Genomic DNA, 224,715 nt, shown 5'->3' on the forward strand with positions numbered 1-224,715 from the left:
GTGGTCGCGCTGGCGTTGTCGGTGACGGTGGTGCTGGCGGTGCTGCTGGTGGTCAGCGCCTCGTAGTTGCCACCGGTGCTGCTGCTGATGCCGACCGTGACGGTCTGGTTGCCCTGGGCGTAGGCGTCATCGGCACGCACGTTGAAGGCGGCACTGCTGCCACTGGACTGGCCGGCGGCGATGGTGATGGTCTGGCCATTGCTGAGCGTCAGCACCAGCGGCGAGCCGGTGACGGCGTGGTCGACGTTCGCCGTGTAGACGATGCTGCCGCCTTCGGAGACCGAGGCCGCCGAAGCGGTCAGCGTGACGGTGGTGGCATCGACGGTGTCGGCGATTGCCGTGACGGCCGGTGCCGGGTCGATCGCCACCAGGATGCCGCCGCCGCTCGTGCCCTGGATCGTTGCCGACACGCTGGTCGGGTCGACATAAACGTCATCGCTCGCGGCCACGGCCACCTGCGTGTTGCCGCTCAAGTGCCCGGCCTGGATGGTGATGCTCGCGCCGTTCGACAGGGTCACCGTCAGGTCGCTCAACGGCGCCTGCGTCAGCGTCGCGGTGTAGGTGATGGTGCCGCCGGCCTCGGTCAGGCCCGGAGTCGCACTCAGGCTCACGCCGGCCACGTCGTTGTCGACGATGGCGGTGGTGACGCTGTTCGCGCTGCCCACGGCCAGGCTCTCGAAGCCGCCGCCGCTCGCGCCGGTCACCGTCACGGTGAAGCGCTCGGTGCCCTCGGCCAGCGCGTCGTCGATGGTCGCCAGGTTGAAGCCGGCGCTGCTGCTGCCGGCCGGGATCGTCACTGTCGTGACGCCTGTGTAGTCGCTGCCGTCGGCGGCGACGCCGCTGTAGCTCAGCGTCACGGTCACCGGCGTGGCGGCAACATGGTCCAGCGTCAGCGTGTAGCCGGCGCTCGCGCCTTCGGCGACGCTGCCCGCGCCGCTGATCGACACCGTCGTCACATCGGCGTCGTCGCTGACGTCCACCCGGGCCGTCGAGCTGCTGTTCACCGCCTCGAAATTGCCGCCGCTGGTGCCGGTGATGCCCACCGACACCGTCTGCGTGCCTTGCACATGCGCGTCGTCGCCGCGCAGCACCAGGGCCGCCGTGCTGGCCGAACTCTGCCCGACCGGGATGGTCACGCTCTGCCCGTTGCTCAGCGTCACGCTGAAGTCGGAGCCGGTCACCGCCTGGTTCAGCGTGACGGTGTAGCTGACGGCCGTGCCTTCGGCCACCGCGCCGGCCGAAGCCGTCACCGTGGCGACCGTCTGCGTGCCGTTGTCGTTGACGTCGGTGCTGACCGTGCTGCCGGTAGCCAGCGCCTCGAAGTTGCCGCCGGTGTGCGAGCCGACGCCGACGTTCAGCGTCTGCGTTCCCTGCGCATAGGCATCGTCCGCGCGCACCGCGAACGGTGCCGTGCTGCCGCTGGTCTGGCCGACCGCGATCGTGATGCTCTGGCCGTTGGTCAGCGTCAGCACCAGGTCCTGCCCGCTCACCGCATGGTCGAGCTCGGCGGTGTAGACGATGCTGCCGCCTTCGGACACCGAGGCGCTCGACGCCTTCAGCGTCACGGTCGTCGCATCGCCGTCGTCGGTGACGATGGTGCTGGCCGTGCTGGCGGTGTCCAGCGCCTCGAACTTGCCGCCGGTCGTGCCGGTGACGCCGACCGCCACCGATTGGGAACCCTGCGCATCGACGTCGTCGGCACGCAGCACGACCGCCGGGCCGCTGGCGCTGGACTGGCCGACCGGAATGGTGATCGTCTGGCCGTTGCTCAGCGTGATCACGAAGTCGGAGCCGGTGACGGCATGGTCGAGCGTCGCGGTGTAGCTGACCGCCGTGCCCTCGGCCACCGTGCCGGACGATGCCGTCAGCGTGACGGTCGTCAGGTCGCCGTCGTCGGTGACGTTGGTGCTGACCGTCGACGTGTGGGCCACGGCCTCGAAGTTGCCGCCGCTGGTCGCGCTGACGCCGACATTCAGCGCCTGCGTACCCTGGGCGTACGCATCGTCGCCGCGCACCGCGAAGGGCGCGCTGTCGGCGCTGCTCTGGCCGACCGGGATCGTGATGGTCTGGCCGTTGCTCAGCGTGACGACGAAGTCCTGGCCGGACACCGGCTGGTTCACCGATGCGGTGTAGACGATGCTGCCGCCTTCGGCCACGGATGCCGTCGACGCACTCAGTGTCACGGTCGTCGTGCTGGCGTTGTCGGTGACGGTGGTCGCCACCGTGCTGCCGGTGGCCAGGTTCTCGTAGTTGGCACCGCTGTGCGACACGATGCCGACGTTCAGCGGCTGGTCGCCCTGCGCATAGGCGTCGTCGGGGCGCACCACGAACGGCGCGCTGTTGCCGCTGCTCTGGCCGACGGCGATGGTGATGTTCTGGCCGTTCGACAGCGTCAGCACCAGCGGCGAGCCGGTCACCGGGTGGTCGACGCTGGCCGTGTAGACGATGCTGCCGCCTTCGGCGACGCTGGTCGCCGAGGCGTTCAGCGTGACCGTCGTCGTGTCGATCGTGTCGGCGATGCCAGTGACGGCCGCCGTCGGGTCGATGTTCAGCAGGATGCCGCCGCCGCTCGTGCCCTGGATGGTGGCGCTGACGCTGGTCGGGTCGACGTAGACGTCGTCGCCGGGCGCCACGGCCACCGTGGCGGTGCCGCTCAGCTGACCGGCAGCGATCGTGATGATCGCGCCGTTCGACAGCGTCACGCTCAGGTCGCTCACCGGTGCCTGGGTCAGCGTGGCGGTGTAGACGATGTTGCCGCCGGCCTCGGTGAGGCCGGACGTGGCCGACAGGCTCAGCGTCGCGCTGTCGTTGTCGACGATGCCGGTGGTGACGCTGCCGTTGGCGGCGCTGACGACCAGGCTCTCGAAGCCGCCTCCGGTGGCCGAGGCCACGCTGACGGTGAAGTGCTCGCTGCCCTCGGCCACGGCGTCGTCCAGCGTCGGGATGCTGAAGCTCGCGCTGCTGCTGCCAGCGGGAATGGTGACGGTGGCGACGCCGGTGTAGTCGCTGCCGTCGGCGGCCGTGCCGCTGTAGCTCAGCGTGACGGTGACCGGGCCTTGCGCCGGGCTGGTCAGCGACAGCGTGTAGCCGGCGCTCGCGCCTTCGGTGACGCTGCCGTTGCCGGTGATGCTGAGGGTCGTCGTGTCGACCGAATCGGTGATCGTCGTCGTGGCGGCGGCGGCGCTGGGCGCCAGCTGCTCGAAGTTGCCGCCGACGGCGCTGGCGATGGTGGCCGAGACGGTGCCGCCGTTGACATAGACGTCGTTCGCCGCGATCGCGTGCGAGACCGAGCCGCTGAACTGGCCGGCGGCGATGGTGATGGTGTCGCCGTTCGACAGCGTCACCAGGACCGGTGCCTGCGCCACCGCGCCCAGTGTCGCGGTGTAGACGATGCTGCCGCCCTCGACCACCGATGGCGTGGCCGCCAGCACGACGGTCGTCGCGTCGACGCTGTCGGTCAGCGTGGTGCTGGCCGCCGTCGGGTCGACGCTGAGGTTCTCGAAGTTGCCGCCGGTTGCGTTCGCGATCGTGGCGCTGATGGTGCCGCCGCCCAGGTAGACGTCGTTCGCCGGGGCGGCGTGCGTGACGCTGCCGGTGGTGGCGCCGGCGGCGATGGTGATCACGTCGCCGTTCGACAGGTTGACGGTGAGCGGCGTCTGCGCCGCCTGCGTCAGCGTCGCGGTGTAGGTGATGCTGCCGTCTTCGATCACGCTGCCGCTGGCCGACAGGCTCAGCGTGGTGGTGTCGGCGCTGTCGGTGATGCTGGTCGCGCGCGGGGTCGCGTCGACGTCCAGCTGCTCGAAGCCGCCGCCGCTGGCGCCGGTGATCGAGGCCGAGACCGGCGCATGGCCGGCATAGGCGTCGTTGGCCGGGGCGGCGACGCTGACGCTGCCGGTGGTGGCACCGGCGGCAATGGTGATCGTCGCACCGTTCGACAGCGTGACGCTGACCGGCGTCTGCGCCGCCGCGCCGAGCGTCGCGGTGTAGGTGATGTTGCCGCCTTCGACGGCGCTGGCCGGGGCCGACAGCGTCAGCGTGGTGGCATCGATGCTGTCGCCGATGGCGGTCTGCGCCGGCGTCGCGTCGATCGCCAGGCTCTCGAACCTGCCGCCGGTCGCACCGGTGATGGTGGCACTGACGGTGCCGGCATCGGTGTAGACGTCGTCGGTCGGGGCCGGGTGGCTCACCGAGCCGCTTTGCGCGCCGGCGAGGATGGTGATGACGGCGCCGTTCGACAGCGTCACGGTCACGTCGGCCTGCGCCACCGCAGTGAGTTGCGCGGTGTAGGTGATGTTGCCGCCCTCGACCGCGCCGGCCGAGGCGATCAGCCGGACGGTGGTGGTGTCGACGCTGTCGGTGACGAGGGTCTGCGCCGCCGCCGGGTCGACGGCGAGCTGCTCGAAGTTGCCGCCGCTGGCATTGGCGATCGACACCGACACGGTGCTGCTGCCGGTGTACACGTCGTTCGCGGGCGCGGCATGGCTCACGCTGCCGGTGGTGGCACCGGCGGCGATGGTGATCACGTCGCCGTTGGACAGGTTGACGGTGACGGGGCTCTGGGCCGCGGCGGTCAGCGTCGCGGTGTAGGTGATGCTGCCGCCTTCGGTCACGCTGTGCGTGGCCGCGAGCGACACGGTGGTCGTGTCGATGCTGTCGCTGACGGCGGTGACGGCCGGTGCCGCGTCGATGGCGATCGGGATGCCGCCGCCCGTCGCGCCCTGGATGCTGGCGCTGACGCTGCCCGGATCGACGTAGACGTCGTCGCTGGCCGGCAGCGCGACGCTGGTGCTGCCGCTCAGGTGGCCGGCCTGCACGGTGATGACCGCGCCGTTGCTCAGCGTGACGCTCAGGTCGGTGATGGGAGCCTGGCTCAGCGTCGCGGTGTAGACGATGCTGCCGCCGGCTTCCGTCAGGGCGGGCGTGGCAGACAGGCTCAGCGTCGCGGTGTCGGCGTCGACGATGCCGGTGTTCACGCTGCCGCTGCCGGCGCTGATCGCCAGGTTCTCGAAGTTGCCGCCGGTGGCGGTGGCGATGCTGACGGTGAACTGCTCCGGCCCCTCGGCCGTGCCGTCGGTCAGCGCGGCGACGCTGAACGTCGCGCTGCTGCTGCCGGCCGGGATCGTCACCGTGGTGACGCCGGTGAAGTCGGTGCCGTCGCTGGCGGTGCCGCTGTAGCTCAGCGTCACGGTGACGGCGGTCTGCGCCGGGCTGGTCAGCGACAGCGTGTAGCTCGCGCCCGCGCCCTCGTTGACGGTGTTGCTGCCGGTGATGCTGACGGTGGTGGTGTCGATCGAATCGGCGACGCTGGTCGTGGCCGGTGCCGGGTTCAGCGCCAGGTGCTCGAACTGGCCGCCGCTGGCGCTGCTGATCGTCGTGGAGACCGTGTTGGCGTTGGTGTAAACGTCGTCGGCGCCGGTGGTGTGCGCGACCGTGCCGCTGCTGGCGCCGGAGGCGATGGTGATCACGTCGCCATTCGACAAAGTCACGGTGACCGGCGTCAGCGCCGGTGCGCCGAGGCTGGCGGTGTAGACGATGCTGCCGCCCTCGACCACCGACGGCGAGGCCGTCAACGTGACGGTGGTGGTGTCGACCGTGTCGGACACGGCGGTGGTGGCCGCGGCCGGGTTCACCACGAGCTGCTCGAAGCCGCCGCCGGTGGCGCCGTTGATCGTCGCCGAGACGCTGCCCGCGTCGGCATAGACGCTGTCGGCCGGCGCCGCGTGCGCGACCGAGCCGTTGCTCGTGCCGGCGGCGATGGTGATGGTGGCGCCGTTCGACAGCGTGACCGTCACGTCGGAGGCGGCCGGTGCGCCGAGCGTGGCGGTGTAGACGATGCTGCCGCCTTCGGCTACCGACGGCGTGGCGCTCAGCGCGACGGTGGTGGCGTCGGTGTCGTCGGTGACCGAGGTCGACGGGCTGCCGACCGGTGTCAGCGACTCGTAGCCACCGCCGGTGTGACCGGCGATGGTGGCTGTGACGGTCTGCGGGCCTTGGGCGAGCACGTCGTCGGCGCGCACCGCGAACGGGACGCTGCTGGCGCTGCTCTGGCCGACCGGGATCGTGATGGCCTGGCCGTTGTCCAGCGTCAGCACCAGCGGCGTGCCGCTGACCGGGCTGCTGACGGTGGCGGTGTAGACGATGCTGCCGCCTTCGGTGACGCTGCCGGTCGACGCGCTCAGCACGACGGTGCTGTGGCTGCCGTTGTCGGTGACGCTGGTGCTGACCGGCGCCGACGGCGCGAGGCCTTCGAAATTGCCGCCGCTGGTGGACGCGACGCCCACCGTCAGCGTCTGCGTGCCTTGCGCGTAGGCATCGTCGCCGCGCACCACGAAGGGCGCGCTGCTGGCGCTGCTCTGGCCGACCGGGATCGTGATGGTCTGGCCGTTGTCCAGCGTGATGACCAGCGGCGAGCCGGTCACCGGGTTGTTCAGCGTTGCGGTGTAGACGATGCTGCCGCCTTCAGCCAGCGTGGTGGCCGAGGGGCTCAGCGTGAGGCTGGTGGCGTCGGCGTCGTCGACCACCGTGCTGCTGGTGCTGGCGTTCGGGTCGAGCGACGCGAAGTCGCCGCCGCTGGCCTGGGTGACGCTGACGGCGATTGTCTGCGGTCCTTGGGCATAGGCGTCGTCGGCGCGCACCGGCACCGGGGCGCTGCTGCCGCTGGTCTGGCCGACCGGGATGGTGATGGTGCTGCCGTTGCTCAGCGCGATCACCAGCGGGCTGCCGGCGACCGGGTTGTTCAGCGTCGCGGTGTAGCTGAGGCTGCCGCCTTCGGTCACCGTGGCCGCCGACGCGGTCAGGGTGATGGCGGTGCCTTCGGGCGTCACGGTGACCGGCACGCTGACGGGCGCCGAGGTGCCGCCTTCGTTGTCGGTGACGGCGAAGCCGATGTCGGTCGAGCCGTGGTAGTTCGGGTCGGGGCGGAACAGCAGGTTGGCCGCGTCTGCTGCCGAGATCGGCGTGCCGGCGCTGACCGGGGTCGTGCCGTCGGGCAGGTACAGCGTGCCGTGCTGGGGCAGCGTGGTGACGGTGACGCTGGTCACGCTGCCGTCGATGTCGCTGCCGCCCAGGTGGACGGCGATCGGCGTGTCTTCGAGGCCCGAACCGGCCGGCACGCTGGTGGCGACCGGCAGGTCGTTGACCGGCGTAACCGAGATCGCGACGCTGGCCGGCGCCGAGACGGCGCCGCTGTTGTCGGTGACAGTGAAGCTGACGCCGGCACTGCCGTTGAAATCGGCAGCGGGCTTGAACAGCAGGCCGGCGGCATCAGCGGCGCTCAGGGTCTGGCCGGCCGTGACGACGGTGACGCCGTCGGCCAGCAGCAAGCTGGCGCCGGCCGGGATCGAGACGATCGTGACCGAGACCACGTTGCCGTCGGCATCGCTGCCGCGCAGCGGCAGCGGCAGCGTGCTGTCTTCCAGGCCGCTGGCGATGCCGGCGTTGGCCAGCGGTGCGGCGTTCTGCGGGGCCGGCGGCGGGCCGGCCGGGGTGGGGGCCGGGGCCTGAGCCGGGGTGGCGGCAACGCCGTCGCCGGTCGGCGTGGTGGCCACGATCGGGGTGCTCGCGGGCGCCGGCGCGGCGGTGTCGGTGAGTTCCAGAGAGGCGGGCGTGATGCCCTCGGCGATGCGGTCGACGCGCAGGCCCGGCGTCAGGCCGCCACCGCCGCCGCCGGTGAGGCCGGCGGCCGGGGCGGTTTGCGGATCGGGCTGGTTCAACTCGGCGATCACGCGATCGATGTCGGTGTCGGCCGGGGCGGGAATCTTCGGTGCCGCGGCCATCGTCGGCGCGTCGAGGTCTTCCAGCCGCACGATGCCGTCCTGCGTCGTCAGGACCACATCGCCCTTGTTCACCACGTCGCCGATCTGCAGCGCCCTGACCTGGCCGTCCGGCGTGCGAATCAGGGCCGCACCCCAAAGTGCGGAAACCTTGCCGTGTTGGGTTTGGACGATGGTGGGCATGGGATTTCCTCGGACACAAAACTGGCCAGAACTTACCAGTCAGGATATCCAGAAACCCAGCGCTTATGGATGAATCTACCGCCTCGGTTCGTGACCTGAATCACCGAAACCAGCCCTTTGTGGGGCAATAAGCTCGGGTTGTTCGGCCCCGTTCAAAGGGTTTCGGGCGAGTTCGAAACTCCCAGCTGATCGGGTTTTCGACCCGAGGGATGAAAACTTGAGAAACCTTTTTCAGCGTTCGCGCAGCGCGTTCGCCTTGATCTTCAGCACCGGTTTCAGCACGTAGGCGAGCACGGTCTTCTGGCCGGTCAGCACGTTCACCTCGGCCGTCATGCCCGGGATGATGGGCATCTTCTCGCTGAAGTTGGAGCGCGTGGTGCGCACCCGCACCAGGTAGAACGCGTTGCCGCGCTCGTCGGTGATGGTGTCGGGGCTGATGTTCTCGACCTCGGCATCCAGGCCGCCGTAGATCGAGAAATCGTAGGCGGTGAACTTGACGGTGGCCTGCTGGCCGGGGCGGATGAAGGCGATGTCTTTCGGCGCCATGCGGGCTTCGAGCACCAGCTGGTCGTCCAGCGGCACGATCTCGACGATGTCCTTGCCCGGCTGGACCACGCCGCCCACGGTGTTGGCCAGCAGCCGCTGCACCCGGCCGCGCACCGGCGACTTGACCTGCGATTTCGTGACCTTGTCGGTCAGCGCCACCGCGCCTTCGTTCAACGCATTCAGTTTGCCGGCCACCTCGGCCAGCTCCTTGCGTGCCTCGTTGCGGAAACCGATCTCGGTCTCCTGGCTCTTGCGCTGCGCCTCGCCGATGGCCGCCTGCACGCGCGCGATCTGCGCACTGGCCTGCTCCGAATCGCCGCGCGAGCGCGCCACCTCGCGTTCGAGCCGCAGGATGTCGACCTCCGACACCGCGCCGCTGGCCAGCAGCGGCCGCGTCTTCGCGAGCTCCTGCTGGCCGAACTCGAGCCCGCGGTCGGCCGAGGCCTTGCGGGCGCGCATCTCGGTCAGCTCCTGCTGGCGCTGCTGCAGCTGCTGGCTGTTGATCGACAGCAGCGTCTCCAGTTCGGATCGCTTGGCTTCGTAGAGCTGGCGCTCGCCGAGCAGGATGCGCTGCTCGTCCGGGTCGGCCGAGGTGGGCGGCGTGAACACCGAGCCGTCGGCCAGCGCCTGCAGCCGCGCCTGGCGGGCCTTCAGCGCGAGGCCGGTGGCATTGCTCTCGCGCACGCCCGAGGTCGCGCGGGTCTCGTCGATCTTCAGCAGCAACTGCCCGGCCTCGACGACCTGGCCCTCGCGCACCAGGATTTCGGAGACGACGCCGCCATCGAGCGACTGCACCACCTGCAACTGGCGCGACGGGATCACCTTGCCGTCGCCCTTGGTCACCTCGTCGACATGCGCCAGCGCGGCCCAGCCGATCAGCAGCACGACGATCAGCAGCGCCGCGCGCACGATGGACTGCGCATGGTGGGTGCCGCTGCGCGACATCACCTGGTCGGCTTCGGCCTCGAAGCTGCGGAAACCGGCATCGCCGGCGTTGTCGGGCGTGACCGCCGGGCCGAGCAGGCGCCGCGTGATCGGGTCGAGCAGCAGGCGGATGCGCTCCAGCACCCACATCACGGCCAGGCCGATCTTGATCAGCACGCGGTTCAGGCCGCCTTCATGACGCGCGCTCATGCGGCCCTCGCGATGCGGCCGCTCTGCAGCGCTTCCATGATCCGGTCGCGCGGGCCGTCGGCGACGATCTTGCCGCCGTCGATCACGATCACGCGCGTCACCATCGCGAGCAGCGAGGTGCGGTGCGTCACCAGCACCACCGTCTTGTTCTGCGCGAAGTTGCCGATGTTGTGCGTGATCTGCGCCTCGGTGGAGAAATCCATCGCGCTGGTCGGCTCGTCGAGCAGCAGGATCGGCGCGTTGTGCAGCACCGCGCGCGCCAGGCCGATGCCCTGGCGCTGCCCGCCGGAGAGCGATTCGCCGCGCTCGCCGACCGTCATGTCGAAGCCGCGCGGGTGACGGTCGATGAAGCTGCTCATGCCGGCCAGCTCGGCCGCCGCGACGATGGCCGAATCGTCGGCATAGGGCAGCCCGAAGGTGATGTTGTCGCGCAGGCTGCCGTAGAACAGCGTCACGTCCTGCGACACGTAGCCCAGGTTGCGGCGCACGTCGGCCGGGTCGAGCTGGCGCAGGTCGATGCCGTCGAGCAGCACCGCGCCGTCGGTCGGCTGGTACAGGCCCATGATCAGCCGCTCGATCGTCGACTTGCCGGAACCGACCCGCCCGATCAGCGCGACCCGCTCGCCGGCCTGGATCTTGAAGCTGAGGCCGTCCAGTGCGGCATCCTGCCGGCCGGGGTAGGCGAACTTGACGTTGCGGAACTCGATGTCGCCGCGCAGCTGCGCGCGCTGCACGAAGTTCGCGCCGGGCGGCCGCTCGACCGGTTTCTCCATGATCTTGTCGAGCGACTCCATCGCGGTGCGCGCGCCCTGGTACTGCATCAGCAGCCCGACGATCTGCCCCGCCGGCTGCAGCGCGCGCGACGCGAGCATCGACGACGCCACCAGCGCACCCATCGTCAGCTCGCGCTGGCTGATCAGGTACACGCCGACGATCACGATCGCGACGGTGACGCCCTGCGACAGCCAGTTGGTGCCGTAGTTCGCTGCCGACGACAGCGCCCGCATGCGCACGTTGGTGACTGCGAGGAAGGCGTTGGCGCGCTCCCACTTGGCCTGCACGACGCTCTCGGCGCCCAGCGACTTGATGGTCTCGATGCCGGTCAGGCTCTCGATCAGCGTCGCGTTGCGCTGCGCCGAGGCCTGGTAGGTGGTCTGCGACAGCTCGTGCAGCCGGTGCTGCAGCACGTAGCCGATCACCAGGATCAGCAGGAAGGCCGTGACCACCGGCACCGCGAGCCACGGCGAGATCCAGGCCAGCACGATCACGAACAGCAGCGCGAACGGCAGGTCGATCAGCGCGGTGACGGTGCCCGACGCGATGAAGTCGCGCACCTGCTCGAAGCCGCGCAGGTTCGATGCGAACGAGCCGACCGATTCGGGCCGGTTCTCGAGCCGCATGCCGAGCACCTTCTCCATCAGCGTGGCGGAAATCTGCACGTCGATGCGCGCGCTGGCTTCGTCGACGAAGTGGCTGCGCAGCAGCCGCATGAACAGGTCGCCGCACATGATCAGCACGACGCCGATGGACAACGCCCACAGCGTCTCGACCGCGTTGTTCGGCACCACGCGGTCGTAGACGTTCATCGAGAACAGTGGAAACACCAGCGCGAACACGTTGACCAGCAGCGCGGCCCACAACACGTCGCGGTAGACGATGCGCTGCTCGAGCACCGCGCCCCAGAACCAGTGGCGCTGGCGCACCGCGCGCACCTCGGGCGTGCGCGCATCGAAGCGGAAATGCGGGCGCACGAACAGCACCACGCCGGTGTAGCGCTGCTGCAGGTCGGCGAGCGGCAGCACGATCGAGCCCTGGCCGGTCTCGGGCAGCAGCACGCGGGCCACCGGGCCTTCCTTGCCGCCGTCTTCGAAGCGCAGCAGCACGCAGGCCTGGTTGTCCTTCAGGATCAGGATGGCCGGCAGCGCGGCGGCGTCGATGCGGGGCAGCGCCAGGCGCTGCAGCCTGGTCGCCATGCCGGCGCGTGCCGCGGCCCGCTCGGTGAGCTGGATGGTCAGCTTGCCCTTGCCGCTGTCACCCAGCGGCAGACCGGCCGACAGCGAAGCCCGCGACGCGGCCTGGCCGTTCAGCCGGCAGATCTCGACCAGGCAGTCGAGCAGCGGGTCGGGGTGGATCAGGTCTTCGCGCATCCGCAGCGGCGAGGCCTCCGCCGGCTTGTCGGCGGGAGGGTGGGCGGCAGCGGCGGAGGGCAGGGGACGGGGATCGGTCATCGGTGTCGCGGTATCGGAAAGTCTGGCGTCGACCTATTCGAACGGCGACAGGGTGCGCCGTCAATCGATATCGGCCATATGAAAGCCGAATTGACCCCGGCGTCGGTCTTCGAAGAATCGTCTCAGGGTTTCCCGCACGGTCGGGAACGCGAGCTCGTCCCACGGCACCTCGTTTTCGTGGAACAGGCGGGCCTCGATGGTTTCGGGGCCGGGCGCGAAATCGGTGTCGAGCAGGCGGGCGCGGTAGAAGAAGTGCACTTGGCCGACACGCACCACGTTCAGCAGCGTGAACAAGGCCTGCATCTCGATGCGGGCGCCGGCCTCTTCATCGGTCTCGCGAAGCGCGCCGGCGGCGGTGGTCTCGCCGAGCTCCATGAAGCCGGCCGGCAGCGTCCAGAAGCCGTGGCGCGGCTCGATGTTGCGTCGGCACAGCAGCACCTGGTCGTTCCACACCGGCAGCGTGCCGACGACGTTCAGCGGGTTCTCGTAGTGGATGGCACCGCAGGCGCCGCAGGTCGCGCGTTCGCGGTTGTCGTCGGGCGGCACGCTGTAGGTGATCGGCGATCCGCACGCCTTGCAGTGCTTGAAGCTTCGGGCCTTGAACATGCGGGCAGTTTAGCCGTGAGGTTTCACACCTCATGGCATCATCCCGCCATCCCCCCACTGACTCTCTGCGGAGTGCTTTCCATGAGCCACGTCGTGCCGGTTCCGGCCACCCCTTCCGTGCCCGTCGTCGGAGCGCAACCCGGCGACACCTTTCCGGTGCGCCGCATCTACTGCGTCGGCCGCAACTACGTCGACCATGCGATCGAAATGGGCCACAGCGGCCGCGAGGCGCCGTTCTTCTTCATGAAGCCCGCCGACGCGGTGCTGCCGGTGACCGAGGGCACGACCGGGCAGATGCACTACCCGAGCGCCACGAAGGACCTGCACCATGAAGTCGAACTGGTGGTGGCGATCGGCAAGGGCGGGCGCAACATTCCGGCCGCGCAGGCGCTCGACCATGTGTATGGGTATGCCGTCGGGCTCGACATGACGCGCCGCGACCTGCAGGGCGAGGCCAAGAAGCAGGGCCGCCCGTGGTGCAGCGGCAAGGGCTTCGACGAATCGGCGCCGATCGGCCCGGTGCGGCCGGCCGCGCAATGCAACATCGGCGCCGCCACGCGCATCGAGCTGAAGGTCAACGACACCATGCGCCAGCACAGCGTGATCGGCAAGCTGATCTGGAGCATTCCCGAGATCATCGAGCAACTGTCCGCGCTGTGGGAGCTGGCCCCTGGTGACCTGATCTTCACCGGCACGCCCGAGGGCGTGGCCGCGGTCGTCACCGGCGACACGCTGAGCGCCCAGGTCGACGGCGTCGGCAGCCTGCAGGTCCGGCTGGTGGCGCGCTGATGGTGGCCCGATGACCAGCACGGCGGGCATGCAGCTCTACAGCTACTTCCGGTCGTCGGCCTCGTTCCGCGTGCGGGTCGCGCTCGCGCTGAAGGGGCTGGCCTACGACTACGTGCCGGTGCACCTGGTCAAGAACGAGCAGACGCAGCCCGATTTCGCCGCGCTGTCGCCCGGGCGGCTGGTGCCGGTGCTGAAGGACGACGGCGCGCTGCTGTCGCAGTCGCTCGCCATCATCGAGTACCTCGACGAAACCCATCCGCAGCCGCCGCTGCTGCCCGCCGACCCGCTCGGCCGGGCGCGCGTGCGTGCGCTGGCGATGGACGTCGCCTGCGAGATCCACCCGCTGAACAACCTGCGCGTGCTGCGCTACCTGCTGCACGACCTGGGCGTCAGCGAGGACGACAAGAACCGCTGGTACCGCCATTGGTGCGAGACCGGCCTCGAGACGGTCGAGCGCCAACTCGCGAGCCAGCCCGAGACCGGCCGCTTCTGCCACGGCGACAAGCCGACGCTGGCCGACATCACGCTGGTGCCGCAGATCTTCAACGCGCAGCGCCTGAACTGCCGGCTCGACCACGTGCCGACCGTGATGCGGGTGTTCGACGAATGCATGCGGCTCGAGGCGTTCAGCGGCGCGCAGCCGTCGGCCTGCCCGGACGCCACCTGATGCCGAACACCACCCCGCTGCAGGATGCCCTGCACCCCGACTGGGCACTCGACCATGTGGGCGCGCTGATGAGCACGCGCCGCGGCGGGCTCAGCGCGCCGCCTTGGGCCAGCCTGAACCTCGGCATCGCGGTCGGCGACGACCCCGAGGCGGTCGACGCGAACCGGGCCCGCTTCGCGGCGGCCACCGGCGCGGCGCCGGTCTTCATGAAACAGGTGCATGGCACGCGGGTGTTGCGGCTGGTGCGGGCCTCGGTGGGCGCGCCGCTCGAAGAGGCCGATGCCGCGATCACCACCGAGCGCGGCCTGGCCTGCACGGTGCAGGTGGCCGATTGCCTGCCGGTGCTGCTGGCGACGACCGGCGCGCCGGCGCTGCAGGCGGTGGGTGCGGCCCATGCCGGCTGGCGCGGCCTGGCCGGCGGCGTGCTCGACAACACGGTGGCGGCGCTGTGCCAGGCGGCGGGTTGCGAACCGGGTGACCTGGTGGCCTGGCTCGGGCCCTGCATCGGCCCCGGGCGCTTCGAGGTGGGCCCCGACGTGCTGCAGGCCTTCGGCGAAGACCCGCAGCAGGCGGATCCCGCGCTGTTCCGCAGCCACGCGGCCGGCAAGTGGATGGCCAACCTGTCCGAACTGGCGCGCCGCCGCCTCGCGGGCCTGGGCGTGACCCAGGTCAAGGGCGGCGCATGGTGCACCGCCGATGATGCGTCACGGTTCTTTTCGTTCCGGCGCGACCGCATCACCGGGCGGATGGCCGCCGCCGTCTGGCTGCGCTGAATCGGCGGCGATCTCGGCCGCGCGGCGCGCGCGCCGGCGCGACGGCGTGCCCAGCAGGTACAGCACGATGGACAGCGGCAGCGCGCCGTACAGCAGGAAGGTGAAGACCGCGCCGAGCACGGTGCCTTGCGAGCTGGTCGCCTCGGCGATCGCCATCATGACAACCACGTACATCCAGGCAATCGCGACGAGGTACATTTTTGAGGCCGACGGGCGGCTGGTGTCGAAGCGAAGAGTGTGACCCGAAACTCAACTGACCCCACAGCGGCCCGCACGAGCCCGGCAAGGAGACCTGTGAAGAATCCAGCAGCGGTGCCCGATGCGGTTGCCAACGGGAATGCGGTTGCCAGCGTGAGTGCAGATGCATTCGGCGCGACGATCGGTGAAGTCTTCAAGTCGATGAGCGGCCTGAGCCTGCCGATGCCGAAACTGAGCGCGCTGCAGGCCGACTACGTGGCGCAGGCCAGCGCGCTGTGGAACCAGAGCGTCGGCGCCGCGCCGGCCGGTGCGGGCGCCGAGCCGCCGGCGCCGCTGAACGATCGCCGCTTCAGCAACGCGGCCTGGGCCGACAACCCGATGGCCTCGTTCACCGCGCGGCTGTACCTGCTGAACGCCCGCACGCTGATGGGCCTGGCCGACAGCGTGCAGGGCGACGAGAAGACGCGCGAGCGCATCCGCTTCGCGGTGCAGCAGTACGTGGCGGCGGCTTCGCCCAGCAACTACCTGCCGCTGAACCCCGAGGCGCTGCAGCTCGCGCTGAAGACGCAGGGCGAGAGCATCCTGCACGGCGTGCAGCACCTGGTGCAGGACCTGCAGCAAGGCCACGTCTCGCAGACCGACGAAAGCGTGTTCGAGGTCGGCCGCAACGTCGCGACCACCGAAGGCAGCGTGGTGTTCGAGAACGAGCTGTTCCAGCTGCTCGAGTACAAGCCGCTGACGAAGACCGTGTTCGAGCGGCCGCTGCTGATGGTGCCGCCGTGCATCAACAAGTACTACATCCTCGACCTGCAGCCCGAGAACTCGCTGATCCGCCATGCGGTCGCGCAAGGCCACCGGGTGTTCGTCGTCAGCTGGCGCAATGCCGATGCGAGCCTGTCGCACCTCGGCTGGGACGACTACATCGAAGACGCCGCCATCCGGGCGATCGACGTGGTGCAGGAGATCACCGGTGCCGAGACACTGAACACGCTGGGCTTCTGCGTCGGCGGCACCATCCTCGCCACCGCGCTCGCGGTGCTGGCTGCGCGTGGCAGCAAGCCCGCGGCGAGCATGACGCTGCTGACCACCTTCCTCGATTTCGGCAACACCGGCGTGCTCGACCTGTTCGTCGACGAGGCGATGGTGCAGCTGCGCGAGATGACGCTCGGCCCGGCCAGCCCGAACGGTGGCGGGCTGCTGAAGGGGCAGGAGCTCGCCTCCACCTTCAGCGCGCTGCGCCCGAACGACCTGCTGTGGAACTACGTCGTCGGCAACTACCTGAAGGGCGAGACGCCGCCGCCGTTCGACCTGCTGTACTGGAACAGCGACAGCACCAACCTGCCGGGGCCGATGTACTGCTGGTACCTGCGCAACACCTATCTCGAGAACAACCTGGTGAAGCCGGGCCGCCTGACGGTGTGCGGCGAGAAGCTCGACCTGAACCAGGTCGACGCGCCGACCTACGTCTACGGCTCGCGCGAGGACCACATCGTGCCGTGGGACGCGGCCTGGCGGAACACCCAGGTGCTGAAGAACGCGAAGACGCGCTTCGTGCTGGGCGCGTCCGGCCACATCGCCGGCGTCATCAACCCGCCGGCCAAGAAGAAGCGCAGCCATTGGATCGGCCAGTCCCCGGGGCCCCGGCCGGCCAGCGCCGACGCCTGGTTCGCGAGCGCCACCGAGCACCCTGGCAGCTGGTGGACCGACTGGGACGCGTGGCTGGCCGGCCACGCCGGCAAGCAGGTGCCGGCCCCGAAAAACCCTGGCAGCCGCAGGCACAAGGCGATCGAGCCGGCGCCCGGCCGCTATGTGAAGCAAAAGGCCTGAAGCCGGGCCTGAAGTCGAATGCAGCCCCGCGCTTGACCCCGGCCCCGCACGGCACCACATTCCGTTCAACACCCACCCGCACATCCGTCAACAGGAGACCTCCATGTCCGACATCGTCATCGTCGCCGCCACCCGCACCGCCGTCGGCAAGTTCGGTGGCAGCCTCGCCAAGACACCGGCGCCCGAGCTGGGCGCGGCCGTCATCGTCGAGCTGCTGAAGCGCGCGAAGCTCAGCGGCGACCAGGTCAACGAGGTCATCCTCGGCCAGGTGCTCACCGCCGGCTCGGGCCAGAACCCGGCGCGCCAGTCCGTCATCAAGAGCGGCCTGCCGCAGTCGGTGCCGGCGCTGACCATCAACGCGGTCTGCGGCTCGGGCCTGAAGGCGGTGATGCTGGCGGCCCAGGCCATCCGCGACGGCGATTCCGAGATCGTGATCGCCGGCGGCCAGGAGAGCATGAGCCTCGCACCGCACGTGCTGCCGAACTCGCGCGAGGGCCAGCGCATGGGCGACTGGAAGCTGGTCGACTCGATGATCACCGACGGCCTGTGGGATGTGTACAACCAGTACCACATGGGCATCACCGCCGAGAACGTCGCGAAGAAGTTCGGCGTCAGCCGCGAGGCGCAGGACGCGCTGGCGCTGGCCTCGCAGCAGAAGGCCGCCGCCGCGCAGGATGCCGGGCGCTTCACCGACGAGATCGTGCCGTTCAGCATCGCGCAGAAGAAGGGCGACCCGGTCGTCTTCTCGGCCGACGAGTTCATCAACCGCAAGACCAATGCCGAAGCGCTGGCGGGCCTGCGCCCGGCCTTCGACAAGGCCGGCGGCGTGACGGCCGGCAATGCGTCAGGCCTGAACGACGGCGCGGCCGGCGTGGTCGTGATGACCGCGAAGAAGGCCGACCAGCTCGGACTGACGCCGCTCGCGCGCATCAAGAGCTACGCGACCGTGGCGCTCGATCCGGCCTTCATGGGGATCGGCCCGGTGCCGGCCTCGCAGAAGGCGCTGCAACGCGCCGGCTGGAAGCCCGGCGAGCTCGACCTGCTCGAGATCAACGAAGCCTTCGCGGCCCAGGCCTGCGCGGTCAACACCGAGATGGGCTGGGATGTCAGCAAGGTGAACGTCAACGGCGGCGCGATCGCGATCGGGCACCCCATCGGTGCATCCGGCTGCCGCATCCTGGTGACCCTGCTGCACGAGATGCAGCGCCGCAACGCGAAGAAGGGCATCGCCAGCCTGTGCATCGGCGGTGGCATGGGTGTTGCCTTGACGGTCGAGCGTTGAACATTGGTTAAGCCAGGGTGAGCTGAGGGCGAACCCGGTTGACGCGGCACGCGGGCGCGACGACGCTCGGGTGTCTGCACACCTTTTCAGGAGAGAAGAACATGAGTCAGAAGATCGCCTACGTCACCGGCGGCATGGGCGGAATCGGCACCACGATGTGCCAGCGCCTGCACAAGGACGGCTTCATCGTCGTCGCGGGCTGTGGCCCGAGCCGCGATTTCACGAAATGGCTGAACGAGCAGAAGGCGCTCGGCTACAGCTTCCACGCGTCGGTCGGCAATGTCGGCGACTGGGACTCCACCGTCTCGGCGTTCCAGAAGACCAAGGCCGAGCTCGGCCCGATCGACGTGCTGGTCAACAACGCCGGCATCACGCGAGACGGCATGTTCCGCAAGATGAGCCGCGCCGACTGGGATGCGGTGATCGAGACCAACCTCACGAGCCTGTTCAATGTCACCAAGCAGGTGATCGACGACATGCTCGAGAAGGGCTGGGGCCGCATCATCAACATCAGCTCGGTCAACGGCGAGAAGGGCCAGTTCGGCCAGACCAACTACTCCGCGGCCAAGGCAGGCATGCACGGCTTCACGATGGCGCTGGCGCAGGAAGTCGCGAACAAGGGCGTGACGGTCAACACCGTGTCGCCGGGCTACATCGCGACCGACATGGTCAAGTCGATCCGCCAGGACGTGCTCGACAAGATCGTCGCCGGCATCCCGGTGAAGCGCCTGGGCACGCCGGACGACATCGCGTCCATCGTGTCGTGGGTCGCGTCGGATGAATCCGGCTTCGCGACCGGTGCCGACTTCTCGGTCAACGGCGGCCTGCACATGGGCTGACGCCCGTCGCGTTCCGCCGATCGCTGTTCCTCGCAGCCCCGGTTGCCAGCACGCTGGTGGCCGGGGCTGTTTTCATTTCACCTGTACACGTGCACTTTCTTGCACGACGCTGAGCCACCTCGGCAGGGGCCATCGATTTTCCAGATGGCACTATCGACAGAGGATATGGCCCGCTGCGCGAAAGCTCACTAGCATTCGCACCCATTCGCTACGCGCCGCCGGATTCACCAGTCCGCAGGCGGCGGGGAACCCGGCCCATCGGCCTGCATGATTTCCCCGCAATTGAGACGCAAGCTGGCGCCCCCCGGTGGTTGTTCTGTCCCGGGTTTGTCGGCCACCCCGCGGTACCCGATCGCCGCGCCGTCCCTCGTCGCAGTCCCTCGTTGTTGTGCCTTGCCTCCCCCCTTGTCCGTCAGCGTGCAGAGCCCCCCGCATGGAGCACTCCCAGCCCCCCGCCCCCTCCCTTCCCGAACACGAGTCCGAAGCGTCCGGCACCGGTCGACCGCCGTCTCATCGGCTCGAGCTGACGGCACGCCGCCAGACCGGATCGCAGGCCGTCATCCAGGCGCTGGTCGACCACGACGTGACGATGTTCTTCCTGTGCAGCGGAGGCGCCTTGATCGCACCGCTGTGCGAGGCGCTCAGCGCACGCGCCGGGGTGCGTGTCGTGCGCCTGTCGCAGGAGCGGGCGGCGGTGCACGCGGCCGAGGGCTACGCCAAGGCGACCGGGCAGATGGCGGCGGTGCTGGTGTCGGGCGGCTCCGGCGTGGCGGCGGCCGTGGCGGGGTTGATGAGCTCGATGGCCGATTCGGTGCCGGTGCTGTGCATTGCCGGGCAGGTCGACTCGGCGCTGATCGGCACCGATGCGTTCCGCGAGTGCGACGCGCTGGGCATCACCCGTTCGGTGACCAAATGGAGCCGGCGCATCGACCTGGCGCACGATGCGGCCGATATCGTCGAGCGTGCGGTGCAGGTGGCGCGCAACGGACGTTGCGGGCCGGTGCTGCTCGAGATGCCGATCGACGTGCAGCGCACCCAGGTGCCGGTGCGGCGGTTGGCGACAGCGGCAACAGCGGCAGCAACAGCCGCGGCCAGCAGCCTGCGTGCGGGCCAGGTGCCGAGGTCACCACCGGAGCGGCGGCTCGTCCACTCGGTCGCGCAGATCCGCGCCGCGCAGCGGCCGTTGCTGTACGCCGGCGGTGGCGTGATCCGCTCCGGCGCCGTCGCCAGCGAGGCGCTGGCCGAGTTCGCGCGGGTGGCCGATCTGCCGTGCGTGCTGACGATGGCGGCGCTCGGCGCGCTGCCGTCTGCTGATCGGCGCTGCCTCGGCTGCCCGGGCGAGCAGGGCAGTCCGGTCGCGAACCGGGCGCTGCGGCAGGCCGATCTCCTGATCTGCATCGGCACGCGCCTCGACGAGCGCTCGTGGCCGCGCGACGAAACCCTGCCCTGCGCGCTGATCCATGTCGACATCGACCCGACCAGCATCAACAAGATCATTCCGGCCGCGACGCCCTTGGTCGGCGATTGCGGCGAGGTGTTGAAGGGGCTGGGGCAGCACTGGCTGCAGAACCCCGGGTTTCACGCCGCGCCCGAAGGCGGCGCGGCCGGCCGGCTGGACGCCTGGTGGCAGATGATCGACGGCTGGCGGCACGAGGCGGCGCTCGCCGAGGTGTCGCAACAGCAGCCGCAACAGCAGCCCCGGCCCCCGATCGCCGACCAGGTGCTGCGCGCGCTGCGCGCGCCGCTGGCATCGCTCGACGCGGTCGTGACCGTCGACGACGGTCTGGCGCAGCAGGCCGGTGCACGCCATCTGCAGCACCGGGGCCCCGGCCGCTGGCTGGTGTCGGCGGGTGTCGGCATGCCGGGCTTCGCGCTGCCGGCGGCGATCGGCGTGCTGGCGGCGCAGCCGCTGCGGCCGGTGGTGTGCCTGAGCGATGCGAACGCCTTGCTGCCGACCCTGCACGAACTGCAGTCGGTCTACGACCATGGCTGGCCGTTGAAGCTGATCGTGTTCCCGCCGCCGGTGGCCGACCTGCGGCGCAGTGCCGCGGCCTGCGCGGCGGCGCCGTCCGTGATGATCCAGCGGCCCGACATCGCGGCGGTGGCGCGTGCCTTCGGCTGGCGCATCCACCGGCTGAAGTCGGCCGCCGCGATCGAGCGTGCGGTGGCCGACTGCCTGGCCAGCGACGAGCCCTACCTGCTGCAGGTCGACCTGTCGCTGGCCGACGCGTTGCGTGTCGAGCCGGCGAGCGGGCCGGTGGCCGAGCCTATGACTGAGCTGGTGCAGGCCCGGCCTGCGCTGGCGCGCCAGCGGTGATGGTCACCACCACGGCCACCACGGCGGGCAGGGCGGGAAGGGCGGTGCCAAGGCGACCCAGGAGGACGAGAAAATCGAGTTGAGACAGCTCCGCTACTTCGTGCGCATCGTGGACATGGGCAGCCTGTCTCGCGCGGCCGGTGTGCTGCACGTTGCGCAATCCGCCCTCAGCCATCAGGTGGCCGCACTGGAAGACGAGTTCAAGAGCCTGCTGCTCAACCGCAGCTCGCGCGGCGTGTCGCCCACCGAGTGCGGACTGCACCTGTACCGCTATGCGCAGGCGATCCTGAAGCATGCCGACGATGCGCACGATGCGGTCACCAGCTGCTCGACCGAGCCGACCGGGCACGTCGGCATCGGCATGCCGCTGTGCATGGTCGCGCCGCTCGGCCTGGCCATCTTCAACGAGGTCCGCACGCGCTATCCGGCGATCCGGCTGCAGGTCTACGAGGAGTTGAGCGGCACGGTGCTCGAATGGGTCAAGAGCGGCCGGCTGATGCTGGGCATCGCGTTCGACGACGGCAACCTCGAAGGGCTCGACATGGTGCGCGTGATGGAGGAGCGCCTGTTCCTCGTCGTGAACCCGAAGTCGCGGCTGGCGCGGCGCAAGGTCATCACGCTGCGTGAGCTGCAGGGCATCGAGCTGGTGCTGCCGGGGCTGGAGCAGGGCGTTCGCCACCGTGTCGAGCGCGTGATGATGCGCGAGGGCCTGTCGCCGCCGACCGTCATCGCCGAGATGAACTCGCTGACGCTGCTCAAGCAGGCGGTCACGACCAACCTCGCCGCGACCATCCTGTCGTGGCCCAGCATCGAGGTCGAGGTGCAGCAGAAGAAGCTCGCGGTGATCGAGATCACGCGGCCGTCGATCACGCGCACGGTGTCGGTGTGCGCCACCACCGTCGTCAAGCAGACGCGTGCCGCTGAATGCGTGCTGGCGGCGGCCACCACCGCGATTCGCCATGCGGTGCGCAATGCGTCGTGGCGCGGCGTGCGCCTGCTGAGCGCTGGCGCATGACTTCAGCCGGGCGAACACGCCGCGTGACTGCAAGAAATTGCAGCCTCGCGGCACCGATCGCCGAAGGGGATCGCTGCAGCAGATGGCGCGTTCTCGAAAAGCTATGGCGTGGCCGGCGCGCTCACGATGATTCGTCGCTAGCCTTCCCTTCTGCCGAGCGCCGGCCAACAGGCGTCGTGTTTCACCGCTGTCTCACTTGCCGTCTCAGAGAGGACCACCATGATCGATCTTGCCACTGCCGCTGCCGCCTTCGCGGCCCCGCCCGCCACCGCCTTGACGGGCGCGCCGATGGCGCTGCTCGATGCGCTGCGCCATCGCTTCAGCCTGCGCTTCAAGCTCGGCCGTGCGATGCGCGAGCAGCACGGCTGCGAGGGAGCGTCGTCCGACACGACGGCGCCTGACGGCGTCGTGTTCGCCCACACGACCGAGGAGGTGGCCGAGGTCGTGCGGCTGTGCGCGCAGCACCGCGTCGCGGTGACCGCGTTCGGCGTGTTTTCGTCGCTCGAACGCCATGTGCTGGGCCATGCGGGCGGGATCTCGATCGACCTGTCCGAGATGGACGAGGTGCTGACGATCAATGCGCAGGACCTGACCGCGACGGTGCAGGCCGGCGTCACCCGTTCGCAACTGAACGCCGAGGTGAAGGACACCGGGCTGTTCTTCCCGATCGACCCGGGCTCGAAGGCCTCGCTCGGCGGGATGGCCGCGACGCGCGCCGGTGGCACGAGCGCGGTGCGCTACGGCACGATGCGCGAGAACGTGATGGCGCTCACCGTGGTCACGGCCGAGGGCAAGATCATCCGCACCGCGCGCCGGGCCAAGAAGTCGTCCGCCGGCTACGACCTGACGCGCATCTTCGTCGGCAGCGAAGGCACGCTGGGCATCATCACCGAGGTGACGGTGCGGCTGTACCCGAGGCCCGAGGCGATCGCGACGGCGGTGTGCACCTTTGCCGATGCACGCAGCGCGGTCGACACGGTGATCCAGACCATCCAGACCGGCGTGCTGGTGGCGCGCGCCGAGTTCATGGATGCGCTGGCGCTGCGCGCCGTCAACCTGCACACCGACACGACATTCAAGGAGCGGCCCACGCTGTTCCTCGAGTTCCACGGCACGCCGGCCGGCGTGGCCGAGCAGGCCGAGATCGTGCACGACATCGCGCGCGAGCACGGTGCCGACGACTACGACTGGGCCGACCAGCCCGAAGACCGCACGCGGCTGTGGAGCGCGCGCCACACCGCGTTCAACGCCTGTGAGCTGCTGCGCCCCGGCTGGCGCACCTTCACGACCGATGCCTGCGTGCCCTTGTCGCGGCTGGCGCAGTGCATCGAGGAGACCATCGAAGACACGCGACGGTCGTCGCTGCTGTGCCCGCTGTTCGGCCACGTCGGCGACGGGCACCTGCTGTGCATCCTGATTGCCGACCCCGACAACCCGGACGAGATGGCCGAGGCCGAGCGCCTGAACCAGCGGATGATGAGCCGCGCGATGCGCATGGAAGGAACCTGCACCGCCGAGCACGGCATCGGGGCGCAGAAGGTGGTGTTGCTGACGGAGGAGTTCGATGCCAATGCGGTGCACCTGATGCGGCAGCTGAAGCGGGCGTGGGATCCGTTGAACATCCTGAACCCGGGGAAGGTGATCGCGATTCCGGAGTGATCTGCGGTGGCGCCCATGCCCGCCGTGATCAAGTGATCGCGTCCAGCAGCTCGCTCTCGATCTCGATCTGTGCCCGGTTCTGCTGCAGCGCCGACCCGTCGATCAGGAACGTGTCTTCGACCCGCTCGCCGAGCGTCGTGATCTTCGCGAGCTGAAGGTTGATGTGGTGCCGGGCCAGCACCCGCGAGATCGCGTACAGCAGGCCGGAGCGGTCGCTGGTCGACACCGACAGCAGCCAGCGCTGGCCGCGTTCATCGGGCCGCAACAGCACCCGCGGCGTGATCGGGAACGACTTCACGCGGCGCGAGAGCCGGCCGCGGCTCGGCTCGGGCAGCGGGCCGTCGGCCTTCAGCGCCAGCGTGGCCTGGTTCTCCACCAGCGAGATCAGGTCGCGGTAGTGATGCTCCATCTGCGGGCTGATCACCTGGAAGGTGTCCAGCGCATAGCCGGCGCGCGTCGTGTGGATCTTCGCGTCCAGGATGTTGAAGCCCGCACCGTCGAAATACCCGCAGATGCGCGCGAACAGGTCCGGGCGGTCGGGCGCGTACACCAGCACCTGCAGCCCTTCGCCCACCGATGACAGCCGCGCCCGCACGATCGGCTCGGTGCTGGTGACGTGGCGGAACAGCGAGCGCGCGTGCCAGGCGATGTCGCCGGCATCGTGCCGCGCGAAGTAGCTCAGCTCCAGCGTCTTCCACAGCGGCACCTCGGTGCCCGGCAACAGCGAATACAGGTTCAGCGTGTGCCGCGCATCCTGCCGGCGCGCCTCGATCTCGGCGTCCACGTTCGGCCGGGCACCGCCCAGCGCGCGCAGCGTCAGCCGGTACAGGTCTTCGAGCAGCTTGCCCTTCCAGGCATTCCACACCTTCGGGCTGGTGCCGCGGATGTCGGCCACCGTCAGCAGGTACAGCGCGGTCAGCCGGCGCTCGGTGCCGACCAGCCGCGCGAAGTTCTCGATCACCTCGGGGTCGCTCAAGTCCTCTTTCTGGGCGATGCGCGACATCGTCAGGTGGCCCTTGACCAGGAACTCGGCCAGCACGGTGTCGTCCTTGTCGAGTCCGTGGTCGCGGCAGAAACGCCGCACCTCCGAGGCTCCCAGGTCGGAGTGGTCGCCGCCGCGGCCCTTGGCCACGTCATGGAACAGCGCGGCGATGTACAACACGTACGGCCGGTCCCAGGTGGACGCGAGCTGCGAGCAGAACGGGTACTCGTGCGCATGCTCCGGGATGAAGAAGCGCCGCACGTTGCGCAGCACCATCAGGATGTGCTGGTCCACCGTGTAGACGTGGAACAGGTCGTGCTGCATCTGCCCGACGATGCGCCGGAACACCCACAGGTAGCGGCCCAGCACGCTGGTCTGGTTCATCAGCCGGAAGGCATGCGTCTGGCCTTCGGGCTGGCGCAGGATCTGCATGAACGTTGCGCGGTTCGCCGGATCGCGCCGGAAATCGCCGTCCATCACCTCGCGGGCGTTGTACAGCGCCCGCAACGTGCGCGCCGACAGCCCCTTGATGCCGGGCGTCTGCTGGTAGACCAGGAAGGTCTCGAGGATGGTGTGCGGCTCGCGCTCGTACAGGTCGTCGCTCGCCACCTCGAGCATGCCGGCGCGGTCGAGAAAATGCGGGTTGATCGGGCGCATCGGCGCGTCTTGCGAGCCGTTGATGCGCTCCTCGATGTTCAGCACCAGGATCTGGTTCAGCTGCGTCACCGCCTTGGCCGCCCAGTAGTAGCGGTGCATCAGCTGCTCCGAGGCGCGGCGCGCGGGCGTCGTCTCGTAGCCGAAGCTCTCGGCCACCGCGGTCTGCAGGTCGAACACCAGCCGGTCCTCGCGGCGGCCGGCCACCATGTGCAGCCGGGCGCGGATCAGCCGCAGCAGGCCTTCGTTGCGCTGCAGCTGCTTCACCTCGAACGGCGTGATCAGCCCCTTCGCGGCCAGCTCGGTCCAGGTGCGGCCCAGGCCCGCCGCGCGCGCGATCCAGACCACCATCTGCAGGTCGCGCAGGCCGCCGGGGCTTTCCTTGCAGTTGGGTTCCAGCGAGTAGGGCGTGTCCTCGTACTTCTGGTGGCGCTGGCGCATCTCGAGCGTCTTCGCGCGCAGGAAGGCCTTCGGGTCCATCGCGGCGGCATTGGCGCGCCGGAAGGCGTTGAACACCCGCTTGGAGCCGCACAGGTAGCGCGATTCGAGCAGCGCGGTCTGCACCGTCACGTCGCCATGCGCCTCGGCGACGCATTCGTCGACGGTGCGCACGCTGGAGCCGATCTCGAGCCCCAGGTCCCAGCAGGCGGTGATGAAGCCCTCGACCGACGACTTCAGCGCGTCGTTGTCGGAACCCGGCGCGCCGATGCGGGCGTTGTGCAGCGCATCACCGGGCGGCAGCAGCACCAGCACGTCGACGTCGGAATGCGGGTACAGCTCGGCGCGCCCGTAGCCGCCGACCGCCAGTAGCGCGGCACCGGGCGGCATCATCGCGTGCTGCCACAGGCCGAGCAGCGTCTGGTCGACGTGGCGGGCCAGCGCACGCACCAGCCGGGTCGCGGCCGGCGCGGTGGCGCGCGACTCGCGGAAGTGCGTCATCAGCGCGGCCTTGCCCTCGCGGAAGCGGCTGCGCTGCTCCGCCAGGCTGCGCGCGGCAGCGGGCGCCGGTGTGTCCACCGTCATCGCCATCGAGGCCACCGTCAGGCGGCGGTGGTCGCAGATGAGGTCGCGGCCACCGCGGTGACGAAGGCCGGCGGCGGCGGGCTGCCCGCCGACAGCGTCAGCACCTCGTAGCCGGTCTCGGTGACCAGGATCGTGTGCTCCCACTGGGCCGACAGCGAGCGGTCTTTCGTGACGATGGTCCAGCCGTCGCCGGCCTCGCGGATGTCGCGCCGGCCGGCGTTGATCATCGGCTCGATCGTGAACACCATGCCCGGCACCAACTCCTCGAGCGTGCCCGGGCGGCCGTAGTGCAGCACCTGGGGTTCTTCATGGAACTTGCGGCCGATGCCGTGCCCGCAGAACTCGCGCACGATCGAGAAGCCGGCGTTCTCGGCGAAGGTCTGGATCGAGTGGCCAATGTCGCCCAGGTGGATGCCCGGCTTCACCTTGACGATGCCCTTCCACATGGCGTCGTACGTCATCTGGCACAGCCGGTTCGCGGCGATCGAGCCGTGGCCGACGACGAACATCCGGCTGGTGTCGCCGTGCCAGCCGTCCTTGATGACGGTGACGTCGATGTTGACGATGTCGCCCGCCTTCAGCGGCCGGTCGTTCGGGATGCCGTGGCAGACTTGGTGGTTGATCGAGGTGCAGATCGATTTCGGGTAGGGCGTGTAGCCCGGTGGCGCGTAGTTCAGCGGGGCCGGAATGCCTTGCTGGACGTCCACGATGTGGTCGTGCGCCAGCTTGTCGAGCTGCTCGGTGGTGATGCCCGGCTTCACGTGCGGCGTGAGCATGTCCAGCACTTCGGAGGCGAGCCGCCCGGCGATGCGCATGCCTGCGACATCCTCGGCGGTTTTGATCGTGATCGTCATGGGGCGGAATTATTGCACCGACCCCCGTAAAATCCCGGGTTTCCACCGGCAGTCCCTGAACACGACCCGGTCTCCAGAACCCGAAGCTGGCCCCAACGTGACGTCCACACCCAAGCATCTGCTGCACTTCGAGGGCGGCAACGCCTTGTCCGCCTTCCGCGCCCAGGCCCTGCTGCCGCGGCTGCAGGCGATCAGCCCGCGCATCACCGCCGTGCACGCCCGGCACGTGCACTGGGCCTGGAGCGACCAGCCGCTGGCGCGCGACGCCCACGACAAGCTCGCCGCGCTGCTCACCTACGGCGACGCCTATGCCGGTCCGTCAGACGGCGCGCTGGTGCTGGTGGCGCCCCGCCTGGGCACCGTGTCGCCCTGGGCCAGCAAGGCCACCGACATCGCCCACAACTGCGGCCTCGCGATCCGCCGCGTTGAACGCGTGACGGAATACCGCCTGGTGCTGAAAACCGGCCTGGCCGGCCTGCTGGGCGCCGCCAAGCCGCTGGAAGCCGGCGAGCTGCGGCAGGCCGCCGCGCTGCTGCACGACCGCATGACCGAGAGCGTGCTGTTGCAGCGCGACGACGCCGCCCACCTGTTCGACGAGCAGGCCGGCAAGGCGATGGAGCATGTCGACGTGATCGGCCACGGCCGCGCAGCACTGGCGACCGCCAACAAGGACTTCGGCCTGGCCTTGAGCGACGACGAGATCGACTACCTGGTCGCCGCCTTCACCGGCCTGAAGCGCAACCCGACCGACGTCGAGCTGATGATGTTCGCGCAGGCCAACAGCGAGCACTGCCGGCACAAGATCTTCAACGCCGGCTTCACGATCGACGGCGTCGAGCAGCAGCGCTCGATGTTCGCGATGATCCGCAACACCCACCAGCTCGCGCCGCAGCACACGGTGGTGGCCTACAGCGACAACGCGTCGGTGATGGAAGGCGGCCCCACGGAACGCTGGCTGCCGCAGGGCTACACCAACGCGCCGCTGTACGGCCCGCGCGAGGACACCGTGCACGTGCTGATGAAGGTCGAGACGCACAACCACCCGACGGCGATCTCGCCGTTCCCGGGCGCGTCGACCGGCGCCGGCGGCGAGATCCGCGACGAGGGCGCGACCGGCCGCGGCTCCAAGCCGAAGGCCGGCCTGACCGGCTTCAGCGTCTCGAACCTGCACCTGCCCGGCACCAACGAGCCGTGGGAGCAGTCGCCCTACGGCAAGCCGGAGCACATCGCGAGCCCGCTGCAGATCATGGTCGACGGCCCGCTCGGCGGCGCCGCGTTCAACAACGAGTTCGGCCGGCCCAACCTGGCCGGCTACTTCCGCGTCTACGAACAGACGGTCGACGGCCAACGCCGCGGCTACCACAAGCCGATCATGATCGCCGGCGGCCTGGGCAGCATCTCGGCCAGCCAGACGCACAAGATCCAGTTCCCGGCCGGCACGCTGCTGATCCAGCTGGGCGGCCCGGGCATGCGCATCGGCATGGGCGGCGGCGCGGCCAGTTCGATGGCCGCCGGCGCGAACGCGGCCGAGCTCGATTTCGATTCGGTGCAGCGCGGCAACCCCGAGATCGAGCGCCGTGCGCAGGAGGTCATCAACCACTGCTGGGCGCTGGGCGAATCGAACCCGATCCTCGCGATCCACGACGTCGGCGCGGGTGGCATCTCGAACGCCTTCCCCGAACTGGTCGATGGCGCGGGCCTGGGCGCGCGCTTCGACCTGAGCCAGGTGCCGCTGGAAGAGAGCGGCCTGGCCCCGAAGGAGATCTGGTGCAACGAGAGCCAGGAGCGCTACGTGATGGCGGTCTCGCCGGAGGCGCTGCCGATCTTCCGCGCGATGTGCGAGCGCGAACGCTGCCCGTTTGCGGTGGTCGGCGTGACGACCGCTGAGAAGCAGCTGGTGCTGGACAACCCCGGCACCCATTCGACAGGCTCAGGGCAATCGGAGTTCGTGATCGACATGCCGATGGAGGTGCTGCTCGGCAAGCCGCCGAAGATGCACCGCGACGTGAAGCGCATCGCGCGCACGCTGCCGGCGCTGCAGCTCACCGACGTGTCGCTCGACAAGGTGGCCTTCGACGTGCTGCGCCACCCGACGGTGGCGAGCAAGCGTTTCCTGATCACGATCGGCGACCGCACCGTCGGCGGGCTGAACCACCGCGACCCGATGGTCGGCCCGTGGCAGGTGCCGGTGGCCGATTGCGCGGTGACACTGGCCGATTTCCGCGGCTTCCGCGGCGAGGCGATGAGCCTGGGCGAGCGCACGCCGCTCGCGACGCTGGATGCGCCGGCGTCGGGCCGCATGGCGGTCGGCGAGGCCATCACCAACCTGCTGGCCGCGCCGATCGAGCTCGAGCGCATCAAGCTCAGCTGCAACTGGATGGCCGCCTGCGGCGAACCCGGCGAAGACGCCGCGCTGTACGACACCGTGAAGGCGGTCGGCATGGAGCTGTGCCCGGCGCTCGGCATCAGCGTGCCGGTCGGCAAGGACAGCCTGTCGATGCGCACCCGCTGGAGTGACGCCGGTGATGCGAAACAGGTGACGGCGCCGGTCTCGCTGATCGTCACCGCCTTCGCGACGCTGGCCGACGTGCGCGGCACGCTGACGCCGCAGCTGCAGCCCGGCGACACCACGCTGGTGCTGATCGACCTCGGCCAAGGCAGGAACCGCATGGCCGGCTCGATGCTGGCCCAGGTGCTGAACCAGTTCGGCGACGAGGTGCCCGATCTGGACGACCCGGCGCTGCTGAAGTCGCTGGTCGCCGCGATCAACCAGCTGCGCAGCCAGGGCCGGCTGCTGGCCTACCACGACCGCAGCGACGGCGGCCTGTGGGCGGCGGCCTGCGAGATGGCCTTCGCCGGCCACCTGGGCCTGAGCCTGAACGTCGACATGCTGGTCACCGAGAGCGACGGCATTGCCGACAGCCGCGCCGAGCATGGCGACTCGAAGAACTGGGCCGGGCAGGTCGGCGCGCGCCGCACCGAGCTGACGCTGAAGGCCTTGTTCAACGAAGAACTGGGCGCCGTGATCCAGGTGCCCACCGAGGCGCGCGACGAGGTGATGCAGGTGCTGCGCGCGCACGGCCTGGCCAAGCACAGCCATGCCATCGGCAAGACCAACCCGCGGGGCGTCGTCGAGGTGTGGCGCGATGCGAAGGCGGTGTTCAGCGCGCCGCTGCGCGACCTGCACCAGGCCTGGGACGACGTCAGCTGGCGCATCGCGAAGCTGCGCGACAACCCGGCCTGTGCCGACGCCGAGCACGAGGCCGCGGGCCGCGCCGGCGACACCGGGCTGCACCTGCAGCTGAGTTTCGACCCGTCGGAAGCGGTCGCGCCGTATGTCAACACCGCGCGCCCGAAGGTGGCGATCCTGCGCGAGCAGGGCGTCAACAGCCACCTCGAGATGAGCTACTCGATGGCGCAGGCCGGCTTCGACACCTTCGACGTGCACATGAGCGACCTGCAGACCGGCCGCGCGCGCTTCGACCAGTTCCAGGGCTTCGTCGCCTGCGGCGGCTTCAGCTACGGCGACACGCTGGGCGCCGGCGAAGGCTGGGCGCGCTCGGTGATGTTCAACCCGGTGCTGGCCGAGCAGTTCGCGGCCTTCTTCGGGCGCAGCGACACCTTCGCGCTCGGCGTGTGCAACGGCTGCCAGATGATGGCGGCGCTGTCGCCGATGATTCCCGGCGCACAGGACTGGCCGAAGTTCACCCGCAACCGCAGCGAGCAGTTCGAGGCCCGGCTGGCGCAGGTCGAGGTGCTCGAGAGCCCGTCGATCTTCTTCGGCGGCATGGCCGGCAGCCGGCTGCCGATCGCGGTGGCGCACGGCGAGGGGTTTGCCGATTTCTCGCAGCGCGGCGATGCGGCCAAGGTCAGGCGCGCGATGCGCTTCGTCGATGCCGCCGGCAAGCCGACCGAGGCCTACCCGGCGAACCCGAACGGCAGCCCCGACGGGCTGACGGCAGTGACCACCGCCGACGGCCGCTTCACGGTGCTGATGCCGCACCCGGAGCGGGTGTTCCGCAACGTGCTGATGAGCTGGACTTCGGGTGACATCAATGCGCACAGCCCGTGGATGAAGATGTTCCACAACGCCAGAAAGTGGATCGGCTGAGATCAACGATCAGGGAGAGAAGACGATGCACAGCAAACCGGTTCGCTACCTCGTGCTGATCGATGCCGCCGGCGCGTCGGTGGCGCGCATGTTCGATGAGCAGCTGCACCAGCTCAACGAGATCGACGGTGGGTCCGAAGAGGTCGCGGTGATGCTGCGCGGCCTCGCGCCGGCGCACTCGGCCGCCGACCCCGCGTGGGCACAGGCACTGCGCGGCCACAGCGCCGCCGAGCGTGCCGCGGCGCGCGTCTACACACTCGACGTCTGAGAACGATCCAATGCCCCACTGCATCCTCGAGTGCACGAAGTCGGTCGCGGCCCAGGTGCCGGTCGACCGGATGATGCGTGCCGTGCACGACGCCGCGCTCGCGAGCGAGCTGTTCACCGTCGGCGACGTGAAGATCCGCGTGCTGGTGCACGAGCACAGCCTGGTCGGCGGCATCAACGCCGACTTCGTGCATGTGTTCGCCTACGTGCTGACCGGCCGCAGCGAGGCCGACCGCAAGAAGCTGTCGGCCGCGATCGTGCGCGGCCTGGCGGCGCTGCTGCCGCAGTTGCAGGCCGTCTCGTGCGACGTGCGCGAGATGGACCGCGCAACCTTCAGCAACCGGCGCAATGCCGGCATCGACGCGTGAGCTGTGGGCGCTGTACCTGGTGACGGCGGTGCCGCCGGGGGCGATCGAATTCCTGAGGCAAACCCTGCGCCGCGCGCGCCGGTCGACGCAGTAGCATCCGTGGCCATGGCCCACCAGCCCGTCCACCACACCGTTCGCTCGCTGCTCGTCGACCTGTCGACGCCGTTCGAGCGCCGCTGGGCGGGCGGCGATGCCTTCCTGACGGCGTTCTTCAATGCGTTGTCGATGAGCTTCCCGGTCGGCGAGCAGTTCTTCATCGATTCGGTGCGGGCTGCCGCGAAGGCCTTGCCGGCCGACGCGCAGGCGAGCTTTGCCGACGAGGTGCAGGGCTTCATCGGGCAGGAGGCGACGCACCGCCGCATCCACGGGCTGTTCAACGGCCAGCTGGAAGCGCAGGGCCACCGCAACACCTGGGGGCCGCGGGCGGCGCGCCGCATCGCGCGCTTCGAGGGAGGCGACCCGCGCCATGCGCTGGCGGTGACGGCCGGCTACGAGCACTTCACCGCGATCATGGCGGCGTGGATGCTGCAGCACCCGCAGCAGCTCGACGGTGCCGAGCCGCGGCTGCGCACGATGTGGATGTGGCATGCGGCCGAAGAGACCGAGCACCGCAGCACCGCGTTCGACGTCTACCGGGCGAGCGGTGGCAACCACCGCTGGCGCCTCCGCTGGTTCCACGTGGTCACCTTCTTCTTCGTCACCGACGTGCTGCGCCAGACGCTGCGCAACCTGTGGCACGACGGTGCGCTGCTGCAGGGCCGCACGTGGCGCAGCGCATGGCGGCTGCTGTTCGCGAAAGGCGGGCTGGTGCGCGACACCTTCGGGCCGTGGCGGGCGTACTTCCGGGCTGATTTCCACCCGCAGCAGCAGGACGAGCCGCGGGCCGAGGCCTGGCTGCGCGACAACGCGGGACAGTTCCGCGAGGTGTAGCGCTGGCGTCAGGCTGCTTGGAGCACCCGCATTTCGATCCGCATACCGGCCGCAGTCGCCATGTTGACGAGCGCATCGAGTGCAAACAGGTTGATCTTTCCGCGCACCAGATCGGAAACACGCGGCTGCGTCACGCCGAACAAGGCTGCTGCCTGCGCCTGACTCATTTCCTTCCGCGCGATGTGCTCGGAGATGGCACTCATCAGCACGGAGCGCAGCTTCATGTTCTCGGCGTCTTCTGGCGTGTCTTCGATGGCATCCCACACGCTGGCAAATCGTTGCTTGCTCATTGACCGGGCTCCTTCACGTAGATCACGTCGGCATTTTGTCTTGACCGGCCTCCCGGTTTTTGAGCAAACAGGTCCGTGAAGGGACCGGGTGGCGGCAAAGAAACCCCGTTCGCCCTGAGCCTGTCGAAGGGTGGGACTGAGCTTGGCGAAGGCCCTGCCGCGTCGGACACAACCCTTCGACGGACGGGCCCTCGACCAGCTCGGTCCCTGCTCAGGGCGAACGGGTGGTGGCTGCTTCTTGAGGGCACAACTCAGCATGGCATCACCTGCACCGACGTTCCTCCCAGCACCGCATTCCCCGACAACGGATCCCGCAGCGAATCGTCCAGCACCGCGTTGAGGTTCGCGCCGGGGCGCTCGGCGGCCACGGCCAGGCGCGCGCCGGGCAGGGCGTGGCCCCAGCCGTGCGGCAGGCTGATCACGCCGGGCATCATTTCGTCGCTGACCTCCACCTGCACCTCGATCGATTGGTCCGCCGCCCGGGCGATGCGCGCCTGGCCGCCATGCTGCAAGCCCCAGCGCGCGGCATCCTGCGGGTGGACCAGCGCGGTGCAGCGGAACGGGCCTTTCGCCAGCGTCGGCAGGTTGTGCATCCAGCTGTTGTTCGAGCGCACCTGGCGGCGGCCGATGATCACCGCGTCGTGCGTGCCGGCCCGCGCATCGGCGGCCACCCGCTGCAGGTCGCCCAGTAGGCTCGGTGGCGCGAGTTCGATGCAGCCCGACGGCGTGCGCAGCAGCTCGGGCACGCGCGGCGCCAGCGGGCCGAGGTCGATGCCGTGCGGCGCGGCCTTCAGCTTGTCCAACGTCAGGCCATCGGGCTGGCGGCCGAAGCCGTCGCCGAACGGGCCGCTGCGCAAGGCCAGGTCGAGCAGCCGCTCCGGGCCTCGGTGTGCCGACACCATCTGCATCACCGTATCCGCCCGGTCACCGGCCAGCTTGCGAACGTCCTCGGCCACCAGCGCATCGTCGAGCGCGTCGATGTCGGCCTGCGCGCCGCGCCCCTGAACCAGCGCGGCCAGCCGCAGCAGCGTCTCCCACTCGGCCGGCGTGCCGGCCGGCGGTGGCAGTACCGCCGGGCTGTAGCGCGCATGGTTGCGCACGCTGAACTGCGGGAACGCGACGTCGTAGTGCGTGTCCTCCAGCGGCGACAGCCCCGGCAGGATCACGTCGGCATGGCGCGTCGTCTCGTTCAGGTAGATGTCCAGGCTCAGCATGAACTCGAGCCCCTCCAGCGCCTTCGCCAGCCGCGGCCCGTTCGGTGCCGACAGCACAGGGTTGCTCGCGATCGTGATCAGCGCCTTCACCTGGCCCTCGCCCGGCGTCTCGATCTCCTCGGCCAGGCAGGTCATCGGCAGCTCGCCATACACCTCCGGCGCGCCGCTGACGCGGCTGCGGTGCCGTCCGGTCACGATGCCGCGGCCGCGCCCCGGCGTGCCGGCGGTGTTGGCCGCGAAAGCCGCGGCCTGCGGAAACATTGCGCCGCCCGGCTCGTCCAGGTGGCCGGTCAGGATGTTCAGCACGTCGATCAGCCATGAGCAGGTGGTGCCGTAGGCCTGCACGCAGGTGCCGAGGCGGCCATAGACGCAGCCGTGCTCGGCCGCGGCGAGTTCGCGTGCGAGGCTGCGGATCACGTCCGCATCGATCCCGCAGCGCGCGGCCATTGCGTCGGCGCTGAAGGGCTGCACCGCGTCGCGCAGCGCGTCAACGCCCTTCACATGCGGCTCCAGGCGCCCGAGCTTCACCAAGCCCTCGGCGAACAGCGTGTGCACCATCCCGAGCAGCAGGAACACATCGCCGCCCGGCCGGATGAAATGGTGCGCATCGGCGAGCACGGCCGTTTCGGTGCGCCGCGGGTCGATCACCACCAGCCGGCCGCCGCGCGCCTTCATCGCCTTGGCCTTGCCGCGGAAATCCGGCACCGTCCACAGGCTGCCGTTGCTGGCCATCGGGTTCGCGCCGAGCATCAGCAGGAAGTCGCAGCGTTCGATGTCGGGCACCGCCATCGACAGCCAGTGGCCGTACATCAGCCCGTTCGACAGCTGCTTGGGCATCTGGTCGAGCGTCGACGCCGAGAAGAAATTGCGCGTGCCCAGCGCCTTCAGCAGCCGCGGCATGTACAGCAGCAGCCCCATCTTGTGGGCCGACGGGTTGCCCAGCGTCAGCGCGATGCTGTCCTTGCCATGAGCCTCGCGCAGCGGCAGCAGGCGGCGCTCGATCTCGGCGAAGGCCTCGTCCCACGTGGCCTCGACGAAGCGCGCGCCGCGCCGGATCAGCGGCGTGCGCAGGCGGTCCGGGTCCTCGTGCAGGTCTTTCAGCGCGACGCCCTTCGGGCACAGGAAGCCGGCGCTGAACACGTCGGCCGCGTCGCCGCGGATCGTGCCGATGCGGCCGGCGCCGTCGACCTGCACTTCGAGGCCGCAGCAGGCCTCGCACAAGGGGCAGATGCGCAGGGCAGTGCGTGAAGTCATCGTCGTCTCCTGGATGCGGATCGTTGCCGCAGCCTCGCCTTTATGCGCCCGTCGACGCCGCCTGTCCGTCACCGAGGCGACGCAGCAGCTGCGCCGTCTCGGCATCGGCCGGGAAGAAGGTCTCCAGTGCCAGCTCCGACAGCGTGATGTCCACCGGCGTGCCGAACACCGTGGTCGTGCTGATGAACGACAGCACGCCAAGCGCGCTGCGGATCTGCAGCGGCACCGCGACCGCGCTCCAATCCTCACCGCCCGGCGGGCTGTCGTCGCCGGGGTAGGCCTGCAATTCTTCGAGCAGCGCGGCCAGCACCGGGTCGCCGCTCAGGTGGACCTGCGTGCGCAGCCGCGCAAACAAATGCGTGCGCCACGCGTTCAGGTTGACGATCTTCGGTGCCACGCCGTCCGGGTGCAGGCTCAGCCGCAACACGTTGACCGGCGGCTGCAGCAGCTGCGGCGCGATGCCGTCGAGCAGCAGCAGCATCGGCCGGTTGTGCGCCAGCAGGTTCCAGTGCCGGTCGACGGCCAGCGCCGGGTGCGGCTCGTGCGCCCGCAGCACCAGGTCGACCGCATCGCGCGCCGCCTTCAGCGCCGGGTCGTCGAGCGTGCGTTCGCGGTACAGCGGCGCGAAGCCGGCGGCCGTCAGCAAGGTGTTGCGCTCGCGCAGCGGCACCTCCAGCGCCTCGGCCAGGTGCAGCACCATCGCGCGGCTCGGCGCCGCGCGGCCGGTCTCGACGTAGCTCAGGTGGCGGGTGGAGATGTCGGCATCGCTCGCCAGGTCGAGCTGGCTCAGGCGCCGACGCTGCCGCCATTCACGCAGCAGGGCGCCGACCGGTGTCAAGCCGCAACCGCCTTGCGCTCGACCATCCGCGGCAGCCGCACCACCGCGCGCAGGCCTTGCGGCTGCACCGGCTGCAGCTCGACGGTGCCGGTGTGCCGCTCGACGATCTCCTTGACGATCGCGAGGCCGAGCCCGCAGCCGTTGCCCTCGTGCGTCGCGCGGGCGAAGCGCTCGAAGACCCGCTCGCGGTCGGCCTCGGCGATGCCCGGGCCGTTGTCCTCGACCTCCAGCACCGCCTGGCTGTCCTGCGCCGACAGCCGCACCGTGACGACGCTGCCGTCGCCGGCGTAGCGGATCGCGTTGTCGACCAGGTTGAGCAGCGATTCGCGCAGCAGCAGCGCATTGCCGTGGATCTCGATCGGCTTCTCGTCGCCCTCATCGAGCCCGAGGTCGACACCCGCATGCCGGGCGCGCGGCACCAGCTCGGCCGTCACCTCGCTCGCCAGCCGCCGCAGGTCGACGCGCGTGCGGCCCTGCGCCGCCACCGATTCCGGTTCGGCGCGCGCCAGCGTCAGCAGCTGGTTGATCAGGTGCGCGCTGCGCGTCGCGCTCTCGTGCACGCGGCGCAGCCGCGCCTGCAGCGCCGGGTTGTCGGTCTCGGTCAGCGCGAGCTCGGTCTGGCTCTTCAGGCCCGCCAGCGGCGTGCGCAGCTGGTGCGCCGCATCGCTGATGAAGCGCTTCTGCACCGACACGTTCTCGTGCACCTGGGCCAGCAGGCTGTTCAGCGCCTTCACCAGCGCGCGCACTTCCTCGGGTGCGGCCTCGAGCTTGATCGGCGCCAGGTCGTTCGGCGCGCGGTCCTCGACCTCGGCGCGCAGCCGCGCCAGCGGCGCGAGGCCGGTGCGGATGCCGCCCCAGACGATCACCGACATCAGCGCCACCAGACCGGACAACGGCAGCGCGGTGTCGACCAGGATCTGGCGCGCGAGCTCCTCGCCGCTGGCGCGGCTGCGCGCCACCTGCACCAGCATGCGCTGCGGCGCGTTCTCGTCGCCGAACGACAGGTACATCGCCGCGACGCGGATGCCCAGCTGGTTGGACTTTTCCTTCATGCTGCCGTTGTAGAAATAGGTCTCGCCGAGGCGCGCATCGGTGACCGGTGGCGGCGGCAGCTTGTTGTTGCCGAGGATGAATTCGCCGGGCGGCGTGCTGACCATGTAGTACACGCGGTCGTCGGGGTCGGCCTCGATGATGTCCTGCGCGGCGCGCGGGAAATCGATGAACAGCCCGTTGCCGATCGGCTTGACCTGGCGGGCGAGCGCGCGCGTGGCGGTCTTCAGCGCGGCGTCGATCGCGCGATTGGCATAGCGGTCGGCGACGTTGTAGGTGACGTAGGCGGCGGCCAGCCACAGCACCAGCTGCGGCAGCAGCAGCCACAGCAGCAGGTGGCGGTGCAGCGAGCGCGTGCCGGGCGTCACGCCGGGCACGCGGCGCAGGGCCAGCTTGAACGGCGAGAGCATCCGGGTCAGCTGCTAGCTTCGGCTTCCAGCAGGTAGCCGAGGCCGCGCACCGTGCGGATCGCCAGGCCCGAGCCATCGAGCTTGCGCCGCAGGCGGTGGATGTAGACCTCGATCGAGCCGGCGTTCGCATCGCCGCGCTCCACCGCCCAGGCCTCGGCAATCTGCTCCTTGGTCACCACCTTGTCACGCTGCGTGAGCAGCAGGTCCATCAGCATCCATTCGCGCGGTGACAGCTCCATCGCCTCGTTGTCGATCGCGGCGCGGCGGGTGTCGCGGTCGAAGCTCAGCCGCCCCATCTCCTGCGCCGACGCGGCGGCCACGTTGCGGCTGCGGCGCAGCAGCGCGCGGATGCGGGCCTCCAGCTCGGGGAAGTCGAAGGGCTTGGTCAGGTAGTCGTCGGCGCCGGCGTTCAGCCCGGCGACGCGGTGGTCGAGCCCGTCGAGTGCGGTCAGCACCAGCATCGGCAGCGTCGGCCGGGCGGCGCGCACGCGCTTCAGCACGGTCAGGCCGTCGACCAGCGGCAGCCCCAGGTCGAGCACGCCGAGGTCGAACTGCTGGCGCAGCAGCAGGTACTCGGCGACGGCGCCGTTCGGGGCCACGTCGACCTCGAAGCCGGCCAGCGCCAGGTTGGCGCTGAGGGCATCGGCAAGGATGGCGTCGTCTTCGGCGAGCAGCAACTTCATGGGCGGAGCTTACAGACTTCAGTGGCGAATCCGCATCGCCGGATACCCGAACCGCCCCGGGTGCTGGCACACTGGACCGATCCTCGACTGCCCCGGTGGCCCGCATGCACGACCACGCTGCACTGATCCAACGCTTCTACGAAGGCTTCTGCCGCCGCGACTGGTCCGCGATGGGGGCCTGCTACCACCGCGAGGTCCACTTCACCGACCCGGTGTTCGACCTGCACGGCGCCGATGCCGGGATGATGTGGCGCATGTTGTGCACCAACGGGCGCGACCTGCGGCTCGAATACACCGGCATCCAGGCCGATGACCGCCAGGGTTCGGCGCACTGGGAGGCGAACTACACGTTCTCGGCGACCGGGCGCAAGGTGCTGAACATCATCGACGCGAGCTTCGAATTCCGCGACGGGCTGATCGTGCGGCATGTCGACCGCTTCGATTTCTGGGCCTGGTCGCGGCAGGCGCTCGGGGCCCCGGGCTGGGCGCTCGGCTGGTCGAGCTTGCTGCAGAACAAGATCAAGGCCAAGGCGGCCGGCAGCCTGGCGCAGTTCAAGGCGAAGAACCCAGCCTAGGCCATCCCGCCGTTGATCGAGATCACCTGGCCGGTGATGTAGCCGGCCTCGTCGCCCGCAAGAAACCCCACCAGCGCCGCCACCTCGTCCGCCGTGCCGGCGCGCTTGGCCGGCACCAGCTGCGCGATCGCCTTGTCGTCGAAGGCCTGCGCCGTCATGCGCGACGCGATGATGCCCGGCGCGACCGCGTTCACCGTGATGCCGCGGCCCGCGAGCTCCAGCGACAAGGCCTTGGTCGCGCTGTTCAACGCGCCCTTGGCGGCCGCGTAGTTCGTCTGCCCGCGGTTGCCCATCACGCCGGCCACCGACGAGATGTTGATCACCCGGCCCCAGCGCGTGCGGATCATCGGCATCACCAGCGGCTGCGTCACGTTGAAGAAGCCGTGCAGCGACACGTCGATCACGCGGTGCCATTGCTCCTCGCGCATCGCGGGGAACACCGCGTCGTCGTGCAGCCCGGCGTTGTTGACGACCACCTGGATCGCGCCGGCCTCGGCCAGCGGCAGCAGCGCCGCCTCGCAGGCCGCGCGGTCGGTCACGTCGAAGCACACCGCCTCGGCCGAGCCGCCCGCGGCCTTCAGCTGCAGCGCCAGCAGCTCGACCGCCTCGGGCCGCGAGTTGGCGTGCAGGATCACATGGAAGCCGTCGCGCGCCAGCCGGCGGGCGATCGCGCTGCCGAGTTCGCCGCTCGCGCCGGTGACCAGCGCGCGGCGCGGGGGAGGGGTGTCGCTCATCGGGACTCTCCAGGATTGAGCACGACCGCGGCGCGGCCGTCGGCCACCGGCGCACCGGCATGCTGCACGCGGAACGTGTAGAGCAGCTGGTGCGCATCGCCCGCCACGCGCTCGGCGACCACTTCCAGGTCGCCCGCAAGCTCGTGCAGGTGCAGCCGGTGGCAGTGCACGCCGCGTGCGCTCGCGAGGAAGCCGGGTGAGGCCGGCGCACCGGTCGACTGCGCGAGCAGCGCGCCATGCAGCGCCATCGCCTGCGCGGCGTACTCGATGGCCGCGGTCGCGAGCAGGCCCGACGCGGTGCGCAGCGGGTGGTCGGCGGCACGGTGGCCGGTCGCGCGGCAGCGGATGGCCTGCGCGTCCCAGGCCAGCAGGCCGTCGAGCAGGCACATCGACCCGGCATGCGGGATCAGCGCCGCGATGCCGGCGTGATCGAGCTGCACCGGTTCGCTGCTCATGGTCGATGGATGTCGACGCGCAACGACAGCCCGGGCTGGCAGTCGAGCACCACGCGGCCTTCATCGCCGCGAGCGATCAGCTCGAGCAGCGGCAGCGCGCGCGCTGCGGGGATCTGCTGCCGCAGCGCCTCGAGCCCGGCGTCGCGGCATGGCGTCGACGGCTGCGGCGCCTGCGCCGCAAGTGTCAGCCGCGCGAGCGCGCGATCGCCAGCCGGCTGCAGCACCAGCGCGATGCCCAGGCTGTCGGGCAGCGGCCGCGTCGCGTTCAGCGGCTCGGGGTAGGGCGTGTCGCTCGCGACCAGCAGCACCGGCTGCGGCTGTGAATGCAATTGCCCCGCGGCCTCGATCAGCCCGGCCGCGAAGCTGGTGTCGAAGCCGCACAGGCTGGTCGACGCGGCGCGGCCGGTGACCGCGATGTGCCAGTAGCCCGCCGCGGCGTTGTGCACGGAGTTCGTGAAGCGCGTCGGCGACACCAGCCGGTCGCTGCCGGCCAGCGCCTCGCACAGCGCATGGCAGTTCGCGCCATCGCCGCTCGACGATGCGAACACCGTGGCCGCCAGCGCCGGGTCGATGCCGCTGTGCAGGCAGGCCTCGTCGGCGACGGCCAGCGCGATCTTGATCGCGGCCCCGGCGCGGCGCCGTTCGGCCGCCGGCAAGCGCGCCGGGGGCGGCACCGCGGTGGGCGCGCGCGCATAGGCGAGCTGCCCACCGAGCACCTGCGCGCCCTGCGCCCAGTCGGCGAGACCGGGGCCGCACAAGCCGATGCCTTGCACGAAGAGCGTGGCCATCAGGCAGCTCCGAACACGAGGCTGGCGTTCGAGCCGCCGAAGCCGAACGAATTGCTCAGCACATGCCGCAGCGGCGCGGCGCGGCTGAGGTCGACGTAGTTCGCGTGCAGCTCTGCATCCGGCTGCAGGCGGTTCAGCCCGCCGGGCAGCAGGCCGTGCTGCAGCGCCAGCAGGCTCAGCACTGCCTCGACGCCGCCGGCCGCGCCCAGCGTGTGGCCGGTCGCGCCCTTGGTCGAGCTGCAGGGCGTCGCCGGGCCGAACACGGTCTGCACCGCGCGGTCTTCGGCCGCGTCGTTGTTGTGCGTCGCGGTGCCGTGCAGGTTGATGTAGTCGATGTCGCCCGGTTGCAGCCCGGCACCGGCCAGCGCCTGCTGCATCGCGTCGACCGCGCCGCCGCCGTCGGGCAGCGGCGAGCTCATGTGGAAACCATCGCTGCTCTCGCCGGTGCCGAGCAGCCAGCCCTGCGGTTCGGGGATGCCCGGGGCCTTGCGCTCCAGCAGCGCGAACGCCGCGGCCTCGCCGAGCGACAGCCCGTTGCGCCCGGCATCCCACGGCCGGCAGATCTGCGGCGACAGCAGCTCCAGCGAGTTGAAGCCGTACAGCGTCGTCAGGCACAGGCTGTCGACGCCGCCGACCACGGCCGCGTCGATCCAGCCGAGTTCCATCAGCCGCACGGCCGCCGCGAACACCTTGGCGCTCGACGAGCAGGCGGTCGAGACCACCCACTGCGGGCCGTCGAGCTGCAGCGCGAGCGCGACGAAGCGCGCCAGCGAGCCGGTGTTGTGCGTCTCGGCGTAGTGGAAGTCGGGCGGCAGCGCGCCGTCGGGGCCGCGCCGGCGGTAGGCGTGCTCGGTCTGCAGGATGCCGGAGGTGCTGCTGCCCAGCAGCACCGCGACGCGCTGCGCGCCATAGCGCTCGCGTGCCGCACGCACCGCCGCGCGAAAGCCGTTCTGCTGCAGCCCGAGCCAGGCCAGGTGGTGGTTGCGGCAGTCGTGGGTTTCCAGCTCGGCCGGCAGTGCGATCGCATCGACGCCGGCGACCTCGCCGACGTGGCAGGTCAGCGCCACGTCCTCGAAGCGGCACGGCGCGAGCCCGCTGCGGCCGTCGCGCAGCGCCTGCAGGTGGGTCTCGTTGCCGGCCCCGAGCGCGCTCGTGACCGTCATCCGGGTGATCGCGACGGGCTTCATGGGGTCACCGACGCGTTGATCGTCGCCACGGCCGTTTGCGCAGGCCAGGCATCGGTGAGCCGCACGAAGCGAAGCCCGGCTTGCTGCGCCTGCGCGATCAGCAGTGGCAGCACGTCCAGCACCACCGGCCGGCCCTCGGGCGTGCTCGCGCAATGGCCGTCGTGCAGCAGCAGGATGTCGCCGCCGCGCAGGCCGCGCGTCAGGCGCGCGAGCACGCGCTGCGTGTCGCCGTCGCGGGTGTCGAAGCCGCGGCGCGTCCAGCTCGCGAGCCGCAAGCCCATGCGGTGCAGCAGCGGGTCGAGGAACACGTTGCGCAGGCCGGCCGGCGCACGGAACAGCGTCGGGCGCTCACTGGTCGCACCATGCAGGAAGGCCTGTGCCTGCTGCAGCTCGCGTGCAATGCGGCGCGGGCCGAACACCGAGAACGCATGCGGGTGCCGCCAGCTGTGGTTCTGCACGCTGTGGCCGCGTCGCACGATCTCGCGCAGCAGGGCAGGGTGGGCGGCGGCGCGCTCGGCGATCACGAAGAAGGTGGCCTTCACGCCGGCCGCGTCGAGTTGGTCCAGCACCTGCGGCGTCAGCACCGGGTCCGGGCCGTCGTCGAGCGTCAGCGCGATCTCGCCGCGCGCCGCGGCCTCTGCGGGCAACCGCGTGATGTTGTCGCCCAGCCAGGTCGAGCGCGGCCACAGCCCGAGCAGCGTGATCGCGAGGTGGTTCAGCACGACCGCGCCCAGCGCCCACGGCCAGTCGCTGGGCGAGCGCAGCACCGCGAGCAGTGCCAGCAGGTGCAGGCCGGCGCTGAGCAGCAGGAAGACGGGAACGGGCCAGGTCGTCACGCGAAGCGCGGGCGAGGGTGGAAGCGAAGGTGAAGGCTGCAGGGGGGTCATCGAATGCGTCGAATCGTCGAATCCGGGTGGAAAGCGCTGCCCGCCAGCAGGGGAAATCAGGGCTCGGATTGTCCCACACCGCCCGTGCGGCGCGCCCAGCTGGCCGACAGCAGCAGGCACAGCAGCGTGCCCGGCGCCACCACCTCGCCGAGCGCCACCAGCAGCGGCACGCTGGAGCTGCACAGCAGCGCGAACGACGCGACGATCGTCAGGTTGGCCAGCAGCAGCGAGGCGAGCGTTTCGGCGTCCGCCTGCGGCGTGCCTTGTTCCGGCCCTTGCTGCGCCAGCTGGTCGAAGAACAGCGCGTAGTTCGACCCCACCGCCACCACCAGCAGCAGTCCGACCAGGTGCAGCACGCCGAGTGCGACGCCGGCCAGCGTGAGACCGGCCAGCACCAGCACCACGCTGGCCACCAGCGGCAGCGCGACGCGCCACAGCCGGCGCAGCGAGCGCAGCCCGGCGTACAGGATCAGCAGCACGGCCAATGCGCCGAGCGCGCTCTGCCAGAAGGCCTCGCGCAGGTAGCGCGCATAGAGCGCATCGAGTTCGGGCTGGATCTCGACGACGCGGGTGTCGGGCAGGCCCTGCATCGCATCGCGCAGCCGTGCCGCGGGCAGCGCCTGCGTGCCGGCGCGCAGGCTCAGCAGCACGGTCCACGGCCGGCCCTGCGTGCCGGGCAGCAGCTGGGCCTGCAGCGCGGTCGCGAGCGGCGTGCCGTCGTAATCGGCGCGCGTCACCGGCCTGGCCTGGCGTTGCGCCTGCACGTCGGCGATGAAGGGCTCGAGCCGGTCGGCGGGCAGCAGGCCGTCGGCGGTGGCGGGCTTCAGCCGGGCGCGCAGTGTGTCGGCATCGGGCAGCGCGGCCTGGCGGGCGGCCTGCGTGGCGGCGCTCGGCAGCAGCCGGGTCGGCGATTCGTAGCCGGCGAGCAGGCCGGCGGCCACCAGCGGATCGAGCCGCGCGCTGGCCTGCTCGGCGCGCTGCAGCGCGGTCGCTTCGTCCGGCGCCTCGATCGCGACCAGCGTGCCCAGCTCGGCCGCACCCAGGTCGGCGCGCAGCGAGGCATCGAGCGTCAGCGCCTGTTTCGACACCGGGCTCAGGTGCGTCAGCTGGCCGCGCCACGCGCTCGGCAGCACCAGCAGCAGCGCGAGCGCGGCCGCGCCGAGGCCGCCCCAGAACCAGCGCAGCCGCGGCAGCGCGCCGGCCATGCGCGCGGTCGCTTCGCCGAGGCGCATCCGCAGCCCCAGGCCGGGTGCGCCGTCCGGTGCCAGGTCGGTCAGCACGTAGCGGGTCGTCAGCGCCGCCGCCAGCAGCCCGGCCACCGAGAACACGCCGAGCTGCGCCAGCCCGCCGAAGCCGGAGAACACCAGCGCCGAGAAGCCGGCCAGCGAGGTCAGCAAGCCCCAGCGCACGGTCGGCCAGTTGTGGCGGCGCCAGTGCAGCGCGCCGGCGCCGGTGCCCGGCGCGGAGCGGGCCTGCACCAGGTAGTAGATCGCGTAGTCGACCGCCTCGCCGATCAGCGTGGTGCCGAAGCCGAGCGTCATGCCGTGCACCTGGCCGAAGCCCAGGCTCACCGCGACGGTGCCGGCCAGCACGCCGCTTGCGACCGGCAGCAGCGCGACACCCAGCGCCTTCAGCGAGCCGAACGCGAGCAGCAGCAGCGCAAGCACGATCGCGCCGTCCCACAGCGCGAGCCGCTCGACCTCGGCCTTGATCAGCGTGCGCGATTGCACGCCCAGCACGCCGGCGCCGGAAAGGTCGAGCGACAGCCCGCGCGCGGCCCACGGTTCGAAGGCACGGTGCAGCGTGTCGATGGCTTGCGCCTGGCCGTCGAGATCGGAACCACCGGCGCGCGTGATCGCCACCAGCAGCGCGCGCGGCTGGCTGCGCGACACCCACACGCCGGCCTCGACGCGCGGCCCGCCCGACGGCAGCAGCGTTTCGGCGAGCCGCGCCATCTCGCCGGTCGGGTCGCGCCACAGCAGCGGCTTGATCCACGCACCGGCCGGCGTGCCGAGCATCGAGGTGGTGTCGGCGATGCCGTCGCGCAGGCCATCGACGCTGAAGCGTTGCGCATCGACGGCCGGGCTCAGCAGGTAGCGGCGGGCCATCAGCAGTTCGCCGACGGCCTTCGGGGCGCCGAGGTTGTCGCCGTTGTTGACGCTGTCGAATTCGCCGCTCGCGCGCAACGCGGTCGCGAGGCCGCGCGACGCTTCGCCGCGCAACGCGGCATCGCCGCCGCGCACGCCGACCAGCATCACGCGGGCGGTCACGCCATGGCGCAACTGCTCGAGCAGCACGCGCTGTTCGGCACTCGGCGACGACGGCAGGAAGGCCGACAGGTCGGCGACGTAGGTGGCGCGCGTGGCGAGCCAGGCGCCGAGCAGCATCGCCGCGAGCCAGACCCAGGCGGCAGGACGACGCAGCGCCTGGAGGTTCATGGCGCGCGGGTCTCGACGATCTTCATCGTCGAGCGGTCACCGCCGGCCAGTTGCACCTGCACCTCGGTCAGCGCGGCGCGCACGCCGCTGACCGTGACGCGCGCGACCTGCTCGCGCAGCAGCGGCTCGCGCGGCACCAGCTCGAGCGTCCATTGGTCGAGGCTGCCGCTGAACTGCAGCGTGAAATGGCGGTCGAGCAGCTCGCGGTTGCCGGTCAGCGTGCCGCGCACCGCCTCGACCAGCACCTGGGCTTCGGGCACGGTGTCCAGCGGCACGCTGCGGCTGCGGCTGCCCTGGCTCATCGTCAGCGTGTTGCCGGCCACGGCCAGGCGTTCGCGGCGCGGCTTCAGCGTTTCGCGCACGAAGGTGTCGGGCGCCGCGAAGCTCAGCCGGCCGGACGATTCGAGCGTGCGCGTCATGTCCTGCAGCGTGACCTGGCGCTGCTCGGTGAACGTGGCCTCGCCCGATTTCACCGTGGCCAGCAGCTGCAGCAGGCTGCCCACGTCGGCAGGCGCGGCCCACGTGGCGGTGCTCACCAGCGCCAGCATCCACCAGACGAGCTTGCGCAGGGATGTCATGGTTTCCAGAAGTCGTAGAAGTTGAACCAGTTGAACGGCTGCTCGCGGCACAGCGTTTCGAGCAGCGCCACGTAGCGCCGCTGCACGTCGGCGATGGCCGCATCCTGCGCCTCCCGGCCGGTGGGTCGCTCGCTCAGGTCGGCCAGCGGCACGAAGCGCAACTCGTAGCGGTTGCCGCCGAGGTACAAGCCGGTCATGAACACGACCGGCCGGCGCAGCAGCGCGGCGAGCCGGAACGGGCCGTCGGAGAACGTCGCCTCGTCGCCGAGGAAGGGCAGGCGGTGGCTGACCGAGCGGGCCGATGCGGCACCCGGCACGCTGCGGTCGCCGAGCAGGCCGGCGACACCGCCGTCGTCGAGCCAGTTGCGCAGGCGCAGCATCGACTCGAGCTGCCCGAGCGCGATGATGTGCAGCGGCGTGTCGGGTGCGATCGCCTTCAGCGTGGCGTTGATCATCCGCGCATTGTCTTCGTACATCACCATCGCGACCCGCAGCCCGGCGCGCGACTGCCCGAGCGCGCGCATCACCTCGAAGCTGCCGAGGTGCGCGCCGATCAGCAGCGCGCCCTGGCCGCGGGCGAGCACGGCGTCGAAGTGCGCGCTGCCTTCGATGCGGATGTCGAAGCCGTCGAAGCGCTGCTGCAGCAGGTAGACGCGGTCGAGCACGGTCGACGCGAACGCGTGCAGGTGGCGCAGCCGCTCGCCGAAGGTGGGGGCTCGGCCGAGCACGCGCCGCAGGTACTGCGCCGAGGCCCGCGAAGGCGCACCGCTGAACCACAGGAAGTACAGCGCGATCGGGCCGAGCAGCAGGCGTGCGACCGGCCGGCCGAGGCCGACCGCGATGCGCCGCATCAGCGTCAGCGTCCACAGGTTGCTGCGCTCGCGCTGGGCGGTCCAGGTGCCGTCGGCGGGTGTCGTCATCGGGCCGTCGGCGACAGGTCGAAATGCCCGCTCGCGCAGCGCGTCGCCTGCCCGTCGACGAGCTGGCTGACCTCGAAGCGCAGGCGCGTCGCTGCGGCATCGACGGCATCCCAGTCGATGCGCAGCTCGGCATCGGGCCCGACCGTCGCGACGAACTTGACGGCGCCGACCTGCAGCGGATCGAGCGCGATGCCGTGCGAGCGCACCGCCTCGACCACCTCGGCCAGCAGCAGCACGCCGGGCACGATCGGCCGGCCGGGGAAGTGCCCCGCGAAGGCCGGGTGCGAAGCCGGGATGCGCACGGTCGCGACAGGCATGCGGGCGGCCTACTGGAGGTGCTCGGCCGCGAGCGCGGCCAGGCGTTGCGCCGGCAGCTTGCCGGTGGCGTCGCGCGGCAGCGCCGGCAGCAGCACGATGCGCCGCGGCAGCAGCACCGGGTCGAGCCGCAGCCGCAGCGCGGCGAGCAGCGCCTCGCGGGTCAGCGTGCCGGTGACGACGAAGGCCACCGTGCGGGCGATGCCCTCGACGCTGTCGGCCGGCGGCAGCCAGAACGCGCCGTCGCGAACGCCGTCGATGCTGTTGAGCTGGAAGTTCAGGTGCGACAGCGAGCTGCGTTTGCCGGCGACGTTGATCAGGTCGTTGCTGCGGCCGAGCAGCCGGAAGCGTGTCGGCGACAGCACCTCCAGCACGTCGGCGAGCAGCACCGGCTCGGGCACGTGGCCGCCGCTGACGATGCTCTCGCCGCCATCGCCGCGCAGGCGCACGCCGTCGTAGGTGAGCCATTCGGCACCGTCGGTGGTGCGGCGCGTCGCGACCTGGCCGGCCTCGGTGCAGCCGTAGATCTCGACCAGCGGCGCCTGCCACGCGGCTTCGGCGCGCGCGGCCATCTGCGGCGACAGCGGCGCGGTGGCCGACAGCACCAGGTCGAGCGGCGGCAGCGCGACGCCCGCATCGAGCAGCGTCTTCAGGTGGAACGGCGTGGTCACCAGCACGCGCGGCCGCGGCAGCTGCGCCAGCACCGCGGCGATGTCGGCCGGCAGCAGCGGCTTTTCGGCGGCGAACGATGCGCCGCCCAGCATCGCGAGCAGCACGGTCGACTCGAAGCCGTACATGTGGTGCGGCGGCACGGTGCCCAGCAGGCTGACGCCGGCGAGGCTGTCGCGGCCCAGGTGGCGGGCGATGCGCGCGGCCTCGGCGCGGATGTTCTCGACCAGCAGGTCCCAGCGCTTGGCATGGCGTGTCGGCTGGCCGGTGGAGCCGGAGGTCAGCACCTGCGCGACCACGGTGTCGGGCGCGAAGCAGGGCGTGTCGGTGATGGTGTCGGCGCGGCCCGGCGTGATGTCGTCGAAGCGCAGCGAAGGCAGCGCGTGCGGCCCGGCGCCGGCTTCGAGCAGGCCGTGCGTGCGCGGGAACAGGCCGAGCAGGCGCTCCACCATGTCCGGCGTGTGGTTCGGCGGCATCAGGTTGAACTGGCCGCGCTGCATCGCCGCGCCCAGCGACAACGCGAAGCGGTAGCGGTCGTTGCAGACGGCGAGCACGGCGTCGCCATCGGGCAGCTGGCGTGCCAGCGCGTCGACATCCGCGAGGTACTGGCGGCGGCTGATCGGCAGGCCGGCGCGCCAGGCGAGCGGCGCGTCGAGCGGCGCGCCGGCGAGCAGCGGCAGTGTCTGCGGCAACGACGGGCCGGCGCTCATCACGGCGTGTCGGAGGCGGCGGCGCTCGCGCGGTAGGCGCGCACGGCGTCGAGGAAGGCGACGCGTTCGAACTCGGGGTGCAGCCGGTAGCGCAGCAGGTACTCGATGGCGAACATCGCGACCAGCGAGACCGGCGTCAGCACGTTGGCGAACAGCGACCAGGCGGCGAGCGGCGCGAAGCCGAACAGCAGGAAGGAGCTGCCGGCGATCGCGAGGAAGTAGACCGTCCAGGCCACGGTGACGTGCCGCGTGTAGACCACCATCGTCGGCTGCATCGGATCGTGCAGGCGGCGCGCCAGTTGCGTGATGAAGGGTTCGCGCCCGCCGCGCAGCGTGCGGCCGAACCACCAGGCGAGGCCCAGGTGGATGCCGGCATGCTGGGCCAGGTACAGCCACGAGACCGGCAGCCGCGAGCCGTTGAGCAGCACCGCGACGGCGAGCGCCGCGAGCACCAGCGCGACCAGCCGGTTGCCCGCCTGCCACAGGCCCCACAGCGCGGCGCCGACCATCGGGCCGAGCAAGGTGAGCAGCGCCAGCACCGAGCCGGCGTCGCGGCTGACGAGGTGGTGCGCGAGCAGCGCATACGCCCCGAGGCCGACGGCGGCCAGACCCCAGCGGGCATGCGCGTTCATGGCGTCACTGGGTTCGGTGCGTGGCGATGTGGCCGGCCAGGCTGCGCAGCGACGAGAAGATGCGCAGGTTGTCCTCGTCGCCCGAGCGCAGCTGGAAGCCGTAGCGCTTGGACACGACGAGCGCCAGTTCGAGGATGTCGATCGAATCGAGCCCGAGGCCTTCGCCATACAGCGGTGCATCGGGGTCGATGGCGCCGGGGGCGATCTCCAGGTTGAGGGATTCGACCAGGAGCGTGCCGACTTCCGGCAACAGGGGGGTGTCAGCTGAACTCATGCAGTCTCGGGCTACTTGCTACTCGTGCGGATGGGCCTGTGCAGTGGGGTCCGCACAATCAAAGTGCGCGATTTTAGCGGAGCCCGGGTTGCGGCATCCGTCACAGGCCGTACCATCGCCCGACCCTGGCCACCGTCTGCAGCCCATGCCCGACCGCGTTGATCGCGTTCCGCCCGCTCGCTCTTCGCCCGAGTCGGTCGACGGCGTGGTGCACCTGCCGCACAGTGCGCTGACCGCCTACTACCCCGACGGCGACGCCCAGGCCCGCGAGCGCTTCATCCGCACGGCCTTCGACGACACCGCGGGCGACTACAACCGCCTCGAGCGCATCCTCGGCCTGGGCACCGGGTCGTGGTACCGCCGCCAGGCGCTGCTGCGCGCGGGCCTGGCGCCCGGCATGCAGGTGCTCGACCTCGGGATGGGCACCGGGCTGGTGTCGCATGAAATCCTGCACGTGACGAACGAGCCGCAGCGGTTGATCGGCGTCGACCCGAGCCCGGGGATGATGGCGCAGGCCCACCTGCCGCCCCAGGTCCGCTGCCTGGTGGGCCGGGCCGAGGCGCTGCCGGTGCCCGACGCGAGCATCGATTTCCTGGTGATGGGCTATGCGCTGCGCCACATCGAGGATTTCTCGGTCGCCTGCGCCGAATTCCGCCGCGTGCTGAAGCCGGGCGGGCGGCTGCTGATCCTCGAGATCACCAAGCCGGGCGGGCGCATCGCCACCGCGCTGCTCAAGCTCTACATGCGCGGCGCGCTGCCGCTGCTGGCGCGCTTCGTCTCGAAGGCCGAGGGCACGCCCCGGCTGTGGCGCTACTACTGGGACACCATTGCCGCCTGCGTGGCGCCGGCCGAGGTGCTGGCGACCTTGCGCGCGGCCGGCCTGCACGATGCGGGCCGCTATGTGGAACTCGGCATCTTCTCGGAATACGGAGCCCGCGGCTGATGAACCTGCCTTCGCATCAACTGACCATGACGGTGCTGATGACGCCCGACATGGCGAACTTCACCGGCAACGTGCACGGGGGCAGCGTCCTGAAGCTGCTCGACCAGGTGGCCTACGCCTGCGCGAGCCGCTATGCGGGACGCTACGTGGTGACGCTGTCGGTCGACCAGGTCACGTTCAGGCAGCCGATCCACGTCGGCGAGCTGGTGACCTTCCTCGCGTCGGTCAACCACACCGGCAACACCTCGATGGAGATCGGCATCAAGGTCATCACCGAGAACATCCGCACGCAGACGGTGCGGCATGCCAACAGCTGCTTCTTCACGATGGTCGCGATGGACGACGAGCGCCGGCCGGCCACGGTGCCGCCGCTGGTGCCGGTGACGCCCGACGAGATCCGCCGCAGCAAGGCGGCCCAGGTGCGGCGCCAGCTGCGCCAGGAGTTCGAGCAGCGCGCCACGTCGATGAAGCCTTGACGTGTCGGATGCGGAGTGCACAAATGCGCTCCTCATCAACGACGGAGGAGAGCGATGAACCTGACGAAACGGGCTGCGGCCGAATTGATTGGAACCTTCTGGCTGGTGCTGGGCGGGTGCGGGAGCGCGGTGCTGGCCGCCGCCTTCCCGAACGTCGGTATCGGCCTGCTGGGGGTGTCGCTCGCGTTCGGCCTGACGGTGCTGACGATGGCCTTCACGATCGGCCACATCTCGGGCTGCCACCTGAACCCGGCGGTGTCGATCGGCCTGGTGGCCGGCGGGCGCTTCAAGGCGGCGGAGCTGCCGGCCTACATCGCGGCGCAGGTGATCGGCGGCGTGCTGGGTGCCGCGGTGCTGTACCTGATCGCAAGCGGCAAGGCCGGCTTCAGCCTGGCCGGCGGGTTGGCGTCGAACGGCTTCGGTGAACACTCGCCGGGCGGCTATTCGGTGATGGCGGCCTTCGTCTGCGAGGTCGTGATGACCGGCATGTTCCTCGTGATCATCATGGGTGCGACCGACAAGCGCGCGCCGGCCGGCTTCGCGCCGATCGCGATCGGGCTGGCGCTGACGCTGATCCACCTGATCAGCATCCCGGTGACCAACACCTCGGTGAACCCGGCGCGCAGCACCGGGCCGGCGCTGCTCGTCGGCGACTGGGCGCTGGCGCAGCTGTGGCTGTTCTGGGTCGCCCCGATCGGCGGCGCGGTGATCGGCGGCGTGCTGTACCGCTGGCTGGGCGGGTCCGACGACAAGGGCTGAGGCGACAAGGCCCGACATCGTTCTTTACACGCGGGCGGCCAACCCGCGGCTTGGCTGCGGCGTTGCTCCGGGGTGGCGCCGCGTCCGGCGCCCGGAGATGTCGATGAACCCGAAGCTTGCGCTGACGCGGCTCGCGTTGCTGGCCCTGGTGGGCAGCACCTTGTCCGGCTGCATCGTCTACCCACGGCCGTACTACGACCGGCCTTACGGTCCGCCGCCCGGCGCGGTCGTCGTGCCGCAGGCGCCACCGCCGCCGCGCTATTCGTACAACGACAACGGCCGCGGCCAGGTCACCAACATCGAGGTGCTGCGGCAGTACGAGCGGCCGACCGGCGGCGGGGCCGTGCTGGGCGGCATCGTCGGCGCCGCGGTGATCGGCGCGGTGATGGGCGGCCGCGGCGCGGGGGTCGTCGCCGGCGCGGTGGGCGGAGCGATCGTCGGCAACGAGATCGAGCGCAACCAGGCGCCGGCCTACGACACGTTCCGCATCACGGTGCGGCTGGACAGCGGCGTGTGGCGGCAGTTCGTCGTCACGCAGCCGAACGGCCTGCGCGTGGGCGACGCGGTGCGCGTCGAAGGCCCCCGGATCTTCCCCGGCTGATCTACAATCCGGCCTCCCACGAGCAGAGCAGCAAGGACCGAGGAAGGCACCATGGTTATGACACCGCGAACTACGCCGGATTTCAAGAAGGTTTAGTCGGCCGCGGCTCGTCACGTCTTTACTCGTCATCTCTCTCGAAGCGCGGCTCACCCCCGCGCTTTTTTGTTTTCAGGAGCTCCTTTCATGATTTCAGTCCAGTTGCCCGACGGTTCCCGACGCGAATTCCCCGGCCCGGTCACGGTGGCCGAGGTGGCGGCGTCGATCGGCACCGGCCTGGCGAAGGCGGCGCTCGCCGGGCGCGTCGGGCAGGGCGATGCGGCACGTGTCGTCGACACCAGCTACCGCATCGAGGCCGACACGGCGCTCGCGATCGTCACCGACAAGGACCCGGCCGGGCTGGACGTCATCCGCCACTCCACCGCCCACCTGCTGGCCTACGCGGTCAAGGAGCTGTTCCCCGAGGCCCAGGTCACGATCGGCCCGGTGATCGAGAACGGCTTCTTCTACGACTTCTCGTACAAGCGCCCGTTCACGCCGGACGACCTGGCGGCGATCGAGGCCAAGATGACCGAGCTCGCGAAGAAGGACGAGCGCGTCGAGCGCCGCGTGCTGCCGCGCGACGAGGCGGTGGCGTACTTCAAGAGCCTGGGCGAGCACTACAAGGCCGAGATCATCGCCAGCATCCCGTCGGACGAAGACGTCTCGCTGTACCGCGAAGGCAGGTTCGAGGACCTGTGCCGCGGCCCGCACGTGCCGAGCACCGGCCGGCTGAAGCACTTCAAGCTGATGAAGGTGGCCGGCGCCTACTGGCGCGGCGACCACCGCAACGAGATGCTGCAGCGCATCTACGGCACGGCCTGGGCCACCAAGGACGAGCTGCAGCAGTACCTGCACATGCTCGAAGAGGCCGAGAAGCGCGACCACCGCAAGATCGGCCGCGAGCTCGACCTGTTCCACCTCGATGAACATGCCCCCGGCCTGGTGTTCTGGCATGCCAAGGGCTGGTCGGTGTGGCAGCAGGTCGAGCAGTACATGCGCGCCGTCTACCGCGACAACGGCTACCAGGAGGTGAAGGGGCCGCAGATCCTCGACAAGGGGCTGTGGGAGAAGACCGGCCACTGGGGCAACTACCGCGACAACATGTTCGTGACCGAATCGGAAAAGCGCGACTACGCGCTGAAGCCGATGAACTGCCCCGGCCACGTGCTGATCTTCAATTCGCAGATGCGCAGCTACAAGGACCTGCCGATCCGCTACGGCGAGTTCGGCCAGTGCCACCGCAACGAACCGTCGGGCGCGCTGCACGGCATCATGCGGGTGCGCGGCTTCACGCAGGACGACGGCCACATCTTCTGCACCGAAGACCAGATCCTCGAGGAGTGCGTGGCCTACACGGCGCTGCTGCAGAAGGTCTACCAGGATTTCGGCTTCACCGAGATCATCTACAAGGTCGCGACCCGGCCGGAACACCGCGTCGGCTCCGATGCGTTCTGGGACAAGGCCGAGTTCGCGGTGATGGAGAGCCTGCGCCGCTCCGGCTGCGAGTTCATCATCTCCCCGGGCGACGGCGCCTTCTACGGCCCGAAGATCGAGTACACGCTGAAAGACGCGCTGGGCCGGCAGTGGCAATGCGGCACGATGCAGGTCGACTACAACACCGCCGAGCGCCTGGGCGGCGAGTACGTGACCGACACCAGCGGCCGCGCGCACCCGGTGATGCTGCACCGCGCCATCATCGGTAGCTTCGAGCGTTTCATCGGCATGTTGATCGAACACCACGCCGGCGCGCTGCCGGTCTGGCTCGCGCCGGTGCAGGTCGTGGTGGCCAGCATCACCGAGGCGCACGCCGACTACGCCCGGGAAGTCGCGAAAACACTTCAAAAACAAGGAGTTAGGGCGGAGAGTGATTTGCGCAACGAGAAGATCACGTATAAAATCCGCGAGCATTCCTTGCAAAAGGTCCCGTTCATCCTTGTCGTTGGCGAGAAGGAGAAGGCAATCGGGGCCGTTGCGGTGCGTGCCCGCGGCAACCAGGATCTCGGCGTGATGCCCTTGGACGACTTCGCAAAGAAGCTCGCCAGCGACATCGCCAACCGGGCCTGAAGTAAGGCAACTCCTGTCCGCTGGCGTTCATCGACATCCAAAGTTTGGGCTCCGCTGCCTCGGGGTCCGGTGAAAGGTAAGAACCATCGCTACTTTTGCTGACCGTCGCACTCCCAATGTGGAGCGCAAGCACCGCCTCAATCGTGAAATCATGGCGCCAGAGGTGCGGCTCAACGGTGTGGAGAACGAACCGCTCGGGATCGTCAACATCCAGGAGGCCCTGCGCATGGCGGGCGAACTGGACGTCGATCTGGTCGAAATCGCTGCTCAGGCCGATCCGCCGGTCTGCCGGCTGATGGACTACGGCAAGTTCAAATACCAAGAGCAGAAACGGGCAGCGGAAGCGAAGTCCAAACAGAAGGTCATCGAGATCAAGGAAGTCAAGTTCCGTCCGGGCACGGACGAGGGCGACTACCAGATCAAGATGCGCAACCTGCGCCGCTTCATCGAGGAAGACGGCGACAAGGGCAAGGTCACGCTGCGCTACCGCGGCCGCGAGATCACCCACCAGGACATCGGCATGCGCCTGCTGGAGCGCATTCGCGACGAACTGGCCGATGTGGCCGTCGTCGAGAACATGCCGAAGCTCGAAGGGCGCCAGATGATCATGGTGCTGGGTCCGAAGAAGCGTTGAAGTTTTGAGAGTTCAGCGCGCCGGTCTGGTCACCGGCGCGTTGCAAGAAGCCCCTCCAGGCCAACAAGACCGCAAGCTCTTTGCGGGCGCCTGGTGGAGCAACTAAAAAGGAGCAGTCATGCCCAAAATGAAGACCAAGAAGAGCGCTGCGAAGCGTTTCCGCGTTCGTCCGGGTGGCACCGTCAAGCGGGGCCAGGCGTTCAAGCGCCACATCCTCACGAAGAAGTCCACGAAGAACAAGCGCCACCTGCGTGGCTCTGTCGGCGTGCACGAGACCAACATGGGTCACATGGCTCAGATGCTGCCCTTCGCCGGGCTGTGATCTGCCACTGCTGATCTCACGGTTTCAGAAACACTTCTAGAAGGAGAAATCCATGCCTCGCGTCAAACGTGGTGTAACAGCCCGCGCTCGTCACAAGAAAATTCTCGCACTCGCCAAGGGTTACCGCGGCCGTCGCAAGAATGTGTTCCGCATCGCCAAGGAAGCGGTCATGCGCGCTGGGCAATATGCCTATCGCGATCGCCGCACCAAGAAGCGTGTGTTCCGCCAGCTCTGGATCGCGCGTATCAACGCCGCGGCCCGTGGCCTGGGCATCACCTACAGCAAGTTCATGAACGGCATGAAGAAGGCGTCGATCGAGATCGACCGCAAGGTTCTTGCCGACATGGCAGTCAACGATCCTGCCGCTTTCGGCAGCATCGTGGAGAAGGTGAAGGCCCAGCTCGCTTGATGTCGTGATCGCGCCGGTTCGCACACCCGCTGTGCTGCCGGTGCCACGCAAGTCCCCGCAGGCTGCTCGCAGCCGTCGGGGCAAGCTCTCCAAGGCCGACCTCGTGTGCGGCCTTTTTTGTTTCTTGAACCGACCATCCTCCCTCTACCGATGAACGACCTCGATCAACTGGTGCAGGTGGCGCACGCCGATTTCGCGCAGGCGACTGCACCTGCCGATCTGGAGAACGCGAAGGCGCGTTACCTCGGCAAGGCCGGTCGCGTGACCGAACTGCTGAAGTCGCTGGCCGGGCTGGCGGGCGACGAGAAGAAGTCGCGCGGCGCCGAGATCAACGCCGCGAAGCAGGCGATCGAGGCCGCGCTGAACGCTCGCCGCCAGGCGCTGGCCGATGCCGAGCTGCAGGCACAGCTGAAGGCCGAGTCGCTCGACGTGACGCTGCCCGGGCGCAAGCGCGGTGTCGGCAGCGTGCACCCGATCACGCGCACGATGGAGCGCATCGAGGCGATCTTCGGTTCGATGGGTTTCGACGTGGCCGACGGCCCCGAGATCGAGACCGACTGGTACAGCTTCACCGCCTTGAACAACCCGGAGAACCACCCGGCGCGTTCGATGCAGGACACCTTCTACGTCGACATGAAGGACGACGAAGGCCACTGGCTGAACCTGCGCCCGCACACCTCGCCGATGCAGGTGCGCCACGCCCGCGCGCATGCCGCGAAGTACGCCGGCCAGGCGCACATGCCCGACATCCGCGTGATCGCGCCGGGCCGCACCTTCCGCGTCGACAGCGATGCCACCCACTCGCCGATGTTCCACCAGGTCGAAGGCCTGTGGATCGGCGAGAACGTCAGCTTCAAGGACCTGAAGGCGATGTACCTGGATTTCATCCAGGCCTTCTTCGAGACCAGCGAGCTCGCGCTGCGCTTCCGCCCGAGCTATTTCCCGTTCACCGAGCCGAGCGCCGAGATCGACATCATGTTCGAGCGCGGGCCGCTGAAGGGCCGCTGGCTCGAGGTCTCCGGCTCCGGCCAGGTGCACCCGCAGGTGGTGCGCAACATGGGGCTCGACCCGGAGCGCTACGTCGGCTTCGCCTTCGGCTCGGGCATCGATCGCCTGGCGATGCTGCGCTACGGCGTCAGCGACCTGCGCCTGTTCTTCGACGGCGACCTGCGTTTCCTCAGCCAGTTCAAGTAACCAGCGGAAGACCCATCAATGCAATTCCCCGAGTCGTGGTTGCGTGAGTTCTGCAATCCGCCCCTTGAGACGGCGGCCCTGGCCGAGCTGCTGACGATGTCCGGCATGGAGGTCGAAGAGCTGCGCCCGGTGGCGCCGCCCTTCAGCCGCGTGGTCGTCGGTCGCGTCGTGTCGCTGGAGCGCCATCCGAATGCCGATCGGCTGAACGTCTGCCAGGTCGATGTCGGCAGCGGCACGCTGCTCAACATCGTGTGCGGCGCGCCGAATGTCGCTGCCGGCCTGAAGGTGCCGTGCGCGCTGGTGGGTGCCGTGCTTCCCCCAGGTGAGGACGGCAAGCCCTTCGAGATCAAGCTCGGCCAGCTGCGCGGCGTCGAGAGCCAGGGCATGCTGTGCTCGGCGCGCGAGCTGAAGCTGTCCGAGGACCACGGCGGGCTGCTGATCCTGGCCGAAGACGCGCCGATCGGCGAAGACATCCGCAAGCACCTGTCGCTCGACGACACGCTGTTCACGCTGAAGCTGACGCCGAACCTCGGGCACTGCCTGAGCGTGTTCGGCGTCGCGCGCGAAGTCTCCGCGCTGACCGGCGCGCCGCTGAAGGCGCCGGCCATCACGCCGGTGCCGGTGAAGCACCGCGACGTGCTGCCGGTCAGGATCGAGGCGCCGGACCTGTGCGGCCGCTTCTCCGGCCGCATCGTGCGCAAGGTCGACACCACCGCGAAGACACCGGCCTGGATGGTCGACCGCCTGGCGCGCTGCGGCCAGCGTTCGGTGACCGCGCTGGTCGACATCTCGAACTACGTGATGTTCGAGCTGGGCCGGCCGTCGCACATCTTCGACCTCGACAAGATCCACCACGGCCTGACCGTGCGCTGGGGCAAGCCGGGCGAGCAACTGAAGCTGCTGAACGGCAACACGATCGAGGTCGATGCCGCCGTCGGCGTGATCGCCGATGCCGAGGCGGTCGAGTCGCTCGCCGGCATCATGGGCGGCGATGCGACCTCGGTGTCCGATGCCACGCGCAACGTCTACGTCGAGGCCGCGTTCTGGTGGCCCGAGGCGGTGTCGGGCCGCTCGCGCCGCTTCAATTTCACGACCGATGCGGGACACCGCTTCGAGCGCGGCGTCGACCCGGCGCAGACGGTCGAGCACATCGAGCGCATCACGCAGCTGATCCTCGAGATCTGCGGCGGCGAGGCCGGTCCGATGGACGACCAGACCATCGCGCTGCCGGCGCGCAAGCCGGTCACGCTGCGCATCGCGCGTGCCGCGAAGGTGATCGGCATGCCGCTGACGCAGGCGCAATGCGTCGGCGTGATGGAGCGGCTCGGCCTGCCGTTCACGCAGGCCGAGGGCACGATCACCGTGACGCCGCCGAGCTGGCGCTTCGACCTGCTGATCGAGGAAGACCTGATCGAGGAAGTGATCCGCGTGCTCGGCTACCCGACGCTGCCGTCGACGCCGCCGCTCGCGCCGATCACGGCCAGCGTGCGCAGCGAATCGAAGCGCGGACCGCATGCCGTGCGCCACCTGCTGGCCGGCCTGGATTACCAGGAGACCATCAACTTCAGCTTCGTCGAAGAACGCTGGGAGCATGAGCTGGCCGGCAATGCCGACCCGATCCGCGTGCTGAACCCGATCGCGAGCCCGCTGTCGGTGATGCGCTCCAGCCTGATCGGCGGCCTGGTCAACGTGCTGCGCTTCAACCTGGCGCGCAAGACCTCGCGCGTGCGGGTGTTCGAATTCGGCCGCGTGTTCCGCCGCGATGCGACGGTCGCCAACGGTGCCGTCAGCGTCGCGGGCGTCGCGCAGCCGCTGCGGGTCGCGGGGCTGGCCTACGGTGGCGTCGATGCGCTGCAGTGGGCAGCGAAGGAGCGCCAGGTCGACTTCTTCGACGTGAAGGGCGACATCGAATCGCTGCTTGCGCCGCTGGCCGTCAGCTTCACGGCCGGCGAGCATCCGGCGCTGCACCCCGGGCGCTCGGCGCGCATCGAGGTCGACGGCCAGGCCATCGGCTTCGTCGGCGAGCTGCACCCGAAGTGGCGCCAGTCGTACGAATTGCCGCAGGCGCCGGTGGTGTTCGAACTCGACGCGTCGGCCTTGCTGCAGCGCCTGTTGCCGCAGTTCCAGCCGATCCCGAAGCAGCAGTCGGCCTGGCGCGACATCGCCGTGATCGCCGGCGAGCAGGTCACGCACGAGGCGCTGATGGACACGATCGCGGGCGTCGACCCGGGGCTGATCCGCTCGGCCCGGCTGTTCGACATCTACAAGCCGGCGACGCCGTCGGCCGACATGGCCGCCGGCGAGCGCAGCCTGGCGATCCGGCTCGAGCTGCTGGACGACACCGCGACGCTCACCGACGAGCGCATCGAAGCCGGGGTGCACCGGGTGCTGGACAACCTGAAGGCCCGCCTCGGCGTGCGCCTTCGCGGCTGAGCGGAGGCCGCGATGGACGACCACAACGACGACAAATCCCCCGCCCGCGTGCTGCTGCCGACGCTCGAGACGCCGACGCTGACCAAGGCCGAACTGGCCGAGCTGCTGTTCGAGCGGCTGGGCCTGAACAAGCGCGAATCGAAGGACATGGTCGAGGCTTTTTTCGACATCATCCACGGCACGCTGGTGAAGGGCGAGGACGTGAAGCTGTCGGGATTCGGTAATTTCAACATCCGGCGCAAGGCGCCGCGGCCCGGGCGCAACCCCCGAACCGGGGAATCCATACCGATCAAGGCCCGGAACGTTGTAACTTTTCACGCAAGTCACAAACTGAAAGGAGTTGTGCAGGGCGACATACCTGCGGGAGACGACTTCGAGTAAAGTCTTAGCTTTCTCTCTCGAACTCCTTGATTTCAATGGAGAAAGCGCTTCCCGCCATCCCTGCCAAACGCTACTTCACCATTGGTGAGGTGAGTGATTTGTGCGGCGTGAAGCCGTACGTGCTGCGCTATTGGGAACAGGAGTTCACGCAGCTCAAGCCGATGAAGCGCCGGGGCAACCGGCGCTACTACCAGCACCACGAGGTGTTGCTGATCCGGCGCATCCGCGAGCTGCTGTACGAGCAGGGCTTCACGATCAGCGGGGCCCGCAACCGGCTCACCGAGCTGGTCCATTCGCGGTCGTCTTCATCATCGTCGCCGGCTCCGATGGCCGACGCCGGACACGATGCGGAGCTCGACGGCGAACTCGACGCGATGGGGTCCGACTCCGAACTGCCGATCGACGGCGAACCGGAAGACGCGCCGATTCCACAACCGGTCGTGATCGTCGACGAGGTGTCGCTGACGCAGATGCGCGACGAGCTGATCTCGATCCGCCATCTGTTGCTCGCGTGAGGGCGGGTTGCCTCAGCTGAATCACCGGTTTTCCACGCTATACTGCGCGGCTTACGTCGGGGTGTAGCGCAGCCTGGTAGCGCACTTGCATGGGGTGCAAGGGGTCGCGAGTTCGAATCCCGCCACCCCGACCATAGAGATCGAAGCCATACCGGTTGGCCCCACCAACCAGCACGAAGAGAAGCCCGTTGAGGTCAAACGTGAGGTCCGTCACCTCAGGTTTGATTTTCGCGGGCTTCGTGCTTTTCCGATCCCTCCACGCGACTCTCCACGCGAGCATCCACCCGAACGAACACCCGCTGCAGCAGCACGCCGTGTTCCCGGCGCCCCGGTGCACCGCTCAGTCCGAACTGGCGGATCGCGCCGATGACGCGCACCGCTTCGATCAAGCTCGAGGTCTCGATCAAGCGGTAGACGCGGTGCTCGCTGTCCTCGACGCCGAAGATCATCTGCACGCCGTCAGGCCGGCTCGCCACGTCGATGGTGTCGAGGGCGTTCATCAGGGCTTCGTCTTCCACGGGATGGTGGCCATCGATGATCAGGCGGCTGCGCATGGTGCTGGGCTCGTACTGCTGAGGACGCGGACGATGTTCGAGCCATGCCGCCGCGCCGACCATCGGCGCCTTCCGACCTTCGCGTAGGAGCGGATCCCTTTGCAGCGCGAGGTCGATGACATGCGATGACACGCGGCCGCCGCGCGGATAGATTGGTGTCTGCCATGCCTGCACCCGTCCACACGCTGTCGACCAAGCCTCCCGCACACCCCGCTGCGCCACTCGGCGCGAGCGTGCCCTTGCCGCCGAGCAAGACGGTGCTGCTGCTGGTCGACTTCATCAACCCGCTCGAATTCCCGGAGGCCCGCCAGCTCGAAGCGGCAGCCGTCCATGCGGCAAAAGCTGCCGCAAGGCTGAAGGCCCGGCTCGCCCGCGCCGGCGTGACGACGATCTACGCGAACGACAACTACGGCCACTGGCGTTCCGACTTTCGCGAGCTGCTCGCGCATTGCGTCGAAGCGGGCGGCGTGTCGGGATGGATGGCGCAGGCGTTGGCCCCGTCGCCCCGCGACCTGGTGATCCTCAAGCCGCGGCATTCCGCGTTCTTCGCGACCCCGCTGGAGTTGCTGCTCGGCCAGATGCGCACCAAGCACCTGGTGATCGCGGGCCTCGCCGCGGACATCTGCGTGCAGCTCACCGCGATGGATGCCAACCTGCGCGGCTTCGAGCTGTGGGTCCCGAGCGACTGCACGGCGGCCGAGACCTCCAGCGGGTGCGCCGCGAGCCTCGGCTACATGAAGCGGGTGTTGAAGGCGCGCACCGCCAAGTCGACCGCGGGCTTGCCGGCCGGCTGGTGAACCAGCGGCTTCGGGAACACGGCTTGCCGCACTCCGGGTCAGGCGTTGCAGCCGCGACGCGAGGCCAGGAGAACGCGTTGAAAGCTCTCACCTACCACGGCTCGAACGATGTGCGTGTCGAGACCATGCCCGACCCGACGATCGCGGCGGACGACGACATCGTGCTGCGCGTCACCGCCACCGCCATCTGCGGATCGGATTTGCACATCTACCGCGGCAAGATCCCGGACATGAAGTCCGGCGACATCCTCGGCCACGAGTTCATGGGGGTCGTCGAGGCCGCAGGCCGTGGCGTCACGCGGCTCAGGCCGGGCGACCGCGTGGTGGTGCCGTTCACGATCTCGTGCGGTGACTGCTTCTTCTGCCAGCGCTCCTTGTTCGCGGCCTGCGAAACCACCAACCCCGGGCGCGGTGCCATCCTCAACAAGAAGAGCACGCGGCCGGGGGCCGGCCTGTTCGGCTACAGCCACCTGTACGGCGGCTATCCCGGCGGGCAGGCGGAGTTCGTGCGGGTGCCGCGCGCCAACGTCGGCCCGCTGGTCATTCCCGATTCGACGCTGAGCGACGAGCAGGTGCTGTTCCTCTCCGACATCCTGCCCACCGGCTACCAGGCGGTGCTGAATGCCGAGATCGGCCCACGCTCGACGGTCGCGATCTTCGGTGCCGGCCCGGTCGGCCTGATGGCCGCCGCCTGTGCGCGCATGCTGGGCGCCGACCGGATCTTCATGGTCGACCACCACCAGTACCGGCTCGACTTCGCGGCCGAGACCTATGGCGTCGAGCCGATCAACTTCGACGAGATCGAGGACCCGGCGGCCTTCATCATCGACAACACGAATTACCGGGGCGTCGACGCGACGATCGATGCCGTCGGTTTCGAAGCCAAGGGCAGCACCACCGAAACCGTGCTGACGACGCTGCGCCTCGAAGGTTCCAGCGGCGCTTCGCTGCGCCAGGCGATCGCGGCCACGCGCCGCGGCGGCATCGTCAGCGTGCCGGGCGTCTATGCCGGCTTCATCCACGGCTTCCTGTTCGGCGATGCGTTCGAGAAGGGCCTGACCTTCAAGGGCGGCCAGACCCATGCGCAGCGCTTCATGCCGGAGCTGCTCGACCGCATTGCCAACGGCGAGCTGCGGCCGGACACGATCATCAGCCACCGGATGCCGTTGAGCGAAGCCGCGGCCGGCTACCAGGTCTTCAACGAGAAGCGCGAAGCCTGCCGCAAGGTGGTGCTCGTGCCGGACTGAGCTGCGCCGCCGCGCAGCCGCCCACCAACATCCTCACAGGAGAACCCGCATGACCACCGATTCCACCCGTCCGCTCGCCGTCGTGACCGGCGCCTCGTCCGGCATCGGACGCGAACTCGCTTTGCTGTGCGCACAGAACCACCACGACCTGGTGATCGCCGCCGATGAAGGCCCGCTGGAGGAGGTCGCGCGGGAGCTGCGCACCGTGGGGGCGCAGGTCGATGTCGTGAAGGCCGACCTGGCCACGCTGGCCGGTGTCGACCAGCTGACGGCCACCATCGGCGGCCGCCCGGTCGCCGCGCTGCTCGCGAATGCCGGTCACGGCCTCGGCCATGCGTTCCTCGACCAGGACTTCAGCGCGGCGCGCCACGTGATCGACACCAACATCACCGGCACGCTCGACCTGCTGCACCGCGTGGGCCGCGACATGCGCCGCCGCAACGCGGGCCGCATCCTCGTCACCGGCTCGATCGCCGGGCTGATGCCGGGCGCCTTCCAGGCCGTCTACAACGGCACCAAGGCGTTCATCGATTCGTTCTGCTATGCGCTGCGCAACGAGCTGAAGGACAGCGGCGTCACCGTGACCTGCCTGATGCCGGGCCCGACCGACACTCATTTCTTCGAGCGCGCCGACTTGACCGACACCAAGGTCGCTGTCGACAAGAAGGCCGACCCGGCCGACGTGGCCCGCGCCGGCTTCGAGGCGATGATGGACGGCGACAGCGACGTGGTCGCCGGGTGGAAGAACAAGCTGCAGGCGATTCTTGCCAACGTCACGCCGGCCGAGATGCTGGCCCAGCAGCATCGCAAGATCGCAGAGCCGGGCTCCGGGCGAAGGGCCTGACGGCGACCGAACTCAGAGCGGGCGGCCGGTGCGCATCGTGCGCACCATGCCGTAGATCGCCGAGCACCCGACCAGGCCGTAGAAGAGGCGCAGGGCCAACGCGTTGTCGCCCATCGCGGCCACCACGCCGTCGATGCCGAAGACCGCGTAGAGCCCGAGGTTCAGTCCTCCGGCGAGCAACAGCACGAACGCGGTCCAGTCCAGCACGGTGACCGGTTCTTCGGTCGGGGGTTCGTCGCTCGACAGCGGGTTGATGTACGGCATGGTGGGTCTCCTCGCGGATGCACCCTGGGCACGGCAATCGGCGTTCCGCTCGCGGTTCACCCGGCCGGCAACCGGACAGCCACCGAGACGGCGGGCCGGGGACAAGGTACGCCGATTGCCCCAGGGTTGCTCGTCCATGGCACCCAGGGAGAAAAAATGATGCCTGCACTCGCGCGGCTGTTCACGCCGCTGATCTCGCTCAGCTGTCTCGTCGCGGCCGTGCCGTGCTCGCTGGCGGCCGATCCGCCTCCGCCCGACACCACCTACCGGCCCTTGCCGACCTTGCCGTTTTCTGCAGTCAAGTCCGCCGACGAGGCGCAGAAGCCGGCGGTGATGCAACGCCAGGCGGCCTTGCTGAACCAGCGCTACGACCTGGCGAATCGCCCGATGGCGGGCGTGATGATGTCCGGCGGCCGCCGTGCGGTGCAGGACGGCGTGCGCGTGCGGCTGTCGCCCGGCCAGAGCTGGGAGGGCCTCGGCCGCCTGACCCCGGCCGAGGTGCGCGAGCGCAACCTGCTGCCCGACGGCTTCAAGCCGCTGCCGCACGTCAAGCAGGCCACCGGCGGCCAGGTGTTCCCGACCCGGCAGATCGACGAGATCGCGCGCCTGGAGCAACGCGACCTGCGCCGCTTCGACGTCGACTTCGACCTGCCCGACCACCTGACGCCGGAGTTCCCGTCGCCGATCTTCCTGACCACGCACCCTGAGCTGGGCGATGTCTCGCGCGGCCAGGTGCTGGCGTTGACGAACTACTACGACATTTTGCTGGGCATCGTCACGCCGGTGCAGATGGAAGGCATGCGGCTGCTGCTGACGCCGTTTCCGCAGGAGGAGTTCAACCAGACCGAGGACCGCAAGGTCGCCGCACCCAGCCGCGGCGTGACCTGCATGGATTGCCACGTCAACTTCAACACCAATGCCGCGTTCCACCTGACGCCGGACCTGCGCCCGCAGGCGGCGCGCTTCCGGCTCGACAGCACCAGCCTGCGCGGCCTGTTCAACCAGCAGATCCACGGCTCCAAGCGTTCGCTGCGCTCGGTCGAAGATTTCACCGAATTCGAGCAGCGCACCGCCTACTTCAACGGCGACCACGTCAGTGCCGCGCGCAAGGGGGTGAACCTGCCCGACCGGGCCAGCCAGGTCGCGATGATGGCGCAGATGCAGAACATCATCGACTTCCCGCCGGCGCCCAAGCTCGACGCGGCGGGGCGGCTGGACCCGGCGCACGCGACGCAGAAGGAACTGGCGGGTGAGAAGCTGTTCACCGGCAAGGCGCGCTGCGCCGAGTGCCATGTGCCGGCCACCGCGTTCATGGACCAGCAGATGCACGACCTGAAGCTGGAGCGCTTCTACCGCACCGGCGTCGCCGCCAACGACCTCGTGCCGGTGCCCGACGGCCCGATCAAGACCTTCACGCTGCGCGGCATCAAGGACACGCCGCCGTACCTGCACGACGGCCGGCTGCTGACGCTGGCGGACACCGTCGAGTTCTTCAACCTGGTGCTGGGGCTGAAGTTGAGCCAGCCCGAGAAGGAGGCGCTCGTCAGCTACATGCTGACGCTTTAGTTCTTTCGCGGGTGTCGGTGCTGCAAAGGCGCGGGTGGGGAGGCTGTGGCTCGCCGGCCGGGTCGGTCTTCGCCCCTGGCGAGGCGAAGACTGCCCTCCGCTGACTGGCTTCATGGCCCGTCGCCGAAACTCCCGCCACTCACTTCGTTCGTTGTGGTCAAACAGTCGGCGACAAGTCAGTCCACGATCGCGCTTCGCGCGGGGCCATGAAGCCAGCCAGCTCCGGCGCCCCGTCCCTATTGGCGCTCCACAGCCTCCCCACCCGCGCCTTTGTGGCACCGCCCTGCTCATTGGGGGATGACAAGCAAAAGTGGGGACATGACGACCCCTCGCCCGGTGGGTACACCGGTCGATCCCCCGCGGGGATGCGGGCCGGCTTGGGGCGGCCCGGCGCTCGGCCCGCTCCCGCTTGCGAAGACCGCTCGCTGGGTGGCACCGGGGCATCAACCCCCACTTGTTCTTGTCACCCCCCAAAAAAGCGGTGGTGCCACAAAGGCGGGTGCGGGGAGGCTGTGGAGCGCCAATAGGGACGGGGCGCCGGAGCTGGCTGGTTTGATGGCCCGCGTGCGCCAGCACGCTTCGTCATCTGACTGTCGCCGACTGTTTGACCACAACGAACGAAGTGAGTGACGGGAGTTTCGGCGACGGGCCATTCAACCAGTCAGCGGAGGGAAGTCCTCGCCCCGAGAGGGGCGAGGACCGCACCGTCCGGCGCGCCACAGCCTCCCCGCACCCGCCTTTGCCGCACTCAGCAATTAACCAGCCGGCCAGCGCGCCATCAGCTCCCGCAGCCGATCCAGGTCGATCGGCTTCACCAGGTGCGCATCGAAGCCGGACGACGACGAGCTGCGCCGGTCGGCCTCGTTGCCCCAGCCGGTGGCCGCCACCAGCAGCATCGTGCGTCCCCATGGCTGCGCGCGCACGCGGCGCGCCACCTCGTAGCCGTCGATCCCGGGCATCGCGATGTCCAGCACGGCCACGTCGGGGCGCAGTTCCTCGATGCGCGCCAATGCCTCCTCGCCGTCGGCCGCGGTCGTCACCTGGTGGCCGTCGGCGCCCAGCACGGTCGCGAGCGACCAGGCGGCGTCTTCGTTGTCGTCGGCCAGCACGATGCGCCGCGGCTGCTCGATGGCGCGGGCCTCGCCCTGCTGCGCCGACTCGTCGTCCAGCGGCAAGTCGTCGCCGGTGGCCGCCAGCGGCAGCCGCACCGTGAACGCGCTGCCGAGCCCCGGCCCGCGGCTTTCCGCCTCGACCGTGCCACCGTGCATCTGCACGATGCTGCGCACCAGCGACAGGCCGATGCCCATGCCCTGGCCGCTGCGCGCCTGGAACTCGGTGCTTTGCCAGAACATCTCGAACATCGAGTCGAGCGCCTCGCCGTCCAGGCCCATGCCGTCGTCCGTCACGGTCAGCACCGCGTTCGCGCCCTCGGCCCGGGCGACCAGCTCGATGTGCCCGCCTTCATCGGTGTACTTCGCGGCATTGACCAGCAGGTTCGACAACACCTGGCTGATGCGCGACGGGTCCACGTCGAGCACCACCGGCCGCACCGGCAGCTCGATGCGCAGCGCATGCCCGCGCCGCTCGATCACCGTGCGCGCGGCCTCGACCGCGGCATCGACGACGCTGCGCAGCGCGACGCGGCGCCGCGTCATCGTCAGGCGGCCCAGGCGCAGCCGCGACACGTCGAGCAGGTCGTCGAGCAGGTCGCGCATGCTGCTGACCTGCTGGCGCACGATGCGCACCGCGCGCTCGTGCGCCTCGCGCGTCTCGCGGTTCGCCAGCGTCTCGGCGGCGCCGCCGATCGCGGCCAGCGGGTTGCGCAGCTCGTGCGACAGCACCGCCAGGAAGCGGTCCTTCGCCTGGTCGGCCGCCTCCAGCTCGAGGCGCGCCTTCTCCTTGTCGTCCAGCGCCTCCAGCAGTTCCTGCCGCCCGGCCGCCAGCGCCTCGCGCGCGGCCCGCTCGGCGGTCTGGTCGCGCAGCACCTTCACCAGCCCGATCGGGTTGCCGGCGTCGTCGAGCATCGGCGTCATCACGCCGCTGGCCCAGAAGCGCTCGGCGTCCTTGCGCTGGTGGATCCGCTCGTCGAGGGCGCGGCCTTCGGTGAGCGCGGTGCGCGCCTCGCGCGCCGGCACGCCATCGGCGCGGTCTTCGGGCGTGAAGATCACGTCGGCCGGCTGGCCGAGGATCTCGTTCTCGGCGAAGCCGAGCAGCCGCTGCGCCCCGGCATTCCACGAGGTCACGCGCAGCTCCAGGTCCATCGAGAAGATCGCGTACTCGACCGCGCTGTCGACCACCAGCCGCAACCACTCTTCCGACGAGCGCAGCGCCTCGCGGCCCGATTTGCGCTCGGTGATGTCGACCAGCGTCAGCACCACGCCGGCGATGCGGTCGTCGATGGTGCGGTACGGCAGCATGCGCACCAGGTACCAGCGCTGCCGCGAGTCGTCGACCTCGCGCTCGATCGGGATCAGCCCCTGCAGCACGCGCTGCGCGTCGTCGGCCAGGCCCGGGTAGTGCAGGTGGTTCTTCAGGTTCGACAGCGGCCGCCCGATGTCGGTGGGAATCAGGTTGAACAGCGCGACGGCCGACGGCGTGTAGCGCGTGATGTGCAGCTCGCGGTCGAGGAAGATGGTCGCGATCGCGGTCGCGTCCATCAGGTTCTGCATGTCGCTGTTGGCGTTGCCCAGTTCGTCGACCTTGCCCTTGAGCTCCTGGTTGACGGTGGTCAGTTCCTCGTTGATCGACTGCAGCTCCTCGCGGCTGGTCTCGAGCTCCTCGGTGGCCGAGCGCAGCTCCTCGTTCATCGCCTGCAGCTCTTCGTTGCTGGCCTTCAACTCCTCGGTCGAGGCCTCGTACTGCTCGACGGTGTCGCGCAGGTGCACCTTCATGCGCTCGAGTTCGCGGTCGAGGTGGTGCGACAGCGGGTCGGCCTCGACCGGCGGCCGCGCGGCGGGCGCCGGGCCGCCCTCGGCGGCCTCGGTCGTGCGGGAGCCGAGCAGCACCAGCGTCATGCCGGGCGCGAACTCGCCCATCGGCCGCACGCCGATGCGCACCTCGACCGGTTCGCCGTTGAAGCGGATGGTCAGCGGCTCGACGTCGACCGGTCCGCCCTTCATCGAGGCCTGGAACAGCGCGCCCCGCAGTTCGACCTGCAGCTCGGGGTGGATGGTGCGCAGCAGGTTGCGGCTCGGTTCGCCGCCGCCGAACTGCAGGAAGCGCGCCGCGCCGGGCGACAGGTGGATGATCTCGTGGTCGCCGTCGATCAGCACCGACGGCGGCCCCAGCGCCTCCAGCATCTTGAAATGCAGCTCGGCCCACGAGATGGTGCGCCCGCCGCCGAGCCCGGCCGGCCGGGTGTCGACGAACTCGCGCGGCATGCCCGCCGCGGCGATCACCGGACCACCGCGCGCGGCCGGCAGCCCGTCCGGTGCGCGCGAGGTCGATCCCAGCGCGCTCGGCACCGGCATCGTTGCGCGCGCCAGCGGCCGCGGCGCGTACAGGCGGTGCTTCTTGTCGAGCACGAAGAACAGCGGGCTGTCGTCATCGACCGTCTCGGAGGCGCCGAGGAACAGCCGGCCGTCGGGCACGAGCGCGAAATGTGCGGTCTCGAAGACCCGCTGCTGGGCCTCGCGGTTCAGGTAGATCAGCAGGTTGCGGCACGACAGCAGGTCGAGCCGCGAGAACGGCGAGTTCTTCAGCACGTCGTGCACCGCGAACAGCACCGTCTCGCGCAGCTCGCGCCGCACGCGGTAGCCGCGGTGCTCCTTCGCGAAGAAGGTGCGCAGCCGGTCCTCGCTGACGTCGGCGGCGATCGCTGACGGGTACAGGCCGTCGCGCGCGACCGCGATGGCCTCTTCGTCGAGGTCGGTGGCAAACACCTGGATCGACGGCGGCGCGTCCAGCGTGCGCGCATGTTCGGCCAGCAGCATCGCGATGGTGTAGGCCTCTTCGCCGGTGGCGCAGCCGGCGACCCACACGCGCACGTTGCCGTTCGCGGATTTGCCGCGGAACAGCGCCGGCATCTCGCGCTCGAGCGCCGCGAAGCAGTCGGCGTCGCGGAAGAAGTTGGTGACGCTGATCAGCAGGTCCTGCAGCAGCGCGCCGGCCTCGCCCGGCAGCGTGCGCAGGCAGTGCAGGTACTCGCCGAGGTCGTGCACGCCGTTGACCTGCATGCGCCGGCCGATGCGGCGCAGGATGGTCGCGCGCTTGTAGTTGCCGAAATCGCGGCCGGTGCGCGTGCGCAGGAAGCTCAGCACGTCGCGCAAGGTCTTCTCGGCGACCACCGCCGGCGGCGCGTCGGCGGGTGGCGGGCCGTCCTCGGGCGGCAACGCGAGCCGTGATTCGAGCGAGACGTAGTCCAGCACGCGCCGGGCCATCTCGCCCACCGGCAGCACCCAGTCCACCATGCCGGTGGCGATGGCGGCCTGCGGCATGGTCTCGTGCTGCGCCTCCTGCGGGTCCTGCGCGATCGTCAGCCCGCCGCGTTCCTTGATGCGCTTGATGCCGGTGGCGCCATCGCCGTCGGCGCCGGACAGCACGATGGCCACCGCATGCGGCCCGTGCGTGTCGGCCAGCGTGCGGAAGAACAGGTCGATCGCGACGCGGCCCGGCCGGTCGGCCGGCAGCTCGCCGAGCTGCAGGCTGCCGTCGAACACCCGCAGCAGCTTGCGCGGTGGGATCACGTAGACCGTGCCGGCCTCGACCCGGGTGCTGCCGCGCACCTGCACCACCGGCATCGAGGTGGCGTGGCGCAGCACCTCGTCGAGCGCGCTGTCGTGGTCGGCCGACAGGTGCATGACGACGACGAAGGCCATGCCCGGGTTCGCCGGGACGGTGCGCAAGAAGCTGGTGAGCGCGGGGATGCTGCCGGCCGATCCCCCGAGGCCGACCACCGGCAGCTCGTTGTAGCCGTGCGTCGGAACGATGTTGTCGATGTCGACCATCGCGCTGTTCTCGGCGCGAGCGGGTCCGCTGGTGTCCATCGGTCGGGAACTCCTGGTCTCGCGGTCGTTGGCGGCTCCGCGCCTGCGCGTCATGACGAAATGCGGATGCTACGCCGCCGATTTCGCGGGGGTGCTCCGCGGTGGAAAAAAGGACGGGAACGCCGATTGCCGGGCGACACCATATCGGCCACAACCTTGCCTGCCCATGACCCGTCTGGTGCTGATCGGTGCGTCTGCCGGGGGCGTCGCTGCGCTGACCCGCCTGACGGCGCGACTGCCTGCCGACTTCGCGGCGCCGCTGCTGGTGGTGCTGCACATCGGCGCGCACCGCAGCATCCTGCCCGAGCTGCTGGCGCGGCGTTGCCCGCTGGACGTGGCCCACGGGCGCGACGGCGAGGAACTGCGGCCCGGCATGCTGCGCGTCGCGCCGCCCGACCTGCACATGATCGTGTCCGACGGCGCGCTGCGCCTGCGCCACGGCCCGAAGGAAAACCACGCCCGCCCGGCGATCGATCCGCTGTTCCGCTCGGCCGCATTGCAGCGCGGCCGCGACGCCGTCGGCGTGGTGCTGACCGGGGCGCTCGACGACGGCACCGCCGGGCTGCAGGCGATCAAGGCGATGGGGGGAACCACGGTGGTCCAGGACCCGGCCGATGCCGAGGAGCCGTCGATGCCGGCCAGCGCGCTGCGCCATGCGCAGGTCGACCACTGCCTGCCGCTCGAGCAGATGCCGGGGCTGCTGGCGGAGTTGGCCGCGGCCTCGATTCCGGACGAACCGGCGCCGGCACCGTCGGAACAGAAGGTGAAACCGGAGCTGGCCCACGAGCTGGCGCTGATGCAGGGCACCGGCGAAGCGGTGCAGCACCTGCAGGCGATCGGCCACCCGTCGATGTTCACCTGCCCGGAGTGCCAGGGCGGGCTCTGGGAGGTGCACGGGACCTCACCGCGGCGCTACCGCTGCCACACCGGGCACGGCTTCACCGAGCGCACGCTGCTGCACGCGATGTCGAACCGCAGCGACGACGCGCTGTGGGGCGCGCTGCGGGCGTTGCAGGAGAAGGAGGCGATGCTCGCGCATGCCGCCGGGCAGCTCGACGCGGGCGACGACGCCGGCCGGATGCGGGCGGTGGCCGCTGCGCGCCGCGTCGCGCGCCAGGTGCACACGCTGCGCCAACTGCTGCAGCGCGCACCGCCGCCGATCGAGTGAATGAGCGAGTGAGCGAGCGGCGGCCGCTCAGGAGCGGCCCTCGTAGTCCTTCAACCGGTTGTAGAGCGTCTTCAGGCTGATGCCGAGCGCGGCCGCGGTGCGTTCCTTGTGCTGCCGGAAGTGGCGCAGCGTCGCGATGATCAGCTGCCGCTCCGCCTCGGCCAGCGAGGTCCCGAACGGAATGCACAGGTGGTCGGCCGGCCCCTGCGCCACCGGCGCCGACGCGTCGACCGGCAGCCAGTCGTCGCCGATCACCGCGCCGTCGGCCATCACCCAGCTGCGCTGCACGACGTTGCGCAGTTCGCGCACGTTGCCCGGCCAGCCGTACTGCTGCAGCTTGCGCAGCGCGGCGGGCGAGAACCGCTTCGCCTCGCCCTCGCGGGCGCCGACCTCGGCGGCAAACTGCTCGGCCAGCAGCGGCACGTCGCCGGCGCGTTCGCGCAGCGGCGGCAGGTCGATCGGGAACACGTTCAGCCGGTAGTACAGGTCTTCGCGCAGGCGGCCGTCCTTCACCGCCTCGATGGGCCGGCGGTTGGTGGCGGCGACGAGGCGCACGTCGGCATCCTGGTAGGTGGTCGAGCCGACGCGCAGGAAGGTGCCGGTCTCCAGCACCCGCAGCAGCTTCACCTGCAGCTCGACCGGCATCTCGGTGATCTCGTCGAGGAACAGCGTGCCGCCGTGCGCGCGCTCGAAGAAGCCCAGGTGCTGGCGCTCGGCACCGGTGAAGCTGCCTTTCTCGTGGCCGAAGATCTCGCTTTCGATCAGCTGCGGCGAGATCGCGCCGCAGTTGATCGCGAGGAAGGGCGCATGGCGGCGCCGGCTCAGGTCGTGCAGCGTGCGCGCCACCAGCTCCTTGCCGGTGCCGCTCTCGCCGGTGATCAGCACGTTGACCGAGGTGCCGGTGACGCGCGCGATCTGCTGGTACACCCGCTGCATCGCCTCCGAGCGCCCCCACAGCAGCCCGAAGCGGCCGCTGCGCTGCCATTCGTCCGACAGGCCGGCCAGCTCGGCGTTCAGCGCGGCCGGCCGCATCACGCGCGACAGGATGGCTTCGAGCTGGCGCGCGCTGACCGGCTTGACCAGGTAGTCGGCGGCGCCCAGCCGCAGCGCCTGGATCGAGGTCTCCAGCGTCGCATGGCCGGTGATCAGCACGACGTGCGAATCGCTCAGCGGCGACGGCGGCTCCAGCAGCGCCAGGCCCTGGCCGTCGGGCAGCTGCAAGTCGAGCAGCACCAGCTCGGGCGGGTCGAGCGCGGTCGCGCGCCGCGCCTCGCGCAGGTCGTGCGCGATCGCGACGGTGAAGCCGGCGCGCTCGACCAGCGCGGCCATCATGTCGGCGGCATCGGCGTCGTCTTCGACGATCAGGACTCGGCTCATTCGTTTTCTCTCCTGTCAGGGAAGGGTCAGCGGCCAGGCTTCGGCGAGTTCGCGCCGCAACTGCTCGCGCTCGATCGGCTTCACCAGGTGCGCATCGAAGCCCGCCTTCAGCGAGCGTTGCACGTCGCCGTCGCGGCCGTAGCCGGTCAGCGCCACCATGCGCCCGGGGTAGCCCTGCGCCCGGGCATGGCGCGCGACCTGCAGGCCGTCGATCGACGGCAGCCCGATGTCGACGATCGCGAGGTCGGGCCGCTGCGCGAGCAGGGCCTCCAGGCCCGCGCGGCCGTCCGATTCGGCATGCACCTGGTGGCCGTCGACGCCCAGCAGCGCCCGCAGCGCGGCCAGCGCATCGGGGTTGTCCTCGATGACCAGCACCCGCCGCGCCGGCACCACGGGCCGCCAGTCGTTGCCCGGGGCCTGCACCGGCGGCGGCACGGACGGCAGCCGTACCTCGACGCAGGTGCCGTCGCCGCTGCTGGCGATGGCCACGCTGCCGCCGTGCAGCTCCACCAGGCGCTTGACGACGGTCAGGCCCAGGCCGAGGCCGCCGTCGCGGCGGTCGCTGCCGCGCTGGCCCTGCGCGAACAGGTCGAACACCCGCGGCAGCAGGTCGTCCGGGATGCCGGGGCCGCTGTCGCGCACGCGCAGCACGGCCGCCAGGTCCTCGTGGCGCACCTCCACGCGCACCGTGCCACCGGCCGGCGTGTAGGTCAGCGCGTTGGCCAGCAACTGGCCGAGCACCTGCTCGATGCGCGGCGCGTCGAGTTCGGCCCAGGCCTCCTCGAGCGAGGTCGACAGCGCGTGGCCGGCCGCCGCCGGCGTGCGCGCGACGCCGTCGACGACCTGCCGCGCGAGGGCGGCCAGGTCGACGCGCTGCCGTGCCAGCGGCACCGCGCCGTACATCAGCCGCGAGGTGTCGAGCATCTCGGCCATCAGCCGGGTCAGGTGGCGGGTCTGCCGGCCGATGATCTCCACCGCATTGGCGGCCAGCGCGGGCGCCGGCTTGGCAGACAGCACCTCGGCGGCCGACGAGATGGCGCCGAGCGGGTTCCGCAATTCGTGGCCCAGCATCGCCAGCAGCTCGTCCTTCGCGCGGTGCGCTGCCTCCGACTTCTCGCGCGACTGGCGTTCGACCGACACCAATGCCGCATGCAGCAACTGGGCGCGCCGCTGTTCGCTGATGTCGACCATCGCCGCGATCGCGCCGCGCGGGCGGCCGTGGTCGTCGAGCAGCGGCGTCGCGCTGGCGATCACGCGCAGGCGCTCCTGGCCCGGGCGGGCGAGGTCGAGCTCGACGCCGTCGACCGGCTCGCCGCCGCGCGCCGCGGCGCACAGCGGCCAGCCGTCGCGCTGCATCGGCTTGTCGTCGCGCAGCAATTGCCAGGGACCGTCGCCGGCCATCGCCGGGCCGGCCGGGCCGAGCAGGCGGTCCATCGCGGCGTTGTGGATCACCTGGCGGCAGTGCGGGTCCTGCGCGACCGCCAGGCCGATCGGCGTCGAATGGAACAAGGTCTCGAATTCGTCGGCGCGCCGCTGCAGTTCGGCGCGCGCCTGTTCGTCGCGCTGCCGCGCCAGCCGCATCGCCTGGTCGAGCGCGACGATCTCGCGCGCCTGCAGCCCGGGCGCGGCGTGCGCCGGCTGGCCGCCCGCCAGCAGCTCGAGCGGCTGCGTGATGCGGCGCGCCACCAGCAGCGCGCTGCTCATGCCCAGCAGCAGGCAACCGGCGACCGTGGCCAGCGCGGTCGCCACGGCACGCCGCTGCGCGGCCTCGAGCGGCGCGGCCGCGTGGGCCACCGAGACGAACCAGCCCGCCGGCTCGACCCGGTGAACCGCGACCCAGGCGTCCTCGCCGTCCGGCTGGCGGCGGCGGTCGACCGGCCGGTCCGACGACAGGTCGCAGACCGGGCGTCCGATGACCTGCTCGGGCGCGGCGGTGCGGGCGATCACGCGGCCCGACGCGTCGCACAGCATGCCGATGCCGGCCTCCAGCGGCACGGCCTGGTCCAGCAGCGCCTGCCAGTTGCCGACCGGAATCCACACGCCGAGCGCATAGCGGGGCCGCCCGCCGACGCGCACCGGCACCATCACCAGCGTCGCGTACAGGTGGCTGCCCGGCTCGACGCCGAGGCCCGAGATGCCGGACGACGCGCCGCCCAGCACGCTGCGCAGCGGCGGCCGCCACGGCGCGGCCGGCTCCGGCGCCAGGGCGGGTGCGCCGCCGCCGGTGTCCATCAGCGCGCGTCCGGCGGCGTCGAGCAGCACCGCGCTGTGCCAGGTGCCGCGCAGCCGGCCGGCCGCGTTCATCCAGCGCTCGAAGGCGGCCGGGTCGTCGCTGCGCAGCCGGTCCGACAAGGCCAGGATGTTCAGCGCGTCGACCGACGAATCGAGTTCGCGCTCGACCGCCTTCGCGAGCGCCTCGGCGCTCGCGACCAGCCGCGCCTGGCGCCGGGCCTCGTCGCTGCGCAGGTCATCGACGATCTGCCACGACATCAGCGCGGCCATCGGCACGGTGGCCAGCACCAGCAGCAACAGCAGCATGCCGCGCAGCGACAGCACGACGCGGCGTTCGCCGCGGCGCCAGTGTTCAAGCAGCTTGAAGCTCATCGGGCGGCATGCCGATTGCAGCAAAAAATGCGAGAACGGGAAACACGGAAACCGGCGCCGCGGATCGCACGCGCGTGCGCAGCCGGCGCCAACGCCGCGCGTTGCGCCGTGAATGCGGCGGTCGGGTCCCAGCGGCATGGCCCTTGCCTTTGGCTGAGTCCGACAACCAGGATGAGATCGGAGTCCGTGCCCATGTCCGTGTTGATTCTGCGTGCCGACCAGCGGCAACAACAATCCTTGTCTCCGCGGCTTCAGCAAGCGGTGCGCCTGCTTCAACTGTCGTCAATGGAGTTCGCGCAGGAAGTCCGCCACGCGCTCGACAACAACCCGTTCCTCGAGTCCGCGGATGATGACGGCCATCCCGCGTCGGATACGGAAGCCGCACTGTCGCCGATGCTTCCGGTGGTGGCCGGCGGGCTCGAAGGCGACGCGCTCGCCGGGGTGTCCGGCGCCGGGGATGCGGGCGACGGGCTCGGGGATGCCGCGTCGGCCAGCGCATCCGACAGCGACGGCGGGATCGACGAAAGCGACGGCAGCGACGGCCTCGATGACCGCGGCGACCTCGACGGGCGCGAGGACCGCGACGACTGGCGGCTGGCCGGCACCACCGACGGCGCGTCGCGCGACGACGGCGAGTTCTCACCGCTGAACCGCATCGCCGCGCCCAGCACGCTGGCCGACACGCTGCACGGCCAGTTGAACCTGCTGCGGCTGCCGGAGCGCGACCGGCTGCTGGCCGGCGCCATCATCGATTCGCTGGACGACGACGGCTACCTGCGGCTGGACGACCTGTGCGACCTGGTGCCGGTGGTCGCGCTCGATCCGCCGGCGAGCCCCGAGGAACTGCAGATCGCATTGCGCCGGGTCCAGTCGTTCGAGCCGACCGGCGTCGCCGCGCGCAACGTCGTCGAGTGCCTGTCGCTGCAGCTGGACGCCATCGACTGCCCCGAGCAGCGCGCGCTGGCCCGCACCATCGTCGCCGAGCGGTTGGACGCGCTGGCCTCGAAGGACCTGGTGGCGCTCGCCCGCACGCTCGGCCGGCCGCTGCCGCTGGTGATGGCCGCCTGTGCGGCGATCCGGCGGCTCGACCCGCGCCCCGGCTGGCGCTACGGCCCGGGCGACGCCCGCTACGTGACGCCGGACGTCATCGTGCGCAAGCTGCGCCGCGACTGGGTCGTCTCGCTGAACCCGGCGGTCGTGCCGCGCGTGCGCCTGCACCGGGTCTATGCCGAGCTGTTCGAGCGGCAGCGCGCGCTCGCGCACCCGCAGATGGCCGAACAGCTGCGCGAGGCGCGCTGGACGCTGCGCAACGTCGAGCAGCGCTTCGCGACCATCCTCGGCGTCGCCCAGGCGATCGTGCGGCGCCAGCATCCGTTCTTCGAATACGGGCCGGCGGCGATGCAACCGCTCGGGCTGCGCGAGATCGCCGACGAGGTCGGCGTGCACGAATCCACCGTCTCGCGGGTCACCAACAACAAGTACATGGCGACGCCGGTCGGCGTGCTCGAGCTGAAGTACTTCTTCTCGCGTGCGATGACGGCCAGCAGCGGCCGGGCGTTCTCCGGCACCGCGGTGCGCGGCATGATCAAGGAGATGCTGGAGCGCGAGCAGGCCGGCCGCCTGCTGTCCGATGCCGCGATCACGCGCCGGCTGGCGCAGCAGGGCTTCGTCGTCGCGCGGCGCACGGTGACGAAGTACCGGCACCAGCTGAAGGTCGAGTCGGTCGGGCGGCGGCGCGCCGAGGAAGAGTCGGCCGGCGTGCTGCGCCAGGTCGCCTCCGGCTGAGGTGCCGCACCGATGGCTGCCGCCGTCGACAGGCGCCAGGTCTTCACGGGGCTGTGGGAGGCCGCCTGGGCGCACCGCGGGCGCGCGCTGCAGGCGCTGGTGCTGCTGGTGCTGGCCAAGGCGGCCGGCGTCGTCGTGCCGCTGGTGCTGAAGGCGATCGTCGACCAGTTCAGCCGGCCGGAGACGCTGGTGGCGCCGTCCGCGGTGGTCGGAGCGGCCGGCGCCGCCGGAACCGCGGGGCCGCCGGTCGCGCTGGTGATCCCGGTCTTCCTGCTGCTCGGCTATGCCGCGCTGCGCTTCATGGGCACCTTGTTCACCGAGCTGCGCGACCTGGTGTTCGCACCGGTCGCGCAGCGCACCGTCACCGCGGTGTCGCAGCGCAGCTTCGCGCACCTGATGGCGCTCAGCCCGCGCTTCCACGTGCAGCGCAACACCGGCCAGCTGATCCGCGAGGTCGAGCGCGGCACCGGCGGCGTCGGCTTCCTGCTCGGCGCGGGGCTGTTCACCGTGGTGCCGACGCTGGTCGAGTTCGTCGCGGTGCTGGCGGTGCTGGCGTTCAACTACAGCGGCTGGTTCACGCTGATCCTGATCGCGACCTTCGTCGTGTATGCCACGCTGACGATGCTGCTGACGCAGAAGCGCGAGCTGCGCCAGCGCCGCGTCAACGAGATGGACTCGCGCGCCAACGGCCGGCTGGTCGACAGCCTGCTGAACTACGAGACCGTCAAGACCCATGCGCGAGAGGACTACGAGCGCCAACGCTATGCCGAGATCTGCGAGCACTGGGTCGCCGGCACGGTGGCCAACCAGCGCACGCTGTCGGCGCTGCACATCAGCCAGAGCGCGGCCATCGCCTGCGGGGTGGCGGCGGTGATGCTGCTGGCGGCCGAGCAGATGGTGCGCGGCGCGATGACGGTGGGCGACCTGGTGCTGCTGAACGCCTACGTGATCCAGGTCTGCCTGCCGTTGAACGCGCTCGGCTACGTGTTCCGCGAGGCGAGCGATGCGCTGGTCAACGTCGAGAAGCTGTTCGCGCTGCTCGGCGAGCAGCCGGACATCGTCGACCGGCCGGGCAGCACCGGGCTGCGGGTGCAGGGCGGGGCGATCGCGTTCGAGCATGTCGACTTCAGCTACGAGCCGGGCCGCCAGGTGCTGACCGACGTGAGCCTGGCGCTGGCGGCCGGCAGCACCGTCGCGGTGGTGGGCGGCAGCGGCTCCGGCAAGTCGACGCTGGCGCGGCTGCTGCTGCGCCTGTACGACGTGAACGGCGGGCGCATCGCGGTCGACGGGCAGGACGTGCGCGGCGTCACGCTGAAGTCGCTGCGCGAATCGATCGGCGTGGTGCCGCAGGACACCGTGCTTTTCAACGACACCATCGCCTACAACATCGGCTACGGTCGCCAGGGCGCCGGCATCGCCGAGGTCGTCGAGGCGGCCAAGGCGGCGCAGGTGCACGAGTTCATCCTGTCGCTGCCGGGGCAGTACGACACCATCGTCGGCGAGCGCGGGCTGAAGCTGTCGGGCGGCGAGAAGCAGCGCATCGCGATCGCGCGCGCGTTCCTGAAGAACCCGCCGATCATGATCTTCGACGAGGCGACCTCGGCGCTGGACACGCGGGCCGAGCGGGCGATCCAGCGCGAGCTCGACCGCATCGCCGAGGGGCGCACGACGCTCGTGATCGCGCACCGGTTGTCGACGGTCGTCAACGCCGACGAGATTGTCGTGATGGACAAGGGCCGCATCGTCGAGCGCGGCCGCCACGAGGACCTGCTGCAGCGCGACGGCCTGTACGCGCAGCTGTGGAGCCTGCAGCGCCAGCAGCAGGCCTTCGAGCGGCTGGAGCGGCAGCTGGCGCGCCAGCCGGTGAACCTGGTGGCGCTGGTGGCGAACGCGCTGGACGGGCTGCGCGAGGCCATCGATGCGCGGGGCGTGCGGCTCTACACCGACATCGACATCGACAACGCGAGTGTCACCGGCGACCCGAGCACGCTGGCCCAGGTGCTGCTCGAACTCGGCATGTGGGCGGTGCAGGCGACGCCGCAGGGCGGGCGGGTCGAGCTGAAGCTGGAGCGGCGCGACGCCAGCGCCTGCCTGAGCGTGACCGACGGCCGCCACGTGCCGGCGAGCGGGCTGCCGGTGGCGGCGAACGACGAGCTGCCGGCGCCGCACGGCACCGCGATGCCGCTGGACCCGATGCAGCTGCGCTCGACCATCGAGCGCCAGGGCGGCCGTTTCTCGATCGAGCCGCCCGGCTCGCTGAACGGCATGCGCTACGTGGTCGAGCTGCCGCTGCGGGCGATTGCCGCCGATGCCGGCCGCAACGGCAGCAAGGGTGATGTCCCGGTCGAGCCGGTGCTGCCGGCCCGGCCGCTGGCCGAGCTGCGCGTGATGGTGGTCGACGACAACGCCGACGCGCGCGACTCGCTGGCGATGGTGCTGAACGTCGAGGGCGCCGATTCGCTGGCCTTCGACAGTGGTGCGGCCGCGCTCGAGTGGCTGGGCCGCCATCCGACCAGCCTGTGGCCGCAGCTGATGGTGTGCGACATCGTGCTCGGCGACGAGGACGGTTATGCGGTGATGCGGCGCGTGCGGCAGTTGGAGGACCAGCGGCAGGTGCCGCTGGACGGACGCATGCCGGCGGTCGCGCTGACCGGGCTGGCGCAGCCGGACGACCGGGTGCGGGCGCTGATGTCGGGCTTCCAGGTGCACCTGGTGAAGCCTGTGGAGCCGCATGAGCTGGTCGTGACGTTGGCGACGCTGGCTGGGCGCGATGGGGAGCCGCCGGCTGCGAGTCGTGTGGCCGCCTGAGGTGGTCGGAGCGGCAAAGGCGGGCGCGGGGAGGCTGTGGCTCGCCGGACGGTGCGGTCATCGCCCCCTGGGGGGCGATGACTGCCCTCCGCTGACTGGTTTGATGGCCCGTCGCCGAAACTCCCTCCACTCACTTCGTTCGTTGTGGTCAAACAGTCGGCGACAGTCAGATGACGAAGCGTGCTGGCGCACGCGGGCCATCAAACCAGCCAGCTCCGGCGCCCCGTCCCTATTGGCGCTCCACAGCCTCCCCGCACCCGCCTTTGTGGCACCACCGCTTTTTTGGGGAGGTGACAAGCAACAAGTGAGGGTGGTTCCCGGATTGGCATCCGGGCCACAAGCGGAATTCGTAGCCCGGGTGCCAATCCGGGGATCAAACCTCACTTTTGCTTGTCATCCCCCCATGAGCAGGGCGGTGGCACAAAGGTGCGGGTGGGGAGGCTGTGGAGCGCCAATAGGGACGGGGCGCCGGAGCTGGCTGGCTTCAGGGGCCGCGTGCGCAGCACGCTTCGTGGACTGACTGTCGCCGACTGTTTGACCACAACGAACGAAGTGAGTGACGGGAGTTTCGGCGACGGGCCATGAAGCCAGTCAGCGGAGGGGAGTCAACGCGCCCCCGGGCGCGTTGACCGCACCGTCCGGCGAGCCACAGCCTCCCCACCCGCGCCTTTGCAACACAGCAAGCGGCACACCACGTGCCCCAGCCGTTCTGTGTGCCGAAACAAAAGGAGCCTTCATGACTGCATCGACCCTTTCCCTCCGTTCGCTGCGCGGCCAGGTGGCCGTGATCACCGGCGGTTCGCGCGGCCTCGGCGCCGCGATCGCGCAACTGCTGGGCGAGGAGGGCATGACCCCGGTGATCGCCGACATCGCGCTGGAGCGCGCGCAGGACCGCGTCGCCGTGCTCGCCGAGGCCGGCATCACCGCTGCCGCCATGCACCTCGACGTCGGCGACGACGCCCAGGTCCGGTCCACGCTGGCCGCGGTGCGCGAACGCTTCGGCCGCCTCGACGTGGTGATCAACAACGCGGCGATCGACATCACCGTGCCGATCGGCGAGCTCGACGTCGACGACTGGGAGCGCGTGCTGCGCACCAACCTGACCGGCCCGTTCCTGGTGGCCCGGCATGCGGCGGCGATCATGGGGCCGCGCAGCAATGGCCCGGGCGGCGGCCAGCGCGGCGGCCACATCGTCAACATCGCGTCGACCGCCTCCAAGCGCGCCTGGCCGAACGCCGCCGCGTACCACGCCACCAAATGGGGCCTGCTCGGCCTGTCGCATGCGCTGCACGCCGAACTGCGGCCGCAAGGCATCAAGGTCTCGGCGGTGGTGGCCGGCGGCATGCGCACGCCGTTCCTGCTGGACCGCTTTCCCGACATCGACCCCGGCGTGCTGCAGGACCCGCTGAACGTCGCCAACGCGGTGCGCTTCGTGCTGATGCAGCCCGAGGAAACGGTGGTGCCCGAGGTGATGGTGCTGCCGATGCGCGAAACCTCGTGGCCGTGAAGGAGGACACCCGATGATCACGCTGGGCATCAACGCCGCCTTCCACGACTCGGCCGCCGTGCTGGTGGCCGACGGCATCGTCGTCGCCGCCGCCGAGGAAGAGCGCTTCACCCGCATCAAGCACGCCAAGCGACCGGTGCCGTTCTCGGCCTGGGAGCTGCCGTTCAACGCCATCGATTTCTGCCTGAAACAGGCTGGCGCGACGCTCGCCGAGGTCGACCACGTCGCCTACAGCTACGATCCGATGGCCTTCCTCGGCACGCGCGCCGAGCCGGTGCTGTCACTGCCGCTGCAGCCGTCGGCCGAGCCCGACCCGCGCTGGGAGAACCCGTGGGATCCGCTGTTCGCGGCCTACATCGTCAACGCGCCGCGCCAGCTCGCCGGCGGCGCGCCGCACCACCTGCGCAAGCGCCTGTCCGGCGTGCGGCCCGACGCCGCGCCGTACCGCTGGCATTTCGTCAGCCACCATGTGTGCCACCAGGCCAGTGCCTTCCTCGCGGCACCGTTCGCGCGTTGCGCGGTGATGACGCTGGACGGCCGCGGCGAGCAGGCGACCACCTGCTACGGCCGCTACCGCGACAGCCGCTACGAGGCGCTCGGCGAGGTGGTGATGCCGAACTCGCTCGGCCTGCTGTACGAGCAGGTCACCGCGCACCTGGGCTTCCTGCGCTCGAGCGACGAGTACAAGGTGATGGCGCTGGCCGCGCTCGGCATGCCGCGCTTCGCGTCGGCGCTGCGCTCGCACCTGCACGTCGGCGACGGCGGCCAGTACACCGTCGCGCCGATCGACCTGACGGCGCTGGCCGGCCCGCCGCGCGTGCCCGGCACGCCGATGACCGAGCGCGACCTCGACCTCGCCGCGTCGCTGCAGGACGTGCTCGAGGAGACGGTGCTGTCGCTGGCGCGCTGGCTGCGCGAGGCCAGCGGCGAGCGGCAACTGGCGATGGCCGGCGGCGTCGCGCTGAACTGCGTGATGAACTCGCGGCTGCGCGACAGCGGCATCTTCGACGCGGTGTGGGTGCAGCCGGCGGCCGGCGATGCCGGCACCGCGCTCGGCGCCGCGTTGTGGGCCGACGCCCGCGAGCGCCGCGGGCTGGCGCCGGAAGACGCCGACGGCCTGCAGGCGGACGGCGCGCAGGCGATCAGCACCTTCGGGCCGCGCCGCTGGCAGATGGACCACGCCTACCTCGGCCCCGGCTACGACGATGCCGAGATCGAATCGCTGCTGCGCTGGGCGAAGCTGCGCTACCACCGTGCCGACGACCTGGCCGGCGAGACCGCACGGCTGCTGGCGGCCGACCGGATCATCGGCTGGTTCCAGGGCCGCATGGAGTTCGGCCCGCGGGCGCTCGGTGCGCGCTCGATCCTCGCGTCGCCGATCGACCCGGCCATGCAGGCACGCCTCAACGAGCTGAAGGACCGCGAGGATTTCCGGCCGGTCGCGCCGGCGCTGCCGCAGGAGGACCTGGCGCCCTGGTTCGCACCGGCCGGCGCGAACGACGGCCGCTCGCCGTTCATGCTGTTCGTCTACGACCTGCAACCCGGCCAGGCGGCGCGCATCCCGTCGGCCTGTCACACCGACCGCACCGCGCGCGTGCAGACGGTGGACCCCGATACGAACCCGCGCTTCCATGCGCTGCTGAAGGCCTTCGGCGCGCTGACCGGCGTGCCGGTGCTGGTCAACACTTCGTTCAACGTGCGCGGCGAGCCGATCGTCTGCACGCCGCGCGCCGCCATCGAGGCCTTCGCCAGCACGCCGCTCGACGCGCTGGTGATCGGCAGCTTCATCGTGCGGAAGTGAGTTCGCGCCGGAAGTGCTCGATGGTGTCGCGCAGCCCGGCGTCCAGCGTTACGCGCGGGCACCAGCCGAGGTGGCGCTCGGCGAGCGAGATGTCGGGGCAGCGGCGCTTCGGGTCGTCGGCCGGCAGCGGCCGGTGCTCGAGGCGCGAGCGGCTGCCGGTCAGCCGCAGCACGCGCTCGGCCAGGTCGAGCACGCTGTACTCCTGCGGGTTGCCGAGATTGACCGGGCCTTCGATCGACGCGTCCATCAGGCGCAGCAGGCCGTCGACGGTGTCGTCGACATGGCAGAAGCTGCGCGTCTGCCGGCCTTCGCCATACACCGTCAGCGGCTCGCCGCGCAGCGCCTGCACGATGAAGTTGCTGACGACCCGGCCGTCGCCCGGCCGCAGGCCCGGGCCGTAGCTGTTGAACAGCCGCGCGATGCGGACCTCGACGCCGCGCTCCAGGTGGTACGCCATGCACAGCGTTTCGGCGACGCGCTTGCCTTCGTCGTAGCAGGCGCGCGGACCGATCGGGTTGACGTGCCCGCGGTACGACTCGTGCTGCGGATGCACCTCCGGATCGCCGTAGACCTCGCTGGTGGAGGCCTGCAGCACCCGCGCACCCGATTGCAGCGCGACCTCGAGCGCCCGCCAGGTGCCCAGCGTGCTGGTCAGCGTGGTCTGTACCGGGCTGCGCTGGTAGGCGGCCGGGCTGGCCGGGCACGCGAGGTTGAAGATGCGCGCTGCCTCGCCCACCTCGGCCGGCCAGGGCTGCGTGATGTCATGGCGGCGCAGTGCGAAGCCGGGGTGCTCGGCCAGCGCCGCGACCGACGCCGGGTCGCCGGTCGAGAAATCGTCCAGCACCAGCACGCGGAACCCGCCCTCCAGCAAGCGCCGGCACAGGTGCCCGCCGAGGAAACCGGCACCGCCGGTCACCACCGCCAGCGGCGCGTTCATGGCGCCGCCTTGCTGCGCGCGACGCGCCGGTTGCCGCCGAGCTCCGACAGCAGCCGGGCCGTGCGCTCGATGCTGTCGGCCAGCGCGAGCCGGGTCACCGCCCGCTCGCGCGCGCTCTCCCCCATGCGGCGCGCCAGCCCGGGCACCTGGAACAGCTGCGCCACCTGCTGGGCCACCGACTCGAAGTCGCGCGGGCCGACCAGCCAGCCGGTGCTGCCGCTCTCGACGATGTCGGGCACGCCGCCGACGTTGCTGGCCACCAGCGGCAGGCCGGTGGCCATCGCCTCCATCAGCGCCAGCGGCATCGCCTCCGATTGCGAGGTGCAGACCAGCGCGTCGAGCTGCCGGTACACCTGCGGCATGTCGTCGCGCACGCCGGCCAGCAGCACCGCGTCGCCGAGTTCGAAGCGCGCGATGAACTGCGCCAGCGCCGCGCGCTGCGGGCCGTCGCCGACCAGCACGAAGCGCGCCGCCGGCAGCAGCGTGCGCAGCAGCAGCACCGCGCGCAGGAACACGTCCGGCCCCTTCTCGGGCGACAAGCGGCCGACGAAGCCGATCAGCGGCTGGTCGTCGGCGAGGCCGAAATGGCGCCGCAGGTCGGCATCGTCGGCCAGGCCGGGGCGGAACACCTCGGTGTCGACGCCGTTCGGGATGCAGCTCAGCTGCGCCGCGTTGACGCCCATCGCGAGCGCCTGGAAGTAGCTGTGCCGGCACACCACCGCGACATGCGTGCCGGCGATGCGGTGCACCTCCAGGTCCATCGGCGTGACGTGGCGGCTGTGCACCGTCGCGACGACCGGCTTGCCGCACAACTTGCCGACCAGCCCGGCCAGCAGGTGGGCGTTCGGCATGTGGGCGTGCAGCACGTCGATCGCGCCGGCGCGCACCAGCGCGCAGGTCGCGAGGATGCTGGCCCACGGCGGGTCGTCGGGCATGCCGGCGGTCATCACCTCGATGTCGAGCGCGCGCAGCTGCGCCGTCAGGCGGCTCTCGCAGGGGCACAGCACCGTCACCGTGAAGCGGTCGCGCGGCAGGCGCTCGACCAAGCGCAGCACGCAGCTTTCCATGCCGCCGACGATGGCGTTGCCGACGACCTCCAGCACGCGGGTGGGACCGCCGTCGGCAGGGGCCGGCGCGGTGACGAGGGGGCTCAGGCTCATGGGGAAGGTTCTCCTTGGCTGTCAGCAGCAAACGGGCGTCAGCGGGCGCCCGGCGCCCAGCCGGACCGGCGCCGGGCTGCGGCCCAGCCAGGCGGCCGCGGTGCCGCTCCAGATGCGCTGGCGCGCCGCATCGTCGACCTGCAGCAGGTCGAGCAGCTCGGTGACCCAGCGCCGGCGTTCGGACAGCTCGCGCCCGGGGCAGGGCAGGAAGCAGTCGCTGCCGAACTGCAGCGAACCGGCGCCCAGCACCTCGAGCGCGCGCTGCAGCACTTCGCGCCGGTACGGCGGCGGCGGGCCGAACGAGATGTCGAAGCGGAACTGCGCCTGCTCGGGCGGCACGCCGTGGATGCGGTCGATCAGCCCGACCGCGATCGCCTCGTCGGTCCACGGCCAGCCGAGGTGCGCGAGCGTGACGCGCGTGCCGGGGTGGTCGCGCAGCACCTCGAAGAACGACGGCCGGCAGAAGCGGCCGGAGCGCCCGTCGATGAAGATGCCGCTGTGGAACAGCACCGGCAGCCGCAGCTCGCTGGCGACGGCGAACACCGGCTGCACGCGGTCTTCGTAGGGGTACCAGCCGGTCGGCACCATCTTGACGCCGCGCAGCCCGAGCGTCTCGACCGCGTGCCGCAGGTCCTGCGCCGCCTGCGGGTCGCGCGGGTCGACCACCGCGAAGCCGGTGAGCCGGTCTTCATGGCCGCGCACCAGCGCCGCGAGGTGCGCGTTGGCGCGCCGCAGCGATGCGGGGTCGTCGAGCGAGTAGCCGTTGTCGAGGAAGGGCGCGAGCAGCACGCCGATGTCGACCTGCGCATCGTCGAGCGTGCGCAGCACGTCGTCGCGCGTCTCGCGGCCGGTGCAGTGCAGGTGGGCGTCGATCAGCATGCGCCGGCACCCGCCTGTGCACCCTGGGTGCCGGCTCTTGCGTGCTCCCGCGCGGCCGGCGCCTCGTCGAGCAGCGCGCGCGCCTGCCCGGCGGCACGGCGGCCGGCCAGGAAGGCATGGTCGGAGTTGTAGTACTCCCATTCGGCGTAGCGGCCGGCCAGCACGATGTCGTACTGCGCGAGCCACTCGCGGATCACCGCCACGTGCGCCGCGCGCGCATGGTCGTACACCACGTAGGCGCCGGGCATGTCGACCTGGCCGGAAGAGATCACCTCGTCGTCGGGCGACAGCATGCCGACGCGGCGGCAGTCGGCGATGCAGCGCTCGACCAGCGCCGCGCCGTCGCACGGCAGCGGCTTCGACGCGGCGTAGGTGATCTCGCAGGTCAGCCCGCAGCAGCCGGGCGGGCTGCAGTGCGGGCTGGCGTTGCCCTGCACGAAGATGCGGTGGAACACGCTGTCTTCCGGGTAGTAGACCCAGTGCTTCTCGGTCAGGCGCTCGCGCCCGCCGCCGATGCGCACCCCCAGGTTGACGCAGCGCACCGCGACCTGGCGCAGCCCGAGCGCGGCGTCGCGCACCGCCTGCGGCGCCTCGTCGCCACAGGCTGCGACCAGCCGCGGCAGCGGCATCGTGCTGATCAGCGCATCGAAGCCGACCGAACGGCCGTCGTCCAGCCGCACCGTGCGCTGCCGCGGCGAGATCTGCAGCACCGCGGTCTTCAGCGCGAGCTCGCAGTTCAGCAGCGGCAGGAAGCCGTCCATCAGCGCCTGGAAGCCGCCGCGCAGCGGGTAGCCGAAGCGGGCGTTCGGCCCCATCGGCGCCGGCACCGGTTCCAGCGCGCCGTCGATCATCTGCTCGAGGTCGGGCAGCGGCACCCGGCCGCCCAGCCACGAGGTCTCCATCTCGGACAGCGGCACCGCCCACAGCTTGCGGTTGTAGGGCAGCGCGAAGTGGCGCGCGATGCCGTCGCCCCAGACGCGGTGGATGAACTCCTCGAAGTTGCGCGGCGGTTCGGCCGTCACGATGCCGCCCCGCGCATCGCCTTTCAACGGGCCGAAGCGCGCCTCGATCGCGCCGACCAGGCATTCCTTCAGCACCTGCGGCGGCAGGCCGTGCAGCGCGCCCTGGAACGGGTAGCGGGTGTAGGTGTCCTTGCTCCACACCCAGGCCTCGCGGTTCTGCCAGTGCAGGTTGTTGCCCAGCAGGCGCTCGTACAGGTCGAGCACGTACGGGTCGGTCGAGAACATGATGTGGCCGGCATGGTCGAAGGTGAAGCCGTCCTGCTGCACCGAGCGGCACCAGCCGCCGACGCGGTCCTCGCGCTCGACCAGCAGCGTCTGGCGGCGCGGTGCATCGCGGCCCAGTTCGTGCGCGGCGGCGAGGCCGGTCGGGCCGGCGCCGATCACCAGGTGGGCGACGCGGCGCGTGCCGCGGTGCCCGGCCGGCGTCATCGCCGCGGCGGCGTCCGACGGCGCCCCGGCGACCCCGGCCAGTTCGTGCAGCGGCGAGGCCGGCGCCGGCGCGTTGTCGAGCTCGGTGGCGAGCAGCGATGCGATGCGCGCGGCCGTGCGGTCCCACGACGATTGCGCCACGCGCGTGCGCATCGCGGCCACGCGCTCTTCGCGCTGTGCCGGCGTCTCGGCCAGCGCCGCCTCGCAGGCCGCGAGAAAGCCGGCGCTGTGGCCGGCGATCCGCACCAGGTCGCCGTGCAGCGAGACGACGTCCCGCACCGGCGTGCTGACGATCGGCTTTTCGCCGGCCATGTACTCGAGCGTCTTGGTCGGGCTGATGAAGCGCGTCGCCTCGTTGATCGCGAATGGCATCAGGCACACGTCCCAGTCCGCCATCAGCTGCGGCAGGCGCGCATACGGCTGCTGGCCCAGCCACTGGATGTTCGGTGCGCGCGGCAGCAGCGCCGGGTCGATCTTGATGACCGGGCCGGCCATCTCGAACTGCCACCGCGGGCGGGCCGCCGCCAGGCTGCGCAGCAGCGACAGGTCGAAGCGTTCGTCGATCACGCCGAAGAAGCCCAGGCGCGGCGGCGCGTCCGGACTGCGCGGCGTCGGCGGCCGCGGTGCGAAGTGCGCCGCATCGACCGAACTCGGCAGGCAGTGGATGTTCGGGTGCAGCGCGCGCTTGGCCTGGAACAGGCTCGGGCCGCCGGTGAGTACCAGGTGCGCCGCCTTCAGCAGCGCGGTCTCGCGCTGGCGCAACTGGCGCGGCGCATCCTTGAAGGCCGACAGCTCGTCCATGCAGTCGTAGACGATCGCGCGCGGCTGGAGCTGGCTCGCCAGCGGCAGCGCCATCGGCGTGTAGAACCACAGCAGGTGGTCGGTGATGCCGCGCTGGCGCAGGTGCTCGGCCAGCAGCGGGCGCAGCAGCGCGAGCTGGTCGTCGTGGAAGCCGGTCGCGGCGATCGGCGTGTGCGGCGTGACGACCTCGACGCCGTCGCACGGCGACGCGGTCTCAAGCCACGGCGGCTCGGTGCCGTGCACCGGCTCCTCGACGAACAGCACCGGGAAGCGCGGGGCCAGCCGCGACAGCAGTTGTTGCGGGCGCTGGTAGACGAAACCCCAGCGCAGGTGGGAGAAGACGATCAGGTGAGGCATGGCGGCTCCGTGGTGGAGAAGGTGGTGGAGAGGGTGGCGGGAAGAAAGGGATGGGTAGCGCTGTCGGCACAGAGGGAGGGCAGCAGTGGTGCCGCCGTGTGCGGCAGCCGCCCCTGCCATTTCTGCAGCGTGCGGGCGTACGGCAGGTCGAGCACGCGCTGGCGGGCCTGCGGCTGCGCATGGTCGACGTCCCACAGGCCGCTGTGGTGCCAGTGCGAGGCATCGTCCCAGTCGAAGCGGTCGACCAGCGGGTACAGGCACAGGCCGAGCACCGGCACGCCGTCGCGCCGCGCTGCCAGCACCTCGGCGGCGATCTCGTCGAGCCAGGCACTGCGGCCGCTGCCGAAATGGCTGGTCTCGGCGACGACGAGCGGCCGTTCGTAGCGCTGCCAGGCATCGGCCAACAGCGCGCACAGCGGACGCCGGCGCGGATCGCCTTCGTGCCAGCGCAGCCGGCGCTCGGTGCCGGCTTCCCACTGGCCGCTGTGGTAGTGGTTGACGCCGACCAGGTCGAGTGCGTCGGCGTGGCCGCCGCAGGCCGGATCGAGGCGGCCGGCGATCAGGTCCCACACCTGCCACTGGTAGCCCGCGACGCGCGCGGCCAACGGTGCGAGCTCCGGCTGCTCGCGCGGCGCGACCACGTGGACGACCGGCTCGACGTGCAGGAAGCGCGCGCGCGGATCGACCCGGCGCACTGCGTCGATGGCCGCCAGCACGGCCCGCACCAGGCGGCACTTCACGTCGTAGCCGCTGGCCTCGGTGCGCGCGCCGCGCTGCTCCGGGTCGCCGCGGTAGGGATGGATCAGGTTGGTCTCGGACACCGCCCACGACAGGAAGCCGATCTCGTTGACGAGGTTGTAGACCGGCGGCGCGTCGTGGAAGGGCGCGAGCACCTCGGCCGCGGCGGCGGCGAAGCGCGCGAAGCGGTCGATCAGCGCGTCGTCGAACAGGCTCAGGTCGGGCGGCGTGCCGTAGTGCATGAAGGTCCACACCACCTGCAGGCCGTGGCGTCGGGCGGTGCGCGCGATGTAGAGCGCGCGCTTGAAGTCGTGGCGGCCCGGCGACGGCTCCGCGAGCCGCCAGCCGATGCTCTCGCGCACGCCGAGCAGGCCGTGCTCGCGGGCGCGCAGGTAGTCGCCGTTCAGCAGTTCGAGGTGGGCCGTGCGCCCGAGCATGTCGAGCGGCTCGGCGGCGGCATTCAGGTGGTCCGCGCCTTCGAAGCCGCCCATCCAGAAGGAGTGCAGCGGCGAGCGGGTCATCGAGGTTTCGGGCAGCACGATTTGAAAAATGAGAGCGAGGGTTGCCGGACCTCGGCAAGCCACATGCCGCGGAACTTCTGCGGCTTCGAAGGCGCGCGCGTGAAATGTTTGCAGCAATGCGATGTGGATTGCCGCAAATGAAAACGCCCCGCGGGGCGGGGCGTTGGAAGCGTCACCGGCACGCGGGCCGGTGCAATGCGTCACTTGCTCTTGCTGCTGCTCGAGCTGCCGTCGCTGGTGCTGCCGGTGCTGCTGCCGGTGCTGCCAGTCGTGCCACTGGTGCTGCCACTGGTGCCCGGCGACGAGTTGCCGCTCGCAGCGCTTTGCCCTGAGCGGCTCGAACGCCAGGTGTTGAACTCGTCGGAGAACTTCTTGTACCGATCCTGCCGCCAGGTGCGGTAGTCGTTGTCGAGGTTGTTCAACTGCTCGGTGCGCCACTGGTGGTAGTCGGGGTCGAATTGCTCGTGCCCGGCGCGGCCTTGCGAGCCGCCGTAGCCGCCATAGGTGCCTTGCGAGCCGCCGAAGTCGCCTTGCGAACCGCCGTAGCCGCTGCCTTGCCAACCGCTCGGGCCGCGCAGCCGCTCGGCATCGCGCCAGCCCTGCGATCCGCGGCCGGAACCGTAGTCGGAGCCGTAGTCGAAGTCGCGGCCCTGGTTGCCAAGGCCCTGGCTGCCGTACCCCTGGTTGCCGTAGCCCCCCTGTCCACCGCCGTACGACGAGTCGCGGCCAAGGCCGCGCTCGTAGCTGCTGCCTTGCTGGCCGCCGGAGCCGCCATACCCGCCATAGCCGCCGTACGACCCGCCCTGCTGGCCGCCGCCGAAGCTTCTTGCTTCCTGGTTGCGGTTGCTGCCGCTGTCGTAGCCGCCGGCCTGCGATCCGTAGTTGCCGGATTGTTCGTACTGGTTCTCGCGCCGGTAGTCGCCGTAGTTGCTGCCGGCGTCGCTGCGCTGCCCGTAGCGTTGGTCGTCTCCATAGCCGCCGTCGCGGCGACCTTGCGTGTCGCGCTGGTTCATGTCCGTTCCTTTCGTGGTTGGAAATCATCGGCCCGCCTGTTTCCCGGACCGCAGCTCCCAGGAGCAATCGCCGTTCCGTCGGATGGCGTCGCTTGAACCCGCTTGAAGCCGCGAGCGGAACACCGCTTGCCGCGGCGTCCGCAACACGCACCACAGGAGATGTCATGAACGACCCGATGCAGGACCCGTCGCGACCGATGCGCATCGCGCTGATCAGCGAGCATGCCTCGCCCCTCGCCACGCTCGGCGGCGTCGACGCCGGCGGGCAGAACATCTATGTCTCGCAAGTCGCGCGCTGCCTCGCGCGGGCGGGGCACCATGTCGACGTGCTGACGCGCCGCGACGATCCGGCGCTGCCGCCGGTGGTCGACCTGCGGCCCGGCGCGCGCGTCGTGCACATCGATGCCGGCCCGCCGTGCTTCGTGCCGAAGGAGCAGTTGCTGCAGCACATGCCGGCCTTCGCGCAGGCCAGCGAACAGCTGCTGCGCCACAGCGTGCCCTGCGACCTGGTGCATGCGAACTTCTTCATGTCGGGCGTGGTCGCGATGCGCCTGAAGGCGCGGCTCGGCCTGCCGTTCGCGATCACCTTCCATGCGCTCGGCCTGGTGCGGCGCGAGCATCAGAAAGAGGCCGATGCGTTCCCGCCGCAGCGCATCGAGATCGAGCGCCGCATCGTGCAGACGGCCGACGCGATCGTCGCCGAATGCCCGCAGGACCGCGCCGACCTGGTCCGGCTCTACGACGCCGCGGCCGACAGGCTGTCGATGGTGCCGTGCGGCTTCGACCCCGACGAATTCAAGCCCACCGACCAGGCCGCGGCACGCGCGCGGCTCGGCCTCGACCCGCACGAATTCATCGTGCTGCAGCTCGGGCGGCTGGTGCCACGCAAGGGCGTCGACAACGTGATCCGTTCGCTGGCGCACCTGCCCGGCGACGTGCCGGCGCGCGTGCTGGTGGTCGGCGGCGATTCGCGCGAACCCGACGAGGCGCGCACGCCGGAGATCGCGCGGCTGCGCGAGGTGGCGCGCACGCTCGGCGTGTTCGACCGGGTCACGTTCACCGGCCATCGCCAGCGCAGCGAGCTGCGCGACTTCTATGCCGCCGCCGACGTGTTCGTCAGCACGCCGTGGTATGAGCCGTTCGGCATCACGCCGCTGGAGGCGATGGCCTGCGGCACGCCGGTGGTCGGCAGCGCGGTCGGCGGCATCCAGTATTCGGTGCGCGACGGCGTCAGCGGCTTCCTGGTGCCGCCGCACGATCCGCGCGCGCTGGCCGACCGGCTGATGCGGCTGCATGCCAACCCGGCGCTGCGGCGAGCGCTCGGGCGGGCCGGCATCCGCCGCGCGCGCTCGATGTTCACCTGGGACCGCGTGGCCGAGCAGCTGGTCGACGTGTTCCAGGGGCTGCGGCGGCCGCAGCCGGCCTCCGAGGACGCGGCGCTGGCGGGCTGGGAGCGGCTGCACCTGGTGCGCCCCGACGCGGCGTCGCCCGGCGCGGCCCGCGCCGCCCAATGAACAGGCCGCGGCCGATGCGCATCGTCGTGGTCGGCGTGGGCTATGTCGGCCTGGTCAGCGCCGCCTGCCTGGCGCACCTGGGGCACCGCGTGGTCGCGGTCGACAGCGATGCGGCGCGCATCGCCGCGCTCGACGCCGGCGGCATGCCGTTCTTCGAGCCGGGGCTGCAGCCGCTGGTGGCCGCCGGCCGCGCGAGCGGCGCGCTGCGCTTCGCGACGCAGCTGGACGAGGCGGCGCTCGACGCCGAGCTGTTGTTCCTGGCGGTCGGCACGCCTTGCGGCAACGACGGCAGCGCTGACCTGCGTGCGGTCGAGGCGGCGTTCGCCGCCGCGCTGCGCGCACTGCGCCCGCCGGCCACGCTGGTGCTCAAGTCGACCGTGCCGGTCGGCACGCACGAGCGCCTGCGCCGCCGCCTGGCGGCATCGGACGAGACCCGTGGCATCGCGCTGGTCAACAACCCGGAGTTCCTGCGCGAAGGCTCGGCGGTGCGCGACTTCCTGCGGCCCGACCGCATCATCGTCGGCGCCGACGACGAGGCCGACGCGCAAGCGCTGCTGCGCGCGTACGCACCGCTGACCGATGCAGGCGCGACGCTGCTGCGCATGAACCCGCGCAGCGCCGAGCTGGCCAAGTACGCGGCCAACGGCATGCTGGCCGCGCGCATCAGCTTCATCAACGAGATCGCGCAGATCGCCGATGCCACCGGTGCCGACATCGAGGAGGTGCGGGCCGGGGTCGGCAGCGATCCGCGCATCGGCGCCGACTTCCTGCGCGCCGGCATCGGCTACGGCGGCTCGTGCTTTCCGAAGGACGTGCGCTCGCTGATCCACCAGGCCGGCGCGCACGGGCTGCCGGCGCACATGCTGCGCGCGGTGGATGCCACCAACGAGCAGCAGCGCGCGCTGCTGTTCGAACGCATCGCGGCGTTCTACGGCGGCGAGGCCGCATTGGCCGGCAGGCGCATCGCGCTGTGGGGCCTGGCGTTCAAGCCCGGCACCGACGACCTGCGCGAGGCGCCGAGCCTGGCCGTGCTCGACCGCCTGCTGCGCGCGGGCGCGCAGGTGTCGGCCTACGACCCGGTCGCGTTGCCGGCTGCGCAACGCCTGCTTGACGCACCGGGCCTGCGCTGGTGCCACACGGCAGCGGCCGCGCTCGACGGCGCCGATGCGCTCGCGATCGCCACCGAGTGGGGCGAGTTCAGCGCCGCCGAGCCGGCCGGCGTGGCCGCGGCGCTGCACGACGCGGCAGTGTTCGACGGCCGCAACTGCGTGCCGGCCGACGCCTGGCGAGCTGCCGGCCTGCGGGTGATGCAGGTCGGCCGCCCGGCGGCCGGCGAGGTGCCGGCGGGCGCGGCTCAGCGCCGCCGGCCGAACTGGAACAACAGCACGATGCCGTAAAGGCCGGCGATGCCGACCAGCGCATACACGACGCGCGACGCGGTGCTCATCGTGCCGAACAGCGTCGCGACCAGGTCGATGTTGAGCAGGCCGACCAGGCGCCAGTTGATACCGCCGACGATCATCAGCACGAGGGCGATCCAGTCGACGACGTTGAGCCCCGTCGCGTTGGCGCGGTAGTCGGCGGGGGTGGTCCGGGTTTCGGTCAAGGGCATGGTGACTTCCTTTCGAGGGGGTTGCGGGATCGGGGGGGACGGTGCACATGCGGCAGGCGGCGTGCCGCACTGCTCGCCCGCCACCGCCGGATCGGTGCGTGGCGGCAACGGAGGAAATTGCCGCAATCGGTATCTGTGCGCTGCAGTCGCCTTCGCGCTGCCGACCATGCTGCGGGCCGTCCGCGCGGCAGCGGCTTGCGCCCGCGCCGCGGCACGTCGATTGCCAGTCGGGCGCCAACTCCACCCCCACCCGAGGAGCCCGTCGATGATGCTCAGCGAATCCGGCACCAACCCGGTGCCTGCCACCCCTTTTCCTGCGACCCCCTTTCCTGCCGGGACCGTTCCCTTTGCCCCCGCAACCGCTGCGCGCGGCAGCAGTTTCGCGAGCGCCGTCGCGGCCTGTCGCGCGATCGAGGCGATGCTGCCGGTGATCGTGCCGGCGCTGCGCGACCGGTCGGTGAGCGGCACCGGCTTCCTGTGCATCGTCGTGATGGACCCGGGCCTGCAGCCCGGCGACTGCAGCTTCGACGAAGCGGTGCTGCTGGAACATGCGATCGGCGACCGCCGCGAGTGGGACGCCGACTACGCCGGCTTCGCCCGTGCCAAGGCGGCGCTGTCGTGGCGCCTCGGGCACGACGGCCACGCCGTCCAGAGCTCGCGCGCGCACCGGCTGCGCGAGGGCGACAGCCTGCTGTGGGGCGGCGTCTGCCTGGAAGGCATCACGGTCGGCGTCAGCGGCGCGCAGCCGTGGTGGGACGAGGCCTTCGCCACCTGCATCGCCGCCCACCTGCGCGCGAGCGCGAAGGCGGCCCACGCGGATGCGCGGCAGGCGGGCGCGCTGGTCGCCCCCGCTGCCGGGCAGAACGGCTGATGGCGGCGCCGATGGGCAACCCCTCTCCGCGGGTGTCGGTCGTGATCCCCACCTGGCGGCGGCCGCAGCTGCTGCGGCGCTGCCTCGACGCGGTGCTGGCGCAGCGCCTGGAGCCGTCGGCCTGGGAGGTGATCGTCGTCGACGACGGCCACGACGACGCCACGCGCACGCTGGTGCACCGCTTCGCCGCCCGCGCGCCGCACGGGGCCACGGTGATCTACCTGCGGCCGGCCCGCGGGCGCGGCCCGGCGGTGGCGCGCAACGCCGGCTGGCGGGTCGCGCGCGGCGACATCATCGCGTTCACCGACGACGACACCGTGCCCGACCCGGACTGGCTGGTGCAGGGCGAGCGGGCGATGCGCGTGCCGGGCCAGCCGGCGGCGGTGTGCGGTGCGGTGAAGGTGCCGCTGCCGCCCCGCATCACCGACCACGCCCGCATGACCGAGGGGCTGACGCGCGCCGAGTTCGTCACCGCCAACGCGTTCGTGCGGCGCAGCGCGCTCGTGACGGTGAAGGGCTTCGACGAACGCTTCCGGCGTGCCTGGCGCGAGGATTCCGACCTGCAGTTCCGGCTGCTCGACCGGGTCGGCGCGGTGCTGCCGTGTCCGCAGGCCGTCGTGACGCACCCGGTGCGTCCGGTCGGCTGGGGCGTGAGCCTGGGCCAGCAGCGCAACACCTTCTTCGATGCGCTGCTCTACAAGAAACACCCGCAGCGCTACCGCGAGCGCATCCGGCGCGTGCCGCCCTGGGACTACTACCTGATCGTGGCCGCCGCGCTGGCGGCACCGGTGCTGGCGTGGCGCGGACATCCGCTGATGGCGCTGGCTGCCGGCGCGCTGGCAGTGGGCGGGATGCTGTGGCTGGCGCTGCGCCGGCTCGCGCACACCAGCCGGTCGCCGGGCCACGTGACCGAGATGCTGGCCACCTCGGCGCTGATCCCGTTCCTGTCGGTGTACTGGCGGCTGCGCGGTGCCCTGCATTTCAGAACGCCTTTCCTTTGACGAGCTGCGAATGGCCGATCCGTCGTCACGCCCGCTGCGCATCCTCACCTGGCATGTGCATGGCAACTACCTGTACTACCTGACCCAGGTGCCGCACGAGTTCCACCTGGTGACGGATGCGGCGCGTTCGCCGCACCACAGCGGGCGCAGCGGCAGCCTGCCGTGGGGCGACAACGTGCACGAGGTGCCGGTCGAGCGGGTGCGCGACCTGCCGTTCGACGTGCTGCTGTTCCAGTCGCGCGCCGCGTGGGACGACGAGCAGCACACGCTGCTCAGCGCGGCGCAGCGCCGCCTGCCGCGCATCTACCTGGAGCACGACCCGCCGCAGCAGCACCCGACGAACACGGTGCACTGGGTCGACGACCCCAACGTGCTGCTGGTGCACGTGACGCCCTTCAACGCGCTGATGTGGGACAACGGCAGGACGCCGCACCGCGTGATCGAGCACGGCGTGAAGCCGCTGGTCGACGTGTCGTACCAGGGCGGGCTGGCGCGCGGCATCGTCGTCGTCAACAACATCGACCAGCGCGGCCGGCGCCTCGGCCTCGACGTGTACCGGCAGGTGGCCGGCCAGCTGCCGCTGTCGCTGGTGGGCATGGGCAGCGAGCGCATCGGCGGCCTCGGCGAAATCGCCAACGCGGCGCTGCCGGCCACCGTGGCGGCGCACCGCTTCTTCTTCAACCCGATCCGCTACACCAGCCTCGGGCTCGCCGTGATCGAGGCGATGATGGCCGGCGTGCCGGTGGTCGGCCTCGCGACCACCGAGCTCGCCAGCGTGCTGCGCGATGGCGAGACGGGCCTGGTCGACACCCGGGTCGAGCGGCTGGTCGACGGCATGCGGGCTTTGCTGGCCGATCCGGGGCTCGCGCAGCGGCTCGGTGCCGCCGGCCGCGCGATGGCGCGCGAGCGCTTCGGCATCGATCGATTCATCGCTGACTGGATGGGCACGCTGCGCAGCGTGACGGCGTGATGCGCACCTTGTTGCAGGCGCGATCTCCCCCCGTTCAGCAGTCTCGCGGGAGTGCGTGGCCGCAGGCCTGGATCGCGGCCAGCGTCGCGGCGGCGCTGGGGGCCATGGTCGGCGGCGGCGTGTGGCTGGTGGTCTGGGTGGCCGGCGACGGTGCGACGCCGCTGTCGGTGCTGGTCCTGCTGCTGCTGCTGGTGCTGATGCCGGCACTTGCGGGTGTCGGCATCGTCGCGCTCGTCCAGCAGTGGTCGCAGCAGGGGCCGGGACCGCCCGCCGCCGAGACGGACGGGTCGCTCGACACCGTGTCCGAGTTGCCGCCGGAGCACAACGACATCCGCGGCGAACCGTCATGGCATTGAGCGGCATGCGGCTTGCCGCGCCTTTCACCGATGGGTTCGAACCCGGGGAGAAACCGATGCAGCTGGAACAGGCGGGTGCCGTCTTCATCGACAAGGACGGCACGCTGGTCGAGGACGTGCCGTACAACGTGGACCCGGCGAAGCTGAGCTTCACGCCGCATGCGGTCGACGGCTTGCGCCTGCTCGCGGCCCACGGCTGGCGGCTGGTGGTCGTCACCAACCAGCCCGGCATCGCGCTCGGGCGCTTCGACCTGAACGCGCTGCACCGGCTGCGCGATGCGCTGGTGGAGCGCCTGGCCGCGCAGGGCGTCGAGCTGCTCGACTTCCTGGCCTGCCCGCATGCGCCGCGTGCGGCGATGCCGTGCGACTGCCGCAAGCCGGCCCCGGGCCTGCTGCAGCAGGCGGCGCAGCGGCACGGGCTCGACCTGGCGGCCTCGTGGATGGTCGGCGACATCCTCGACGACGTAGAGGCCGGCGCCCGCGCCGGTTGCCGCACCGTGCTGCTGGACGTCGGCAACGAGACGCTGTGGCGCCACTCCCACTGGCGCGAGCCGACGCTGATGGCGCCGGACCTGCTGGCCGCGGCGCGCCGCATCGTCGCGGCCCGGCCGCGCCGGCGGCACCTGCCGAGCCGAGAAGCGGCGGCCTCGCCATGACGGCCCGCCGCTGGCAGGAGGCGCGGCGCATCCTCGCGGTGCGCCTGGACAACCTCGGCGACGTGCTGATGACGACGCCGGCGCTGCAGGCGATCCGGCAGTCGGCGCCCGGCGCGCACCTGACGCTGCTGGCGTCGCATGCCGGCACGCTGCTGTGGCCGCACCTGCCGGCAGTCGACGACGTGATCGAGCACGACGCGGCCTGGATGAAGGGGGGCGGCAGCGGCGTGCGGGACCCGGCGGCCGAGCGCAGCCTGGTCGACCGACTGGCGCGCCGGCACTTCGATGCCGCGGTGATCTTCACCGTCTGCACGCAGAGCGCGTTGCCGGCGGCGCTCGCCTGTTACCTGGCTGGCATTCCGCTGCGGCTGGCGCACTCGCGCGAGAACCCGTACGACCTGCTGACCGACTGGGTGCCCGACACGGAGGTCTGCCGCACCGGCATGCGGCACGAAGTGCAGCGGCAGCTCGACCTGGTGGCCTCGGTCGGTTTCCACGCGCTGGCGCACGGCCTGGTGTTCGAGACCCGCGCCTGCGACCGCCAGGCGGTGCGCGGCCGGCTGGCGCTGGCCGGCATCGATCCGGACCGGCCCTACCTGGTGGTGCACCCGGGCGCGACCGCGGCATCGCGCCGCTACCCGGCCGAACGCTTCGGCGAGGCGGTGCGCGCGATCGTCGCGCAGACCGGCTGCCAGGTGGTGCTGACCGGCGGCGCCGACGAGCGCGGGCTGCTGGCGCAGATCGAGCATGGCCTGGGGCCGGCGCTGTCGTCGCAGGCGCTGGCGCTGTTCGGCGTGCTGGGGCTGGGCGAGCTGGCGGCGCTGGTGGCCGACGCGGCGGTCCTGCTGTGCAACAACAGCGGGCCGGCCCACCTGGCGGCGGCGCTCGGCACGCCGTCGGTGGTGCTGTACGCGCTGACCAATCCGCAGCACACGCCATGGCAGGCGAGGGCGCGGGTGCTGAACCACGACGTGCCGTGCCGCAACTGCCTGAAGAGCACGTGTCCGCTGGGGCACCACGACTGCCTGCGCGGCGTTGCTGCGGCCCAGGTGGCGGACGCCACGATCGCGCTACTGCGCGACGCGCGCGGCCCGCGCCTTGCGGTCCGCGACGTGGAATCGACGCCGGCGCAACGCGTGGCGATGCCGTGAGGCTGTCGCTGGCCGCGATCGCGCCGCGCCGCATCGGCGTGTTCCGTGCGCTGGTGCTCGGCGACCTGCTGTGCGCGGTGCCGGCCTGGCGCGCGCTGAAGGCCGCCTGCCCGCACAGCGAGCTGACCTTGATCGGCCTGCCGTGGGCGCGCGAGTTCGTGCGCCGCTGCCCGTACCTCGACGACTTCATCGAGTTCCCGGGCTTCCCCGGGCTGCCCGAACGGGTGCCTGACCTGGCCCGGCTGCCGGCCTTCCTGCAGACGATGCAGCAGCGCCGCTTCGACCTGCTGCTGCAGATGCACGGCAGCGGCGGCATCGTGAACCCGCTGCTGGCGGCCTGCGGCGCGCTGCACTGCGGCGGCTTCCGCGAACCGGGCGGCTACTGCCCCGAGCCGACGCTGTTCGCGCCGTGGCCGACGCAAGGCCACGAGACCGAGCGGATGCTCCGCTTGGTCGACCACCTGGGCGTGCCGCGGCAGGGCAGTGCGCTCGAATTCACCGTGACGGACGACGATGCGCGCGAGTTGGCGCAAGCGTGGCCCGAGGCGATGGAGGCGGATGCATCGCCGCTGGTCTGCGTGCATGCCGGCGCGCAGCTGCCGTCGCGGCGCTGGATGCCGGAGCGCTTCGCCGCGGTGGCCGACAGCCTGGCGGACCGGGGTTGCCGCATCGTGCTGACCGGTACCGCGGGCGAGGCCGACCTGGTGGACGAGGTGCAGCAGTCGATGCGCTGGCCCGCTGTCAACCTGGCCGGGCGCACCACGCTGTGGACGATGGGCGCGCTGCTGCAGCGCGCGCGGCTGCTGGTGAGCAACGACACCGGGGTGTCGCACCTGGCCGCGGCCCTCGGGGTGCGCAGCGTGATCGTCAGCTCGGGGGCCGACGTGGCGCGCTGGGCACCGCCCGATGTGCAGCGCCACCGCGTGCTGTGGGCCGATGCCAGCTGCCGGCCCTGCGCGCATGCGGTGTGCCCGGTCGGGCACCCGTGCGCGCGCGGGGTCGGCGTCGACGAGGTCGTGCGCTCAGCCGAGCAGGCGCTGGCCGGCGGCTGAGCGGCGCGTCATTGGCTGGCTGCGGAGGCCGCCGGTGCCGCCGCATCGGCCGCCGGCGCGCTGGCCGACATCGTCGTCGGCGCCCCGTGCTGTTCGTCCATCGCCTTCGCGGTGGCCGCCATGCCGGTCGGCAGCAGCGGCACGATCAGCAGCGCGACGATGTTGATGATCTTGATCAGCGGGTTCACCGCCGGCCCGGCCGTGTCCTTGTACGGGTCGCCGACGGTGTCGCCGGTGACGGCGGCCTTGTGCGCCTCGGAGCCCTTGCCGCCGTGGTGGCCGTCCTCGATGTACTTCTTCGCGTTGTCCCAGGCGCCGCCGCCGGTGCACATCGAGATCGCGACGAACAGGCCGGTGACGATGGTGCCCATCAGCAGCCCGCCGAGCGCGGCCGGGCCGAGCAGCAGGCCGACCGCGATCGGCACGACCACCGGCAGCAGGCTCGGGACGATCATTTCCTTGATCGCCGCGGTGGTCAGCATGTCGACGGCGCGGCCGTATTCAGGCTTGCCGCTGCCGTCCATGATGCCCTTGATGTCGCGGAACTGGCGGCGCACTTCCTCGACCACCGCGCCGGCGGCACGGCCCACCGCCTCCATCGCCATCGCGCCGAACAGGTACGGGATCAGCCCGCCGATGAACAGCCCGACGATCACGCGCGGCTCCGACAGGTCGAAGCTGACCGTCATGCCGCGCGCCGTCAGCGCATGCGTGTAGTCGGCGAACAGCACCAGCGCTGCCAGGCCGGCCGAGCCGATCGCGTAGCCCTTGGTGACGGCCTTGGTCGTGTTGCCGACCGCGTCGAGCGGGTCGGTGACGTCGCGCACGCTGTCGGGCAGCCCGGCCATCTCGGCGATGCCGCCGGCGTTGTCGGTGATCGGCCCGTAGGCGTCGAGCGCGACGATGATGCCGGCCATGCTGAGCATCGAGGTCGCGGCGATCGCGATGCCGTACAGCCCGGCGAGCTGGTACGACGCCAGGATCGCGATGCACACGAAGATCACCGGCCAGGCCGTCGAGCGCATCGACACGCCCAGCCCCGCGATGATGTTGGTGCCGTGCCCGGTGGTCGAGGCCTGCGCGACGTGCTGCACCGGCTTGTAGTTGGTGCCGGTGTAGTACTCGGTGATCCACACCATCGCGGCGGTCAGCACCAGGCCGACCACGCAGGCGCCGAACAGCCGCATCTGCGTGCCGGCGCCGAGCGCGTCGTCGGGCATCGCGTAGCGCGTGATGAAGAAGAAGCCGACCAGCGAGATCAGCCCGGCGACGATCAGGCCCTTGTACAGCGCCGGCATCACGTTCTTCATGCCGGGCGTCGCCTTCACGACGCTGCAGCCGATGATCGACGAGATGATCGAGAAGCCGCCCAGCACCAGCGGGTAGATCACCGCCTGCATCGAGGCCTGCGTGACCGTCAGCGCGCCGAGCGCCATCGTCGCGATCAGCGTGACGGCATAGGTCTCGAACAGGTCGGCGGCCATGCCGGCGCAATCGCCGACGTTGTCGCCCACGTTGTCGGCGATCACCGCCGGGTTGCGCGGGTCGTCCTCGGGGATGCCGGCCTCGACCTTGCCGACCAGGTCGGCGCCGACGTCGGCGCCCTTCGTGAAGATGCCGCCGCCGAGACGCGCGAAGATCGAGATCAGCGACGCACCGAACGCGAAGCCGAGCAGCGGCTTCAGCGTGGCCGACAGGTTCTCGGGCGCCACCGAGGCCTGGCCGCTGATCACCATGAAGAACAGCGTGACGCCCAGCAGCCCGAGGCCGACCACCAGCATGCCGGTGATCGCGCCGCCCTTGAAGGCGACGTCGAGCGCCGGTGCCATGCCCTGCGTGGCGGCCTGCGCGGTGCGCACGTTGGCCTTCACCGACACGTTCATGCCGATGAAGCCGCAGGCGCCCGACAGCACCGCGCCGAGCACGAAGCCGACGGCGGTGGTGAGCGGCAGGAAGATGGCGATCAGGATCGCGAGCACCACGCCCACGATGGCGATGGTCTTGTATTGGCGGGCCAGGTAGGCGGCGGCGCCTTGCTGGATCGCCGCCGCGATCTCCTGCATGCGGGGGTTGCCCGCGTCGCGGCTCAGGATCCAGCTTCGTTGCACGAAGCCATACACCACTGCGGCAATCCCGCAGGCCAGCGCAAAGTACAGCGCCAAGTTCGTGGACATCAGGTCTCCTTCCTCGTTCGTTCGTTGATGATCGGAATCGAGAGTCGTGCCCGACTGCACAGGGCTGCACCAGCCCTGACGGGTCTGCGGCGCATGCTACGGGATGACCCGCCTTGAAGGCAACGAAACCCGTCATGGTGTTTTCCAGCGGACAGGGGCGCAGTTAAAATCCGGGTTATCCCTCGCGATCCCTGACTCTTATCCAGAGAACCTCATGAGCCTGCACAAAGTCCCCCCCGGCGCCAAGGCGCCCGAGCAGTTCAACGTGATCATCGAGATCCCGATGAACGCCGACCCGATCAAGTACGAGGTCGACAAGGAAAGCGGCGTGCTGTTCGTCGACCGCTTCATGACGACCGCGATGCACTACCCCTGCAACTACGGCTACGTGCCGCAGACGCTGTCCGATGACGGCGACCCGGTCGACGTGCTCGTGATCACGCCGTTCCCGCTGTCGCCCGGCGTGGTCGTCACCTGCCGCCCGATCGGCGTGCTGAAGATGGAAGACGAGGCCGGCGGCGACAGCAAGCTGCTGGCGGTGCCGATCGACAAGGTGTTGCCGATCTACACCCACTGGCAGAAGCCCGAAGACATCAACCAGATGCGCCTGAAGGCGATCCAGCACTTCTTCGAGCACTACAAGGACCTCGAGGCCGGCAAGTGGGTCAAGGTCACCGGCTGGGAAGGCCCGGAATCGGCCAAGGCCGAGATCACCAGCGGGCTGGCCGCGTACAAGAAGGCCGAGGCCGAGAAGGCCTGAGTCACGCGACATCACGGGCCGTCACGAACGGACACCGAGCAGAAGGGGAGCCGCGTGCTCCCCTTTGTCATGGCGGAACCTTGCAGCAGGGCCGCGCTCTACACTGCCCGCTTCGCTTCGATCACCCGCCCCATGCTGAAACGCTTCCTGCCTGCCGTTCTCATCGTCGCCGGCACTTTGCTGGTGCAGACCGCCTCCGCGCAGGCCCTTCCTGCCGGGATCTCCAAGGTGCAGGTGGTCGAAGGCATCACCGAATACCGCCTGCCCAACGGCCTGCAGCTGCTGCTGATCCCCGATGATTCCAAGCCGACGACCACGGTCAACATGACCTACCACGTCGGCTCGCGGATGGAGAATTACGGCGAGACCGGCATGGCCCACCTGCTGGAGCACCTGCTGTTCAAGGGCTCGCCGAAGCACCGCACCGTGTGGGCCGAGTTCACCAAGCGCGGGCTGGCCGCCAACGGCAGCACCTGGTTCGACCGCACCAACTACTTCGCGAGCTTCTCGGCCAACGACGAGAACCTGAAGTGGTACCTCGACTGGCAGGCCGATGCGATGGTCAACAGCTTCATCGCCCGCCGCGACCTCGACACCGAGATGACCGTGGTGCGCAACGAGATGGAGATGGGCGAGAACAGCCCCGACCGCATCCTGCTGCAGAAGACCGTCGCCACGATGTACGAGTGGCACAACTACGGCAAGGACACCATCGGCGCGCGGGCCGATGTCGAGAACGTCGACATCCCGCGCCTGCAGGCCTTCTACCGCCAGTACTACCAGCCCGACAACGCGACGCTGATCGTCTCGGGCAAGTTCGAGCCGGCCAAGGTGCTGCGCTGGGTCGGCGACGCCTTCGGCAAGATCCGCAAGCCCACGCGCAAGCTGCCGGTGCAGTACACGCTCGACCCGGCACAGGACGGCGAGCGCAGTGTCACGCTGCGCCGCTCGGGCGGCACGCCGCAGATCTTCGCGGCGTACCACGTGCCGCCGGCGGCGCATCCCGACTACCCGGCGATCGAGGTGCTCGACCTGGTGATGGGCGACACCCCCTCCGGCCGCCTGCACAAGCGCCTGACCGAGAAGCAGCTGGCCGCCAGCACCTTCGGTTTCGCGCAGGCGCTGGCCGAGCCGGGCTTCACGCTGTTCGGCGCGCAGCTGGCGCCGGGCCAGGCGGTCGAGCCGGCGCGCGATGCGCTGCTGGCCACCGTCGAATCCACCGCCACCGAGCCGATCACCGACGAGGAATTCAAGCGCGCCCAGGGCAAGTGGCTGAAAGCCTGGGAACAGGCCTTCACGAACCCCGAGACGGTCGGCGTTTCGCTGAGCGAATCGGTGGCCCAGGGCGACTGGCGCCTGTTCTTCCTGATGCGCGACCGCGTGCGCGACCTGAAGCTGGCCGACGTGCAGCGCGTCGCCGACCAGCGCTTCATCGCGTCGAACCGCACGCTGGGCACTTACCTGCCGACCGACAAACCGCAGCGCGCACCGGCGCCTGCCAAGGTCGACGTGGTGGCCGAGCTGAAGGGCTTCCAGCCGCAGCAGGCGCAGGCCAACGCCGAAGCCTTCGACAGCTCGCCGGCCAACATCGACCAGCGCACGCAGCGCTTCCAGGTCGGTGGCATCAAGGCGGCGCTGCTGCCCAAGGCCTCGCGCGGCGGCACCGTGCATGCCACGCTGACGCTGCACTTCGGCACCGACAAGAGCCTGTTCGGCCTGAACGACGTGCCCGACATGACGGCCGCGCTGATCGACAAGGGCACCGCGACGCTGACCCGCCAGCAGGTGCAGGACCGGCTCGACGAGCTGAAGACCGAGATGGGCATCAGCGGCGGGCCGGGGCGCGTCAGCGTCGGGCTGCTGTCGCGCCGCGAAACCTTGCCGCAGGCGATCGCGCTGGTCGCCGACCTGCTGCGCAACGCCAGCCTGCCGGCCGACGCGCTCGACGAGCTGAAGCGCCAGACGCTCGCCGCGATCGAGCAGCAGCGCAAGGAGCCCGAGAGCGTGGTCGACAACGCGCTCGGGCGCATCGGCAACCCGTACCCGCGCGGCGACGTGCGCTACGTGCGCAGCTTCGACGAGATGGTGGCGGACGTCGGCGGCCTGAAGCGCGAGCAGCTGCAGGCCTTCCACCAGCGCTTCTACAGCGCGGCGCACGGCGAGTTCGGCGCGGCCGGCGACATGGACGTGCCGGCCGTCAAGGCGGCGCTGCAGGCCGCGTTCGGCAACTGGCAGAACAGCGAGCCGTATGCGCGCGTGCTGCAGCCGCTGGTGCCGATCCCGCCGCAGCGCGTGGTGCTGCCGACGCCCGACAAGCAGAATGCGACGATGCTGGTGCGCCTGGGCGTGCCGCTGCAGGACAGCGATGCCGACTACCCGCCGCTGATGATGGCGAACTACCTGCTCGGCTCGGGCGGCAGCTCCCGCCTGTGGAAGCGCATCCGCGAGAGCGATGGCCTGTCGTACGACGTGCGCAGCCGCGTCAGCTGGAACAACCAGGAGCCGCATTCCGAATGGCAGGCCAGCGCGATTTTCGCGCCGCAGAACCAGCCGAAGGTCGAGGCCGCCTTCAAGGAAGAAGTGGCGCGTGCGCTGAAGGACGGCTTCACTGCGCAGGAGCTGGCCGAGGGCCAGCGCGGGCTGCTGGCGTTCCGCCGGCTGTCGCGCGCGCAGGACGGCAACCTGGCCGGCGCGCTCGCCAGCAACGAGGAGCTGGGCCGCACGTTCGCGGTGTCGGCGCGCGTCGACGACGCCTTGGCCAAGCTGACGCTGGAGCAGGTGAACGCCGCGCTGCGCACCTATGTGAAGCCGGACGCCTTCGTCAGCGGCTTCGCGGGCGACTTCAAGCCCTGATCAATCGGCCGATGCGGTGGGCGCCTGCTTGAACGGCAGGCGCTCGTTCAGTTCATCGAGGTAGCCCTCGACCGCCGAGCCCTCGCGGGCGAGGAAATCGCCGACCGCCTCGGCGAACTGCGGATGTGCGAGCCAATGTGCCGACCAGGTCTGCACCGGCAGCAGGCCGCGGGCCATCTTGTGCTCGCCCTGCGCGCCGCCTTCGAAGCGGCGGAAGCCGTGCTCGATGCACCAGGCGAGCGGCCGGTAGTAGCAGGCCTCGAAGTGCAGGCAGGAGATGTGCTCGGTCGCGCCCCAGTAGCGGCCGTAGGCGACCCCGCGCGCCGCATCGACGCCGATCAGCGACACCGCGATGCGCTCGCCGTCTTTCCATGCGACGAACAGCACCCAGTTCTCGGGCATCGTGCGCGCCATGCGGGCGAAGAAGTCGCGCGTGAGGTAGGGCGTCGAGTGGTGGGCGCGGTAGGTGCGGACGTAGCAGCGATAGAAGAAGTCCCACAGGTCTTCATCGATCTCGGGGCCCGCGTGCGTCGTGAAGCTGACGCCGGCCTCGGCGACGCGGCGGCGCTCCTGCAGGATCTTCTTGCGCTTCTCGCGTTGCAGGCTGGCGAGGAAATCGGCGAAGCCGTCATACGGCTGCGGCTCGCGGTTCACCCAATGGAACTGCACCGTGCTGCGCATCATCCAGCCCATGTCGCGCGCGGCCTGCTGGTCGCGTTCGTCGAGGAACAGCAGGTGGGCGGACGACAGCTTCGCATCGTGCGCGATGCGCATCATCGCGGACAGCAGCGCGCGCCGCGCGCCGTCGTCGCGCGCCATCAGCCGCGGGCCGGGCACCGGCGTGAACGGCACCGCACTGAGCAGCTTCGGGTAGTAGCGCAGGCCGTGGCGCTGGTAGGCGTCGGCCCAGGCCCAGTCGAAGACGTACTCGCCGTAGGAATGGTCCTTCAGGTAGAGCGGGCAAGCGGCGGCGAGCGTGCTGCCTTTGCCGGCGCCTTCCTCGATCAGCAGGAACTGCGGCATCCAGCCGGTCTCGGCCACCGCGCTGGCCGACGCGTGCAGCGCCGCGAGGTACTCGTGGCGCATGAACGGCGCGGCCGAGGGCTGCGCATCGAGCAGCGCGTTCCACTGCGCGGCGTCGATCTCGCCGGGGTCGCCGACGACCCGGATGACATAATCTTTGGAGCTCTTTTCCGCAGGCATATTCGCTGGTCTATGGCATCAAACACAAGGGTTCGCGTCGCATTGGCGCAGATCAACGCCACGGTCGGCGACCTGGCCGGCAACGCACGCCAGATCATCGACAGCGCGCGGCGTGCGCACGAGCAGGGGGCCAGGGTGGTGCTGACGCCCGAGCTGAGCCTGTGCGGCTACCCACCCGAAGACCTGCTGCTGCGGCCGGCGTTCATGCAGGCCTGTGCGCAGGCCCTGGCCGAGTGCGCGGCGGCGTTGGCGCCGCTCGAAGGTCTGCATGTGGTGGTCGGGCATCCGCATCAATGGGGTGAGCATGGCGATGTTAGGTCGAAGTCGATGGCCGTGCAGCAGCGCTTCAATGCGGCCTCGGTGCTGGCCGGGGGACGCATCGTCGCCACCTACTGCAAGCGCGAGCTGCCCAACTACCAGGTGTTCGATGAGCGCCGCTATTTCGCGTCGGGGCGCGATGCCGGGCTCGAGGCCGTCGTGTTCGAGGTCGACGGGCTGCGCTTCGGGCTCAACATCTGCGAGGACGCCTGGTTCGAGGAACCGGCGCAGCAGGCGAAGGCCGCCGGCGCCGACGTGCTGTGCGTGCTGAACGCGTCGCCGTTCCACCTCGGCAAGCTCGAGGAGCGCGAAGAACGCATGGCCGCGCTGGTGCGCAGCACCGGCATGCCGCTGCTGTACTCGCACCTGAGCGGCGGGCAGGACGAGGTGGTGTTCGACGGCGCGTCGTTCGCACTCGATGCGCAGGGCCGCGTGGCGGCGCGCGCGCCGATGTTCGAGGAAGCGCTGACGCTGGTGGATTTCGACGCCGGCCGGCCCACTGGTCCGATTGCGCCGGTGCCCACGGTGGAGGCGCAGGCCTGGGCCGCACTCGTCACCGGCGTGCGCGACTATGTCGGCAAGAACGGCTTTCCCGGCGTGCTGATCGGGCTGAGCGGCGGCATCGATTCGGCGCTGGTGCTGGCGGTCGCGGTCGATGCGCTCGGCGCCGACAAGGTGCGCGCGGTGATGATGCCGTCGCCGTACACCGCCGACATCTCGTGGATCGACGCCCGCGACATGGCCGAGCGGCTGTCGGTGCGCTACGACGAGATCTCGATCGTGCCGATGTTCGAGGCGTTCCGCGCGAGCCTCGCCGCCGAGTTCGCCGGCCGCGCCGAGGATGCCACCGAAGAGAACATCCAGGCGCGCGTGCGCGGCACGCTGCTGATGGCCTTGTCGAACAAGTTCGGCAGCATCGTGCTGACCACCGGCAACAAGAGCGAGATGGCGACCGGCTACTGCACGCTGTACGGCGACATGGCGGGCGGCTTCGCGGTGATCAAGGACGTGGCCAAGACGCTGGTCTACCGGCTCGCGAACTGGAAGAACGCGCAAGGGCGCGAGGTGATCCCGCAGCGCATCATCACGCGACCGCCGTCGGCCGAACTGCGCCCCGACCAGAAGGATCAGGACAGCCTGCCGCCCTACGAGGTGCTCGACGCGATCCTGCAGCGCTACATGGAGGACGACCAGTCGATCGAGCAGATCGTCGCGGCCGGCTTCGATGCGGCCGACGTCGAGCGGGTCACGCGCCTGATCAAGATCAACGAATACAAGCGCCGCCAGTCGCCGGTGGGCATCCGCATCACCCACCGCGCGTTCGGGCGCGATTGGCGTTACCCCATCACATCGAGGTTCCGCGCTTAAACTACGTCGATCCCATCCATCCGGAGACCGCCATGAAACAGATCACCGCGATCGTGAAGCCGTTCAAGCTCGAGGAAGTCCGCGAAGCCTTGGCCGATGTCGGCGTGACCGGCCTGACGGTGACCGAGGTCAAGGGCTTCGGCCGCCAGAAGGGGCACACCGAGCTGTACCGCGGAGCCGAGTACGTCGTCGACTTCCTGCCGAAAGTGAAGGTCGAGGTGGTGGTCAAGGATGGCGATGTCGATCGCTGCATCGACGCGATCGTCAAGGCCGCCAAGACCGGCAAGATCGGCGACGGCAAGATCTTCGTGACGGCGGTCGAGCAGGTGGTGCGCATCCGCACCGGCGAGACGGACGAAGCGGCCGTCTGACGCGCTCTTGCACCGGAATGGGGCCCGCCGCGAGCGGGCCTTTTTCATGGCGACGTCAGATCGAACGGTAGTCGTCGGGCTGGTGCGCGCCGCCCGCGAGCGTTGCCAGCTGGGTCAGCAGCGCCTCGGCATCGTCCGAAACGTTCAGCAGGTCGTGCTGCGCCGTCGACAGGAACCCGGCGTCGATGGTCTTGGCCAGGAAGGCCAGCAGCTCGTCGTAATAGCCCGCGACGTTGAGCAGCCCGATCGGCTGGTCGTGGTAGCCGAGCTGGCGCCAGGTCCAGACCTCGAACAGCTCCTCGAAGGTGCCGATGCCGCCCGGCAACGCGAGGAACGCGCTGGCGCGCTCGGCCATCATCCGCTTGCGTTCGTGCATCGTGTCGACCACGTGCAGCTCGGTCAGGCCGGGATGCCCGAGCTCGCGCGACATCAGCGCATGCGGGATCACGCCGACCACCGTGCCGCCGGCCGCCAGCGTAGCATCGGCCACCACGCCCATCAGGCCGGCCCGGCCGCCGCCGTAGACCAGGCGCCAGCCGCGCTCGCCGATCAGCGTGCCGACGCGGCGGGCGGCGGCTTCATGGGCCGGGTCAGTGCCGCTGCGCGAGCCGCAGTAGACGCACAGCGAGAAAGGCGTCGCGGCGTTCATGGCATGAAGCGGTGCCACAGCGCGGCCAGCCAGATGCCGCCGCACAGCATCAGCGACAGGAACACCGCCGCGCTGGCCAGGTCCTTGGCGCGCTTCGAGAGGTCGTGCAGTTCGAACGAGACCCGGTCGACCACCGCCTCGATGCCGGAATTCAGCAGCTCGACGATCAGCACCAGCAGCACCGAACCGGCCAGCAGCGCGGTCTCGATCCAGGTGCGGCCGAGCCACAGCGCCGCGGGCAGCAGGAACACCGCGAGCCAGGTCTCCTGGCGGAAGGCGCTTTCGCCGTGGTAGGCCGTTTTCAGGCCTTCGATGGAGTAGCCGGTGGCGCGGATCACGCGTTCCAGACCGGTGCGTCCTTTGTAGGGATTCGTCATGGGCCGCGATTGTGCCCTGAGCCGATGACGACCCGACGCGCGCTCAGGCCGGGCTGGCGGGGGGTGAGGCGGGTGGGGTGGGCGGAGCGTCGACCAGGCGGGTGCCGCACAGCGCGTCATGCCAGAACTGGCGCTGCGGGTGCAGCAGCGCGAGCAGCGCGTAGGCGACGATGCCGACGCCGAGCGCGGCGAACATCTCCTTGCCGGCCCAGCCGTTCAGGCGGGCGAGCGCCCAGGCCGGTGCGATCCAGATCCAGCTCGCGAAGTAGCGGGCCAGCGCGTGCCACTGCGACAACGGCCGCCCGTCGGCCGCGACGACACGGATGCGCCAGGTCTGCATCGGCAGCGTCTGGCCGCGGCGCGACCAGAACCAGGTGAAGTACAGGCCGTAGATGATGAAGGCGATGTAGCGCAACTCGACGCCATGCTCACGGCCTGTGACGGCGACGAAGAGGGCGCCGATCGCGCCGGGGATCAGGCCGATGCCGAACAGGATCAGCCCTTCGTAGACGAAGCAGGCCATGCGGCGCTTCAGGCTGGGCGCGCGCAGCGGCGCTGCGGCCAGCGCCGGGGTGGAACTCATCGCTGCGGCTTGCCGGCGGCCGGGGCCGACGCCGGAACCGAGCGGGTCGCGGCGGCCTGCGGGCCGCGTTTCGGCAGCAAGGTGGCGCTGTCGACGAGTCCGGGGGCCGTGGCGATCTTCGGCAGGCCGGTCTGCTGGTGGGCCGGCGGGGTGGGGCGCTTCGAGATCAGGTTGGTCGTCGCACCCGGCTGCGCCTGCGCCACCGTCGGCGCCACGGCCTTCGGGCGGGCGGCGTACGCGGTGTTCGGAACGATGCTCGATTTCGCTTCGGAAGCGTCGCCGTCAGGCTCCTTGCCGGCTTTCGGGGCAGGCGCCTTGTGCTCGGCGCGCTCGGCCAGCTGCTTGCGCTGGTCGGGTGGCAGGGCCTTGTAGGCCTCCCACTGCGACTTGCGGTCCTGCGGCGCGACCTGCTGGGCTTCCTTGAAGTTCAGCCGGGCCTCGGCGCGCTCCTTCGGCGTCAGCTTGGCCCACTCGGCCATGCGCGACTGCACGCGCGCCTGCTCGGCCGGCGGCAGCGAGCCGAAACGCTCCGAGATCTCGATCCACTTGCGGCGGCGCGGGGCGTCGATGCTGTTCCAGTCACGCTGCAGTGGGCTCAGCGCGTGCTGTTGCGCCGGTGTCAGCGCCGACCAGGCGGGGCCGGCTCCATTCCCGGCGGGCGCCTGCTGCGACCACGCCAGCCCCGCGCAGGCCAGCAGCGCACCGGCCAGCAGCGGCAAGAAGCGGCGGCGCAGCGCGGGTGCGGCGGGGTCCTTGTCGAGGCGTCGAGTCACGAGCGCCTCGTTCAGTCGCGGGGAGTCTTGAGGAATTCCACGAAGCCGGGGTCGCTGTAGGCGTCCGGCGGCACGTCGTCGGACAGCAGGCTGGCGTCGATTTCAGCGGCGGCCGAAATCTGCGTGCTGCTGTGCCAGCGCTGGATCAGGATCAGGCCGGCGGCCAGCACCACCAGCGGCAGCACCGAGGCGATCTTGACGCCCCAGCCGCCCAGCAGCGCGAGCGACGGGCCGGAGCGGGAGACAGCACCCGCCGTCTCGGCGGCCAGCTTCGTGCGGGCACGGGCCAGCGCCTGTTCGCGCGCAAAGCGCAGGCGTTCGGAAATGTCGGGCGAGACAGCCTGCGATTGCTCGGTCAGGCGGGCGGACAGGCGGAGGGCGAAGCGCGTCTGGAGGGCGTCCAGCTCGGCGACGGAGCGCGGTGGGGTGGGCAGTGCAGTGGTATGGCTGTTCATAGTTCGATTCCCTTCGACTTGAGGGCGTTGGCCAGGGCATGCACGGCACGCGAGCAATGGGTCTTCACGCTTCCTTCCGAGCACCCCATCACGGCGGCCGTCTCGGCAACATCGAGTTCCTCCCAGTAACGCAGCAGAAAGGCTTCCCGTTGACGTGTCGGAAGCTGGGCCACCTGCGCCTCGATGGCTAGCAGGATCTGAGCCCGGGAAACCGAATCGGCAGCGCTTTCAGTGGCGGGGGAGTCGTCCTGCAACGCCAGAGTTTCCAGCAAATCGAAATCCCCGTCGTCGCTCGCGGATTCGAACTCGGAGAAATTGCGCACCACCGCATTGCGCACCTTCTGGCGCCGGAACCAGTCCATGGTCGCGTTCGACAGGATGCGCTGGAACACCAGCGGCAGTTCCGCGGCCGGGCGGTCGAAGTATTTCTCGGCCAGCCGGATCATCGAATCCTGGACGATGTCGAGCGCCGCATCGTCATCCCGCACGGCATACACCACGCGCTTGAAGGCACGTTTCTCGACGCTCTTGAGGAAATCGGAAAGTTCTTTTTCAGATGCCAAGGGGGATGCGCCTCGGGCCAGCCAGCCTGTCAAAACGGGGCGGATTATCTCACCGTCACCCGGTCAGGCGTCCCTTTCGCCGGAGATCGATGCAAACCGGTGCCATAATCGCCCGTTGCACAACATTTGGTCTTGACTCAGCTGCCCGACCCCGGGCGTTGCAGTTTTTGATTGCGCAGGTACCACACCCGCCTCACGAGGGCGAGGGAAGGTGCACCGATGGTTTTTCGTCAGAGAAATTCACAAAGGTTCAAAATGGACATGTCTGCCGCGGAAATCAAGCGTGCCGCTTCGGCACAACCGCACCCCTCTTCTCCCCCCGTCGAGCCGAACGGCTCTGAAATCCTCGTCCGCTGCCTCCAGGCCGAGAACGTCAAGTTCCTCTGGGGCTACCCCGGCGGTGCCGTCCTCTACATCTACGACGCGCTGTACAAGCAGGACACCATCGAGCACGTGCTGGTCCGCCACGAACAGGCGGCGATCCATGCGGCCGACGGCTATGCCCGCGCCACCGGCAACGTCGGCGTCGCGCTGGTCACGTCGGGCCCGGGCGTCACGAATGCCGTCACCGGCATCGCGACCGCCTACATGGATTCGATCCCGATGGTGATCATCACCGGGCAGGTGCCGACCGCGGCGATCGGCCTCGACGCCTTCCAGGAATGCGACACCGTCGGCATCACCCGCCCGATCGTCAAGCACAACTTCCTCGTGAAGGACGTGCGCGACCTCGCGACGACGCTCAAGAAGGCCTTCCACATCGCCCGCACCGGCCGGCCCGGTCCGGTCGTGGTCGACATCCCGAAGGACGTGTCGCAGAAGACGACTCCGTTCCACTACCCGCAGAGCGTCGAGATGCGCTCGTACAACCCGGTCCGCAAGGGCCACGGCGGGCAGATCCGCAAGGCGGTGCAGCTGCTGCTGGCCGCCAAGCGCCCCTACATCTACACCGGCGGCGGGGTCGTGCTGGGCAATGCGTCGGCCGAGCTGCGCGAGCTGGTCAACCTGCTCGGCTACCCGTGCACCAACACGCTGATGGGCCTGGGCGCGTTCCCGGCCAGCGACCCGAAGTTCCTCGGCATGCTCGGCATGCACGGGACCTACGAAGCCAACATGACGATGCAGAACTGCGACGTCCTGCTGGCGGTCGGCGCGCGTTTCGATGACCGCGTGATCGGCAACCCGAAGCACTTCGCGTCCGTCGAGCGCAAGATCGTCCACATCGACATCGACCCCTCGTCGATCTCGAAGCGCGTCAAGGTCGACATCCCGATCGTCGGCGACGTGAAGGACGTGCTGCAGGAGCTGATCGCCCAGATCCGCGAGGCGCAGGCCCGCCCCGACGTGCAGGCGTTGTCGGCCTGGTGGGGCCAGATCAACGAATGGCGCAAGCGCGAGTGCCTGTCGTACAAGAACAGCACCGAGGTCATCAAGCCGCAGGCCGTCGTCGAGAAGCTCTGGGAGCTGACGAAGGACCGCGACACCTACATCACCTCCGACGTCGGCCAGCACCAGATGTGGGCCGCGCAGTTCTACCGCTTCGACGAGCCGCGCCGCTGGATCAATTCCGGCGGGCTGGGCACGATGGGCGTCGGGCTGCCGTACGCGATGGGCATCAAGCTCGCGAAGCCCGATGCCGACGTGTTCTGCATCACCGGCGAGGGCTCGATCCAGATGTGCATCCAGGAGCTGTCGACCTGCCTGCAATACAAGACGCCGGTCAAGATCGTGTCGCTGAACAACCGCTACCTGGGCATGGTGCGGCAATGGCAGGAGCTCGATTACGGCGGCCGCTACTCGCACAGCTACATGGATGCGCTGCCCAATTTCGTCAAGCTGGCCGAGGCCTACGGCCACGTCGGGCTGCTGGTCGAGAAGCCGTCGGATGTCGAGCCCGCGCTGCGCGAGGCGATCAAGCTCAAGGACCGCACGGTGTTCCTCGACATTCGCACCGATCCGACCGAGAACGTCTGGCCGATGGTCCAGGCCGGCAAGGGCATCAGCGAGATGCGACTGGGGTCCGAAGACCTGTGACGCGCTGAACACCGGCCAGGGCGGCGCGTCACCGCGCGCCGTCGACCGCCGGTGGAATGTGCAATCACTGCTTCGACCATTCGAGGTTCAACTTTCCATCATCGACACAGCGTGGCCAAGGCCCGTCGGTTACCGCCGCCGGTCTGAAGAGCGCGCTCCAACGACCATGAAACACATCATTGCCTTGCTGCTCGAGAACGAACCGGGCGCGCTGTCGCGCGTCGTCGCGCTGTTCTCGGCCCGCGGATACAACATCGAGAGCCTGACCGTCGCGCCCACCGAGGATGCCTCGCTGTCGCGCATGACCATCGTGACGACCGGCTCCGACGAGGTGATCGAGCAGATCACCAAGCACCTGAACCGGCTCATCGAGGTGGTCAAGGTCGTCGACCTGACCGAAGGTGCCTTCACTGAACGCGAGCTGATGCTCATCAAGGTGCGCGCCGTCGGCAAGGAACGCGAAGAGATGAAGCGCATGGCCGACATCTTCCGCGGCCGCATCATCGACGTCACCGAGAAAAGCTACACCATCGAACTCACCGGCGATGCGTCCAAGCTCGATGCCTTCATCGAAGCGATCGACCGCAGCGCCATCCTCGAAACCGTGCGCACCGGCACCAGCGGGATCGGTCGCGGCGAGCGCATCCTGCGCGTCTGATCGTCTCGATCAATCCACTCACCCCGCAAGACTGACCTGTTTTTTCTGGAGAAGACCATGAAGGTTTATTACGACAAGGATGCTGACCTGAGCCTGGTGAAGGGCAAGAACGTCACGATCATCGGCTACGGCTCGCAGGGCCATGCGCACGCGCAGAACCTGAACGACAGCGGCGTCAAGGTCACCGTCGGCCTGCGCAAGGGCGGGGCCTCGTGGTCCAAGGCCGAGAAGGCCGGCCTGAAGGTCGCCGAGATCGCCGATGCGGTGAAGGCCGCCGACGTCGTCATGATCCTGCTGCCCGACGAGCAGATCGCGTCGGTCTACAAGAACGAGGTCGAGCCGAACATCAAGCAGGGCGCATCGCTCGCGTTCGCGCACGGCTTCAACGTGCACTACGGCCAGGTCGTGCCGCGCGCCGACCTCGACGTCTGGATGGTCGCACCGAAGGCGCCGGGCCACACCGTGCGCTCGACCTACACCCAGGGCGGCGGCGTGCCGCACCTGATCGCCGTCTATGCCGACAAGACCGGCAAGGCGCGCGACCTGGCGCTGTCGTACGCGGCGGCCAACGGCGGCGGCAAGGCTGGCGTGATCGAGACCAACTTCCGCGAAGAGACCGAGACCGACCTGTTCGGCGAGCAGGCCGTGCTGTGCGGCGGCGCCGTCGAGCTGATCAAGGCCGGGTTCGAGACGCTGACCGAAGCCGGCTACGCGCCGGAGATGGCCTACTTCGAGTGCCTGCATGAACTGAAGCTGATCGTCGACCTGATCTACGAAGGCGGCATCGCCAACATGAACTACTCGATCTCGAACAACGCCGAGTACGGCGAGTACGTGACCGGGCCGAAGATCGTGACGGACGAAACCCGCCAAGCCATGCGCCAGGCGCTGAAAGACATCCAGACCGGCGAGTACGCGAAGAGCTTCATCCTCGAGAACCGCGCCGGTGCCCCGACGCTGCTGTCGCGCCGCCGCCTGACGGCCGAGCACCCGATCGAGGTGGTCGGCGAGCAGCTGCGCGCGATGATGCCGTGGATCAAGAAGAACCGCCTGGTCGACCAGTCGAAGAACTGACCGGGCCGCCCACGCAGCTCACCGTCGAAAGGGCTGCACGCTGCAACGCGTGCGGCCCTTTTTCACGAGTGGGCTGCGGTATCCTTCACGCGATGAACATTTCCTCTTGGCCGCCGACGCGGCCTGGCTCATGAGCGACGACGTGCACGACGGCGACCAACCCCTGCCCGATGCCGATGAACTGCCCGTGCGGCGTCGTCGCAAGGGCATCTACATCCTGCCGAACCTGTTCACGCTGGCGGCGCTGTTCGGCGGCTTCTATGCCATCGTGATGGCGATGAACGGGCAGTTCGAGCAATCGGCCATCGGCATCTTCTGCGCGATGGTGCTCGACAGCCTCGATGGCCGCGTGGCCCGCATGACCAACACGCAGACCGCGTTCGGCGAGCAGATGGACAGCCTGTCGGACATGGTGTCGTTCGGCGCGGCGCCGGCGCTGATCGTCTACGAATGGGCGCTGAAAGACCTCGGCAAGCCGGGCTGGCTCGCGGCCTTCGTCTACTGCTCGTGCGCGGCCTTGCGCCTGGCGCGCTTCAACACCAACCTCAAGGTGGTCGACAAGCGGTTCTTCCAGGGCCTTCCGAGCCCGGCCGCGGCGGCGCTGGTGATGGGCTTCATCTGGCTGATGAACGACCAGGGTTTCGTGGTCGACGAAGAGGGCGCCTGGCTCATCTGGACGGCGTTCGGCTTCACGCTGTATGCCGGCCTGACGATGGTGACCAACGTGCCGTTCTACAGCTTCAAGGACGTGAGCTTCAAGCGCTCGGTGCCGTTCATCGTGATCGTCGCGATCGCGCTCGGTATCTCGCTGTTCACCTGGCACCCGCCGCTGGTGTTCTTCGGGCTGTTCGTCATCTACGGCGTCTCGGGCTATGGCGTCTACGTCTGGAAGCGGATGAAGGGCAAGCCGGTCAGCGTGATCGCCACGTCGATGGACGAGCCCGACGAAGAAGGCCTGCACCGCTGATCCCGGCCGTGCTACATTCGCGACCCATGACGTTCCGCACCACGATCACGCTAGCGCTATCCCTAGGAGGTCCCCGGGTGCGCTGATCGTTCACGTCCAACGTTTTCGTCTCAACGGCCCGATTGCAACCTGCAGCGGGCCGTTTTGCTTTTTGGAGTGCAGGTTGCGCCACACGACTCTCAAGGGATCGCCATGCTGAAGCAACCGCACACCAAGTACCGCGCATTCAAACCCGTTGCCTTGCCCGACCGCCGCTGGCCGGATGCCGTGCTGGCGCACGCGCCGATCTGGCTCAGCACCGACCTGCGCGATGGCAACCAGGCGCTGATCGAGCCGATGGATGCGCAACGCAAGCTGCGCATGTTCGAGATGCTGCTGCGCATCGGCTTCAAGGAGATCGAGGTCGGCTTCCCGTCGGCCTCGCAGACGGATTTCGATTTCGTGCGGCTGCTGATCGAGCAGGACCGCATCCCCGACGACGTGACGATCCAGGTGCTGACGCCGGCCCGCGAGCCACTGATCCGCCGCACCTTCGAATCGCTGCAGGGCGTGCGCCGTGCCATCGTCCACCTCTACAACGCGACGGCGCCGGGAATGCGCCGCGTCGTGCTCGGCCTCGACGAGGACGGCGTCGTCGAACTCGCGACCGCGCATGCACGGATCTTCAACGAATGCGCCGCGGCCCAGCCGGACACCGACTGGCGCTTCGAGTACTCGCCCGAGACTTTTTCGGACACCGAGTTGCCGTTCGCCAAGCGCGTCGTCGACGCAGTGACCGCCGTGTGGCAGCCCACGCCGCAGCGCAAGTGCATCGTCAACCTGCCGACCACCATCGAGCGTTGCACGCCGAACGTGTTCGCCGACATGATCGAGTGGATGCACCGCCACCTCGAGCGGCGCGAGTCGATCGTGCTGTCGGTGCACCCGCACAACGACCGCGGCACCGGCACCGCGACCGGCGAGCTGGCCTTGATGGCAGGCGCCGAGCGCATCGAGGGCTGCCTGTTCGGCAATGGCGAACGCACCGGCAACGTCGACCTCGTCAACATCGCGCTGAACCTGTACACGCAAGGCATCTCGCCGGGACTCGACTTCTCCGACATCGACGAGGTGCGCCGCTGCGTCGAGCACTGCAACCAGTTGCCGGTGCACCCGCGGCACCCGTATGCCGGCGACCTGGTCTACACCTCGTTTTCCGGTTCGCACCAGGACGCGATCAAGAAGGCCTTCGCGCAGCGCCAGCCGACCGACCTCTGGGACATGCCCTACCTGCCGATCGATCCGGCCGATCTCGGGCGCAGCTACGACGCGGTGATCCGCGTCAACAGCCAGTCGGGCAAGGGTGGGGTGTCGTACCTGCTCGAGACCGAGTACGGCGTCGAGTTGCCGCGCCGCCTGCAGATCGAATTCAGCGGCGTGGTCCAGCGCGTGATGGACGACAGCGGCAAGGAGCAGACGGCGGCCGACCTGTGGGCCGTCTTCCGGGGCGAGTACGGCATCGACGACGATCCCGCGGCGCGTTCGAACGCGCCCGCGATCACCGCGCAGGCGGATGGCTCGGTCCACTTGCGCGGATCGGTCCGCCTGGGCGACCGTGAACTCGCACTCGACGCCGATGGTGCAGGGCCGATCGACGCGTTCGTCAACGCACTGAACCGACACCTGGCCGCGACGGTGCGAGTGCTCGACTACCACGAGCATGCGATCGCCAGCGGTGCCGATGCGCGCGCGGCCGCGTACCTCGAGCTGCGGGTCGGCGATGCGGTGACGCTGTTCGGTGTCGGCATCGATGCCAACATCGTGTCCGCCTCGTTGAAGGCCATCGTGTCCGGGCTGCAGCGCGCGCTGCGCCGCGGCGAACTGGCGTTCAAGGCCGCCGAGCTCGCCTAAGATCCGCTCCAAGATCGACCAGATCACCAGAACTGAGGAGTCACCCATGACCGACAAACTGATCATCTTCGACACCACCTTGCGCGACGGCGAGCAATCGCCCGGCGCCTCGATGACCAAGGACGAGAAGCTCCGCATCGCCCGGCAGCTCGAGCGCTTGAAGGTCGATGTGATCGAGGCCGGCTTCGCGGCGGCGTCGAACGGCGACTTCGAAGCGGTGAAGGCGATCGCCCACGCGGTGAAGGACAGCACCATCTGCTCGCTGGCGCGCGCGAACGACCGTGACATTGCGCGCGCCGCCGAGGCGCTGCAGGGCGGCAACTCGACGCGCATCCACCTGTTCCTCGCGACCAGTGCGCTGCACATGGAAAAGAAGCTGCGCATGACGCCGGACCAGGTGTTCGAGCAGGCGCGGCTGTCGACGCGCTTTGCGCGCAACCTGAGCGGCGATGTCGAGTTCTCGCCGGAAGACGGCTACCGCTCCGACCCCGACTTCCTGTGCCGCGTGCTCGAGGCGGTGATCGCCGAAGGCGCGACGACGATCAACATTCCCGACACCGTCGGTTATGCGATCCCCGAGCTGTACGGCAACTTCATCCTCGACCTGCGCCAGCGCATTCCCAATGCCGACAAGGCGGTGTGGTCGGTGCATTGCCACAACGACCTCGGCATGGCGGTCGCCAATTCGCTGGCGGGCGTGAAGATCGGCGGCGCGCGGCAGATCGAATGCACCATCAACGGCCTGGGTGAGCGGGCCGGCAACTGCTCGCTCGAAGAGGTCGTGATGGCGGTGAAGACACGACGCGACTACTTCAACCTCGACATCGGCATCGATGCGACGCAGATCGTGCCGGCTTCCCGGCTGGTGTCGCAGACGACCGGCTTCGTCGTGCAGCCGAACAAGGCGGTGGTCGGCGCCAACGCCTTCGCGCATGCGTCCGGCATCCACCAGGACGGCGTGCTGAAGGCGCGCGACACCTACGAGATCATGCGGGCCGAAGACGTCGGCTGGGCCGCCAACAAGATCGTGCTGGGCAAGCTGTCGGGGCGCAATGCCTTCAAGCAGCGCCTGCAGGAGCTCGGCATCTCGATGGAGTCCGAGGCCGACATCAATGCCGCGTTCGCGAAGTTCAAGGAGCTGGCCGACCGCAAGAGCGACATCTTCGACGAGGACATCCTCGCGCTGGTGATGGACGAGGCGGTGATGGCCGAGAGCGAGCACTACCGGCTGCTCGCGCTGTCGCAGCACTCCGAGATGGGCGAGCGGCCGCACGCCACGGTCGCGTTCTCGGCCGGCGGCGTCGAGCACCACGCCGAGAGCGACGGCAACGGCCCGGTCGATGCCAGTTTGAAGGCCATCGAATCCAAGCTGCAAAGTGGCGCCGAAATGCTGCTCTATTCGGTCAATGCCATCACCTCGGGAAGCACAGAATCTCAAGGTGAGGTGACGGTTCGACTGCAGCATGGTGGCCGCGTCGTCAACGGAGTCGGGTCTGATCCGGACATCGTGGTGGCTTCGGCCAAGGCCTATCTCGCGGCCATGAACAAGTTGCACAGCAAGAGCGAACGCGTCGCTGCCCAGGGATGAGCTGATCTGATGACTTTGTCACAGACCTGACAAACCCTAAGGTACAGAAGGAGAAAGGGCGCGTAAGTTTTTGATCTTGCGCGCTTTTTTTCTTTCACCTACACTCGCGACAGCGGCTGTCAAGGGGTTGTTGTGGCAAAAATGATGCAAGTTTCGGTATCGGCGATGATTCGCGGGTTGATCACGTTGATCACTGCAGTTGCACTGCCGTTGGCCGCGGTAGCCGCTGACGGCACCGTCAAACCCACCAAGCGCAAGGTCGCCGCCAGCGCCAAGGCCACCGCGGGCAAGACCAAGAGCGCGGCCCGCAGCAAACGGGTCCGCACCGTCGCCTTCGCGCCGGCCCGTCCGTCGTTCGGCCAGATCGCCGGTCTGCACAGCACGCTCGATCCGCTGGAACTGAAGTCCAGCGTCGCCCTGGTGATGGACCAGGACACCAACGAGATCCTGTTCAGCAAGAACCCCGGCGCCGTGCTGCCGATCGCTTCGCTGACCAAGCTGATGACGGCCGTCGTCGTCACCGATGCCCAGCTGCCGCTGGATGAAACCCTGACGATCACGCAAGACGATGTCGACACCGAGAAGGGCAGCCGCTCGCGCCTGACGGTCGGCACCCAGCTGACGCGCGAAGAGATGCTGCACCTGGCGCTGATGTCGTCCGAGAACCGCGCCGCCCATGCGCTGGGCCGCCACTATCCGGGCGGGCTCGATGCCTTCGTTGCCGCGATGAACCGCAAGGCGATCGAACTCGGCATGGGCGATACCCATTACGTCGAGCCGACGGGCTTGTCCAGCCGCAACCAGTCGAGCGCGCACGACCTGGCCCTGCTCGTGAAAGAGGCGGGCTCGCGTCCGCTGATCAGCGAGCTGTCGACCTCGCCGGAATACCAGGTGATGGTCGGTCGGCGCATGCAGGCCTTCCACACCACCAACGGCCTGGTGCGCAGCCCCGAGTGGGACATCAACGTGCAGAAGACCGGCTACATCTCCGAAGCCGGTCGCTGCCTGGTGATGCAGGCCAAGCTGGCCGGCCGCAAGCTGATCATGGTGTTCCTGGATTCGGCCGGCAAGTATTCGCGGATCGGCGATGCGGAGCGCGTTCGCCGCTGGGTGAACCAGCTGGCACCGGTTCCGGCGGTGGTTGCTCCGGCCATGGAACCGGCCACCACGGTGGTCCACGAGCTGCCGAAGCTGACGTCCTGAACGCCGCGTTCCTGCACGATGAAAAAAGAGCCCGGTCATCCCGGGCTCTTTGCATTTCAGCTGCGATGCCCGAGCGCTGACGAGATCTGCGACGCGGTCGCTTTCAGCCGCTCCAGCCAGGCTTCTTCCAGCCGGTCCGCAGGCGCCGAGATCGACAGTCCTGCGACCAGCTTGCCCTGGTCGTCCAGGATGCCGGCGGCCATGCAGCGCACCCCCAGCTCCAGCTCCTCGTCGTCGCGTGCCGTGCCGTACTGCAGCACCTTCGACAGTTCGCGCTCCAGCGTGCTGACCTCGGTGATGCTGTTGCGCGTGTGGCCGGCCAGTCCGGTGCGGGTCGCATAGGCCCGCACGCGCTGCGGATCGTCGTGCGCCAGGAACAGCTTGCCGACCGAGGTCAGGTGCAGCGGTGCCCGCCCACCGACGGCGCGAACCACCTGCATGCCCGAGCGTTCACTGTAGGTTCGCTCGATGTAGACGATCTCATCGCCCTGGCGCATCGACAGATTCACCGGCTGGTGCGTCAGCTTGTGCAGCTCGCGCATCGGGCCGAGCGCGGCATCGCGCACGTCCAGGCGCGCCTTCACCAGATTTCCCAGCTCCAGCAGGCGCATGCCCAGGCGGTAGCTGCCGGCTTCGGGCCGGTCGACATAGCGGCCGACCGTCAGGTCGTTCAGGATGCGGTGGGCGGTCGACGGGTGCAGCCCCGTCTGCTCGCTGATCAGCTTCAGCGAGATCGGATCCTGGTGGGATGCCAGCAGGTCCAGCAGCGAAAACATGCGCTCCAGCACCTGGATTGCCGGGGTCTGGCCCTCTTTGCTTTTCATCGCGGCACTCTCATTCAGTTGTTCGTCATTTTGCATGGCGAAAACTGACTTGACCAGCACCGGGCGCCGGTGCGCGCCTCAGCGCCCCTTCCAGTGGGTGCGTGCCGCGATCCACAGCTTGCGGATCGGTGTCAGCGAGACGCGCTGGTGCAGCACCTGGAAATCGCCGGCCTCGATCTCGCGCAGCAGGGTGCGGTAGATGTTGGCCATCATCAGCCCGGGCTTCTGCGCGACCCGATCGGTCTCGGGCAGCAGCGCGAAGGCCTCGTCATAGCAGCGGTGCGCCCGCTCGGCCTGGAAGCGCATCAGCGCGGTGAAGCGTTCGCTGTAGCCCCAGGGGGCCGTGCGTTTCAACAGCTCGTGGGCTTTCACGTCGAACTGCTGCAGTTCGGAGATCGGCAGGTAGATGCGCCCGCGGCGCGCATCGTCGCCCACGTCGCGGATGATGTTGGTCAGCTGCATCGCGAGGCCCAGCTTGTGGGCGTATTGCAGTGTCTGGTCGGTGCTGCGGCCGAAAATGCTGGCCGCAACCTCGCCGACGATGCCCGCCACCAGGTGGCAGTAGCGCTGCAGCCCGGGGTAGTCGAGGTAGCGCGACTGCTCCAGATCCATCTGGCAACCGTCGATCACCGCATGCAGGTGCTCGGCGCGGATGCCGAACTCGGCGGTTTGCGGCATCAGGGCCTGCATCACCGGATGGCTCGCCTGGCCGGCGAAGGCGGTGGCCACCTCCTTGCGCCACCATGCGAGCTTGGTGGCGGCGACGCCGGGGTCCTGCACCTCGTCGACGACATCGTCCACCTCACGGCAGAAGGCGTAGAACGCGGTGATCGCCGCGCGGCGTGGCGGCGGCAGGAACAGGAAGGCGTAGTAGAAACTCGAGCCGCTTTTGGCGGCCTTGTCCTGCACGTATTGCTGGGGCGTCATCGTCGGTCGTGATCAATTCAGCGCGCATTGTCGCTGGGTCCGCTCCGGGCGCTTGTGACGTGTCGAAAGATGCCAGCGATGGTTTGACACCTGGGATTCACCCGAATACATTACTGACCGGTCAGTCAGTTGTACAGTAACTGACGTACCGTAACTGACGTCAGCCCCCGATTCCAATTCTCCCGCCCCGTTCACCGCTTCGAAGAGGATTCCGATGCGATCCACGCTGTTCATTGCCTTGGCCGGTGCGGCCGTCCTGGCTGCCTGCTCCAAGACCGAACCCGCTGCCGAGCCGGTGCGCGCCGTGCGCACCCTGACCGTCGCCAGCGGCGCCGCGGGTGGCACCCGCGAGTACGCGGCCGAGATCAAGGCGCGCACCGAATCGAAGCTGGGCTTCCGGGTGGGCGGCAAGATCACGCGCCGCTCGGCCAACGTGGGCGACACCGTCAAGGCCGGCCAGGTGCTGGCGCAGCTCGACCCGCAAGACCTGAAGCTGGCGCAGGAGTCGGCGCGCGCAGGCTTGGCCGCGGCGCAGACCAACCTCGAACTCGCGAACGCCGACTACAAGCGCTACAAGGACCTGCGCGACCAGGGCTTCATCAGCTCGGCCGAGCTGGAGCGCCGCGACACCGCGCTGAAGTCTGCCCAGGCGCAGTTCGACCAGGCGCGCGCGCAGGCCGGCGTGCAGGGCAACCAGGCCGCCTACGCGGCGCTGGTGGCCGATGCGAACGGCGTGATCACCGGCGTGGACGCCGAGCCCGGCATGGTGGTCGCGGCCGGCACGCCGGTCGTGCGCCTCGCGCAAGACGGCCCGCGCGACGTGGTGTTCTCGGTGCCCGAGGACCACGTCGGCGACCTGCGTGCACTGGCCCGCAAGCCCGGCGCGCTGAAGGTGCGCCTATGGGGCAGCACCGATGCGGTGTCGGCGTCGATCCGCGAGGTGGCCGCTGCCGCCGATGCCGCGACGCGCACCTTCCAGGTCAAGGCCGACATCGGCGAGCTGCCGGCCCGCCTGGGCCAGACCGCCACCGTGCTGATCGAGCTGCCGCAGCAATCGGGCGTCGTGCGCCTGCCGCTGTCGGCCGTCACCGAGCTGCAGGGCCGCACCTCGGTGTGGCTGGTCGACAAGAACGCCCAGGGCGTGCTCAGCGTCAAGGCGCAGGCGATCCAGGTGGCGGGTGCCGACGGCAACACCGTGGTGGTGGCCAGCGGCCTCGCACCCGGCCAGGTGGTGGTGACGGCCGGCGTGCACGTGCTGTCGCCCGGCCAGCAGGTGAAGATGTACATCGAGCCGACCGCGCAGAACGGCAACCCGGCTGCGATGGCGCCTGCCAGCGCGGCGTCCCGCTAAGCCCCCGCGCCCGAGGCACCGCATGAGCCCCCAAGACCACCACGACGCCCCGCACGACGACGTGCCGACCTCGCGTTTCAACATCTCCCGCTGGGCGCTGGAGCACCAGCCGCTGACGCGCTACCTGATGGTGGTGCTGATGGTGCTGGGCTTCGCCGCCTACTTCCAGCTCGGCCAGGACGAAGACCCGCCGTTCACCTTCCGCGCGATGGTGGTGCAGGCCTACTGGCCCGGCGCGACGGCGCAGCAGATGGCCGAGCAGGTCACCGACAAGATCGAGAAGACGCTGCAGGAAGCGCCGTACGCCGACAAGATCCGCAGCTACACCAAGCCGGGCGAGTCGCTGACGATCTTCAACATCAAGGACAACTCGCCGCCGAAGGAAGTCAACAACGTCTGGTACCAGACGCGCAAGAAGATCGGCGACATGCGCTCGACGCTGCCGTCCGGCGTGATCGGCCCAATATTCAACGACGAGTTCGGCGACGTCTACGGCTCGATCTTCGCGCTGTCGGCCGATGGGTTCACCTATGAAGAACTGCGCCAGCGTGCCGAAGAGGTGCGCCAGAAGCTGCTGAAGCTGCCCGACGTGGCCAAGGTGCAGGTGTTCGGCGCACAGCCGGAGAAGATCTTCATCGAGATCTCGCAGAAGCGCCTCGCGTCGCTGGGGCTGGATTTCAACCAGGTGATCACGCAGATCGGCGCGCAGAACGCGGTCGAAGGCGCCGGCGTGCTGAACGCCGGCAGCGACAACCTGCAGGTGCGCGTGGGCGGCCAGTTCAACTCGGTCGAGGAACTCGCGGCCTTCCCGATCCGCGCGACCAACGCCAGCACCGGCGCGGCGAGCACGCTGCGCCTGTCCGACATCGCGACCATCAAGCGCGACTACGTCGACCCGCCCGCCGTCAAGGTGCGCCACCAGGGCCACGAGGTCATCGCACTGGGCATCTCGATGAACAAGGGCGGCGACATCATCGAGCTCGGCAAGGTGCTGAGGGGCCGGGTGTCGCAGATCCAGAAGGAGCTGCCGATCGGCATCGAGCTGTCGCAGATCCAGGACCAGCCGTCGGCGGTGACCACCTCGGTGGGCGAGTTCGTGCACGTGCTGATCGAGGCCGTGATCGTGGTGCTGGCCGTCAGCTTCATCAGCCTGGGCCTGCACACCCGGCCGCTGCGCATCGACGTGTGGCCGGGCCTGGTGGTGGGCATCACGATCCCGCTGGTGCTCGCGATCACCTTCGTCACGATGTTCTACTGGGGCGTCGGGCTGCACAAGATCTCGCTGGGCTCGCTGATCATCGCGCTCGGGCTGCTGGTCGACGACGCGATCATCTCGGTCGAAATGATGGTGCGCAAGCTCGAAGAGGGCTATGACAAGATGCGCGCCGCGACCTTCGCCTACGACGTGACCGCGATGCCGATGCTGACCGGCACGCTGATCACCGCGACCGGCTTCCTGCCGATCGGCCTGGCCAAGTCGACGGTGGGCGAGTACACCTTCGCGATCTTCGCGGTGACCACCGCGGCGCTGCTGATCTCGTGGGTGGTGTCGGTCTACTTCGTGCCGTACCTCGGCGCCAAGCTGCTGCACGTGCGCAGCAAGATGCATGGCGGCGAAGAACACCACGAGCTGTTCGACACGCCGTTCTATGCGCGCTTCAGGCGCGCGGTGAACTGGTGCGTGCAACACCGCTGGATCACCATCGGCATCACGATCGGCATCTTCGTGCTCGGCCTGATGGGCATGGGCAAGGTGCAGCAGCAGTTCTTCCCCGATTCGAGCCGGCCGGAGATCCTGGTCGACCTGTGGCTGCCCGAAGGCGCCACCATCCAGTCGAGCGAGGCCCTGGCCAAGCGCTTCGAGGCCCGCATGCTGAAGGAGCCGGGCATCGTCGACGTGTCGATCTGGGTCGGCAGCGGCGTGCCGCGCTTCTACCTGCCGCTCGACCAGATCTTTCCGCAGAGCAACGTCAGCCAGGTCATCCTGATCCCGAAGGACCTGAGCACGCGCAACGACCTGCGCCGCAAGCTGCCGACGCTGCTGGCCGACGAGTTCCCCGATGCGCGCGGCCGCGTCAAGCTGCTGCCCAACGGCCCGCCGGTGCCGTACCCGGTGCAGTTCCGCGTGATGGGGCCGGACGCGGCGCAGGCCCGTGCCTGGGCCGACAAGGCCAAGGACATCCTGCGCACCAACACCAACATGCGCGGCGTCAACGACAACTGGAACGAGTCGGTCAAGGTGCTGCGCCTGGAGGTCGACCAGGACAAGGCGCGTGCGCTCGGCGTGACGAGCCAGGCCATCGCCACCGCGTCGCGCACCATCCTGTCGGGCAACACCGTCGGGCAGTACCGCGAGGCCGACCGGCTGATCGACATCGTCGTGCGCCAGCCGCTGGACGAGCGCAATGCCATCACCGACATCGGCAACGCCTACCTGCCGACCGCGAGCGGCCGCTCGATCCCGCTGACGCAGATCGCCAAGATCGGCTTCACCTGGGAGCCCGGCGTGCTGTGGCGCGAGGGCCGCGACTATGCGGTGACGGTGCAGGGCGACGTGGTGCAGGGCATCCAGGGCCCGACCGTGACGATGCAGATCTGGCCCGAGCTCGACAAGCTGCAGAAGACCATGCCCGACGGCTACCGCATCGAGATCGCCGGCGAGGTGGAGGAGAGCAGCAAGGGCACCGGCTCGATCGCCGCCGGCGCGCCGCTGATGCTGTTCATCATGTTCACGCTGCTGATGCTGCAGCTGCACAGCGTCAGCCGCTCGATCCTGGTGTTCCTGACGGCGCCGCTGGGCATCGCCGGGGTGTCGGGGGCCTTGCTGCTGCTGAACCGGCCGTTCGGCTTCGTCGCGCTGCTGGGCGTGATCGCGCTGGCCGGCATGATCATGCGCAACTCGGTGATCCTGATCGACCAGATCGAGCAGGACCGCTCGCGCGGCGTGCCGGCCTGGGAGGCGATCGTCGAATCGGCGGTGCGGCGTTTCCGCCCGATCGTGCTGACGGCGGCGGCCGCGGTGCTCGCGATGATTCCGTTGTCGCGCAGCGTGTTCTGGGGGCCGATGGCGGTCGCCATCATGGGCGGGCTGATCGTCGCGACGGCATTGACGCTGCTGGCTTTGCCGGCGATGTATGCGGCCTGGTTCCGCGTCAAACCGGCGGAAGTCGAAAGAGCGGCCGCAAGCAGCTAAACTACGCGGTTTACCGAATCGCCTGAAAAGGGAAGCTTCGGCTTCCCTTGCTTTTTATTGCACACCGTGCGCGGGTGGCGAAATTGGTAGACGCACCAGGTTTAGGTCCTGACGCCAGCGATGGTGTGGGGGTTCGAGTCCCCCCCCGCGCACCAGCTAACGAAACCAGAGAGTCCAGACAATCATGGCTGTCACTGTAGAAACCCTCGAGAAGCTCGAACGCCGCATCACGCTCACGCTGGCGGCCGACACGATCAACAACGAGGTCGAATCGCGCCTGAAGCGCCTGTCCCGCACGGTCAAGGCGGATGGGTTCCGCCCCGGCAAGGTGCCGATGAGCGTGGTGTCCCAGCGCTACGGCTATTCAGTGCAGTACGAGGTGATGAACGACAAGGTCGGTCAAGCCTTCGCACAGGCCACCGCCGAAGCCAAGCTGCGCGTCGCCGGTGCCCCGCGCATCAGCGAGAAGGAGACCGCTCCCGAAGGCCAGATGGCCTTCGACGCCGTCTTCGAGGTGTACCCCGAGGTCAAGCTCGGCGACCTGTCGGCGGCCGAGGTCGAGCGCGTCAGCACCGAAGTGACCGATGCCGCGATCGACAAGACGCTGGACATCCTGCGCAAGCAGCGCCGCACCTTCGCGCAGCGCCCGCAGGGCGAGGCTGCCGCCGAAGGCGACCGCGTGACGATCGACTTCGAAGGCAAGATCGACGGCGTGCCGTTCGACGGCGGCAAGGCCGAGGGCTTCCAGTTCCTGATCGGTGAAGGCCAGATGCTCGAGGCCTTCGAGAAGGCGGTGCGCGGCATGAAGACCGGCGACTCGAAGACCTTCCCGCTGCAGTTCCCCGAGGACTACCAGGGCAAGGACGTCGCCGGCAAGGAAGCCGACTTCCTGGTCACGCTGAACAAGGTCGAGGCGCAGAACCTGCCCGAGGTCAACGATGCGCTGGCCAAGTCGCTGGGCATCAAGGAAGGCACGGTCGACGCGCTGCGCGCCGACATCAAGCGCAACCTTGAGCGCGAGGTCAAGTTCCGCGTGCTGGCCCGCAACAAGTCGTCGGTGATGGACGCGCTGGTCAAGAGCGCCGAGCTCGACCTGCCGACCTCGCTGGTCAACGGCGAAGTCGAGCGCATGACCGAAGGCGCCCGTGCCGACCTGAAGAAGCGCGGCATCAAGGACGCCGACACCGCGCCGATCCCGGCCGAGATCTTCCAGCCGCAGGCCGAGCGCCGCGTGCGCCTGGGCCTGGTCGTCGCCGAACTGGTCCGCTCGAACAACCTGCAGGCCAAGCCCGAGCAGCTGCAGGCGCACATCGAAGAGATGGCGCAGAGCTACGAGAAGCCGGCTGAAGTGGTGCGCTGGTACCTGGGCAGCCGCGAGCGCATGGCCGAGGTCGAAGGCGTGGTCATCGAGAACAACGTCACCGATTTCGTGCTCGGCAAGGCGAAGGTCACTGACAAGGTGCTGCCGTTCGACGAACTGATGGCCGGCTGATTTCTTCAGCCGTCATGCGAAGGGCGCCGGGCTGAAAGGCCCTGGCGCCCTTCGTCATTCGAGGGTTTGTCCAGGCTGACGGACGCAGTTTCTTTGAACGCGGACTTGTCGCGACATAATCAAACCCAATCTCCGTGGGACTATCACGAACCTCCTCAAGGACGCAAGGACGATCATGAGCGCGCTGGAAACACAAAGTCTGGGCATGGTGCCCATCGTCATCGAGCAGTCGGGCCGCGGGGAACGGGCTTACGACATCTACAGCCGCCTGCTGCGCGAGCGGGTCATCTTCCTGGTGGGGCCGGTCAATGACCAGACGGCCAACCTGGTCGTGGCGCAGCTGCTGTTCCTCGAAAGCGAGAACCCCGACAAGGACATCTCGCTGTACATCAACTCGCCGGGCGGTTCGGTCAGCGCGGGCATGTCGATCTTCGACACGATGCAGTTCATCAAGCCCGACGTGTCCACGCTGTGCATGGGCATCGCCGCCAGCATGGGCTCGTTCCTGCTGATGGCCGGCGCCAAGGGCAAGCGCTTCGCGCTGCCGAATTCGCGCGTGATGATCCACCAGCCGTCGGGCGGCGCGCAGGGCCAGGCCACCGACATCGAGATCCATGCACGCGAGATCCTGAAGACGCGCGAGCAGCTGAACCGGATCTATGCCGAGCGCACCGGGCAGTCGATCGAGAAGATCCGTGCCGACATGGAGCGCGACTTCTTCCTCGATCCGACCGAAGCCAAGGACTACGGCCTGGTCGACCAGGTGCTGACGCAGCGGACTCCGCCCGCCGCCACCTGAGCTGACAGATCGGTGACCGGCCTCGGGTAAAACCGGGGTTGAAACCGAATGAAGCCATGGAACGGGGCCCATTTGGGCCCCTTTTCCACGGCCTGGGCCTGAATTCTTTTGCTCTATCATTGACTCAGCCTTCCTAACGCACAGCGCATCCATCCATGGCCGACAAAAAAGGCTCCTCCAGCGAGAAAGTCCTGTACTGCTCCTTCTGCGGCAAGAGCCAGCATGAGGTGAAGAAACTGATCGCCGGTCCGTCGGTCTTCATCTGCGACGAGTGCATCGAGCTTTGCAACGACATCATTCGCGATGAAGTGCCGGCCGACACCGCCGAGGCCCGCGCCACCAAGTCCGACCTGCCGGTGCCCAGCGAGATCAAGGCGAGCCTCGATCAATACGTGATCGGGCAAGACACCGCCAAGCGCACGCTGTCGGTGGCCGTCTACAACCACTACAAGCGGCTCAAGCACATGGCCTCGTCCAAGGACGACGTCGAGCTGAGCAAGAGCAACATCCTGCTGATCGGCCCCACCGGCTCGGGCAAGACGCTGCTGGCCCAGACGCTCGCGCGCCTGCTCAACGTGCCGTTCGTGATCGCCGACGCGACCACGCTGACCGAAGCCGGCTACGTCGGCGAGGACGTCGAGAACATCATCCAGAAGCTGCTGCAGAACTGCAACTACGACGTCGAGAAGGCGCAGCGCGGCATCGTCTACATCGACGAGATCGACAAGATCTCGCGCAAGGCCGACAACCCGTCGATCACGCGCGACGTGTCCGGCGAGGGCGTGCAGCAGGCGCTGCTGAAGCTCGTCGAAGGCACGATGGCCTCGGTGCCGCCGCAAGGCGGCCGCAAGCACCCGAACCAGGACTTCCTGCAGATCGACACGACGAACATCCTGTTCATCTGCGGCGGCGCCTTCGACGGCCTCGAGAAGGTCATCCAGAACCGCTCCGAGAAATCGGGCATCGGTTTCGGTGCGACGGTGCACACCAAATCGGAACGCCGCGTGTCCGAGGTGTTCCGCGAGGTCGAACCCGAAGACCTGATCAAGTTCGGCCTGATCCCCGAACTGGTCGGCCGCCTGCCGGTGGTCGCCACGCTCGGCGAACTGACCGACGACGCACTGGTGCAGATCCTGACCGAGCCGAAGAACGCGCTGCTGAAGCAGTACCAGAAGCTGTTCGCGATGGACGGCGTCGAGCTTGAAGTGCGGCCTTCGGCGCTCGCGGCCATCGCCCGCAAGGCGCTGGCGCGCCGTACCGGTGCGCGCGGCCTGCGTTCGATCATGGAGCAATCGCTGATCGACACGATGTTCGAATTGCCGACGCTCGACGGCGTCGCGAAGGTGGTGCTCGACGAGCACACGATCGAGGAGGACGTGAAGCCCTTGCTGGTTTACCGAGAGCAGAAGGCCAGCGCCTGAACAGGGCCTTCGCCACGACAACGGATCCTGATGTTTGCCGGTGCATCACACTGCGCCGGCTCCTTGCAAACGAATGCTTGAGCCCTAGATGGGCTTGAGAAAGAGAGGTTCCAATGTCCGGACATCCCGTCTTGCCCGCTGAGCCCATCACGATGCCGCTGCTGCCGCTGCGGGATGTGGTGGTGTTCCCCCACATGGTGATCCCGCTGTTCGTCGGGCGCCCGAAGTCGATCAAGGCACTCGAAGCCGCGATGGAAGCCGGCCGTCAGATCATGCTCGTCGCGCAGCGCGCGGCCGGCAAGGACGAGCCCAAGCCCGACGACATGTTCGAAGTGGGCTGCGTCTCGAGCATCCTGCAGATGCTGAAGCTGCCCGACGGCACGGTGAAGGTGCTGGTCGAAGGCATCCAGCGCGCCAACACGCATTCGATCAGCGACAACGGCGAGCACTTCATGGCCGAAGTGACGCCGGTGCCGCCCGAGACCGAGGCCAAGCCCGAGGTCGAGGCGCTGCGCCGCGCGGTGACGCAGCAGTTCGATCAGTACGTCAAGCTCAACAAGAAGATCCCGCCGGAGATCCTGACCTCCATCGCGGGCATCGACGATGCCGGCCGCCTGGCCGACACGATCGCGGCGCACCTGCCGCTGAAGCTCGAGAACAAGCAGTCGGTGCTCGACCTGTTCGCGGTCGACAAGCGGCTCGAGAAGCTGCTCGAGCAACTCGAACACGAAGTCGACATCCTGCAGGTCGAGAAGCGCATCCGCGGGCGCGTGAAGCGCCAGATGGAAAAGAGCCAGCGCGAGTACTACCTGAACGAGCAGGTCAAGGCGATCCAGAAGGAACTCGGTGACGGCGAAGAAGGCGCCGACATGGAGGAACTGGAAAAGAAGATCACTGCGGCGAAGATGCCCAAGGAGGCCCGCAAGAAGGTCGATGCCGAGCTGAAGAAGCTCAAGCTGATGTCGCCGATGTCCGCCGAGGCGACCGTCGTGCGCAACTACATCGACACGCTGATCAACCTGCCGTGGACCAAGAAGACCAAGATCAAGCACGACCTGCCGAATGCAGAGGCCGTGCTGAACGAGGACCACTACGGCCTCGAGAAGGTCAAGGACCGCATCCTTGAGTATCTCGCGGTGCAACAACGCGTCGACAAGGTCAAGGCGCCGATCCTGTGCCTGGTCGGCCCCCCGGGCGTCGGCAAGACCTCGCTCGGCCAGAGCGTGGCGCGCGCCACCGGACGCAAGTTCGTCCGCATGGCGCTGGGCGGCATGCGTGACGAGGCCGAGATCCGCGGGCACCGCCGCACCTACATCGGCTCGATGCCGGGCAAGGTGCTGCAGAGCCTGTCGAAGGTCGGCACGCGCAACCCGTTGTTCCTGCTCGACGAGATCGACAAGCTGGGCATGGATTTCCGTGGCGACCCGTCGAGCGCGTTGCTCGAGGTGCTCGACCCCGAGCAGAACCACACCTTCAGCGACCACTACGTCGAGGTCGATTTCGACCTGAGCGACGTGATGTTCATCGCCACGTCGAACTCGATGAACATTCCGCCGGCGCTGCTGGACCGGATGGAAGTGATCCGCCTGGCGGGTTACACCGAGGACGAGAAGGTCAACATCGCCCAACGCTACCTGCTGCCGAAGCAACGCAAGAACAACGGCGTGCAGGACGAGGAGATGGACGTCACCGAATCGGCGATCCGCGGGATCATCCGCTACTACACGCGTGAAGCCGGCGTGCGTTCGCTTGAGCGCGAGGTGTCCAAGATCTGCCGCAAGGTGGTCAAGAGCATCCAGCTGAAGAAGCAGGTCGGCAAGATGGTCGTCAGCGAAGAGAACCTGAACGACTTCCTGGGCGTGCGCCGCTTCAACTACGGCCAGGCCGAGAAGCGCAACCAGGTCGGCCAGGTGGTCGGCCTCGCGTGGACGGAAGTGGGCGGCGATCTGCTGACCATCGAGACCGCCGTGATGCCGGGCAAGGGCAACATCATCCGCACCGGCTCGCTCGGCGACGTGATGAAGGAGTCGGTCGAGGCTGCACGTTCGGTGGTGCGCAGCCGCGCACGCCGCCTGGGCATCAAGGACGAGATGTTCGAGAAGCGCGACATCCACATCCACGTGCCGGATGGCGCGACGCCCAAGGACGGCCCGAGCGCGGGTGCTGCGATGACGACGGCATTCGTGTCGGCGCTGACCAACATCCCCGTGCGTGCCGACGTGGCGATGACGGGCGAGATCACGCTGCGTGGCGAGGTCACGGCCATCGGCGGCCTGAAGGAGAAGTTGCTCGCGGCGCACCGGGGCGGCATCAAGACGGTGCTGATCCCGGAGGAGAACGCGAAGGATCTTCAGGACATTCCGGAGAACGTGAAGAACCACCTCGAGATCGTGCCGGTGAAGTGGATCGACCAGGTGCTTGAGATCGCGCTCGAGTCGGTGCCGCAACCGCTGGCCGATGAAGAGGTGCCGAAGGTCGACGGCAAGACCGAAGCTGCAGCCACGCCTGCAGCACCGGCCACGGCGCCTGCGACCGACGCGCTGAAGCACTGAAAAAAGTCTGAAAAAAATCGGCCGCTCTTGCGAAGCGGCCGATTTTGAACATATACTGTGAGTCTTGGTTGATACAGCAAAGCAAGTGCAGCAATGCAGATGCAAAGCAAGTTGATCAAGTGGTCGAAAGATCAGGCCGAAAGGTCAGGCAAAGCGGGAGTAGCTCAGTTGGTAGAGCGCAACCTTGCCAAGGTTGAGGTCGCGAGTTCGAGCCTCGTCTCCCGCTCCAAATTCAAAGGGAAGCTTTCGGGCTTCCCTTTTTGCCAAGATGGCCTGAGCGTTGATCACATGGCGCACAGGGTCTTCTAGGCAAGGCAAGTTGAGCGGGGCGTGGTAGCAAAGCGGTTATGCACCGGATTGCAAATCCGTGTAGGTCGGTTCGACTCCGGCCCACGCCTCCAAAAGAGCCCATCAGATCAAGTGGTCAAGCGCCTCGCACTGCGAGGCGTTTTTGTTTCTGCAAGTGACTCAGTACCCGCGAGTCCAGTTCGGGCCGTTGTGAAGGATCACTGGGGCCATCGCGTCGCGAAGGTAGAGCCTCGTGGTCATCCGGTCGATGGCCTCCGAGTTCGCCTGATACGCCTGCAGCCACGAGGCGGGATCGGGGCCTGCTGCGAAGCGATCTTCCAGAAGCTCGCGCGAGATCAGCGCCTGAACGATCACGTTGCCAACGTTGACGGCGAATCGGACGGTCCCATTGCCGAGATCGACACGAGGGGTGGCGATGGTCACCCGGGCGAATACAGGCTTCACGGACAGCTCCCAATCGGACGTATCGGACTGTGGTGCCCGCTTATCCGACATTGTGTCCGTGATTTCCGCGTCGCTCAATGCGATGTCACCCACCCTTGCTTCCCCGGCGCCGGCGGCAACGCGAAGCTCGACTTCAGGCGCGCGACTTCCTCAGTCGGGCTGAGCCCGAAGAAGCGCTTGAATTCGCGACTGAATTGCGACGCGCTTTCATATCCCACCTCGATGCTCGCCGCGGATGCCGTCTTCTCGTTGCGCAGCATCAGCAAGCGCGCTTGATGAAGGCGTACCGACTTGAGGTATTGCATCGGAGAACTCCGGGTGACGGTCCGGAAATGCGCGTGAAACGTCGGGACGCTCATGCCTGCTTCGCGGGCCAGACGATCGACGGTGAGGCGATCGCCAAACGTGGTGTGGATGCGCCGCACGGCCTTGGCGATCTTCCCGAACTGGCCCTGGCTCGCCAACGCCGCGCGCATCGATGCACCTTGTTCCCCGGTGAGCACCCGAAAGTAGATCTCGCGCACGATCGCCGGCCCGAGCACCACCGCCTCGACGGGCGAGTTCATGGCTTCGAGAAGCCGCAGGACGGTCTGTGCCAAGGCATCGTCCATCGGTGTCGAGAACATGCCGACCGGTGCGCTCGGGGCAACGTCGGCCAGTTCATCGACCTGCAACGCCAGGCTTGCCAGCACGGACAAATCCAGGCTCAGGTAGATCGCGAGCAAAGGCTCCTCGGCGCTGGCGTCGGTCTCCATCGTGAACGGCACCGGCACTGACACCGCGAGGTAGTGCTGGGCATCATAGAGGTAGAGCTGGTCGGCCCAGAAGCCGCGCTTGCGTCCCTGGCAGACGATGACGATCCCCGGTTCGTAGAGCACGGGCGTCGAAGCCAACGGGCGATCGGAGCGAAGGAAGCGCACGTCCGGCAGTGCCGTGAGCGTGTAGCCCTCGCGGGGTGCCAGTCGCTTCAAGAGCGCCACCATGCAGGCTTGGCGCTCGTCACGGGCGTCGCGAACGCGGTCGAGGATGGCTGCGCCGTGCGATGTGCCCATGCAGCGTACTGTGCATCAACTCGCGCCGAAAACTGCCCGAGAAGCTGCACCGCTCATAGGATTGAGCAAGCAATCCATCGGATTGCGGCTGGCTCGCCGGCACCCTCGATTCCTAGAATCGACGCATGAAAAACGTCAAGACATTCTTCATCACCGGCGTCAGCAGCGGCTTCGGCCGCGCCATCGCGAACGCGGCGTTGCAAGCCGGCCACCGCGTCGTCGGCACCGTTCGCACCGAGCAGGCGGCGAGCGAACTCGAGAAGCATTTTGGCGGTAAGGCTCATCTGAAGCTGCTCGATGTGACGCAGTTCGACGCCATCGCACCGCTCGCCGCTGTCGTCGAGGCGGAGATCGGGCCGGTGGACATCGTGATCAACAACGCCGGCTACGGCCACGAGGGCATCCTGGAAGAATCGTCCCTCGACGACATGCGCCGCCAGTTCGACGTCAACGTCTTTGGGGCGGTGGCCGTGATCAAGGCGTTCCTGCCGTTCATGCGCCAACGCCGGCGCGGCCACATCATCAACATCACGTCGATGGGAGGCACCATCACGATGCCCGGGATCGCCTATTACTGCGGCAGCAAGTTCGCCCTCGAAGGGATCACCGAAGCCTTGGCGAAGGAGGTCGAAGGCCTCGGCATCGCGGTGACGGCCGTCGCCCCGGGATCGTTCCGGACCGACTGGGCCGGCCGTTCGATGGTTCGCAGCGCGCGTTCCATCGGCGACTACGACCGCGTGTTCGACCCCATCCGGCAATCGCGCATCGACAAGAGCGGCAAGCAGTTGGGCGATCCGGACAAGGCCGCGGCGGCGATCCTCGCGCTGGTGGACATGCCCGAGCCGCCGCAGCACCTGCTGCTCGGCAGCGATGCGCTCGGCCTGGTTCGAGCCAAGCTGGATGCGATGCAGGCGAGTCTCACGAGCCATGAAAGCCTGACCCGCTCGACCGACATCGCGAACTGACGAATCGTCCATATCGAGGCTACACTCCGTCTCCATGTAGGCGGAGATTGGCATGATCGAGACGAAGAGCGCAAGGCAGCAAGTTCCTGGGCGAATGGCAAAGGCAGTGCCGAGCACGAGCGTCACCTACGCCCAGGGCAAAGGGATCGACGACTTCGTGATGAACGTCCATGCCGCGGACCCGATGCGCTTGATCGAGACTGAACGCAAAGGGGTTGCCGGCATCTTCGTGAAGGATCTGGCCAGGCGCATGGACATTCCAGCGCAGCGGATGTTCGACATCCTGGGCGTGCCCAAGGCCACCGCCGAGAAGAAGGTCGCTGCAGGCGAATTGCTCACCGGCAACGGCGGGCGCGCTGCACTCGGGTTGGCCAGGCTGCTCGGGATCGCCAAGGAGATCGTTGACAACTCGACGGCGCCCGAAGCCAAGGGCTTCGACTCTGCGAAGTGGCTGGGGCAATGGCTGGAGACATCACAGCCCGCGCTCGGGGGGCGCAAGCCCGCGGAGTTCATCGACACTCCCACGGGGCTGGAGGTTGTCACGAAGCTGCTCGGTGCCATCGAGAGCGGTGCGTACCAATGATTCTCTGGCGGATTGCGGCCGAGACCCGCAAGTACGCAGCAGACGATCTGAGTGGAGGTGGTGCCGCGAAGAGCCCTGGCCGATGGAACGACGACGGGCAGCCCGCGTTGTACACGGCGCCGACGGTTGCGATGGCGGTGCTCGAGACCGCATCGCACGTCGATGACTCCGGCCTGCCTCTCAACAGATTCCTGGTGCGGATCGATGTCCCGGACAAGCTCTGGGCGGCGAGGAACGTGCTGGATGTTTCCCGGCTCCCGCCGTCCTGGGCGGCCATTCCGGCCGGGCGCGCCAGCGTTCAAGCCGGCGCCGACTGGCTGCGCGGCATGACGGCAGCCATCCTCGAGATGCCCTCGGTCATCGTGCCCGAGGAGTCGACCGCCCTCGTCAATCCCTTGCATCCCGGCGCGAAGAGCCTGTCTGCAACGATCATCCGCCCGTTCGACTACAACAGGTTGTTCCGCGGACGCTGAGGGGCGTCGGCATCGGCCCATCAGCCGATCAGCCCGGCTGTCCGATCGCGCGTCAGACCGCCTGCGCGCCGTTCAGCTTGAACACCGCCACCGTCCCCACCAGCCGCCTGGCCTGCTGGCTCAGGCTCTCGGCGGCTGCGGCGCTTTCTTCGACCAGCGCAGCGTTCTGCTGCAGCGCCTGATCCATCTGGCTCAGCGATCCCGTCGATCACGCCGATGATGTCGGAGATGCGCTTCGAGCTGTCTTTGATCTGCTTCATCGTGTCGACGACCTCGCCGACCACCGCGCCGCCGCGTGCCGCCACGTCGCTCGCGCCGCGCGCCAGCTGATCCGCCTGGCGCGCGTTCTGCGCGTTCTGGCTGACGGTGGAGCCGAGTTCTTCCATCGACGCCGCCGTCTGCTCCAGCGCACTGGCCTGCTGCTCGGTGCGGCTCGACAGGTCGTTGTTGCCCTGCGCGATCTGGCTCGAGGCCGTGGCCACGCCTTCGGCATTGCGTCGAACCTCGCCGACGATGCCCGCCAGGTTGTCCTGCATCGTCGACAGCGCGCGCAACGGCTGCCCGGTCTCGTCGCGTCCGCCGGCGTTCAGCGCCACCGTCAGGTCGCCGGCGGCCACGCGCTCGGCCGCAGACACCGCCTGCGCCACCGGCCCGCTGATGAGCCGGGCGATCCAGAACGCAAAGGCACCCGCCGCCAGCGCCGCGCCGCGGGCGTTGATCTCGACCAGCCGGCCGAGGTCGCCCGCGGCGGCGGCGAAGGCCTTCTCCGAGTCGCCTGCGTAGTACGGCTTCGCGTCATCGGCTGAGCTGCCTTGCGCCAGCGACATCAGCTTCGCGTGCGTCTGCAGGTACGCGGCCGCATGTTCGCGGAACTGCGCGTAGGCCTCCTTCTCCTCGCCGGGCGACACCAGCGGTTCGTAGGAGGCCTGCTGCTCGCGCAGCTTGGCGAGGAGTTCGCCGTAGTTGTGCGTGTGATGGCGCAGGGCGCCAACTGACATCGCGGATCCGACGCGGTTCAGCTCGCTACGCTGCTCGTCTCCAGCAGGTGCCGCATCGCCGATCGCATCAGCGGATCGTCGCTGTCGGCCAGCGTGCTGGCTTCCAGGTGCCAGATCGGGTCGCCGAGCAGGTAGGTGCACAAGGCCTTCAGGTCGGGGCAGCAATCGTCCGGCAGCGTGTTCAGGAAGTGCAGCGCATCGCGCGGCTCGTTGCGCAGGATCGGGATGAAGGCGCCGATGGCCAGTGCCGACGGCGCGACGTTCGACAGGTCGCGCAGCTGGAACCACAGCGCTTCGGCGCGGCCGAGTTCCTGGCGCACGATCGCGGCGGTCATCTCCTCGACCAGCTGGGCAATATCGTCTTTGGTGTGCGGGCTCATGACGGGCTTTCGGAAAGGTGCCGGACGCGGCCGCAGCGCGGCCTGTCCAGCAGGTCGATCTTCGTCAAGGGGATCGGCGGGATTCAGTCTCCCCCCGGCGCCATCGATTTCAGGCGCTGGATGATGGCGGCTGCGGCACCGGCCGGGCCGGCTTGCTGGCCGCCCTGGGCTTGTTCGCCACCACCACCGCCGCCCACCAGGCTGCCGAGGGCTTGCAGGCCGGGGGCCTTGCTGAGGGCTTGCGTGGCCATGGGAAGGGCGCGGGTCAGTGCGGCACCGATTGCGGGAATGGGCATGTGGAATCCTTTCGGTTGGGACGCGGTCGGGGTGACCGCGCTGAAAGGAAGTCTCGTCGGGGCCGGGCCGGCGTCGCGGCCCCGATGCGAAGCGCGCGATGCCAAGCCGAAATGTCACCCCGTCATGCCGGGACTCAAGGCCGGATCTGGTCGATCTGCACCGCCACGCCGGTGGCGCCCGGCTTCACCACCGAGCCCTGGCCGATCAGGTCGCCGGCCGACGGCGTCGCGCTGCCGTTGCGCGACACCCGCACCTCGATGCGCACCTCGGGCACGCTCGACAGCTTGAACTCCGGGCTCATCGCGGTCGAGTCGTCGAGCACGAAATCCATCGGCAGGTCGGACACCAGGCCGCGCTTCACGGCCAGCGGCATGCGCGGGCCCTGCGGCGCGCGGGCGAACACGAACACCGTGTCGCCCGGCTGGACCTTCGACGCGAGGGCAGGGGACAGCGTCACGCGCCCGCTGACCGAGGTCGCGGCCCCAGCCGACGACTTGGTGGCGGCTGAGGTCGACGGCGACGACGCGCGGGCAGCGGCGGCGACGGGCGCCGAAGCGGACCCTGCGGCAACCCCGGCCGTGCCGCCGCGGATCTCGGCCAGCGTCTGCACGATGAACTTCGCGTAGTCCGACTCCGGCGGCAGCATCGGCAGCAGCTGCTGCCATTGCGCGGTGGCGGTCTTCATGTCCTGCCGCTGGTAGGCCGCCGTCGCCGACATCGACAGCGCCATCGCGTTGTTCGGGTCGACGGCCAGCGCCTGCTGCACCAGCTTCAGCGGCTTGCCCTGCAGGTCGCCGTTCGCGACCGTCGCCAGCACGTCGGCGTACTCGGTCAGCATCACCGGGTCGCGGTCCAGCAGCTCGGAGCCGACGTGCCCGAAGGCCTTCGCCGAATCGGCCGGCCGGCCCATCGCGCGGTATGAGCGGGCCAGCACCATCCAGGCCTTCGAATCGTTCGGGTTCTTCTCGACGCGCGCCTCGATCGTGGCGATCATCTGCTCGATCTGCTGCTGCGTCACCTCGCCGCGCTGCGCGGGCGGTGGCGGCGGGTTCAGGGCCGCCGGGTTGCCGCGCCAGGCGTACAGGCCTGCGGCCAGCACCGGCAGTGCGAGCGCGAGCGCGATCACCGTGCTGCGCCCCGACGCGCGCGGTGCGATCACCGGCTCGGCCACGCCGGCATCGGCCAGCAGGCGCTTCTGCAGCTCGCCGCGCGCCTGTTCATGGTCGGCCGGCCCGATGGTGCCGGCCGCGAGGTCGCGGTCGAGCTCGGCCAGCTGGTCGCGGTAGACGGCGGTGTTGGCGTCGCGCGCGGTCGATTCGGCGGCCTGGGCGGCGCGCCGCCACGGTCGCAGCAGCACGAGCAGGGTGGCGGCGACGAGCAGCGCCGCGGCGATCAGGAAGGTTGCCATCTCAGATGCGTGTTGTTGTTGTTGTGGGGTCGTTGTTCAGCAGCGCCGCGGCGCGCTGTTGCTCGTCGGCGGTCAGCGCGACGGCGTCGGGTGCGGTGCGCCGGCGCAGGAAGAGCACCAGCGCCACCAGCCCGCCGCCCAGCAGCACGAAGGGGCCGAGCCACAGCAGGTACGTCGTCGGCTTCATCGGCGGCCGGTAGCGCACGAAATCGCCATAGCGCTCGACCAGAAAGTCCATCACCTGCTGGTCGGTCTTGCCCTGGCGGATCAGCGTGCGGATTTCGCGGCGCAGGTCTTCGGCCAGGTCGGCGCGCGAGCCGGCCAGCGATTCGTTCTGGCACACCAGGCAGCGCAGTTCCTCGGCGATGCCGACCAGCCTCGCCTCGACCACCGGGTCCTGGGCCAGCGGCGGTGCATCGGCGGCTTGTGCGCTGCAGGCGAACGCGATGGCCAGCGCGGCCCCCACGATCACGCGCCTCATGTGCCCAGCTCCTTCAGCATCGGGATGATTTTCGAACGCAGCACGTCGTTGGTCAGCGGGCCGATCTGCTTGAAGCGGATCGTGCCGGTCTTGTCGATCAGGTAGGTCTCGGGCACGCCGTAGACGCCGTAGTCGATGCCGACGCGGCCATCGGCATCGACGGCCGTCGCGACGTACGGGTTGCCGAACTCGGTCAGCCAGCGCCGGGCCTCGTCGCCCTTGTCCTTGTAGTTCAGGCCGACCACCGGCACCAGGTTCAGCTTCGCGAAGTTGACGAGCACCGGGTGCTCCTCGCGGCACGGGCCGCACCAGGTGGCCCACACGTTGAGCATCCACACCTTGCCGCGCATCTCCTGCGGGGTGAACTTCGCGGCGTCGCCGGACGCATCCAGGCGCGGCAGCGAGAACATCGGCGCCGGCTTGCCGATCAACGGCGACGGCACCTCGTGCGGGTCGTGGTTCAGGCCGACCGCGAGGAACACCGCCAGCACCGCGAACAGCCCCAGCGGGATCAGGAAGTATTTCTTCATGCCGCCGCTCCGGTGGCGCCCGACAGCGGCAGGCTGACGCGCTGCTTCAGCTTGAGCCGGTAGCGCTTGTCGCTGGCGGCCAGCGCACCGCCGGCGGCCATCAGCAGGCAGCCGAGCCAGATCCACACGACGAAGGGCTTGTAGTACACCCGCACGCTCCAGGCCGCGGCCTTTCCGCCCGGGCCGGCCTCGAGCGGTTCGCCCAGCGAGACGTACAGGTCGCGCGTGAGGCCGCTGTCGATCGCGGTCTCGGTCATCGGCATCTGCGACGACAGGTAGTTGCGCTTCTCGGGGTTCAGCTTGCTCAGCACCTGGCCGTCGCGCGACAGTTCGACGTCACCGCGCTGCGCGATGTAGTTGGGCCCTCGCACCTCGTTCACGCCCAGCAGCTTGACGGTGTAGCCGCCGAGCGCGACGGTTTCGCCGACCGCCATGCGCACGTCCTTCTCGACCTCGTAACCCTTCACCATCGTGACGCCGACGACGAAGGTCGCGATGCCGATGTGCGCGAGGTGCATGCCCCAGTAGGCGCGCGGCGGCCAGCCCGATTTGAGGCGGGCGCGGATCTGGAACACGCTGCTCGCGACGATCCACACCGCCAGCAGCAGGCCGAGCGCGACCAGCGGCGACCAGCTGCCGACGAACATCGGCAGCAGCGCGCCCAGCACGACGGCGATGCCGGCGGCCATCCACAGGCGCTGCGAGATGTCGCGCGCATCGGCGTGCTTCCAGTTCGCGACCGGGCCGATCGCGATCAGGAACAGCAGCGGCACCATGATCGGCACGAACACCGAATTGAAGTAGGGCGGTCCGACCGACAACTTGCCGAGGCCGAGCCCGTCGATGATCAGCGGGTACAGCGTGCCGAGCAGCACCGAGCCGGCGGCCACCATCAGCAGCACGTTGTTGATCAGCAGCAGCGTCTCGCGCGACATCAGCGCGAACGCGCCGCCGAGGCCGACCTTGGGCGCGCGGTACGCGAACAGGCTCAGCGAGCCGCCGATGACGGCGCTGAGGAACAGCAGGATGAAGATGCCGCGCCGCGGGTCGGTCGCGAAGGCGTGCACCGAGGTCAGCACGCCGGAGCGGACCAGGAAGGTGCCGAGCAGCGACAGCGAGAACGCGCAGATCGCGAGCAGCACGGTCCAGTTCTTGAAGCTGCCGCGCTTCTCGGTGACGGCCAGCGAGTGGATGAGCGCGGTGCCGACGAGCCACGGCATGAACGACGCGTTCTCGACCGGGTCCCAGAACCACCAGCCGCCCCAGCCGAGTTCGTAGTAGGCCCAGTACGAGCCGAGCGCGATGCCGAGCGTCAGGAAGGTCCAGGCGACATTGGTCCACGGGCGCGACCAGCGCGCCCAGGCGGCGTCGAGCGTGCCGGCGAGCAGCGCGGCGATCGCGAAGGCGAAGGCCACCGAGAAGCCGACGTAGCCCATGTAGAGCATCGGCGGGTGCACGATGAGGCCCGGGTCCTGCAGCAGCGGGTTCAGGTCCTGGCCTTCGGCGGCGGCGGGGATCAGCCGGTCGAACGGGTTGGACGTGAGGAGCATGAACGCGAGGAAGCCGGCGGCGACCAGCCCGAGCACGCCGATCACGCGCGCGACCATCGGCAGCGGCAACTGGCGCGACAGCAGGCTGACGGCGAGCGTCCAGCCGTTGAGCATCAGCAGCCACAGCAGCAGAGAGCCTTCATGGCCGCCCCAGACGGCGGCGGCGCGGTAGGCGGTGGGCAGTTGGGAGTTGGAATGCTCGGCGACGTACTGCACCGAGAAGTCGTTCGCGATGAAGGCCTGCATCAGGCAGGCGAACGCGAAGGCGACGAGCAGGAACTGCGTCTGGGCGGCGGGCCGCGCGAGCGAGGTCCACGCGGGCTTGTTGCGGTGCGCGCCGACGATCGGCAGCACGCCCTGCACGATCGAGACGAGGAAGGCGAGGATCAGCGCGAGGTGGCCGAGTTCGGGTGTCATTTGAGTGTGTTCCTCATCTTCTTGGCTTCCTCGACCGCGTGGGCGGCCTCGGGTGGCATGTAGTTCTCGTCGTGCTTGGCGAGCACCTCGGTGGCGACGAAGGCCCCATCACCGTCGAGCTTGCCTTGCACGACGGCGCCCTTGCCCTCCTGGAACAGGTCGGGAAGGATGCCGGTGTAGCGGATGGACACGTCTTTCTCGGTGTCGGTGATCATGAAGCTGACGGTCATCTGGTCGCGCTTCAGGGTGCCCTGGCGCACCATGCCGCCGACGCGGAAGGCCCGGTCCTTCGGCGCTTCGCCCGACACCACCTGCGACGGCGTGAAGAAGAACGCGACGTTGCTGTTCAGCGCGTTCAGCACGAGCGCGGCGGCGACGCCGAGGCTCGCTACGGCGCCGATGATGATCGCTAGTCGTTTGTGGCGGGGCTTCATTTGTCTTGTGTCACTTCTGATTTGTCTTGCTTGGCGCGTGCGGGGCGGCGGGCGGTATGCGCTGGGGGCTCAGCTCATGCCTCGTGCTGATCCTTCAGCGATCGCAACAGTTCCGCCCGTTGCTGGCGCAACAGCAAACTCTCGACAAGCATCGCCAGCGCACAGGCCCCGAAGCTGCCCCAGACGTAGAAGGCGTAGCCGCCCATCGCGAAGAAATCACCCACGCTGTTCCACTGCATCATGCTTTCTCCAGCGTCTGCCGCACCCAGTCGGCATGTCGTTCACGTTCGAGGATGATGTTGCGCACCCGCGCAAGCGCCACCGCGATCGCATACATCCAGAAGGCCAGCGCCATCAGCAGCATGCCCCACAGCATCGTCATGGCCATCGACGGCGACTTCGTCATCGAGATCGTCGCGCCCTGGTGCAGCGTGTTCCACCACTTCACCGAGAAGTAGATGATCGGCACGTTCACCACGCCCACCAGCGCCAGCACCGCGCCGGCCCGGTCGGCACGCTTCGGGTCTTCGATGGCGGCCTGCAGCGCCAGGAAACCCAGGTACAGGAAGAACAGGATCAGCTCCGACGTGAGCCGCGCGTCCCATACCCACCAGGTGCCCCACATCGGCTTGCCCCACAGCGAGCCGGTCACCAGCGACAGCAGCGCGAAGATCGCGCCCGTCGGCGCCAGCGCCGAAGCCATCATCGACGACACCCGCGTGTTGAACGCCAGGCCGATGCCGGCCCAGAAGGCCATCGCGCAGTAGATGACCATCGACATCCAGCTCGCCGGCACGTGCACGAAGATGATCCGGTAACCCTCGCCCTGCGTCGCGTCGGTCGGCGCGACGAAGAAGCCGATCCACAGGCCGGCGAGGGTCAGCAGCGCGGCGAGGCCGGCAAACCACGGCTGCAGCTTGCCGGCGAGCGGGTAGAAGGTGGCGGGCGATGCGTAGCGCATCCACGGGCTGGCTGATTGCTTGTCCATCATTCGATTGAAATGCGAAGGGCTGCTGTCGCGGCCCAGGGTGCGAAGAATACGGCGAGCGCGAGCAGCGCCCCGAGGATCGACAACTGCGCCGACGAACCCAGCCCGGCACTCTGCGCCTCGACCGCGCCGGCGCCGAAGATCAGCGTCGGCACGTACAGCGGCAGCACCAACAGCGCCAGCAGCGTGCCGCCGCCGCGCACGCCGAGCGTCAACGCGGCGCCGATCGCGCCGATCAGGCTCAGCACCGGTGTGCCCAGCAGCAGCGCCAGCATCAGCACCTGCAGCTCGCCGGGGTTCAGGTTGAACTGCAGCCCGAGCAGCGGCGCCAGCAGCACCAGCGGCAGGCCGCACAGCAGCCAGTGCGCCGCGATCTTGCCAGCAACCAAAAGCGCGAACGGGCGCGGCGACAAGGCCATCTGCTCCAGCGTGCCGTCGGCATGGTCGCTTGCGAACAGCCGCGGCAGCCCGAGCAGCGTCGCCAGCAAGGCCGCGACCCACAGCACGCCCGGCCCGATGCGACGCAGCATCGCCGGCTCCGGCCCGATGCCGAGCGGGAACAGGCTCACGACGACCACGAAGAAGAAGAGGGCGGTGACGACCTCGCTGCGCCGGCGGGCGGCCAGCAGCAGGTCACGGCGCAACGCGACGAGCAGCGTGTTCATGCCGAGAGACTCACGGTCTCGCCGGCCGGCAACGGCGCGGGCTGGTGGCTGGTCAGGATCGCGAGGCCCCCCTGCGCCAGGTGCGCGCCGATCAGCTCGCCCATCAGCTCGACCGCGTCGGTGTCCAGCGCGGCGAACGGCTCGTCCAGGACCCACAGCGTGGCCGGGCGCACCAGCAGCCGCGCGAGCAGCACGCGGCGCTTCTGGCCGGCCGACAGCACGCGCGTCGGCAGGTGGCCGCGCCCGCGCAGGCCGATGCGGCGCAGCGCCTCGCCGGCCTGGGCGTCGTCCAGCGCCACGCCGTCGATCGCGCAGGCCTGGCGCAGGTTCTCGAACGGCGTCAGCTCGTCCTTCACGGCCGCCTGGTGGCCGAGGTACAGGCAGGCGCGGCGGAAGTCTTCGCCGGCGGCCCGGATCGGGATGTCGTTCCAGCGCACCTCGCCGTCGTCCGGCGGGTTCAGGCCGACCAGCGTGCGCAGCAGCGTCGTCTTGCCGGCGCCGTTGAGGCCGCCCACCTGCAGCCAGCGGCCGGGCGCGAGCGACAGGCTCAGGTCGGCGAACAAGGTCCGGTCGCCGCGCGAGCAGCGAAGGTGATGGGCACTGAGCATGGGTGGGGAACGACGGAGGCGGGGAGAGGAGGGGAGGACGGGATATGGAGGTCGGACAAGTGATGGGGCCAGGCCCAGCCCGGGAGTATCGGCGCCCCCGCGAAACCTCACATCAGGGACAGCACGATCTGCGCCATCGCCCGCGCAGGCCCAGGCCGGCCGCATCCGGTTGCCTTCGTTCACATCTGATTCAGAACTCGTCTGGACGAGCAAAAAGAGTCACCGTTTCTTCTGGAACAGGATGTAAGGTCCCCTCCGTTTGCCAACTATTGACACATTTTCAGGGGTTTTCGGGACGAAGATCCGCTCCGCCATGCAGGCACGTGACCTGCGTAGGACATGGACCGCAAGACGGTCAACGATTCCGAGGGAATGAAGTGCAGTTGATTCCGGAGGGCCTCGTGTCCAGCAAGCCAGTCAGGTTGACAAGCACCGCCAAGCACGCCGAATCGGCCATGCGGGGCGGTGGCTGGCTGCGCCGCGAGGAAGTCATCATGGCCACCTCGGTCTCGGTCGAGCTGTGGAGCGACGACCGGGCCGCCGGCGAAGCCGCAATTGCTGCCGTGATGGCCGACATGCAGCGCATCGACTGGACCATGAGCCCGGTCAAGGCGTCGTCCGAGCTGTCGCGCATCAACCGCGAAGCCGCTGCGCACCCGGTGGCGCTCAGCAACGAGCTGTACGGCCTGCTGGAGCGCGCGCTGCATTTCTCGAAACTCTCCGACGGCGCGTTCGACATCACCTTCGCCAGCGCCGGCCAGCTCTACGATTACCGCGAGCAGCGCGCACCGACCGAGGCCGAGCTGGCCGCGGCCCGCGCCGCGATCGGCTGGCAGCAGCTGCTGCTGGATCCGCAACACAAGACCGTCCGCTTCGGCCACCCCGGCATGCGCATCGACCTGGGCGGCTTCGCCAAGGGCCACGCGGTGGACCGTGCCGCCGCGATCCTGCGCGGCCACGGCATCCACCACGCGGTGGTGGCGGCCGGCGGCGACAGCTACGTGCTCGGCGACCGGCGCGGGCGCCCCTGGAACATCGCGGTGCGCGACCCGCGCCGCCCCGGCGAGGTCGTCGCGGTGCTGCCGCTGGAAGACGTCGCGATGTCGACCTCGGGCGACTACGAGCGCTTCTTCGAGCGCGACGGCGTCCGTTACCACCATGTGATCGACCCGAAGACGGGGCGGTCCGCGCACGGCCTGCGCAGCGTGACCATCCTCGCCGAGGACGGGGTCACCAGCGAAGGCCTGTCGAAGAGTGTGTTCGTGAAAGGCCTTGCAGAGGGCATGCGGCTCGTCGAGTCGCAGGAGGGCGTCGATGCGATCGTGATCGACGCGGACGGTGTTCTGCATTACTCCTCCGGCTTGCTGGGCGCCGCCCCGCAGTCCGGCAACCCAGGCCGGCAGTGACACGACCGGCCACATCGGAGGCGAGAAGATGAAGTACCCCACAGCAACCCAGGTCCCCGCGAGCGATCGCAGGCCGGTCCGAGGCAGCCTCCGGTTCGCGGGAGCGGCTTTGGTCGCGACCGTGGCCGCCGTGCTCGCCGCCTGCAGCGGCAGCAGCGACTCCACCGTCGAAGGCGACGTGCCGCTCGCGTACACGCAGCGCGTCAACACGATGGGCATGAACCCGACCAACGGCGCGCCGTACGCCCAGGGCGGCGACCTGATGATCCGCGAGAAATCCTCGCCGAGCGCGCCCGAGCACAACATCACCAAGGACATCACCCAGGGCCACGGCGACGTGTCCGACCCCGAGGTGTCGTTCGATGGCAAGAAGATCGTCTTCGCGCTGAAGTGCGAGACCTCCAACACCTCGATGATCGACGGCGCCAAGGCCTGTACCGGGCGCTGGAACATCTGGGAATACGACATGACGAAGGGCGGCATGACCGGCGGGAGCTTCAAGCGCCTGACCAGTTCGACCACCGGCGACGACGTCGACCCGGCCTACCTGCCGGCGAACAAGGGCTTCGTCTTCACCTCGAATCGCCAGACCACCTCGTTCTTCAACCAGGGCGTCGGCGGCGACCGCTTCGCGCTGGACGAGTACGAGCGCGAGCGCGTGTTCAACCTGCACACGATGGACGCCACCGGCGGCAACATCACGCAGATCTCGGTCAACCAGAGCCATGACCGCAACCCGGTCGTGCGCCCCAACGGCGACATCATGTTCTCGCGCTGGGACCACGTCGGCATGCGCAACCACTTCAAGGTGTTCCGCGTGAAGCCGGACGGCACCGACATGTTCGTGCTGTACGGCGCGCACAGCGACGGCAACAGCTTCCTGCACCCGCGCGACATGGACCCGAAGGGCGCGTACAAGGGTTTCCTCGCGTCCGACCTGATGCCGCTGTCGCGCACCCGCGAAGGCGGTGGCCTCGTGCTGGTCGACGCTGCCAACTACTCCGAGCAGAACACCCCCGCCAACCCGGGCGTCGCGGCGACCGGTGGCCAGTACTACCCGACGGCCGAGACGCTGAGCATCGGCGGCGGCCTGTCGCAGTTCGGCCGCGTCACGACGCCGTTCCCGCTGTGGGACGGCACCGACCGCGTGCTGCTCGCCTACCGCCCGTGCGAGGTGACCAAGGACGGCAAGGTGGTGCCCTGCGCCACGCTGACCGATGCCGAGAAGGCGCGCCTGGCCGATGACAACCGGATGGAAAGCGAAGCCGCTGCCGACGGCGTCAAGGACAATGTGCCGCCGCCGTACGCCATCTACATGTTCGACCCGCACAACCCGAACAAGGGCATGCAGCCGGTCGCGCCGCCGCCCGCGGGCTTCATGAACACCGACCCGGTGCCGCTGCAGTCGCGCGCCGAGCCGAACGCCACCGACCCGACGCCGGTCGACGCGGTGCTGGCCTCCCAGAAGCTCGGCCTGCTCGAAGTTCGCAGCGTCTACGACACCGACGGCCTCGGCCGCATGGGTGACCCGGTGATCGCGGCAGCCGACCTGTCGGCCACCTGCGCCACCGCGATCGCGAAGACCACGCCGACCGACCCGCAGGACACGCGCGCCAAGGTCGCCGACATCGTCAAGATGAAGGACCCGGCCAACCCGGCCTACGGCTGCGCACCGGCGCGCTTCATCCGCGCATTCCGCGCCGTGGCGCCGAGCCAGGGCATGGGCGTGCGGGCCGCGATCGGCGAGACCGATTTCGAGCCGCAGCAGATCCTCGGCTACGCGCCGATCGAGCCGGACGGTTCGTTCAAGCTGCAGGTCCCGGCCGACACCCCGATCGGGCTGGCCGTGGTCGATGCCGAAGGCCGCGCCTTCCAGACCCACACCAACTGGATCCAGGTCCGCCCGGGCGAACGCCGCACCTGCGACGGCTGCCACAGCCCGCGCCGCGGCGGCGCGCTGAACGCCGGTGCGGTCGCCAACACGATCCCGTCGGGCTGGTTCGACAACCTCGCGAGCGCCCACCAGTCGGGTGAGACGATGGCCGGCACCCGCACGCGGCTCGACCCGAACCTGCTGAAGCTGATGGCCGACATGGTCTCGACCGACGTCTGGGCCGACCCGGCCAAGGCTGGCGTGACCCCGCGCAACGCGATCAGCATCAAGTACAAGAACAACACCGATCCGAAGGACGACCTGCTGACCGCCGCCCCGACCGACGGCGTCATCAACTACCCCGACCACATCCAGCCGATGTGGACGGTCAGCCGCGGCACCAACGGCGCCGGCACCTGCGTGACCTGCCATGCCGACCCGACCAAGCTGGACCTCACCGCGACGATCGCCGGCACCGGCCGCAACGCGTCGTACGAGCGCCTGCTGATCGGCGACCCGGTCATCGGCGACAACGGCCTGCCGAAGACCCACCTCGAAGAGGGCGTGCCGATGATCGACCGCGAGCCGGCGATGGTCGACACGATGGCGAGCGAAGGCGATGCGCTGGGCATGGGCCGCAAGAGCCGCCTGCTGGAGATCCTGTCGGGCGCGACGCTGATGGCCAGCGCCGATGCACGCACGCTGTACCCGACGCCTCCCGCCGGTGCCCCGGACCACTCGACGCTGCTCACCAAGGGCGAGAAGCGCCTGCTGGCCGAATGGATCGACCTTGGCAGCAAGTACTACAACGACCTGTCCGCGGGCGGCGTGAAGAACATCGGGCTGCTCACCCAGGCTTCGTTCGAAGCCGAGGTCTACCCGATCCTGCGCAGCACCTGCGCGGCCGGCTGCCACCAGGGCATCGGCAGCGACGAGATCGCCGCCGGCAAGGCGTTCCGTGAAAACCGCCTCGTGTTGCTGGGTGACGCAGAGGGCGATTTCAATGTCACACTGACGATGATCAACGACGCCTGCCATCCCGAGAACAGTTCGCTGCTGAAGCGGCCCTCGACGATCCCGCACCCGGCGGGCGCCGCGAGCTCGCCGACCGCGGTGCTGCCGGCCGGCAGTGCGAACTACACGACGATCGCCAACTGGATCAAGAAGGGCTGTACCACCCCATGACGCAAGCGTCTCCCGAGGCACCTGCGCGCGCACCCTGGCGGGTGCCGCTGCGCGCCGCGGGTGCCTGCCTCGCCGCAGCCTGGCTCGCCAGCTGCGGCGGTGGCGGCAACCCGCTGGGCAACCCGTCGACGATCACCAACCCGAGCGGGGCGACCGGCCAGCGCCTGTCGTACGCCTACTTCCAGAAGTGCATCAACCCGATCTTCCTGGCGGCGCTGCCGATCACGCACAACGGTACGACGATCGTCAACACCTGCGCCGGCTCGGGCTGCCATGACACCGTGGCCGGCACCGGCGGCGCGTTCCGCATCGCCACCGGCGCCACGCCGCTCGACGTGACCGACCCGGCCAACACGCCGGACGCGATCCGCGACACCGACATGTACAAGAACTTCTACTCCGCGCAGGGCGAGGTGGTGGGAGGCTCGACCACGCAGAGCCGGCTGCTCGCGAAGCCGCTGCTGATCAACGTGCTGCACGGCGGCGGCCAGATCTTCGCGAACGACCAGGACCCCAACGTCAAGCTGATCGAGTACTGGATCACCCACCCGTCGCCGTCGGGCCAGGACGAGTTCAGCACCGCGACCTACAACATGTTCACGCCGGCAGACCCGAACACGGGGACCTGCAATACAAACTGACAACCAGGCAAGCATGACCCTCGCTCTCTCGCCCGAGTCGCACCCACGCCGCTTCAACGCCCGCCTTCGCCAAGCCCTCCAAGGGCTTGCGCTCGCCTGTGCGTTGGGCACGGTGGCGTTGCCGGCCGCGGCGGCCGACACGCCTCCGGAGCGCCTGCAGGTCAGCGACCCCTACATCGAGATGCACACCGGCGCGGGCCGCGGCTACCCGGTGTTCCACATCGCCGAGAAGGGCGAGTGGATCGAGGTGCTGCTGCGCCACACCGACTGGTTCAAGGTGCGCACCGACAAGGGCAAGGAAGGCTGGGTCACGCGGGCGCAGCTCGAGACCACGCTGACCGAGGCCGGCGGCACCAAGACCTTCCGCGACGTGCTGCTCGACGACTACCTGAACCGCCGCGTCGAGTTCGGCGCCGGCTGGGGCCGCTTCAAGGGCGAGCCGATGCTGAAGATGTGGACCGGCTACCGCCTGTCGGACACGCTGACGCTCGAAGGAACGCTCGGCCAGGTGCAGGGCCGGTTCTCCGGCAGCGACTTCTGGCATGCCAACCTGATGGTCGAGCCCTGGTCCGACAAGCGGCTGTCGCCGTTCTTCTCGGTCGGCTTCGGCAAGTTCAAGAACGTGCCCAACTCGACGCTGGTCGACGCGGTCGACACCAAGGCCAAGCTGGCCAATGCCGGCATCGGCGTGCGCTACCACCTGACCGACCGCTTCGTGATGCGGGCCGATTGGACGCTCTACACCGCGTTCATCGACGACACCCGCACGACCGAATACCGTGCCGGCACGGTCGGTTTCTCCTTCTTCTTCAATTGATGGATCGCGAGCCACCCATGCGCGCACAACGCCTTGCCCCCTCGCCGCTGTTTTCAACGCTGTCGTCAACGCTGCTGGCGGCAGCCTGCCTCGCCGCACCGCTCGCGGCGCGGGCCCAGAACCAGCAGCAGGTCGTCGAACCCGGCAACGAGCAGGTGATCGTGCCGCAGGTCGACCGCCGGCCGGTCAAGGTGCCGAAGATCCCGTCGAACGACTTCGAGTTCGGCCTGTTCGGCGGCACCTACAGCACGCAGAACTTCGGCGCGAATGCCGTCTCCGGCCTGCGCGTGGGCTACCACATCACCGAGGACTACTTCGTCGAGGCCGTCTACGGCCAGACCAAGGTCAGCGACGAATCGTTCCGCCAGATCCTGCCCGGCGGCGTGCTGTCCGGCGACAGCCAGAAGCTGCGCTACTACAACGTCTCGATCGGCGTGAACGTGCTGCCCGGCGAGATCTTCTTCGGCCGCAACACCGCCAAGGCCTCGGCGCTGTACCTGATCGGCGGCGTCGGCAGCACCAAGTTCAACGACCAGCGCAAGCAGACCTTCAACGTCGGGCTCGGCACGCGCCTGTTCCTGAAGGACTGGCTGGCGCTGCAGGTCGACATGCGCGACCACATCTTCACGCTCGACCTGCTGGGCAAGCGCCAGAACACGCAGAACCTCGAACTGACCGGCGGCGTCACCTTCTTCTTCTGATCGAGACATCTTCATGAGTTCTTTCTCCTCCTTCACCAGATTGCTGCGTGCCGCGGCCGCGTTGCTGCTGAGCACCGGGCTCGTCGTCGCCCCGGCCCAGGCCGCCGCGCCGATGACGCCGGCGCCCGACTTCACGCTGAAGAGCCTCGAAGGCCAGAACCTGCGCCTGAAGGAACAGCGCGGCCGGGTCGTGCTGGTGAACTTCTGGGCCACCTGGTGCGCGCCGTGCCGCCAGGAGATGCCCAAGCTGAACGCGCTGTACGACAAGTACAAGGGCTCGGGCTTCGTGCTGCTGGGCGTCAACGTCGACGACGACGCGCGCAATGCCGCCAGCGTCGCCACCAAGCTGGGCGTCAAGTTTCCGGTGCTGTTCGACACCGACAAGAACGTCAGCAAGCTGTATGAGCTGAACAGCATGCCGTCGACCGTGCTGATCGACCGCGACGGCCGCGTGCGCTTCCTGCACCGCGGCTATCAAGACGGCTACGAGAACCTCTACGACAAGCAGATCCGCGACCTGCTGAAGGAATGACCATGGGCTGCCAACGCAGAGCACTTGCTGCCGCTGTTGCATTCGCCGTGCTGGGCCTGGCCGGCTGTGCCGCGCCCGAGCCGTGGGTGAAGCCGTACGAGCGCGAGCGCCTGGCCGATCCGATCATGCGGCTGTCGCGCGACGCGCTCGCCGACAAGCACCGCGAGCACATCTACGACGTGCGCGAGAGCGGCCGCGGCGCCACCGGCGTGCAAGGAGGCGGCTGTGGTTGCAACTAGCGCCTGCTGGGTGCGCCGGCTGCGCCGTGCGCTGGCACGCCGCCCGCACCACCTGATGCGTGCGGGCCGGGCGCTGGGCATGGTCGTCGGGGGCGTTGCCGCAGCCGGTGGCGCCTACGCCGTCGACCTGCCCGAAGACCGCGCCGACGCGATGTACCACTTCTACGACGGCGGCGGCACGCGCGCCGACGGCCCGGCGCTGCTGATCCGCAAGAAGGTCGCCGACCGGCTGTCGATCAGCGGCTCGTACTTCATCGATTCGGTCAGCAATGCGTCGATCGACGTCGTGACGACCGCGAGCCCCTACAAGGAAAAGCGCACCGAATACAGCCTCGGCGCCGACTACGTCTACCGCGACGCGCAGGTCTCGGTCTCGGGCACCACCAGCGACGAGCCCGACTACAAGGCCAACTCGTTCAGCGTGGACGTCTCGCAGGAGGTGTTCGGCGGCATGACGACGATCAGCCTCGGCGCGTCGCGCGGCTCCGACCAGGTCGGCTCGCGCTACGAGGGCATGTTCGACACGGCGCAGCACTGGCGCTACCGCTTCGGCGTCACGCAGATCCTGACGCCGCGCTGGCTGATGAGCGCGAACCTGGAGGCCATCTCCGACAACGGCTACCTCGGCAACCCGTACCGCGTGGCGCAGGTGTTCGGCACGCTGGTGCAGGAGCGCTACCCGCGCACCCGCTCGAGCCGCGCGCTGAAGCTGCGCGCGGTCGGCGACATCGGGCAGGGCGAGCAACGCGCCGCGCTGCGCGCCGAGTACCGCTACTTCTGGGACAACTGGGAGATCAAGGCGCACACGCTCGAGCTGGGCTACACCCGCTACTTCGATGCGCAGTGGCTGGGCGAGGCTTTCGTGCGCTACAACACGCAGAAGCAGGCGCTGTTCTACGCCGACAACGCGCAGAGCGAGACGCTGTACGTGTCGCGCAACAAGCAGCTGAGCAACTTCAACGACGTCAGCATCGGCGCGAAGGCGACCTACAGCGCCGGCAAGATCGCCGACAAATTCGACGTCAAGTGGAACGCGCAGTACCAGTTCATGCGCTTTCGCTACAAGAACTTCACCGACATCCGCACCGGCAGCCTGTATTCGTTCGACGCGAACGTCCTCGAGCTGTTCGTCTCGGCCACCTTTTGAGAAAGACCGCGCCCATGTTCAAACGTAGTCGAAGCCTGCTGGCGGCAGGATGCCTGGCGGGACTGCTGTGCGGCCATGCTTTCGCGGCCGACCCTGCGCCGGCCGACGCCGCGGCGTCCGCCCCGGTGGCGGCCGCGGCTGCCAGCGCCCCCGAAGCGGCGGTTGCCCCGGCCACCGCGGCCTCGGCCGCCAGCCTCGACAGCCGCATCCAGGACCTGAAGGGCGACGTGATCCGCCTGAACCGCGACCTGCTGGTGCTGGAGGAGGAACTGCTGTTCCCCGCCAACACCCAGGTGGCGGTGTTCGTGTCGATGGACGTGGGCAAGATGTTCGAGCTCGGCTCGGTGCAGGTGAAGCTCGACGACAAGGTCGTCGCGAACTACCTCTACACCCCGCTCGAGGTGACGGCCCTGCACCGCGGCGGCGTGCAGCGGGTGTTCCTCGGCAACCTGAAGGCCGGCGAGCACCAGATCGTCGCGGTGTTCACCGGCGGCGGCCCGCACTTCCGCGACTACAAGCGCGGCGCGACCGTCAAGTTCGACAAGAGCACCGACCCGAAGTACATCGAGCTGCAGATCAAGGACAACACCGGCAAGCTGCAGCCGGAGTTCGAAGTCAAGGTCTGGCAGTAAGCCGCCATGCGCCTTCGCAACCTTCCCGCACACCTGCTGCGCCTGGCCGCGGTGCCGGTGGCCGCGGCCTGCCTGCTCGCGGGCACGGCGCAGGCCGCCGAGCCGCTGCCGCCGCATGTGGTGCAAGACCCGTACTACGGCGAGACGCTGTACCAGTTCTACCAGGGCCGCTATTTCTCGTCGATCACCGGGCTGATGGTGTCGCAGCATTTCGGCCGCGTCTCGCACCACACCGATGAAGCCGAGATCCTGCGCGGCGGCCTGCTGCTGTCGTACGGCCTGCACCGCGAGGCCGGCGAGATCTTCGCGCAGCTGATCGAGAAGGGCGCGCCGCCGGCGGTGCGCGACCGCGCGTGGTTCTACCTCGCGAAGATCCGCTACCAGCGCGGCTTCCTGCCGGAGGCCGAAGAGGCGCTGGGCCGCATCGAGAAGAACCTGCCGCCCGAGCTCGAGGAAGAGCGCGGCCTGCTGAGCGCCAACGTGCTGATGGCGCGCAACGATTTCGCCGGCGCCGCGGCGCAGCTGGAGGCGATGGCGAAGGCGCCCGACCCCAGCAAGATGCCCGGCGGCGCGAACGCGACCCGCTATGCGCGCTTCAACCTCGGCGTCGCGCTGATCCGCAGCGGCCAGGCCGACGACGTCGAGCGCGGCAACCAGCTGCTCGACCAGCTCGGCCAGGCGCCCGCGCCCGACGAGGAAACCCGCAGCCTGCGCGACAAGGCCAACGTCGCGCTCGGCTTCGCCGCGCTGCAGGACAACAAACCCGAGGCCGCGACGATCTACCTCGAACGCGTGCGGCTGAACGGCCTGCAGGCCAACAAGGCGCTGCTCGGCTTCGGCTGGGCCCAGGCCGCGCTGAAGCAGCCGAAGCGGGCGCTGGTGCCGTGGCAGGAACTGGCGCTGCGCGACCCGGGCGACTCGGCCGTGCTCGAAGCGCTGATCGCGGTGCCCTACGCCTATGCCGAAGCCGGCGCGAGCGGCCAGTCGCTCGACCGCTACAACGAAGCCATCGCGTCGTTCGAACGCGAGAACAGCAACCTCGACCAATCGATCACCGCGATCCGCGCCGGCAAGCTGCTCGACGGGCTGCTCGAGCGCAACCCCGGCGAAGAGATGGGCTGGTTCTGGAACATCGGCGAGCTGCCCGAGATGCCGCACGCCAACCACCTGGCGCCGCTGCTCGCGCAGCATTCGTTCCAGGAGGCCTTCAAGAACTGGCGCGACCTGCAGTTCCTGCGCAGCAACCTGCTGCAGTGGCAGGACAGCCTGGCCGTGTTCGGCGACATGCTCGCCAACCGCCGCCAGGCCTATGCCGAGCGGCTGCCGAAGGTGCGCGCGAAGTCGGCCGAAGGCGGGCTGGAGGCGCTGCAGAAGCGGCTCGACGAGATCACCACCGAGCTGGCCCGCATCGAGACCGAGGGCGACGCCGCGGCGCTGGCCGACGAGAAGCAGTTCGCGCTGCAGGCGCGCGTCGACCGCATCCGCGCGACGCTCGACCAGGCCGGCGACCTGCCCGAGGCGGTGGCGGCGCGCGAGCGCTTCCGCCTGGCCTCCGGCGCGCTGACCTGGCAGCTCGCGCAGAGCTACCCGCAGAACCTCTGGGACGCCCGCAAGAACGCGCGCGCCACCACCGAGGCGCTGGCCGACACGCGCCGCGCCGATGCCGCGCTGGCGCAGGCCCAGCAGGACGAGCCGGCGAAGTTCGAGGCCTTTGCCGTGCGCATCGCCGAACTCGGCAAGGCCATTGAGGCGCTGCTGCCGCGCGTGGCCGCGCTGAGCACCGAGCAGCAGCAGTTCGTGCAGGAGCTGGCCGTGGCCGAGCTCGTGCAGCAGAAGGAACGCCTGGTCGACTACACCACGCAGGCCCGCTTCGCCGTCGCACAGCTGTACGACCGCGCCGCGAGCCAGGCCAACAAGCAACTGGAACCCGCCAATGCGCCGCCCAAGCCATAGTCTGGCGCTGCTGATGCTGCTCGGGCTTGCCGCCTGCGCCGGCAAGAAGACGCTGCCCGGCGATGACCAGCCGACCCTGAAGTCGATGTCCGGCCGCGAGATCACCGTGGCCGAAGACAACGGCGTGAAGGCCGACGAGAACCAGGCCATCGCCGCCTACACCGAGTTCCTGAAGGCCGCGCCGAAGGCCACGCAGCGCGCCGAGGCGATGCGCCGGCTCGGCGACCTGGAGATGGATGGTGCCGACAACCGCCTGGCCGCCGGCCAGCAGACGCCGAACGGCACGCCCGACTACAAGGCCGCGACCGCGCGCTACCAGGAGTTCCTGAAGACCTACCCGCAGGACGACAGCAACGACCGCGTGCTGTACCAGCTGGCGCGCGCGCAGGAGCAGGGCGGCGATCTCGAACTGGCGCTGAAGACGCTCGACGAGCTGGTCGCGAAATACCCGAAGACGATCTACCGCGACGAAGCGCAGTTCCGCCGCGGCGAGCTGCTGTTCTCGACGCGCGACTACGTGAAGGCCGAGGTGGCCTATGCGACGGTGTTGCAGGGCGATTCGTCGAATCCGTTCCGCGACCGCGCGCTGTACATGCAGGGCTGGTCGCTGTTCAAGCAGGGGCGGCTCGACGATGCGCTGCACCCGTTCTTCGGCGTGCTCGACCTGAAGCTCGGCGGCCGCAAGGACGAAGGCGAGCTCGAGACGCTGCCGGGCCTGACGCGCGGCGACCGCGAGCTGGTGGAAGACACCTTCCGCGTCGCCAGCCTGAGCCTCGAGAACCTGCAGGGCGCCGAGAGCATCCCCGCCTACATGACGACGCCGGAGCGCCGCGCCTACGAGTGGCGCGTGTACCAGCAGCTCGGCGAGTTGTACCTGCGCCAAGACCGCCCGAAGGACGCTGCCGACACCTTCAGCGCGTTCGCGCGCCGCGACCCGCTGCACGGCCAGTCGCCGCTGATGCAGGCGCGCGTGATCGCGATCTACCAGCAGAACGGCTTCGGCGCGATGGCGCTCGACGCGAAGAAGGAATACGTCGAGCGCTACGGCGTCGACAGCGAATTCAGCCGTCAGAACTCGGCGGCCTGGCAGGAGAACGCGCAGCCGCTGGTCAAGACGAATCTCGCCGAACTGGCGCAGCACTACCACTCGCAGGCGCAGAAGAGCAAGTCGACCGCCGACTACCAGGAAGCGGTGAAGTGGTACCGCAGCTACCTGACTTCGTTCCCGAAGGATCCGGAGGCGCCGCAGAACAACTTCCTGCTGGCCGAGCTGCTGTACGAGGACGGGCGCTTCAAGGAAGCCGCCCCCGAGTACGAGAAGACCGCCTACGGCTACCCGCTGCACGCGAAGAGCGCCGATGCCGGCTATGCCGCGCTGCTGAGCTACGCCGCGCAGGAGAAGAAGGCGACGCCGGCCGAGCTGCCGGCACTGCAGAAGGAAAGCGTCGAGAGCGCGCTGCGCTTTGCGAATGCCAACCCGGCCGACAAGCGCAGCGGCCCGGTGCTGACGAACGCGGCCGAGAAGCTGTTCACGCTGGGCGACCAGGCGCGTGCGGCGACCGTCGCGCGGCAGGTGCTGGCGCTGCAACCGCCGGCCGAGCCGGCGAACCGCCGCGTGGCCTGGACCGTGATCGCGCACAGCTCGTTCGAGCGCGGCGACTACGAGCAGGCCGAGCAGGCCTACGGCGAGGTGCTGGCACTGGCGCCGGCGAACGACCCGGCCCGCAAGGACCTGGTCGAGCGCCAGGCGGCGTCGATCTACAAGCAGGGCGAGCAGGCGCGCAGCAAGGGCCAGTTGGTCGAGGCGGTGAAGCACTTCTCGCGCGTGGCCACGGTGGCACCGCAGTCGAGCGTGGCGGCACCGGCGCAGTACGACGCGGCGGCCGCGATGATCGGGCTGAAGGACTGGGACGGCGCGAGCCGCACGCTGGAAGACTTCCGCAAGCGCTACCCGAACCATCCGCTGCAGGCCGACGTCGGCAGCAAGCTCGCGCTGGCCTACACCGAGCGTGGCCAGTGGGCGCTGGCGGCGGGCGAGTACGAGCGCTTCGCGATCACCAACAAGGACCCGGCACTGGCGCGCGATGCGCTGTGGCAATCGGCCGAGATGTACGAGAAGGCCGGCTCGCGCGCGAACGCCGGCAAGGCGTACGAGCGCTACCTGAAGCAGGGCGGCATGTCGTTCGAGGCCTCGGTCGAGGCGCGTTACCGCCTGGCCAAGATCGCGAAGGAAGACGGCAACGCGGCGCGCGAGTTCACCTGGATGAAGGAGATCTACCAGGTCGACCAGGCGGGTGGCGCGGCGCGCACGAACCGCACGCGCTACCTCGGCGCGACCGCGGCGCTCGCGATGGCGGCGCCGGTGGCCGACAGCTACCGCAAGGTGCAGCTGGTCGAGCCGCTGGCCGCGGCGCTGAAGAACAAGAAGGCGCGGCTGGAGGAATCGCTGAAGGCCTACACGGTGGCGGCCGACTATGGCGTGGCCGACGTGACGACCGCGGCGACCTACCAGATCGCGTCGCTCTACCAGGACTTCGGCAAGGCGCTGGTCAATTCGCAGCGCCCGAAGAAGCTGTCGAAGCTCGAACTGGAGCAGTACAACGTGATGCTGGAAGAGCAGGCCTACCCGTTCGAGGAGAAGGCCACCGAGCTGCACGAGCTGAACGCGCGGCGCACGACGAACGGCATCTACGACCAGTGGGTCAAGAGCAGCTTCAAGGCGCTGGGCGAGATCCGGCCTTTGAGATACGGCAAGACGGAACGCAGCGAAGGAGCAGTCGATGCGATTCGCTGATCTCCGAACCCCGTTCGCCCTGAGCTTGTCGAAGGGCCGGGCTGAGCCCAACCCCGCTCTGGCTGAGCCCAACCCCGTTCGGGCTGAGCCTGTCGAAGCCCTCGTGCCGGTGCGCCACCTGAGCTTCGCGATCCTGCTGGCCCTCGCCGGCTGCTCGACGATCCAGCAGCCGCTGCAGGCCTTGCGCGATGCCGTGATGCCGGCCAAGGCCGCCTCCGCACCGGCTGCTTCGGCCTCGGCTCCCGCGAAGGCCGCTTCCGCCCCCGCCCCGGTCATCGCCCGCCCCGACCCCGAAGCCCCGGTCGCGCCCGCGCTGCAACGCAGCTACGACGACGCCCGACGCGCCTTGCGTGCCGGCAGGATGGACGAAGCCGAACGCGGCTTCAAGGCCATCGCGCAGGCCAACCCGGACCTGGGCGGCCCGCACGCCAACCTCGGCGTGATCTACCGCCAGGCCAACAAGCTGCCCGAATCGGCCGGTGAGCTGGAGCAGGCGGTGCGCCTGAACCCGAAGCAGCCGCTGTACTTCAACCAGCTCGGCATCACCTACCGCCAGCAAGGACAGTTCACGAAGGCCAAGGACGCCTACGAGCGCGCGATCTCGCTCGATGCGGGCTATGCCGCGCCGCTGCTGAACCTCGGCATCCTGTACGACCTGTATCTGTGGGATGTTGCACAGGCCGGCGACCTGTATGGCCGGTATCTTGCGTTGACTCCGGGTGGCGATGCCACGGTGACCAAATGGGTCGCAGATCTGAAAAATCGTAAGCAGCCTGCCGCGGCGCCCGCGCCGGCAGCGGCTGCGAGCCGGAAGGAAAAACCATGAAGTCCCGAGATCCCTTGCGCGTGCCGCTGACGGTGGCCGTGGTGTTCGCGATGTTGATCGCCGCCGGCCTCGCGCCGGCCTGGGCGCAGGACCGCGCCGACATCAAGGGTTCGCAGATCATCGGCAACCGCGAGCTGCCGAAGGTGCTGTACATCGTGCCCTGGAAGAAGCCGCTGGTCGGCGACCAGAGCGGCCGCCCGGCCGTCAGCGTGCTCGACGAGGCGCTCGCGCCGATCGACCGCGACGTGTTCCGCCGCCAGGTCCGCTATGACACGCTCACGCAGCCGCCGGCTGCTGCCACACCCGCGGCCACACCCACCGCAGCCGCCAAGTGACCCCACCGCCGGCCTGCCGTTTTTTGTCGAATCACAGAGAAGTTTCCATCGGAGATCAGAGATGAATGCATTCAACACAGCAGTGAAGTTTTTCCAGGATTGCGGCCTCTTCATCTATCCGAGCCTGTTGATCATGTCGATCGGCCTGGCGATCGGGATCGAGCGCTACATCGTGCTGAACAAGGCGCGCAGCGAGAACCGCAAGCTGTGGTCTCAGGTGCTGCCGATGCTGCAGGGCGGGCGCTTCAAGGAAGTGCAGAACGTCACCGCGAATTCCGACGCCGCGATCGGCAAGATCGTCAACTACGGGCTGACCCGCATGCAGAGCCCGGGCCGCCGTGAAGACTTCGACGCCGCGATGGAAGAGGGCATGATGGAAATCGTGCCGCGTCTCGAGAAGCGCACCCACTACATCGCGACCTTCGCGAACGTGATCACGCTGGTCGGCCTGCTGGGCACGATCATGGGCCTGATCAAGGGCTTCACCGCGGTGGCGCAGGTCAACCCGGCCGAGAAGGCCGAGATGCTGTCGGCCTCGATCTCGATCGCGATGAACAACACCGCGTTCGCGCTGATGGTCGCGATCCCGTTCCTGCTGCTGCATTCGTTCCTGCAGGCCAAGACCGCCGAGATCGTCGACGGCCTCGAGGCCGCCAAGATCAGCTTCCTGAACCTGGTGCAGCGCCTGAAGGCCGAGCAGAGCACCGGAGGCCGTTGATCATGGCTGCCCGTCGTCGCCTGCGCAAGGAAACGGCCCACCTGGAGATCACCGCGTTCATCAACCTGATCGTGGTGCTGGTGCCGTTCCTGCTGTCGACCGCTGTGTTCACGCGGCTGTCGGTGATCGACCTGTCGTTGCCGGCCAAGAACTCCGGCGTGGAGCAAGTCAAGGACAAGAACCTGCAACTGGAGGTGGTGATGCGCCCCGATGCACTGGAGGTCGGGGACCGCATCGGCGGCCTGATCGCGCGCATCCCGAACACTGCCAAGGGCTATGACACCGTGGCGCTGTCGACGCTGATCCAAGGCCTGAAGGCGCAGTTTCCGGACAAGACGGAAGCCAGCGTGCTGGCCGAGCCCAACTCCTCGTACGACGCGCTCGTGCAGGTGATGGATGCGGTGCGCGTGGTCGCCACGCCCAAGGGCGCGGTGGTGGTGCACACCGAAATGTTCCCCAACATCTCGATCGGCGATGCGCCGGTCGTCAAGCGATAGGGGCGGGGACCATGGCATTGATGACACCGCTGCAGAAGCGGGCCGAGCGCCGAGCGCGCAACCAGACGGGGCTCGACATGAACCTCGTCTCGCTGATCGACGTCTTCACGATCCTGATCTTCTTCCTGCTGTCGAACGCGACCGGCGTCGAGCTGCTGCCGAGCCCGAAGGCGGTGCAGCTGCCGCAGTCGACGGCCGAGAAGGAGCCGAAGCAGAACGTGGTGCTGGTGGTCAGCGGCACCGAGATCCTCGTCGAGGGCCGCAAGGTCGCGAACGTGGCCGACGTGATGAAGCTGCAGGGCGACCTGATCGCGCCGCTGAAGGAAGAGCTCGACATCCAGGCCGGCCGCGAGATGATCCGCGAGGCCAACAAGGACAAGGGCAAGGCGCTGACGATCATGGGCGACAAGGACATCCCGTACCAGCTGTTGCGCAAGATCATGTACACCGCGGCGCGCGCCAGCTTCACCGACATGTCGTTCGCGGTGCGGCAGAAGGCGGGCGCATGACAGCCGCCGCCGTTTCGTTCAATCCGCGGGTGATGCCGTGGGCGGGCGTGCCCGAGGATGACGCGCGCTTTCGCCGCATCATCCAGCGCACGGTGGGCGTGTGCCTGCTGATCTTCCTGATCGTGCCGTGGCTGCCGGTGCGGCAGCCCGACCGCTCCGCTCCGGCCGAGTTGCCGCCGCGGCTGGCCAAGCTGGTGCTGGAGACGCCTCCGCCGCCACCGCCGCCGCCAAAGGTGCAGGAGAAGCCGAAGGATGCGGCCGAGGCGGCCGTGCCGCAAGCCAAGCCCGACCAGGCCAAGCCGATCCCGGCCAAGCCCGATCCGGTGAAGATGAAGGAGCCGATCCCCGAGGCTCGCGTGCCGCAGGCCAACAAGCCGCCGGGCGAGATCGAGGGCGCGCGCCGCAAGGCGGCGGGTGTCGGCCTGCTCGCGATGAAGGACCAGCTGCAGGAGCTGAGCGGTGCGCCGATGGCGGTGCAGCTGAAGCCGGACATCAAGCAGGGGCCGGGTGTCGGTTCGGGCGTCGGCGTGGGGGTTGGCGCGGGCACCGAGGCCGGCTTGCCGGACCGGGCGATGATCACGTCGAACGCGACCGGCGGCAGCGGCGGCATCAACACCGCGGGCTACAGCCGCAACACCGGTGGCGGCGGGCTGGCGGGTCGCTCGACCACGTTGGTGGCCGGCGTGGCCGGGGGCGGTGGGGGTGGCGGCAAGGGCTCGGCGGCCGGCAGCGGCACCGGCAATGGCACCGGGGCGGGTGGCACGGTGCAGCGCGGTGGCAGTGGCAAGGCGGCGCGTTCGATCGAGGAGATTCGCCTCGTGTTCGAGCGCAACAAGGGTGCGATCTACGCGATCTACAACCGTGCGCTGCGCGAGGACCCGGGCCTGCAGGGCAAGGTGGTGTTGAGCCTGAAGATCTCGCCGTCGGGCGCGCTGGTGGACTGCCGGATCGTGTCGAGCGAGCTGAAGTCGCCGGAGCTGGAATCGAAGCTGCTGGCGCGGATCAAGCAGTTCGAGTTCGGGTCGCGTGATGTCGACCAGATCGACATCACGTACCCGCTGGACTTCCTGCCGTCGTAGTCAGTGCCGGGTGGCCGCCGCGTGATCGATCGCGCGGCGCGCCTCCAGCTCGGCGTTCAGCGCCTTCTCGAGCGGGGCGCGAACCAGTCCGGCATGCTCGTAGCGTATGTTTTCATACAGCTCCGACGCGGCCGGGCAATCCTCCAGGATCAGCTGCAAGGCCTTGCCCGGCTCGACGCGTTCGAGCGCACGGGTCAGCTGCTGCACGACGGTGCGGTACTGGTGGGCGTCGATCTCGGCCGGGCTCGCTTCCATGCGCTGCACCAGGCGCGCCAGCGCATGCACGACATCGAGGTCGCTGACGCTGCGTTGCGATTGGGTGGGGGTTTTCATGCGTTTCCTTCCGGGAGGGGCGGCACCAGGCCGCCCCGTTCGCAGGAGGTGGGGATGTCTTGGCGGCTTGCAAGGCATCGCGCGCGGGAACGGGCGCTATCAGCACCTCAGGGCAGGATTCAGCATGGCCCGGACGCTGAAACGCCCTATCAATGCGAACAGTTCCTCAGGAATGTTGTTGATTTCCTGGATGCAGGATTTCATGGTTCTGAGTTCTTCGGACAACAGTTCTTGGAGCGATAGTTCTTCAGAGAATAACTCTTCTGGCTGCATTTGCAGCAGCTTCAGTAGCATGCTTTTCAATTCAGTAGATTCCTTTGCCTTGCGAATGATTATCGGCAGCGATGTTGGCTCAAAAAGTATGACTGATCGCCGGGTTTGCATCGCCTCCTTCATCTTGAACGCTCTTGTCAGGTGTTTCATTATAATTTTGGTGCTTTTTGTCTTCGTGCCATGGAAGATGTCGATGGATATCTTTTCAAGGCTCCTCATGTCGAAGGTCGGTCCCATCTCATAAATGAAATTCCTGGCATCAACCAAGGTGATTTCGTTGCCGAACAGGGTCAACTCCGTGAGGCGGCTGGGGTTTGAGCATGAAGCATCCCCAGGTGCCACGAGTTCCAGAGATCTGTCGGAGAAATGAATTTCGGCCGCCAAGTCGCAGTGATCCAGGTGCAGGACTCTGATGTTCTCGTTTTTCCAGATGACTTCCAGAAATTCACTGAACAGGGTTTCATCCTGCCAGCAGCGGGACTTTTGGTGTCTGAGATCGAGTTTGTTCAAGACATTGTGCTGCAACAGCTTGATGACACTTTGAAGATGACGCTTCTGCATGAGGTAGCGTTTTCCACTCGGCTCTATCTTGTAGAAGCCATCCATGTTCAATTCGGTCAAGCCAGATTTTCCTTCAAGGGCTTCGAATATGATGGTCATGTTGGCACTTCCCACGTTTCGAAGATTCAACTTGGTCGGAAGGCAGGACGAATCATTCAGGGCCTGAGAAAGATGGCTGGCCTGATCGCCATCAAGTACCATTCCCTCCAGATTTATTTCCTCGTGCTTGTTGATGGCTCTGATGACATCGGACACGTCTGTGTTGGTGAGGATGTCCCGCCACGAACCCGGAGCCCCATCGAATAAAGGATCCAAAATCAAGCTGTTCGACTCGATCCCGGCGCGCTTGGCTTTAGGGCAAATACCTTGCATCTCATCACTCCTGGTTGGCAGAGCCCATGAGTGACTGTCCACGTCAATCCGTTCCTTCAGCTCGGCGGATGCTCATCAGCACTTCGTCCGAGCGACTGGCCGGCGGTCGCCCCGACTCCGGCCGCGTCCACGAACGCACGCGCGACCGGTTTGCCGGCCTCGCGCGCCGCTTCTTCGGCAAGCTGTTCAGCTGAGGTCCGCTCAGCGGCCGAAGCCGAAGATCCACGCCAGCTTCTGCAGCGGGCTGCGGCCCAGGCGAACCATCGACAACGTCGGGTACGAGCTGCGAGCCTTCAGTGCGCGGTGTTGCCGCGCCAGGGAAGACTGGTGTGAACCCGGGGAACGGGGGGCGAGTCGCATGGCGGACTCCGTGGTGAGGGGCAGGTGTTCACAGCATCGTGCGGACGACCGCGCGGCACCATCCTCCGTTCGCGCGGTGGCGGCTCGCTCTTTGGGGGGTGGTTCGGGGCATGGTTACTTGTCGAACACCGGCTCGTAGTGCTTGCGGCCCTCGTCGAGGAAGAGTCGCACGGTCGACATCGGTACGCCGTCCGCCCCTTCCGCCTTGAAGCTGTAGTTGTCCTCGTTGGCGGGCGTCGTGGCGGCGGTGTGCGCGACGATGCGCAGGCCCGGGAACGTCTGTGCCATCAGCGCCGGCATGTAGTCGCAGGCGCCGTCCTTGTACGAGAAGTTCTCGGCCACCTCGGCCACGTGGGTGAGCTGGTTGGGCGTCAGCGTGTGCGACTGATCCGCCAGGCGCGTGCCGACCGCGGCGCGGTACTGCTCGGCGCTGACGGGCTTCTTGCCCTCGCGCAGCTCGCCGAGGACGGCGCCGTACAGCATCGGGACGTTGTCCACGCCGAGGTTGGCCATCTGGAAGTTGCTGATCATCTCGGCCGCGATGTGCTGGCGGATGGCCTGCGGGGTCAGGTCTTTCTCCGCGATGCCCATCTGCCGCGCGATCTGCGGTCCCGCGTGGTGGATCATCGAGTAGAAGAAGCAGTTGCCATCGGCGCGGGCCGTGCCGCGCTCCAGGTTCGCGAAGTGGGGCACGACCGGGTCCACGTCGTTGTGCCTTCCGGCCAGCTGGCCGGCCGGCGGAACCGCGATCGGGCGCGGGCCGTCGAACCTCGGCCCCGACATCGACTGCCGGCGTACCGGCCGGGGCGTCTGCAGCGGGGACTGCCCGGGCGCCGCACCGAGCCCGTCGAAACGCGCCGGTGCCGAGTCGGCTTGACGCCTTGGGGGTGTCCCCTGGGGCCTGCTGAACGGCAGCTCGCCGGACGCCACCCGCTTCGGATCGATGCCGGCCGTCAGCACCCGCCCGAGGTCCTCCACCGACAATTTCTGACGCGGCCCGTTGAAGCCCTGCTTGCCCGCCGCATTCAACTGTGCGATGTCGACACGTGGCCGCGCACCGGCGGGTTGGCCTTGCGGCCAGGCCGCGCCCGTGCGCAGGGGTGGGAACTGCGGCGGCTGGAAGCGCAATGGAGGCTGTCCAGGGAAGCTGCCCTGGGGGCGCGGTCCCAACGGCTGCTGCAACGGCGGGCGACCCGGCATGCCCGGCCTGCGCACGGCGCTGTCTAGCAGGCTCTGGGCGCCACGCCGTGCGCTGCCCATCAGTTTCATGAGGTTCATGCCGCCACTGTCGCGCCACCACCCTGGCGACCCGGCGGCCGAAGCGAAGGCATTACGGAGATCGCGAAGTCCGGCACCGTTCCTGCAACAAGGGTCTTGAGCGTTCGTCGATGCGAGATGGCTGTTCCGCAGCATGACGAACACGTCGCGAACTCACGCGAATTGCCACTCTTGCCACAGGACGTTTCCATGTCCAGCGACACTTCCGATACCAACTCCCTCCTGCTGCCGATAGCTCGGCACCGCGCTTCACTCGCGGTTGCAATTCTGTTCGCCACCGTCGTTGCCGCGTGCGGCGGCAACGAAAGTGGAAACGGTTCCTCTTCCGGCGATCCGGTGGGAGGATCGCCGAATGCGCCGGCGCCCGCTCCATCGCCTTCACCGTCACCCGCGCCGTCCCCCAGCCCGGCACCCGCTCCGTCTCCAGCGCCGAGCCCGTCGCCGGCGCCCGCACCCAGCCCCGCGCCGGCTCCATCGCCTTCACCGGCTCCGGCCCCGGCCCCAGCCCCCGGCCCGATGTCCACCCGCGACGCGGTGCGCCTCGCCGACCAGACGACCTTCGGCCCGACCGAAGCGCTGGTCACCTCGATCAAGGCCAAGGGCGCGACCGCCTGGGTCACCGAGCAGTTCGCGCTGAAGACCTCGCGCTACACCAGTGGCAAGGGCGCCGGCGAGTACCACCAGTACGTCGACCGCCCGGATTTCTGCACGCCGGCGATGGAGCCGAACTGCTTCCGCGACTACATCTCGACCGATCCGCTGATGTGGGACTTCTACCGCAACGCGGTGAGCCAGCCCGACCAGCTGCGCCAGCGCGTGACCTTCGCGTTCCAGCAGATGTTCCCGCTGAACAACGCCGAGGTGCTGGGCACCTACGGCTTTCGCAACTACTACAACGCGATGCTCGACGGCGCCTTCGGCAACTACCGCGACATGCTGAAGAAGATCACGCTGTCGCCGCTGATGGGCGACTTCCTGAACAACGCCAACAACGACAAGGGCGCGCCGAACGAGAACTTCGCGCGCGAGCTGCTGCAGCTGTTCAGCATCGGCACCTGCGAGCTGAACCTCGACGGCAGCCTGAAGGGCGGAAAGTGCATGCCGACCTACAACAACGAGACGGTGCGCGCCTATGCCTACGCACTGACCGGCTGGACCTACCCGGCGGGCGGCGCGCACCCGAACGGCTGTTGGCCGTCGGGCGCGAACTGCCGCTACTACAACGGCGACATGGTGCCGATCGAGAAGTACCACGACACGCAGGCACGCAGCCTGTTGTCCAATGTCAAGCTGGTCGCCGGGCACAAGGCGCCGGCCGCGCTGGAATCGGTGCTCGACAGTGTGATGGCCCACCCGAACGTCGCACCGTTCATCGGCCGGCAGCTCATCCAGCACCTGGTCAGCAGCAACCCGTCGCCGGCCTACGTCACTCGCGTCGCGACGGCCTTCAACAACGGCAAGTACGCGAGCTTCGGCAGCGGCGTGCGCGGCGACCTGACGGCCACCGTGGCGGCCGTGCTGCTCGATGCCGAAGCGCGCGGCGACAGCGTGCCCGCGCAGGGCGGCAAGCTGCGCGAGCCGGTGCTGATGTTCACCGGCGTGCTGCGCGGGCTGAACGGCACGACCGACGGCGAACCCTTCAACTGGTACTGGGGCGGCAACCTGCAGCAGCGGGTGTTCAACGCGCCGTCGATCTTCAGCGACTACCCGCCCGACTACCCGGTGGCCGGCACCGGTGGCCTGGTCGGCCCGGCCTTCGGCATCCACAACGCCAACACCGCGTTGGCGCGCATGAACTACCTGCTGTACCTGATCGACTGGGGCGGCAGCGGTGCCGATGCGTCGATCCCCGGCGCCACCGGGACCAAGGTGAACCTGGCGTCGTTCACCGATTCGGCGACGGATGCCGGCGCGCTGGTCGACCGCATCTCGATGGTGGCGCTCGGCCGGCTGCTGCCGAGCACGCCGCGCGCGTCGGTCGTGAAGGCCGTCGAGCGCTGGACGCAGGCCACCGACGGCAACAACTGGAAGACCAGCCGCGTCAAGCGCGCGGCCTACCTGGTCTACGCCTCTCCCGATTACCAGATCCAACGATAGGACCGCCGCCATGAACGACCCGATGATCCTGATGAATCGTCGCCGCTGGCTCGCGCGTTCGAGCCTCGGCCTGGCCGGCGCGCTCGGCGTGGGCACGCTGGGCAACCTGCTGCTGGGTGCCAAGCCGGCCTACGCTGCCGACTACAAGGCGCTGCTGTGCATCTTCCTGTACGGCGGCAACGACGGCCTGAACACCGTCGTGCCGACCGATGCGGCGCGCTACAACCAGTACGCCGCGGTGCGCGGCAAGTTGGCGATCCCAAGCAACCGCCTGGTGCTGCTCGCCGGAATGACCTACGGGCTGCACCCGGCGCTGGCCGGCCTGCAGGCCGCGGCCGATGACGGCCACATCGCCCCGGTGTTCAACGTCGGCCCGCTGATCAAGCCGCTGACCAAGGCCGAGTTCCGCGCCGCGTCATCCAGCGTCGGCGTGCTGCCCGATTCGCTGTACTCGCACTCCGACCAGCAGTACCTGTGGGAGAACGGCACCGGCGATTCGCTCGAGCCGACCGGCTGGGGCGGCCGCGCGTCCGACGCGCTGGCCACCGTGAACCCGGTGATCTCGCTGAACGGCACGCCGCGCTTCGGCATCTCGCGCACCCACACGCCGCTGGTGCTGCCGAACACACCGGGCGACACCTTCGGCGCCTTCGAGATGCAGCCGGACGACCTGAAGGTCGCATGGAAAGCCGAGCGCAAGGCGGCCATCGACGCGATGTACCGCGAGCAGCAGGAACTGGCGCTCGCGAACGCCTACACGGCGATCCAGCGCGACGCGTTCAATGTGTCGGACCGGCTCTCGGGCCTCGTGAAGATCGTGCCGGGCGGGGCCGGCGCAACAGCCGCGATCGACACCGCGTTCGCGCCGCTGATCTCCGGCGGCAAGATCGGCACCGGCCTCGGCCGCCAGCTGTACCAGATCGCCAAGCTGGTGTCGGGCAACGCGACGGTGCAGGGCAACCGGCAGATCTTCTTCGCGCAGATGAGCGCGTTCGACACGCACGGCAACCAGGCCGTCGACGGCAGCCCCGCCGATGGCCAGCACGCGCAGCTGCTGAAGGAACTGGGCGATGCGCTGGGGGCGTTCTACCGCGCGATGAAGGCGCTGGGCCTGGGCGAGTCGGTGACGGCCTTCACGCAGAGCGATTTCGGCCGCACCTTCGTGCCGAACAACAGCATGGGCACCGACCACGCGTGGGGCAACAACCACCTCGTCGTCGGCGGCGCGGTGAAGGGCGGGCGCGGCTACGGCAGCTACCCCGACCTCACGCTCGGCGGGCCGAACGATGTCGGCGTCGACACCTGGGAGCAGCAGGGCCGCTGGATCCCGACCTCGTCGGTCGACCAGTACGCGGCGACGATGCTCGGCTGGTTCGGCGCGAGCGATGCGCAGTTGCGCACGGTGCTGCCGAACCTGGCGAACTTCGGGACGGCGACGAAGCTGGGGTTCGTCTAGACAGCGATCACGCCGTCGCGCCCGTACAGCCGCGTCAGCAGCGCCAGCTCCTGCGCATGCGCCGGCTTCACCTGGTCCCAGCTGAAGCGCCATTCCCAGTAGCCCGACGGCTTGCCGGGAAAGTTCATCCGGTCGGCGCCGGGCAGCCGCAGCACGTCCTGCATCGGATGCACGGCCGTGTCGGCCACTGACGCGCAGGCGGTGCGGATCAGCTCCCACGCGATGTCGCTGCCGTCGGTCGGCAGGTAGGCCGACGCATGGCGCCGCTGCGCCTCGGTGGCGGTGGCCCACCAGCCCAGGCTGGTGTCGTTGTCGTGCGTGCCGCTGTAGACGACGGTGTCGGCCTCGTGGTTGTGCGGCAGGAACGGGTTGGCGCTGTCGCCGCCGAACGCGAAGTGCAGGATGCGCATGCCCGGCAGCGAGAACTTGCGCCGCAGCGCCTCGACGTCGGGCGTCACGACACCCAGGTCTTCCGCGATGATCGGCAGCGTGCCGAGCGCGTCGGCGATGGCGTCGAACAAGGCCTCGCCGGGCCCCGGCCGCCAGTGCCCGAGGATCGCTGTCTCCTCGCTCGCCGGGATCTCCCAGTAGCTCGCGAAACCGCGGAAGTGGTCGATGCGCACGATGTCGACCAGCTCGAAGGTGCGGCGGATGCGCTCGACCCACCACGCATAGCCCTCGGCCGCATGCGCGCTCCAGCGGTACAGCGGGTTGCCCCAGCGCTGGCCGGTCTCGCTGAAGAAATCCGGCGGCACGCCGGCGACCACGGTCGGCCGGCCCTGCGCATCGAGCTCGAACAGGTCCGGTCGCGCCCACACCTCGGCGCTCTGGTAGGCGATGAAGATCGGCGCATCGCCGATCACCTGCACGCCGCGGCTGGTCGCGTGGTCTTTCAGGCGCTCCCATTGCACGAAGAAGCGCCACTGGCAGAACTTCCAGAACGCGATGCGCTCGGCATGCTGCACGCGGGCCGCTGCCAGCGCGGCCGGCTCGCGCTGCGCGAGGCCGCCGGCCCAGTCGCACCACGGCGCCCAGTCGTGGTGGTCGGCCAGCGCCATGAAGAGCGTGTAGTCGTTGATCCAGCTCGCATGCTCGGCGCAGAAGGCCTGCAGCTCGTGTTCCTGCTGCGGCGTGACGGTCGCGGCGAAGCGCCGCGCGGCGCGCGCGAGCCGGTCCATGCGGTAGGGCCAGACCGCCGCGAAGTTCAGGCGGTGCGGCTCGATGCCGTCGGGGGGCAGCAATTCGTCGGCCGTCAGCCAGCCGTGCTGGGCGAGCTCGGCGAGGTCGATCAGCAGCACGTTGCCGGCGAAGGCCGAGCTGCTCATGTACGGCGAGTTGCCGGGTCCGATGCCGCCCAGCGGCAGCATCTGCCACAGCCGCTGTCGCGCGGTCGCGAGCCAGTCGACGAAGTGGTAGGCGGACGGTCCGAAATCGCCGCTGCCGTGCGGGCCGGGCAGCGAGGTGGGGTGCAGCAGCACGCCGCTGGCGCGGGGGAATCGCATGGGTCGCCTCGTGTGGATCAGGGGGTGAGGTCTTGCGCCAGCAGCACGAGGCTGTGCGCGGCCAGTGGCCACGGAGTGTGCGCCACCGCGCCGGCCTCGGGGGCTGCCGGCGAGCTGGCCGCGGTGTCGAGCAGCACCCGCCAGCGGCCCGCCGGCAGCGCGAACGGCACGTCGGTGTCGCCGGCGTTCATCAGCATCAGCAAGGCCTCTCCAAACGGCCCCGGCGCGCCGATGGCCGCGCCCAGCACGCGCTGCGCCGGGTCGCGCCAATCCGCATCCGCGAGCGGCGTGCCGTCGGCCTGCAGCCAGCCGAGGTCGACGCGGCCCTGCGCATCGGCGAGGCCGCTGTACCAGCGGTCGAGCAGCGGCCGGTGCGTGCGGCGCAGCGCCAGCACCTGCGCGGTGAAGGCGACCAGCACATCGTCGGCGCGCGACCAGTCGATCCAGCTGGTCGCGTTGTCCTGGCAGTAGGCGTTGTTGTTGCCGCCCTGCGAATGCCCGAGCTCGTCGCCGGCGCACAGCATCGGCGTGCCCTGCGACAGCAGCAGCGTCGCCAGCAGCGCGCGTTGCAGCCGCCCGCGCAGCGCACCGATCACCGGGTCGTCGCTCGGCCCTTCGACGCCGGCGTTCCAGCTGTGGTTCTGGTCGTGCCCGTCGCGGTTGCCTTCGCCGTTCGCCTCGTTGTGCTTGCGGTCGTGGCTGACCAGGTCGGCCAGCGTGAAGCCGTCGTGCGCGACGATGAAGTTCACCGATTCGGCGGGCATCCGCCCGCGCGCCTGGAACACGTCGGACGACGCGCACAGCCGCTGCGCCAGCTCGCCGCGGCTGGTCTCGCCGCGCAGCCAGAAGCTGCGCACCGTGTCGCGGAAGCGGTCGTTCCACTCGGCCCAGCCGGGCGGGAACTGGCCGAGCTGGTAGCCGCCGATGCCGATGTCCCACGGCTCGGCGATCAGCTTCACGGTGGACAGCAGCGGGTCCTGCGCGATCGCGTGGAAGAACGCGGCACCGGTGTCGAAGCCGCCAGCCGTCGCGCCGCGGCCGAGCACCGGCGCGAGGTCGAAGCGGAAGCCGTCGATGTGCATCTCGCTGACCCAGTAGCGCAGCGAATCCATCATCAGCTGCAGCACCCGCGGGTGGCCGAGGTTCAGCGTGTTGCCGGTGCCGGTGTCGTTGACGTAGAGGGCAGGGTCGTCGGGCCGCAGCCGGTACCAGGCGGCGTTGTCGAGGCCGCGGAAGTGGATCGTCGGCCCCTGCTCGTCGGTCTCGGCGCTGTGGTTGTAGACCACGTCGAGGATCACCTCGAGGCCGGCTGCGTGCAGTCGCTTGACCATCGTGCGGAACTCGTCGCGCACCGCGGCCCCGGACGAACCTGCCACGGCGAACTCCGGGCTCGGGCAGAAGAACCCGACCGTGTTGTAGCCCCAGTAGTTGCGCAGGCCCATGCGCACCAGGCGTTCTTCGTCGAGCGCCTGGTGCACCGGCAGCAGGCTGACCGCGGTGACGCCGAGCCGCTGCAAGTGGGCGATGGCCGCGTCGCTCGCCAGGCCCGCATAGGTGCCGCGCTGCGTCTCGGGCACGCCGGGGTGCAGGCGGGTGAAGCCCTTGACGTGCAGCTCGTACAGGACGGTGTCGGCGAGCGGCGTGCACGGCGGTGTATCACCGCCCCAGTCGAAGCGGTCGTGCACGACGCGCGCCTTCAACGCCTGCGCGCCGTTGTCGCGCAGGTCCATCTCCAGCGGGCGCTGGCGGTCGCCGCCGAAGTGCGGGTCGTTCCAGTCGAAGCGGCCGACGATCTCGCGCGCATACGGGTCGAGCAGCAGCTTGTTCGGGTTGAAGCGCTGCCCGCGCTCCGGCTGCCACGGGCCGTGCGCGCGCAGGCCGTACACCAGCCCCGGCTGCGCGCCCGGCAGGTAGCCGTGCCACACCTGCTGCGTGCGCCCCGGCAGCGCGGTGCACGATTGCTGCTGCGTGCCGGCGTCGTCGAACAGGCACAGTGCTATGCCCTGCGCGTGGTCGGAGAACACCGCGAAGTTGATGCCCTGGCCGTCCCAGTGCGCGCCCAGCGGCCACGGGCGTCCCGGCTGCAGCGGCGTCAAGCCCCCCACTCCAGGAACACGGTGGCCAGCGGCGGCAGCGTCAGCATCACCGACTGCGCACGGCCCTGCCACGGCACGTCTTCGGAGCGCGCGGCACCGAGCGGCGTGCCGACGTTGCTGCCGCCGTAGTGCGCCGAATCGGTGTTGATGCGCTCGCGGTACTCGCCGGGCCGCGGCACGCCGACGCGAAAGCCTGAGCGCACCGTCGGCGTCAGGTTCGAGACGACCAGCACCGTCGCGCCGTCATGGCGGCCCTGCCGCACGAAGCTGATCACCGAATGCTCGGCATCCTGGTGGTCGATCCACTCGAAACCGGCCGGGACGAAATCCTGCTCGTACAGCGCCGGTGTGGCGCGGTAGAAGCGGTTCAGGTCGCGCACCAGCCGCTGCACGCCCTCGTGCAAACCATCAGACAGCAAATGCCAGTCGAGGCTCTGGTCATGGTCCCATTCGCGCTCCTGCGCGAACTCGCCGCCCATGAACAGCAGCTTCTTGCCCGGGTGCCCGAACATGAAGCCGTAGTAGGCCCGCAGGTTCGCGAACTTCTGCCAGCGGTCGCCCGGCATCTTCGCGATCAGCGAGCCCTTGCCGTGCACCACCTCGTCGTGCGAGAGCGGCAGCACGAAGTTCTCGTTGAAGGCATACACCAGCCCGAAGGTCATCTCGCCGTGGTGGTGCTTGCGGTGCACCGGGTCGCGCGCCATGTACTTCAGCGTGTCGTGCATCCAGCCCATGTTCCACTTGTAGTGAAAGCCCAGCCCGCCGGCGAAGGTGGGCCGCGACACCGCCGGGAACGCGGTCGATTCCTCGGCCAGCGTCACGGCCTGCGCCCGCTCGATCCCGACCACCTCGTTCATGCGCTTCAGGAACGCGATGGCCTCCAGGTTCTCGCGCCCGCCGTGCACGTTCGGGATCCACTCGCCGGGCTCGCGGCTGTAGTCGCGGTACAGCATCGACGCGACCGCATCGACGCGCAGCCCGTCGACGTCGTAGCGCTCCAGCCAGTACAGCGCATTGCCGACCAGGAAGTTGCGCACCTCGGTGCGGCCGAGGTTGTAGATCAGCGTGTTCCAGTCGTTGTGGAAGCCTTCGCGCGGGTCGGCGTATTCGTACAGGTGCGTGCCGTCGAACTGCGCCAAGCCATGCACGTCGCTCGGGAAATGCGCTGGCACCCAGTCGAGCAGCACGCCGAGGCCGGCCGAATGGCAGCGATCGACGAAGCGCCGGAAGCCGGGGCCGTCGCCGAAGCGCGCGGTGGGTGAATACAGCCCCACCGGCTGATAACCCCACGACCCGTCGAACGGGTGCTCGCTGACCGGCATCAGCTCCAGGTGGGTGAAGCCCATGTCCTGCGCATACGGCACCAGCGTGTCGGCGAGCTCGTCCCAGCTCAGCCAGCGGTCGCCTTCCTCGGGCTTGCGCCGCCATGAGCCGAGGTGCACCTCGTAGATGCTGACCGGCGCATCGAGCGCGTTCGACTGCTGTCGCTGCGCCGAGGCCGGCGCGAGCCGCGGCATGTGCGACACCACGCTCGCGGTGGCCGGCCGCAGCTCGGACTGCAGCGCGTACGGGTCGGCCTTCTGCGGCAGCACATGGCCGTCGGCGGTGCGGATCTCGTACTTGTAGCGCGCGCCCTCGGCGATGCCGGGCAGGAAGATCTCCCAGACGCCGCACTCGCGGCGCAGCCGCATCGGATGGATGCGGCCGTCCCAGTGGTTGAAGTCGCCGACCACGCTGACGCGCGACGCGTTCGGCGCCCACACCGCGAAGCTCGCACCGCTGGTGCCTTCCATCACGCGGATCTGCGCGCCCAGCGTTTCATACGGCCGCAGGTGCGTGCCCTCGGCCAGCAGCCACACGTCGAGCTCGCCGAGCACCGGCGGGAAGCGGTAGGGGTCGTCGACGGTGGCGCTGCTGCCGTCGGCCCAGGTGAACTGCAGCCGGTACGCGCCCGCGGTGCTGCCGAGCATGCCTTCGAAGACGCCGTCGGGGTGCAGCTGCGTCAGCACCGACAGCGGCTGCCCGTTGTCGGCGTCGACCGCCAGCGCCGCCCGCGCACCGGGCTGGAAGCAGCGCAGCCAGCGCTGCCCGCTCGCATCGGCATGGGCGCCCAGCACCGAGAACGGATCGCCGTGGCGGGCGTGGCGGATGTCCTCGATCTCGGCGGGGGTCAGCATGGGCGGCAGCAGGGGGTCATGCCACCGATCGTAGCGCCGTGCCGGCCTTCAGCTCGGGGTCGATGTTCCAGATGTCGCGCGCGTACTCGCGGATCGTGCGGTCGGACGAGAACACGCCCATGCCGGCCACGTTGGCGATCGCGCGCGCGATCCAGGCCTCGCGGTGGCCGAACAGCGTGTCGACGCGCTGCTGCGTCTGCACGTAGGCGTCGTAGTCGGCCAGCAGCAGGTAGTGGTCGCCGCCCCACAGCAGCGAATCGATCAGCGGGCGGTAGCGGTCGCGCTCGTCGGGCGAGAACAGGCCGCCGGAGATCGCGTCGAGCACCGCCTTCAGCGCCGGGTTGCCCTCGTAGTGGCGCATCGGGTGGTAGCCCGAGGCCTTCAGCGCCTGCACCTCGGGCGTCTTGAGCCCGAAGATGAAGATGTTGTCGTCGCCGACGCTCTGGCGGATCTCGATGTTCGCGCCGTCGTCGGTGCCGATCGTCAGCGCGCCGTTCAGCGCGAGCTTCATGTTGCCGGTGCCCGACGCTTCGGTGCCGGCGGTGGAAATCTGCTCCGACAGGTCGGCGCCCGGCATGATCACCTCGGCCACCGAGACGCCGTAGTTCGGGATGAACACCACGCGCAGCTTGCCGCCGACGCGCGGGTCGGCGTTGACCACCGTGCCCACGTCGTGGATCAGCCGGATGATCGACTTGGCCGTCTGGTACGACGAGGCCGCCTTGCCGGCGAAGATCACGGTGCGCGGCACCCAGTCGAGCGTCGGGTTGGCGATGATGGCCAGGTAGCGCGTCACGACGTGCAGCACGTTCAGCAGCTGGCGCTTGTACTCGTGGATGCGCTTGACCTGCACGTCGAACAGGCTGCCCGGGTCGACGTGGATGCCGGTGTGGCGCTGGATGTGCTCGGCCAGGCGCTTCTTGTTGTTGAGCTTGATCGCGGCGAACTTGCTGCGGAAGGCCTCGTTGCCGGCGTGTTCCTTCAGCAGCGCGAGCTGGTCGAGGTCGAGCCGCCAGCCGTGGCCGAGCGTCTGGTCGAGCAGGTGCGCGAGGCCGGGGTTGGCCTGCGCCAGCCAGCGCCGCGGCGTGACCCCGTTGGTCATGTTCGTGAAGCGGGTCGGGTACAGCGACGCGAAGTCCGAGAAGATGGTCTTGGTCAGCAGCTCGGAGTGCAGCGCCGACACGCCGTTCACCTTGTGGCTGCCGACGATCGACAGGTTGGCCATGCGCACGCGGCGCTCGCCCGATTCGTCGATCAGCGACAGGCGGCGCAGGAAGCCGTCGTCGCCGGGGCGCTGCTTCGCGGCCAGGTCGAGGAACTCCTGGTTGATGCGGAAGATGATCTCCAGGTGGCGCGGCAGCACCTGCTGCATCAGCGCCACCGCCCAGGTCTCGAGCGCCTCGGGCATCAGCGTGTGGTTGGTGTACGAGAAGGTCTTCTGCGTGATCGCCCAGGCGTCGGCCCAGGGCATCGTGTGGTCGTCGCACAGCACGCGCATCAGCTCGGCCACGCCGATCGCCGGGTGCGTGTCGTTCAGGTGGATCGCGACCTGGTCGGCCAGGTTGTGCAGGCTGTCGTGCTCGTCGAGGTGGCGCGAGACGATGTCCTGGATCGACGCGCTGGTGAAGAAATACTCCTGGCGCAGCCGCAGCTCGCGGCCGGCCGGCGTGCTGTCGTTCGGGTACAGCACCCACGAGATGTTCTCGTACTCGTTCTTGACGCTGGCCGCGCGGGCGTAGTCGCCGGTGTTGAAGGCGTTCAGGTCGATGTGGGCGGGCGCGGCCGCCTTCCAGAGGCGCAAGGTGCTGACCTTCTGCGTGCCGTGGCCGGGGATCACCATGTCGTAGGCCTTGGCCTCGACCGAGCCGGCCGGGCGCCACACCGCGTGGGCCTTGCCGTCGGCATGCATGTGCTGCTCGACATGGCCGCCGAAGCGCACCGGGTAGCTGATGCCGGGCCGCGGAAACTCCCACGGCGTGCCGTCGGCCAGCCACGGATCGGGGTGCTCGACCTGGCGGCCGTGCGCGATGCCCTGCGCGAACATGCCGTATTCGTAGCGGATGCCGTAGCCGAACGACGGCAGACCGAGCGTGGCCATCGAATCGAGGAAGCAGGCGGCCAGCCGGCCGAGGCCGCCGTTGCCCAGAGCAGCATCGGGCTCGTGGTCGGCCACGTCCTCGAGCGTCTGCGCATGCAGCGCGACCGCGGCGGCGGCCGGTTCGCGCAGGTCGAGCGCCGCGAGCGCGTTCGACAGCGTGCGGCCGATCAGGAACTCCATCGACAGGTAGCAGACGCGGCGGGCCTTCGCGGCGCGTTCGATGGCCTGGGTCTGGACCCAGCGTTCGGAGAGCTGCTGGCGCGCGACCTGGGCCACGCCGTGCATCAGGTCGACGGGGGTGGCGGCGGGCGGCGCGACGCCGACGGTCTTCAGCAGTTGCTCGTCGAGGCCGGCCTGCATCTGCTGGGTCGTGAAAGGAGAGGTCATCAGCGGGGTCCTTGGGTTTGGGCCAGACTTTGCTCGTTTGTCCCGGCGTGCGCAAGCGCGGGGGCAGTGCTTCAATGCGGTGCGGGCCGTGCACAATCGGTGCGCGCCGCGACCCCTCCTGGAGACATCATGCAACCCATCGATCTTGCGTTGAGCCTCGACCTGCCCAAGCGCGCCGTCGCGCTGGTGCTGGCCGGCGGCCGGGGCAGCCGGCTGAAGAACCTGACCGACCGCCGCGCCAAGCCGGCCGTCTACTTCGGCGGCAAGTTCCGCATCATCGATTTCGCGCTGTCGAACTGCCTGAACTCCGGCATCCGGCGCATCGGCGTGATCACGCAGTACAAGTCGCACAGCCTGCTGCGCCACCTGCAGCGCGGCTGGGCCTTCCTGAAGAGCGAGATGAACGAGTTCGTCGACCTGCTGCCGGCGCAGCAGCGCAACGACGACGAGAGCTGGTACCGCGGCACCGCCGACGCCGTCTACCAGAACCAGGACATCCTCGCGAGCTACGGCGCCGACTACGTGGTGGTGCTGGCCGGCGACCACATCTACAAGATGAACTACGCGCTGATGCTGGCCGACCACGTGGCCAAGGGGCGCGAGTGCACGGTGGGCTGCATCGCGGTGCCGCGCCACGAGGCGGTGGCCTTCGGCGTGATGGCGGTCGACCGCGACAACCACATCACCGAGTTCGTCGAGAAGCCGGCCGACCCGCCGCCGATGCCGGGCCGCCCCGACATGGCGCTCGCGAGCATGGGCATCTACATCTTCAACGCGCGCTACCTCTACAAGGAACTCGAGCGCGACATGAACGACGCCGATTCGAGCCACGACTTCGGCAAGGACATCATCCCGCGCGCGGTGCGCAACGGCCAGGCCTCGGCGCACCCGTTCGAGCTGAGCTGCGTCAGCACGCGGCATGGCGAGGCGCCGTACTGGCGCGACGTCGGCACCATCGACGCGTACTGGGATGCCAACATCGACCTGACCGCCACCGACCCGCTGCTGAACCTGTACGACAAGCGCTGGCCGATCTGGACGTACCAGGAGCAGCTGCCGCCGGCCAAGTTCGTGCACAACCAGGACGAGCGCCGCGGCATGGCGGTCGAGTCGCTGGTGTCGGGCGGCTGCATCGTCTCGGGCTCGGTCACGCGCACCGTGCTGTTCTCGAGCGTGCGGGTGCATTCGCACGCGGTCGTCGCCTGGTCGGTGCTGCTGCCGGGCGCGCAGATCGGCCGCGGCGCTCGGCTGACGAGGGTGGTGGTCGACCGCGCCTGCGTGATCCCCGACGGCATGGTGATCGGCGAGGATGCCGAACTCGATGCCGAGCGCTTCCACCGTTCCGAGAACGGCATCACCCTCGTCACGCGCGACATGCTCGCCAAACTCACCGCCTGATCACTGCATGAAAGTACTCCAGGTCGCCGCTGAAATCTTCCCGCTGGTCAAGACCGGCGGCCTGGCCGACGTGGCCGGCGCCTTGCCCCAGGCGCTCGCGCGCGCCGGCGCGGACGTGCGGCTGGTGCTGCCCGGGCTGCCGGCCATCGCCGACGCGGTGCTGCACCAGAAGACCGTCTGCGAGATCGGTGCGGCCTTCGGCGCGGCGCGCGTGCGGCTGACGCTCGGCACGATGCCGTACAGCCACCTGCCGGTCTACGTGGTCGATGCACCCTACCTGTACCGGCGCGGCGGCAGCCCCTACCAGGCGCCCGACGGAAACGAATGGCCCGACAACGCACAGCGCTTCGCGTTGCTCGGCTGGGTCGCGGCCCACATCGCCGCCGGCGAGTTCGACCCCGACTGGGTGCCCGAGGTGCTGCACACGCACGACTGGCATGCCGCGATGGCCTGCGCCTATGCGCACGCCCATGCGCCGACGCGCGCGGCGCGCGTCTTCACGGTGCACAACCTGGCCTACCAGGGGCTGTTCCCGGCGGGCGACTTCAACCTGCTCGGGCTGCCTTCGCGCTACATGGCGGCCTCGGGCGTCGAGTACCACAGCCAGCTGTCGTTCATGAAGGCGGGGCTGAAGTTCGCCGACCGCGTGACGACCGTCAGCCCGACCTACGCGCGCGAGATCGCGACCCATGAATACGGCTGCGGGCTCGACGGCGTCATCCGCGGCCGCGGCGGCGATGTCTGCGGCATCCTGAACGGCGTCGACCCGGAGGTCTGGAACCCGGCCACCGATGCCGGCATCGCCAAGCGCTACCAGGCCGATTCGCTGGTCGGCAAGGCGGTCTGCAAGCTCGCGCTGCAGAACGAGCTGGGGCTGGAGCGGCGCGCCGATTCGCCGTTGTTCGGCGTCGTCAGCCGGCTCACCTCGCAGAAGGGGCTCGACCTGGTGCTGGCGGCGCTGCCCGGCATCCTGCAGCGCGGCGGGCAGTTCGCGCTGCAGGGCAATGGCGACCGCGCGCTGGAGGCCGCCTTCGAAGGCGCCGCGCGCGCCCACCCGGCGCAGGTGGCGGTGCGCACGGTGTACGACGAGGCGCTCGCGCACCGCATCATCGCCGGCAGCGACGCGCTGCTGATGCCGTCGCGCTTCGAGCCCTGCGGGCTGACGCAGCTGTATGCGCTGCGCTACGGCACGTTGCCGGTGGTGCGGCGCGTCGGCGGGCTGGTCGACACGGTGGTCGACACGACCGACGAGACGATCCGCACCGACCGCGCGACCGGCTTCTCGTTCGAGCCGGCCAGCTCGATGGCGCTGGAGGTCACGGTCGACCGGCTGCTGCACGCCTACGGCCAGCCGGCGCTGTGGCAGCAGCTGATGCGCCGCGCGATGGCGCAGGAGTTCTCGTGGGACGTGGCTGCGGCCTCGTACATGCGCCTCTACGCGCAATGCCGGGCGAAGTAGGACCGCAGAGCAGGGCGGCAAAGCAGGGCCACCCCCCAAACGGGGGCGCCAATCTTGTCGATGGAATTTGCGATCGAATGCGTTCACAGTTCGCCCCTTCCGGTACGGGGCCGGCGTGGAGCAGAGCATGCATTTCCAGGAGCAGACAGTCGGTGATTTCAAGATCTATGCCGGCGCGATCGAGGTGGCGCACGGCGGCTACGTGGCCGCGGTGGTGGTGAAACAGGTGCACGGCAACGGTGCGCCCTGCGAGGTGTTCCGCGACGAGGCCATGTGCGACGGCCGCTGCTGGACCGACCCCGAATCGGCGCTGCACTACGCGATGACGGCCGGGCGCTCGGTGATCCGGGACCGCAGCCGGGTCGAAAGCGCCTGAACGTCGCATCCGTCGGCGCATAAGGATCTGCGCATTGCGTCGTTGCCGGCGCGTGGGGCGGCGCTTAGCGTCGCGGGCTCCGCCACCCCGAGAGCCTTCGATGCAGTCCCCCGATCTTCCCGATGCCGGTCCGGCCCATCCACGCCGCCGCTTCATCGCGGCCGCGCTGGCCGCGAGCCTCGTGCCGGCCGCCCGTGCGGCCGACGCCGAGACCCTGCGCATCGGGTTCCAGAAATCGTCCACGCTGATGATCTTCCTGAAGTCGCGCGGCACGCTGGAACAGGCGCTGGCGCCGCTGAAGGTGCACGTCACCTGGCACGAGTTCACCTCGGGGCTGCCGCTGCTGGAGGCGCTGAACATCGGTGCGATCGAGCTGAGCGCCGACGTGGCCGATGCGGTGCCGCCGTTCGCGCTGGCGGCCGGCGCGAAGCTCACCTACTGCGCGATCGAGACGCCGTCGCCGCAGGCCCAGGCGATCGTCGTGCCCCAGGATTCCCCGATCACCGACGTCGCGCAGCTGAAGGGCCGCAAGGTCGCCTTCGCGAAGGGCGCCGGCGCGCACTACCTGCTGCTGGAGGCGCTCGCGAAGGCCGGCTTGGCTATCGGCGACATCGAGTCGGCCTACCTGAGCCCGGCCGATGCCCGTGCCGCGTTCGAGAACGGCAGCGTGGCCGCCTGGGTGATCTGGGACCCGTTTCTCGCCGCGGTGCAGCGCCAGGCCGGTGCGCGCATCCTGCTCGACGGCGGCTCGCTGTCGAGCTACCGGCGCTTCTACCTCGCCGCGACGCCGTATGCGCAGCGGCGCCCGGACGTGCTCGGCGCCGTGTTCACCGCACTGCAGCGCGCCGGCGACTGGATCAAGAAGAACCCCGGCCCCGCCGCCGAATGGCATGCGCCGGTGATCGGCCTCGATGCCGCGACGGTGGCCGCGGCCAACCTGCGGCGCAGCTACCGGGTCCAGGCGGTCGATGCCGAAGCGCTGGGCGAGCAGCAGCGCATTGCCGACGCCTTCACGCAGGCGCGGGTGCTGCCGCGCCGGGTCGTGATTGCCGAGTCGCCGGTCTGGCGACCCAGCTGACGCAACAGCGGAGGGTGTGACGCCAGGCGTCGGCCTTGCAACACCCTGTGTGCGGATCGTGCCGGATAGCGGGCTCGCAGCGGGCCTGGGCCGGCCTGTGCCGCGTGGTCCCGTGCTTGCTTGCCTAGGGGCATGCCCTCTCATCGTCATTCCATCGGATCCCCGGCCGGGCTATTGAGCCTGTTCATGCTGGCCGCCTGCGGCAGCGGCGGCGACAGCAGCGAGGTCAGCCAGAACCCGCCGACCGGCAATGCGCCGAGCCCGGCGCCTGCGCCCAGTCCCGCACCGTCCCCTGCGCCTTCACCCGCTCCATCGCCGGCTCCATCGCCTGCGCCGGCACCTGCACCTGCACCCGCGCCCGCACCCGCACCCGCACCCGCACCCGCACCCGCACCCGCGAGTGCCACGGCCTTCGGCGCCATCGACACCAGCAACCGCGCCGAGGTGCTCGCGCGCTACCAGGACGGCTTCGTCGCGCTGCGCAAGACCACGTTCAGCTGGACCGGCAATGTGGCAGGCTGCGCGGCCGGCGACACGCCGCTCGCGTACAAGAACGCGGTCGTCAAGCTGGTCAACTACTACCGCGCGATGGCAGGCCTGCCGGGCGACGTGGCGCTGTCGCTGACCAAATCGGCGCAGGCCCAGAAGGCGGCGCTGATGTTCGACGCCAACGACCAGCTCAGCCACACGCCGCCCACCACGTGGACCTGCTACACCGCCGATGGCGCCACGGCCGCCGGCAAGTCCAACATCGCGTGGGGCACGAACCTCAACAGCGCCAGCGCCAACAGCTCGGGCATCGGCTCGATCCCGCTGTACGTGATGGACGGCGGCGTGGCGTCGCTCGGCCACCGGCGCTGGGTCTTCAGCTTGGTGCTTGGCGAGGTCGGCACCGGCGACACGCCGCAGGGCAACGCGTTGTGGGTGCTGGGCAACACGCATGCGGCACCGAGCGTGCCGAACGGCATGCCCTGGCCCCCGCGCGGCTACGTGCCATGGGACAGCAAGATCGCCGAGCCGGCGATGCGCTGGTCGTTCTCATACCCCGGCGCGGATTTCTCGGCCGCCACCGTGACGATGACCGACGACGCCGGTGCGGCCGTGCCGGTGACCGGCGTGGCCGAGCTCGACAAGAACTATGCCGAGAACACGATGGCCTGGTCGATCGGCGGCAGCGGGCAGCCGTGGTCGCGGGCGCCGGCCGACACCAGGCTCGGCGTGACGGTGTCGAATGTCAAGATCGGCGGCGTCGCGAAGAGCTTCAGCTACGACGTGACCTTCATCAAGCCCTGATCGCGGCCGCCAGCTTCGCGAACAGCGGGAGCACGGCCGCATCGTCGGCCTGCAGCAGGCGGTCGCCGACGTAGAGCTCGGTCGCGCTCCAGCCCGGCACCTCGGCGGCCCGCACGTGGCCGAAGAGCCAGCCGCGGTCTTGCGCGGCGAGCGCGTCGCGCGCATCGAGCACCGCCTCCGGTGGCGCATCGAAGAACAGGTGCAGCAGGTTGGTCTGCGGCACGCGCGGGTTCACGCGCAGGCCGGGGATCGCATTCAGGCCGGCTGCCAGCGAGACCGCGCGCTCGTACAGCGCCGGCATCAGCGCGAGGCGTTCATCGAAGCGCATCGCGGCCGACACCAGCATCGGGCTCAGGTGGTAAAGCGTTCCGCCCAGGCGCCGGCGCCACAGCCGGGCCTGCGCGATGAAGTCGTCGCTGCCGGCCAGCATCGCGCCCGAGACGGCGCCGATGCCCTTGTACAGCGACACGTAGACCGACTCGAAGCCGGCGGCGATCTCGGCCGGGCTGCGCTGGTAGAACGCCGCGCATTCCCACAGCCGGGCGCCGTCGAGATGCAGCGGCAGGGTGCGTGCGCGCGCGGCGGCGTGCAGTGCGAGCAGTTCGTCCCATGAGGGCAACTGGCCGCCGGCTTCGCGGATCGGCAGCTCGACGATCGCGCAGGCGAGCGGCTGGCGCACCGCGTCCAGGTCCGACGCGCGCATCGGCCGCAACCGGTCGCCGATCGGCACCGCGTGGCATTGCAGCAGCGCGCTGAAGGCCTCCTCCTCGTGCAGCGCGAGGTGCGAGGTCGGGTGCAGCCCGAAGCGCGGCAGCCGTGCCGCCTCGGTGTGGATGCGCAGCGCGGCGAGCTGCGCCATCACGCCGCTGGGCATGAAGACCGCGCTCGGCTTGCCGAGCAGCGCGGCGACCTTGCGTTCGAAGTCGGCGGCCAGCGCACCGTTGCCGTAGTGGTCGTGCTCGACGCCATGGGTCTCGCACCACGCGGCCATGCGAGCGAACTCCTCGGCCGGCGTCAGCGTGGCGAAGTCGGGGACGATCAGCGTGCATTGGCGGCGCAACTGCTGGCGTTGTTCGGGGGTCAGCGGGTTGGAGGGCATGAGCGAATTTCAGAAAAAGTGGGCCGATATCCCTAGAATCCAGAAAAACTGTGAACCGGACATAAAAAATGAGGCCCGTCGGGTATGAGCATCTGCGCCAGTCCCTGTCGCTGGTGGCGCTTCCGCCCACGAAGCCGGCGTGGCTGAAGCCGGTTACGCGCATCGAGCCGGGAGAAACCTTCCTGTCCGTCCCTCGCAGTGTTGCACCGGACACGACGCAGCCGCTGGCTCACGTGCTGTTCGCTCTGAAGCACGAAGGGGTGGACCTGCAGATTCTCGCGCAGGCCCTGCCGCGCGTGGATGCGGCAGCGCTGATGGCGCAACTCAGGCAATCGCCGAGCGGCGTCTACATCCGCCTGGCGTGTTGCCTGTGGGAGCGCTTCACCGGGCAAACGCTGTCCGACCTGCCGGCGATCGGCGGACCGACGGTGCCGGTGTTCGATCCGGCGCGGTACGTCACCGGCCCGGAGCGTCGCGATCCCCGCTGGCGGGTGTCCTTCAACGGCCTGGGTTCGCTGCGCTACTGCGCGACCGTCGAGCGCACGCCCTGGCTCGACAAGGCGATGGCCTCCGGCGTGCTCGACCGCACCCGCGAGTTCATCGATTCGCTCGGCGCCGGCATGACCGACCGTGCGCTGCGCTGGGCCTACCTGCACGAAACGGAAGACTCGTTCGCGATCGAACGCGAGGCGCCGAGCGAAGACAAGGCCCGGCGCTTCATCGCGCTGCTGCACCAGGCACATGACGGTCCCGCGTTGAGCGAAGACCACCTCGTCGAACTGCAGAACGCGGCGGTGAGCAGCCTGCACGTGAAGGCGGTGCAATTCCGCCGCGAGCAGAACTGGCTGCGCGGCCCGGCGCGCGGCGCCGCCGGCGTAACCTATGTGCCGCCGCCGCCCGATCTCGTGCCCGAGTTGATGAACGAACTGATGGCGTTCGCGAATGCCGCGCCCACCGTCATCGATCCGATCGTCGCCGCGGCGATCGTCTCGTTCGGCTTTGTGTTCATCCATCCCTTCATGGACGGCAATGGCCGGCTGTCGCGCTTCCTGTTCCACCAGGCGCTGTGTCGCTCCGGGCGGCTTCCGAAGGGAACGCTGCTGCCGGTGTCGGTGGCGATGAAGCGGCATGAAGACGACTACCTCGCGGTGCTGCAGCGCTATTCGCGGCCAGTGCGCGAGTTCTGGGGTGTGCGCTGGATCGACGAAGGGCAGTACGACCTGCAGTTCCGCGGCGACGATTCGCTCTACCGCTATTGGGACGCCACCGCCTGCGTCGAGTTCGGCTACCGGATGGCCGAGCAGGCGCTGGAGGTCGAACTGCGCCAGGAGACGGAATTTCTCGCGCGCTACGACGCCATCGTTCGAACCGTCGGCGAGCGCTTCGACCTGCGAGGCAGCGATCTCGCGACGCTGGTGCTGAGCGCGCTGGACAATGGGGGCAAGGTCTCGAACCATCGGCGCAAGCAGTTCCAGAACCGTGTGCCCGACGGCGTGTTCGATGCGGTGCAGGCTGCCGCCACCCGGTTCGCCGCGCCGGACTGAAAGCGTTTCCAGTTTCCCCGGCCTGTTACGTAACACGGCGCAATCGCCGCGACGCATCCGGACATCGATCGCCTGCTGGAACGGTGCGCCTTCGGTCGGCACAAGCGGGTTTCGGCTTGTTGCAATGACCCCGTTCGCGCTCGTGCGGTGCCCCTCCAGAATCCGCCTGCATTCACAGGGGGAGAGCACTTCATGACAGTTCACAGCACGGCCCGCACGGCGGGCCACATCTCGTTGCTGCCGCTGGCGATCGCCGCGGCGGCGCTCGTCGCGGCCTGCGGTAGCGGGGATGACGGCGCGTCGTCGTCCGCCAATGGCAACGCCGCCGCGCAAGGCGCCGGCCGCGAGGCCGCGGCGGGCATTTCCACCGCGACGCTGCCGGTCGGCCGCTACGTGATCGTCAATGCGCTCAGCGGCAAGTGCGTCGACGTGGCCGCGGCCAGCACCGCCGACGGCGGCAACATCCAGCAGGCCGGCTGCAACGCCAACATGGCGCAGGCCTTCGACGTCTCGCAGCCGTCGGCTGGCGTCTACAAGCTGATCAACGTCGGCAGCGGCAAGGCGGTCGATGTCGCGTCGGCCGGCACCGGCGACGGCGCGAACATGCAGCAGTGGGCCGACAACGGCACCAACGCGCAGCGCTTTCGCATCGAGCGCGTGCAGGGCAACCGCTACGTGCTGACCAACGTCAACAGCAGCAAGTGCGTCGACGTCGCGAGCGCGTCGCTCGATGACGGCGCCAACATCCAGCAATGGAGCTGCAACGGCAGCGGCGCGCAGCAGTACCACTTCTACCCGCTGACGGCGACCGGCCGCGGCACGCTGCCGGTCGGGCAGTACACGATCAGCTCGAACCACTCGCACCTGTGCGTCGACATCCAGGGCGGCAGCACCACCGCCGGCACGGCCGCGGTGCAGGCCACCTGCAGCAGCGCGCAGACGCAGAAGTTCGACGTGCTGCCGGAGCAGGGCGGCGCCTACCGTTTCTCGAACGCGCAGACGCACCAGTCGCTCGACATCGCCGGCGTCTCGACTGCCAGCGGCGCGCTGCTGACGCAGTGGACCGACACCGCCGGCGACAACCAGCGCTTCCTCGTCAACGCGACGCCCGACGGCTACCAGGTCGTCGCGCGCCACAGCGGCAAGTGCCTGGACGTGGCCGAATGGAGCACCGCCTCGGGCGGCAAGCTGCAGCAATGGGATTGCACCGGCACGCAGGCCAACCAGCGCTGGGCCTTCTCGGCCGGCAGCGGCGACACGACGACGCCGACCCAGCCGCCGACCCAGCCGCCCGCCGGCTGGCGCCTGGTGTGGCAGGACGAGTTCAACGGCAGCGCGATCGACGGCAACAAGTGGGGCTTCGAGGTGAACGGCGGTGGCGGCGGCAACAACGAGCTGCAGTACTACACCGCGCGGGCCGAGAACGCGTCGGTCGCCAACGGCGTGCTCAGCATCAAGGCGCTGAAGGAGCGCTTCTGCTCGACCGACGGCTGCCGCGACTACACCTCGGCACGGCTGCGCACGCTGAACAAGGGCGACTGGCTGTACGGCCGCATGGAAGCGCGCATCAAGCTGCCGGGCGGGCAGGGCCTGTGGCCGGCCTTCTGGATGCTGCCGTCCGATTCGGTCTATGGCGGTTGGGCGGCCAGCGGCGAGATCGACATCATGGAAGCGGTGAACGCCGGCGCGGCCGGTGGCAACACCGTCTACGGCACGCTGCATTACGGCGGCACCTGGCCGAACAACACCAACTCGGGCAAGCCCTTCGTGCCGGCGAGCAGCATCCTCAACGACTTCCACACCTACGCGGTGGAGTGGGAGCCGGGTGTCATCCGCCATTACGTCGACGGCACGCTGTACAACACGCAGACGCAGTGGTGGTCGAGTGGCGGCGCGTTCCCGGCACCGTTCGACAAGCGCTTCCACATCCTGCTGAACGTCGCGGTCGGTGGCAACTGGCCGGGTGCGCCGAACGGCGCCACGACCTTCCCGCAGCGCATGGACGTGGACTACGTGCGGGTGTACCAGCGCTGATGGCTGCAAAGTAGTGTAAACCTGAAAAATGGCACTTTGGTGCCATTTTTCTTGCCCGTTGAATGGCAATGAAGTAGTCTATTGACTGTAAATAGCACTTCATTGCCATGAACACCATAAAGGAAGTCGCCGGCGTGCTGCGCTCGTCGCTGGCGCTTGCCGGCTTGACGCAGGCCGAACTGCGGGCCCAGGCCGGCGTGTCGCAGCGCACCTTGACCAACGTGCTCAGCGGCACCGAGGACTTCAAGCTCAGCACTTTGCTGGCCCTGGCCGACCGGCTGGGCCTGGAGCTGCTGCTGGTGCCCAAGGGCGCGGCGGCCGCGGTCGATGCCGGGCAGACGGCGCCGCCGCAGGTCCGGTCGCGCGTGGTGGCGGCGCTGGAGGCGGTGCGCCCGCGCGACGGCGATGAACGTTGAGGCGCTGGCGATCCTGGGCGAACGGCGCCGCATCGGCGTGCTGTTCCGCTACGAACTCGCGGCCGACACGGTCGTGACGCGCTTCGTGGCCGACGAGGCCTTCGTGCAGTCGATGCCGCAGCCGACGGTGTCGGCTGCTTGGCTGGCCGAATCGCCGCTGCAGCAGCAGGCCTTGTGGCGCGACGTGCGCTCGGTGGCCTTCAACGGCCGCCACTCCGCCCGCAACGGCTGGTTGCTGCCGGCCTTCTTCCAGAACCTGCTGCCCGAGGGCGTGTTCCGCGACCGCGTGGCCGAGTTGCGCGGCTGCGATCCCCGTGATCACTTCGAGATGCTGGCGGCATGCGGCCGCGACCTGCCGGGCAACCTGTATGCACTGCCGGTGGCGCTGTCGCGCGACGAGCTGGCCCGCTACGTGACGCAGCACCAGGACGCGCTGGAGATGTCGGTCACCGCCGAACCGCTGGAAGACGGGGTGTCGCTGTCGGGCGTGCAGCCGAAGGTGGGCGCGATCCGCGACGGCGAGCGCTACGTCGCCCGCACGCGCGACCATGACACCCACATCATCGCGAAGCTGCCGGTGGTGGCGCAACCGCGGCTGCCGGAGGTGGAGGACCTGTCACTGCGCCTGGCCGCTGCGGCGGGTGTCGAGGTGTGCGAGGCCTGGCTGGAGCCCTTGGCCAAGCTGTCCATCCTGCATGGCTACGACCTGGGCGACAGCGACGCGCAGACGCGCTTCCTGGCCGTGCGCCGTTTCGACCGCAGCCCGGCGGGCCGCATCCACAACGAGGATTTCGCGCAGGTGCTGGGCGTGATGCCGGAGGACAAGTACGGCGGTGTGGCGGGTGATGCGGCGCGCAGCTATGTCGATGTCGCGGCCGTGCTGATGGGCTTCGACAGTCTGGGCGAGGCGGCGGTGCACGAGCTGCTGCGCCGGCTGGTCGTCAACGAGATGCTGGGCAACCCCGACATGCACCTGAAGAACATGGGCCTGGTCTATCCGGGTGGCGTGGCGCCGCGTTTCGCGCCGGCCTACGACGTGGTGGCCTATGCCGCCTACAGCCGCCACCAGGGACATGCGCTGGCATTGCTGCCGGCGGCGCTGGCGCCGCCGGGCGGACGGCTGCGCCAGCAACAGCTGTCGCCGGCCGTGGTGCGGGCCTTCTGCGCGGCGTTGCGCATCCCGGAGAAGCCGGCGGCTGCGGCGATCCGCGAGGCGGTGCGCGCGGCAGTCGGGCAGTGGCGCGGCCTGATCGAGGCGTCGGCGCTGACGACCTTGCAGAAGTCGCGCCTGCTCGCGCATTTCGACGCGCACCCGATGGTGCAGTCGATCGCGAGGCGCGTGGCGAACAGGCCCTAGACCAGCCGCTCGATCTTCGACTTGCGCCACACCAGCCGGTAGAACGCCGACTGCAGCACCAGCATCGAGACGAACGCGATCGGGTACGACCACCAGACGCCTTCGAGGCCGATGCGTTGCGACAGCCCGTAGGCGGCCGGTACCTCGATCGCGACGATGCAGAAGATCGAGATCGACATCGGTACGAGCACCGTGCCCGACGCTCGCATCACGCCGCTGACGACCGACGCGCAGCCGAACACGACGCTGCTCCACAGCATGATGTGCAGCAGGGTCTGCGCGAGTTCGATGACCGGCTGGCTGGTGATGAACAGCGCGATCAGGTGGCGCGAGAACAGGTAGCCAATGACGACCAGCGTGCCGGTGATCACGAGGTTCAGCACGATGCCGGTGCGGGTGATCGGCCCGAGCAGGTCGGTGCGGCCGGCGCCGATGGCCTGGGCGCCGAGGATGGACGCGGTGATCGCGATCGACAGCGCCGGAAACTGCACGTAGTTGACGACCTGGTTGACGGCGCCGTAGGCCGCGGTGGCGTCCGATCCGAAGCCGTTGACGAGCGCGAGCAGCGCGATCTCGGCCAGCGAGATGACGACCATCTGGATGCCGGTGGGCATGCCGATCTTCAGCACCAGCCTGAGCAGCTGCGGCTGAATGCGCAGCGAGCGCAGCAGCTCGCGGTCGGGCGACAGCGGGTGATTGGCGCGCCGCAGGTGGACGCCGAGGTAGAGCAGGGCGGCGATGAACGACACGATGGAGGCCGCCGCCGCGCTGGTGACGCCGAGCTGCGGCAGGCCGCCCCAGCCGCGGATGAAGGCCGGCGTCATCACGCACGAGACGATGGTGGACAGCAGCAGCGCGTAGAGCGGCGTGACGGTGTCGCCGACGCCGCGCAGCAGCTGCGTGATCAGGATGAACACCATCAGCCCGGGCATTGCGAGCATCATCAGCCGCGCATAGCCGACCGCATCGTCGACCACGTCGGCAGGCGTGCCGAGGGCATGCAGCAGGTGTTCGGTGAACACGCCACCGAACAGCGCGATGACGACGCCGACACCGAAGCCGAGCGTGATGGCCGTGCCGGCGATCGCCTTGACCTTGTGCGTCTCCTTCGCGCCCCAGGCCTGGCCGATCAGCACCGAGCCGCCGGCGCCGATGCCGATCACCAGCGTGATGAAGAAGAACACGATCGGAAAGACGGCGGCCGTGGCAGCCAAGGCACGCGTGCCGAGCATCTGGCCGACGAACACCGCGTTGAAGGTGCCCGACAGGCCCTGCAGCACGTTGCCGACGATCATCGGGCCGAGGAAGGCGAGGAAGATGCGCCACAGGGGGCGCGTGTCCGTGGCGATCGATGGGCGGTTCATGGGATCGGCATGATGCCAGTGTTCGCGGGTCAGGCCGGCAAGCTCAACGCCGCCACCAGCCCGCCATCCGGATGATTGCGCAGCCGCACATCCCCGCCGTGCTCACGCGCAATGCGGCGCGCGATCGACAACCCGAGGCCGGACCCGTCGGCATGCAGGGCGCGCCCGTGCTCCAGCCGCACATAGGGCTCGAAGATCTCCTCGAGCGAATCCTCCGGCAGCCCCGGCCCGTGGTCACGCACCAGCACCGAGCACTTGCCGTCGCCCAGCTCGGCACCGACCTCGATCTCGCGGCCGTAGCGCAGGCCGTTGTCGATCAGGTTGCCCAGCGCGCGCTTCAGCGCCAGCGGCCGGCCCGTCACCGCGATCGGCGGCAGCGAGACCGTGATCTTCGCGCCCGAGGCCAGCGCCGCCGAGGTCAGCCGCTCCACCAGCCTATCCAGCCGCACCTCGGCCAGGTTCTCGTGCACGTCGCTGTCCTTCACGCTCTGCAACGCGCCCTTGACCATCATGTCGAGCTCATCCAGATCTTCATGGAAATCGGCCCGCACCGCATCGTCGTCCAGCAGCTCGGTGCGCAGCTTCAGCCGCATGATCGGCGTCTTCAGGTCGTGCGAGATGCTGCCGAACAGCCGCTCCCGGTCCTCGACGAAACGCTGGATGCGCGCCTGCATCTCGTTGAAGGCGCGCGCCGTGCGCTGCAGCTCCACCGTGCCGGTCTCGGGCACCTGGTTCGGGTGCATCGCGTTGCCGAACTCGCTCGCCGCCTGCGCCAGCCGCGACAACGGCCGCGTCAGGCTGCGCGCCACCAGCAGCACCAGCAACAGCACCGTCACCAGCGTCGCGCCCTGCAGCAGCAGCCGGTCGCTGCTCAGCGGGTTCGCGTTGTCGAGGAAGTAGGGGTCGGGCAAGGTCGTCGCCAGCAACAGCCAGCCGCCCGCCTCGATCTCGGCCTGGATCACCAGCAGCGGCGCCGGCCGCGGGCGCAGCAGTAGCGAGGCCTCGACCCAGCTCTCCGGCAGCTCGCGCAGCGTGCGGCCGTCATCGGCCACCACCAGCGTGTCGGGCCACGCGAAGGCGGCCTCGAACGACGTGGTGTCGCCCACCTGCGCCAGCAGCCGCTCGCGCACGCCGCGCACCACCGTCTCCGACAGCCGCGACGGCGCGAACGCACCGGTCGGCACGCGCGCATGGTTCACGTTGACGAAGAAGCGCGTGCCGCCCATCGTGCGCAACTGCTCGATCAGCAGCGGCCGGTATTGCGGCGGCAAATCGCGAAAGAAGCGGATCGCGCCGGCCGCGCTCTGCGCGGTCTGCTGCGCCGCATCGCGCGCATCGCGCAACGCGTTCGCGCGCAGCTGCCAGGCCCAGATCGCGGTGCCCAGCAACTGGCTCAGCAGCACGCCGGCCACCATCATCAGCATGATCCGCCCGCGCAGGGTGCGCGGCAACAAGCGCTGCGACCAGGCGCGCCAGTCAATCATGCGACGCCAGCACCTCGACCGAGAACACGTAGCCGCTGCTGCGCACCGTCTTGATCAGCGCCGGCTGCTTGCCGTCGTCGCCCAGCCGCTGCCGCAGCCGGCTCACCTGCACGTCGAGCGAGCGGTCGGCCGGACCGAGGTCGCGGCCGCGCGTCTGCTCCATCAAGCGCGCCCGCTCCATCACCTCGCCGGCATGCTCGGCCAGCAAGCGCAGCAGGTCGAAATCCATCGCGGTCAGCGCCAGCGGCTGGCCGTCCGGGCCGGTCACCGTGCGCTCCAGCCGGTCGAGCCGGAATCCGGCGAAGCGCAGGTAGCGCGCCGTCGCGCCGCCTTCGGTCTGCCCGGCGCGCCGGTGGATCGCCTTGATGCGCGCCAGCAGCTCGCGCGGGTTGTAGGGCTTGCCGATGTAGTCGTCGGCGCCGAGCTCCAACCCGACGATGCGCTCGGTGTCGTCCGCGCTCGCGGTCAGCATGATGATCGGCAGCGTCGGCGCCCGCTGCCGCACCATCTGGCACAGCGCGAAGCCGTCGGTGTCGGGCAGCATCACGTCGAGGATCACCAGGCTCAAGTCGTCGCGGTAGCGTTCGAAGCCGCTGCGGAAGCTCGCGCCGTCGGCCGCCAGCTGCACCACGTACTGGTGCTTCTCCAGGTACAGCTTCAGCAACTGCCGGGTCTTCTGGTCGTCGTCGACGGCGAGGATGGTGCGCTTGCGGGCGAGGGTCATGGCGACAGGTTCATGGCATGAGACTCACGGAGAGCTGGTCGACCGGGCCGCGCTGCGGATCAGCGCCACCAGGCGCTCCTGCGCCCGCCCGGGCGTGAGGGCAGGGTCCTTCAGGTAGCGGTGCAGCGCATCGGCCAGCGCATCCTTGGTGGCCTCGTCGGCCGCCATGCGGTGCGCGATGCTCGGCAGCTGCGGGCTGTCGGCGCGCTTCAGCGTCTGCCACGAATCGCGCGCGCACTCGTCGAGTTGAGTGGGGTCGATGTCGTCGCGCACCGGCACCGAACCCTTGGCCTGGTTGTAGGCGAGCTGCGCCGCCGGCGACACCACCACCTCGGCCATGCGCTCCTGCTCGGCCTCGCGCTTCTTGGTGCCGACCAGCATCGCCAGCGTGTCGATGCTGTACAGGTGCATGCCGGCCGTGCCGGGCACCGGCGCGCAGCCGTAGTCGCGGCCGGCCTGCGCGCCCCAGGCCGTCAGCTCGCCCCCCGTCCAGTCGCCCATGATCAGCATGCCGGCGTCGCCGGTGAAGAGCTGGCGCGCCGACGCGGTCCAGCGTTGCTCGATGGCCGTCTCGCCGTTCAGCCGCCGCAGCCAGCGCAGCCGCTCCAGCGCCTTCGCGACACGCGGATCCTGCCAGGCCTGCCAGCGCTGCGTGGCGGCCAACTCGGCATACAGCGCCGGTCCGCCTTCGGACAGCAGCAGCGTCTCGAACACGGTGGCGATCTGCCACGGCTCGTCGCTCCAGGCGAATGGCGCGATGCCGGCACCGCGCAAGGTCGCGGCCGCCTGCTCGACGTCGCCCCAGGTCTTCGGGGCATTCAGCTTCAGCCGCAACCACACCCGCTGGTTGTAGAACAGCGTGTTGATGCGGTGCACGCCGAGCGGCGCCGCGACGATGCGGCCGCGGTGCGCGATCACGCGCTGCACCACCGGGAACAGCGACTGGCTCCAGCGGTTGCGCTGCGCCACCTCGTCGAGCGGCAGCACGAGGCCCAGGTCCGACCAGTCGGCCAGCGTGCGGCCGATCACCTGCGCGGCGTCGGGCGGGTCGCGCGCCAGCACGCGGCTGTTCAGCACCTTCATCGCGCCGCCACCGCCGCCGCCGGGGATCGCGGCGTCGTTCCAGCCGATGCCGCGCTTCTCCAACTGCTGCACCAGCTGCTCGACCGCGCGGCGCTCGCCGGCCGAGGTCCACCAGTGCAGCACGTCGAGCGTCTGCGCCGATGCGGCGACCGCCATGCCGGCCAGCAGCAGACTCAGGGCAAACCCGCGCCACGCGCCTTTCGAATCCCTGCGAATTGCAATGTTGTGTAAGGCGCGGGCCGCGGCACGGTCCTTCGCGGCACCTGCGCGGGCGCGCAGGGCAGCGTAAGGAACGGTGAGTAGGGCCGGTCGCCTCATGGTCGGAAATCCCTGGAATGACAAGCACTTGGCGTCGTGCAGCGGTGCCGGGCGCGGACCCTCGCGCGGGCCTCGTGTCACACGGCGGCCGATGGTACCTTGCGCCCCGCCCACTCACCGAAGGAGACCGCCCATGAACCACCCCGTTCGCACCGCACTGGCTTGCGCCGCACTTGCCCTGACCGCGAGCGCACAAGCCGGCTCGCTCGTCATCGAAAGCTGGCGCACCGACGACAAGGCGCTGTGGGACGAGGTGCTGCTGCCGGCCTTCACGAAGGCCCACCCCGGCATCAAGGTGAAGTTCTCGCCGACCGCGCCGCCGGAATACAACTCGGTGCTGAGCGCGCGCCTGTCCGCAGGCAGTGCCGGCGACCTGATCACCTGCCGCCCGTTCGACGTGGCGCTCGACCTGTACAAGAAGGGCCGCCTGGCCAAGCTCGATGGCGAGCCCGGCCTCGCGAACTTCCCCGATTCGGCCAAGGTCGCGTGGCAGACCGATGATGGCAAGGACACCTACTGCATGCCGATGGCCTCGGTGATCCACGGCTTCTTCTACAACAAGAAGATCTTCTCGGACGCCGGCGTCACGCCGCCCGCGACCGAGGCCGAGTTCTTCGCGGTGCTCGACAAGATCAAGGCACAAGGCAAGGTCGCGCCGATCGCGCTCGGCACCGCCGACCAGTGGGAGACCAGCCAGATCGTCTTCACCGGGATCGGCCCGAACTACTGGAAGGGTGAAGAAGGCCGCCGCGCGCTGATCGCCGGCAAGAAGAAGTTCACCGACCCCGAGTTCGTCGACGTGTGGGCCACGATGGCCAAGTGGGCGGCCTACCTGCCCAAGGGCTACCAGGCCGAGACCTACGGCGATTCGCAGAACCTGTTCGCCTCGGGCAAGGCCGCGATCTACCCGACCGGCTCGTGGGACATCGCGTACTTCGAGAAGGAGCCGGGCTTCGAGTTCGGCGCCTTCCCGCCGCCGGCGCGCAAGGCCGGCGACGCCTGCTACATCTCGGACCACACCGACATCGGCATGGGCATCAACAAGGCCGGCAAGAACCCGGCGGACGCCAAGGTGTTCCTGACCTGGCTCGCGTCGAAGGAGTTCGCCGAGCTGTACACCAACAAGGCGACCGGCTTCTTCTCGCTGGCCAGGCACGCGGTCGACGTGAAGGACCCGGTGGCGCGGCAGATGATCGGCTGGCGCGCGCAGTGCAAGTCGACCATCCGGCTGAACGCCCAGGTGATGAGCCGCGGCGAGCCGAGCATGGAGAACGAGCTGTGGACGGTGAACTCGCAGGTCATCAACGGAAAGCTCGCGCCGAAGGATGCCGCGCAGCGCATCCAATCCGGCTTCGCCAAGTGGTACGCCCCGCAGAAGTGATTCGATGAGGTCTCGCTTCCCCTGGCACGTGCTGGTGTTCCTCGCACCGGCCGTGCTGGTCTACACCGCGTTCAGCGCCTGGCCGCTGGTCGACACGCTGCGCCTCAGCGCCTACGGCACCGATGCCGACGGCGTGGTCAGCTATGTCGGCCTGGCCAACTTCCGCACGCTGCTGTTCGATGCGCAGTGGTTCGAGAGCTTTCGCAACGCGCTGCTGAACAACGTCAAGTTCTTCGTCATCCACTCGCTGGTGCAGAACCCGGTCGCGCTGGTGCTGGCGGCGCTGCTGTCGCTGCGCGGCGTGCGCGGGGCAGCCGCCTATCGCACGGTGCTGTTCCTGCCGACGCTGCTGTCGGTGGTGATCATCGGCTTCAGCTGGCAGCTGATCCTGTCGCCGCTGTGGGGCGTCAGCGAGAAGCTGCTCGGCTTTGTCGGGCTGCAGCACTGGTTCGAGCCCTGGCTCGGCATGGAGGAAACCGCGTTGCCGACGCTGACGCTGATGTCGGTGTGGCAGTTCGTCGGCATCCCGATGATGCTGATCTACGCCGCACTGATCGCGATCCCCGACGACATCGTCGAGGCCGCCACCGTCGAGGGCGCCGGGCCGTGGCGCATCTTCTGGGCCATCAGGCTGCCGCTGATCCTGCCGACGCTCGGGCTGGTGAACATCCTCACCTTCGTCGGCAACTTCAATGCCTTCGACCTGATCTATGCGGTGAAGGGCGCTTCGGCCGGGCCCAATTTCTCGACCGACCTGCTGGGCACCTTGTTCTACCGCACCTTCTTCGGCTACCAGTCGCAACCCGGCAGCGCGACGATGGGCGCGGCCCTGGCCACGCTGATGTTCCTGGTGATCCTGGCCGGCGTGGCGCTGTACCTGTTCATCGTGCAGCGACGGCTGCGGAGGTATGCGCTGTGAGTCGCCTGTTGCGCTCGCTCTTCGTGCACCTGACGCTCGGCGGCTACGCGCTGCTGGTGCTGTTCCCGATCGTGATCGTGCTGATCAACTCGTTCAAGACGCGACGTGCGATCTTCGACGACCCGCTCGGTCTGCCGACCGCCGCGACGCTGAGCGTCGTCGGCTACGGCAAGGTGCTGGGCAATGCGGCCATCGGCGGCATGTTCGCCAACAGCGTCATCGTGACCGGCTGCTCGCTGGGGCTGATCCTGTTGTTCGGCGCGATGGCCGCGTGGGCGCTGACCGAGTACCGCTTTCCCGGCAACCGGCTGCTCGCGCTGTTCCTCGCGTTCGGGATCATGGTGCCGATCCGGCTCGGTTCGGTGTCGATCCTGCAGACCATGGTGGCGCTGGACCTCGTCAACACGCTGACCGCGCTGGTGCTGGTGTACGTGGCGCAGGGGCTGCCGCTGGCGATCCTGATCCTGTCGGAGTTCATCCGCCAGGTGCCCGGCGAGCTGAAGGATGCGGCGCGCTGCGATGGCGTCAGCGAGTACGTGATCTTCCTGCGCATCGTGCTGCCGCTGGTGCGGCCGGCGGTCGCGACGGTCGGCGTGTTCACGATGGTGCCGATCTGGAACGACCTGTGGTTCCCGCTGATCCTCGCGCCGTCGGAGGGCACGCAGACGCTGACGCTCGGCGTGCAGCAGTTCATCGGCCAGTTCGCGACCGACTGGAACGCCGTGCTGGCCGCGCTGTCGCTGGCGGTGCTGCCGGTGTTGGTCGTCTATGCGCTGCTGTCGCGGCAGCTGATCCGCGGCATCACCGCCGGCGCGTTGAAATGAACCTGAAGTTCCCATGACCCAAGTCACGCTGAGCAACGTCTCGAAGTCCTATGGCGACACCGTCGTGCTGCAGGGTGTGAACCTGCAGATCGCCGACGGCGAGTTCGTCGTGCTGGTGGGCCCGAGCGGCTGCGGCAAGACCACGCTGCTGCGCATGATGTGCGGGCTGGAGGAGATCACCGGCGGCGAGCTGTCAATCGACGGCGTGGTCGTCAACCACCTGCCGCCGGCGCAGCGCGGCATCGCGATGGTGTTCCAGAGCTACGCGCTGTACCCGCACATGAGCGTGTTCGACAACATGGCCTTCGGCCTGAAGCTGCACGGCGCCGACCGGGCCGAGCGCAAGCGCCGCATCGAAGCGGCCGCCAAGGCGCTGCACATCGACCACCTGCTGCAGCGGCTGCCGCGCGAGCTCTCGGGCGGGCAGCGCCAGCGCGTGGCGATCGGCCGCGCGATCGTGCGCGACCCGAAGCTCTTCCTGTTCGACGAGCCGCTGTCGAACCTCGATGCCTCGCTGCGCGTGAAGACGCGCGTCGAGCTGGCGCGGCTGCACCGCGAGCTGAAGGCGACGATGGTCTACGTGACGCACGACCAGGTCGAGGCGATGACGCTGGGCGACAAGATCGTCGTGATGCACGAAGGCCGGGTGCAGCAGGCCGGCACGCCGGTCGAGCTGTACGAGCAGCCGGCGAACCGCTTCGTCGCGACCTTCATCGGCTCGCCGTCGATCAACCTGCTGCCGGCGACGGTGTCGGCCAGCGGCGACGACGGCCTGGTGCTCGCGCTGGCCCGAGGCGCGCAGGCGAGGGCGCAGGTCGATGCCGCGCAGCTGCGCATCGGCCAGGCGGTGGAGATCGGCATCCGGCCGGAGCACTTCACGAGCGTCGTGCCCAATGCGATGGCCCCCGCCGCGCAGGACGGCGACGGCGTGCGCTTCGAGGGTGACGTGGTGCTGGTGGAGCAGCTCGGCGAATCGCACCTGGTCTACATGCGCACCGATGGCGGCGAAGAGCTGGTGATGCGCGGCAGCGCGCTGAGCCGCGCCCGACCCGGCGACCGGGCCGCCTGGCGCGCGCCGGCGCAGGCGCTGCACGTGTTCGATGCGGACGGGCGGGCGCAGCGGCGGCTGCACGGGGTGGAATCCCTGGCGGGGACGCGGACAAACGCGTAGGCGCGGGGTCGTGTTGCAAAACTACAATGCGACCCGCGTCGCTGGTGCAATCCGCCGGCGACGCGCCGATTTCCCCCGCATTCCGAGGACCGACCTACCGTGAAACGAGCATCTCTCTGGCTGAAGCTGGGTGTCGTGTCAGCCATCGTCGCAAGCAATGTGGGATCGGCACAGGCCGCCGGCCTGTTCGAGTCGATCCGCGGCCGCGAGGCTGCGCAGGCCGATCCGAACGGTGCGCAGGCCAAACGGCGCATCTGGCGCATCCGCGAATTCAGCACCGTGCAACTGCTGGCCCGTGAGGCGGGTGCCCCGGAGAACCAGCACCCGGTGAAGCTGAACGTCGACGCGCTGCGGCTGGCGCTGGGCCAGTTCAAGTCGGTCGACATGCGCGGCAAGCAGCAGGCGCTGTTCGATGCCGAAGAGCTGGTCGAGATCAGCGAGCCGATCGCCCAGGCCTTCGCCAACGCCGAGCCCGGCGATGACGTGCTGCTGGTGTCGAGCGCGCGGCGCGAGGGTTTCCTGGCGCCTCCGACGGCCGTCACTGCCCGGCTGTTCATCGAAGGCGGCAACCTGAACTTCATCGCCCACGACACCGGCTTCGATTTCGTGCACATCGTGCGCTCGACCAGCATGTCGCCGAACTTCATCTACGGCACGCGCGGCAAGGCGTCGGATGTGAAGCTGGCCAGTGCCAGCGCGAGCAACCGCCGCGCCGATTGGCTGACGGTGTCGCTGACCCAGGCCACCACCGCACCGGTGCAGCCGCCCCCGCCGCCGATGGTGCTGGTGGCCCCGCCGCCTGCGGCCGCCACCACGTTTGCGACACCGCCGGCCGCGCCGCCGGTGGTCGCGGCACCGGTGCCGGCACCGGCCGCGCCGATCGTCCAGCCGGCCGATGCCAAGGCCGACGAGATCGAACGCCGCCTGAACGCGCTGAAGCAGCTGCGCGACAAGGGCCTGATCACCGACGACGAGTACAAGCAGAAGCGCAAGGAGATCCTGCAGTCGCTTTGACCTGAAGCCGCGATCCGACACCGCCCCCGGAAGAGGGCATCAATCAGGTGGATGGATTCGCCGGGACGCATCGAACATAGTCTCGCCTCGCGGCAGCGGTTGCCGGCGTGGAGCGCGAGATGCAGTTCGATCAGCAGTTCAACGAGGGTGATTTCCGGATCTACGTGGCCGCGGCAGACAGCGGCCGGGGCCGCGGCTACACCGCCGCGGTCGTCGTGAGCCGCGTGCGCGGCGCGGTGAACACGCCCTGCGAGGTGTACCGCGACACCTGCCTGGCCGGCGGCCACCGCTGGATCTCGCGCAATGCTGCGCTGTCGTATGCGGTGTCGGTGGGTCGGGAGATCGCGCACACCGAGCCGTCGCGGCTGGCGCATTGTTGAAGCTGCCTCCCCAAAGAAAAAGCGGATGGTGCAAGCACCATCCGCCTGAAGAAGCCGCAGTGTCATTGGGAGGAGGGAGGAGGTAACTGCGGCTCCGTGATCGGCACTCTAACGCTGTCGGCACCCTCAATTTGTAGGACGACATGCCTTTTTCGTTGCATGAGTGTTTCCTCGTGTGACCTCGACGCGTTCAGCCGCCACCCCCGCCTTCGCCCTCGCCATCGGCGAGGCGCGACGGGTCGAGCAAGCGCTCGAGTTCGGCGCGGCCGAGCTCGGTTTGTTCATCGGCCACATCAATGATCGGGCGGCCTTCCCGGTAGGCCTGCTTCGCGATCTCGGCGGCGCGCGCATAGCCGATCAGCGGGTTCAACGCGGTCACCAGGATCGGGTTGCGCGACAACGCATCGCGCAAACGATCGCCCCGCACGGTGAAGCCGGCGATCGACTTGTCGGCCAGCAGGCGGCTGACGTTGGCCAGCAGCTCCAAGCTCTCGACCAGGTTGCGCGCGACCAGCGGCAGCATCACGTTCAGCTCGAAGTTGCCGGACTGGCCGGCAATGGTGATGGCCGCGTCGTTGCCGATCACCTGGGCGGCAACCATCGTGGTCGCTTCCGGGATCACCGGGTTGACCTTGCCGGGCATGATCGACGAGCCGGGCTGCAGCGCCTGCAGCTCGATCTCGCCGAGGCCGGCCAGCGGGCCGGAGTTCATCCAGCGCAGGTCGTTGGCGATCTTCATCAGGCTGGCGGCCAGGCCCTTGAGCTGGCCGGAGACGGCGACCGCGGTGTCCTGCGCGCCCATCAGCGCGAAATAGTCGTCGCCCGGGCGGAACACCTGGCGCGTGAGGCCGGTGAGCTCTTCGCAGGCCAGCCGCGCGAAATCGGGGTGCGCATTGACGCCGGTGCCGACGGCGGTGCCGCCGAGCGCGAGCTGGGCCAAGTCGGCGCGCAGCGCCTCGAGCCGCGCGATCTGCGCGTCGACCTGCGAGGCCCAGCCGCCGAGCACCTGGCTCAGCCGCACCGGCATCGCGTCCATCAGGTGGGTGCGGCCGGTCTTCACGTGCTCGTGCACGCTGCGGGCCTTGTCGCGCGTCACCTTCGACAGGTGGTGCAGAGCAGGCAGCAGCTGTTCGGCGAGCACGACGCCGGCGCTGACGTGGATCGCGCTCGGGATCACGTCGTTGCTGCTCTGGCCGTGGTTCACGTGGTCGTTCGCCGAGACCGGGCGGCCGAGGCGGCGCGTCGCGAGCGTCGCGATCACCTCGTTGGCGTTCATGTTGGAGCTGGTGCCCGAGCCGGTCTGGAACACGTCGAGCGGGAAGTGCGGCATGAAGTCGCCGTCGAGCAGCTCGCGGCAGGCGGCCTCGATCGCCTGCGCGGTGTCGGGCTCGATCGTGCCCAGGCGCGCATTGGCGCGAGCGGCGGCGAGCTTCAGCTGGATCAGCGCGCGGATGAAGGCAGCCGGCAGCCGGCCGCCGCTGACCGGGAAGTTGAGCACCGCGCGCTGGGTCTGCGCGCCGTAGAGGGCGTCGGCGGGGACGGCGATGTCGCCGAGGCTGTCGTGTTCGAGGCGGGTCGCGGGCATGGGCGTGTCGGAGGAAGAGGGAGGTATGGATCATGGCCGAGGCCGCCCGACCTCGACGCATGCATTGATAATCGCCGCTCGATGTGCCCGCTGCCGGCGTGGCGAAATCGGTATACGCAAGGGACTTAAAATCCCTCCTCTTCACGGAGATGCGGGTTCAAGTCCCGCCGCCGGCACCATGGACACGGTTGGCTCGTGCCCGCAGATGGCTCACCGCAGGCGTCAGCGAGGATCAGTTTCTGGGACAGGTGACGCGCAACTCGCAGGAGCGGCTCAATGAACCCGCAGCACCTCAAACTGCTGTCGGATTGGAGCGACCTGTATCGACACCTCATCACCCTCGCATTTGCCCAGCATGGCCCTGCCCAAAGGGGCTTCGCTGCTGATGACCTGAACGAGCTGACCGCCGCTGACCAACTTCATGCTGCCTCCATCCGGGCCGAGAAAGAGCTGTTGCTGCTTGTCGTCGGAATCGACCAGGCAGACCAGCGCGCCGAGCTGTATGCCTTTGCTGGCGTCGTAGGGGCGCGGGCGGAATTGGCGCCAATGGGCCATCGTCTGGCGGATGGCTTCGGCGCGACGAGCTTGGCCGGTGGCCAGGTAGGCGGCTTCGAGTCCCAATGTGTCGTATTTGTTTTCGGCGACGTTTTCTTCGTGAGTCGCCGTTTCATGGGCCGCCCGCATTGCCTGTTCGGCTTGCAGCAGGTCTTCGGCGAGCCGTTCCAGCACTTGCCGCTGCAGCAAGAATTTATCCATGATGAAAGATCGGCATCTCGAACAAGCGGGGGTCAGGTTTTGATTATGAAGGGCTCCACCAGCCTTCGACGATCTGTTGAGTCGCTAGACTGACCGTCGGTGCACTCTGCGAGCACTCGACCCGCCCGATGCCTGAATCATCCGAACACCTCGGCCCCCCTGCTGCCGGCCCCGCCTCTGCGAGCGCATCGCCGCCGGGGCGTGCGCTCGACATCGCCGCGCTGGGCCTCGATGCACGCGATCGTGCTGTGCTGGTCTCGATGACGCGCATGCTCGACGGCCAGGCCGGCCTGCGCCTGCGCTGGGTAGAAGACGCCACCGCCTGCACCACGCTCTTCGTGCCGCACGACTGGTCGCAGTACGTCTCGCCACCGCGGGTGCTGGTTCGGCTCACGCCACGCGGCGCGACGCCGGCCGACTCGCCGCGCGGCCTGTCGGTGGCCTCGCCGCTGCGGGTCGGCGAGATGACCGGTGTGCTCGAAGCCGCCGCAGCGCTGTACGAGCTGGCGCGCGGCGCCGTGCAGCGCGAGCATGCCCGCATGGCGCTGCATGCATTGCGGGACCTGCTGGTCGGGGCACTGCTCGCCGGCGAGCGTCGACGAACGCTGTTCGGCGTGGGTGACGGGCACGGCCTGGTCGTCGACTTCCGCACGGGTGACATCACGAGCTCGCTGCCGCAGGCCGAGCTGCTGGTGCGGCCGTTGCATCTGGCCGACCCGCAACGCGCGCCCGACGCCGTTTCGTGGCCGGGTGCGACCCACACCTTGCGGCTGTCGACCTTGCTGTGGGGCCTGACGCACGTCCTCATCGACCAGGGCGTCTCGCCCCGCACCATCAATGGCCGCTACCAGCTCACACGGTCGCCCGAGCCTGCGGCCCTCGCGCGCCCGAGCACGCCGCGGCTGGTGACCGCCTGGACGCAGCGCGCCATGGGCGTTGGCGAAGCGGCCGCGGCGGGCCGGCTCTCGGCCTTCGAGATCCTGTGGTTCCTGAGCACGGCGCTGGCCCTGGGCATCGCCGTGCCGGCTACCGAGTCACAGGCGGGCACGACGCAGGCCTGAGCAGGCGAGGCCGAGGTGGGCGCCGTGCCTCGAAAGTCGTGTGCGAATAGACTGACATGCGCTTGCACCGCTGTCCGGCTGACGAGGTCGCTTGCTCGCGGCATCGTCAGGCCCTGGACTTCAAGGAGCGATCATGCCGAGAGGTGACAAGTCGTCGTACACCGACAAGCAGCAACGCCAGGCCGAGCACATCGAGAAGGGCTACGAGCATCAGGGTGTCGCCAAGGACGAGGCCGAACGCCGGGCCTGGGCCACGGTGAACAAGGAAACGGGTGGCGGCAAGAAGTCCGGCTCCGGCCGCGGCAAGGCGGAGAACCACGAGCCGTCGCGCAAGGGGGGCCGCATCGGCGGGCAGGCATCGGCCAGCCGCACGGCAGCCGAGCGATCGGCCTCGGCGAAGAAGGCGGCCGCCACGCGCAAGCGCAACGCCGCCCGCTAGCCTACGCGTCGCCCGCGAGCAGGGATTGGTGCTGCACCGACCAGCGCCAGCCCAGGTCGTCCTCGCGGGCGAACACCCAGACCTCGTCGTAGCAGTCCTCGTCCCAGCGGCGCGATGCCGCTTCGGCCACCCCGAGCGCGGCCGCCAGCGCAGGGATCTGTTCATGCCGCCAGCAAATGAGCACCGGCCCCGCAGCCGCGAGGCTGCGGCGGATCACTTCGGCTTCACCGCCTTCCGAGCGGTGCTCGGCCTGCACCTCGATCTGAAGCGCCGCCGCGAGCGGCGCGACCGTCAGCGCCGGGCGCTTGGTGCGCCCGTGCGAGGCCGCGGCAAAGATGTCGGTGGGCGGGGTGATGCCGGGCTGCCGCGACGAACTCGTTCGCGACGCGAAGTAGGGCACCAGCGCGCCGGCGCGTTGCCATCCTCGCACCGACAGGCCGCCGGGATCGGCGACGCCGTGGCCGTCGATCGCGATGTCGTCACCGCCGGGCCTGGGCTTCTCGGCATGGCGAATGATCATGATCTGCCGTGACATGGCACTGCAGCCTGCGGGTCAGCGAGGCTTCGTGCCCAGGTGCTTCTCGACATCCCTGGCGGCCGTGCCGACTTCCTTCACCGCGGCCTTCAGCCGGTCGGGGCTCACGTTGAACTTCTTCGCCCAGTCGCGCAGCTCGTAGTCTTCGTTGACGTTGATGCGGGTGCGGTCCTGGCCGCCCACCTTGCTCTTGTCGTCAGACATCGTGTTCTCCTGAATCTGCCCAGGCAGGGGTGCCAGAGCATTGCCTGCATGGTCGGCAGGCATGAAGCTCCGTTGTGCCGGACGGGGCCGCAATCGTCGGCAGGCATCGTCCGACAGACCGATGGTCCGTGCTCCGACAGCCGCGGGCCGAACGCCGCGCAAGACTGAGGCGATGAAGATCGCCACCTACAACATCAACGGCGTGCGCGGGCGTCTCGCCTCATTGCTGGCGTGGCTGGCGTCCGACCAGCCGGACGTCGTCTGCCTGCAGGAACTGAAGACCTCGCAGGCGACCTTCCCGCGCGCCGAGCTCGAAGCGGCGGGCTATGGCGCGATCTGGAGCGGCGAGAAGGCCTACAACGGCGTGGCGCTCCTCGCGAAGGGCGTCGAGCCGATCGAGACCCGACGCGGCCTGCCGGGCGACCCGAAGGACCTGCAGAGCCGCTACATCGAGGCTGCGGTGAATGGGGTGCTGGTGGCCTGCCTCTACCTGCCGAACGGCAACCCGCAACCCGGTCCGAAGTTCGACTACAAGCTCGCGTGGTTCGAGCGGCTGATCCGGCATGCCGCGTCGCTCGTCGACCGGCCGGAGCCGGTGGTCATCGCCGGCGACTACAACGTCGTGCCCACCGACGACGTGAAGGACATCTACAACACCCGCTCGTGGCTGAAGGACGCGCTGCTGCAGCCCGAGAGCCGCGCCGCCTACCGCCGCCTGCTGGACCAGGGCTGGACCGATGCGCTGGCCAGCAAGCGTTCGCAGGAACCGCTGTACACCTTCTGGGACTACTTCCGCCAGCACTGGCAGCGCAACGCCGGGCTGCGGATCGATCACCTGCTGCTGAACGCCGTGGCGGCGAAGCGCCTGAAGGCGGTCGGGGTGAACCGGGAGCTGCGCGGATGGCCGAAGGCCAGCGACCATGCGCCGGCGTGGATCACGCTGACGAAGTCCGCGAAGCGATAGGTCGCCCAAGGGCACGGGCACACCGGTTGCCGTTGCGTTGCACGCATCGACCTCGCGTCGGGCGCCACGCCAGGGACTTCCACCACGTCTTCAAGCCCGCCAAGATGAACGCGACGCCCGATCGCATCGCCGCGTTGAAGGTGCCCCAGGGATTCAAGGTCTCGGTGTTCGCCAGCGGCCTGAAGAACGCCCGTGTCCTGGTGGTCGCACCTGACGGCACGGTTTACCTGAGCCGGCGCGACCAGGGCGACGTGCTGATGCTGAAGGACGCCGATGGCGATGGCCGCGCCGACGGGCCACCGGTCAAGGTGGCGAGCCGGCCCGGCGCCCACGGCCTGGCCATCCACGACGGCAAGCTGTACCTCGTGACGGTGAAGGAGATCTTCGTCGCGCCGATCCAGCCCGATGGAACGCTCGGTGCACCGGAGATGATCGTCGGCGACCTGCCCGATGCCGGGCAGCACGGCAACCGCACGATCGCGTTCGGCCCGGACAACATGCTGTACATCAGCGTGGGCTCGACCTGCAACGCGTGCAACGAGAGCAATCCAGAGAACGCCACCTTGCTGCGGGCGTCGGCCGACGGCAAGAGCCGCACCATCTTCGCGACCGGCTTGCGCAACACCATCGGCTTCGGGTGGCATCCGACCACGGGCGAGCTGTGGGGCATGGACCACGGGATCGACTTTCTCGGTGACGAGGTGCAGCCGGAGGAACTCAACAAGATCGAAGCCGGCAAGCAGTACGGGTGGCCGCACGTGTGGGGCGCCGGAGATTTCAATCCGCAGAGCACGCCGGTCGGCGACATCGGCAAGCTGCAATGGAAGGCGCTGAGCACGCCGATGGTGATGGGCTACACGGCGCATGCCGCGCCGATGCAGATGGTGTTCTACCCGGGCGGCTCGTTCCCGCCGGAGTACACCGGCGATGCGTTCGTCACGATGCGCGGCTCGTGGAACCGCAATCCGGCGTCGGGCTACGAGATCGTGCGCGTGCGCTTCTCGAATGGCACGCCGCAGCGCTTCGAGCCGTTCGTGACCGGCTTCCTGACCGATGGGGGCAAGAAGCACATCGCGCGACCGATGGGGCTGGCGGTGCGATGAAACACGCACCGCGGGATCGATGACGATCTCATCCGTCAGCTTCACGCCCGGGGCCACGGTTCCGATCAAGCACAGCGAGTACGCGGACGGCATCTCTCCGCACCTGCAATGGACGGCCGTGCCGAACGCGAAGTCATACGCCATCGTGATGGAGGACCCGGACGCGAAGCCACTTCCAGGTCTTCGCGCTCGATTCGACGCTGGAGGTCCAGCCCGGTGCCGACCGCGACACGCTGCTGGCGGCGATGAAGGGACATGTGCTGGCCCAGGGCGAGTTGGTCGGCGAGTTCCAGCAGACGGTGAAGCCGCTCAGGTAGCCGGTTTCGACCGTCCGGGCCCGCGCTGCGCCTTGCGCAGATCCGCCACCCATGCTCGCACCGCGGCCTCGCGCTGCGCGGGGTCGCCCCGGAGCAGTGCAGCCGGGTGCAGCGTGACGAGCACCGGCAGCCCGTCTTCCCGCTGCAGCCAATGCCCTCGCTCGCTCATCACCTTCACGGCCCTGCCCATCAAGGCCCGCGCGGCGGTGCCACCGAGCGCGACGGCAACCTCGGGGCGGACGGTCGCGATCTCGCTTTCGAGCCAGTGGTGGCACGCGATGATCTCCAGTTGCGCCGGCGTCTTGTGCTTGCGGATCTTGCCGCGCCATTCGAACTTGAAGTGCTTGACGGCATTCGTCACGTAGATGCCTTCGCGCGGCCAGCCGAGTTCGTCGAGCGCCTGGGCCAGCAGCTTGCCTGCGGGGCCGATGAACGGATGGCCTTCGCGGTCTTCGCGGTCGCCGGGCTGTTCGCCGACGAACATCCAGCGCGCATGGGGCAGGCCTTCACCCCAGACGGTCTGCGTCGCGCGCTCGCCCAGCGGGCACTCCCTGCAGGTGGCGGCCTTGCGGCGCAGGCGGGCCAGTGCGCGGGCCGCCTTGTCGTCCGGACCAGCGCCGCCTGCGTCGGGCTCCTTGGGCATCGCTTGCGTCAGGGATTGCCGCGCCCGCCGGAGGCACCGTAGATCTGCCCGGTGATGTAGCTCGCCTCGGCGGCCGCGAGTTGCACGTACACCGGTGCCAGCTCGGCCGGCTGGCCGGGGCGGCCCATCGGCGTGTCGCCGCCGAACTTCGCGAGCTTCTCCTGCGTCTGGCCGCCGCTGACCTGCAGCGCGGTCCAGAAGGGCCCGGGCGCGACGCCGTTGACGCGGATGCCCTGTTTCGCGAGCTGCTTCGCCAGCCCCTTGGTGAAGTTCATGATGGCCGCCTTGGTCATCGCGTAGTCGATCAGGTTCTCGGACGGGTCGTAGGCGTTGACCGAGGCGGTGTTGATGATGGCCGAGCCCGGCTGCAGGTGCGCGAGCGCGGCCTTGGTGATCCAGAACATCGCGTAGACGTTGGTCTTCATCGTCCAGTCGAACTGTTCGGTGCTGATGTCGGTGAGCGAATCGTGGCTCTGCTGCCGGCCGGCGTTGTTGACGAGGATGTCGAGCCCGCCCAGTTGCTGCACCGCATCGCTCACCAGCCGCTGGCAGAACGCCTCGCTGCGGATGTCGCCGGGCAGCGCGACCGCCTTGCGGCCTGCCGCCTGGATCAGCCGGACCACCTCGCGCGCGTCGGGTTCCTCGGCCGGCAGGTAGTTGATCGCGACGTTGGCGCCTTCGCGTGCGTAGGCGATGGCCGCGGCCCGCCCGATGCCGCTGTCGCCGCCGGTGATCAACGCGTTGCGCCCGGCCAGCCGGCCGGAGCCCCTGTAGCTGGTCTCGCCGTGGTCGGGCCGCGGCTGCATCTTGCCCGCGAGGCCCGGCCACGGCTGGGACTGGTTCGGGAAGGGCGGCTTCGGGTACTTCTCGGCCGGGTTGCCCAGCGGGGAGGGCGCCGCGCCCGAGGCAGCACTGGCAGCACCCTGCGCGATGGCCGGGCCGGTGACCACGGCCGCGATGCCGGTGGCCATGCCGCTGACGATCTGACGGCGGGAGAGCGGGTTGTCGTCGTGTGGGTCCATGCTTCAGCTCCGGGTGTTGTCGCGAGCGAAGGTGGGCAACCGGCGTGCCGCAAGGGTCAGGCGAGCCAGGCCGGCGGCACCTCGGTCAACGCGGCAAGCGGCTGCGCTTCCTGTACGGCATGCTGCAACGCGGCGTCTTCGGACTCGAACTCGCCGTTCAGCAGGATCGTGCGTTCGAAGGTGTTCTCGCCTTGATCCCACCAGGCCGTCAGTTCGGCCTCCCACCGGCCACTGTCCAGGCGGTGCGCGTTCGGCCGCAAGCTGATGGTCTTGCCTTTGATGTCCTGCATGGAATCGCCCTCCGTCGTGTCGTCGGCCGCAGGCCGTCAGTCGTAGCCTTTGCGGACGTTGTCCAACGCGGTATCGCTTTGCTGTTTCTGGCGGCGCGCGCTGTCGCGTGTCGCTTCGCCTCGTTGCGGGGCTTCTTCCGGCGCGCGGGTCAGTTCATCACCGGCGCCCGGCTTGTCGGGTTGGAGGGGCTCGGCCCGCGGCGGCTTGCGCCCGGCGGAGGTGGTGCGGTCGTTGCTCATGGCATGCCCTCGGTGGGTTGGAGGGCGGCCGTGGACCGGCCGCCTTTCCTGCAGACGGGCAAACGATGTACCCGTCGGGCTTCATGAACAGAAAGGCTTAGCCGACCCCGCGCGCCTTCGCCCGGCGCCGGACGCCGAAGCTCAACACGGCGGCTGGCGTTCAGAACCCCATGCGCTTCAGGTCGACCGGCAGGAAGGCCTGGCCGCTGCGGTTCTTCACACTGGGAAGCTGCGCGACGCGCTCGCGCCATTGCAGCAGCGCGGTGTTCCCTGCGGCCACCCCGAGCCCGGCGGCATCCGCGAACATCAACCCGGCGAACAGGGTGATGTCGGCCATCGAGAAGGCGTCGCCGGCCACGAAGGGCTGGCCTTCCAGCACCTCGTTGAAATACTTCATGCCGGCCACGGCCTTCGCGCCTTCGCGCTGGCCCATCTCGGCACGGCCCTGCCAGTCGGGGCTTTTGAAGGCCTGCAATGCGCTGCCGAGCCCCGGCGTGGCGTGGTGGAAGTAGACGCCCACCGGGTCCAGCACGTACGCCTCGGCACGCCGCTGCATCATGTGGATCAAGGCCTTCTCGCGCGGGCTGCGGCCGGTCAGCGTCGGCTTGCCGTCGAGGTTGTCGAGGTACTCGGTGATGGCGGTGCTCTCCGAGATGAAGGTGCCGTCGTCGAGCTCGAGCACCGGCAGCACGCCCGACGGATTCAGGGCAAGAAACGCAGGCTGCTTGTGCTCGGCACCGATCAGGTCGACCGGCAGGAACTCGACCTGCGAGTCGAGCCCTTTCTCGGCCAGCACGATGCGGATGCGGGCAGGGTTGGGGAAGCCGGGGCGGTCATGGATCTTCATGGATGGATTCAGGTTGAACATCAGGTTGATAGATTACCTATCGGTCGATAGGTAAGTGGCGAACTGTAGGCGAAGTTCGCCGAATCCGTCAATCTGATCTACCGATAGGTAGTGTGCTAAAGTGGCCCGATGAGCACAGACACGCGCGAAACCATCATGCAGGCCGCCCGCGCCGCGGTGCAGTCACACGGCTACAACGCACTGAGCTTTCGTGAACTTGCGAAAGAGGTCGGCATCAAGAGCGCGAGCGTGCATTACCACTTCCCGACCAAGGGCGACCTGGCGGCCGCATTGGCGAGCCAATACACCGACGAGGCCGCGGCGTTCTTCGATGCATTGCGTGCGTCGACGCAAGATCACGCGCAACGCATGGCGACCTACACCGCGGTCTTTCGCCGGGCGCTGGAGAACGACAACCGCATGTGCCTGTGCGGGATCATGTCGGCCGAGTACGACGACCTGCCGGCCGCCGTGCGCGTGCAGGTCGACCGGTTCACGGCGGTCAACACGCGCTGGCTGGTCGAGGTGCTGGGCGAGCGGCGGCCGCAGATGAAGCCGAAGGCCCTGGAATCGCAGGCGCTGGCCATCTTCGCCGCCATCGAAGGCGCTCAGTTGATCGCGCGAGGGCGCGCCGATGTGAAGTCCTTCGACCAGGTCATCGCGGCGTACACCGCGGCAGGGCTGTTCGGCTGAGGGCACCATGTGCGATACTGTCTACTGGTAGGTAGACAAGGATTCTCCATGGGTGCTTCGATCGCAGGCGTCGGCGAGACGCGGGAACGGGTGTTCGAGGCTGCTGCCCGCATGCTTCGAACCTGTTCCTACCTCGGGTTCAGCTTCAACGACATCGCGCAGGAGATCGGCATCAGCAAGGCCAGCCTGCACCACCACTTCCCGTCGAAGGAAGCCCTGGGGCTCGAGCTGCTCGCCGCCGCGGCGCAGCGCTTCACGGAATGGCGCGAATCGGCGCCCCAGGCACCCGGTGCCGCGCTGGACGCGTTCGTCGCGATGTATCGCAACACGATGTCGGCCGGACAGGCGGTGTGTCCCGGCGGCTCGTTCGCCGCGGGCTGGGACTGCGTCGGCGATGAGTTGAAATCCGCGGTGCGCAAGCTTCGCGCCGACCAGATCGACTGGCTCACCCGCGTCTTCAAGGCGCAGGACGCGCAGCGCACCCCGGCCGAAGCCTCGGCCCTTGCGGCCGCTGTGTTCGCGGCTTGCCAGGGCGCGCTGGTCTCCGCACGTGTCACCGGCAAGGCGAAAGACTTCGACGCGGCGATGACCGTCGTGCGCGCACTGGCGAAGGCCTCCGCATGACGCACCCGATCCGTGTCGTGGTCACCGGGATGGGCCTGGTGACGCCGCTGGGCTGCGGCGTCGAGACCGTGTGGCAGCGCCTGCTGGGCGGTGCCAGCGGCTTGAGGCGCCTGTCCGGCGAGTATTGCGAAGGGCTCGACGCGCAGGTCGGTGCCCCGGTGCCGTTGATCGGCGAGGACCCGGTCGCGGGCTTCGACCTTGATCGTGCCGTGCCCGCCAAGGACCAGAAGAAGATGGACCGCTTCATCGCGCTGGCGCTCGCCGCGGCCGACGAGGCGCTGGCCCACGCCGGCTGGCAACCGCGCACGCAACACGCGCAGGAACGCACCGCGACCGTCATCGCCTCGGGCATCGGTGGCTTTCCCGCGATCGCGCAGGCGGTGCGCACCACCGACCAGCGCGGTCCGCGCCGGCTGTCGCCCTTCGTCGTGCCGTCCTTCCTCGTCAACCTGGCAGCCGGCCACGTCTCGATACGCCATGGGTTGCGCGGGCCGATCGGCTCTCCGGTGACGGCCTGCGCGGCCAGCGTGCAGGCGCTGGGCGACGGTGCGCGGCTGATCCGCAGCGGCGAGGCCGACGTGGCGCTGTGCGGCGGTGCCGAGTCGACGATCGACCTCGTCACGCAGGCGGGCTTTGCCGCGGCACGCGCGTTGTCGACCGGCTTCAACGACGCACCGACACAGGCCTCGCGGCCGTTCGACGCGAAGCGCGACGGCTTCGTCGTCGGCGAGGGCGCCGGCATGCTGGTGCTCGAATCCCTCGAGCACGCCCTCGCGCGCGGCGCGACGCCGCTGGTCGAACTGGTGGGCTACGGCACCAGCGCCGATGCCCACCACATCACCGCCGGGCCGGAAGACGGCAACGGCGCCGCACGGGCGATGCGGCTGGCATTGCAGCAAGCCGGCATCGAGCCGGCGCAGGTGCAGCACCTGAATGCGCACGCCACCTCGACGCAGGTCGGCGATGCCGGCGAACTGGCCGCCATCCGCTCGATCTTCGCGACGGCGGGCGCAGACGGCGTGCAGGGGCCCGCGATCAGCGCCACCAAGTCGGCGACCGGTCACCTGCTGGGCGCCGCCGGTGCGGTCGAGGCGATCTTCACCGCGATGGCGCTGCGCCGGCAGGTGGCACCGCCCACGCTGAACCTGCACGAACCCGACGCTGCCAGCCGCGGGCTCGACTTGGTGCGCCTCGAGGCGCGGCCGCTCGCGATGGACTGCGCGATATCGAACGGCTTCGGCTTCGGCGGCGTCAACGCCAGCCTGGTGTTCCGGCGCTGGGTGCCCTGACGGGCTTCAAGCCCCGGTCGCGATCCGGTCGAGCATTGCCACGGCATCGGCCGGCAAGCTCAGCTCAGCGGCCGCGAGGTTCTCGCGCAGGTGCCCCACGGAAGACGTGCCGGGAATCAGCAGCAGGTTCGGCGCGCGTTGCAGCAGCCACGCGAGCGCCACCTGCATCGGCGTTGCACCGAGCGCGTCTGCGACCTCCGACAGCGCCGACGACTGCAGCGGGCTGAAGCCGCCGAGCGGGAAGAACGGTACGTAGGCGGTGCCGTGCCGCGCGAGCTCGTCGATCAACGCGTCGTCGTCGCGGTGCGCGAGGTTGTACAGGTTCTGCACGCAGACGATCGGGCAGATCCGGCGGCCGTCGGCCACCTGCGTCGGCGTCACGTTGCTCAGGCCGATGTGGCGCACGAGGCCCTGGTGCTGCAGTTCGGCCAGCGCGCTGAGCGGCTCTTCGAGCGAGCCCTCGGCCGGCCCGTGCACGTCGAACATGCTGCGCAGGTTGACGACCTCCAGCACGTCGAGGCCGAGGTTGCGCAGGTTGTCGTGCACCGCCTGCGTCAGCTGCTGGCGCGAGAAGGCCTTGTTCCACGAGCCGTCTTCGCCGCGAAGCGCGCCGATCTTGGTGACGATGACCAGGTCGTCGCGGTACGGGTGCAGCGCCTCGCGAATGATCTGGTTGGTGATGTGCGGGCCGTAGAAGTCGCTGGTGTCGATGTGGTTCACGCCGCTGTCCACCGCGGCGCGCAGCACCGCAACCGCGCCGGCGCGGTCGGTCGGCGGACCGAAGACGCCCTTGCCGGCGAGTTGCATCGCGCCGTAGCCCAAGCGGGTGACGGTGCGCGTGCCGAGCGTGAAGGTTCCTGCCTTGTTGATGTCGATCATGAGAACTCCTGTCGTGTGACCACGAATCTATCGGCCCTCGACTCCAACGATAAGATGGCTCAATCGGCACAGGCTGTACGGAATCTCGAACAATGGCGGTCGACCTCGGTGATCTCACGGCCCTGCTCGCCGTCGCGCGTGCAGGGGGTTTCCGCGACGCGGCGCGCGCCACGGGCGGCAGCGCGTCGAGCCTCAGCGAAGCCGTGCGCCGGCTCGAGACCCGCCTCGGCGTGCGGCTGCTTCACCGCACGACCCGCAGCGTCGCGCCCACCGAAGCCGGCGCGCGGCTGCTCGATCGGCTGGGGCCGGCGCTGGTCGAGGTAGAGGCCGCGCTCGACGTGGTCAACGGTTTTCGCGACCGGCCCGCCGGCACCTTGCGGCTCAACGTGCCGGTCAGCGCGGTGCGCCTGGTGCTGCCGCGCATCGTGCCGGCGTTTCTGGCGGCCTATCCCGACATCCGCCTCGACATCGTGGCCGAGGACAGCTTCGTCGACATGCTCGCGGCGGGCTGCGATGCCGGCATCCGCTACGACGAGCGGCTCGAGCAGGACATGATCGCGATCCCGATCGGCCCGCGCGTGCAGCGTTTCGCGACAGCGGCATCGCCCGCGTACCTCGAGCGCCGCGGCCGCCCCGATCACCCGCGCGAGTTGCTCGACCATGCCTGCCTGCGCGGGCGCTTCAGCAGCGGCGCGATGCCGGCCTGGGAATTCGAGCGCGATGGCGAGGTCGTGAAGGTGGACCCCACCGGGCCGCTGATCGTGAGCCTCGGCGCGGCCGTCGACCTGGCCGTCGATGCCGCGGTGGCCGGCACCGGCGTGATCTACCTGTTCGAGGACTGGCTGCGGCAGATGCTCGACAGCGGTGCGCTCGAGCCGGTGCTGCAAGCGTGGTGGCCCTCGTTCACCGGGCCCTTCCTCTACTATCCGAGCCGCCGCTATCTGCCGGCACCGTTGCGCGCCTTCGTGGACTTCATCGGCACGATGCGGGTCGAATGAAAATGCGCGGCTCCCACGATCAACCGAAAGCAGTTCACGTGCTCAAGCCGCAACCGACCGTGGTCGAACTCCTCACTGCCGAGATCGGCATGAGGAAGCTCAGCTGCACGAAGACATTGCAGGCTCACTGCGGTCTAGGCCTGGCAGCGGCCAAGGACATCACCGACGCGCTGCTGGACAAGCAGTACCCCACGGTGTCGCTGCCGTCGGCCGCCGCCGCGAGAGCGCTGGTGGTCGAACTGGCCGCATCGGGTGTGATCGCCCGTTTTGCGGAAGGGCCGAATTACGACCCCCAGGAGCGCCTCGCCTCGGCGCTGTCATCCGCGCAGTCAGTCCTCAGCCCTGAAGTTCTTCGCAGTTGCGAGTCCTTGTCCGCCCACGGTGAATGGGAGCTGGCGGTCTCGCGGGCCCTCGCCGGGCTGCCACAAGGAGACGACGCCAACGCCACGCCTGAATTCATCATGCTCAGCGAACTGGCTGTCGAGTTCGGCATATTGCAAGGACGGTGAGAGCACGGTTCATTGCCATCAGAGACTCATGAAAACACCTCAGGCACTTGCCATCGTGATGGCGCTTCTCACCTCGGCGTGCTCATCGGTCGATGACAGCGTGTCGGCCGCCATCGGCAACGCGGTTCGCGAGAAACACGCGCAGGAGATCCGCATCGCAGCCCTCACGGATTTCGAATGGGAGAAGGTGTACCTGTTCGGGCCGTATGCGCCGCGTGCACACATCTGCGAGGTCTTGGGTGTCGAGGCCCGGCAGTGCGAGCGCATCGTTCCTTTCGAATCGATGGACGACGGCGTCATGAGCCTGGCGTTCGTCTCCGGCACGCAGGTGGTTCGCTATGCCAGGCACAGCCGATTGAATGGCGACTTCACGCCGGTCGCGAACCGGCAGCCGATCCTGGCGTCGGAGGCGGTTTTCAAGGTCGTCCCGTCGGGCCTCGCACAGGATGGTAGGCCGTGGGTCAAGTTGGTACCGAAGGCGATCTGATTCCACGCTGGTCTTGACTCTTCGCGATGCCCCTTCCGCTACGATGACTGAATGACGCAATCGGGAGGAGACGATGGGTCTAGCGTTGCTGCCATGGGAGAGGTTGCCGGCCTATGTGCTCGGGCCGTTGCTCTTCGCGTATTGCATTTGGTTGTTGTGGATCGACGATCAGCGGACATTCGGCCACGTAGCGATTGAAGTCGGCGGCATCATCTTCGCCATGTTCCTCGTCTGGCGTCGCTACCACACCGGCAAAGAACTGCTTGCCAAGGAGAAGCCGCTTGACAAGGCGTAGTTCGTTTTGCACGAGCGATGGCGATCGGCGTCCGCGGCGCTTCTGAGATGCGCGTTGAAGTCGTCAACATGCGCCGTGAATCGGATTGCACTACATGCCTCTGAATCTGCGCCCCATCACCGCCGTCGCATTCCCCGCAGCCGGTGCCATCTTCATCGGCGGCGCCTTCTTCGCCGGGCACTACATCGGTCGCCACGATGCCGAGCAAAGACAAGCCCTCGCCACGGCATGGGAGCAGGGCGCTGACGCGGCCGAAAAGCTGCGGGTCGCCGAATCGGCTCTTGCACTCTTGCGCGAGTCCAAGTCTGCCGATGCGGCGCGCGTCCTCGACCAATACGCGCAACGCCAGGTCCAACCGGTCTCCACGTGCTTCAAATCGCCCGACTGCGCCACCTGGATGGCCATGACCGCCGAAGCCCGCACGATGCTGCAGGGCTTCGTCTTCGCGCGAGAGCGTCCGGATGTCCGGACATCGCCCTGAGCCCTCAGACGAGCGCATTGCTTCAGCGCTGTCATCCGCACAGCCAGTCCTCAACCCACAAGCGGGCCGAGGAGGACGCCGATGCAGCGACCCAATTTTTGAGACGCACCGGTGATATCGCGATTGGCCAATCCGTCGTTCACCGCCTACTATTCCCACCGCTTCGAAGCACTTGTGGAGTGCGCGCGTGGAAGAACGGAAATTCAACGTCCGAGATTTCATCGGCGTGCGTCAGGTCGAGCCAATCAAAGAGTCCTGGCCCATCCGGTGTCCCTTTGATTTGATCTTCTCGAGACAGCGATTGACCGAGGTGCAGAACTCGGCCATCAGCGGCTCAGGCATTTATCTCATCGAGAAATTGCCACAGAGAGAGGTCGTTTACCTGGGTCTCTACAAGCCAATGGCTGGTGACATCATTCCGCAGCGCTGGGGACGCCATCTACAAACGATTACTTGGCGAGGCGCGAACATCGGGCTGGGTCCGAATTGTCGCGATCGCACGCCGGCGGCGGTGACGCGACGCATGGAGAGCCTTCTGGCTGTGACAATCCAGCCGGAACTCAAGGCCATCATCCGCGCTGCATACGCTCAAGACTGCGCAGACACAGTGCGGCACTGCAAAAGCACGGGCAACGATACATCGCTCAATCGACTGCGCTTTGCGGACGAGCATTGGGATGAGTTCTCGAGAGCGACACCACAGACACTGCTTGACAGCTTCAGCTTTCATCTGCTTCGCATGCGCCCGGCACTCGACCAGAAGTCCGCCGCTACAGAGGTCGCAAGGATTGAAAAGCGGCTCCTCAGCGCGTGGAAGTTGGTCTGCAACGGCAACTACAAGCACCCGAGCGACCAGCCACTGCGTAGGCAAAACGCAGTGCCCGCGCTCGTTGATGCTGTCAGCAAAGCTATGAACTCAGTGACGGGGACGGGTGCTCTGCAATGGGTCTCCTTGAGGCCTTGACAGGCTGCATGAGCGTTCCGCCGCCCACCTGAACTGTTCTGGCTTCTCGGTTGCGGATGCAACCCACACTCAGCGCCGCGCCTCGATCATCTTCCACCCGTTCCCCGACGGATCGCGGAAGCCCGCATCCAGCGTGCCGTAGCGCTCGGTCGGCTCCTGCGTGAACTCCACGCCGCGGGCCTGCATTCGCGCGTGCGCGGCGCGGCAATCGTCCACCTTCAGCACCAGCGGCGGCATGCCGCCCTTGGCGACGATCGCACGCAGCGCCTGCGCGGTCTCGGCGTCGTGCACCGGCGCGCCGGGCACGCTCAAGCCCAGCTGGAACGACGGCTGGTCCGGGTGCTGCACCGTGAGCCAGCGGTAGTCGCCGTTGCGCACGTCGGTGTGGACGCGAAAGCCGACCTTGTCGACATAGAACGCGAGCGCTTCATCCTGGTCGCGCACGTACAGGCTGACGACTTCGATGCCTTGGGTCATGGAACCTCCTTCTTGCCGGAGCTGTTGCTGAAGGCGTCGTTTATAGCGGCCACCTCCCGGCGCCGCTTCTCCGAAACTGCGATCGTCAGGTCCGGCCGGTGCGCCGCGCCCAGCACGCAGGCGGGCACGCGGCCGGGCTCCTGCAGCGCCGCCCGCGCGCGCGAGCGCACCGCGCTCGGGCTCTCGCCGGTGATGTCGCGGAAGGTGCGCCCGAAGGTGCCCAGGCTCTCCCAGCCGGTCTGGAACGCGATCTCGGTGATCGGCAGCTCGGTCTCGCGCAGCAGCGCGGTCGCCCGCTCGATGCGCCGCGTCAGCAGGTAGCGGTGCGGCGGCGTGCCGAAGGCCTGCTTGAATGAGCGCGCGAAATGCGCTTCGGAGACCTCGCTGACGCGCGCCAGCCGCTCCACCGGCCAAGCCTCGTGCGAGGCGGCGTCCATGCAGTCCTTCGCGCGCAGCAGGCGGCGCAGCAACTCGGGGTCCTGGCTCGTCGGAAGCTCACTCATGCGGCGGCATTGTCCGCGGGAACTCGCCGAAGAAGCCGTGCGACAGGTTGCGGGCGATGCCGTGCGCGGTGCGCTGGAGCTCTTCGGCGATCGCGTCGTAGAACAGGCGGTCGGTGTGGCGGTGCCACAGCGTGATCCAGCGCAGGAAGTGCTCCGGGCGCACGCCGTCGAGCGCCATGTGCTTGCCGTACACGTTGCCTCGGAAGCTGCGGGTGCCCAGCATCACGCTGCTCCAGAACTCGACCAGCCGCGCGAGGTGCGGGCTCCAGTCTTTGCCGATGACCGCTTCGAAGACGGGGGCGAGCAACTCGTCGCGCCGCACGTCGTCGTAGAAGTCGTGCACCAGGGCCTCGATGCCCGCGCGGTCCAACGCGTGGAGACGGGACGGCGGCGCGGGTGGGGCGGTGGGAGGAGTCGCTGCGGGTGACATGCTGAAGCTATTGATTCATAAGATATGAATCTTATCATCGGGGTATGGGTAAAGATGTGAGAGGGCGATTGATCCCTTTAAAGTAAAATCATCGTGCCTGTTTCATGGAGCGAGTCGTGCGCCTGACCGTCTACACCGACTACACGCTGCGCGTGATGATGTACCTCGCGGTGGCGTGGCCGTCGGGTCGGGTCGTGACCATTGACGCGATCGCCGGTGCCTACGGCATCTCGCGCAGCCACCTGACCAAGATCGTCCACGACCTCGGGCTGAACGGCTTCATCGTGACGACGCGCGGCCGCGCCGGTGGCGCCACGCTGGCGCGCCCGCCGAACGAGATCTCGATCGGCGACATCGTGCGCATGGCCGAGAAGGATTTCGCGGTCGTCGCCTGCCACGACACCGCGGTGCCGCACGGCTGTCAGATCTTTCCGGCCTGCAACCTGAAGCGCGGGCTGGCCCGGGCGGTCGATGCCTTCATGGCCGAGCTCGATGCGATGACGCTGCAGGATGCGATCACCGTGCCGACGGTGGCGGCCTCGCTGCTGGGGATGGGCGCTAAAGAGCGGCCGGTGAAGGTGATGCGCTCCGCCCGCAACTCGTAGCCCGCTTCCGCGTGGTACGTGCGCTGCGGGAACGACCGGAAACTCGCCGAGAATGCCGGCATGACCGTCTACATCATCCTCGCCGCCGTCGGCGCCGCCGTCGGCGCCGCCTTCGGCCTGGCCGTGCTCGCGGCCGTTGTCTGGGCCCTGACCCGCCCCGACGATCGCATCCAGATGGCCAGCATCTGCCTCTTCGGTTGCATTGCGCTGTACTGCGCGGTGGCCATGCAGCTCCACGAGGTCAACGCCACGCTCGGCATCCTGGCGGGGGTGTATTCCGCGGCGCTCTATGGGGTTCTCGCCGCCTTTGCCATCTATCAGAAGCGATGGGCCTGGAAGGCCACCATCGTGGCCTTCGGCCTGCATGCTTCGATGACTGTTGCCGTGGTCCTGGCCGCGCTACAGTCCGGCAAGGTGGTGTGGCTTGCGCTCGTGGTGTGGGTGGTCCTGGGGGCGTTGGGTTTGTACGCCTCGTTGCACAAGGGAACGCGCGAGGTCATGTCGGGGCTCTCCGCATGAGCGGGTCGGTCGAAGCCACCACGATGTCTCGCCCACAGGTCCGAAGGTACTTGAGTTGACCGGCGTACCGCTCCCGGGACCCGTTGCGGCCGGCGGACGCCGTTGAGGCTCCGCGCCCAAAAAGGGCCACGCCGCACATAGACTACCGGTCATCGCTTTTTCCGATCCACGTCCAGGACCACCGAGATGACCGAATTGAAGGGTATGTCGTACGCTGAGCTCCGCGCTCTGCTGGAAGAAACCGAAGCCGCCCTGGCGAGCAAGCGCACCGAGGAGCTGAAGGTCTTGGCCGACGGCTACGCCAAGAAGCTGCAGATGGGCGGTTTCAGCATCGCCGAAGGGATCGAGGCGCTGAAGCCCTACCTGCCCGCGAAGGCCGTCAAGACGCCGTCGGCCCCCGGCGAAGAACGCAAGGCGAAGTACGCGAACCCGGCCGACCCGAGCCAGACCTGGGTCGGGATGGGCAAGCCGCCCCAGTGGTTCCGCGACCAGATCGCGAATGGCCGTTCCCGCGAGGACATGCAGATTCCCTGAGAGGAAACCCCATGAGCATCGACACGCTGGCCGTCTGGCACGAACTCGTCGCCACGCGCAACGCCAAGGGCCTGGGGGCACTGCTCTCGGACCAGGTCGTCTTCCATTCGCCGGTGGTGCACACGCCGCAGGTCGGGAAGGCCGTCACGGCCCAGTACCTCGGCGCGGCGTTCCACGTCTTCTTCAACGAGACCTTCAAGTACGTCCGGGAGATCGTCGGCCCGCGTGACGCGGTGCTGGAGTTCCAGGTGGAGATCGATGGCATCGCCGTCAACGGCGTCGACATGCTCACCTGGGACGACGACGGAAGGATCGTGGATTTCAAAGTCCTCGTCCGGCCCTTGAAAGCGATCAATCTGATCCACCAGAAGATGGGGGCGATGCTGCAAGCGCAGCAGTAGCCTCGGTCGCCTGCAGGAAGTCTTCCAGCGGTGGGTGCACGACGTTGCCGGCGTAGTTCGTCAGCGTCGAGGCGGCGACGACGCCGATGAGTTCCAGCAGCTGATCGGGCCGGTATCCCGCCGCGTAGAAGCCGGACTGAGCTGCTGCGTCGAGCTTTCCCCGGTTCTCGATCAACGATCTGGCGACCGCTGACAGCGCCGCGTGTCGAATGTCGTCCGGTGCCCGACGTGCGCGGATGGCTTCGACATCGGCCTCGGCCACGCCCTGCGCGAGCGCCAGGTGCGTGTGGAACGCGATCGCCCAGCGGCTGTTGTTCGTCACCGCATTGGTCAGCAGCAGGACCTGGATCTCTGCCTCGCCGAAGCTGCCGGCGTGCACGTTCTGGA

203 protein-coding genes, 5 tRNA genes and 1 pseudogene (1 of these 209 only partly in view) are annotated in these 224,715 nt (G+C 69.1%); 122 read left to right on the plus strand and 87 right to left on the minus strand.

From position 1 onward, the window contains the following. From BUE42_RS06785 to BUE42_RS06800, 4 genes are all read right to left on the minus strand, one after another. Window positions 1–7,955: immunoglobulin-like domain-containing protein (locus tag BUE42_RS06785; RefSeq protein ID WP_235002152.1), on the minus strand; the 7,955-nt coding region annotated here is incomplete at its 3' end. Between the two features lie 231 nt (window positions 7,956–8,186). After that, the gene (locus BUE42_RS06790; protein WP_235002153.1) at window positions 8,187–9,635 is read right to left on the minus strand and encodes an HlyD family type I secretion periplasmic adaptor subunit; all 1,449 of its coding nucleotides are present in this window, start codon (window positions 9,633–9,635) and stop codon (window positions 8,187–8,189) included. After that, complete coding sequence (locus BUE42_RS06795) at window positions 9,632–11,863, minus strand: type I secretion system permease/ATPase (protein WP_073463866.1); 2,232 nt, start codon at window positions 11,861–11,863, stop codon at window positions 9,632–9,634. The genes BUE42_RS06790 and BUE42_RS06795 overlap by 4 nt, the downstream gene beginning before the upstream one ends. 60 nt (window positions 11,864–11,923) lie before the next feature. Next, window positions 11,924–12,469 (minus strand): NUDIX hydrolase, encoded by a 546-nt coding sequence (locus tag BUE42_RS06800; protein WP_073463867.1) that lies wholly within the window; start codon window positions 12,467–12,469, stop codon window positions 11,924–11,926. An 81-nt stretch (window positions 12,470–12,550) separates the two neighbouring features. On the opposite strand from BUE42_RS06800, the gene BUE42_RS06805 reads away from it, so the two are divergent. From BUE42_RS06805 to pgeF, 3 genes are read left to right on the plus strand one after another with little or no spacing between them, the layout of a single operon-like run. Beyond that, the gene (locus BUE42_RS06805) at window positions 12,551–13,258 is read left to right on the plus strand and encodes a fumarylacetoacetate hydrolase family protein (protein ID WP_073463868.1); all 708 of its coding nucleotides are present in this window, start codon (window positions 12,551–12,553) and stop codon (window positions 13,256–13,258) included. A gap of 28 nt (window positions 13,259–13,286) precedes the next feature. After that, complete coding sequence (maiA, locus tag BUE42_RS06810; RefSeq protein ID WP_073464099.1) at window positions 13,287–13,925, plus strand: maleylacetoacetate isomerase; 639 nt, start codon at window positions 13,287–13,289, stop codon at window positions 13,923–13,925. Next, complete coding sequence (gene pgeF / locus BUE42_RS06815) at window positions 13,925–14,698, plus strand: peptidoglycan editing factor PgeF (RefSeq protein WP_073464100.1); 774 nt, start codon at window positions 13,925–13,927, stop codon at window positions 14,696–14,698. The genes maiA and pgeF overlap by 1 nt, the downstream gene beginning before the upstream one ends. Here pgeF and BUE42_RS06820 read toward each other — a convergent pair. Further along, window positions 14,630–14,896 (minus strand): hypothetical protein, encoded by a 267-nt coding sequence (locus BUE42_RS06820; protein WP_073463869.1) that lies wholly within the window; start codon window positions 14,894–14,896, stop codon window positions 14,630–14,632. The two genes, pgeF and BUE42_RS06820, sit on opposite strands and share 69 nt — an antisense overlap. Before the next feature lie 201 nt (window positions 14,897–15,097). Between BUE42_RS06820 and phaC the strand changes: the two genes are divergently transcribed. From phaC to BUE42_RS06850, 6 genes are all read left to right on the plus strand, one after another. Beyond that, window positions 15,098–16,723: a class I poly(R)-hydroxyalkanoic acid synthase gene (gene phaC / locus BUE42_RS06825; protein WP_083613965.1), complete on the plus strand. Its 1,626-nt coding sequence runs from the start codon at window positions 15,098–15,100 to the stop codon at window positions 16,721–16,723. Between the two features lie 103 nt (window positions 16,724–16,826). After that, window positions 16,827–18,005, plus strand: coding sequence for an acetyl-CoA C-acetyltransferase (locus BUE42_RS06830; RefSeq protein WP_073463870.1), 1,179 nt, complete (start codon window positions 16,827–16,829; stop codon window positions 18,003–18,005). Between the two features lie 101 nt (window positions 18,006–18,106). Continuing rightward, window positions 18,107–18,844, plus strand: a complete 738-nt coding sequence (gene phbB / locus BUE42_RS06835) for an acetoacetyl-CoA reductase (RefSeq protein WP_073463871.1) — start codon at window positions 18,107–18,109, stop codon at window positions 18,842–18,844. Between the two features lie 433 nt (window positions 18,845–19,277). Next, window positions 19,278–21,161, plus strand: a complete 1,884-nt coding sequence (locus tag BUE42_RS06840) for a thiamine pyrophosphate-binding protein (RefSeq protein WP_073463872.1) — start codon at window positions 19,278–19,280, stop codon at window positions 21,159–21,161. 79 nt (window positions 21,162–21,240) lie between these two features. Next, a complete protein-coding gene (locus BUE42_RS06845) occupies window positions 21,241–22,176 on the plus strand; it encodes a LysR substrate-binding domain-containing protein (RefSeq protein ID WP_073463873.1) in 936 nt (311 codons plus the stop codon). A gap of 219 nt (window positions 22,177–22,395) precedes the next feature. Then, the gene (locus BUE42_RS06850) at window positions 22,396–23,835 is read left to right on the plus strand and encodes an FAD-binding oxidoreductase (protein ID WP_073463874.1); all 1,440 of its coding nucleotides are present in this window, start codon (window positions 22,396–22,398) and stop codon (window positions 23,833–23,835) included. Between the two features lie 28 nt (window positions 23,836–23,863). On the opposite strand, the gene BUE42_RS06855 is transcribed toward BUE42_RS06850, so the two are convergent. Both BUE42_RS06855 and map read right to left on the minus strand, forming a co-directional pair. Beyond that, window positions 23,864–26,500 (minus strand): [protein-PII] uridylyltransferase, encoded by a 2,637-nt coding sequence (locus tag BUE42_RS06855; RefSeq protein ID WP_235002184.1) that lies wholly within the window; start codon window positions 26,498–26,500, stop codon window positions 23,864–23,866. An 11-nt stretch (window positions 26,501–26,511) separates the two neighbouring features. Further along, a complete protein-coding gene (map, locus tag BUE42_RS06860; protein WP_073463875.1) occupies window positions 26,512–27,348 on the minus strand; it encodes a type I methionyl aminopeptidase in 837 nt (278 codons plus the stop codon). A gap of 97 nt (window positions 27,349–27,445) precedes the next feature. Between map and purL the strand changes: the two genes are divergently transcribed. The 4 genes from purL to BUE42_RS06880 all read left to right on the plus strand — a co-directional run bounded on the left by purL (window position 27,446) and on the right by BUE42_RS06880 (window position 33,024). After that, a complete protein-coding gene (gene purL / locus BUE42_RS06865) occupies window positions 27,446–31,459 on the plus strand; it encodes a phosphoribosylformylglycinamidine synthase (protein WP_073463876.1) in 4,014 nt (1,337 codons plus the stop codon). A gap of 25 nt (window positions 31,460–31,484) precedes the next feature. After that, window positions 31,485–31,727, plus strand: coding sequence for a hypothetical protein (locus BUE42_RS06870; protein ID WP_073463877.1), 243 nt, complete (start codon window positions 31,485–31,487; stop codon window positions 31,725–31,727). Window positions 31,728–31,737: 10 nt separating this feature from the next. Further along, on the plus strand, window positions 31,738–32,094 hold the full coding sequence (locus BUE42_RS06875; protein ID WP_073463878.1) for a 5-carboxymethyl-2-hydroxymuconate Delta-isomerase: 357 nt from the start codon (window positions 31,738–31,740) through the stop codon (window positions 32,092–32,094). Window positions 32,095–32,199: 105 nt separating this feature from the next. After that, the gene (locus tag BUE42_RS06880; protein WP_073463879.1) at window positions 32,200–33,024 is read left to right on the plus strand and encodes a metal-dependent hydrolase; all 825 of its coding nucleotides are present in this window, start codon (window positions 32,200–32,202) and stop codon (window positions 33,022–33,024) included. An 8-nt stretch (window positions 33,025–33,032) separates the two neighbouring features. Here the strand turns inward: BUE42_RS06880 and BUE42_RS06885 are convergent, their stop codons facing one another. The 5 genes from BUE42_RS06885 to BUE42_RS06905 form a co-directional block, all read right to left on the minus strand. Beyond that, window positions 33,033–33,314, minus strand: coding sequence for a helix-turn-helix domain-containing protein (locus tag BUE42_RS06885; protein WP_073463880.1), 282 nt, complete (start codon window positions 33,312–33,314; stop codon window positions 33,033–33,035). Between the two features lie 251 nt (window positions 33,315–33,565). After that, window positions 33,566–35,782 carry a molybdopterin-dependent oxidoreductase gene (locus tag BUE42_RS06890; protein WP_073463881.1) on the minus strand — a complete coding sequence of 739 codons (2,217 nt, stop codon included), beginning with the start codon at window positions 35,780–35,782 and terminating at the stop codon, window positions 33,566–33,568. A 40-nt stretch (window positions 35,783–35,822) separates the two neighbouring features. Further along, window positions 35,823–36,620, minus strand: coding sequence for a helix-turn-helix domain-containing protein (locus BUE42_RS06895; RefSeq protein WP_073463882.1), 798 nt, complete (start codon window positions 36,618–36,620; stop codon window positions 35,823–35,825). Beyond that, a complete protein-coding gene (locus BUE42_RS06900; RefSeq protein ID WP_073463883.1) occupies window positions 36,617–38,080 on the minus strand; it encodes a sensor histidine kinase in 1,464 nt (487 codons plus the stop codon). The genes BUE42_RS06895 and BUE42_RS06900 overlap by 4 nt, the downstream gene beginning before the upstream one ends. A 5-nt stretch (window positions 38,081–38,085) precedes the next feature. Next, window positions 38,086–38,763: a response regulator transcription factor gene (locus tag BUE42_RS06905; protein ID WP_073463884.1), complete on the minus strand. Its 678-nt coding sequence runs from the start codon at window positions 38,761–38,763 to the stop codon at window positions 38,086–38,088. 104 nt (window positions 38,764–38,867) lie between these two features. Between BUE42_RS06905 and BUE42_RS06910 the strand changes: the two genes are divergently transcribed. After that, a complete protein-coding gene (locus BUE42_RS06910; protein WP_073463885.1) occupies window positions 38,868–39,338 on the plus strand; it encodes a nuclear transport factor 2 family protein in 471 nt (156 codons plus the stop codon). On the opposite strand, the gene fabG is transcribed toward BUE42_RS06910, so the two are convergent. Genes fabG through BUE42_RS06970 form a run of 12 tightly spaced genes read right to left on the minus strand, consistent with a single transcriptional unit; the run spans window position 39,335 to window position 49,925 of the window. After that, on the minus strand, window positions 39,335–40,072 hold the full coding sequence (gene fabG / locus BUE42_RS06915) for a 3-oxoacyl-ACP reductase FabG (protein ID WP_073463886.1): 738 nt from the start codon (window positions 40,070–40,072) through the stop codon (window positions 39,335–39,337). The two genes, BUE42_RS06910 and fabG, sit on opposite strands and share 4 nt — an antisense overlap. Next, a complete protein-coding gene (locus tag BUE42_RS06920) occupies window positions 40,069–40,527 on the minus strand; it encodes a hotdog family protein (RefSeq protein ID WP_073463887.1) in 459 nt (152 codons plus the stop codon). The genes fabG and BUE42_RS06920 overlap by 4 nt, the downstream gene beginning before the upstream one ends. Further along, window positions 40,524–41,315 carry a beta-ketoacyl synthase chain length factor gene (locus BUE42_RS06925; RefSeq protein ID WP_073463888.1) on the minus strand — a complete coding sequence of 264 codons (792 nt, stop codon included), beginning with the start codon at window positions 41,313–41,315 and terminating at the stop codon, window positions 40,524–40,526. Before BUE42_RS06925 ends, BUE42_RS06920 begins: the two co-directional genes overlap by 4 nt. Beyond that, window positions 41,315–42,502 (minus strand): beta-ketoacyl-[acyl-carrier-protein] synthase family protein, encoded by a 1,188-nt coding sequence (locus tag BUE42_RS06930; protein WP_073463889.1) that lies wholly within the window; start codon window positions 42,500–42,502, stop codon window positions 41,315–41,317. Before BUE42_RS06930 ends, BUE42_RS06925 begins: the two co-directional genes overlap by 1 nt. Further along, a complete protein-coding gene (locus BUE42_RS06935; protein WP_073463890.1) occupies window positions 42,499–43,389 on the minus strand; it encodes a polysaccharide deacetylase family protein in 891 nt (296 codons plus the stop codon). Before BUE42_RS06935 ends, BUE42_RS06930 begins: the two co-directional genes overlap by 4 nt. A gap of 56 nt (window positions 43,390–43,445) precedes the next feature. Further along, window positions 43,446–45,827 carry an MMPL family transporter gene (locus BUE42_RS06940; protein WP_073463891.1) on the minus strand — a complete coding sequence of 794 codons (2,382 nt, stop codon included), beginning with the start codon at window positions 45,825–45,827 and terminating at the stop codon, window positions 43,446–43,448. Beyond that, window positions 45,824–46,405 (minus strand): LolA family protein, encoded by a 582-nt coding sequence (locus BUE42_RS06945; protein ID WP_073463892.1) that lies wholly within the window; start codon window positions 46,403–46,405, stop codon window positions 45,824–45,826. The genes BUE42_RS06940 and BUE42_RS06945 overlap by 4 nt, the downstream gene beginning before the upstream one ends. Continuing rightward, window positions 46,402–47,325, minus strand: coding sequence for an LpxL/LpxP family acyltransferase (locus tag BUE42_RS06950; RefSeq protein WP_073463893.1), 924 nt, complete (start codon window positions 47,323–47,325; stop codon window positions 46,402–46,404). Before BUE42_RS06950 ends, BUE42_RS06945 begins: the two co-directional genes overlap by 4 nt. Further along, window positions 47,322–47,642 carry an ApeI family dehydratase gene (locus BUE42_RS33660; protein ID WP_073463894.1) on the minus strand — a complete coding sequence of 107 codons (321 nt, stop codon included), beginning with the start codon at window positions 47,640–47,642 and terminating at the stop codon, window positions 47,322–47,324. Before BUE42_RS33660 ends, BUE42_RS06950 begins: the two co-directional genes overlap by 4 nt. A gap of 9 nt (window positions 47,643–47,651) precedes the next feature. Then, a complete protein-coding gene (locus BUE42_RS06960) occupies window positions 47,652–49,019 on the minus strand; it encodes an AMP-binding protein (protein ID WP_073463895.1) in 1,368 nt (455 codons plus the stop codon). Continuing rightward, window positions 49,019–49,651, minus strand: coding sequence for a COG4648 family protein (locus BUE42_RS06965; protein WP_073463896.1), 633 nt, complete (start codon window positions 49,649–49,651; stop codon window positions 49,019–49,021). The genes BUE42_RS06960 and BUE42_RS06965 overlap by 1 nt, the downstream gene beginning before the upstream one ends. 4 nt (window positions 49,652–49,655) lie before the next feature. Then, window positions 49,656–49,925, minus strand: a complete 270-nt coding sequence (locus tag BUE42_RS06970) for a phosphopantetheine-binding protein (RefSeq protein ID WP_073463897.1) — start codon at window positions 49,923–49,925, stop codon at window positions 49,656–49,658. A gap of 145 nt (window positions 49,926–50,070) precedes the next feature. On the opposite strand from BUE42_RS06970, the gene BUE42_RS06975 reads away from it, so the two are divergent. The 13 genes from BUE42_RS06975 (at window position 50,071) to BUE42_RS07035 (ending at window position 60,829) form a co-directional block, all read left to right on the plus strand. Beyond that, window positions 50,071–50,868, plus strand: coding sequence for a class I SAM-dependent methyltransferase (locus BUE42_RS06975; RefSeq protein WP_083613939.1), 798 nt, complete (start codon window positions 50,071–50,073; stop codon window positions 50,866–50,868). Continuing rightward, complete coding sequence (locus BUE42_RS06980; RefSeq protein WP_073463899.1) at window positions 50,868–51,344, plus strand: acyl-CoA thioesterase; 477 nt, start codon at window positions 50,868–50,870, stop codon at window positions 51,342–51,344. The genes BUE42_RS06975 and BUE42_RS06980 overlap by 1 nt, the downstream gene beginning before the upstream one ends. Before the next feature lie 54 nt (window positions 51,345–51,398). After that, on the plus strand, window positions 51,399–52,103 hold the full coding sequence (gene aqpZ, locus BUE42_RS06985) for an aquaporin Z (protein ID WP_073463900.1): 705 nt from the start codon (window positions 51,399–51,401) through the stop codon (window positions 52,101–52,103). A gap of 103 nt (window positions 52,104–52,206) precedes the next feature. Then, complete coding sequence (locus BUE42_RS06990) at window positions 52,207–52,704, plus strand: hypothetical protein (protein WP_143171347.1); 498 nt, start codon at window positions 52,207–52,209, stop codon at window positions 52,702–52,704. Window positions 52,705–52,887: 183 nt separating this feature from the next. Further along, window positions 52,888–54,807 carry a threonine--tRNA ligase gene (gene thrS / locus BUE42_RS06995; protein WP_073463902.1) on the plus strand — a complete coding sequence of 640 codons (1,920 nt, stop codon included), beginning with the start codon at window positions 52,888–52,890 and terminating at the stop codon, window positions 54,805–54,807. A gap of 118 nt (window positions 54,808–54,925) precedes the next feature. After that, entirely contained in the window at window positions 54,926–55,441 is a 516-nt protein-coding gene (gene infC, locus BUE42_RS07000; protein ID WP_255358641.1) for a translation initiation factor IF-3, read from the plus strand. Between the two features lie 118 nt (window positions 55,442–55,559). Then, window positions 55,560–55,763, plus strand: coding sequence for a 50S ribosomal protein L35 (gene rpmI, locus BUE42_RS07005; RefSeq protein ID WP_056808404.1), 204 nt, complete (start codon window positions 55,560–55,562; stop codon window positions 55,761–55,763). Between the two features lie 52 nt (window positions 55,764–55,815). Then, the gene (gene rplT / locus BUE42_RS07010) at window positions 55,816–56,172 is read left to right on the plus strand and encodes a 50S ribosomal protein L20 (protein WP_047511792.1); all 357 of its coding nucleotides are present in this window, start codon (window positions 55,816–55,818) and stop codon (window positions 56,170–56,172) included. Window positions 56,173–56,322: 150 nt separating this feature from the next. Continuing rightward, entirely contained in the window at window positions 56,323–57,366 is a 1,044-nt protein-coding gene (gene pheS, locus BUE42_RS07015) for a phenylalanine--tRNA ligase subunit alpha (RefSeq protein ID WP_073463904.1), read from the plus strand. An 18-nt stretch (window positions 57,367–57,384) separates the two neighbouring features. Then, window positions 57,385–59,799, plus strand: a complete 2,415-nt coding sequence (gene pheT, locus BUE42_RS07020; RefSeq protein ID WP_073463905.1) for a phenylalanine--tRNA ligase subunit beta — start codon at window positions 57,385–57,387, stop codon at window positions 59,797–59,799. 12 nt (window positions 59,800–59,811) lie between these two features. Next, window positions 59,812–60,180, plus strand: a complete 369-nt coding sequence (locus BUE42_RS07025; protein WP_047511799.1) for an integration host factor subunit alpha — start codon at window positions 59,812–59,814, stop codon at window positions 60,178–60,180. 35 nt (window positions 60,181–60,215) lie between these two features. Next, a complete protein-coding gene (locus BUE42_RS07030) occupies window positions 60,216–60,695 on the plus strand; it encodes a MerR family transcriptional regulator (protein ID WP_073463906.1) in 480 nt (159 codons plus the stop codon). A gap of 57 nt (window positions 60,696–60,752) precedes the next feature. Next, window positions 60,753–60,829 (plus strand) — tRNA-Pro (locus BUE42_RS07035). A gap of 81 nt (window positions 60,830–60,910) precedes the next feature. Here BUE42_RS07035 and BUE42_RS07040 read toward each other — a convergent pair. Continuing rightward, on the minus strand, window positions 60,911–61,381 hold the full coding sequence (locus BUE42_RS07040) for a hypothetical protein (RefSeq protein ID WP_159445380.1): 471 nt from the start codon (window positions 61,379–61,381) through the stop codon (window positions 60,911–60,913). Window positions 61,382–61,413: 32 nt separating this feature from the next. On the opposite strand from BUE42_RS07040, the gene BUE42_RS07045 reads away from it, so the two are divergent. The 3 genes from BUE42_RS07045 (at window position 61,414) to BUE42_RS07055 (ending at window position 64,137) form a co-directional block, all read left to right on the plus strand. After that, window positions 61,414–62,046: a cysteine hydrolase family protein gene (locus BUE42_RS07045; RefSeq protein ID WP_083613940.1), complete on the plus strand. Its 633-nt coding sequence runs from the start codon at window positions 61,414–61,416 to the stop codon at window positions 62,044–62,046. A 77-nt stretch (window positions 62,047–62,123) separates the two neighbouring features. Next, window positions 62,124–63,293 (plus strand): zinc-dependent alcohol dehydrogenase, encoded by a 1,170-nt coding sequence (locus BUE42_RS07050; protein ID WP_073463908.1) that lies wholly within the window; start codon window positions 62,124–62,126, stop codon window positions 63,291–63,293. Between the two features lie 49 nt (window positions 63,294–63,342). Then, on the plus strand, window positions 63,343–64,137 hold the full coding sequence (locus BUE42_RS07055) for an SDR family NAD(P)-dependent oxidoreductase (RefSeq protein WP_073463909.1): 795 nt from the start codon (window positions 63,343–63,345) through the stop codon (window positions 64,135–64,137). Window positions 64,138–64,149: 12 nt separating this feature from the next. On the opposite strand, the gene BUE42_RS32950 is transcribed toward BUE42_RS07055, so the two are convergent. Beyond that, window positions 64,150–64,401, minus strand: coding sequence for a DUF378 domain-containing protein (locus BUE42_RS32950; protein WP_073463910.1), 252 nt, complete (start codon window positions 64,399–64,401; stop codon window positions 64,150–64,152). Window positions 64,402–64,557: 156 nt separating this feature from the next. On the opposite strand from BUE42_RS32950, the gene BUE42_RS07065 reads away from it, so the two are divergent. Further along, complete coding sequence (locus BUE42_RS07065) at window positions 64,558–65,967, plus strand: hypothetical protein (protein WP_235002157.1); 1,410 nt, start codon at window positions 64,558–64,560, stop codon at window positions 65,965–65,967. A 755-nt stretch (window positions 65,968–66,722) separates the two neighbouring features. On the opposite strand, the gene BUE42_RS07070 is transcribed toward BUE42_RS07065, so the two are convergent. Beyond that, entirely contained in the window at window positions 66,723–70,952 is a 4,230-nt protein-coding gene (locus BUE42_RS07070; RefSeq protein ID WP_235002159.1) for a chemotaxis protein CheB, read from the minus strand. Between the two features lie 166 nt (window positions 70,953–71,118). On the opposite strand from BUE42_RS07070, the gene BUE42_RS07075 reads away from it, so the two are divergent. Next, window positions 71,119–72,120, plus strand: coding sequence for a chemotaxis protein CheB (locus BUE42_RS07075; protein ID WP_073463911.1), 1,002 nt, complete (start codon window positions 71,119–71,121; stop codon window positions 72,118–72,120). A gap of 27 nt (window positions 72,121–72,147) precedes the next feature. Here the strand turns inward: BUE42_RS07075 and BUE42_RS07080 are convergent, their stop codons facing one another. Together BUE42_RS07080 and BUE42_RS07085 are read right to left on the minus strand one after the other, a co-directional pair. Beyond that, on the minus strand, window positions 72,148–73,497 hold the full coding sequence (locus tag BUE42_RS07080; RefSeq protein WP_073463912.1) for a sigma-54-dependent transcriptional regulator: 1,350 nt from the start codon (window positions 73,495–73,497) through the stop codon (window positions 72,148–72,150). 15 nt (window positions 73,498–73,512) lie between these two features. Beyond that, window positions 73,513–76,101 (minus strand): hybrid sensor histidine kinase/response regulator, encoded by a 2,589-nt coding sequence (locus BUE42_RS07085; RefSeq protein ID WP_073463913.1) that lies wholly within the window; start codon window positions 76,099–76,101, stop codon window positions 73,513–73,515. A gap of 192 nt (window positions 76,102–76,293) precedes the next feature. Between BUE42_RS07085 and rpoN the strand changes: the two genes are divergently transcribed. The 4 genes from rpoN to BUE42_RS07105 all read left to right on the plus strand — a co-directional run bounded on the left by rpoN (window position 76,294) and on the right by BUE42_RS07105 (window position 84,002). Beyond that, complete coding sequence (gene rpoN / locus BUE42_RS07090; protein ID WP_073463914.1) at window positions 76,294–77,886, plus strand: RNA polymerase factor sigma-54; 1,593 nt, start codon at window positions 76,294–76,296, stop codon at window positions 77,884–77,886. Between the two features lie 12 nt (window positions 77,887–77,898). Further along, complete coding sequence (locus BUE42_RS07095; RefSeq protein WP_073463915.1) at window positions 77,899–80,694, plus strand: ABC transporter transmembrane domain-containing protein; 2,796 nt, start codon at window positions 77,899–77,901, stop codon at window positions 80,692–80,694. Between the two features lie 736 nt (window positions 80,695–81,430). Further along, window positions 81,431–82,201 carry an SDR family oxidoreductase gene (locus BUE42_RS07100; protein ID WP_073463916.1) on the plus strand — a complete coding sequence of 257 codons (771 nt, stop codon included), beginning with the start codon at window positions 81,431–81,433 and terminating at the stop codon, window positions 82,199–82,201. A gap of 13 nt (window positions 82,202–82,214) precedes the next feature. Next, complete coding sequence (locus BUE42_RS07105; protein ID WP_073463917.1) at window positions 82,215–84,002, plus strand: carbamoyltransferase family protein; 1,788 nt, start codon at window positions 82,215–82,217, stop codon at window positions 84,000–84,002. Here the strand turns inward: BUE42_RS07105 and BUE42_RS07110 are convergent. The 6 genes from BUE42_RS07110 to BUE42_RS07135 all read right to left on the minus strand — a co-directional run bounded on the left by BUE42_RS07110 (window position 83,986) and on the right by BUE42_RS07135 (window position 91,859). Then, the gene (locus BUE42_RS07110) at window positions 83,986–84,939 is read right to left on the minus strand and encodes a UDP-glucuronic acid decarboxylase family protein (protein ID WP_073463918.1); all 954 of its coding nucleotides are present in this window, start codon (window positions 84,937–84,939) and stop codon (window positions 83,986–83,988) included. The two genes, BUE42_RS07105 and BUE42_RS07110, sit on opposite strands and share 17 nt — an antisense overlap. Continuing rightward, window positions 84,936–86,099, minus strand: coding sequence for a glycosyltransferase (locus BUE42_RS07115; RefSeq protein WP_073463919.1), 1,164 nt, complete (start codon window positions 86,097–86,099; stop codon window positions 84,936–84,938). Before BUE42_RS07115 ends, BUE42_RS07110 begins: the two co-directional genes overlap by 4 nt. A gap of 21 nt (window positions 86,100–86,120) precedes the next feature. Further along, window positions 86,121–86,978, minus strand: a complete 858-nt coding sequence (locus tag BUE42_RS07120; protein ID WP_073463920.1) for an amidohydrolase family protein — start codon at window positions 86,976–86,978, stop codon at window positions 86,121–86,123. Further along, window positions 86,972–89,587 (minus strand): NAD(P)-binding protein, encoded by a 2,616-nt coding sequence (locus BUE42_RS07125; protein WP_073463921.1) that lies wholly within the window; start codon window positions 89,585–89,587, stop codon window positions 86,972–86,974. The genes BUE42_RS07120 and BUE42_RS07125 overlap by 7 nt, the downstream gene beginning before the upstream one ends. Beyond that, a complete protein-coding gene (locus BUE42_RS33355) occupies window positions 89,575–90,846 on the minus strand; it encodes a hypothetical protein (protein ID WP_200798915.1) in 1,272 nt (423 codons plus the stop codon). The genes BUE42_RS07125 and BUE42_RS33355 overlap by 13 nt, the downstream gene beginning before the upstream one ends. Window positions 90,847–91,046: 200 nt before the next feature. After that, on the minus strand, window positions 91,047–91,859 hold the full coding sequence (locus BUE42_RS07135) for a hypothetical protein (protein ID WP_073463923.1): 813 nt from the start codon (window positions 91,857–91,859) through the stop codon (window positions 91,047–91,049). A 164-nt stretch (window positions 91,860–92,023) separates the two neighbouring features. On the opposite strand from BUE42_RS07135, the gene BUE42_RS07140 reads away from it, so the two are divergent. Continuing rightward, window positions 92,024–93,373 carry a glycosyltransferase family 4 protein gene (locus BUE42_RS07140; protein WP_235002161.1) on the plus strand — a complete coding sequence of 450 codons (1,350 nt, stop codon included), beginning with the start codon at window positions 92,024–92,026 and terminating at the stop codon, window positions 93,371–93,373. Window positions 93,374–93,387: 14 nt separating this feature from the next. Next, the gene (locus BUE42_RS07145; RefSeq protein ID WP_073463924.1) at window positions 93,388–94,770 is read left to right on the plus strand and encodes a UDP-glucose dehydrogenase family protein; all 1,383 of its coding nucleotides are present in this window, start codon (window positions 93,388–93,390) and stop codon (window positions 94,768–94,770) included. On the opposite strand, the gene BUE42_RS07150 is transcribed toward BUE42_RS07145, so the two are convergent. Continuing rightward, entirely contained in the window at window positions 94,728–94,985 is a 258-nt protein-coding gene (locus tag BUE42_RS07150) for a DUF378 domain-containing protein (protein WP_073463925.1), read from the minus strand. The genes BUE42_RS07145 and BUE42_RS07150 overlap by 43 nt on opposite strands. A 265-nt stretch (window positions 94,986–95,250) precedes the next feature. On the opposite strand from BUE42_RS07150, the gene BUE42_RS07155 reads away from it, so the two are divergent. Genes BUE42_RS07155 through BUE42_RS07185 form a run of 7 tightly spaced genes read left to right on the plus strand, consistent with a single transcriptional unit; the run spans window position 95,251 to window position 101,042 of the window. Further along, window positions 95,251–95,856: a hypothetical protein gene (locus BUE42_RS07155; protein WP_235002163.1), complete on the plus strand. Its 606-nt coding sequence runs from the start codon at window positions 95,251–95,253 to the stop codon at window positions 95,854–95,856. Window positions 95,857–95,867: 11 nt separating this feature from the next. Further along, the gene (locus BUE42_RS07160; protein ID WP_073464108.1) at window positions 95,868–96,857 is read left to right on the plus strand and encodes a glycosyltransferase family 2 protein; all 990 of its coding nucleotides are present in this window, start codon (window positions 95,868–95,870) and stop codon (window positions 96,855–96,857) included. A gap of 10 nt (window positions 96,858–96,867) precedes the next feature. After that, window positions 96,868–97,827 (plus strand): glycosyltransferase family 4 protein, encoded by a 960-nt coding sequence (locus tag BUE42_RS07165; RefSeq protein WP_073463926.1) that lies wholly within the window; start codon window positions 96,868–96,870, stop codon window positions 97,825–97,827. Beyond that, the gene (locus BUE42_RS07170) at window positions 97,827–98,183 is read left to right on the plus strand and encodes a hypothetical protein (RefSeq protein ID WP_143171349.1); all 357 of its coding nucleotides are present in this window, start codon (window positions 97,827–97,829) and stop codon (window positions 98,181–98,183) included. The genes BUE42_RS07165 and BUE42_RS07170 overlap by 1 nt, the downstream gene beginning before the upstream one ends. 56 nt (window positions 98,184–98,239) lie before the next feature. Continuing rightward, the gene (locus BUE42_RS07175) at window positions 98,240–98,839 is read left to right on the plus strand and encodes a D-glycero-alpha-D-manno-heptose-1,7-bisphosphate 7-phosphatase (protein WP_073463928.1); all 600 of its coding nucleotides are present in this window, start codon (window positions 98,240–98,242) and stop codon (window positions 98,837–98,839) included. Further along, the gene (gene waaF / locus BUE42_RS07180) at window positions 98,836–99,990 is read left to right on the plus strand and encodes a lipopolysaccharide heptosyltransferase II (protein ID WP_073463929.1); all 1,155 of its coding nucleotides are present in this window, start codon (window positions 98,836–98,838) and stop codon (window positions 99,988–99,990) included. The genes BUE42_RS07175 and waaF overlap by 4 nt, the downstream gene beginning before the upstream one ends. Beyond that, the gene (locus tag BUE42_RS07185; protein ID WP_083613944.1) at window positions 99,987–101,042 is read left to right on the plus strand and encodes a glycosyltransferase family 9 protein; all 1,056 of its coding nucleotides are present in this window, start codon (window positions 99,987–99,989) and stop codon (window positions 101,040–101,042) included. Before waaF ends, BUE42_RS07185 begins: the two co-directional genes overlap by 4 nt. An 8-nt stretch (window positions 101,043–101,050) precedes the next feature. Here the strand turns inward: BUE42_RS07185 and BUE42_RS07190 are convergent, their stop codons facing one another. Further along, the gene (locus tag BUE42_RS07190) at window positions 101,051–103,216 is read right to left on the minus strand and encodes a sodium-translocating pyrophosphatase (protein ID WP_073463930.1); all 2,166 of its coding nucleotides are present in this window, start codon (window positions 103,214–103,216) and stop codon (window positions 101,051–101,053) included. Window positions 103,217–103,430: 214 nt separating this feature from the next. Here BUE42_RS07190 and ppa point away from each other — a divergent pair, with 214 nt between their 5' ends. Then, window positions 103,431–103,976 carry an inorganic diphosphatase gene (gene ppa / locus BUE42_RS07195; RefSeq protein WP_073463931.1) on the plus strand — a complete coding sequence of 182 codons (546 nt, stop codon included), beginning with the start codon at window positions 103,431–103,433 and terminating at the stop codon, window positions 103,974–103,976. Window positions 103,977–104,108: 132 nt separating this feature from the next. Then, window positions 104,109–106,829 carry a M16 family metallopeptidase gene (locus BUE42_RS07200; protein WP_073463932.1) on the plus strand — a complete coding sequence of 907 codons (2,721 nt, stop codon included), beginning with the start codon at window positions 104,109–104,111 and terminating at the stop codon, window positions 106,827–106,829. Here the strand turns inward: BUE42_RS07200 and BUE42_RS07205 are convergent, their stop codons facing one another. Next, window positions 106,830–108,032: a GNAT family N-acetyltransferase gene (locus BUE42_RS07205; RefSeq protein ID WP_073463933.1), complete on the minus strand. Its 1,203-nt coding sequence runs from the start codon at window positions 108,030–108,032 to the stop codon at window positions 106,830–106,832. Window positions 108,033–108,044: 12 nt separating this feature from the next. Between BUE42_RS07205 and BUE42_RS07210 the strand changes: the two genes are divergently transcribed. Together BUE42_RS07210 and BUE42_RS07215 are read left to right on the plus strand one after the other, a co-directional pair. After that, on the plus strand, window positions 108,045–109,718 hold the full coding sequence (locus BUE42_RS07210; protein ID WP_073463934.1) for an NAD+ synthase: 1,674 nt from the start codon (window positions 108,045–108,047) through the stop codon (window positions 109,716–109,718). 32 nt (window positions 109,719–109,750) lie between these two features. After that, the gene (locus BUE42_RS07215) at window positions 109,751–110,089 is read left to right on the plus strand and encodes a P-II family nitrogen regulator (protein WP_047511820.1); all 339 of its coding nucleotides are present in this window, start codon (window positions 109,751–109,753) and stop codon (window positions 110,087–110,089) included. Between the two features lie 55 nt (window positions 110,090–110,144). Here BUE42_RS07215 and BUE42_RS07220 read toward each other — a convergent pair whose 3' ends face one another. From BUE42_RS07220 to BUE42_RS07245, 6 genes are read right to left on the minus strand one after another with little or no spacing between them, the layout of a single operon-like run. After that, on the minus strand, window positions 110,145–110,738 hold the full coding sequence (locus BUE42_RS07220) for an LOG family protein (protein ID WP_073463935.1): 594 nt from the start codon (window positions 110,736–110,738) through the stop codon (window positions 110,145–110,147). Next, the gene (locus BUE42_RS07225) at window positions 110,735–111,115 is read right to left on the minus strand and encodes a diacylglycerol kinase (protein ID WP_047511825.1); all 381 of its coding nucleotides are present in this window, start codon (window positions 111,113–111,115) and stop codon (window positions 110,735–110,737) included. The genes BUE42_RS07220 and BUE42_RS07225 overlap by 4 nt, the downstream gene beginning before the upstream one ends. A 43-nt stretch (window positions 111,116–111,158) precedes the next feature. After that, the gene (locus BUE42_RS07230; protein WP_073463936.1) at window positions 111,159–111,698 is read right to left on the minus strand and encodes an RDD family protein; all 540 of its coding nucleotides are present in this window, start codon (window positions 111,696–111,698) and stop codon (window positions 111,159–111,161) included. Then, window positions 111,695–112,471: a DUF3106 domain-containing protein gene (locus BUE42_RS07235; RefSeq protein ID WP_159445381.1), complete on the minus strand. Its 777-nt coding sequence runs from the start codon at window positions 112,469–112,471 to the stop codon at window positions 111,695–111,697. Before BUE42_RS07235 ends, BUE42_RS07230 begins: the two co-directional genes overlap by 4 nt. Window positions 112,472–112,482: 11 nt before the next feature. Continuing rightward, complete coding sequence (locus tag BUE42_RS07240) at window positions 112,483–112,926, minus strand: DUF3619 family protein (protein ID WP_083613946.1); 444 nt, start codon at window positions 112,924–112,926, stop codon at window positions 112,483–112,485. After that, window positions 112,923–113,489 carry an RNA polymerase sigma factor gene (locus tag BUE42_RS07245; protein ID WP_073463937.1) on the minus strand — a complete coding sequence of 189 codons (567 nt, stop codon included), beginning with the start codon at window positions 113,487–113,489 and terminating at the stop codon, window positions 112,923–112,925. The genes BUE42_RS07240 and BUE42_RS07245 overlap by 4 nt, the downstream gene beginning before the upstream one ends. A 255-nt stretch (window positions 113,490–113,744) precedes the next feature. Here BUE42_RS07245 and BUE42_RS07250 point away from each other — a divergent pair, with 255 nt between their 5' ends. The 7 genes from BUE42_RS07250 to pbpG all read left to right on the plus strand — a co-directional run bounded on the left by BUE42_RS07250 (window position 113,745) and on the right by pbpG (window position 122,903). Continuing rightward, window positions 113,745–115,523, plus strand: a complete 1,779-nt coding sequence (locus BUE42_RS07250) for an acetolactate synthase 3 catalytic subunit (RefSeq protein WP_073463938.1) — start codon at window positions 113,745–113,747, stop codon at window positions 115,521–115,523. A gap of 166 nt (window positions 115,524–115,689) precedes the next feature. Next, window positions 115,690–116,181 carry an acetolactate synthase small subunit gene (gene ilvN, locus BUE42_RS07255; RefSeq protein WP_047511839.1) on the plus strand — a complete coding sequence of 164 codons (492 nt, stop codon included), beginning with the start codon at window positions 115,690–115,692 and terminating at the stop codon, window positions 116,179–116,181. Between the two features lie 57 nt (window positions 116,182–116,238). After that, entirely contained in the window at window positions 116,239–117,255 is a 1,017-nt protein-coding gene (gene ilvC, locus BUE42_RS07260; protein WP_073463939.1) for a ketol-acid reductoisomerase, read from the plus strand. Window positions 117,256–117,397: 142 nt separating this feature from the next. Beyond that, the gene (gene pssA / locus BUE42_RS07265) at window positions 117,398–118,222 is read left to right on the plus strand and encodes a CDP-diacylglycerol--serine O-phosphatidyltransferase (RefSeq protein WP_073464112.1); all 825 of its coding nucleotides are present in this window, start codon (window positions 117,398–117,400) and stop codon (window positions 118,220–118,222) included. A gap of 192 nt (window positions 118,223–118,414) precedes the next feature. Continuing rightward, window positions 118,415–120,112 (plus strand): 2-isopropylmalate synthase, encoded by a 1,698-nt coding sequence (leuA, locus tag BUE42_RS07270; protein WP_073463940.1) that lies wholly within the window; start codon window positions 118,415–118,417, stop codon window positions 120,110–120,112. A gap of 46 nt (window positions 120,113–120,158) precedes the next feature. Beyond that, a complete protein-coding gene (locus tag BUE42_RS07275) occupies window positions 120,159–121,700 on the plus strand; it encodes a 2-isopropylmalate synthase (protein WP_073463941.1) in 1,542 nt (513 codons plus the stop codon). Window positions 121,701–121,844: 144 nt separating this feature from the next. Then, the gene (pbpG, locus tag BUE42_RS07280) at window positions 121,845–122,903 is read left to right on the plus strand and encodes a D-alanyl-D-alanine endopeptidase (RefSeq protein ID WP_083613968.1); all 1,059 of its coding nucleotides are present in this window, start codon (window positions 121,845–121,847) and stop codon (window positions 122,901–122,903) included. A gap of 56 nt (window positions 122,904–122,959) precedes the next feature. On the opposite strand, the gene BUE42_RS07285 is transcribed toward pbpG, so the two are convergent. Then, on the minus strand, window positions 122,960–123,727 hold the full coding sequence (locus BUE42_RS07285) for an IclR family transcriptional regulator (RefSeq protein ID WP_073464113.1): 768 nt from the start codon (window positions 123,725–123,727) through the stop codon (window positions 122,960–122,962). Window positions 123,728–123,805: 78 nt separating this feature from the next. Next, window positions 123,806–124,654 (minus strand): presqualene diphosphate synthase HpnD, encoded by an 849-nt coding sequence (hpnD, locus tag BUE42_RS07290; RefSeq protein WP_073463943.1) that lies wholly within the window; start codon window positions 124,652–124,654, stop codon window positions 123,806–123,808. 214 nt (window positions 124,655–124,868) lie between these two features. Between hpnD and BUE42_RS07295 the strand changes: the two genes are divergently transcribed. The 9 genes from BUE42_RS07295 (at window position 124,869) to BUE42_RS07335 (ending at window position 135,863) form a co-directional block, all read left to right on the plus strand. After that, the gene (locus BUE42_RS07295; protein ID WP_073463944.1) at window positions 124,869–126,005 is read left to right on the plus strand and encodes an efflux RND transporter periplasmic adaptor subunit; all 1,137 of its coding nucleotides are present in this window, start codon (window positions 124,869–124,871) and stop codon (window positions 126,003–126,005) included. Window positions 126,006–126,027: 22 nt separating this feature from the next. Further along, window positions 126,028–129,198 (plus strand): efflux RND transporter permease subunit, encoded by a 3,171-nt coding sequence (locus tag BUE42_RS07300; protein ID WP_073463945.1) that lies wholly within the window; start codon window positions 126,028–126,030, stop codon window positions 129,196–129,198. A 68-nt stretch (window positions 129,199–129,266) separates the two neighbouring features. Continuing rightward, window positions 129,267–129,353, plus strand: a tRNA-Leu gene (locus BUE42_RS07305). 29 nt (window positions 129,354–129,382) lie between these two features. Further along, entirely contained in the window at window positions 129,383–130,690 is a 1,308-nt protein-coding gene (tig, locus tag BUE42_RS07310) for a trigger factor (protein WP_073463946.1), read from the plus strand. Between the two features lie 175 nt (window positions 130,691–130,865). Next, on the plus strand, window positions 130,866–131,489 hold the full coding sequence (gene clpP, locus BUE42_RS07315) for an ATP-dependent Clp endopeptidase proteolytic subunit ClpP (RefSeq protein ID WP_073463947.1): 624 nt from the start codon (window positions 130,866–130,868) through the stop codon (window positions 131,487–131,489). Window positions 131,490–131,644: 155 nt separating this feature from the next. Next, on the plus strand, window positions 131,645–132,910 hold the full coding sequence (gene clpX, locus BUE42_RS07320; protein ID WP_073463948.1) for an ATP-dependent Clp protease ATP-binding subunit ClpX: 1,266 nt from the start codon (window positions 131,645–131,647) through the stop codon (window positions 132,908–132,910). Between the two features lie 113 nt (window positions 132,911–133,023). Then, entirely contained in the window at window positions 133,024–135,462 is a 2,439-nt protein-coding gene (gene lon, locus BUE42_RS07325; protein ID WP_073463949.1) for an endopeptidase La, read from the plus strand. A gap of 153 nt (window positions 135,463–135,615) precedes the next feature. Beyond that, window positions 135,616–135,691, plus strand: a tRNA-Gly gene (locus tag BUE42_RS07330). 98 nt (window positions 135,692–135,789) lie between these two features. After that, a tRNA-Cys gene (locus BUE42_RS07335) sits at window positions 135,790–135,863 on the plus strand. Between the two features lie 67 nt (window positions 135,864–135,930). Here the strand turns inward: BUE42_RS07335 and BUE42_RS07340 are convergent. Both BUE42_RS07340 and BUE42_RS07345 read right to left on the minus strand, forming a co-directional pair. After that, entirely contained in the window at window positions 135,931–136,308 is a 378-nt protein-coding gene (locus BUE42_RS07340) for a DUF1488 family protein (protein WP_073463950.1), read from the minus strand. Further along, complete coding sequence (locus BUE42_RS07345) at window positions 136,290–137,198, minus strand: AraC family transcriptional regulator (RefSeq protein ID WP_073464114.1); 909 nt, start codon at window positions 137,196–137,198, stop codon at window positions 136,290–136,292. Before BUE42_RS07345 ends, BUE42_RS07340 begins: the two co-directional genes overlap by 19 nt. Before the next feature lie 194 nt (window positions 137,199–137,392). Here BUE42_RS07345 and BUE42_RS07350 point away from each other — a divergent pair, with 194 nt between their 5' ends. Genes BUE42_RS07350 through BUE42_RS07360 form a run of 3 tightly spaced genes read left to right on the plus strand, consistent with a single transcriptional unit; the run spans window position 137,393 to window position 139,288 of the window. Continuing rightward, on the plus strand, window positions 137,393–138,232 hold the full coding sequence (locus BUE42_RS07350) for an oxidoreductase (RefSeq protein WP_073463951.1): 840 nt from the start codon (window positions 137,393–137,395) through the stop codon (window positions 138,230–138,232). Between the two features lie 52 nt (window positions 138,233–138,284). Beyond that, the gene (locus BUE42_RS07355; RefSeq protein ID WP_200798917.1) at window positions 138,285–138,815 is read left to right on the plus strand and encodes an antitoxin Xre/MbcA/ParS toxin-binding domain-containing protein; all 531 of its coding nucleotides are present in this window, start codon (window positions 138,285–138,287) and stop codon (window positions 138,813–138,815) included. Continuing rightward, window positions 138,812–139,288 carry an RES family NAD+ phosphorylase gene (locus tag BUE42_RS07360; protein ID WP_073463953.1) on the plus strand — a complete coding sequence of 159 codons (477 nt, stop codon included), beginning with the start codon at window positions 138,812–138,814 and terminating at the stop codon, window positions 139,286–139,288. The genes BUE42_RS07355 and BUE42_RS07360 overlap by 4 nt, the downstream gene beginning before the upstream one ends. A gap of 20 nt (window positions 139,289–139,308) precedes the next feature. Here the strand turns inward: BUE42_RS07360 and BUE42_RS07365 are convergent, their stop codons facing one another. The 12 genes from BUE42_RS07365 to ccmA all read right to left on the minus strand — a co-directional run bounded on the left by BUE42_RS07365 (window position 139,309) and on the right by ccmA (window position 148,044). Continuing rightward, complete coding sequence (locus BUE42_RS07365; RefSeq protein ID WP_073463954.1) at window positions 139,309–140,286, minus strand: MCP four helix bundle domain-containing protein; 978 nt, start codon at window positions 140,284–140,286, stop codon at window positions 139,309–139,311. A 17-nt stretch (window positions 140,287–140,303) separates the two neighbouring features. Beyond that, entirely contained in the window at window positions 140,304–140,666 is a 363-nt protein-coding gene (locus BUE42_RS07370; protein WP_073463955.1) for an HrpB1 family type III secretion system apparatus protein, read from the minus strand. An 83-nt stretch (window positions 140,667–140,749) separates the two neighbouring features. Continuing rightward, complete coding sequence (locus BUE42_RS32005; protein WP_143171352.1) at window positions 140,750–140,962, minus strand: hypothetical protein; 213 nt, start codon at window positions 140,960–140,962, stop codon at window positions 140,750–140,752. 134 nt (window positions 140,963–141,096) lie between these two features. Beyond that, window positions 141,097–142,371 (minus strand): c-type cytochrome biogenesis protein CcmI, encoded by a 1,275-nt coding sequence (gene ccmI / locus BUE42_RS07375; RefSeq protein WP_073463956.1) that lies wholly within the window; start codon window positions 142,369–142,371, stop codon window positions 141,097–141,099. 1 nt (window position 142,372) lies between these two features. After that, window positions 142,373–142,852 (minus strand): cytochrome c-type biogenesis protein, encoded by a 480-nt coding sequence (locus BUE42_RS07380; RefSeq protein ID WP_073463957.1) that lies wholly within the window; start codon window positions 142,850–142,852, stop codon window positions 142,373–142,375. Beyond that, window positions 142,849–143,382, minus strand: a complete 534-nt coding sequence (locus tag BUE42_RS07385; protein ID WP_073463958.1) for a DsbE family thiol:disulfide interchange protein — start codon at window positions 143,380–143,382, stop codon at window positions 142,849–142,851. Before BUE42_RS07385 ends, BUE42_RS07380 begins: the two co-directional genes overlap by 4 nt. Next, the gene (locus tag BUE42_RS07390; RefSeq protein ID WP_073463959.1) at window positions 143,379–145,349 is read right to left on the minus strand and encodes a heme lyase CcmF/NrfE family subunit; all 1,971 of its coding nucleotides are present in this window, start codon (window positions 145,347–145,349) and stop codon (window positions 143,379–143,381) included. The genes BUE42_RS07385 and BUE42_RS07390 overlap by 4 nt, the downstream gene beginning before the upstream one ends. Then, window positions 145,346–145,783, minus strand: a complete 438-nt coding sequence (ccmE, locus tag BUE42_RS07395) for a cytochrome c maturation protein CcmE (RefSeq protein ID WP_073463960.1) — start codon at window positions 145,781–145,783, stop codon at window positions 145,346–145,348. Before ccmE ends, BUE42_RS07390 begins: the two co-directional genes overlap by 4 nt. A 74-nt stretch (window positions 145,784–145,857) precedes the next feature. After that, window positions 145,858–146,025, minus strand: coding sequence for a heme exporter protein CcmD (ccmD, locus tag BUE42_RS07400; RefSeq protein WP_369822955.1), 168 nt, complete (start codon window positions 146,023–146,025; stop codon window positions 145,858–145,860). Further along, complete coding sequence (locus BUE42_RS07405; protein ID WP_073463961.1) at window positions 146,022–146,771, minus strand: heme ABC transporter permease; 750 nt, start codon at window positions 146,769–146,771, stop codon at window positions 146,022–146,024. The genes ccmD and BUE42_RS07405 overlap by 4 nt, the downstream gene beginning before the upstream one ends. Next, window positions 146,771–147,436 carry a heme exporter protein CcmB gene (gene ccmB, locus BUE42_RS07410; protein ID WP_073463962.1) on the minus strand — a complete coding sequence of 222 codons (666 nt, stop codon included), beginning with the start codon at window positions 147,434–147,436 and terminating at the stop codon, window positions 146,771–146,773. Before ccmB ends, BUE42_RS07405 begins: the two co-directional genes overlap by 1 nt. Beyond that, window positions 147,433–148,044: a cytochrome c biogenesis heme-transporting ATPase CcmA gene (gene ccmA, locus BUE42_RS07415; RefSeq protein WP_073463963.1), complete on the minus strand. Its 612-nt coding sequence runs from the start codon at window positions 148,042–148,044 to the stop codon at window positions 147,433–147,435. Before ccmA ends, ccmB begins: the two co-directional genes overlap by 4 nt. 401 nt (window positions 148,045–148,445) lie before the next feature. Here ccmA and BUE42_RS07420 point away from each other — a divergent pair, with 401 nt between their 5' ends. From BUE42_RS07420 to BUE42_RS07500, 17 genes are all read left to right on the plus strand, one after another. Further along, window positions 148,446–149,450 (plus strand): FAD:protein FMN transferase, encoded by a 1,005-nt coding sequence (locus tag BUE42_RS07420; RefSeq protein ID WP_235002165.1) that lies wholly within the window; start codon window positions 148,446–148,448, stop codon window positions 149,448–149,450. Between the two features lie 121 nt (window positions 149,451–149,571). After that, complete coding sequence (locus BUE42_RS07425) at window positions 149,572–152,508, plus strand: HzsA-related protein (RefSeq protein ID WP_235002166.1); 2,937 nt, start codon at window positions 149,572–149,574, stop codon at window positions 152,506–152,508. After that, window positions 152,505–153,149: a hypothetical protein gene (locus tag BUE42_RS07430; protein WP_073463966.1), complete on the plus strand. Its 645-nt coding sequence runs from the start codon at window positions 152,505–152,507 to the stop codon at window positions 153,147–153,149. The genes BUE42_RS07425 and BUE42_RS07430 overlap by 4 nt, the downstream gene beginning before the upstream one ends. A 13-nt stretch (window positions 153,150–153,162) precedes the next feature. Continuing rightward, window positions 153,163–153,966 (plus strand): SH3 domain-containing protein, encoded by an 804-nt coding sequence (locus BUE42_RS07435; protein ID WP_073463967.1) that lies wholly within the window; start codon window positions 153,163–153,165, stop codon window positions 153,964–153,966. A 17-nt stretch (window positions 153,967–153,983) separates the two neighbouring features. Then, a complete protein-coding gene (locus BUE42_RS07440; RefSeq protein WP_073463968.1) occupies window positions 153,984–154,667 on the plus strand; it encodes an outer membrane beta-barrel domain-containing protein in 684 nt (227 codons plus the stop codon). A gap of 13 nt (window positions 154,668–154,680) precedes the next feature. Continuing rightward, on the plus strand, window positions 154,681–155,199 hold the full coding sequence (locus BUE42_RS07445; protein ID WP_073463969.1) for a TlpA disulfide reductase family protein: 519 nt from the start codon (window positions 154,681–154,683) through the stop codon (window positions 155,197–155,199). 2 nt (window positions 155,200–155,201) lie between these two features. Beyond that, complete coding sequence (locus BUE42_RS07450) at window positions 155,202–155,438, plus strand: DUF4266 domain-containing protein (protein ID WP_073463970.1); 237 nt, start codon at window positions 155,202–155,204, stop codon at window positions 155,436–155,438. After that, the gene (locus tag BUE42_RS07455) at window positions 155,425–156,585 is read left to right on the plus strand and encodes a DUF3570 domain-containing protein (protein ID WP_235002174.1); all 1,161 of its coding nucleotides are present in this window, start codon (window positions 155,425–155,427) and stop codon (window positions 156,583–156,585) included. The genes BUE42_RS07450 and BUE42_RS07455 overlap by 14 nt, the downstream gene beginning before the upstream one ends. A 14-nt stretch (window positions 156,586–156,599) precedes the next feature. Further along, entirely contained in the window at window positions 156,600–157,217 is a 618-nt protein-coding gene (locus BUE42_RS07460; RefSeq protein WP_073463971.1) for an AraC family transcriptional regulator, read from the plus strand. A 6-nt stretch (window positions 157,218–157,223) separates the two neighbouring features. Next, window positions 157,224–159,170 carry a tetratricopeptide repeat protein gene (locus BUE42_RS07465; RefSeq protein ID WP_073463972.1) on the plus strand — a complete coding sequence of 649 codons (1,947 nt, stop codon included), beginning with the start codon at window positions 157,224–157,226 and terminating at the stop codon, window positions 159,168–159,170. After that, window positions 159,151–161,964, plus strand: a complete 2,814-nt coding sequence (locus BUE42_RS07470; protein WP_073463973.1) for a tetratricopeptide repeat protein — start codon at window positions 159,151–159,153, stop codon at window positions 161,962–161,964. Before BUE42_RS07465 ends, BUE42_RS07470 begins: the two co-directional genes overlap by 20 nt. Before the next feature lie 103 nt (window positions 161,965–162,067). Continuing rightward, window positions 162,068–162,790: a tetratricopeptide repeat protein gene (locus BUE42_RS07475; RefSeq protein WP_073463974.1), complete on the plus strand. Its 723-nt coding sequence runs from the start codon at window positions 162,068–162,070 to the stop codon at window positions 162,788–162,790. Then, window positions 162,787–163,125: a hypothetical protein gene (locus tag BUE42_RS07480; protein WP_083613948.1), complete on the plus strand. Its 339-nt coding sequence runs from the start codon at window positions 162,787–162,789 to the stop codon at window positions 163,123–163,125. Before BUE42_RS07475 ends, BUE42_RS07480 begins: the two co-directional genes overlap by 4 nt. Before the next feature lie 61 nt (window positions 163,126–163,186). Further along, window positions 163,187–163,843, plus strand: a complete 657-nt coding sequence (locus tag BUE42_RS07485) for a MotA/TolQ/ExbB proton channel family protein (protein ID WP_073463975.1) — start codon at window positions 163,187–163,189, stop codon at window positions 163,841–163,843. Between the two features lie 2 nt (window positions 163,844–163,845). Next, the gene (locus BUE42_RS07490; protein ID WP_073463976.1) at window positions 163,846–164,340 is read left to right on the plus strand and encodes an ExbD/TolR family protein; all 495 of its coding nucleotides are present in this window, start codon (window positions 163,846–163,848) and stop codon (window positions 164,338–164,340) included. Window positions 164,341–164,351: 11 nt separating this feature from the next. Continuing rightward, entirely contained in the window at window positions 164,352–164,849 is a 498-nt protein-coding gene (locus BUE42_RS07495; RefSeq protein ID WP_235002175.1) for an ExbD/TolR family protein, read from the plus strand. Continuing rightward, window positions 164,846–165,928 (plus strand): AgmX/PglI C-terminal domain-containing protein, encoded by a 1,083-nt coding sequence (locus BUE42_RS07500; RefSeq protein ID WP_073463978.1) that lies wholly within the window; start codon window positions 164,846–164,848, stop codon window positions 165,926–165,928. The genes BUE42_RS07495 and BUE42_RS07500 overlap by 4 nt, the downstream gene beginning before the upstream one ends. On the opposite strand, the gene BUE42_RS07505 is transcribed toward BUE42_RS07500, so the two are convergent. Next, window positions 165,929–166,261 (minus strand): hypothetical protein, encoded by a 333-nt coding sequence (locus BUE42_RS07505; protein WP_073463979.1) that lies wholly within the window; start codon window positions 166,259–166,261, stop codon window positions 165,929–165,931. It abuts the gene before it with no gap. A gap of 99 nt (window positions 166,262–166,360) precedes the next feature. Then, a complete protein-coding gene (locus tag BUE42_RS07510) occupies window positions 166,361–167,467 on the minus strand; it encodes a hypothetical protein (RefSeq protein WP_143171354.1) in 1,107 nt (368 codons plus the stop codon). Window positions 167,468–167,535: 68 nt separating this feature from the next. Between BUE42_RS07510 and BUE42_RS34075 the strand changes: the two genes are divergently transcribed. Next, a complete protein-coding gene (locus tag BUE42_RS34075; protein ID WP_255376832.1) occupies window positions 167,536–167,661 on the plus strand; it encodes a hypothetical protein in 126 nt (41 codons plus the stop codon). Window positions 167,662–167,668: 7 nt separating this feature from the next. Here the strand turns inward: BUE42_RS34075 and BUE42_RS32955 are convergent, their stop codons facing one another. Continuing rightward, window positions 167,669–167,827: a hypothetical protein gene (locus BUE42_RS32955; protein WP_159445382.1), complete on the minus strand. Its 159-nt coding sequence runs from the start codon at window positions 167,825–167,827 to the stop codon at window positions 167,669–167,671. A 114-nt stretch (window positions 167,828–167,941) separates the two neighbouring features. Further along, window positions 167,942–169,105: an OTU domain-containing protein gene (locus BUE42_RS07515; protein WP_143171355.1), complete on the minus strand. Its 1,164-nt coding sequence runs from the start codon at window positions 169,103–169,105 to the stop codon at window positions 167,942–167,944. A 516-nt stretch (window positions 169,106–169,621) separates the two neighbouring features. Between BUE42_RS07515 and BUE42_RS07525 the strand changes: the two genes are divergently transcribed. Then, window positions 169,622–171,202 carry a DUF1800 domain-containing protein gene (locus tag BUE42_RS07525; protein ID WP_143171356.1) on the plus strand — a complete coding sequence of 527 codons (1,581 nt, stop codon included), beginning with the start codon at window positions 169,622–169,624 and terminating at the stop codon, window positions 171,200–171,202. Window positions 171,203–171,212: 10 nt separating this feature from the next. Beyond that, a complete protein-coding gene (locus tag BUE42_RS07530) occupies window positions 171,213–172,658 on the plus strand; it encodes a DUF1501 domain-containing protein (RefSeq protein WP_143171357.1) in 1,446 nt (481 codons plus the stop codon). On the opposite strand, the gene malQ is transcribed toward BUE42_RS07530, so the two are convergent. Genes malQ through BUE42_RS07550 form a run of 4 tightly spaced genes read right to left on the minus strand, consistent with a single transcriptional unit; the run spans window position 172,655 to window position 180,918 of the window. Further along, on the minus strand, window positions 172,655–174,160 hold the full coding sequence (malQ, locus tag BUE42_RS07535; RefSeq protein WP_073463984.1) for a 4-alpha-glucanotransferase: 1,506 nt from the start codon (window positions 174,158–174,160) through the stop codon (window positions 172,655–172,657). The genes BUE42_RS07530 and malQ overlap by 4 nt on opposite strands. A 17-nt stretch (window positions 174,161–174,177) precedes the next feature. After that, complete coding sequence (gene glgX / locus BUE42_RS07540) at window positions 174,178–176,265, minus strand: glycogen debranching protein GlgX (RefSeq protein WP_143171358.1); 2,088 nt, start codon at window positions 176,263–176,265, stop codon at window positions 174,178–174,180. Continuing rightward, window positions 176,253–178,433, minus strand: coding sequence for a 1,4-alpha-glucan branching protein GlgB (gene glgB / locus BUE42_RS07545; RefSeq protein ID WP_073463985.1), 2,181 nt, complete (start codon window positions 178,431–178,433; stop codon window positions 176,253–176,255). Before glgB ends, glgX begins: the two co-directional genes overlap by 13 nt. A gap of 16 nt (window positions 178,434–178,449) precedes the next feature. Then, window positions 178,450–180,918 carry a glycogen/starch/alpha-glucan phosphorylase gene (locus tag BUE42_RS07550; protein ID WP_073463986.1) on the minus strand — a complete coding sequence of 823 codons (2,469 nt, stop codon included), beginning with the start codon at window positions 180,916–180,918 and terminating at the stop codon, window positions 178,450–178,452. A 129-nt stretch (window positions 180,919–181,047) separates the two neighbouring features. On the opposite strand from BUE42_RS07550, the gene glgC reads away from it, so the two are divergent. The 5 genes from glgC to BUE42_RS32015 all read left to right on the plus strand — a co-directional run bounded on the left by glgC (window position 181,048) and on the right by BUE42_RS32015 (window position 186,522). Continuing rightward, window positions 181,048–182,316 carry a glucose-1-phosphate adenylyltransferase gene (glgC, locus tag BUE42_RS07555; RefSeq protein WP_073463987.1) on the plus strand — a complete coding sequence of 423 codons (1,269 nt, stop codon included), beginning with the start codon at window positions 181,048–181,050 and terminating at the stop codon, window positions 182,314–182,316. Between the two features lie 7 nt (window positions 182,317–182,323). Next, window positions 182,324–183,775, plus strand: a complete 1,452-nt coding sequence (glgA, locus tag BUE42_RS07560) for a glycogen synthase GlgA (protein WP_073463988.1) — start codon at window positions 182,324–182,326, stop codon at window positions 183,773–183,775. A gap of 127 nt (window positions 183,776–183,902) precedes the next feature. Then, the gene (locus tag BUE42_RS07565; RefSeq protein ID WP_073464118.1) at window positions 183,903–184,151 is read left to right on the plus strand and encodes a hypothetical protein; all 249 of its coding nucleotides are present in this window, start codon (window positions 183,903–183,905) and stop codon (window positions 184,149–184,151) included. Window positions 184,152–184,251: 100 nt separating this feature from the next. After that, the gene (locus BUE42_RS07570) at window positions 184,252–185,229 is read left to right on the plus strand and encodes an aliphatic sulfonate ABC transporter substrate-binding protein (RefSeq protein ID WP_073463989.1); all 978 of its coding nucleotides are present in this window, start codon (window positions 184,252–184,254) and stop codon (window positions 185,227–185,229) included. A gap of 186 nt (window positions 185,230–185,415) precedes the next feature. After that, entirely contained in the window at window positions 185,416–186,522 is a 1,107-nt protein-coding gene (locus BUE42_RS32015; RefSeq protein WP_143171359.1) for a CAP domain-containing protein, read from the plus strand. On the opposite strand, the gene BUE42_RS07585 is transcribed toward BUE42_RS32015, so the two are convergent. Then, window positions 186,512–187,621, minus strand: coding sequence for a threonine aldolase family protein (locus BUE42_RS07585; RefSeq protein ID WP_073463992.1), 1,110 nt, complete (start codon window positions 187,619–187,621; stop codon window positions 186,512–186,514). The genes BUE42_RS32015 and BUE42_RS07585 overlap by 11 nt on opposite strands. A 260-nt stretch (window positions 187,622–187,881) precedes the next feature. On the opposite strand from BUE42_RS07585, the gene BUE42_RS07590 reads away from it, so the two are divergent. The 4 genes from BUE42_RS07590 (at window position 187,882) to BUE42_RS07605 (ending at window position 192,972) form a co-directional block, all read left to right on the plus strand. Continuing rightward, a complete protein-coding gene (locus BUE42_RS07590) occupies window positions 187,882–189,165 on the plus strand; it encodes a Fic family protein (protein ID WP_235002177.1) in 1,284 nt (427 codons plus the stop codon). 192 nt (window positions 189,166–189,357) lie between these two features. After that, window positions 189,358–191,199 (plus strand): RICIN domain-containing protein, encoded by a 1,842-nt coding sequence (locus BUE42_RS07595; protein ID WP_083613950.1) that lies wholly within the window; start codon window positions 189,358–189,360, stop codon window positions 191,197–191,199. A 107-nt stretch (window positions 191,200–191,306) separates the two neighbouring features. Next, the gene (locus BUE42_RS07600) at window positions 191,307–191,615 is read left to right on the plus strand and encodes a helix-turn-helix transcriptional regulator (RefSeq protein ID WP_073463995.1); all 309 of its coding nucleotides are present in this window, start codon (window positions 191,307–191,309) and stop codon (window positions 191,613–191,615) included. After that, window positions 191,605–192,972, plus strand: coding sequence for a type II toxin-antitoxin system HipA family toxin (locus BUE42_RS07605; RefSeq protein WP_073463996.1), 1,368 nt, complete (start codon window positions 191,605–191,607; stop codon window positions 192,970–192,972). The genes BUE42_RS07600 and BUE42_RS07605 overlap by 11 nt, the downstream gene beginning before the upstream one ends. Here BUE42_RS07605 and BUE42_RS07610 read toward each other — a convergent pair. The 4 genes from BUE42_RS07610 to BUE42_RS07625 are packed head-to-tail and all read right to left on the minus strand — an operon-like array spanning window position 192,969 to window position 197,783. Next, the gene (locus tag BUE42_RS07610; RefSeq protein WP_073463997.1) at window positions 192,969–194,336 is read right to left on the minus strand and encodes an MATE family efflux transporter; all 1,368 of its coding nucleotides are present in this window, start codon (window positions 194,334–194,336) and stop codon (window positions 192,969–192,971) included. The genes BUE42_RS07605 and BUE42_RS07610 overlap by 4 nt on opposite strands. A gap of 29 nt (window positions 194,337–194,365) precedes the next feature. Next, window positions 194,366–195,820 carry an ATP-binding protein gene (locus tag BUE42_RS07615; protein WP_073463998.1) on the minus strand — a complete coding sequence of 485 codons (1,455 nt, stop codon included), beginning with the start codon at window positions 195,818–195,820 and terminating at the stop codon, window positions 194,366–194,368. Further along, window positions 195,813–196,544 (minus strand): response regulator, encoded by a 732-nt coding sequence (locus BUE42_RS07620; protein WP_073463999.1) that lies wholly within the window; start codon window positions 196,542–196,544, stop codon window positions 195,813–195,815. The genes BUE42_RS07615 and BUE42_RS07620 overlap by 8 nt, the downstream gene beginning before the upstream one ends. 24 nt (window positions 196,545–196,568) lie before the next feature. Further along, window positions 196,569–197,783, minus strand: coding sequence for an ABC transporter substrate-binding protein (locus BUE42_RS07625; RefSeq protein ID WP_073464000.1), 1,215 nt, complete (start codon window positions 197,781–197,783; stop codon window positions 196,569–196,571). A 295-nt stretch (window positions 197,784–198,078) separates the two neighbouring features. Here BUE42_RS07625 and BUE42_RS07630 point away from each other — a divergent pair, with 295 nt between their 5' ends. The 6 genes from BUE42_RS07630 to BUE42_RS07655 all read left to right on the plus strand — a co-directional run bounded on the left by BUE42_RS07630 (window position 198,079) and on the right by BUE42_RS07655 (window position 203,634). Next, window positions 198,079–199,326, plus strand: coding sequence for an ABC transporter substrate-binding protein (locus BUE42_RS07630; RefSeq protein ID WP_073464001.1), 1,248 nt, complete (start codon window positions 198,079–198,081; stop codon window positions 199,324–199,326). Window positions 199,327–199,330: 4 nt separating this feature from the next. Further along, window positions 199,331–200,245: a carbohydrate ABC transporter permease gene (locus BUE42_RS07635; protein ID WP_073464002.1), complete on the plus strand. Its 915-nt coding sequence runs from the start codon at window positions 199,331–199,333 to the stop codon at window positions 200,243–200,245. Then, window positions 200,242–201,069 (plus strand): carbohydrate ABC transporter permease, encoded by an 828-nt coding sequence (locus BUE42_RS07640; protein ID WP_073464003.1) that lies wholly within the window; start codon window positions 200,242–200,244, stop codon window positions 201,067–201,069. Before BUE42_RS07635 ends, BUE42_RS07640 begins: the two co-directional genes overlap by 4 nt. 13 nt (window positions 201,070–201,082) lie before the next feature. Continuing rightward, entirely contained in the window at window positions 201,083–202,240 is a 1,158-nt protein-coding gene (locus BUE42_RS07645; protein ID WP_073464004.1) for an ABC transporter ATP-binding protein, read from the plus strand. A 99-nt stretch (window positions 202,241–202,339) separates the two neighbouring features. Next, entirely contained in the window at window positions 202,340–203,254 is a 915-nt protein-coding gene (locus BUE42_RS07650; RefSeq protein WP_143171361.1) for an SHOCT domain-containing protein, read from the plus strand. A gap of 119 nt (window positions 203,255–203,373) precedes the next feature. After that, window positions 203,374–203,634, plus strand: a complete 261-nt coding sequence (locus tag BUE42_RS07655) for a hypothetical protein (RefSeq protein WP_073464119.1) — start codon at window positions 203,374–203,376, stop codon at window positions 203,632–203,634. A gap of 190 nt (window positions 203,635–203,824) precedes the next feature. Here the strand turns inward: BUE42_RS07655 and BUE42_RS07660 are convergent, their stop codons facing one another. Beyond that, complete coding sequence (locus tag BUE42_RS07660) at window positions 203,825–205,219, minus strand: class II fumarate hydratase (protein WP_073464006.1); 1,395 nt, start codon at window positions 205,217–205,219, stop codon at window positions 203,825–203,827. A gap of 92 nt (window positions 205,220–205,311) precedes the next feature. On the opposite strand from BUE42_RS07660, the gene BUE42_RS07665 reads away from it, so the two are divergent. Beyond that, window positions 205,312–205,398: transfer RNA gene (locus BUE42_RS07665), tRNA-Leu, on the plus strand. A gap of 94 nt (window positions 205,399–205,492) precedes the next feature. On the opposite strand, the gene BUE42_RS07670 is transcribed toward BUE42_RS07665, so the two are convergent. Further along, window positions 205,493–205,975, minus strand: coding sequence for a GreA/GreB family elongation factor (locus BUE42_RS07670; protein WP_073464007.1), 483 nt, complete (start codon window positions 205,973–205,975; stop codon window positions 205,493–205,495). A 128-nt stretch (window positions 205,976–206,103) separates the two neighbouring features. Here BUE42_RS07670 and BUE42_RS07675 point away from each other — a divergent pair, with 128 nt between their 5' ends. Together BUE42_RS07675 and BUE42_RS07680 are read left to right on the plus strand one after the other, a co-directional pair. Beyond that, the gene (locus tag BUE42_RS07675; protein ID WP_143171362.1) at window positions 206,104–207,036 is read left to right on the plus strand and encodes a hypothetical protein; all 933 of its coding nucleotides are present in this window, start codon (window positions 206,104–206,106) and stop codon (window positions 207,034–207,036) included. A gap of 133 nt (window positions 207,037–207,169) precedes the next feature. Further along, complete coding sequence (locus BUE42_RS07680; protein ID WP_073464009.1) at window positions 207,170–207,475, plus strand: plasmid stabilization protein; 306 nt, start codon at window positions 207,170–207,172, stop codon at window positions 207,473–207,475. A 1-nt stretch (window position 207,476) separates the two neighbouring features. Here the strand turns inward: BUE42_RS07680 and BUE42_RS07685 are convergent, their stop codons facing one another. Continuing rightward, a complete protein-coding gene (locus tag BUE42_RS07685; protein ID WP_073464010.1) occupies window positions 207,477–208,010 on the minus strand; it encodes a hypothetical protein in 534 nt (177 codons plus the stop codon). Window positions 208,011–208,028: 18 nt separating this feature from the next. Beyond that, window positions 208,029–208,214, minus strand: coding sequence for a DUF3606 domain-containing protein (locus BUE42_RS07690; protein ID WP_073464011.1), 186 nt, complete (start codon window positions 208,212–208,214; stop codon window positions 208,029–208,031). Between the two features lie 172 nt (window positions 208,215–208,386). Between BUE42_RS07690 and xth the strand changes: the two genes are divergently transcribed. The 3 genes and pseudogenes from xth to BUE42_RS33665 all read left to right on the plus strand — a co-directional run. Next, window positions 208,387–209,178, plus strand: coding sequence for an exodeoxyribonuclease III (gene xth, locus BUE42_RS07695; RefSeq protein ID WP_073464012.1), 792 nt, complete (start codon window positions 208,387–208,389; stop codon window positions 209,176–209,178). Window positions 209,179–209,282: 104 nt separating this feature from the next. Then, complete coding sequence (locus tag BUE42_RS07700) at window positions 209,283–210,281, plus strand: PQQ-dependent sugar dehydrogenase (RefSeq protein ID WP_073464013.1); 999 nt, start codon at window positions 209,283–209,285, stop codon at window positions 210,279–210,281. A gap of 19 nt (window positions 210,282–210,300) precedes the next feature. Beyond that, window positions 210,301–210,405: pseudogene (locus BUE42_RS33665) on the plus strand (YbhB/YbcL family Raf kinase inhibitor-like protein); the annotation flags it as partial. A gap of 185 nt (window positions 210,406–210,590) precedes the next feature. Here BUE42_RS33665 and BUE42_RS07710 read toward each other — a convergent pair. The 5 genes from BUE42_RS07710 to BUE42_RS07730 all read right to left on the minus strand — a co-directional run bounded on the left by BUE42_RS07710 (window position 210,591) and on the right by BUE42_RS07730 (window position 213,640). After that, window positions 210,591–211,241, minus strand: coding sequence for a UdgX family uracil-DNA binding protein (locus BUE42_RS07710; protein ID WP_073464014.1), 651 nt, complete (start codon window positions 211,239–211,241; stop codon window positions 210,591–210,593). A gap of 8 nt (window positions 211,242–211,249) precedes the next feature. Then, window positions 211,250–212,263, minus strand: a complete 1,014-nt coding sequence (locus BUE42_RS07715; RefSeq protein ID WP_073464015.1) for an SDR family oxidoreductase — start codon at window positions 212,261–212,263, stop codon at window positions 211,250–211,252. 56 nt (window positions 212,264–212,319) lie between these two features. Next, window positions 212,320–212,553 carry a hypothetical protein gene (locus BUE42_RS07720; RefSeq protein WP_073464016.1) on the minus strand — a complete coding sequence of 78 codons (234 nt, stop codon included), beginning with the start codon at window positions 212,551–212,553 and terminating at the stop codon, window positions 212,320–212,322. Between the two features lie 36 nt (window positions 212,554–212,589). Continuing rightward, entirely contained in the window at window positions 212,590–212,793 is a 204-nt protein-coding gene (locus BUE42_RS07725) for a hypothetical protein (RefSeq protein ID WP_073464017.1), read from the minus strand. A 160-nt stretch (window positions 212,794–212,953) separates the two neighbouring features. Next, window positions 212,954–213,640, minus strand: coding sequence for a glutathione S-transferase family protein (locus BUE42_RS07730; RefSeq protein ID WP_073464120.1), 687 nt, complete (start codon window positions 213,638–213,640; stop codon window positions 212,954–212,956). Window positions 213,641–213,769: 129 nt separating this feature from the next. Here BUE42_RS07730 and BUE42_RS07735 point away from each other — a divergent pair, with 129 nt between their 5' ends. Genes BUE42_RS07735 through fabF form a run of 3 tightly spaced genes read left to right on the plus strand, consistent with a single transcriptional unit; the run spans window position 213,770 to window position 216,246 of the window. Next, window positions 213,770–214,333, plus strand: a complete 564-nt coding sequence (locus BUE42_RS07735) for a TetR/AcrR family transcriptional regulator (RefSeq protein WP_073464018.1) — start codon at window positions 213,770–213,772, stop codon at window positions 214,331–214,333. A 48-nt stretch (window positions 214,334–214,381) separates the two neighbouring features. After that, on the plus strand, window positions 214,382–214,957 hold the full coding sequence (locus BUE42_RS07740) for a TetR/AcrR family transcriptional regulator (RefSeq protein WP_073464019.1): 576 nt from the start codon (window positions 214,382–214,384) through the stop codon (window positions 214,955–214,957). Continuing rightward, window positions 214,954–216,246, plus strand: coding sequence for a beta-ketoacyl-ACP synthase II (gene fabF / locus BUE42_RS07745; RefSeq protein ID WP_073464020.1), 1,293 nt, complete (start codon window positions 214,954–214,956; stop codon window positions 216,244–216,246). The genes BUE42_RS07740 and fabF overlap by 4 nt, the downstream gene beginning before the upstream one ends. 6 nt (window positions 216,247–216,252) lie before the next feature. Here fabF and BUE42_RS07750 read toward each other — a convergent pair whose 3' ends face one another. Continuing rightward, on the minus strand, window positions 216,253–217,125 hold the full coding sequence (locus BUE42_RS07750) for an aldo/keto reductase family oxidoreductase (RefSeq protein ID WP_073464021.1): 873 nt from the start codon (window positions 217,123–217,125) through the stop codon (window positions 216,253–216,255). 92 nt (window positions 217,126–217,217) lie between these two features. Here BUE42_RS07750 and BUE42_RS07755 point away from each other — a divergent pair, with 92 nt between their 5' ends. The 6 genes from BUE42_RS07755 (at window position 217,218) to BUE42_RS32020 (ending at window position 220,859) form a co-directional block, all read left to right on the plus strand. After that, window positions 217,218–218,123, plus strand: a complete 906-nt coding sequence (locus tag BUE42_RS07755) for a LysR family transcriptional regulator (RefSeq protein WP_073464022.1) — start codon at window positions 217,218–217,220, stop codon at window positions 218,121–218,123. Beyond that, window positions 218,120–218,632, plus strand: a complete 513-nt coding sequence (locus tag BUE42_RS07760) for a hypothetical protein (RefSeq protein ID WP_143171363.1) — start codon at window positions 218,120–218,122, stop codon at window positions 218,630–218,632. Before BUE42_RS07755 ends, BUE42_RS07760 begins: the two co-directional genes overlap by 4 nt. Before the next feature lie 100 nt (window positions 218,633–218,732). Beyond that, window positions 218,733–219,119: a hypothetical protein gene (locus BUE42_RS07765; RefSeq protein ID WP_143171364.1), complete on the plus strand. Its 387-nt coding sequence runs from the start codon at window positions 218,733–218,735 to the stop codon at window positions 219,117–219,119. Window positions 219,120–219,192: 73 nt separating this feature from the next. After that, window positions 219,193–219,414, plus strand: a complete 222-nt coding sequence (locus tag BUE42_RS07770) for a hypothetical protein (RefSeq protein ID WP_073464025.1) — start codon at window positions 219,193–219,195, stop codon at window positions 219,412–219,414. Window positions 219,415–219,508: 94 nt separating this feature from the next. Then, window positions 219,509–219,895, plus strand: coding sequence for a hypothetical protein (locus BUE42_RS07775; protein ID WP_143171365.1), 387 nt, complete (start codon window positions 219,509–219,511; stop codon window positions 219,893–219,895). Window positions 219,896–220,082: 187 nt separating this feature from the next. After that, complete coding sequence (locus BUE42_RS32020) at window positions 220,083–220,859, plus strand: hypothetical protein (RefSeq protein WP_143171366.1); 777 nt, start codon at window positions 220,083–220,085, stop codon at window positions 220,857–220,859. A 69-nt stretch (window positions 220,860–220,928) separates the two neighbouring features. Here BUE42_RS32020 and BUE42_RS07780 read toward each other — a convergent pair whose 3' ends face one another. The 3 genes from BUE42_RS07780 to BUE42_RS07790 are packed head-to-tail and all read right to left on the minus strand — an operon-like array spanning window position 220,929 to window position 222,209. Continuing rightward, a complete protein-coding gene (locus tag BUE42_RS07780) occupies window positions 220,929–221,336 on the minus strand; it encodes a VOC family protein (protein ID WP_073464027.1) in 408 nt (135 codons plus the stop codon). Then, window positions 221,333–221,839: a helix-turn-helix domain-containing protein gene (locus BUE42_RS07785; RefSeq protein ID WP_073464028.1), complete on the minus strand. Its 507-nt coding sequence runs from the start codon at window positions 221,837–221,839 to the stop codon at window positions 221,333–221,335. Before BUE42_RS07785 ends, BUE42_RS07780 begins: the two co-directional genes overlap by 4 nt. After that, complete coding sequence (locus BUE42_RS07790; protein ID WP_143171367.1) at window positions 221,832–222,209, minus strand: group III truncated hemoglobin; 378 nt, start codon at window positions 222,207–222,209, stop codon at window positions 221,832–221,834. The genes BUE42_RS07785 and BUE42_RS07790 overlap by 8 nt, the downstream gene beginning before the upstream one ends. A 176-nt stretch (window positions 222,210–222,385) precedes the next feature. Between BUE42_RS07790 and BUE42_RS07795 the strand changes: the two genes are divergently transcribed. From BUE42_RS07795 to BUE42_RS07810, 4 genes are all read left to right on the plus strand, one after another. Further along, window positions 222,386–222,874 carry an RrF2 family transcriptional regulator gene (locus BUE42_RS07795; protein ID WP_200798918.1) on the plus strand — a complete coding sequence of 163 codons (489 nt, stop codon included), beginning with the start codon at window positions 222,386–222,388 and terminating at the stop codon, window positions 222,872–222,874. Between the two features lie 60 nt (window positions 222,875–222,934). After that, window positions 222,935–223,393: a hypothetical protein gene (locus BUE42_RS07800; RefSeq protein ID WP_073464031.1), complete on the plus strand. Its 459-nt coding sequence runs from the start codon at window positions 222,935–222,937 to the stop codon at window positions 223,391–223,393. Window positions 223,394–223,579: 186 nt separating this feature from the next. Next, window positions 223,580–223,927 carry an H-NS histone family protein gene (locus tag BUE42_RS07805; protein WP_073464032.1) on the plus strand — a complete coding sequence of 116 codons (348 nt, stop codon included), beginning with the start codon at window positions 223,580–223,582 and terminating at the stop codon, window positions 223,925–223,927. An 11-nt stretch (window positions 223,928–223,938) separates the two neighbouring features. Continuing rightward, window positions 223,939–224,328, plus strand: a complete 390-nt coding sequence (locus tag BUE42_RS07810) for a nuclear transport factor 2 family protein (protein ID WP_073464033.1) — start codon at window positions 223,939–223,941, stop codon at window positions 224,326–224,328. Here BUE42_RS07810 and BUE42_RS07815 read toward each other — a convergent pair. After that, a protein-coding gene (locus BUE42_RS07815; protein WP_073464034.1) for a carboxymuconolactone decarboxylase family protein crosses the window boundary here: on the minus strand, window positions 224,279–224,715 show its 3' portion. It continues 151 nt past the right edge of the window; the window shows 437 of its 588 coding nt (coding positions 152–588); its start codon lies beyond the right edge, outside the window; the stop codon is at window positions 224,279–224,281. The genes BUE42_RS07810 and BUE42_RS07815 overlap by 50 nt on opposite strands.

Source organism: Rhizobacter sp. OV335 (assembly GCF_900142965.1).
Lineage (GTDB): Bacteria > Pseudomonadota > Gammaproteobacteria > Burkholderiales > Burkholderiaceae_C > Rhizobacter.

What these genes read in the sequence shown, in the direction of transcription:
- BUE42_RS06930 (WP_073463889.1), bottom strand. Translation starts at nt 42,502, where the DNA reads ATGAAGCCCGTCGCGATCACCCGGATGACGGTCACGAGCGCGCTCGGG.
- BUE42_RS06950 (WP_073463893.1), bottom strand. Translation starts at nt 47,325, where the DNA reads ATGACGACACCCGCCGACGGCACCTGGACCGCCCAGCGCGAGCGCAGC.
- BUE42_RS07525 (WP_143171356.1), top strand. Translation starts at nt 169,622, where the DNA reads ATGTCCACCCGCGACGCGGTGCGCCTCGCCGACCAGACGACCTTCGGC.
- BUE42_RS06945 (WP_073463892.1), bottom strand. Translation starts at nt 46,405, where the DNA reads ATGACATCCCTGCGCAAGCTCGTCTGGTGGATGCTGGCGCTGGTGAGC.
- hpnD (WP_073463943.1), bottom strand. Translation starts at nt 124,654, where the DNA reads ATGACGCCCCAGCAATACGTGCAGGACAAGGCCGCCAAAAGCGGCTCG.
- BUE42_RS07500 (WP_073463978.1), top strand. Translation starts at nt 164,846, where the DNA reads ATGACAGCCGCCGCCGTTTCGTTCAATCCGCGGGTGATGCCGTGGGCG.
- BUE42_RS06990 (WP_143171347.1), top strand. Translation starts at nt 52,207, where the DNA reads ATGAACCCGAAGCTTGCGCTGACGCGGCTCGCGTTGCTGGCCCTGGTG.
- BUE42_RS06920 (WP_073463887.1), bottom strand. Translation starts at nt 40,527, where the DNA reads ATGAGCAGCGAACCGGTGCAGCTCGATCACGCCGGCATCGCGGCGCTG.
- BUE42_RS06830 (WP_073463870.1), top strand. Translation starts at nt 16,827, where the DNA reads ATGTCCGACATCGTCATCGTCGCCGCCACCCGCACCGCCGTCGGCAAG.
- BUE42_RS07125 (WP_073463921.1), bottom strand. Translation starts at nt 89,587, where the DNA reads ATGCCTCACCTGATCGTCTTCTCCCACCTGCGCTGGGGTTTCGTCTAC.
- BUE42_RS07465 (WP_073463972.1), top strand. Translation starts at nt 157,224, where the DNA reads ATGCGCCTTCGCAACCTTCCCGCACACCTGCTGCGCCTGGCCGCGGTG.
- BUE42_RS07120 (WP_073463920.1), bottom strand. Translation starts at nt 86,978, where the DNA reads ATGCTGATCGACGCCCACCTGCACTGCACCGGCCGCGAGACGCGCGAC.
- BUE42_RS07430 (WP_073463966.1), top strand. Translation starts at nt 152,505, where the DNA reads ATGACGCAAGCGTCTCCCGAGGCACCTGCGCGCGCACCCTGGCGGGTG.
- BUE42_RS07750 (WP_073464021.1), bottom strand. Translation starts at nt 217,125, where the DNA reads ATGATCGACATCAACAAGGCAGGAACCTTCACGCTCGGCACGCGCACC.
- BUE42_RS06980 (WP_073463899.1), top strand. Translation starts at nt 50,868, where the DNA reads ATGAACCTGCCTTCGCATCAACTGACCATGACGGTGCTGATGACGCCC.
- rpoN (WP_073463914.1), top strand. Translation starts at nt 76,294, where the DNA reads ATGTCCGTGTTGATTCTGCGTGCCGACCAGCGGCAACAACAATCCTTG.
- BUE42_RS06795 (WP_073463866.1), bottom strand. Translation starts at nt 11,863, where the DNA reads ATGACCGATCCCCGTCCCCTGCCCTCCGCCGCTGCCGCCCACCCTCCC.
- BUE42_RS07660 (WP_073464006.1), bottom strand. Translation starts at nt 205,219, where the DNA reads ATGCCCGCGACCCGCCTCGAACACGACAGCCTCGGCGACATCGCCGTC.
- BUE42_RS07370 (WP_073463955.1), bottom strand. Translation starts at nt 140,666, where the DNA reads ATGAGCCCGCACACCAAAGACGATATTGCCCAGCTGGTCGAGGAGATG.
- BUE42_RS07250 (WP_073463938.1), top strand. Translation starts at nt 113,745, where the DNA reads ATGGACATGTCTGCCGCGGAAATCAAGCGTGCCGCTTCGGCACAACCG.
- BUE42_RS07190 (WP_073463930.1), bottom strand. Translation starts at nt 103,216, where the DNA reads ATGTCCACGAACTTGGCGCTGTACTTTGCGCTGGCCTGCGGGATTGCC.
- BUE42_RS06900 (WP_073463883.1), bottom strand. Translation starts at nt 38,080, where the DNA reads ATGCTCTCGCCGTTCAAGCTGGCCCTGCGCCGCGTGCCCGGCGTGACG.
- BUE42_RS07760 (WP_143171363.1), top strand. Translation starts at nt 218,120, where the DNA reads ATGAAAATGCGCGGCTCCCACGATCAACCGAAAGCAGTTCACGTGCTC.
- BUE42_RS06850 (WP_073463874.1), top strand. Translation starts at nt 22,396, where the DNA reads ATGATCGATCTTGCCACTGCCGCTGCCGCCTTCGCGGCCCCGCCCGCC.
- BUE42_RS07070 (WP_235002159.1), bottom strand. Translation starts at nt 70,952, where the DNA reads ATGGACACCAGCGGACCCGCTCGCGCCGAGAACAGCGCGATGGTCGAC.
- BUE42_RS07630 (WP_073464001.1), top strand. Translation starts at nt 198,079, where the DNA reads ATGAACCACCCCGTTCGCACCGCACTGGCTTGCGCCGCACTTGCCCTG.
- BUE42_RS07685 (WP_073464010.1), bottom strand. Translation starts at nt 208,010, where the DNA reads ATGTCACGGCAGATCATGATCATTCGCCATGCCGAGAAGCCCAGGCCC.
- ccmD (WP_369822955.1), bottom strand. Translation starts at nt 146,025, where the DNA reads ATGATGCAGTGGAACAGCGTGGGTGATTTCTTCGCGATGGGCGGCTAC.
- BUE42_RS07225 (WP_047511825.1), bottom strand. Translation starts at nt 111,115, where the DNA reads ATGACGAATCCCTACAAAGGACGCACCGGTCTGGAACGCGTGATCCGC.
- clpP (WP_073463947.1), top strand. Translation starts at nt 130,866, where the DNA reads ATGAGCGCGCTGGAAACACAAAGTCTGGGCATGGTGCCCATCGTCATC.
- BUE42_RS07570 (WP_073463989.1), top strand. Translation starts at nt 184,252, where the DNA reads ATGCAGTCCCCCGATCTTCCCGATGCCGGTCCGGCCCATCCACGCCGC.
- BUE42_RS07435 (WP_073463967.1), top strand. Translation starts at nt 153,163, where the DNA reads ATGACCCTCGCTCTCTCGCCCGAGTCGCACCCACGCCGCTTCAACGCC.
- BUE42_RS06975 (WP_083613939.1), top strand. Translation starts at nt 50,071, where the DNA reads ATGCCCGACCGCGTTGATCGCGTTCCGCCCGCTCGCTCTTCGCCCGAG.
- BUE42_RS07460 (WP_073463971.1), top strand. Translation starts at nt 156,600, where the DNA reads ATGTTCAAACGTAGTCGAAGCCTGCTGGCGGCAGGATGCCTGGCGGGA.
- map (WP_073463875.1), bottom strand. Translation starts at nt 27,348, where the DNA reads ATGACGATCACGATCAAAACCGCCGAGGATGTCGCAGGCATGCGCATC.
- BUE42_RS07220 (WP_073463935.1), bottom strand. Translation starts at nt 110,738, where the DNA reads ATGAACGCCGCGACGCCTTTCTCGCTGTGCGTCTACTGCGGCTCGCGC.
- malQ (WP_073463984.1), bottom strand. Translation starts at nt 174,160, where the DNA reads ATGCGATTCCCCCGCGCCAGCGGCGTGCTGCTGCACCCCACCTCGCTG.
- BUE42_RS07620 (WP_073463999.1), bottom strand. Translation starts at nt 196,544, where the DNA reads ATGACCCTCGCCCGCAAGCGCACCATCCTCGCCGTCGACGACGACCAG.
- BUE42_RS07490 (WP_073463976.1), top strand. Translation starts at nt 163,846, where the DNA reads ATGGCTGCCCGTCGTCGCCTGCGCAAGGAAACGGCCCACCTGGAGATC.
- pheT (WP_073463905.1), top strand. Translation starts at nt 57,385, where the DNA reads ATGCAATTCCCCGAGTCGTGGTTGCGTGAGTTCTGCAATCCGCCCCTT.
- BUE42_RS07390 (WP_073463959.1), bottom strand. Translation starts at nt 145,349, where the DNA reads ATGACACCCGAACTCGGCCACCTCGCGCTGATCCTCGCCTTCCTCGTC.
- BUE42_RS07480 (WP_083613948.1), top strand. Translation starts at nt 162,787, where the DNA reads ATGAAGTCCCGAGATCCCTTGCGCGTGCCGCTGACGGTGGCCGTGGTG.
- BUE42_RS07485 (WP_073463975.1), top strand. Translation starts at nt 163,187, where the DNA reads ATGAATGCATTCAACACAGCAGTGAAGTTTTTCCAGGATTGCGGCCTC.
- BUE42_RS07800 (WP_073464031.1), top strand. Translation starts at nt 222,935, where the DNA reads ATGACCGTCTACATCATCCTCGCCGCCGTCGGCGCCGCCGTCGGCGCC.
- BUE42_RS07595 (WP_083613950.1), top strand. Translation starts at nt 189,358, where the DNA reads ATGACAGTTCACAGCACGGCCCGCACGGCGGGCCACATCTCGTTGCTG.
- BUE42_RS07030 (WP_073463906.1), top strand. Translation starts at nt 60,216, where the DNA reads ATGGAGAAAGCGCTTCCCGCCATCCCTGCCAAACGCTACTTCACCATT.
- BUE42_RS07735 (WP_073464018.1), top strand. Translation starts at nt 213,770, where the DNA reads ATGAGCACAGACACGCGCGAAACCATCATGCAGGCCGCCCGCGCCGCG.
- ccmE (WP_073463960.1), bottom strand. Translation starts at nt 145,783, where the DNA reads ATGAAGCCCCGCCACAAACGACTAGCGATCATCATCGGCGCCGTAGCG.
- BUE42_RS06910 (WP_073463885.1), top strand. Translation starts at nt 38,868, where the DNA reads ATGCACGACCACGCTGCACTGATCCAACGCTTCTACGAAGGCTTCTGC.
- BUE42_RS07200 (WP_073463932.1), top strand. Translation starts at nt 104,109, where the DNA reads ATGCTGAAACGCTTCCTGCCTGCCGTTCTCATCGTCGCCGGCACTTTG.
- xth (WP_073464012.1), top strand. Translation starts at nt 208,387, where the DNA reads ATGAAGATCGCCACCTACAACATCAACGGCGTGCGCGGGCGTCTCGCC.
- BUE42_RS06940 (WP_073463891.1), bottom strand. Translation starts at nt 45,827, where the DNA reads ATGAACCTCCAGGCGCTGCGTCGTCCTGCCGCCTGGGTCTGGCTCGCG.
- BUE42_RS33660 (WP_073463894.1), bottom strand. Translation starts at nt 47,642, where the DNA reads ATGCCTGTCGCGACCGTGCGCATCCCGGCTTCGCACCCGGCCTTCGCG.
- clpX (WP_073463948.1), top strand. Translation starts at nt 131,645, where the DNA reads ATGGCCGACAAAAAAGGCTCCTCCAGCGAGAAAGTCCTGTACTGCTCC.
- ilvC (WP_073463939.1), top strand. Translation starts at nt 116,239, where the DNA reads ATGAAGGTTTATTACGACAAGGATGCTGACCTGAGCCTGGTGAAGGGC.
- BUE42_RS07550 (WP_073463986.1), bottom strand. Translation starts at nt 180,918, where the DNA reads ATGACCTCTCCTTTCACGACCCAGCAGATGCAGGCCGGCCTCGACGAG.
- BUE42_RS07025 (WP_047511799.1), top strand. Translation starts at nt 59,812, where the DNA reads ATGGACGACCACAACGACGACAAATCCCCCGCCCGCGTGCTGCTGCCG.
- pbpG (WP_083613968.1), top strand. Translation starts at nt 121,845, where the DNA reads ATGCAAGTTTCGGTATCGGCGATGATTCGCGGGTTGATCACGTTGATC.
- BUE42_RS07140 (WP_235002161.1), top strand. Translation starts at nt 92,024, where the DNA reads ATGAACGACCCGATGCAGGACCCGTCGCGACCGATGCGCATCGCGCTG.
- BUE42_RS06880 (WP_073463879.1), top strand. Translation starts at nt 32,200, where the DNA reads ATGGCCCACCAGCCCGTCCACCACACCGTTCGCTCGCTGCTCGTCGAC.
- BUE42_RS07510 (WP_143171354.1), bottom strand. Translation starts at nt 167,467, where the DNA reads ATGCAAGGTATTTGCCCTAAAGCCAAGCGCGCCGGGATCGAGTCGAAC.
- BUE42_RS06870 (WP_073463877.1), top strand. Translation starts at nt 31,485, where the DNA reads ATGCACAGCAAACCGGTTCGCTACCTCGTGCTGATCGATGCCGCCGGC.
- BUE42_RS07615 (WP_073463998.1), bottom strand. Translation starts at nt 195,820, where the DNA reads ATGATTGACTGGCGCGCCTGGTCGCAGCGCTTGTTGCCGCGCACCCTG.
- leuA (WP_073463940.1), top strand. Translation starts at nt 118,415, where the DNA reads ATGCTGAAGCAACCGCACACCAAGTACCGCGCATTCAAACCCGTTGCC.
- BUE42_RS07635 (WP_073464002.1), top strand. Translation starts at nt 199,331, where the DNA reads ATGAGGTCTCGCTTCCCCTGGCACGTGCTGGTGTTCCTCGCACCGGCC.
- BUE42_RS06790 (WP_235002153.1), bottom strand. Translation starts at nt 9,635, where the DNA reads ATGAGCGCGCGTCATGAAGGCGGCCTGAACCGCGTGCTGATCAAGATC.
- BUE42_RS07135 (WP_073463923.1), bottom strand. Translation starts at nt 91,859, where the DNA reads ATGAACCAGCGCGACACGCAAGGTCGCCGCGACGGCGGCTATGGAGAC.
- BUE42_RS07345 (WP_073464114.1), bottom strand. Translation starts at nt 137,198, where the DNA reads ATGGTGGCGCTCTTGAAGCGACTGGCACCCCGCGAGGGCTACACGCTC.
- BUE42_RS07300 (WP_073463945.1), top strand. Translation starts at nt 126,028, where the DNA reads ATGAGCCCCCAAGACCACCACGACGCCCCGCACGACGACGTGCCGACC.
- BUE42_RS07115 (WP_073463919.1), bottom strand. Translation starts at nt 86,099, where the DNA reads ATGAGCCTGAGCCCCCTCGTCACCGCGCCGGCCCCTGCCGACGGCGGT.
- maiA (WP_073464099.1), top strand. Translation starts at nt 13,287, where the DNA reads ATGCAGCTCTACAGCTACTTCCGGTCGTCGGCCTCGTTCCGCGTGCGG.
- BUE42_RS07405 (WP_073463961.1), bottom strand. Translation starts at nt 146,771, where the DNA reads ATGGACAAGCAATCAGCCAGCCCGTGGATGCGCTACGCATCGCCCGCC.
- BUE42_RS07680 (WP_073464009.1), top strand. Translation starts at nt 207,170, where the DNA reads ATGCCGAGAGGTGACAAGTCGTCGTACACCGACAAGCAGCAACGCCAG.
- BUE42_RS07240 (WP_083613946.1), bottom strand. Translation starts at nt 112,926, where the DNA reads ATGAACAGCCATACCACTGCACTGCCCACCCCACCGCGCTCCGTCGCC.
- BUE42_RS07645 (WP_073464004.1), top strand. Translation starts at nt 201,083, where the DNA reads ATGACCCAAGTCACGCTGAGCAACGTCTCGAAGTCCTATGGCGACACC.
- BUE42_RS07470 (WP_073463973.1), top strand. Translation starts at nt 159,151, where the DNA reads ATGCGCCGCCCAAGCCATAGTCTGGCGCTGCTGATGCTGCTCGGGCTT.
- BUE42_RS06885 (WP_073463880.1), bottom strand. Translation starts at nt 33,314, where the DNA reads ATGAGCAAGCAACGATTTGCCAGCGTGTGGGATGCCATCGAAGACACG.
- BUE42_RS07780 (WP_073464027.1), bottom strand. Translation starts at nt 221,336, where the DNA reads ATGACCCAAGGCATCGAAGTCGTCAGCCTGTACGTGCGCGACCAGGAT.
- BUE42_RS06935 (WP_073463890.1), bottom strand. Translation starts at nt 43,389, where the DNA reads ATGACCCCCCTGCAGCCTTCACCTTCGCTTCCACCCTCGCCCGCGCTT.
- BUE42_RS07350 (WP_073463951.1), top strand. Translation starts at nt 137,393, where the DNA reads ATGAAAAACGTCAAGACATTCTTCATCACCGGCGTCAGCAGCGGCTTC.
- BUE42_RS07045 (WP_083613940.1), top strand. Translation starts at nt 61,414, where the DNA reads ATGCCTGCACCCGTCCACACGCTGTCGACCAAGCCTCCCGCACACCCC.
- BUE42_RS07605 (WP_073463996.1), top strand. Translation starts at nt 191,605, where the DNA reads ATGAACGTTGAGGCGCTGGCGATCCTGGGCGAACGGCGCCGCATCGGC.
- BUE42_RS32005 (WP_143171352.1), bottom strand. Translation starts at nt 140,962, where the DNA reads ATGCCCATTCCCGCAATCGGTGCCGCACTGACCCGCGCCCTTCCCATG.
- BUE42_RS07785 (WP_073464028.1), bottom strand. Translation starts at nt 221,839, where the DNA reads ATGAGTGAGCTTCCGACGAGCCAGGACCCCGAGTTGCTGCGCCGCCTG.
- rpmI (WP_056808404.1), top strand. Translation starts at nt 55,560, where the DNA reads ATGCCCAAAATGAAGACCAAGAAGAGCGCTGCGAAGCGTTTCCGCGTT.
- BUE42_RS07160 (WP_073464108.1), top strand. Translation starts at nt 95,868, where the DNA reads ATGGGCAACCCCTCTCCGCGGGTGTCGGTCGTGATCCCCACCTGGCGG.
- BUE42_RS07495 (WP_235002175.1), top strand. Translation starts at nt 164,352, where the DNA reads ATGGCATTGATGACACCGCTGCAGAAGCGGGCCGAGCGCCGAGCGCGC.
- BUE42_RS07700 (WP_073464013.1), top strand. Translation starts at nt 209,283, where the DNA reads ATGAACGCGACGCCCGATCGCATCGCCGCGTTGAAGGTGCCCCAGGGA.
- BUE42_RS07740 (WP_073464019.1), top strand. Translation starts at nt 214,382, where the DNA reads ATGGGTGCTTCGATCGCAGGCGTCGGCGAGACGCGGGAACGGGTGTTC.
- BUE42_RS07670 (WP_073464007.1), bottom strand. Translation starts at nt 205,975, where the DNA reads ATGGATAAATTCTTGCTGCAGCGGCAAGTGCTGGAACGGCTCGCCGAA.
- BUE42_RS07205 (WP_073463933.1), bottom strand. Translation starts at nt 108,032, where the DNA reads ATGCCTGCGGAAAAGAGCTCCAAAGATTATGTCATCCGGGTCGTCGGC.
- BUE42_RS07610 (WP_073463997.1), bottom strand. Translation starts at nt 194,336, where the DNA reads ATGAACCGCCCATCGATCGCCACGGACACGCGCCCCCTGTGGCGCATC.
- BUE42_RS07210 (WP_073463934.1), top strand. Translation starts at nt 108,045, where the DNA reads ATGGCATCAAACACAAGGGTTCGCGTCGCATTGGCGCAGATCAACGCC.
- ccmI (WP_073463956.1), bottom strand. Translation starts at nt 142,371, where the DNA reads ATGGCAACCTTCCTGATCGCCGCGGCGCTGCTCGTCGCCGCCACCCTG.
- BUE42_RS07365 (WP_073463954.1), bottom strand. Translation starts at nt 140,286, where the DNA reads ATGTCAGTTGGCGCCCTGCGCCATCACACGCACAACTACGGCGAACTC.
- ccmA (WP_073463963.1), bottom strand. Translation starts at nt 148,044, where the DNA reads ATGCTCAGTGCCCATCACCTTCGCTGCTCGCGCGGCGACCGGACCTTG.
- BUE42_RS07380 (WP_073463957.1), bottom strand. Translation starts at nt 142,852, where the DNA reads ATGAGGCGCGTGATCGTGGGGGCCGCGCTGGCCATCGCGTTCGCCTGC.
- BUE42_RS07100 (WP_073463916.1), top strand. Translation starts at nt 81,431, where the DNA reads ATGACTGCATCGACCCTTTCCCTCCGTTCGCTGCGCGGCCAGGTGGCC.
- BUE42_RS07295 (WP_073463944.1), top strand. Translation starts at nt 124,869, where the DNA reads ATGCGATCCACGCTGTTCATTGCCTTGGCCGGTGCGGCCGTCCTGGCT.
- glgC (WP_073463987.1), top strand. Translation starts at nt 181,048, where the DNA reads ATGCAACCCATCGATCTTGCGTTGAGCCTCGACCTGCCCAAGCGCGCC.
- aqpZ (WP_073463900.1), top strand. Translation starts at nt 51,399, where the DNA reads ATGAACCTGACGAAACGGGCTGCGGCCGAATTGATTGGAACCTTCTGG.
- BUE42_RS32015 (WP_143171359.1), top strand. Translation starts at nt 185,416, where the DNA reads ATGCTGGCCGCCTGCGGCAGCGGCGGCGACAGCAGCGAGGTCAGCCAG.
- BUE42_RS07530 (WP_143171357.1), top strand. Translation starts at nt 171,213, where the DNA reads ATGAACGACCCGATGATCCTGATGAATCGTCGCCGCTGGCTCGCGCGT.
- BUE42_RS07585 (WP_073463992.1), bottom strand. Translation starts at nt 187,621, where the DNA reads ATGCCCTCCAACCCGCTGACCCCCGAACAACGCCAGCAGTTGCGCCGC.
- ilvN (WP_047511839.1), top strand. Translation starts at nt 115,690, where the DNA reads ATGAAACACATCATTGCCTTGCTGCTCGAGAACGAACCGGGCGCGCTG.
- BUE42_RS07075 (WP_073463911.1), top strand. Translation starts at nt 71,119, where the DNA reads ATGACCCGTCTGGTGCTGATCGGTGCGTCTGCCGGGGGCGTCGCTGCG.
- BUE42_RS07155 (WP_235002163.1), top strand. Translation starts at nt 95,251, where the DNA reads ATGATGCTCAGCGAATCCGGCACCAACCCGGTGCCTGCCACCCCTTTT.
- fabG (WP_073463886.1), bottom strand. Translation starts at nt 40,072, where the DNA reads ATGAGCGACACCCCTCCCCCGCGCCGCGCGCTGGTCACCGGCGCGAGC.
- BUE42_RS07215 (WP_047511820.1), top strand. Translation starts at nt 109,751, where the DNA reads ATGAAACAGATCACCGCGATCGTGAAGCCGTTCAAGCTCGAGGAAGTC.
- BUE42_RS06905 (WP_073463884.1), bottom strand. Translation starts at nt 38,763, where the DNA reads ATGAAGTTGCTGCTCGCCGAAGACGACGCCATCCTTGCCGATGCCCTC.
- BUE42_RS07230 (WP_073463936.1), bottom strand. Translation starts at nt 111,698, where the DNA reads ATGAGTTCCACCCCGGCGCTGGCCGCAGCGCCGCTGCGCGCGCCCAGC.
- BUE42_RS06800 (WP_073463867.1), bottom strand. Translation starts at nt 12,469, where the DNA reads ATGTTCAAGGCCCGAAGCTTCAAGCACTGCAAGGCGTGCGGATCGCCG.
- BUE42_RS07055 (WP_073463909.1), top strand. Translation starts at nt 63,343, where the DNA reads ATGACCACCGATTCCACCCGTCCGCTCGCCGTCGTGACCGGCGCCTCG.
- fabF (WP_073464020.1), top strand. Translation starts at nt 214,954, where the DNA reads ATGACGCACCCGATCCGTGTCGTGGTCACCGGGATGGGCCTGGTGACG.
- BUE42_RS07080 (WP_073463912.1), bottom strand. Translation starts at nt 73,497, where the DNA reads ATGAGCCGAGTCCTGATCGTCGAAGACGACGCCGATGCCGCCGACATG.
- BUE42_RS06875 (WP_073463878.1), top strand. Translation starts at nt 31,738, where the DNA reads ATGCCCCACTGCATCCTCGAGTGCACGAAGTCGGTCGCGGCCCAGGTG.
- ppa (WP_073463931.1), top strand. Translation starts at nt 103,431, where the DNA reads ATGAGCCTGCACAAAGTCCCCCCCGGCGCCAAGGCGCCCGAGCAGTTC.
- phaC (WP_083613965.1), top strand. Translation starts at nt 15,098, where the DNA reads ATGAGCGGCCTGAGCCTGCCGATGCCGAAACTGAGCGCGCTGCAGGCC.
- glgB (WP_073463985.1), bottom strand. Translation starts at nt 178,433, where the DNA reads ATGCTGACCCCCGCCGAGATCGAGGACATCCGCCACGCCCGCCACGGC.
- BUE42_RS07275 (WP_073463941.1), top strand. Translation starts at nt 120,159, where the DNA reads ATGACCGACAAACTGATCATCTTCGACACCACCTTGCGCGACGGCGAG.
- BUE42_RS07725 (WP_073464017.1), bottom strand. Translation starts at nt 212,793, where the DNA reads ATGAGCAACGACCGCACCACCTCCGCCGGGCGCAAGCCGCCGCGGGCC.
- BUE42_RS07515 (WP_143171355.1), bottom strand. Translation starts at nt 169,105, where the DNA reads ATGAACCTCATGAAACTGATGGGCAGCGCACGGCGTGGCGCCCAGAGC.
- BUE42_RS07150 (WP_073463925.1), bottom strand. Translation starts at nt 94,985, where the DNA reads ATGCCCTTGACCGAAACCCGGACCACCCCCGCCGACTACCGCGCCAAC.
- BUE42_RS07085 (WP_073463913.1), bottom strand. Translation starts at nt 76,101, where the DNA reads ATGAGCTTCAAGCTGCTTGAACACTGGCGCCGCGGCGAACGCCGCGTC.
- BUE42_RS07755 (WP_073464022.1), top strand. Translation starts at nt 217,218, where the DNA reads ATGGCGGTCGACCTCGGTGATCTCACGGCCCTGCTCGCCGTCGCGCGT.
- BUE42_RS06925 (WP_073463888.1), bottom strand. Translation starts at nt 41,315, where the DNA reads ATGGCCACGCTCTTCGTGCAAGGCATCGGCTTGTGCGGCCCCGGTCTC.
- BUE42_RS07600 (WP_073463995.1), top strand. Translation starts at nt 191,307, where the DNA reads ATGAACACCATAAAGGAAGTCGCCGGCGTGCTGCGCTCGTCGCTGGCG.
- BUE42_RS07710 (WP_073464014.1), bottom strand. Translation starts at nt 211,241, where the DNA reads ATGCCCAAGGAGCCCGACGCAGGCGGCGCTGGTCCGGACGACAAGGCG.
- BUE42_RS06965 (WP_073463896.1), bottom strand. Translation starts at nt 49,651, where the DNA reads ATGAACGCGCATGCCCGCTGGGGTCTGGCCGCCGTCGGCCTCGGGGCG.
- pheS (WP_073463904.1), top strand. Translation starts at nt 56,323, where the DNA reads ATGAACGACCTCGATCAACTGGTGCAGGTGGCGCACGCCGATTTCGCG.
- BUE42_RS07770 (WP_073464025.1), top strand. Translation starts at nt 219,193, where the DNA reads ATGGGTCTAGCGTTGCTGCCATGGGAGAGGTTGCCGGCCTATGTGCTC.
- BUE42_RS07355 (WP_200798917.1), top strand. Translation starts at nt 138,285, where the DNA reads ATGATCGAGACGAAGAGCGCAAGGCAGCAAGTTCCTGGGCGAATGGCA.
- BUE42_RS07810 (WP_073464033.1), top strand. Translation starts at nt 223,939, where the DNA reads ATGAGCATCGACACGCTGGCCGTCTGGCACGAACTCGTCGCCACGCGC.
- pgeF (WP_073464100.1), top strand. Translation starts at nt 13,925, where the DNA reads ATGCCGAACACCACCCCGCTGCAGGATGCCCTGCACCCCGACTGGGCA.
- BUE42_RS32955 (WP_159445382.1), bottom strand. Translation starts at nt 167,827, where the DNA reads ATGCGACTCGCCCCCCGTTCCCCGGGTTCACACCAGTCTTCCCTGGCG.
- BUE42_RS07360 (WP_073463953.1), top strand. Translation starts at nt 138,812, where the DNA reads ATGATTCTCTGGCGGATTGCGGCCGAGACCCGCAAGTACGCAGCAGAC.
- BUE42_RS33355 (WP_200798915.1), bottom strand. Translation starts at nt 90,846, where the DNA reads ATGACCCGCTCGCCGCTGCACTCCTTCTGGATGGGCGGCTTCGAAGGC.
- BUE42_RS06855 (WP_235002184.1), bottom strand. Translation starts at nt 26,500, where the DNA reads ATGGCGATGACGGTGGACACACCGGCGCCCGCTGCCGCGCGCAGCCTG.
- BUE42_RS07095 (WP_073463915.1), top strand. Translation starts at nt 77,899, where the DNA reads ATGGCTGCCGCCGTCGACAGGCGCCAGGTCTTCACGGGGCTGTGGGAG.
- waaF (WP_073463929.1), top strand. Translation starts at nt 98,836, where the DNA reads ATGACGGCCCGCCGCTGGCAGGAGGCGCGGCGCATCCTCGCGGTGCGC.
- BUE42_RS07805 (WP_073464032.1), top strand. Translation starts at nt 223,580, where the DNA reads ATGACCGAATTGAAGGGTATGTCGTACGCTGAGCTCCGCGCTCTGCTG.
- BUE42_RS07105 (WP_073463917.1), top strand. Translation starts at nt 82,215, where the DNA reads ATGATCACGCTGGGCATCAACGCCGCCTTCCACGACTCGGCCGCCGTG.
- BUE42_RS07175 (WP_073463928.1), top strand. Translation starts at nt 98,240, where the DNA reads ATGCAGCTGGAACAGGCGGGTGCCGTCTTCATCGACAAGGACGGCACG.
- BUE42_RS32950 (WP_073463910.1), bottom strand. Translation starts at nt 64,401, where the DNA reads ATGCCGTACATCAACCCGCTGTCGAGCGACGAACCCCCGACCGAAGAA.
- BUE42_RS34075 (WP_255376832.1), top strand. Translation starts at nt 167,536, where the DNA reads ATGCTCATCAGCACTTCGTCCGAGCGACTGGCCGGCGGTCGCCCCGAC.
- BUE42_RS07165 (WP_073463926.1), top strand. Translation starts at nt 96,868, where the DNA reads ATGGCCGATCCGTCGTCACGCCCGCTGCGCATCCTCACCTGGCATGTG.
- BUE42_RS07170 (WP_143171349.1), top strand. Translation starts at nt 97,827, where the DNA reads ATGCGCACCTTGTTGCAGGCGCGATCTCCCCCCGTTCAGCAGTCTCGC.
- BUE42_RS07690 (WP_073464011.1), bottom strand. Translation starts at nt 208,214, where the DNA reads ATGTCTGACGACAAGAGCAAGGTGGGCGGCCAGGACCGCACCCGCATC.
- BUE42_RS06960 (WP_073463895.1), bottom strand. Translation starts at nt 49,019, where the DNA reads ATGAGCGCCGGCCCGTCGTTGCCGCAGACACTGCCGCTGCTCGCCGGC.
- BUE42_RS07445 (WP_073463969.1), top strand. Translation starts at nt 154,681, where the DNA reads ATGAGTTCTTTCTCCTCCTTCACCAGATTGCTGCGTGCCGCGGCCGCG.
- BUE42_RS07625 (WP_073464000.1), bottom strand. Translation starts at nt 197,783, where the DNA reads ATGGCGGTCGCCGCATCGGCGCAGACGCTCGACGTGCTGCACTGGTGG.
- BUE42_RS07065 (WP_235002157.1), top strand. Translation starts at nt 64,558, where the DNA reads ATGATGCCTGCACTCGCGCGGCTGTTCACGCCGCTGATCTCGCTCAGC.
- BUE42_RS07715 (WP_073464015.1), bottom strand. Translation starts at nt 212,263, where the DNA reads ATGGACCCACACGACGACAACCCGCTCTCCCGCCGTCAGATCGTCAGC.
- BUE42_RS07505 (WP_073463979.1), bottom strand. Translation starts at nt 166,261, where the DNA reads ATGAAAACCCCCACCCAATCGCAACGCAGCGTCAGCGACCTCGATGTC.
- BUE42_RS07775 (WP_143171365.1), top strand. Translation starts at nt 219,509, where the DNA reads ATGCCTCTGAATCTGCGCCCCATCACCGCCGTCGCATTCCCCGCAGCC.
- BUE42_RS07145 (WP_073463924.1), top strand. Translation starts at nt 93,388, where the DNA reads ATGCGCATCGTCGTGGTCGGCGTGGGCTATGTCGGCCTGGTCAGCGCC.
- BUE42_RS07110 (WP_073463918.1), bottom strand. Translation starts at nt 84,939, where the DNA reads ATGAACGCGCCGCTGGCGGTGGTGACCGGCGGTGCCGGTTTCCTCGGC.
- BUE42_RS07450 (WP_073463970.1), top strand. Translation starts at nt 155,202, where the DNA reads ATGGGCTGCCAACGCAGAGCACTTGCTGCCGCTGTTGCATTCGCCGTG.
- phbB (WP_073463871.1), top strand. Translation starts at nt 18,107, where the DNA reads ATGAGTCAGAAGATCGCCTACGTCACCGGCGGCATGGGCGGAATCGGC.
- glgA (WP_073463988.1), top strand. Translation starts at nt 182,324, where the DNA reads ATGAAAGTACTCCAGGTCGCCGCTGAAATCTTCCCGCTGGTCAAGACC.
- BUE42_RS07655 (WP_073464119.1), top strand. Translation starts at nt 203,374, where the DNA reads ATGCAGTTCGATCAGCAGTTCAACGAGGGTGATTTCCGGATCTACGTG.
- ccmB (WP_073463962.1), bottom strand. Translation starts at nt 147,436, where the DNA reads ATGAACACGCTGCTCGTCGCGTTGCGCCGTGACCTGCTGCTGGCCGCC.
- BUE42_RS07565 (WP_073464118.1), top strand. Translation starts at nt 183,903, where the DNA reads ATGCATTTCCAGGAGCAGACAGTCGGTGATTTCAAGATCTATGCCGGC.
- tig (WP_073463946.1), top strand. Translation starts at nt 129,383, where the DNA reads ATGGCTGTCACTGTAGAAACCCTCGAGAAGCTCGAACGCCGCATCACG.
- BUE42_RS07720 (WP_073464016.1), bottom strand. Translation starts at nt 212,553, where the DNA reads ATGCAGGACATCAAAGGCAAGACCATCAGCTTGCGGCCGAACGCGCAC.
- BUE42_RS07385 (WP_073463958.1), bottom strand. Translation starts at nt 143,382, where the DNA reads ATGAAGAAATACTTCCTGATCCCGCTGGGGCTGTTCGCGGTGCTGGCG.
- lon (WP_073463949.1), top strand. Translation starts at nt 133,024, where the DNA reads ATGTCCGGACATCCCGTCTTGCCCGCTGAGCCCATCACGATGCCGCTG.
- BUE42_RS06970 (WP_073463897.1), bottom strand. Translation starts at nt 49,925, where the DNA reads ATGAGTTCAGCTGACACCCCCCTGTTGCCGGAAGTCGGCACGCTCCTG.
- rplT (WP_047511792.1), top strand. Translation starts at nt 55,816, where the DNA reads ATGCCTCGCGTCAAACGTGGTGTAACAGCCCGCGCTCGTCACAAGAAA.
- BUE42_RS07675 (WP_143171362.1), top strand. Translation starts at nt 206,104, where the DNA reads ATGCCTGAATCATCCGAACACCTCGGCCCCCCTGCTGCCGGCCCCGCC.
- BUE42_RS06840 (WP_073463872.1), top strand. Translation starts at nt 19,278, where the DNA reads ATGGAGCACTCCCAGCCCCCCGCCCCCTCCCTTCCCGAACACGAGTCC.
- BUE42_RS07440 (WP_073463968.1), top strand. Translation starts at nt 153,984, where the DNA reads ATGCGCGCACAACGCCTTGCCCCCTCGCCGCTGTTTTCAACGCTGTCG.
- BUE42_RS07730 (WP_073464120.1), bottom strand. Translation starts at nt 213,640, where the DNA reads ATGAAGATCCATGACCGCCCCGGCTTCCCCAACCCTGCCCGCATCCGC.
- thrS (WP_073463902.1), top strand. Translation starts at nt 52,888, where the DNA reads ATGATTTCAGTCCAGTTGCCCGACGGTTCCCGACGCGAATTCCCCGGC.
- BUE42_RS07285 (WP_073464113.1), bottom strand. Translation starts at nt 123,727, where the DNA reads ATGAAAAGCAAAGAGGGCCAGACCCCGGCAATCCAGGTGCTGGAGCGC.
- BUE42_RS06820 (WP_073463869.1), bottom strand. Translation starts at nt 14,896, where the DNA reads ATGTACCTCGTCGCGATTGCCTGGATGTACGTGGTTGTCATGATGGCG.
- BUE42_RS06805 (WP_073463868.1), top strand. Translation starts at nt 12,551, where the DNA reads ATGAGCCACGTCGTGCCGGTTCCGGCCACCCCTTCCGTGCCCGTCGTC.
- BUE42_RS06890 (WP_073463881.1), bottom strand. Translation starts at nt 35,782, where the DNA reads ATGACTTCACGCACTGCCCTGCGCATCTGCCCCTTGTGCGAGGCCTGC.